Below are 183492 nucleotides of genomic sequence, written 5' to 3'. Positions count from 1 at the left end.
TGAAACGCGCCCCTCGCAGCCGTCAACGCCATGATTTATATGCGAAATATCACGATTACGACAGCGAAATCAGCGACTTACTTGGAGAATGTGGGATGAAATCGGGCAGGACAATATCCAGGGCGAAGGGCGCATTCCCTTCGACATCCATAATCCGGTCTTCGTGATCTCGGCGGCGGCGATCGTCGCCTTCACGCTGGGCACGGTGATCTTGCAATATCTGACCGCCGTTCCGCCCGTCGATGGCGTGGCCCAGCCCAGCGGCGTCGAGGTTTTCTTTACCGGCATGCGCGGCTGGCTGACCAGCCGGCTCGACTGGTTCTTCCTGACCGCCGGCAATATCTTTGTCGTTCTGTGCCTTGGACTGATCCTGTCGCCGCTTGGCCGGGTCCGGCTGGGCGGTCCCGATGCCAAGCCGGATTTTTCGCTGACCGGCTGGTTCGCGATGCTGTTTGCGGCCGGCATGGGCATCGGCTTGATGTTTTACGGCGTGGCCGAGCCGATGGGGCATTTTCAGGCCGCGTTGTCCGGCCCGACGCTTGAAAACGGCATCCGCACCGACTGGGCGCCGCTAAATGGCGCGCCGGGTGACGAGGCCGGCGCACGCAACCTTGCCATGGCGGCCACCATCTTTCACTGGGGCCTGCATCCTTGGGCGATCTATGCGGTGGTCGCGCTTGCGCTTGCGCTTTTCAGCTATAACAAGGGCCTGCCGCTGACCATGCGTTCGGTATTCTATCCGATCTTTGGCGAAGGCGTCTGGGGCTGGCCCGGCCATATCATCGACATTCTGGCGGTGTTCGCCACCATCTTCGGTCTGGCCACATCGCTTGGCTTTGGTGCCGAACAGGCGACGGCGGGCCTGCATTATCTGTTCGGGATCGGCGACGGTACGACCACCAAGATCGTGCTGATCCTTGCGATCACGGCGGTTGCCACCTTCAGCGTCGTCGCGGGTGTCGAAAAGGGCGTCAAGCTTTTGTCCGAGGCGAATATGATCCTGGCGGCGATCCTTTTGCTGTTCGTGATCCTTGCCGGTCCGACATGGGAGATCATCACCGGCTTTTTCGTCAATCTGGGTGCTTATGCGCGCGATCTGATCCCGCTCTCGAATCCCTTTGGCCGCACGGATGACAATTTCCGTCAGGGCTGGACGGCATTCTATTGGGCGTGGTGGATCAGCTGGTCGCCCTTTGTCGGCATGTTCATCGCCCGGGTGTCGCGGGGCCGCACGGTGCGCGAGTTTCTGACCGCCGTGCTGATCGTGCCCTCGCTGATCTCGGTCTTGTGGATGACGGCGCTGGGCGGCACCGCGATCAGCGAATATACCGCCGGCTTTGCCGGTGTCGCCGATGCCGCGCTTGAGCTGAAGCTGTTCGAGATGCTGGGCCAATTGCCCCTGCATCAGATCAGCAGCTTCATCGGCATCGTGCTGGTGATCGTGTTCTTTGTCACCTCGTCGGATTCCGGCTCGTTGGTGATCGACACCATCTCGGCCGGGGGCAAGGTGCATGCGCCGGTCCCGCAGCGCATCTTCTGGTGCGGGTTCGAGGGCATGGTGGCCATCGCGCTTTTGCTGGGGGGCGGGCTGACCGCGCTTCAGGCCATGGCGGTGTCGACCGGGCTGCCCTTTACCTTCGTGCTGCTGGGCGCGGTGGTGGCGATCATCCGCGGCCTGATGGATGAATGGCGCGAGGTGGTCGCGGCCTGAGCGCCGCAAGCTGTGACGCACAAGCGCCACAGGCCATGAAACCGGAACGGGCAGGGGATCCCCCGCCCGTTCCCCGCAAGCCCCTGTCAACTGCCCCGGTTCGGGGCACCTGTCCGCCGTCCTTGTCTTATGGCCGATCCGGTGTCAAAAAGTGTGACGACAGGCGCGGACGACCGGCTGCGCAAAGGACAAGCGACCCGAAAAGGATCCTGGCCGATGAGAGACGACCTGAACGCCAGTGAAAAGCGGCTGATCGCGGCGCTGGACCGCATCGACCGGTTTCTGGACCAGAGTGCCGGCGCGGGTCGCGGGCAGGGCGATGCCCCAGCGCTGGCCGCGCTTGAGGCCGAGTTGCGCGCGATGCGCGATGAAAACGCCCGTCTGTCGCAGGAAATGGTGCTGCTGCACGAACGCCAGAGCGCGGCGGCGACCCAATACGAGGCCCGGCTTGCCGCCGCCCAGGACCGCGTTCAGGCGCTGGGGCAAGAGACCGCGCAGCTGACCGCCGCCAACGAGGCGCTTGCCGCCGCCAACCGGGCGCTTTCCGGGGCCGCCGCGCCGTCCGGGGATGCCACGCGCGGCGCGCTTGAGGCCGAAATCGAATCGCTGCGCGCCAGCCGCGCCGCCGAGATCGCGCAGATGGGCGACATTATCGAGACCCTCGACCGGATGATCGGCACCCCCGATGTCGCGGTCGATGCCGCCCCGCCTGCCGCCCCGCCTGCCGTCGCACCGTCGCGCCGCGCGCCCGCGCGCGCCCCGGCCCCGGCGCGTGAACCAGAGGCCGCGGTCATGCTTGAAACGCCGCCGATGCCGCGCGAGATCGCGGGACAGGCGGCCGGCGGGCATGACGAAGACGAGGAAAGGGGCTGATAATGGCCGAGGTCGATTTCAGCATCGGGCACAAATCCTATACGCTGGCCTGTCAGGAGGGCGAGGAACGGTTGCTCAAACGTGCCGCCGCGCTTCTGGATACCGAGGCGCAGGCCATTCTGGGACAGGCCGGCCGGATGCCCGAGCCACGGCTTTTGCTGTTGGCGGGGCTGATGCTGGCGGACCGGACTTCGGCGCTTGAGGATCGGGCGGCTTCGGCCGAACGCGAGCTTGCGCGATTGAAATCCAATCCGCAGCGGGTCGAGGTGCCGGTGGTGCCCGACAGCCTGGCCGAGGCCATGGCCGAGCTTGCGGCGCGGGCCGAGGCGCTGGCGCAGAAGGCCGAGGATCAACAGGCCGGGTGATCGCCTGCGGCACGGTTCTTTGGATATTTGAGTGAAGAAGAAAGGGCGGACGGCGCGGGCGCGCCCCATCTCTGGGGGCGGTGCGGTCTTTTGGGTGCTCATGGCGGGCATGAGCCTTGTCGCGGGTGGGTTGGCCCTTTTCTGGTATATGTCGCCTTTGGCCTTCGGGTTTGCGGATTGGTCCGGGGATGATGGCTCGCGCTCCGTCCTGTCGCGGCTTTATCGCTGGTCGTGGTCCCCGGGGATCGCGCTGTTTCTGGGGGTACAGGGGCTGGCGCTGGCTCTCGCCGGTTCGGGCCGCAGGATGGCGGCCGGGACCGTCGCCGCGTTCGCCAATCTGGGCTTTGCGCTGTTGATCGGGGCGATCATGGGCATGGCTGGTTGATCGTGCGGGCGGGCGGGGCGAATTTTCCCGCCAGCGTTTCACCAACCCTTGCGCCTTGGCCCGCCATGGCTATAACCCCGGACGATTTATCTGCCGCCAGCCCGAGGGACGATCATGCCGAAAAGAACCGATATCAAATCCATCCTGATCATCGGCGCCGGTCCCATCGTCATCGGGCAGGCCTGCGAATTCGACTATTCCGGGGCACAGGCCTGCAAGGCGCTGCGCGAAGAGGGGTATCGGGTCATCCTTGTGAACTCGAACCCCGCCACGATCATGACCGACCCGGAAATGGCCGATGCCACCTATATCGAGCCGATCACCCCCGAAATCGTCGAAAAGATCATCGCCAAGGAACGGCCCGACGCGCTGTTGCCGACGATGGGCGGGCAGACCGGGCTGAACACCGCGCTGGCCCTGGCCGATATGGGGGTGCTGAACCGCTATGGGGTCGAGCTGATCGGCGCGCAGCGCGCCGCCATCGAAATGGCTGAGGATCGCAAGCTGTTCCGCGAGGCCATGGACCGGATCGGGTTGGAAAACCCACGAGCCACCATCGTTGCGGCGCCCAAGCATCCCAACGGCAAATACGATATCGCCGCGGGGCTGGCCATCGGCATCGAGGCGCTGGAGGATATCGGCCTGCCGGCGATCATCCGTCCGGCCTTCACGCTGGGCGGCACCGGGGGCGGCGTCGCCTATAATCGCGACGATTACGAGCGCATCCTGCGTTCGGGGCTTGAGGCATCGCCGGTGGCGCAGGTGCTGGTCGACGAGTCACTGCTGGGCTGGAAGGAATACGAGATGGAGGTGGTGCGCGACCGTGCCGACAATGCCATCATCGTCTGTTCCATCGAAAACGTCGATCCGATGGGGGTGCATACGGGCGATTCGATCACGGTCGCGCCGGCGCTGACCCTGACCGACCGTGAATATCAGCGCATGCGCAATGGCAGCATCGCGGTCCTGCGCGAGATCGGCGTCGAAACCGGCGGCTCGAACGTGCAATGGGCGATCAACCCGGCCGATGGCCGCATGGTGGTGATCGAGATGAACCCGCGCGTCAGCCGGTCCTCGGCGCTGGCATCCAAGGCCACGGGGTTCCCGATTGCCAAGATCGCCGCGAAACTGGCCGTGGGCTATACGCTGGACGAGCTGGACAACGACATCACCAAGGTTACGCCGGCGTCCTTCGAGCCCTCGATCGACTATGTCGTGACCAAGATCCCGCGCTTTGCCTTTGAAAAATTCCCGGGCAGCAAGCCCGAGCTGACCACCGCGATGAAATCGGTGGGCGAGGTCATGGCGATCGGCCGCACCTTCCACGAGTCGCTGCAAAAGGCGCTGACCTCGATGGAGAACGGGCTGACCGGCCTTGACGATATCGAGATCCCCGGCGCCCCCGACAAGGCCGCCATCGTCAAGGCGATCAGCGCCCAGACCCCCGACCGGCTGCGCCTGATCGCGCAAGCCATGCGCCACGGGCTGAGCAATGACGAGATCCAGCACGCCACCGCCTTTGATCCGTGGTTCCTGAACCGCCTGCGCGAGATCGTCGAGGCCGAGAATGCCGTGCGCGCGGGCGGCATCCCCGCCGATCTGGAGGGGCTGCGCAAGCTCAAGATGATGGGCTTTACGGATGCGCGTCTGGCACAGCTTGCCGGGCAATCGGAAACCGCCGTCCGTCAGGCCCGCCGCGCGCTGGACCTGCATCCGGTCTTCAAGCGCATCGACACCTGCGCCGCCGAGTTCGAGGCCCAGACCCCGTATATGTATTCGACCTATGAAGCCCCGGCGATGGGCGATGTCGAAAACGAGGCCCGGCCCAGCGACCGCAAGAAGGTGGTGATCCTGGGCGGCGGTCCGAACCGGATCGGGCAGGGGATCGAATTCGACTATTGCTGCTGTCATGCCTGTTTCGCGCTGACCAAGGCCGGCTACGAGACGATCATGATCAACTGCAACCCCGAGACGGTCAGCACCGATTACGACACCTCGGACCGGCTGTATTTCGAGCCGCTGACGCTGGAACATGTGCTGGAAATCCTGCGCATCGAACAGGAAAACGGCACGCTGCACGGCGTTATCGTGCAGTTCGGCGGTCAGACGCCGCTGAAACTGGCCAATGCGCTGGAACGCGAGGGCATTCCGATCCTGGGCACCACGCCCGACGCCATCGACCTTGCCGAGGATCGCGAGCGTTTCCAGAAGCTTTTGAACGACCTGAACCTCAAGCAGCCGATCAACGGCATCGCCCGTTCGGGCGAGGAAGCCATCGAGATCGCGACCCGCATCGGTTTCCCGCTGGTCATCCGTCCGTCCTATGTCCTTGGCGGCCGCGCCATGGAAATCGTGCGCGATATGGATCAGCTGAACCGCTATATCCGCGAGGCGGTGCAGGTTTCGGGCGACAGCCCGGTGCTTCTGGACAGCTATCTGTCGGGCGCGATCGAGGTTGATGTGGACGCGCTTTGCGACGGCAAGACCGTGCATGTCGCCGGCATCATGGAGCATATCGAAGAGGCCGGCGTCCATTCGGGCGACAGCGCCTGTTCGCTGCCGCCCCATACGCTGGACGCCGCGACCATCGCCGAGCTGAAACGCCAGACCGAGGCCATGGCCCGCGCGCTGAACGTGGTCGGGCTGATGAATGTGCAGTTCGCGCTGAAGGACGGTGCGATCTATGTGCTTGAGGTGAACCCGCGCGCATCCCGCACCGTGCCCTTTGTTGCCAAGGCCACCGACAGCGCCATCGCCAGCATCGCCGCGCGGCTGATGGCGGGCGAGCCGATGGCGAATTTCCCGGCCCGCGCCGCCTATCCCGCCGGCGCCGGTCCCGAAGATCCGCTGCCCTTTGCCGATCCGCTGACACTGGCCGATCCGCAAACGCCCTGGTTCTCGGTCAAAGAGGCGGTGATGCCCTTTGCCCGCTTCCCCGGCGTCGACACGCTGCTTGGGCCGGAAATGCGCTCGACCGGCGAGGTGATGGGCTGGGACCGCAACTTCCCGCGCGCCTTCCTCAAGGCGCAGCTTGGCGCGGGGGTGCATCTGCCGGCATCCGGGCTGGTCTTTGTTTCGGTGCGCGATGCCGACAAGACGGATGCCATGGCGCAGGCCGCGCGTGATCTGACCGCGATGGGCTTCACGCTGATCGCGACGCGTGGCACGGCCGAGTTCCTCAAGGCGGCAGGGGTCGCGACCGAAACCGTGAACAAGGTCTATGAGGGGCGCCCGAACGTCGTCGACCGCCTGAAAAACGCCGAAATCGTGATGGTGCTGAACACCACCGAAGGCGCGCAGGCCATCGCCGACAGCCGCGAGATCCGGGCCGTCGCGCTGAACGACAAGATCCCGTATTTCACCACCGCAGCGGGAAGCATCGCGGCGGTCGCGGCGATCAAGTCGCGGGGCGAGGGCGAGGTGATGGTCCGCTCGCTTCAGGCCTGAGGGGGCGGGCCGCCGACCGGGACATTCGCCGCGCCGCCGGGCCGAAGGATTTTCGGACCCGGCGCGCGCCACGCCGGATAGTGGCGGCGGAGGGCGGGTCCCGGCACGGTCTTGATGCGGTGTCGAAATACCGTTCCGGCATGTCGCAAGCCCGGCGGCAATGAGAATGGGCGCGGCCCGGTGGACCACGCCCAGTTGTCGCGGAATACGCAAATATCATGCGCCACTCGTAAATACCTTGCTGATCAAATCTCCTGCGACAATCCGATCTGGCTGCCCGACCGTGGAAACAGATTTAAACGCTTTGCGTGAAATGGATGTGAACGTCGGTCAATTCGTTGAAGACAGACGATAAATTCGGCGAATCGCCTGATTCGCATGGGCCTGTGCCGGGGGGATTTCCGCGCCGGGGATTGCCCCGCACGGCCCGCGCGGCTATCGCAGGGAAAAAGGGGCGATACAGATGAGCTTCAATACTTTCGGCCGGATCTTTACCTTTACCACCTGGGGCGAAAGCCATGGGCCGGCGCTGGGTGCCACCGTCGACGGCTGTCCGCCCGGGGTCGAGCTGGACGAAGCTTTCATTCAGCAATTTCTGGACCGCCGCCGCCCCGGCACCTCGAAATTCACCACCCAGCGGCAAGAGGCCGATCAGGTCCGCATCCTGTCGGGCGTGTTCGAGGGGCGCACCACCGGCACGCCCATTCAGCTGATGATCGAAAACACCGACCAGCGCAGCAAGGATTACGGCGAGATCGCGCAGGCCTTTCGCCCCGGCCATGCCGATATCGCCTATCATCTGAAATACGGCATCCGCGACTATCGCGGCGGCGGGCGTTCCAGCGCGCGCGAAACGGCGGCGCGGGTCGCGGCGGGGGGCGTGGCACAGGCGGTGCTGCGCGATCTGGTGCCGGATCTGAAAATCACCGGCTATATGGTGCAGATGGGCAGCCTGCATCTGGACCGCGCGCATTTCGATGCCGGCCAGATCGGGCAGAACCCGTTCTTTCTGCCCGATGCCGGCGCCGTTCCCGCATGGGAGGAATATCTGAACGCGGTGCGCAAGGATCAGAACAGCGTCGGCGCGGCGCTTGAGGTGCTGATCCAGGGCTGTCCGCCCGGCCTTGGCGCGCCGGTCTATGCCAAACTCGACACCGATCTGGCGGCCGCGATGATGTCGATCAACGCCGTCAAGGGCGTCGAGATCGGCGAGGGCATGGCCGCCGCCGCGCTCAGCGGCACCGCCAATGCCGATGAGATTCGCATGGGGCCCGACGGGCCGGAATTCCTGTCCAACCATGCCGGCGGGATTCTGGGCGGCATCTCGACCGGGCAGGACATCGTCGTGCGGTTTTCGGTCAAGCCGACCAGTTCGATCCTGACCCCGCGCCGCACCATCAACCAGAAGGGCGAGGAAATCGAGCTGATCACCAAGGGCCGCCACGACCCCTGCGTCGGCATCCGCGCCGTGCCCATCGGCGAGGCGATGGCGGCCTGTGTGATTCTGGATCACCTGATGATGGACCGCGCCCAGACCGGCGGTCTGCGCGGCCCGATCGGCTGATCAAGGCATTGATCCACAGGCAAATCCCGGCGCAAGGTGGATTGTCGCAGGGCTGTTACATTCCGTTCGCATAATCGTCGCATAGCCGTTCTAGAGAACGCGCAGGCCACAACGGCCAGATGGTTAATGTCAGGAGTGATCCTATGAAATCCGCGAAACTCACCGTGTCGGCGCTGGCCGTGATTGCGGCCTCGGCCACTGCGGCTGCGGCCCGCGACCAGATCCAGGTCTCGGGTTCGTCCACCGTGCTGCCCTATGCCACGATCGTCGCCGAAGCCTTTGGCGAGAATACCGATTTCCCGACCCCGGTGGTGGAATCGGGCGGTTCCTCGGCGGGGCTGAAGAAGTTCTGCGAGGGCGTGGGCGAGAACACGATCGACATCGCCAATGCCTCGCGCCCGATCAAGGACAGCGAGAAAGAGGCCTGCAAGGCCGCCGGCGTGACCGAGATCATGGAAGTCCGCATCGGCTATGACGGCATCGTCTTTGCCAGCGACATCAACGGCAACGATTTCGCCTTTACCGCCGCCGACTGGTTCAATGCGCTGGCCGCCGAGGTGGTCCAGGACGGCAAGATCGTCGCCAACCCCTATACCAAATGGTCCGAGATCCGCGCCGATCTGCCCGATCAGGAGATTCTGGCCTTCGTGCCCGGCACCAAGCACGGCACCCGCGAAGTGTTCGAGGAAAAGGTCATCGCCGCCGGCTGCGAGGAAACCGGCGCCGCCGAGGTCTTTACCGCCGAAAAGGGCGAAGATGACGGCGAAGCCGCCTGCATGTCCCTGCGCACCGATGGCAAATCGGTGGATATCGACGGCGACTATACCGAGACGCTGGCCCGCATCCAGTCGGCCCCGAACGGCATCGGCGTCTTTGGCCTGTCGTTCTACGAAAACAACACCGACAAGCTGAAGGTCGCGACCATCGGCGGCATCACCCCCTCGACCGAGACCATCGCAAAGGGCGAATACCCGGTGTCGCGTCCGCTGTTCTTCTACGTCAAGAAACAGCATATCGGCACCATTCCGGGCCTCAAGGAATATGTCGAATTCTTCGTCTCGGACGAGCTCGCTGGCCCCGAGGGCCCGCTGGCCGCCTATGGCCTGGTCTCGGATCCCGAGCTGGCCGCGACCCAGACGGCCGTGGCGGACGAAGCGACCATCGCACAGTGATCCGGCGGGCGCGGGGACAGACCCCGCGCCCATCCGGTTTTGATCGTATCCGAGGGTTCCGATGCCTGTTTCGTGGACAATCCTGATCGTCCTTGCCCTGTCGGGGTTGGGCTATCTTGCCACCCGGTCCCGCGCCGTCCGACTGGCGGGCGGCGACATCCGCAAGCTGCATTCCCGGCCCAGCTATTACGGCTGGAACGCCGCGCTGCTGATCGGGGTGCCGGCGCTTTTCGTGACCGCCATCTGGCGCTTTCTCTGGCCGGCGACCAGCCCGGCGCTGATTTCGGCGGTCGCGCTGATCCTTGCCGCCGCGGGGCTGGCCTTTGCGCTGACGCGCACGGCGCCGGATTTCCGCGCCCGCAATGCCGTCGAAACCACGGTCAAGGCGCTGTTGATGCTGTGTTCCAGCATCGCCATCCTGACCACCGCAGGGATCGTGCTGTCGATGCTCTTCGAGACCGGGCATTTCTTTCAGCAATATTCCTGGACCGAGTTCTTTTTCGGCACCACCTGGTCGCCGCGTTTCGGCGGTGGGTCCGATCTGGGTATCCTGCCGCTGCTCTGGGGCACGCTTTACATTTCGGTGATCGCGCTGGCCGTGTCGGTGCCGATCGGGCTGTTTGCCGCGATCTACATGTCGGAATACGCGTCGGGGCGGATGCGCAGCATCGCCAAGCCGATGATCGAGGTTCTGGCCGGCATCCCGACCATCGTCTATGGCCTTTTCGCGCTGATCACCGTGGGGCCGATGCTGCGCGACTGGTTCGCGCAGCCGCTGGGCCTGGGATCGTCGGGATCCTCGGTGATGACGGCGGGGCTGGTCATGGGGATCATGCTGATCCCGTTCGTCAGCTCGCTGTCCGATGACATCATCAATGCCGTGCCGCAATCCCTGCGCGACGGCGCGCTGGGGCTGGGTTCGACCCGGTCGGAAACCATCCGCAAGGTGGTGCTGCCCGCCGCGCTGCCCGGGATTGTCGGGGCCATCCTGCTGGCCGCGTCGCGCGCCATCGGCGAGACGATGATCGTGGTCATGGGCGCGGGCGCCGCCGCCCAGATGGGGCTGAACCCGTTCGAGGCGATGACCACCATCACCGTCAAGATCGTCAGCCAGCTGACCGGCGACACCGATTTCGCCGCGCCCGAAACGCTGGTCGCCTTTGCTCTGGGCCTGACGCTTTTCACCATCACCCTGGGGCTGAACATCGTCGCGCTTTATGTCGTGCGCAAATACCGGGAGCAGTACGAATGACCGACGCGACCCTGCCGGGGCCCGCCGTTCCGCCGGGCAAAAGCTCGCTTCTGACGCTGGATGCGCGCACCCGCAAACGCAACGCCGCCGAGGCCCGCTTCCGTGCCTATGGGCTGGGCGCCATCGCCATTGCGGTGGTCATGCTGTTGATCCTGCTTTTCACCATCGTGACCGGCGGCATCGGCGCTTTCCGCCAGACCTATCTGGAAATTCCCGTCACGCTCGACGCGGCCCAGCTGGACAAGAAGGGCAATCGCGACCCCGAGGATATCAAGAAGGTCCTGACCCTGACCTATGGCAAGCTGCTGGATCAGTCGCTGCAAGCGGTCATCGCGGAAAAGGGGATCGTGGTGGCCGATCTGTCCGGCAAGGACATCAAGGACCTGATCTCGAAAGAGGCGGCGGCGCAGTTGCGCGCCCGGGTGCTGGCCGATCCCGGCCTGATCGGTCAGACGGTTCCGGCGCGCGTTCTGGTGAATGGCCGGGTCGACGGCTATTACAAGGGCCGCGTCAGCATGGAAAGCGCGGCCCGCGACGCCAATACCTCGCCCCAGCAGTTGCAGCTGGCCGATGCGCTCAGGGCGCAGGGGATGCTGGACACGGTCTGGAACTGGTCGTTCCTGACCAGTCCCGATGCCTCCGACCAGCGCCCCGAGGCGGCCGGCGTCGGCATCGCCATTCTGGGTTCGCTCTACATGATGCTGGTGGTGCTGTTTCTGTCGGTGCCCATCGGTGTCGGCGCCAGCATCTATCTTGAGGAATTCGCCCCGAAAAACCGCTGGACCGACATTATCGAGGTGAACATCTCGAACCTTGCCGCGGTGCCGTCCATCGTCTTCGGCATCCTTGGCCTTGCGGCTTTCATCAATTTCGCGGGCCTGCCGCAATCGGCGCCCATCGTCGGCGGTCTGGTGCTGACGCTGATGACGCTGCCCACGATCATCATCGCCACCCGCGCGGCGCTCAAGGCGGTGCCGCCCAGCATTCGCGACGCGGCTTTGGGGGTGGGGGCATCGCGCATGCAGTCGGTGTTTCATCACGTCCTGCCGCTGGCCCTGCCCGGGATCCTGACCGGGACCATCATCGGGCTTGCCCAGGCTTTGGGTGAAACCGCGCCGCTTTTGCTGATCGGGATGGTGGCTTTTGTCAAAAACTTCCCTGCGGCGCCGCCCGAAGGGTTGTTCGATCCCGCCTCGGCCCTTCCGGTTCAGGTCTTTAACTGGACCCAGCGCGCCGACCCCGCCTTTATCGAACGTGCCTCGGGGGCGATCATCGTCCTGCTGGTATTCCTTTTGTGCATGAACCTTGTTGCCATCTTCCTGCGCCGCAAATTCGAGCGTCGGTGGTAAACAGGACACGGAGACACGATAATGAACGACATGAGCATTCTGGAGCGCAGCGTGGACCAGTCCGATATCAAGATCACCGCGCGGGACGTGCAGGTCCATTACGGCGACAAACACGCCATCAAGGATGTCAGCGTCGAGTTGCTGGACAAGACCGTGACCGCCTTTATCGGCCCCTCGGGCTGTGGCAAGTCGACATTTCTGCGCTGTCTGAACCGGATGAACGACACCATCGACATCTGTCGCGTGTCGGGCCGGATCGCGCTGGATGGCGAGGATATCTATGACAAGCGCGTCGATCCGGTGCAGCTGCGCGCCAAGGTCGGGATGGTGTTTCAAAAGCCGAATCCCTTTCCCAAGTCGATCTATGACAATGTGGCTTACGGGCCGCGCATCCACGGGCTGGCCCGAAACCGCGCCGAACTCGATGAGATCGTCGAGAAATCGCTGCGCGGGGCGGCGCTCTGGAACGAGGTCAAGGACCGTCTGGCCGATCCCGGCACCGGTCTTTCGGGCGGCCAGCAACAGCGCCTGTGCATCGCCCGCGCCGTCGCCACCCAGCCCGAGGTGCTGTTGATGGACGAACCTTGCAGCGCGCTCGACCCCATCGCCACCGGCCAGGTCGAGGAACTGATCGATCAGCTCCGGTCCGAATTCTCGGTCGTGATCGTGACCCATTCGATGCAGCAGGCCGCCCGCGTCAGCCAGAAAACCGCATTCTTTCACCTGGGCAATTTGGTCGAATATGACGATACGGATGAAATTTTCACCAATCCGCGCGATCCGCGGACGGAAAGCTATATCAGCGGCCGCATCGGCTAGGGCAAAGGGGACCGGATATGAACAGTGAACGCCACATCCTTTCGGCCTTTGACCGCGATCTGGAAACCGTGCAGGCCATGGTCGTCAAGATGGGCGGCATGGTCGAAAGTGCGATCAATGACGCGGCCAATGCGCTGGAAAACCGCGACGACGAGCTGGCCGAGGACGTGCGCCGCCGCGACAAGGCCATCGACGCGCTGGAATTGCAGATCAACGAGGAAGCCGCCCGGCTGATCGCGCTGCGCGCACCGCGCGCCACCGATCTGCGCATGGTGCTTTCGGTGATCAAGATCTCGGCCAGTCTGGAGCGCGTGGGCGATTACGCCAAGAACATCGCCAAGCGCAGCAATGTGCTGGGCGATCTGCCGGTGATCGAGGGCGCGGGCATGGCATTGCGGCGGATGTCGATGACCGTCGAGGGGATGATGAAGGACGCGCTGGACAGCTATATCCAGCGCGACGCCGCCCTGGCCGAGGATGTGCGCAAGCGCGATCTCGAGGTCGATCAGATGTATAACGCGCTGTTTCGCGAATTCCTGACCTATATGATGGAGGATCCGCGCAGCATCACCGCCTGCATGCATCTGCATTTCATCGCCAAGAATATCGAACGCATGGGCGATCACGCGACCGGCATCGCCGAACAGGTGATCTATCTGGCGACCGGCGACCTGCCCGAGGACACCCGTCCCAAGGGCGAAAGCGTGCCGCGCCTGAATACCGAAAGGGTCTGATCCATGGCGCAATCCCAACCCTGTGTTCTGGTTGTCGAGGATGAGGGCGCGCAGCGCGAGGTGTTGAAATACAACCTTGAGGCCGAGGGCTTCGAGGTCGTGCTGGCCGAAAATGGCGACGAGGCGATGCTGCTGGTCGCCGAGGAACAGCCCGATCTGATCGTGCTGGACTGGATGCTGCCCAATGTCAGCGGCATCGAGGTCTGTCGCCGGGTCAAGGCCGATCCCCAGACCCGCCAGATCCCGATCGTCATGCTGTCGGCCCGTTCCGAAGAGGTGGACCGGGTGCGCGGGCTGGAAACCGGGGCCGACGACTATGTCGTCAAACCCTATTCCGTGGTTGAGCTGATGGCGCGGCTGCGCACCCAGCTGCGCCGGACGCGGCCGGCGACCATGGGCGAAAGGCTCAGCTTTGCCGATATCATTCTGGATGCGGGCGAACATCGGGTGTTTCGCGCCGGTCAGCCGCTGCATCTGGGCCCGACCGAATTTCGCTTGCTGAGCACGCTGATGGAAAAGCCCGGCCGCGTCTGGACGCGCGAGCAATTGCTGGACCGGGTCTGGGGGCGCGACATCTATGTCGATACCCGCACCATCGACGTGCATGTCGGCCGGTTGCGCAAGGCGCTGATGGCCAATGGCGGCGACAATCCGGTGCGGACGGTGCGCGGCACGGGCTATTCGCTGGGCTGATCCCGGCCGGGGCGGAGGAATGCGAAAGCCGCGGGGGTGATCCCCGCGGCTTTCCCGTTTCCTGCGGCCGGTTTTCTTGGGGCCGGGCGCGGCATGGATCGTTCCATGAACCGGCCCGGCGGGGATCAGTTGCGTTGTGCCAGCAACTCGGTGATCCGGCGCACGGCGACGCGGCGGTTTTCACGTTCGGCGGCTTCGGTCGGGATCAGCAGGAACTGTTCGCCGTAACCCTGAACGACCATGTTTTCGGGCGGCACCTGGAAATATTCGGTCAGCGCCAGCGCGACCGATTCCGCGCGCCGGTCCGACAGCGCAAGGTTTGCCGCGTTTGAGCCGATGGCGTCGGTATAACCCTCGATCATGTAAATCTCGTCGGGGTTGCGCGCGATGCTGTCGCGGATGACCTTGCCCAGCGTCGCCAGTTGCTGCGCCTGATCGGGCGTGATCGCGGCCGAGCCGGTGTCAAAGGTGATCTCGGGCACGTTCACGGGGGCGACCAGCGCGCGCACCTCGGGGATGTCGCGGATCTGGCCCAGGCTGAAGCGGCGGTCGATCGCGGCCTCGCGGCGCAATGCCTCGCGCAGCGCGTCCTCGGACATCGGGCCGCGAATGCTGCGCACCGGCGGCGGCTTGGGCAGGTCGGCGATGCGGACGGGCTTTGCCTCGGTATCGTCGATCAGCTGGGTTTCGCTGCCATCGGCGCGGATCAGCGTGCGGCGCAGGATGTTCATATTGGCGTCGCGGATGGTGACGACGCGGCTGCCATCCTCGCGCAGCACCGTGCTGCGGGTCGAGCCGTCCTGAAAGGTCTCGGTCTGCACGTTCGAGCCGGGACGATACAGCAGCGCGTTTTCGTCCTTGATCACCTGCTGGCTGCCATCGGGCAGGGTGACGACCACGCGGTCGCCGGTGTTCAGCGCCACCTGACGGTCGTTGGAGAGCATCTTGCCGACGGCAAAGCCCGCCGCGCCCGCCAGCAACAGCTTGGCCAGATCGCGGCCGCTGTCATCGTCGTCTTTCTTGCGCGCTTCGGGTTCGGGCGCGGCCTGAAGACCCTGGGTGACGGCGGTCGCGAATTCCTGCGCCGAGCTGCGAGCATTGTCCTGGGTGATGGTCTGTTCGACCACCTCGCCCTTGCCTTCCTTGCCGGGTTCGGCCTGCAAGGCCGCGGCGGTCACGGGGGCGACCTCTTCGGCGGCGCGTTTTGCCACGGCATTCGGCTTGGCCTGGGCTTCGGGGGCGGGCATTTCGGCCGGCTCGGTCCCGGTTGCGGTCCCAGTTGCGGTTTCGGGGCTGGTTGCCGCTTTCGGGGCGTTCTTTTCCTCAAGCTGCTTGCGCAGGGCTTCGGTGTCGTCGTCCACGGCTTTCGCGGCCTTGTCCTTCGACTCCTTGTCCTTCGACTCCTTGGCCTCGTCCGCCTTGTCTTCGCCCGCTTTCTTGGCGGGCGCCGTCTCGGTCGTCATGGTCTCGGCCGGTTGCGCATCCACTTTCGGCGCGTCGGCGGGCTTTTCCGCCGGGGCCTTGGACGTCTGGGCTTCGGTTTGGGGTTGCTGCACCTTGTCCTTGGTACCGTCCTTGGCATCGGATGCCTTGGCTTCCAGCTTTTCGCGCAGGGCTTCGGTCGCGTCCTCATCGTTCGCGGTCTTGGCGTCTGCTTTGGCGGGCTTGGGGGCGGGCTGTTTCTTGGCCTCGTCCGCCATCTGCTCGGTCCGGGCGGCGGCCTCGGCGGCATCTTCGGGTTTGGCGGTGGGGGCGGCGGCATCGACCACGGGGGGCTTTGCCTGCGGCTCCTTGGCTTCAAGCGGCTCGGGGGTCGCTTCGGTTTCTTCGGGGGGCGCAGGTTCGGCAATCGGTTCCGCAGCGGCTTTTCCGGCGGCTTCCGGCGCGGCCTCGGCCGGGGGCGTGTCGGCGGCTTCGGCGGCAGGCTCGCTTGTCATCGCCGCGTCAGCCGCCGCTTCGGCGGGTGTTTCCTGCGGCTGTTCGGCGGCGGGTTCCGCGGCCTCTTGTTCCGGGGCTGCCTCTGCCTCGGGGGCGGCCGGTTCGGGGGCGGTTTCGGGGGCTGCGGCTTCGGCCGCCGGTTGTTCCGGCGCCTCTGCCTGGGGCAGAACCTGTTGCTCGGCCTGCGCCAGTGAAAGCTGCGGCGTCACGATGGCGAGCGAGGCCACAAGGGCGGTGGTGGTGCGATAGATGCGGCGCATGTCGGTCCTCTTTCCGATGGTCGCGTGATGCGGATCAACCGCTCATCGGGGGGGCGGTTCCCAAACATCGCCGTGACCGCCCTGTGATCGCGGGGGCCGGACGGGTGGTGCAATGCGTCGCAAATGGCGCGTTCAGTTGCCGGTTAGAACCAGCTTTCCCCCGGCCAGACGCTGGATCCGGCCGCTAAGCTCAAGCGTCAGGATCACCGGGGCCAGCGCCGCCGCCGGCAATCCCAGATCGCGGATCAGCAGGTTTTCCTCGGTCGGGCTGGGGCCAAGGCGCGACAGGATGCGCGCCTCAAGGTTGACCGGACCGCCCTGTACCGGGCGGGTGGCGATCTTGTGGCCCAGCTCGGCCAGCCGGCGTGCGACGGCGGCGGGTTGAAGCGCGCGCGCGATGCCCGCGCTGGCGCGCGCCGAGCTTGCCACGACGGCCGGCCGCGCGGCGGGGCTGGGCACAGGGGCGGGGCTGCGTTCGGCCGCGTCGATTTGCAATGCCGTCAGCACGTCTTCGGAATTGCGCACCAGCGCCGCGCCGTCACGGATCAGCAGATTGCAGCCTGCGGCCCGCGCATCCATCGGATGGCCGGGCACGGCCATCACCTCGCGCCCCTGATCCAGCGCGCAGCGCGCGGTGATCAGGCTGCCCGAACGCTGCGCGGCCTCGATCACCACCACGGCGCGCGACAGGCCGGAAATGATGCGGTTGCGGGCCGGGAAATGCCGGGCCACGGCTTCGGTTCCCGGGGGCTGTTCGCTGATCAGCAACCCGGTTTCACAGATGGATTCGGCCAAAGCGGCATTCTCGCTTGGATAGATCATGTCGATGCCGCCCGCCATGACCGCCACGGTGCCGGTGCTCAACGCGGCCTCATGCGCGATGGTGTCGATGCCGCGGGCCAGACCGGCGATGACGGCGGCCCCCGATTGGGCCAGCCCCAAAGCCATGCCGCGCGCCATCCGCAGACCCAGCGACGAGGCATTGCGCGCCCCGATCACCGCGACCGGAATCCGTTCCAGCACCGACAGATCGCCCCGCACCCACAGGACCGGCGGCGCCTCGGCGATTTCACGCAAGAGCGCGGGATAATCGGGATCGTCCCAGGTCAGCAGCCGGGCACCGGCGCGCCGGCCGGCCTCGATCTCGGCCTCGGCGATGCTGCGGGGGCAGGGGGCATAGCTGTCGAGCCCGGCGGCCCGCGCCATATCCGGCAGTGCCGCCAGCGCGGCATCGGGGCTGCCATGTTCCGCCAGCAGCCGGTGAAAGGTGGCAGGCCCCACCTTGCGCGAACGGATAAGGCGCAGCACCGCAAGACCGTCCCCTTTCATGGGGATTGGAGGGTGGTGGGGGTCGAAAGAAAGCGGTCTTGCCATCATGTCCGGTGCCTTTGCCTCATCCGCAGAGGAAACTTGGCACGGGAATGGTTAAAAATGCGTTAGCCCGGATCGGTGCGCGCAAGTTTATGTAAAATCTATGGATTTCAGGAACTGGATCCGCCGATGGTCAGCCCGCCGATTCGCAGGCTGGGCAGGCCGACACCCACCGGCACCCATTGCCCCTGTTTGCCGCAATTGCCGATTCCCGGATCCAGCGACAGATCGTTGCCGATGGCGCGGATCTGGCGCAGGGCGGTCGCGCCGTCGCCGATCAGCGTGGCGCCCCGGATCGGATCGCCAACCTCGCCATTCTTCACGCGGTAAGCCTCGGTGCAGGAAAAGACGAATTTGCCATTGGTGATGTCCACCTGACCGCCGCCGAAGCCGACGGCATAAATCCCGTCCTCGAGCCCCGACAGGATCGAGGCCGGATCCTCGGTCCCGGCCAGCATGAAGGTATTGGTCATGCGCGGCATCGGTGCATGGGCATAGCTTTGGCGCCGTCCGTTGCCGGTCGGTTCGACCCCCATCAACCGCGCATTCTGGCGGTCCTGCATATAGCCGACCAGCACGCCATCCTCGATCAGCACATTGCGGCCGGGGGGCGTGCCCTCATCGTCGACCGAGATCGAGCCGCGCCGGTCGGGAATGGTGCCGTCGTCGATCACCGTCACGCCCGGGGCCGCGACCCGCTGGCCCAGAAGGCCGGCAAAGGCGGAATGCCCCTTGCGGTTGAAATCCCCTTCGAGCCCGTGGCCCACCGCCTCATGCAGCAGGATGCCGGGCCAGCCGGGGCCAAGCACCACATCCATCACCCCCGCCGGTGCCGGCACCGAACGCAGATTGACCAGCGCGATGCGCAGCGCCTCGCGCACCAGCCCCTGCCAGTGTTCGGGCGTGACCAGCCCGTCCAGCGCGATGCGCCCGCCGCCACCGGCATTGCCCGATTCCCGGCGGCTGTTCGATTCCACGATGACCGAGACATTGATCCGCGCCATCGGCCGGATATCGGTCGAAAGCCCGCCTTCGGGGCGCAGGATGGCCACCTCTTGCACCGAGGTCGCGAGGCTGGCCGAGACCTGGACCACGCGCGGGTCCAGGTCGCGCGCGAAGGCGTCGATTTCACGCAAAAGCGCCACGCGCGCGGCAAAACTGACGCCCGCTGCCGGGTCTATGGCGGCGTAAAGCGGCGTGATCTCGCCCCGGGGCGGCAGCGCGAGCGTGCCGCCGCCATCGCCGACGGCCAGCCGCACGGTTTCGGCAGCCTTTTTCAGGGCGGATTCGCTGATATCGGTCGAATGGGCATAGCCGGTGACCTCGCCCCGCACGGCGCGCAGGCCGAAGCCCTGTTCGGCGTCATAGGTGGCATTGCGCAGCCGGCCGTCGTCAAAGACCAGCGCTTCGGACCGGGCGCGTTCCAGAAACAATTCGCCATCCTCGGCGCCATCCAGCGCCTTGCGCAGGACCGCTAGGGCGCGATCCTGATCCAGATGGGTCTCAAACGGGGAAAACGAAGCGTCGGTCATGCGGATCGGTCCTTGCGTGAGGGCCTCGGGTAAGGGAATTTTGGTCGAAAGTCGATAGCAATAGGCTTGCCGCAGCGGGTAAGATATGGTTGTGGTGCAACACCGATACCGGTTGCGGCATATCAGCGCGCCGACCGGTGGAATGTAGGCAACGGGATGGAATGATGGCAATTGCGACGATGCGCCGCGGTCTGGCGGCGGTGACGGGCCTGGGACTGGCGGGAATGGTGGCTGCTCCGGCATTCGCGCAGGACGTGCTGGGCGATCTGCCCGTGATCGGCAAGCCGGTGAACGGCGGCATGGGCTTTCAGCCCGCATCGAGCCCGCTGGCGCATGACCAGCAATGGCTGGATCACTTCGTGCTCTACATCATCACCGGCGTGACGATTTTCGTCTGTCTGCTGCTGCTGATCTGTATCGTCCGGTTCAATCGCCGCGCGAATCCCGTTCCCGCGCGCTTTACCCACAACACCCCGATCGAGGTGATCTGGACGCTGGTTCCGGTGCTGATCCTTGTGGCCATCGGCGCCTTTTCGCTGCCGATCCTGTTCCGCAGCCAGGAAATGCCCAACGACCCGGATCTGGTGGTCAAGGCCATCGGCCATCAGTGGTACTGGTCCTATGAATATCCCAATGACGGCATCGCCTTTGACGCGCTGATGCTGGAAAAGGACGCGCTGGCCGCGGCCGGTTATTCCGAGGACGAATATCTGCTGGCCGCCGACAATCCCGTCGTCGTTCCGGTCGGCAAGAAGGTTCTGGTCCAGGTGACCGCCACCGACGTGATCCACAGCTGGACCGTGCCCGCATTCGCCGTCAAACAGGACGCGGTGCCGGGCCGGATCGCGCAACTGTGGTTCTCGGTCGATCAGGAAGGCGTCTATTTCGGCCAGTGCTCGGAACTTTGCGGCATCAACCACGCCTATATGCCCATCGTCGTCAAAGCCGTCAGCCAGGAAAAATACGACGCATGGCTGGCTGGCGCGAAAGAGGAATTCGCGGCCGACGCCTCGGATTACCTGCCGGCGAAACCCGTCCAGCTGGCGCTGGCGGAATAAGGGCTGATCGTGGCCGATACCAACGCATATGAAGGGGCCGCCTCGGACAATGGTTTCGAGGCGGGCTTTGGCGACTATGTCGCGCTGTTGAAGCCGCGGGTGATGTCGCTTGTGGTGTTCACGGCCTTTGTCGGGCTGTGGATCGCGCCGGTGCCGATGAACCCGTTCGTCGCCTTTTGCTGCGTGCTGTTCATCGCGCTTGGCGGCGGCGCCTCGGGCGCGCTGAACATGTGGTATGATGCCGATATCGACGCGGTGATGAAGCGCACGGCGAACCGCCCGGTGCCTGCGGGCCGCATCCCCGCCGGTGAGGCGCTGGCCGTGGGCATCGCGCTTTCGGGCCTGTCGGTGATGATGCTGGGGCTGGCGGCGAATTGGTTCGCGGCGGGTTTCCTTGCCTTTACCATCTTCTTTTATGCGGTGATCTATACGGTCTGGCTGAAACGCCGGACGCCGCAGAACATCGTCATCGGCGGCGCGGCCGGTGCCTTTCCGCCGATGATCGGCTGGGCCTGCGCGACCGGGGGCATCAGCGTGGAATCGCTGCTGATGTTCGCGCTTATCTTCTTCTGGACACCGCCGCATTTCTGGGCGCTGGCGCTGTTCATGAAGGGTGACTACTCCAAGGCCGGCGTGCCGATGCTGACCGTGACGCATGGCCGCAAGGTCGCGCGCCGTCACATCTTTGCCTATACGCTGGTGCTTGCGCCCTTTGCGATCTGGCTGGGCTTCACCTCGGTCGGCGGGCCGCTTTATCTGGCGGTTTCGGTGGTGCTGAACCTGCTCTTCATCGCCGGTGGCTGGCGCATCCTGCACCGCAGCGAAGCCGAGGCCGAGGCCGATGGCTATCGGGTCGAAAAGCGCTATTTCCGGCTGTCGCTTTACTATACCTTCCTGCACTTCCTGGCGCTGCTGGTCCAGCACTGGGCGGGCCCGTGGATCGGGGGGTGGTGATGCTGCAAGTCGAACACGAATTGCACAAGCGCCGCCGCAGCCGCAATCTGGGCGTGCTTTTCGCGCTTTTGGCCTTTGTCGCGCTGGTCTTTGGGCTTTCGGTGGTCAAGATCACCCAAGGCGACATGATGCAGGGCTTTGACCACCGGCCGCGCGCCTCGATGCTGCCGCGCGACCCGGATGCGCCGGCGCGCAATCCCGCGCCCGTGGCCGCCCCCGGCACCCCCGGCGCGCAGGCCACGCAGGAGGGCGGGCAATGAATCCGCACAAATCCAATACCCGCATCCTGACCATGCTGGTTGGCGTGGTCGTGGTGATGGGGGCGCTGGCCTGGGCGGCGGTGCCCTTTTACAACTGGTTTTGCAAGGTCACGGGCTATGGCGGCACCACCAATGTGTCGCTGACCGCGTCCGATACCGTGCTGGACGAAATGGTGCGCGTGCGCTTTGACGCCAATGTCGATGACAATATGGGCTGGACCTTCCGCCCGATGCAGCGCGAGATGAAAATCCGCATCGGCGAGAACGCGATGGCCTTTTATGAGGCGATCAACACCACCGACAAGCCCATCACCGGCACCGCCAGCTATAACGTGGCGCCCGAAACTGCGGGCTATTTCTTCAACAAGATCGAGTGCTTCTGCTTTACCGAGCAGACCCTGCAACCGGGCGAGCGCGTCGAAATGCCGGTCAGCTTCTTTGTCGATCCCGAACTGGTCGACGATCGCGATGCCGGGCGTATCCGCGACATCACCCTGTCCTATACCTTTCACCTGACCGATCCGCCGGCCCCGCCCAAACAGGCGGTGCTGGATGCCGGGACGGTGCCGAGCGTAAACTGAATGAACAAGAACCAGCAACAGCCGGGAATGCAGCCATGGCCCATGTAAAGAACCACGACTATCAGATCCTGCCGCCATCCATCTGGCCTTTCCTGGGCGCGATTTCTGCCTTTGTGATGCTGACCGGTGCGGTGGCCTGGATGAAGGGCATCACCGTGCTCGGCGCCCCGGTCGAAGGCCCGTGGATGTTCCTGATCGGCTTTGTCGCGGTGCTTTACGTCATGTTCGGCTGGTGGGCCGATGTGATCGAAGAGGGCGAGGATGGCGAGCATACCCCGGTCGTGCGCATCGGGCTGCAATATGGCGTCATCCTGTTCATCATCTCCGAGGTGATGTTCTTCGTCGCCTGGTTCTGGGCCTTTATCAAGAACGCCATGTATCCGATGGGGCCGGACAGCCCGATCAAGGACGGCGTCTGGCCGCCGGAAGGCATCGTCACCTTCGACCCCTGGCACCTGCCGCTGATCAACACGCTGATCCTGCTGTTGTCGGGCGTCGCGGTGACCTGGGCGCACCATGCCTTTGTCCATGACGGCGACCGCAAGACCACCATTCGCGGGCTGGTCGTGGCGGTGATCCTGGGCCTGTGCTTTACCGCGCTTCAGGCTTATGAATACAGCCATGCCGCCTTTGGCCTGTCCGACACCGTCTATGCCGGCACCTTCTACATGGCGACCGGGTTCCACGGTGCCCATGTCATCATCGGCACGATCTTTCTGTTCATCTGTCTGATCCGCTTTTCGCGTGGCCAGATGACCCAGGAGCAGCATGTCGGCTTCGAGGCCGCCGCCTGGTACTGGCACTTCGTCGATGTGGTCTGGCTGTTCCTGTTCGTGGTCGTCTATATCTGGGGCCGCTGATCCCGGCCGACATTCGGACCGGCGCGGGGGCAGACGCCCCCGCGCCGTTTTTTTATGGAGAGGCCATGCGCCGATACCTGTTCCCGCTGATTATCGGCATTCTGGGCTGCGCCATCCTGATTTCGCTGGGCCTGTGGCAGCTGCGCAGGCTGGACTGGAAAGAGGACATGATCGCCCGCATCCAGTCCCGCATCGACAGCGCGCCCGTGGCTCTGCCGGCCGCCGTCGATCCGTCGATGAAATATGCGCCGGTCTATGTCGCGGGCCAGACCACGGGACAGGAAATCGACGTGCTTTCGGGCACGCGCGAGTCGGGCGGCGGCTATCAGGTGGTTTCGGGCTTTGTCACCGATGACGGCCGTCACATCCTTTTGGATCGCGGTTTCGTCGATCAGGATCACAAGCACGATCCGCGCCCGCCCGTGCGCCTTGAGGTGGCGGGAAACCTGCATTGGCCCGATGAAAAGGGCAGTGCCACCCCCGAGCCGAACCTTGATGCGAATATCTGGTTCGCCCGCGACGTGCCGGCGATGGCGGCCGCGCTGGGGACCGAGCCGGTGCTGGTCGTCGCCGCCGAAATCCGGGGCGACGCACAGGGGGTGGTGCCGATCCCCGTCGCCATCGAGGGCATTCCGAACAACCATCTCAGCTATGCGATGCAATGGTTCATGATCGCGGCGGTCTGGGCAGGGATGACAGTGGCGCTGATCTGGCGTATCAGGCAACGTCAATTCTAGGGGGACGCAATGCGTTACGTTTCGACCCGGGGGCGGGCTCCGGTCTTGGACTTCGAACAGGCGATGATGACCGGGCTTGCGCGCGACGGCGGCCTGTATCTGCCCGAAACGGTGCCGGTCTTTACCGCCGCCGAGATCGCGGCGCTGGACGGTCTCAGCTATGAAGAGGTCGCGCTGCGCGTCATCACCCCCTTTGTCGGCGACAGCTTCACCCAGGATGAGCTCAGGGGCGCGATCGCCCGCGCCTATGCCGGTTTCGATCATGTCGCGCGCGCGCCGATGATCCAGCTGGCGCCGGGCCATCATCTGCTTGAGCTGTTCCACGGCCCGACGCTGGCCTTCAAGGATTTCGCCATGCAGCTGATCGGTCAGCTGTTCCAGCTTGCGCTGGCGAAATCGGGCAAGCGGGTGACGATCCTTGGCGCGACCTCGGGCGATACCGGTTCCGCCGCCATCGAGGCGTTCCGGGGCCTGTCCAATGTCGATGTGTTCATCATGTATCCGCATGGCCGCGTCAGCGAGGTGCAGCGCCGCCAGATGACCACGCCCGCGGATGCCAATGTCCATGCGCTGGCGGTGGATGGCACCTTCGACGATTGTCAGGCGCGGCTGAAAGATCTGTTCAACGACCATGATTTCCGCGACGGGGTCGGGCTGGCCGGGGTCAATTCGATCAACTGGGCGCGGGTGCTGGCGCAGATCGTCTATTACTTCACCGCCGCCGTCAGCCTTGGCGCACCGGGGCGCGAGGTGGATTTCACCGTGCCGACCGGGAATTTCGGCGACGTCCTTGCCGGGTCCTTTGCCAAGGCGATGGGGCTTCCCATCGGCCGTCTGGTCGTGGCCACGAACCAGAACGACATCCTGTTCCGCGCCCTCGGCACCGGCGAATACCGGGTCGGCACGGTCGAACCCTCGATCAGCCCGTCCATGGATATTCAGGTCAGCTCGAATTTCGAACGCGCGCTGTGGCTGGCTTACGGCCGCGACGGCGCTGCGGTCAGCCAGCTGATGGACGAGCTGAAATCGGGTGGCTTCACCATCAGCCAGGGCGCGCTGGAACACCTGCGCGAGATTTACGTCGCCGGCCGCGCGTCAGAGGATGAGACATCGGCGATGATCGCCACCATCCGCGCCGAAACCGCAGAGGTGATCTGTCCCCATACCGCCGTGGCGATCAAGGTCGCGCGCGAACATCTGCGCGACGGCGTGCCGATGATCAGCCTTTCGACCGCGCATCCGGCCAAGTTTCCCGATGCGGTCGAGGCGGCCACCGGCATCCGGCCGCCGCTGCCGGCGCATATGGCCGGTCTTTTCGACCGCGATGAGCGTGTGACCCGTATTGAAAATGACGCCGATGCGATTAAATCGCTGATCCTTGAACGGAGAACAGTGTGAGCCAACCCCGCATCAGCACCCTGAGCAACGGCCTGCGTGTCGTCACCCGCGACATGCCCGGCCTGCATTCCGCAGCCATCGGCATCTGGGTGAATGCCGGCGGCCGCGACGAGCGCAGCGAACAGAACGGCATCGCCCATTTCCTTGAGCATATGGCCTTCAAGGGCACGCCGACGCGCAGCGCGCTGCAAATCGCCGAGGCGATCGAGAATGTCGGCGGCTATATCAACGCCTATACCTCGCGCGATGTGACAAGCTATTATGTCCGCGTGCTGGCGGGCGATGTCTCGATGGCGCTGGACGTGATTTCGGATATCGTGCTGAACCCGGTTTTCGACGCGCGCGAGATCGAGGTCGAGCGCGGCGTCATCTTGCAGGAAATCGGCCAGTCGCTGGACACGCCCGACGATGTGATCTTTGACTGGCTGCAAGAGGCGGCCTATCCCGACCAGCCCATCGGCCGCACCATCCTTGGCCCGGCCGAACGCGTCAGCCATTTCTCGCGCGAGGATCTGGCCGGGTTCACCGCCGAACATTACGGCCCCGAACGCATGATCGTGGCCGCCGCGGGCGCAGTCGATCACGACCGCATCCTGCGCCAGGTCGAGGCAAGCTTTGCCCATCTGGCCCCCCGCGCGGCGACCGCACGCGTGCCCGCCCGCTGGCAGGGTGCCGAAACGCGCCGGGTGAAAAAGCTGGAACAGGCGCATTTCGCGCTGGCCTTCGAGGGGCCGGGCTATCAGTCGCCGGAATTCTATGCCGCGCAGATCTGGACCTCGGCGCTGGGGGGCGGGATGTCCTCGCGCCTGTTCCAGCGCATCCGCGAGGAACGGGGCCTGTGCTATTCGATCTTCGCCCAATCCGGTTTCCATGAAGATACCGGCATGGTCACGATCTATGCCGGCACCTCGGGCGATCAGGTCGCCGATCTGGCCAACCTGACCGTGGACGAGATCAAGCGCGCCGCCGAGGACATGTCCGAGGCCGAGATCGCCCGCGCCCGCGCCCAGCTCAAGGCCGGGCTGCTGATGGGGCTGGAAAGCCCCACCGGCCAGGCCGAGCGCATGGCGCGGTCGCTGGCCATCTGGGGCCGCATCGCCGATCCGGCCGAGGTGGCCGAACGCATCGACGCGGTCAGCGTCGCCGATGTCCGCGCCCATGCCGAGGCGCTGATCGCGGCGGCCCGTCCGGCGCTGGCGCTGTATGGCCCGGTCAAGCTGGCGCCGACGCGGGCCCGGTTGGCCGAAAGGCTGGCTGCATGATGTTTGCGCGCCGCCGTTCGCCGCAACTGGAAACCGAACGGATGGTGCTGCGCCTGCCGGTTCAGGCCGATTTCGCGCCCTGGACCGCGCTGCGCGTGGAAAGCCGGGCCTTTCTGACGCCCTGGGAACCGGTCTGGGCGGCCGATCATCTGGCGCGCAAAAGCTTTACCAACCGCGTCTATTGGGCACAGCGCGCCAGCCGCAACGGCACCGCGCTGCCGCTGTTTCTGATCCGCCGCGACAGCACCTTTCTGGGCGCGATCACGCTGGACAATATCCGCCGCGGCCCGGCGCAATCGGCCACGATCGGCTATTGGATCGGCCAGCCCTTTGCCCGTCAGGGCTATATGCGCGAGGCCATCGGCGCGCTGGTCCACCACGCCTTTACCCAGCTGGATCTGAGCCGGATCGAGGCCGCCTGCCTGCCCGAAAACGCCGCCTCGCGCGGGGTTCTGGAGCGTGCCGGCTTCAAATATGAAGGCGTGGCGCAAAGCTATCTTCAGATCAACGGCCGCTGGCGCAACCATGTGCTTTATTCGAACCTGCGCCATGACCGGCGCGGCAAGACAGGCGCCGGAATTTAACGAAATTCCGCTTTCACCCTTGGGTTGAAATGGCATACTCGGCCTGCGGTGACGGATGCCGCGTATCGGCGGGAAGATGTCACCATGGGTCTTTATGAACTGATCTTCGGCGAAACGGCGCCATCGCTCGCGACCTTTCGCGCGACGCCGGGCAGCATCGAACATGGCGATGAGGGACAGGGGTTCATCTGCGATCTGGGCCAGTTTGCGGGACAGGGGGGCGGGCCTTGCCAGTTCACCACGCAGGGCGGTGGCGAAGGCGGCATCGGCCGGATCACCGCGATGCCCGTGACCGCCGCGACCTTGCAGCCCGATTATTACTTTCCCTATGTGACCGGCGGCTATGGCAGCGTGGCGGTACCGATGGGATCCCCGGCCGGCACCATCGTCGGCACCGGGGCGATGAACGGCTGCCGGCTTTTGGTGTCGCGCGACGATGCGAACCAGCTGCATTTCTATCACGACGCCAATGGTCAGCATCTGAACCTTGTGAATGGCGGCGTGCATGTGGCGATTCCGGTCACATTGCCCAACGGCCTGCCGGGCAGCGATCTGCAAAAGGTGCTCTGCGACATTCCCGAAAGTAAATATGCCAAGGGCAATCGCGGTTTCGACCTGTCGGTTCAGCGCACCCAATCCAGCGGCGCGCCGGTCATGTTTCAGCACCATCTGATCGCGATCCGCCGCTCCGATTGCTGGGAGGTGTATAATTTCGGCGTTCTGGTCAGCGGCCCCGGCACCGCGCCCGAGGGCTATCGCGACGGACCCGCGAAACTGGTCGCGCGCTTTCCCGAGGATGGCTAGGGCGGGGCATCAGGGCAGAGAGGCGAGGCGGATCGACGGGGTGGATCGACGGAGCGGATCGATGGGGCGGATCGACAGGGCGGATCGACAGGACGGATGGGCGAGGCTGCGGTTTTCAGCCCCGCGCGGATCGACTATGACGGGACTGCCCCTTAGCCCAGCCGCAGGTGACCGCCATGCTGAACCCCGCCGACGATGCGCTGGCCGCGCGCCTGCCCAAGGGGGTGCTGCGCCCGATCACGCCCGCCTATCTTGAGGAACCGCGCCGGCGTCTGACCGGACAGGCCGGGCTGGTTGCCGCCCCCCGCAATGTCGACGAGGTCGCGGCCATCGTCCGCGCCTGCGCCAAGGCGCGGGTGGGCATCGTGCCGCGCGGTGGCGGCACCGGGCTTGTCTGGGGCCAGATCCTGCCACAGGGGCCGGCGCCGCTGATCCTGTCGCTGGAACGGATGACCGCGCTGCGCGGCCTCTGGCCCGAGGAAAACGTTCTGATCGCCGAGGCGGGCATGACCCTGCAAGCGGTGCGTGACGCGGCCGATGCGGCGGGGCGGCTTTTCCCGCTATCGCTGGCCAGTCAGGGCACGGCGGCGATCGGGGGCTGTCTTTCGACCAATGCCGGCGGGGTTACCGCGCTGCGCTATGGCACCGCGCGGGCGCTCTGTCTGGGGATCGAGGCGGTGCTGCCCGACGGGCGCGTGGTCCATGACCTCAAGCGGCTCAGAAAGGACAATACCGGCTATGACCTGCGCGACCTGCTGATCGGGGCCGAGGGCACATTGGGCATCATCACCGCCGTCAGCCTGCGTCTGGTGGTGCCGCCGCCGAATATCGGCGTCGCCATGTTGCAAGTGCCCGGCCCCGAGGCGGCGCTGACGCTTTTGTCGCTGGCCGAGGGGCGCATGGCCGGCGGCGTCACCGCCTTCGAGCTGATCGCGGGGCAAAGCCTCGCCTTTCTGGCCGAGGTGCTTCCCGATATCCGCCAGCCACTGCCGGGCGCGCCGTGGTCGGTGCTGATCGAGGTCGGCCTGCCCGAGGGGCTGCCTGCTGCCGCGGCGCTTGAGGGGCTCTTGGGCGATGCGATGGAACGCGGGCTGGTTCTGGGCGGCGTGATCGCGCAATCGGGACAACAGGCCGCCGATTTCTGGCATTTGCGCGAACATATCCCCGAGGCGAACCGCTTGATTGGCGCCATTGCCAGCCATGATATCAGCCTGCCTTTGTCGGAAATCGCGGGCTTTATCCGCGATGCCGGCGCGGCGCTGGCGGCGCGTGGTGATATGCGGGTGAACTGTTTCGGGCATCTGGGCGACGGCAATCTGCATTACAACCTGTTCCCGGCCAGGGGGCGCGTGCGCGGCGATTACGACGCGCTGCGCGGGGATCTGTCCGATCTGATCCATGAGATGGTGGTGGCGCGCGGCGGCTCGTTCTCGGCCGAGCATGGTGTCGGCCGGCTCAAGACCGGAGAACTGGACCGCTGGGGCGATCCGGCGCGGTTGGCGGCGATGCGGGCGATCAAGACGGCGCTGGACCCGCTGGGGATCATGAATCCCGGGGCGGTGCTGTCTGCAACAGCGGGCCAAGCCGCGCCCGCAGATGGTCCAGATAGGAGCTGACGCGCGGCGGCACAAAGGGCTGGGGCAGATAGAGCGCCTGAATGTCCAGCATCGGCGCCGCGCAATCGGGCAAGAGCCGTTCCAGCCGGCCGGCGGCGACATCCTCGGCCACCACAAAGCTTGGCGTCAGCGCCAGCCCGTCGCCCGCCAGCACCAGCCGGCGCACGGCCTGCGCGCTGTTGACGGTGATCCGGCCGGGCAGGGCCACGCCCACGACCTTGCCCGCGACGACAAAGCTCGCCCGGTGCGGCATCGCGGCATTGCTGTCGCGGATGTTTTCATGCTGGCGCAGATCGTCGGGATGGGTCGGCCGGCCGCGCCGGGCCAGGTAATCCGGGCTGCCCACGACCCAGGTTTCGGTCATGCCGATCCGGCGCGCGATCAGGCTGGAATCGGCCAGCACGCCGATGCGCAGCGCCAGATCGAAACCCTCGCCCGCCAGATCGACATAGCGGTCGGTCAGGTGCAGGTCGATGCTCAGCGCCGGGTGATCGGCCAGGAAATCGCGCGTCAGCTCGGCTGCGAACATCTCGCCAAAGGTGACGGGCGCGGTCACCCGCAACCGGCCGGTCAGCGCGCCCTCTTCGGCGCGGGCCTCGGCATCCAGTTCCTCGACCGCCGACAGGACGCGCCGCGCCGCGCCCAGATAGCGCGTCCCCGCCGGGGTCAAGGACAGCGACCGCGTGGTGCGATTGAGCAGCGTCACCCCCTGCTGGGATTCCAGCGCGGCGACATATTTGCTGACCAGCTTGTTGGAAATGCCCAACCGCTGTCCGGCCCGCGTGAAGGACCCCGAATCCACCACCGCGACAAAGGCGCGCAGCCCGTCGATCCGATCCATCAATATCCCCGATATGGCGACAATATTTCCACGAATATGCAGATTATCGCGACAATAAAAAGGCCCTATCTGAGCGTCATCAAGACAATCACACCATCATCACCGGGATGACCGATATGAGCCTTTTGACCGCAACCCCGACCGATCCGGCGCGCAATGCCGATATCGCGGCCCTGATCCTGCGCCTGATTTCGGGTCTGTTTTTCCTGACCCACGGGCTGATCAAGCTGTTCGTTTTTACCCCCGCCGGTACTGCGGGCTATTTTCAGTCGCTGGGTCTGCCGGGGGTGCTGGGCTATCTGACCATGGCGCTGGAAATCGCGGGTGGCATCGCGCTGATCCTTGGGCTTTTCACGCGGCAGGTGTCCTTGCTTTTGGCGGCGACCTTGCTGGGGGCGGCGTGGTTCGGCCATGCCGGCAACGGCTTTACCTTCAGCAATCCGGGCGGCGGCTGGGAATATCCCGTCTATTGGGCGGCGGTCATGGTGGCGCTGTCGTTTCTGGGGGATGGCGGCTGGTCGCTGGCGCGGCGGCGCTAAGCGACCGCGCGCGGCCCCGGCGCTTGTTTCCGCTGCGGATGGGTCCGCGCAATGATCCTGCGCAAGCCGGCCCCCGGGCCGGCCTTTCCTTGCGCGCATGGCTGGCTTGATTTGTCCCGCCCGGCGAATGGGCCTATGCATCCGCAACCGCAATGCAAGGGGGCGCCGATGGCCGAGGAATTCCTGAACCGTATTCGTCACAAGGACTTGCGCGCGCGCGTCACCAGTGCCGACCGGGCCGCAGAGCTGATCCGCGACGGCATGGTGCTGGGGATGAGCGGCTTTACCCGTTCGGGCGAGGCTAAGGCGGTGCCGCTTGCGCTGGCGGCGCGGGGCCGGGCCGAGCCGCTGAAAGTCACGCTGATGACCGGGGCGTCGCTGGGCAACGATCTGGACAAGATCCTGGCCGAGGCCCATGTCACCGCCCGCCGCATCCCCTTCATGTCCGATCCCGGTCTGCGCCGGGCCATCAATGCCGGCGAGGTCATGTATATCGACCAGCATCTGAGCGAGACGGTCGAACAGCTGCGCACCTGTCAGCTGGCGCCGATCGATATCGCCATTGTCGAGGCCGTCGCCATCACCGAGACCGGCGGCATCGTGCCCACCACCTCGGTCGGGAATTCGGCGAGCTTTGCGCTTTTGGCCGAAAAGGTGATCGTCGAGATCAATACCAGCCAGTCCGAGGCGCTGGAGGGGCTGCACGACATCTATATCCCCAGCTATCGCCCGACCCGGATGCCGATCCCCATCGTGGCGCCCGACAGCCGGGTCGGCCTTCCGTTTATTCCGGTGCCGCCCGAACGGATCGCGGCCATCGTGTTTTCGTCGAAAAAGGACAGCTCCGCCGCCGTGGATCAGCCCGACGGGGACACCCGCGCCATTGCCGGCCATCTGATCGAGTTTCTGAAAAACGAGGTCGCGCATTCGCGCATGCCCCACCACCTGCATCCCTTGCAGGCCGGGATCGGCAGCATCGCCAATGCGGTGCTGCACGGGTTCATCGACAGCCCCTTTCACGATCTGACCATGTATAGCGAGGTCTTGCAGGATTCGACCTTCGACCTGATGGATGCGGGCAAGATGGTCTTTGCCTCGGGCTCGTCCGTCACCCTGTCCGAGGCGCGCGCGCGCGAGGTGATGGCGCGGTTCGAGAGCTACAAGGGTAAGCTGCTCTTGCGGCCGCAAGAGATCTCGAACCATCCCGAGGTGGTACGGCGGCTTGGCCTGATCTGTATCAATACGGCACTGGAATTCGACATCTATGGCAATGTGAATTCGACCCATGTCATGGGGACGCAGATGATGAACGGGATCGGCGGATCGGGCGATTTCGCGAGGAATGCGTTTCTTTCGGTCTTTGTCACCAAATCGACGGCCAAGGGCGGGCGGATTTCCTCGGTCGTGCCGATGGTCAGCCATGTCGATCATACCGAACATGACGTGGATATTCTGGTCACCGAGCACGGGCTGGCCGATCTGCGCGGGCTGGCGCCGCGCGAACGGGCGCGGGTCGTGATCGCCAATTGCGCGGGCCCGGACTGGCGCGATGCGTTGACGGATTATTACGAGCGGGCCGTCACGCGCGGCGGGCATACGCCGCATCTGCTGGAAGAGGCGCTGAGCTGGCATGACCGGTTGCGCCGCACGGGGACGATGGCGCCGCAATAGGGCCGGCATGTGGAAACGCCCCGCGCGAATGGCGGGGCGTTTCTGTGCGGCGCGGCCGCATGGATATTTATGTGAAGAAGAAAATCACCAGGCGGGGATGACGGCGCCCGTATATTTGTCCTGGATGTATTTCTTGACCTCGGGCGAGTGATAGGCCTCGATCAGCGTCTTGGTCCAGTCGGCGTTTTCGTCGCCTTTGCGGACCACGATCACGTTGGCATAGGGGCTTTCGGCATTCTCGATGGCGATGGCGTCCTTTTCCGGGTTCAAGCCGGCTTCGAGCGCGTAATTGGTGTTGATGATCGCCACATCCGCATCGGCCAGCGCGCGCGGCAGCTGGGCGGCGTCGAGTTCGAGGAATTCGACCTTTTTGGCGTTTTCGGTCACATCGAGCGGCGTCGGCGACAGGCCTACCCCATCGGCCAGCGCGATCACGCCCTTATCGGCCAGCAGCAGCAGCGCGCGGCCGCCATTGGTCGGGTCGTTCGGGATCGCGATCTTGGCGCCTTCGGGCAGCTCGTCGAGAGATTTCAGCTTGTCGGAATAGACGCCCATCGGCGTGGTGATGGTCTTGGCGACCGAGACCAGTTCAAAGCCGCGATCCTTGATCTGGTTGTCCAGATAGGGCTGGTGCTGGAAGCTGTTGGCATTCAGGTCGCCATCGTTCAGCGCCTGATTGGGCACGACGTAATCGGTGAATTCGATGATGTCGATGTTCAGGCCCTTGGTTTCGGCGACCTTGGCCACCTGTTCCATGATCTCGGCATGTTCGCCGACCGAGACGCCGACCTTGATATCCTCGGCCGAGGCCATGCCAGCGGCAAGCGCCAGCGATGAGACCAATGCGATAAGGCTGAGTTTGCGCATGTTTTGTCCTTTCATGCTTGCTTACCGGCCCCGGTTGCGGGGCGCGCGTTTGTCAAAGCGGGATGCGATCCATTCGCCGCAGCTCTGGACCGCCTGCACCAGCAGGATCAGGATCACCACCACGGCCAGCATCACCTCGGGCATGAAGCGTTGATAGCCGTAGCGGATGCCCAGATCGCCAAGGCCGCCGCCGCCGACCGCGCCGACCATGGCCGAATAGCCGATCAGGCTGACCACGGCGAGCGTCAGGCCAAGGATGATGCCGGGCATCGCCTCGGGGATCAGCACCTTGCGCACGATCTGAAAGGGGGCTGCACCCATGGCGCGGGCGGCCTCGATCAGGCCGGCATCGACCTCGCGGATGGCGGTCTCGATGAGGCGGGCAATAAAGGGGGCGCTGGCGATGGTCAGGGGCACGATGGCCGCCGTGGTGCCGATCGAGGTGCCGGCGATCAGCCGCGTCAGCGGGATGATCGCGACGACCAGAATGATGAAGGGGGTCGAGCGCGCGGCATTCACGATCAGGCCCAGCACCGTGTTCAGGATCGGCGCCGACAGCAATTCGCCCCGGCGCGATGTGGCCAGAAAGATGCCCAGCGGCGCGCCGATCAGCGTGCCGAGAACCGTGGCCATGGCCACCATATAGAGCGTTTGCAGGGTCGATTCCCACAGGATCGGGATCAGGTTAGCCGACATAGCCAAGCACCTCGGTCATCAGCCCATGGTATTCAAGAAAGCGGCGCGACTCGTCCAGCCGGCCGGCGGGCAGGCCGACGATCAGGCTGCCGAAAGGCTGGTCGCCGATTTCCTCGATCGCGCCGGCAAGGATATTGACGCTGACGCCGCGTTCGGCGGTCAGGCGCGCCAGCATCGGGTCGGTGGCGTGGCGGCCGGTGAAGGTGACCTGCACCACCGCCTCGGCCTTGATGCCTTGCGGGGTGTCGCCCAGCTGGCCGGCGATGAAATGCGGCACCGCGACCCCGGTGACGCCTTGCAGGAACGAGCGGGTGGTGGCGTGGGCAGGGCGTGAAAAGACGGTATAGGTTTCGCCCGCCTCGACGATGCGGCCGGCCTCGATCACCGCGACATGGCTGCAAATGTCGCGCACCACGCCCATTTCATGGGTGATCAGCAGGATGGTCAGGCCAAGATCGCGGTTGATGTCCTGTAAAAGCGCCAGCACCTGCCGGGTGGTGTCGGGGTCCAGCGCCGATGTCGCCTCGTCGGACAAAAGCACGCGCGGGCCGGTGGCCAGCGCCCGGGCGATGCCGACGCGCTGTTTCTGGCCGCCCGACAGTTCCGCCGGATAGCGGTTGGCCTGTGCGCCAAGGCCGACGCGCTCGATCAGCTCGGCCACGCGGGGCGCGATGCGGGCCGGGGCCTCGCCCGCGATTTCCAGCGGCAGGGCGATGTTTTCCGCGACCGTGCGCGAGGCGAGCAGGTTGAAATGCTGAAAGATCATGCCGACTTCGCGCCGGATCGCGCGCAGCTGGGCGTCGCTGGCCGCGCCGACATCGCGGTCATTGACGATGACCTTGCCGGCGCTTGGGCGTTCCAGCCCGTTGACCATGCGCAAAAGCGTCGATTTGCCGGCCCCCGAACGGCCGATGACCCCGGTCACCGCGCCCTGGGGCACATCCAGCCAGACATCCTGAAGGGCAAGGAAATCGCCGCCATCGCGTGTCGCGCCGTCCTTTTGCGGATAGCGGCGCGTCACGCCCTGAAATGAAATTGCCGGCTCTGCCATGGCCGTGTTCCGTGTCCCGTCCTGAATGTCAGGCGTGACCTATGCCCGCCAAGGGGGGCATTGCAAGGGGGGCGGGGGCCGCAGAGCGACAACGTCATTCCATGCGCCGGACCGGGAATGGAATGACGTTCTTTTTCGTCGTAATTATGCGGCGGAAAGCGCCGCGACGATGGGACCGAAATCGACGGCCTTGAGGCTGGCGCCGCCGACCAGCGCGCCGTTCACATGCGGGATGGCGAAAATTTCCGCCGCATTCCCGGGCTTGACCGAACCGCCATAGAGCAGCGCCATATCCGCGCCATCGGCGAAGCGGGCGGTCAACAGCGCGCGCATGCGGGCATGGACTTCGGCGATCTGGTCGTTGGTGGGGGTGCGGCCGGTGCCGATGGCCCAGACCGGTTCATAGGCGATCACGGTGTTGGCGGCACGCGCGCCATCGGGGACCGATCCGGCCAGCTGGGCCGCGATCACGTCCAGCGTCTGGCCGGCGTCGCGCTGGGCTTCGGTTTCGCCGACGCAGATGACGGCGATCAGGCCGGCCTCATGGGCGGCCTGCGATTTCGCCAGCACCTCGGCATCGGTTTCATGATGATCGGTGCGGCGTTCGGAATGGCCCAGGATCACATGGCTGGCGCCGGCATCTTTCAGTTCGGCGGCAGCGATGTCGCCGGTATGGGCGCCCGAAGCTTTCGCATGGCAATCCTGACCGCCGACGGCAAGCGCCGTGCCGGCGCGCGCGGCCATGGCATGGATCAGAGTGGCGGGCGGACAGATCAGCACGTCGCAGCCGGGGGTGGGATGATCCGCGATCAGCCGGTCGATTTCGGCCAGCGATGCCAGGGTTCCGTTCATCTTCCAATTGCCGGCGGCAAGTTTCTGCGGGGCCATCTCGTCCCTCCCATGGGTTTGGTCGGGGATGGATTATGCCGCAGGGCATGGGCGATCAAGGCCGCTGTCGCGGATTGGGCGAAAAACCAGCGAAAAAATCCGGGGGCGGGATCTTTCGGGGGCCGCTCAGGATTGCTGGGCGCGCGAGCCTTCGAGGGGGGCGAAGCTGACGGATTCGCCGCAGCCGCAGCTGTCGGTGACATTGGGGTTGCGAAACTTGAAGCCGGATTCCAGCAACCCGGTTTCATAGTCGATTTCGGTCCCGAACAGGAACATCTGCGCCGTGGGCGCGATCAGCACCCGGGCCGCGCCCTGTTCGACAACCTCGTCGCCGGGCTGGGCCGCATCGGTCAGCTCCATCGTGTATTCCATGCCGGCGCAGCCGCCCTTCTTAAGGCCGATGCGCAGCCCCTGGGCGGATTTCGCGGCCATCAGGGTCGCAATCTGGCGTTCGGCCGAGGGCGTGATGGTGACGGGGGATTTGCCGGGGATCGAAAACATCGCGGGTCTTTCCTGTTCGCTGATCAACACATAGGAACATGGCGCGCCATGCTCAAGCCCCGGTGGGGCAGAGGGGTGCTTGACTCTGGTCGCGGGGTGGCTATAAGCGCCGCTTCTGTTGGTGTTGGTGGCCCCCGCAAGGGGAATCCTGTCGGGCATTATGCCAAAGGACAACGCCCTTCGAGAACATAACATAAAGAAGGAGATCAGCGATGACCAAACGCACCGCTGCCAAGTACAAGATCGACCGCCGCATGGGCGAAAACATCTGGGGCCGCGCCAAGTCCCCGATCAACCGCCGCGAATATGGCCCCGGCCAGCACGGTCAGCGCCGCAAGGGCAAGCTGTCGGATTTCGGCACCCAGCTGCGCGCCAAGCAGAAGCTCAAGGGCTATTACGGCGATCTGACCGAGAAACAGTTCCGCCGCATCTATGCCGAGGCCGAGCGCGTCAAGGGCGATACCGGTGAGAACCTGGTCGGCCTGCTGGAGCGTCGTCTGGACGCGGTGATCTATCGCGCCAAATTCGTTCCGACCATCTTTGCCGCCCGCCAGTTCGTGAACCACGGCCATGTGACCGTGAACGGCAAGCGCGTGAACATCGCGTCCTATCGCGTCAAGGAAGGCGATGTGGTCGCCGTCCGTGACCGTTCCAAGCAGCTGGCCATCGTGCTGGAAGCCGTGGGTTCGGCCGAGCGCGACGTGCCCGACTATCTGGAAGTCGACCACAACAAGATGACCGCGACCTTCGTGCGTACCCCGGTTCTGGGCGATGTGCCCTATGCCGTGCAGATGGAACCGAACCTGGTCGTCGAATTCTACGCCAAGAACTGATCCTTTCGGGATCACGCGGATTTCAGGGCCGTCCCTTCGGGGGCGGCTTTTTCGCATGTGGCGCGGTCGGTTTGGATATTTGGATGAAGAAGAAAGCCCGGCCGTTCACATTCGGGAAATGCCGGGAGCGGTGGCTTGCATGGCGGTTGTGCTTGCGGGAATGATGCCGCCGGAAATGGTATGGAGACGATGATGCGGGCGTGGGCGGTGATTCTGGTCGGGGCCTTGGGGATGGCGGCGCCGGTTCTGGCCGAGGATGCGGCGGTGGTGCCGGATGTGGCATCAGATGCGGCGTCGGATGTGGTGGAAAGCCCGGTGGCGCAGGCGCCCGCGCCGGTTCCGGCCGAAGATGCGGCGGCGGCACCCGAGGTGGCGGATGCCCCTGTGGACGACGCGCCCGCGCCAGCCGCGCAGGTGGCCGAACCTGCCGCACCGCCGGCGGATGGCCCGCGTCGGGATGAACGGCTTTGGACCTGCGAGACGTCGCTTTCGGGCGAAAGGACCGAGGTCAACTATGTTCGTGACGATGAATTCCGCCAGAATGTCGGCCGGATCGAGAAGAATTTTTCCGGCTGGGGGCGGATCAGCTGTCCCGGCTATGTTACGTTGCGCGAGATCCTGCGCCGCAACCAGATGGCCGATGACGGCAGCTATTGCCTGCTGTGGGACAAGGCCAACGACACCTATATCGGTGCGCAGATCGGGCCGCGCAAAGGCAATGCCCTGTGTCGCAAGACCTTTTGCGAGCGGGTGAATGGCGCGCGGGCGGCCACGTTCCGCAATGCCAATGCGCTTGCCATCGCGGGCTATGACGCCGTGACCCAGCGGCCCGGCGCGACGATTCTGGCGGCGACCTCGGGTCAGATGGTCGGAACGCTTGAGGCGGCGGGGGCCGCCGCTGCGGGGATCGCCGCCTCGCCGGTGGCGGTGGGCTCGATGGTGATCGGGACCGCCGCGGTTGGCGGCAGCATGTGGTATTGCGCCGAGGAATAGGCGCGGCCATGCCCGTGCCGGGGCGCTAAAGCACCGGTCTGAAATGAAAAAACCCCGGCATTTGCCGGGGTTTTCTGTTTGTCGTGGCCTGTGGATCAGGCTTTGGCCAGATTGCGCAGCACGTAATGCAGCACGCCGCCGTTTTCGAGATATTCGATCTCGACCTCGGTATCGACGCGGGCTTTCAGCTTGATCTTCTTTTCCGAGCCGTCGGCATATTTGATCGTCGCATCGACCAGCGACAGCGGCTTGAAGTCGCCTTCGAGCCCGTCGATCGAAATCACCTCGGTGCCTTTCAGGCCCAGCGTCTTGCGGTTGTCGCCACCCGTGAATTCGAACGGGATGACGCCCATGCCGACCAGGTTCGAGCGGTGGATACGTTCGAACGATTCCGCGATGACCGCCTTGACGCCCAGCAGGTTCGTGCCCTTGGCCGCCCAGTCGCGCGACGAGCCGGCGCCGTATTCGATGCCGCCCACCACGATCAGCGGGATGCCGGCGGCCTGATAGGCCATGGCGGCGTCATAGATCGAGCTTTGCTTGCCGTCGGGGCCGGTTGTATAGCCGCCCTCTACGCCGTCCAGCATCTCGTTCTTGATGCGGATATTGGCGAAGGTGCCGCGCATCATCACTTCGTGGTTGCCCCGGCGCGAGCCGTAGCTGTTGAAGTCCTTGGGCGCGACCTGACGCTCGGTCAGATAGACCCCGGCGGGGGTCGTCGGCTTGAAGGAACCGGCCGGGCTGATGTGGTCGGTGGTGATCATGTCGCCCAGAAGCGCCAGCACGCGGGCGCCGTGGATATTGTGGATCGCGCCCTTGTCCTTGCCCATGCCCTGGAAATAGGGCGGGTTCTGGATATAGGTCGAGCTGGCCGGCCAGTCATAGGTTTCGCTGTCGGTCACCTCGACGCCCTGCCAGCGCTCGTCGCCCTTGAAGACATCGGCATATTTCGACTGGAACATCTCGCGGGTGACGATGGTGTCGACCAGATCGGCGACTTCTTTCGAGGTCGGCCAGATGTCTTTCAGGAACACGGGCTTGCCGTCTTTGCCGGTGCCGATCGGCTCGCTGGTCAGGTCGATATTCATGTCGCCGGCGATCGCATAGGCCACGACCAGCGGCGGGCTGGCCAGATAGTTGGCGCGCACGTCGGGCGAGATCCGGCCTTCAAAGTTGCGGTTGCCCGACAGGACCGAGACCGCGACCAGATCGTTTTCGTTGATCGATTTCGAGATTTCCGTCTGCAGGGGGCCGGAGTTGCCGATACAGGTGGTGCAGCCGAAACCGACCAGGTTGAAGCCGAGCGCGTCCAGATCCTCCTGAAGGTTGGCGGCTTTCAGATATTCCTCGACCACCTGCGATCCGGGCGCGAGCGAGGTTTTCACCCAGGGTTTGCGGGTCAGGCCAAGCGCGCGCGCCTTGCGGGCGACGAGGCCCGCGGCCATCAGCACATAGGGGTTCGAGGTGTTGGTGCAGCTGGTGATCGAGGCGATCACCACCGAGCCGTCATGCAGCTTGTAATCCTCGCCCTCGACGGCGCCGGATTTATAGCCTTCGTGATGGCCGGGCAGGTCGCCGGGGGCGGGGGCGCCGCCATCGGTGGCCCAGCTGCGGCCAATGCGCTCGGGCGTGGGCAGCTTGCGGGTGTCGCAGATGTATTTCCGGAACTCAAAGGCCGAGTCGGTCAGCGCGACGTGATCCTGCGGGCGTTTCGGGCCCGAGATGGCGGGGACGACGTCGCCCTGATCCAGTTCCAGCGTCGAGGAATAGACCGGCGCGTAATCGGCGCCGCGCCAGAAGCCGTTCTGTTTCGCATAAGCCTCGACCAGCGCGATGCGGTCCTCGTCGCGGCCGGTCTGACGCAGATAGCGCAGGGTTTCGTTGTCGATCGGGAAAAAGCCGCAGGTGGCGCCGTATTCGGGGGCCATGTTGGCGATGGTCGCACGGTCGGCCAGCGGCATGTGGTCAAGGCCTTCGCCATAGAATTCGACGAATTTGCCGACCACGCCATGCTTGCGCAGCATCTGCACGACCTTGAGCACCAGGTCGGTGGCGGTCACGCCCTCGCGCAGCGCGCCGGTGATCTTGAAGCCGACGACCTCGGGGATCAGCATCGAAATCGGCTGACCCAGCATCGCGGCCTCGGCCTCGATGCCGCCGACGCCCCAGCCCAGAACGGCAAGGCCGTTGACCATGGTGGTGTGGCTGTCGGTGCCGACCAGCGTGTCGGGATAGGCGATCTCGGTGCCGTTCTGGTCCTTGTCGGTCCAGACGGTCTGGGCCAGGTATTCAAGGTTCACCTGGTGACAGATGCCGGTGCCGGGCGGCACCACGCGGAAGTTGTTGAACGCGTTCTGACCCCATTTCAGAAAGGTGTAACGCTCCATGTTGCGCTCATATTCCAGCTCGACGTTCTTCTGGAAGGCGCGGGGGGTGCCGAATTCGTCGATCATGACCGAGTGGTCGATGACCAGATCGACGGGGTTCAGCGGGTTGATTTTCTGTGCGTCGCCACCCAGCGCCTTGATGCCGTCGCGCATCGCGGCCAGGTCCACCACGGCCGGAACGCCGGTGAAATCCTGCATCAGCACGCGAGCCGGGCGATAGGCGATCTCGCGCGGGTTCTGGCCGCCCTTTTGCGCCCATTCGGCAAAGGCCTTGATATCCTCGGTGCTGACGGTGCGGCCGCCATCCTCATAGCGCAGCAGGTTTTCCAGCACGACTTTCAGCGAGGCGGGCAGTTTCGAGAAATCGCCAAGACCGGCCTGGGTCGCGGCCTCGATCGAGTAATAGGCGTAATCCTTGGCGCCGACCTTCAGCTCGCGGCGGGTCTTGGCGGTATCGGTTCCGGTTTCGATGGGCATGCTCGGCTCCCTGGTCCCTTGTGAAGGTGGCTGAATGGCGTATCGCCCGGCCCATGTGCCCGTTTTCCGGTATCGGATCAAGGGCGGGCCGGTGTTGTATGCAATGGTATGCCGGAAAATTGCTGCGACTGCAAGATGTGGGTTTCGCGCCACGGTCGCAATCGGGGAACGCGTCGCTAACAAAGCCTTGATTTGTCGGGTTGGGCGTGCCGGTTTACCTGAGGGCTAGCGCGAAACACCGGGAATGGCAGAGATATGGCGGCAGCAGAGATCAATTTGAACCATGCGGTACGGATTCGCAGGGGCAAGGGATTTCTGCCGCTGGCCATGGCCGCGTGGCTGATCTTGATGGGCGCGGGCGGCGCGGCCTTGGCTCAGGACGGGATGGACGGGGGTATGGGCGATGCCGCCACGGATGGCGGTTATGGCGATGATGCCGATGGTGGCGCGGGCTATGGCGACAGCGCGGGTTACGGCACGGGCTACGGCGACGAGGCGTCGCCCGGCGATCCGGGGCCGGCGGATCCGGGCCTGCGCGATTCAGAAATTGCCGGAACGGATACGGGGGCCGGCGATGGCGCCGGGTCGTCGGACCCGTCGGCGACCGGGGGGCTGGTTACCGAGACGGTCGAGGATGACGGTATCGTCGGCCTGATCGAGGCGCCCGAGGACGGCTCTGGTCTTGACGGCGCGCTGATCGCGCCGGGCAGCTTTCCCGACAGCCCGTATCCCGATGCGGCGGGCGGCCCCGGCATGGCCTCTTTTGCCCAGGTACAGCCCCGCGCGCGCATGATCGGCCCCATCGGCCTGCCGCCGGTGGTGGTCGAGCTGTTCACATCGCAGGGCTGTTCGTCCTGTCCGCCCGCCGACGAGATGCTGGCCGATCTGGCCGATCGCGACGATGTTCTGGCGCTGTCATGGCATGTCGATTACTGGGACTATCTGGGCTGGAAGGATCAATTCGCCCAGCCCCAGTTCACCCGCCGCCAACAGGCCTATGCCCATGCCTGGGGCGAACGCGCGATCTATACCCCGCAGGTGATCGTGGGCGGGCGCGACACGCTGATCGCGCTGCGTCCGGCCGAATTGATGGCGCTGTTGCAGGCCCAGATGGCGCGCCCGGCCGAGGTGATGGTGTCCTCGCGCCAGCTTGAAGGGGGCTACCGGATCGAGCTGACGCCGCGCGCGCCGATCCCGGGCCGGGTCGCGATCATTCTGGTGCGTTATGCGCCCAGCCGCAGCGTCGCCATCAAGGCCGGCGAGAATCGCGGCGTGAAGGTCGAATACCGCAATATCGTGCTGGCGGCCGAGCGGATCGCCGAATGGGACGGCCGCGGGCCTCTGGGGATGACGGTGCGGCCCGGCGCGCGCGGCCTGGGCAATAATGGCGCCTTTCCCAACGATACCCGCCACGCCATTCTGGTCCAAGACATGGATGACCGCAGCAATGCCGCCAACGGCCCGGTTCTGGCGGCGATCCGGCTGGATTAATCCCCGCCAGACCCCCGCCAGACCCCCGCCAGCCCACCCGCGCGACCTCGCCGCTTGCCCTGATGGCCGGGCTGGGCGAAAAGAACAGGCGTTCAGGCGCATGCCGCCACCGAACAGATGCCGCACAGGAACCGACATTGCCGGAGACCCCGATGACCGAACCCCGCAAGATCAACCCCTGGCTCAGCGCCGGGCTGGAATTCGGGCCGCTGATCCTGTTTTTCGTCATTTTCCGGTGGTTCAAGGACCAGCAGGTGATGATCGCGGGGACGGAATATTCCGGCTTTATCGTCGCCACGCTGGCCTTTATCCCGGTGATCGTGATCTCGACCCTGTTGCTGTGGAAGCTGACGGGCAAGCTTGCGCCGATGCAGATCGTGACATTGGTGCTGGTCGTGGTCTTTGGCGGGCTGTCGGTCTGGTTGAACGATCCCGCCTTCTTCAAGATGAAGCCGACGATCATCTACCTGATTTTCGCGGCGCTTCTGGGTTTCGGCCTGATCCGGGACCGCAATTGGCTGGAACTGGTGATGGCCAAAAAGCTGCCCATGCAGCCCGAGGGCTGGCGCATTCTGACCATCCGCATGGTGCTTTTGTTTCTGGGCCTTGCCATCGCCAATGAAATCGTCTGGCGGATGATGTCGGAAACCGCATGGGTCAACTTCAAGACCTTCGGCCTGCCGGCGATCATGGTGGTGTTCTTTGTCGCCAATTCAAAGCTTTTTGAACGCTACGCCTCGCCGCGCGACGGCGAATGACGGCGTAAAGCTTGCCTCACGCCCCGGGGGAAGGTAACCGGACCATCTGACGCAAGGAGTCTGTCCATGTCCGAGAAAAGCCTGCATCCGCGCACCCGCGCCGTCCATCACGGCATCCGTCGCAGCCAGTATGGCGAGATGGCCGAGGCGCTGTTCATGACGCAGGGCTTTTCCTATGACAGCGCCGAACAGGCCGAGGCCCGCTTTATCCATTCCGGCCCCGACGAATTCATCTATGCGCGTTACGGCAACCCCACCTCGCGCATGTTCGAGGATCGCATCGCCGATCTGGAAGGGGCCGAGGACGCATTCGCCACCGCAAGCGGCATGGCGGCGGTGAATGGGGCGTTGATGTGTTTTCTGAAGCCCGGCGATCATATCGTTTCGGCAAAGGCGCTTTTCGGGTCCTGCCTTTACGTTCTGGACGTGCTGGTGCGTTTCGGGGTTCAGGTGTCTTACGTCGACGGCACCGATCTGGCGCAATGGCAGGCCGCGATCCGTCCCGACACCAAGGCCGTCTTCTTTGAGACCATGTCGAACCCGACGCTGGAAATCGTCGATATCGAGGCGGTCGCCAAGCTTGCCCATGCCGTCGGCGCGCTGGTCGTGGTCGACAATGTCTTTACCACCCCGGTCTATTCACGCGCCATCGAACAGGGCGCCGATGTCGTCGTCTATTCGGCGACCAAGCATATCGACGGCTCGGGCCGCTGTCTGGGGGGCGTCATCTGCGGCACGCGTCAGTTCGTGCGCGAGGTGGCCGAGCCCTATCTGAAACATACCGGCGGCGCGATCAGCCCCTTTAACGCGTGGATGATGCTGGGCGGGTTGAACACGTTGGATTTGCGTGTGCGCGCCCAGACCCAAGGCGCGCTGGAACTGGCCACCGCGCTCGAAGGCGATAACCGGCTGACCCGCGTCATCTATCCGGGCCTGCCCAGCCACCCGCAATATGATCTGGCCATGCGCCAGATGGGCGGCGCGGGCGGCACCATGGTCGCGGTCGATCTGGGCAGCAAGGATGCGGCCTTTGCCGCGATGAACCGCATGCGGATCTTTCAGATCTCGAACAATCTGGGCGATGCGAAATCGATCGTCACCCACCCGGCGACGACCACCCATCAGCGCCTGTCGGACGAGGTCCGCGCCGGGCTTGGCATCACGCCGGGCCTGTTGCGCCTGTCGGTGGGGATCGAGCATCCGGGCGATCTGATCGCCGATTTCCGGCAGGCCATGGCCTGATCGGGGCCTGATCGGGGCCTGATCCGGGGCGGCCCGGTTCCTGCCGGGCGCCCCTTTGCATTTGGCGCGCCAGTCCCCAGATATGGACCCCGACCTGTCAAGCCCGACCCGCCAAGGAGGACGCCCATGACCGAGTCCCGTCCCATCGACACCCAGCGCGCCTATCCGGCGCTGTCGCGCGAATATCCGGCCGATTTCCGTGTCGATGACGCCTATAAGGCCGGCCTGCCGGATCTTCAGAACGGCCCGGCCAGCCTGATCGTGGGCGCCCGCGCGCCGATCCAGCATGTCGGCATTTCGAATTTCCGGCTGCCGATCCGCTATCAGACCCGCGAAGGTGGCGAGACCGTGCTGGAAACCAGCGTGACCGGCACCGTCAGCCTTGAGGCCGACCGCAAGGGCATCAATATGAGCCGCATCATGCGCAGCTTTTATGCCCATGCCGAAAAGCGGTTCTCGATGGGGGTGCTTGAGGCGGCGCTGGACGATTACAAATCCGATCTGGACAGTCTGGACGCGCGCATCCAGATGCGGCTGTCCTATCCGATGCGGGTCGCGTCGCTGCGTTCGGGCCTTAGCGGCTGGCAATATTACGATATCGCGCTGGAACTGGTGGAACGCGCCGGACAGCGGTTGCGGATCATGCATGTCGATTATGTCTATAGCTCGACCTGTCCCTGTTCGCTGGAATTGTCCGAACATGCCCGCCAGATGCGCGGCCAGCTTGCGACGCCGCATTCACAGCGGTCCATCGCGCGGATTTCCATGGTAACCCAAGGCGATACGCTGTGGTTCGAAGACGCGATCGCGCTTTGCCGCCGCGCCGTTCCGACCGAAACCCAGGTCATGGTCAAGCGCGAGGACGAACAGGCCTTTGCCGAACTAAACGCCGCGAACCCGATCTTTGTCGAGGATGCCGTGCGTGCCTTTGCCGCCGAGCTGATGGCCGAGCCGCGCATCGGCGATTTCCGCGTCACCGCCAGCCATCAGGAATCACTGCATTCCCATGATGCGGTATCGGTGCTGACCGACGGCCCGACCTTTGCGCAGGCCAGCCTTGACCCGGCGATCTTTGCCGGGCTGCGGGCGTAATGTGAACAAGGCGTGAACATGGGCTTTCCCCAAGCTTCGGGACAGGCTATGTTCCCGGTATGAGCGATTTCGACGAATCCGACGCCTTTCAGGCCGCAGCGGCCCCCGTGCCGCTGTCGCAGCGCGCCATGGGGGCGCGGGCCGTGCCTTATCTGGACGGTCTGAACGCCGCGCAGCGCGAGGCGGTCGAGGTTCTGGACGGTCCCGTCCTGCTGCTGGCGGGGGCGGGCACCGGCAAGACGCGGGCGCTGACCACGCGCATCGCGCATCTGATCACGCTGGGCCGTGCGCGTCCGGGACAGATCCTGGCCGTGACCTTTACCAACAAGGCCGCGCGCGAGATGAAGGACCGCATCGGCCGGCTGATGGGCGAGGCGGTCGAGGGGATGCCGTGGCTGGGCACGTTCCATTCGATCAGCGTCAAGATCCTGCGCCGCCATGCCGAGCTGATCGGCGATGGCGAACTGCACCTGAAACCCAGCTTCACCATTCTGGACACCGACGACCAGATCCGGCTGATGAAACAGCTGATCCTGGCCGAGAATCTGGACGAAAAACGCTGGCCCGCGCGTCAGCTTGCGCATCTGATCGACGCCTGGAAGAACCGCTGCCTGACGCCCGCGCGCCTGCCCAAGGGCGAGGAGCGCGCCTTTGACGGCTGGGGCGGGCGGCTTTACGCGGCCTATCAGCGGCGGCTTCTGGAACTGAACGCCGTCGATTTCGGCGATCTGTTGATGCATTGCGTCACGCTGTTTCAGGCGCATCCCGATGTGCTGAAACAATGGCAGGACCGGTTCCGCTATATTCTGGTGGACGAGTATCAGGACACCAATACCGCCCAATATATGTGGCTGCGGCTTTTGGCGCAGGCGCATCGCAATATCTGCTGTGTGGGCGATGACGATCAGTCGATCTATGGCTGGCGCGGGGCCGAGGTCGGCAACATCCTGCGGTTCGAGACCGACTTTCCCGGCGCGCGGGTGATCCGGCTGGAACAGAATTACCGCTCGACCCCGCATATCCTTGCCGCGGCCTCGGGGCTGATCGCGTCGAACAAGGGGCGGCTGGGCAAGACCTTGTGGACCGAGGCCGAGGGCGGCGAGCAGCTGCGCCTGATCGGGCATTGGGACAGCGAGGCCGAGGCGCGCTGGATCGGCGAGGAAATCGAGGCGTTTCAGGGCGGTCACCGCCATGCCATCGGCCGCCGCAACCTCAACGACATTGCCATCCTCGTGCGCGCCAGCCACCAGATGCGCGCCTTTGAGGACCGTTTCCTGACCATCGGCCTGCCTTATCGGGTCATCGGCGGCCCGCGTTTCTATGAACGACAGGAAATCCGCGACGCCATGGCCTATTTCCGGCTGGCGGTCAGCCCGGCCGACGATCTGGCGTTCGAGCGGATCGTGAACACGCCCAAGCGGGGCCTTGGCGACAAGGCCGTGCAGACCATTCAGGCCGAGGCGCGGGGCCGGGGCCTGTCGCTTCTGGAAGGTGCGGCATCCGTCGTGGCCACGGGCGGGCTTGGCGGCAAGGCGGCCGGGGCGCTCAGGCAGTTCACCGAGGGCATGGGGCGCTGGCATGCCGATGCCATCGACCCGGCGGTGAACCATGTCGAACTGGCGGAACGGATCCTGGACGAATCCGGCTATACCGCCATGTGGCAGAACGACAAATCCCCCGATGCGCCGGGCCGGCTGGACAACTTGAAGGAGTTGATAAAGGCGCTGGAAGAATTTGATAACCTTCAGGGTTTTCTGGAACATGTCGCGCTGGTCATGGACACCGACAAGGCCGAGCAGACCGATCAGGTCAGTATCATGACGCTGCATGCCGCCAAGGGGCTGGAATATCCCATCGTCTTTCTGCCCGGCTGGGAGGACGGCCTGTTCCCCAGCCAGCGCAGCATGGACGAAACCGGCATGAAGGGCCTCGAGGAAGAGCGCCGCCTTGCCTATGTCGGCATCACCCGCGGCGAGGAGCTGGTGACGATCAGCTTTGCCGGCAACCGCCGCATGTATGGGCAATGGCAGTCGTCCTTGCCCTCGCGCTTTATCGACGAGCTGCCCGAGGAACATGTCGACGTGCTGACCCCGCCGGGCCTTTACGGCGGCGGCTATGGCGCGGCGGCGCAATCCTTTGCCCAGCAGCCCTTTGCGCAATCGGGCATGCATGACCGTGCCGCGCGGGCCGATGTCTATAATTCGCCCGGCTGGAAGCGGATGCAGGAGCGCGGCAATGCGCGCCCGCAGGTCAAGCCGCGCGTGCCGGTCACCATCGATGCCGAGCCGGCGGCCAGCTTTGCCGTGGGCGACCGGGTCTTTCACCAGAAATTCGGCAATGGCACGATCATGGGCATCGCCGAGGATACGCTGACCGTCGAATTTCCGACCGGCTTCAAGACGATCAAGGCGGGCTATGTGCAGCCCGCCTCGGAGGTTGGTGACAGTCTGGACGATGTGCCGTTCTGATCGGGCCGTTCTGATCGGGTCGCCCCGATCGGGCGTTCCGATTTACAGCGCGGCCCGGACCACATCCGCCAGCGGCGTGGTCGGACGCCCGATCAGCCGCGACAGCGCGCGGCCATCGTCAAACAGCGCCCCCTGTGCCGCATCCGCGTCCCAGCCGGCAATCGCCTCGGATAGGTCCTGCGGCAGTCCCGCCCCGACAAGTGCCGCCGCATAGTCCGCCACGGACAGGTTGCGATAGGGGATGTCGCGGCCCGTTTGCGCAGAGATTTCGGCGGCCAGATCGCCCAGCGTCCAGGCATCGTCCGCCGCCAGCTCATAGGTCCGGCCGGCGTGATCCGTCCCGGTCAGCACCCGGGCGGCGGCCTCGGCATAATCGGCGCGCGCGGCGCCCGAGATGCGGCCATTGCCCGCCGCCCCGATCAACGCGCCATGCTCCAGCGCCGAGGGGATCGCGCCGGTATAATTCTCGGCATACCAGCCATTGCGCAGGATGGTGTGGGGGATGCCGGACGCGGCCAGCATGGCCTCGGTCTCGACATGTTCGCCGGCCAGCGACAGGGGCGAACGGTCGGCATGCAAGAGGCTCGTATAGACGATTTCCCCGACGCCCGCCGCCTTGGCCGCCGCGATCACCGCGCGGTGCTGGGCGGTGCGGCTTCCGATCTCATTGCCCGAAATCAGCAAAAGCTTTTTGACCCCGGACAGCGCCGGAGCCAGCGTTTCGGGCTGCGCATAATCAAAGGCACGGACCGTCACGCCCAGATCGCCGGCCTTTTCCGGGCTGCGGGCCAGCGCGACGATCTGGTCGGCGATCTGGTTGGCGGGCAGGCGCGATTTCAGCGCGGCGATGGTCAGGCGGCCCAATTGGCCGGTGGCCCCGGTGATGGCGATGGTCATTGCTCTTTCCTTGTTCAATCACTCTTGTGACGCCGGAGATACAGGCTTAACTTACGAATAGTAAGTACTGACGGAAATGTAAGTATGGAAAAAACTTTCGGCGCCCCCGAAAAAGGCAATCTGCTGGCGGCGGCCTGTCCGTCGCGCGATGTGCTGCGGCGGCTGACGGGGCGCTGGGGCATGCTGGTGCTGCGGGTGCTCGCCCATGGCCCGCAACGGTTCAGCGGCCTGCGCAAGGCCATTGGCGGCGTCAGCGAACGCATGCTGGCCCAGACGCTGCAAGGGCTTGAGGCCGACGGCATGGTGCTGCGGCGCGACTTCCAGACCGTGCCGCCGCATGTCGAATATGAGTTGACCGCGATGGGGCAGGAGGCTGCGGCCCGCGTCGACGCGTTGCTGGACTGGATCGAGGATGCGCTGCCGCAGATCGCGCGCGGCTGGGCGCGGGATGCTTGACCCGCGCGGGGCGCGGCCTTATCAGCGCGCTTGCGCGGATGGCCGGATGACCGCGGCGAGCAATCGTCGAGGAAAGTCCGGACTCCATGAAGGCACGGTGCCGGGTAACGCCCGGCGGGGGCAACCCCAGGGAAAGCGCCACAGAGATGAGACCGCCCATGCAGGCCATGGGTAAGGGTGAAACGGTGGGGTAAGAGCCCACCGCGGGGCTGGTAACAGGCCCGGCAAGGCAAGCCCCACCGGGAGCAATGCCGAATAGGGACCTCGCGCCGCAAGGCAGGGCTGCTTTCGCCCCAGAAGGTCCGGGTTGGCAGCTAGATCCCGTCAGCAATGGCGGGGCCAGAGGAATGGTCATCGAAGGGGGCGACCCCGGAACAAAATCCGGCTTACAGGCCATCCGCGCGTTTCGTCATTCCAGAGCCGTCCCACCGGTCGCCTGCGTGCCGGCGGGCCGGGGCGTGCCGTAATCATGGCCGACATAGGCCAGCCGCAGCCGGTATGCGCCCAGGGTCCCGGCCTGCGCCCGTGCCGCGCGATGCCCCCAGAGATCGCGCCATTGCGCGACCGCATCCTCATCGGTGAAAAAGGACAGGGACAGGTATTTCCCCGGTGACGAAAGGCTTTCAAAGCGCTCGACCGAGATATGGCCGGGAATGCGCCGCAATTGGGCCTGCAAGGCCTCGGCCAGTTCGGGGTAATGATCCGGTCGGTCGGGCTGCAATTCAAAGATGACCGCGATCATGTCGCCGCCCCATGCGGGGCCGAGGCCAGTTTAAGAAAGGTGCGGTCCTCGCGCAGCAGGAATTTCTCGCGCTGCGCAAAGGCATAATTCTCGCGGCCCAGCGGATCATCGGCCAGCCGGGTGCGATAGGCCTCGTATTCGGCAAGGCCGGGGATGTGATAGATGCCATAGGCCAGCGTCGATGACCCCTCATGCGGGGCGAAATAGCCGATCAGATCGGCGCCGCAACGCGGGATCGCCTGTCCCCAGTTGCGGGTATATTGCTGAAACTGGGTCTTTTTCGTGGGGTCGATGTGATAGCGGATGATACAGGTCAGCGTGGGTTCCCTCATTCTTGCGACTTCATTCTAGGGAATTTGATCGCTCTATATGCTTCGACTAGGGTCGAAGCATGAAAGATGGCCCCGACATTGCCCGCGTCGCCGCGCTGATCGGCGATCCCGCCCGTGCCAATATGCTGACGGCGCTGATGGGCGGACGTGCGCTGACCGCATCCGAGCTTGTGCAAGAGGCGGGCGTCACCGCGCAAACCGCCAGCTCGCATCTGGCGCGGCTGGCCGAGGGCGGGTTGATCCGACAGCGCAAGCAGGGGTGCCACCGTTATCATCAGCTGGCCTCGGCCGAGGTCGCGGCGCTGCTTGAATCGCTGATGGGGCTTGCGGCGGGGGCGGGACATCTGCGCCGCCGTCCCGGGCCGCGTGACCCGGCGATGCGGCGCGCGCGGGTCTGTTACGACCATCTGGCCGGCGAAATGGGCACGACGATGTTCGAATCGATGCTGGCGCGGGGGTATCTGTGCCGCATGGACGATGCGATCACGCTGACCGATGCCGGCCGGGATTTCGCGCGCGGCTTTTTACAGGTCGAACCGGGCGGAAGGTCGCGCGCGCCCCTCTGCCGCGAATGCCTGGATTGGAGCGAGCGGCGATCCCATTTGGCCGGGCATCTGGGCCGGGCCATGTTGGCGCGGCTGACCGGCCTGGGCTGGGCCCGGCGCGACCCGGACAGCCGCGTCATCCGCTTTTCCCCCGAAGGGGAAAGGCAATTTCGCGCCATGTTTTCCGGTTGACACCGGGCGCCGGGTCGCTAAAAGGCGGGCTTCAAGAGTTTCCACGGTGGGCCGTCCGGTGCCGCCGAAGCAGGAGCAAGCAAGATGGCGAAGCCGACGACGATCAAGATCCGTCTGAACTCGACGGCCGGGACCGGGCATTTCTATGTCACCAAAAAGAATGCCCGCACGATGACCGAAAAGATGACGGTCAACAAGTATGACCCGGTTGTGCGCAAGCATGTCGAGTACAAGGAAGGCAAGATCAAGTAAGATCTGCCTGACCTGACCTAAACGAGAACCGCGCCTCGCAAAGGGCGCGGTTCTTGCGTTTCGGGTGGCGCATCTGGCACCCCGTGCCAAGGACGGGCATGCGGGGCCGCAAAACGCAACCCGCCCGCGCATGCGTGGCAAATGCGCGGGCGGGTGCGGGTTTGGGCGGTTCGGGCTTTGGCTCAGTCCAGCGAGACGTTCAGATCGTCCTTGGGCAGCGTGCTCATGAAGCGTTCGGCGATCTCGGTGATCACGATATTGGGCCGGATCCGTTCGATCAGATTCCAGTCCAGACCGGTCGACCAGATGAAATGCACATTGCGAAAGGTTTCCGACAGCATCGCCGTCAGCTGGTGCGGGCGGAACTCGCTGAAGGAATCGCCAAACAGCATCACCGTTTCGGGCCGCGCGTCGGGGCGGTCGTTCTGCATATGCATATAGCAGCCGACGAAACGCGGCTTGCCCTCGGCAAAGCCGGTTTCTTCGTTAAAGCGGATCTGGGCATTGACCGATACGCGGCGGGAATCGCGCATAAGCGGGGTGAAATGCGCCTCTTCCAGGACCTGGGGGGTGAATTTATTGCCCAGATCCATGACCATCGACCGGCTGCCGCTCTTGCGGTCGGAAAAGTCCTGGGGGGTGACGCCAAGCGCCTGACACAGCCGGTGATAGCCGGTCTGGCAGCCCTCGAACGTCCAGTGGGTGTCCGTGCGGCGATAGGTTGCCGCCTGCTTTGCCGTCTCAAGCATGGCGGCCTTGATATCGACATTCAGCCCGTCCCCCGGCAGGCGCGCCGCGACCAGCCCGGCCGGGTGGCGGTCGGCATGGGGCAGGGGCCGGCCGACCTGATCGGGATAAAGCGTCAGTTTGTCGGGCACGGTCATATGCCGGTAGCGCGCGCCAAGCGACGCCAGACGGTCGCGCCGCGAGGTCAGCAGATCGACCCAGCCCTGTGTGTCGGCATCGGTAAAGAAATCCGGCTCGGTATAATAGCGATGCACCTCGTTCGAGCCGTCCCACAGAAACAGCCAGCCATTCCTGCCGGACAGGGCGCCGTTCTCGATCAGGCCCAGCGGCGGCGGATTGGGCACGCCCGCCCGCGCCGCCTCGGCCCGCGACAGGGCCTCGGTGGGGGTGCTGCCCGCAATCAGGGTATCGGCATCCAGCCCCAGCCGTTCGTAAAGCGGACGCAGCACGGCCGGATCGGCAACGTAATCCTCATATTGCAGGACGAGACAGCGCTCGGGATGCGCGGCGGCATAGGTTTCGAACTGGTTCTTGGCGCGGGCCAACAGCGCGGGATCCGCTTCGGGCGATTTTGCCGCCCGGTTCGCGGCCTGCGCGGCGGTATTGTCGCGGGTCGCAAAGACCAGCAGCGCCTCGGGGAAGCGGCGGCGCAGGTAATTGCAATAGGCCACCAGCTGCGGATAGGGCATCAGGTGCTGCGTATCGGCAAAGCCCCAGATCCGCGCATCGGGATCGGGGCGCAGCAGATGGTCCCTGAACCCGCTGAACAGCTGATCGACATAGGCTTGAACCCGCATGTCCGACACGCCGTAAAAGGGCGCATGCGGCGGCTGGGGCTGTTGGTGCGCATGTTTGAGCGCCTCCAGATCGCTGGCGATCTGGACCAGCTTCACCATCGTGCCGGCATTTTCGCCCCGGATGCAGATGCCGGGCTCGGCATTCAGAACCGCCTGAAGAATGCTTGCGCCGGCATGGGGATAGCCGATGATGAATGCCTGCTGGAACTGCATGTCCTGTCCTTTATGCGCGTCCGGCCCGGTGACGGCCGGGGGCAGCTTTGGTGTCACTCGGTCAGCCCGCTTTTTTCAACCCGAACTGCACCCGCAATTCGTCCAGATAGTCGCTGGCGCGGCGCTGTTTCGCGCTGTCCAGCGGGACCAGACGGGCCGCCTTTTTTTGCATGGCGCCGATTTCATCCAGCTGTTGCTGGTTGAAGTTCGAGATGGTGACGCTGGATTGATGGCGGCGGTGATAGTTGCGCGACAGTGCCGAATAGGCGATGTCGCCCCGCGCCAGCAGGTTCAGATAGACCGCCCAGTCGCCGGCAAAGCGCAGGCCCTCGATCTCGGTGCGGTGGGTTTCAAAGACGTCGCGCAGCGCGTCCGCCCGCATCACCACCGCCGAGGCGTTCAGGATCGTGTTTTTCAGATAGAGCGCCTGCGCGATCTCGGCCTTGCCGGGATTGACATAGTTGGCGTCCCATTTCCCCGGCGCGACCGGGTCGGTGTAATAGCGGTAATCGGGGGCAAGCGGATTGTCGTCGCCGTCGATCTGGACGGATTCGCAATAGGACAGAACGACCCCTGGTGCCTCGAAGCCGCGCATGACGGTCGACAGGAAATCGGGCGCGGCCAGATCGTCGGCCTCGGCGATCCAGATATAGTCCCCGCGCGCCAGCCCAAGCCCCTTTTGCCATTGCCGGAAGACATTGCCGGAATTGGTCTCATTGGGGACAAAGCGGATCGGGGCGGGGCTGCTTGCGGTCAGTTCGGCGATGATCTCCGGGCTGCGATCGGTCGAGCAATCGTCCAGCACGATGATTTCCAGGATCGGCATGTCCTGCGCCGCCACGCTTTCGATGCGTTCGCGGATGTATTTTTCGTAATTATAGCTGGGCACGATGACCGAGATGCGCGGCACCGGCTTGCCCGCCAGCGTCAACAGGTCAAAGGCATAATCGGTAAAGCTGGTATTTTCCGCGATATGGCGGGCGGCCTTGGCCACCATCGCCGCGCGCCCCTCGGCATCGGCCAAAAGCGCGGCGGCGGCGCGGCCCATGGCGGCGGCATCCTCGGCCGGGACGGTCAGGGCCAGCCCCTGCCGGGCCAGATCCTCCGAGCCGGTCGCACCGGCGAACATCACCACCGGCAGTTCGGCCGCCATCGCCTCGAGCACGACCGAGGGATAGGGATCCTCGCGCGAGGTCAAAAGGAACATGTCGGCGGCGGCATAGAAACGCGCGGGATCGTCGCGCCGCCCCGGAAAGCGGACATGTTGGGCCACGCCCAGCTTTTCGGCCAAGGCCTGAACGCGGGGCATCTCGTCGCGATCGGCATGGCCGATCCAGATCGCCTCGGCCGGCAGGCCCGCCGCGCGCATTTCGGCAAGCGCGCGCAGGAAAAGATCGGCCCCCTTGCGACGGTCCACATAGCCCACGCCCAGAAGCAGGGGGGCATCCCCGGCAATGCCGAATTCGGCACGCAGCGCGGCGCGGTCGGCGGCGTCGCGCGGGGCGGGGTTCAGATACATCCCCTGCGGCCGGATCATCGACTGTCTCAGATTGCGCCCAAGGGCCTCTTCGAACTGGGTGTTGACGATGCTGGCGGGGAAAATCGTCGGGACGCCGGCATCGGCCAGATCGCGCATCTGCCGGCCCAGATCCATCTGCGCATAGACCGAGCGCATTTCATGGATCAGCGCGACCGGGCTATAGCCGGCCTCTTGCAACAGCGGCACCACGCTGCCCGAAACGGTGGTGTTGGCGATCGCCACCTCGGCATGTTCATTGCGCAGGCCGCGCAGCATGCGCAGGGCCTCGTCGCGTTGACGGATCGGGTCGGGCAACTGCACCAGCTGCGCGACCTTGGCGTAGTCCTCGATCAGGGGGCCGCCATCCAGCAGGACGATCTTGACCGTCAGCCCGGCCTGACGATAGGCGCGCGCAAGGTTCAAAAGCAGGAACTGCGCGCCATGCGGATGCGCGTCATGGCCGATCAGCGTGACATGTTTCGGGGTCGCGCGCGGGTCCAGCGCATTGCGCGTGGTTTCCAGCCATGCATAGCCGAAACGGGTGTCGGGTTCCAGATGCGCGCCCTCGGCCCATTCGTTCCAGGCGTTGCAGAAGATGATGCGTTCATCCAGCGTCGGCGCATCGGCCAGCGTCCGGGTGATCGCATTGCCCAGCCAGGTCGCATATTCCTCGGGGGTGTTGTTGAGGAATATCGCGCCGCCCTTCTTGCGCCGCGCGGTATTGTCCCAGGCCGGACAGACCGAGCGGATCAGCCGGTAATCGGGCTGCGGATAGTCGCGGCTGCGGTCGACATAGGAATTCCAGTCATAGACGATGCCGTTGAATTCCGGGTCCAGATCCTTGATCCGGTCGGTCAGCACCGTCGGCGAGGCATTGTTGGGCGGGAATTCGATGGCCGCGTCGAAATCATAGGTTTTGGGGTCGGCCAGTTCAAAGGACTGGGTATAGGCCAGATAGATCTCGCCGATGCCGTTCTTGCGGCACCAGTCGCGCCAGCGCCCGGCGGTGGCGGCCGGATCGGGCAACAGGCTGGGACGATAGACCAGCACAAGCGGCTTTCCGTCGATGCGGATATAGCGCGGATCGCGCAGATAGGGGGCCAGTTCGGCGATAAAGCCCAGATCGTCCTCGGGCGAATGGTTTTGGCCCATCAGCACCTCGGCATCCTTGCCATCCCAGCGCCGGGTCCAGTTTTCATTGGCCCAGCAGATGCAGAACGGGAAATCCAGTTCGGGATTGTTCAGCCAGTTCTCGACCGGTTTTTCCAACAGGCGCTGGCCGCCGAACCAATACCAATAGAAACAGAAACCGCCGACGCCATAAAGCTTGGCCAGCTCGATCTGGCGCTGTTGGGCGGCGATGTCGGTCAGGTCGTAATAGCCCAGGTCCAGGGGCTCATGCGGCTGATAATGGCCGGGGAACATGGGCTGGGCGGGGCGCACATTGGTCCATTCGGTAAAGCCCTTGCCCCACCAGGCGTCATTTTCGGGAATGGCGTGGAATTGCGGCAGATAGAACGCGATCAGCCGCGCCTTGGGATCGGTCAGATCGGTCTGCACGCGGCGCGGCACGAAATGATCGGCGGTGTCCACCGTCACCCAGTCGCCGCTCTGGCCCGCCGCGCCGGCATCGGTCGCGGCGGCGCCGAAACGGTCGGCCGATTGCCCCGGTCGGGCGTTTTTGGCCGGGGCCGGGGCGGGCTTTTCGAAGCGCGTCACCTGCAAGGCCTGCCATTGCTGGTAAAGCGCGGTCGACCCGAACAGCCGCCGCCCCATCGCCGATGCAAAGATACGGTTTTTCAACTGGATGCGTTTGCTGGCCGAAATCGGCAGCATGCGCCAGAGCGGCAGGGCGATCATCGCGGCGATGCGGCGCAGGATGCGCGCCACCTTGCGCACCGCGCGGCCGAAAAAGCGCAAGGGCCGCGTCACTCGCCAGGACCGGCTGGCATAGGTTTCGCGCAGCATGGTGGTCAGGTTTTCGATCTCGGCCAGACGGTCCTGAACGCCCTGGGCGTAATGGCCGGCCTCGATCCGCTTTTCCTCAAGCGCCTTGGTCAGGTTCTGGGAATTGCCCTCGCTCGTGGCAAGGCGCTGGGTCATCTGCTCAAGCTCGGCATGGTCGCGCTTGATCTCGGCCTCGGCCAGCCGCAGCAGGGATGCGGTCTTTTCCGCCTCGGCCCGCAGGCTGTCCATCCGCGATTGCAGGGCCTCGGCCCGGGTCTTTTCGCGCGCCCGCGCGGCCTCGCTGTCCAGAAGCGCCTGTTCCGAGGCGTTCAGCCGGCCGATGGCGCTGTCCGTCTGGCGCTTTTTTTCCTCAAGCTGCGAACGCAAGTCGCTGATATAGAGGTCGCTTTTCTTGTTCAGCTCGCCCACGACATTATGCAGGTCCCAGATCCCCTTGAGGTTATGGGCCAGCTCGGTGTTGCGGCGTTCGAGTTCGTCATTGTCGTATTGCTGTTTCTCGGCGCGGACGCTTATATCGGCCAGCGCGCGGCGGGTGTCGCGCAGCGCCGGCAGGGTCAGTTCGGTCAGCTCTTCGAACTGGGCGGCGATGGCGTCCATCCGGGCCATGGCGCCGGCATCCTGCGGATCGGCGTGAAACGCCTTGCAGGCGTCAAAGGCGCGCAGCGCAAGACCGTGGGTAAAGCTGGTTTCGCCCAGATCCTCATAGGTCCAGCGATTGTGGCGGGCGTCGCGCACGATGGCCTTGTCGATCTGCGGGGCCACATCGTCGATGGCATTGGGCCATGCGATGCCCAGATCGTCCGACAGATGCGCGAATGACTTGCGCCAGTCCTCGAACAGGTCGTCATAGGCGATAAAGCTGCGCTTGAAGCCGCGGCTGTCGCGTTCGGCGTCGATCAGGTGGCGCAGCCACAGCAGCACGCCTTCGCGCGGACTCATCTTGTCGCGTGCCTGCAACGAACCCGCGACCTCAAGCGGATTGCGATAGGGGATGACGATCAGAGGCTCGGTCTTTTCGGCGGCAAGCGCCTGCAAGACCAGCGGCAGGATGCGGCATATGCGCGGTTCCTTAAGCACCATCAGCGCCGCGTCGCCCCGTTCCCGGGCGACAAAATTGCCCAGATCGGCGACATAGGCCCGAACCACCTCGCGCGGGGCGGCGTCCAGATCGATGCGCGACCATTCATCCCAGGAATTGCCAAGATCCTGCAACAGCCTGTCGTCGCGTTCGATCATCCATTTCGGTTCGAAATGGCCGAATTCGTTCCCCGGATTGGCGCCCAGCAAATCGTCCGGCAGCTTTGCCCCGGCAATGCTGAGAAGCTGTGTCACCACGCTGGTCCCGGACCGGTGCATCCCCAGAACCAGAAGGCACTGACGCGTGGTTTTCACCTTTTTCGGGGTCTTGGGGCGTTTTGTGGACACTGTATTTCTCGCGGCTCGGGACGGGTTGGTGCTAATCTCTCTGTCCCTTTCGTGCAAGCCGCGATCACCGAGATCGGCGGGCATTGCCCGCAAAGCGTGTGCGGATCAGGCGCCGGGATCGCGATAATCGTGGATCCGCCCCCGCCAGTCTGCGATCCGCCAGTGGCCGGGGGCGATTTCCCGCGCCGCCTCGGATGTCAGCGGGACCTTGCCATGGCCCCCGGGCAGGTCCAGCACATAGGTCGGCAGGCAGGTGCCGGACATTCGTCCGCGCAGCGCCGCCATGATGGCGCGGCCCTCGGCGATGGTGGTGCGGAAATGGCCGGTGCCGCGCGCAAGGTCGCAATGATGCAGGTAATAGGGTTTGACCCGGTTGCGGATCAGCGCCCGAAAAAGATCGGCCAGCGTGTCGGGATCGGCGTTGACGCCGCGCAAAAGCACCGATTGCGACAAAAGCGGGATGCCGGCCCCCGCCAGCCGGGCCAGCGCGGCACAGGCGTCGGGCGTCAGCTCATTGGCGTGATTGCTGTGCAGCACGACCCAGACCGCCAGCCGCGCGGGCGCAAGCGCGGCGAGCATCGCGTCGTCGATGCGGCCCGGCGCGACCACGGGAATGCGGGTATGGATGCGCACCACGTCCAGATGCGGGATCGCCGCCAGCCGCGCCATCACCGAGGCGATGCGACGGGCCGACAGGACCAGCGGATCGCCCCCGGTCAGGATCACCTCGTGAATGGCGGGCGTCCGGGCAATGTAATCCAGCGCGGCGGCAAGGTCGCGCTCGGGCAGGGTACCTTCCTCGCCCACCACCTCGCGGCGGAAACAAAAGCGGCAATAGACCTCGCAGGTGCGGGTAATGTGCAGGATCACCCGGTCGGGATAGCGATGGGTCAGGCCCGGGGTCGGGCTGTGGGCATCGTCGCCGATGGGATCGGCCAGCTCTTCGGGGCGGGTGTCCAGCTCGCGCGCATCGGGGACGAATTGGGCGGCGATGGGGTCATGCGCGCCGGGGCCGGCGGCGGCCTGCATGGCGGGGGTGATGCGGATGCGAAATTCCGAGGCGACCTGTTCCAGCACAGCCGCATCCGCGTCGGGCACGAGGCCCGCCCGGGTCAGGGCGGAAACGCTGGTCAGGGGGCGTGTTGGCACGGCGGCCTCATGGGGATGCAAAGGCGGGCGTCTAGCGTGAAACCGCCCGCCTTTGCAAGTTCGCTTATGCGGGCTGGCCGGCCCGTTGCGCGGCCCGGCGGGCGACGCGGGCGCGGATCGCCTCGACATCGGTGATCGGGGTCGCGGCGAAAAGCTCACGCGTATAGGGGTGCTTCGGGTCGGCAAAAACCGCCTCTTGCGTGCCCTGTTCGACGGCCTCGCCCTTGTTCATCACCAGCACGTCATCGGCGATATAGCGCACCACCGACAGGTCATGACTGATGAAGACATAGGCCAGGTTGAACTCTTCCTGCAAATCCGCCAGCAGGTTCAGCACCTGCGCCTGCACCGACAGATCCAGCGCCGAAACCGGCTCGTCCAGAACCAGCAGCGTGGGTTTCAGCATCAATGCGCGCGCAATCGCGATACGCTGGCGCTGCCCGCCCGAAAACATGTGCGGATAGCGGTTGAAATGCTCGGCCGGCAGCCCGACCTTGATCAGCATTTCGCGCGCCCGGTCGCGACGTTCGGCGGCGGGCGTGTCGGTGTTCAGAAGCAGCGGCTCCATCAACACATCGCCGATCTTCTGGCGCGGGTTCAGCGAACCATAGGGGTTCTGGAACACCATCTGCACCTTGGAGCGCATTTCGCGCGTGAGCTTCTGCTTGGCGATATCGACGGGCTTGCCCTCGATCAGCAGCTCGCCCCCGGTTGCCGGATCGATCAACGCCACGATCCGCGCCAGCGTCGACTTGCCCGAACCGGACTCGCCCACGATGGCAAGGGTCTTGCCGCGTTCGACCGAGAAATTGATCCGCTGAACCGCGTGGATCGTTCTGGCCGGCCGCGTCAGCGAACCGGGCAGGCGATAGTCGCGGATCAGATTGCGGCCTTCGACAACCACGCTCATGCCTGCGCCCCCTGTTCCATGAAGCTGGCAACGGTGGGCAGCCGGTCGCCGGTGGCGTTTTCCGGCAAGGCCGACAGCAGCGCCCGCGTATAGGGGTTCTTGGGGTTCTCGAACAGGCTCAGCACATCGGCCTCTTCCATCTTCTTGCCCTTGTACTGGACCTGCACGCGGTCGGCGGTTTCGGCCACCACGCCCATGTCATGGGTAATCAGGATCAGCGCCATGCCGGTGTCCTCTTGCAACCGCATCAGCAGATCCAGGATCTGCTTCTGGATGGTCACGTCCAGCGCCGTCGTCGGCTCATCGGCGATGAGCAGGCGCGGATTGGTGGCGATCGCCATGGCGATCATCACCCGCTGCGACTGTCCGCCCGACATCTGGTGCGGATAGGATTTCAGCTTGCCCTCGGGATCGGGCAGGCCGACCTGCTGGAACAGTTCGATGGCGCGCGCCCGCGCCGCCTTGCGCGACAGTCCGGCATTGAAACGCAGCACCTCCTCGATCTGATACCCGGCCGTGAAGGACGGGTTCAGCGAGGCGATGGGTTCCTGAAAGATCATGGTGATCTCACGCCCGATGATCTGGCGCCGCTGGCGCGGCGTCATGTTCAGCAGGTCGCGGCCGTCAAAGGTCATCTCGTCGGCGGTGACGGTGGCGGTGTCGGGCAAAAGCCCCATCGCCGCCAGCATCGACACCGACTTGCCCGACCCGGATTCGCCCACCACGGCCAGAACCTCGCCGCGGTCGACATGCAGATCGATCCCGTCCACGGCGGTAAAGCCCCCGGTCGAGGTGGCAAAGCGCACGGTCAGGTTGCGAATGGTCAACAGTGACATGGCTCAGCTCCGCTTCAGTTTCGGATCGAGCGCGTCGCGCAGACCGTCGCCCATCAGGTTGATCGCCAGAACCGAGATCAGGATCGCCAGACCCGGGAAGGTCACGACCCACCAGGCGCGCAGGATGAATTCGCGCGCCTCGGCCAGCATCGTGCCCCATTCCGAGGCGGGGGGCTGTGCGCCCATGCCCAGAAAACCCAGTGCCGCGCTGTCCAGAACGGCGCTGGAAAAGGACAGCGTTGCCTGCACGATCAGCGGTGCAAGGCAATTGGGCAGGATGGTCTTGAACATCAGCCGCAGGTTGTTCGCGCCGGCCACGCGGGCGGCCGAGACATATTCGCGGGCCTTCTCGCTCATGACGGCGGCGCGGGTCAGGCGGGCGAAATGCGGTTGATAGACGATGGCGATGGCGATCATCGCATTCGTGAGGCCCGGCCCCAGAATGGCGACCAGCACCAGCGCCAGCAGCAGCGACGGGAATGCCAGCACGACATCCATGACGCGCATGATGACACTGTCCACCCAGCCGCCGTAAAAGCCCGCGACCAGGCCGATGACGACCCCGCCGATCAGCGCGATCGCCACGACGACGATGCCGATGAACAGCGAATATTGCGCGCCATAGATCAGCCGCGACAGCATGTCCCGGCCCACGGCATCGGTGCCCAGAAGGAACTCGGCACGCCCCCCCTCTTCCCAGAAGGGCGGCACCAGCAATGCGTCGCGGAATTGCTGGGTCGGGTCATGCGGCGCGATCATCGGTGCGAAGATCGCGGTCAGGACCAGCAGAAGAAAGACCACCAGCCCCGCGACCGCGCCCCGGTTCTGGCTGAAATAGAACCAGAACTCCTTGAGCATCTGGCGCCGGATGGCCGCATCCGAAATTTTGACGGTTGTATCGGTCATTTGTGGCGGATCCTCGGGTTGATGAGACCATAGGTCAGGTCCACGAGAAGGTTCACGATCATCACGATGCCGGCGATCAGCAAAAGCCCCGACTGCACCACCGGATAGTCGCGGCGCGAGATCGAATCGATCATCCATTTGCCGATGCCCGGCCATGAAAAGATCGTCTCGGTCAGGATGGCCCCGGCCAGAAGCACGCCGATCTGCAAGCCGATGGTGGTGATCACCGGGATCATGGCGTTCCTGAGCGCGTGAACGCCGATGACGCGGGTGGGGGAAAGGCCCTTGGCGCGGGCGGTGCGGACGTAGTCCTCGCCCATGACCTCAAGCATCGCCGAGCGGGTCTGGCGCGCGATGACGGCCAGCGGGATCGTTGCCAGCACGACGGCAGGCAGGATCAGGTGACTGATGGCGGAAAGAAATGCGCCCTTCTGTCCCGAAAGCAGGCTGTCGATCAGCATGAATCCGGTGACGGGCGGAAAGAAATACATCAGTGAAATGCGACCCGAAACCGGTGTCCATTGCAGGATGCCGGAAAACAGGATGATCAGCAGCAGACCCCACCAGAAGATCGGCATCGAAAACCCGACCAGCGCCCCGGTCATCGAAATCTGGTCGAACCAGGACCCGCGCTCGATCGCGGCGATGACGCCCACCGGCACGCCGATCAGCGTGGCGATGATGATGGCGACGAGACCCAACTCGACCGTCGCCGGAAAGAGCGTCAGGAATTCGGCCAGCACCGGCTTTTTGGTGACCAGCGAATTACCCAGATCTCCGTGGGCAAGCTGGTTCAGATAGCTGAGATATTGTTGCCAGATCGGCTTGTCATAGCCAAGCTGGGCTGTGATTTCGGCATAACGCTCGGGCGATACGCCGCGTTCGCCGGCCATCAACAGCACCGGATCGCCCGGCAACAGGCGGATGAAGCTGAAGGCGACCAATGTGATCCCGAATACGGTGGGGATCAGGTAAAGGAGTTTCGAGAGGATGAATCTAAGCATCGAGTCCTAACCTAAGGGCCGTGCAGGGGATGCCCCGCACGGCCGCAAGAGTTGCACTATGGTTTGGCCTTATTCGGTCAAATCAACGGATTCGAAGGTGTAATCACCCAGCGGAGACTGCACGAAACCTGTCACGTTCTTGGCCATCGGCACATATTGGGTCGAATGCGCAAGCGTGGCCCAGGGTGCCTCTTTCTTGAAGATGACCTGTGCCTCTTCGTAAAGCTTGACGCGCTCGTCGTGATCGGAGGTCGCCTTGGCTTTGGCGATGATATCCGAAAACTCCTTGTTGCACCAGAAGGAGCGGTTGGCGCCGCCCGGCTCGGCCGAGGCACAGCTCAGCAGCACTGACAGGAAGTTGTCCGGGTCGCCATTGTCGCCGGTCCAGCCCAGGATGACGGCGCCCTTGCGGCCCTCTTCCATGGATTTTTTCAGATATTCGCCCCATTCATAGCTGACGATCTCGACCTTGACGCCGACCTTGGCCAGATCGCTCTGCATCAGCTCGGCGGCGCGGCGGGCATTGGGCATGTAGGGACGCTGCACCGGCATCGCCCAGATTTCCATGCTCAGATCCTTGACGCCAGCATCCTCCAGCATCTTCTTGGCCGCTTCGGGATCGTATTTGTCGTCCTCGACGGCGTTGTTATAGGACCACATGGTCGGCGGGATCGGGTTCTTGGCGACCTCGGCATTGCCCTGATAGACGGCATCGATCAGCGCCTTCTTGTCCAGCGCCATGTTCAGCGCCTTGCGGACCTCGGGTTTGTCGAAGGGGGCGACGGTGGTGTTATAGGCCAGATAACCCACGTTCAGGCCGGGCTGCTCGTCCAGCTTCAGGTTCGGATCGGCCTTGATGTCGGCCAGATCGGCCGGCGCGGGATAGGGCATCAGGTGGCATTCGCCGGCCTTGAGCTTTTGCAGGCGCACCGCGGCGTCGGGGGTGATGGCGAACACCAGATCGTCGATCTTGGGCGCGGCGCCCCAGTAATCGGCGTTCTTCTGATACCGGATCACGGCGTCTTTCTGATAGGCGACGAACTTGAACGGGCCGGTGCCGATGGGGGCGTTGTTCAGGTCTTCCTTGGTGCCGGCTTTGTCCAGCGTGTCGGCATATTCCTTGGACAGGACCGACACGAAAGGCATGGCGAGGTTGGCGAGGAAGGGGGCTTCGGGGTTGTTCAGGGTGAACTTGACGGTGTTGTCGTCGATCTTTTCGATGGATTTGATCAGTTTGTCCATTTCCATGGACGAGTAATATTCATAGGTGATGCCGGGAATATACTGGTGCCAGGGATCGTCGGCATTGGCCTGACGCATGAAGGTGAAGATTACGTCATCGGCGTTGAAATCGCGCGAGGGGGTGAATTTGTCGTTCGAATGGAATTTGACGCCCGGACGCAGGTGGAAGGTGTATTCAAGGCCGTCTGCCGACACGTCCCAGGTTTCGGCGAGCGCCGGCTCGATCTCGGTGGTGCCGGGCTTGAACTGGACGAGGCGGTTATAGATCGCGTGGCCCGAGGCGTCGAAAGTCGTGCCCGAGGTATAGGGCGCCGGGTCAAAGCCTTCGGGCGACCCTTCCGAGCAATAGACGAATGTTTTTGCATGCAGCGGTGCTGCGGCCATCAGCGCCAGCGCCGAGGCGGCCAGAAACCGTTTTGAGAAGATCGACATATTACCTCCCATGTCTAGATTTATTCTCCGGGCAAAGATGCAAACGAATCTGCGCTAAAGGTCAAGTGTTCTGCCATTGCGATGGATAGATTTGCCGAAGCGACGCTACGAAATAACGTAATTTGGCCAATTTGTTTGCCGTATTGCCCGTTTCGGGAGAGCTTGCGCGACCCTGTCTGTCCTCTGGCGTGTCTGTTTTTCATGCCCGGCGCTGGACTCTGTAACGTGCTTGAGTGCAAGGAAGGGCGTCGTTTTCAGCACGTCGGAGTCCGCGTCTCATGCCCTTTACCATCGCCATCGACGGACCCGCCGCCTCGGGCAAGGGGACCATTGCGCGCGCGCTTGCGGCGCATTTCGGCTTTCATCATCTGGATACCGGGCTTTTGTACCGGGCCGTGGGCGCGCGCGGGGGCGATCCGGTGGCGGCGGCGCGCGGTCTGACGGCCGCGGATCTGGCGCGGGACGATCTGCGCTCGGCCGAGGCCGGACAGGCCGCCAGCCGTGTCGCCGCCATTGCCGAGGTGCGCGCCGAACTGATCGTCTTTCAGCGCCGCTTTGCCCGGCAGGAACCCGGCGCGGTGCTGGACGGGCGCGATATCGGCACCGTCATCTGTCCCGGGGCCGAGGTAAAGCTCTATGTCACCGCCTCGGATCGGGTGCGCGCGGCGCGGCGCGCACGGGAGCTGGGCGCGGATGCGGACGAGATGCTGGCGCAGTTGCGCGAACGCGATGCCCGCGACGCCGCGCGCGCCGTCGCGCCGATGCGGCCGGCGGCGGATGCGGTCCTGCTCGATACGTCGGATATGACGATCGAAGCGGCCTTTGCGGTGGCGCGCGATACCGTCGCCACCCGTCTGGGCCGGGGCTGAGCCCGGGCTTTGCCACCGCCGGGCGCCATGGCTGGGCGCCACCGCTGGGCCTTGCGCGATCCGTCCCGTTCGCTGTTCGCGGCCTTGCCATATCCCGATCTGGCCGCGCATCCCGGATGCATGGCGGTCGCGTCCCGGCAGGGGGATCCCGTGGCGATCCGCGCCCGGTCCGGCTTTTGCCGGGAAACCCCTGTGGCGATCCCCCGTGGCTTTCCCGCTGCGGGCTTGCCAATCGCGGGAAATCGCCATATAGGAACCACAGTCCTCAAGGCGGAATGCCATATAAAAGAGACGAGCGGGCAGGGTCGGGCGCAAGCGCGGCCCTTTGCTGTTTCGCAATCCGTTGCGGGGACCCTTTAACGAAAGACCGGCGGAGCCAACCGCCAGGCCGGAAAAACCAAGTAAAGGAAACTGGATATATATGTGCGCTAAAGCGACCATGGAGGAGTTCGAGGCCCTCCTGAACGAAAGCCTCAGCATCGACACCCCGGACGAAGGTTCGGTCGTCAAGGGCAAGGTCATCGCCATCGAGGCGGGCCAGGCCATCATCGACGTCGGCTACAAGATGGAAGGCCGCGTCGATCTGAAAGAATTCGCAAATCCCGGTGAAGCCCCCTCGATCGCCGTCGGCGATGAGGTCGAGGTTTATCTGGACCGCGTCGAAAATGCCCGGGGCGAGGCTTCGATCTCGCGCGAGAAGGCCCGCCGCGAAGAAGCCTGGGACCGTCTGGAAAAAGCCTATGCCGCCGAAGAGCGCGTCGAAGGCGCCATCTTTGGCCGCGTCAAAGGCGGCTTCACGGTCGATCTGGGCGGCGCTGTCGCGTTCCTGCCCGGCTCGCAGGTTGACGTCCGCCCGGTGCGCGACGCAGGCCCGCTGATGGGTCTGAAGCAGCCCTTCCAGATCCTGAAAATGGACCGTCGCCGTGGCAATATCGTTGTCTCGCGCCGCGCCATCCTGGAAGAAAGCCGTGCCGAACAGCGCGCCGAAGTCATCGCCAACCTGACCGAAGGTCAGACGGTCGAGGGCGTGGTCAAGAACATCACCGAATACGGTGCGTTCGTCGATCTGGGCGGTGTTGACGGTCTGCTGCACGTCACCGACATGGCCTGGCGCCGCGTCAACCACCCGTCCGAGATCCTGTCGATCGGCGAAACCGTCAAGGTTCAGGTCGTCAAGATCAACAAGGACACCCACCGCATCAGCCTGGGCATGAAACAGCTTCAGGCCGATCCGTGGGATACGGTCGCCAACAAGTTCCCGATCGGCTCGGTTCATTCCGGCCGCGTGACCAACATCACCGATTACGGCGCCTTTGTTGAGCTGGAAGCCGGTGTCGAGGGTCTGGTCCACGTTTCGGAAATGTCCTGGACGAAAAAGAACGTCCATCCCGGCAAGATCGTTTCGACCTCGCAGGAAGTCGACGTCATGGTGCTGGAAATCGACGAAGCCAAGCGCCGCGTGTCGCTGGGTCTCAAGCAGACCATGCGCAACCCGTGGGAAGTCTTTGCCGAAACCCACCCGGCCGGCACCGTCATCGAAGGCGAAGTCAAGAACATCACCGAATTCGGTCTGTTCGTCGGCCTCGAAGGCGATATCGACGGCATGGTTCACCTGTCGGACATCTCGTGGGATGCCCGCGGCGAAGACGCGATCCAGGATTTCCGCAAGGGCGATGTGGTGAAAGCCGTCGTTCAGGAAGTGGATGTCGACAAGGAACGCATCTCGCTGTCGATCAAGGCGCTGGAAAACGACCAGATGGCCGAGGCCGTCGAAGGCGTGAAGCGTGGTTCGGTCATCACCGTCACCGTGACGGCGATCGAGGATGGCGGCATCGAGGTCGAATACAACGGCATGAAATCCTTCATCCGTCGTTCGGACCTGGCCCGCGACCGTCAGGACCAGCGCCCCGAGCGCTTCCAGACCGGCGACCATGTTGACGTCCGCGTCACCAACATCGACACCAAGACCCGCCGTCTGGGCCTGTCGATCAAGGCCCGCGAGATCGCCGAAGAGAAAGAAGCGATCGATCAGTATGGCAGCTCGGATTCGGGCGCCTCGCTGGGCGACATCCTGGGCGCCGCGCTGAAAAGCAAGGGCTGATCCCGGACTAAGCGAATTTGCGCCCCCGGCATGTCCGGGGGTGCTTGATTCCCGGGCACTCGTCCCGGTTGAACCGCATGGTTTGGAAAAAAACCGGCAACCAATCCACTTAACCCGCGTTCTGTCATTGATCGTCCCGCGCCCGCATCTAAGATCGGTGCGGCGACAACCCATTGGAACCATATTCAGGAAGCGCAATGATAAGATCTGAATTGATCCAGAAAATCGCCGAGGAAAACCCCCACCTCTTCCAGCGCGATGTCGAGCGCATCGTGAACACGGTCTTTGAAGAGATCATCGACGCCATGTCGCGCGGCGACCGGGTCGAGCTTCGGGGCTTCGGGGCCTTTTCCGTCAAAAAGCGTGATGCCCGACAGGGGCGCAACCCGCGCACCGGCGAGTCGGTCAGCGTCGACGAAAAGCATGTCCCCTTCTTCAAGACCGGCAAGCTCTTGCGCGAAAGGTTGAACGGCGACGCCGAATAGGCCAGATTGGCGGCCGTGACTGCCATGAGGTGAAGAATGCGCGCGATCCGTCTTATCTTTTTCGTCGTTCTCGCGATCGTGCTGATTCTGGTGGCGACGGCGAACCGCGCCCCGATCACGGTCGGAATGATGCCGCAGGGCATCGCCGATTTCACCGGCCGCGACTGGACGCTGACCATGCCGGGCTTTCTTGCGCTATTTCTGGCCATGGTGTTCGGCGTCATGATCGGGCTGATCTGGGAATGGCTGCGCGAGGCGCATCTGCGCGCCGAATCGAAAGCCCGTGCCCAGGATCTGGCGCGGCTGCAACGCGAGGTCGGCGATCTGCGCCGCACCCATGCCGCCCCCAAGGATGAGGTTCTGGCGATCCTCGACGATGCGCCTGCGCGCGGCCCCCGCAATACGGCCCCGGCCGCGAACCTGCCTGCGCCGCGCTAGGCCATGACTGTCACGGTCAAGATCTGTGGCCTGACCGAGCCCGCGGGCCTTGCGGCGGCGGTGGCGGCGGGCGCGCGCTATGTGGGCTTTGTCTTTTTCGCGAAATCACCGCGCCATGTCTCGCCCGAACAGGCGGCAGATCTCGTGGCGCAGGTGCCGCTGGGCATCGCCAAGGTCGGGCTGTTCGTCGATCCCGACGATGCGCTGCTGCGCGCGGTGCTGGACAAGGTGCCGCTGGACATGATCCAGCTGCATGGCGCCGAAACCCCGGCCCGCGTGGCCGAGGTCAAGGCACTGACCGGCCTGCCGGTGATCAAGGCGGTCGGGCTGGCCGAACCCGCCGATCTGGATGCGCTTTGGGATTACGGTCTCGTCGCGGATATGCTGCTCATCGATGCCAAGCCGCCCAAGGGCGCGGCGCTGCCCGGCGGCAATGGCGTGGCCTTCGACTGGCGGCTGCTGGCCGGGCGTCAGATCCTCAAGCCCTGGTTGCTGGCCGGCGGCCTGACCCCCGACAATGTGGCCGAGGCGATCCGGCTGACCCGCGCGCCCGGCATCGACGTGTCCTCGGGCGTCGAAAGCGCGCCGGGGATCAAGGATCCCGACCGGATCCGGCGGCTGATCGCGCGCGCCACCGCGCCGATCCTGTGATGCCGGCCGGGACCGCCCCGGCCCGGGCGACGGCAATCCGAAAGGGCCGAAAGTGACCCCCGTCTTTCGCCATGCCGCCCGCACCGACATCCCCGCCGTCATCGCGCTTCTGGCGGACGACATGCTGGGCCGGGGCCGCGAGATCGCCGATCCCGCCCCTTATCTGGCCGCGTTCGACGCCATGCGGGCCGAGGGCGCGAACCACCTTGTCGTCGGCACCATCGGCACCGATATCGTCGCCTGCTATCAGATCACCTTTATTTCCGGCTTGTCGCTATCCGCCGCCCGCCGCGCCCAGATCGAAGGCGTGCGCGTCGCGGCCAGCCATCGTGGCCAGAATATCGGCACCGCGCTGATCCATGATGCCGAGGCCCGCGCCCGCGCCGCCGGCTGCACGCTTTTGCAGTTCACCACTAATCGCGCGCGCAGCGATGCGCATCGCTTCTACGACCGGCTCGGCTTTACCGCCTCGCATATCGGATATAAGAAATCCCTTTGACGGGCGTCTTTCATGCCCAAATATCCACGTCCTGACCGCGCCCGGAGAGAGCCATGGCCGAAGACCTCATCAACAGCTTCATGAACGGCCCGGACGAACAGGGCCGTTTCGGCATTTTCGGTGGCCGTTTCGTAAGCGAAACCCTGATGCCGCTGATCCTTGACCTTCAGGCCGAATATGAACGCGCCAAGACCGACCCGACCTTCTGGGCGGAAATGGACGACCTGTGGGAACATTATGTCGGTCGCCCCAGCCCGCTTTATTTCGCCCCCCGCCTGACCGAGGAATTGGGCGGCGCGAAAATCTATCTCAAGCGCGAAGAGCTGAACCATACCGGCAGCCACAAGATCAACAACGTGCTGGGTCAGATCCTTTTGGCGCGGCGCATGGGCAAGACCCGCATCATCGCCGAAACCGGCGCCGGCCAGCACGGCGTCGCCACCGCCACCGTCTGCGCGCGCTTCGGGCTGAAATGCGTGGTCTATATGGGCGCCCATGATGTCGAGCGTCAGGCCCCGAACGTCTTTCGCATGAAGCTTCTGGGCGCCGAGGTGGTGCCGGTGACCAGCGGTCGCGGCACGCTCAAGGATGCGATGAACGACGCCTTGCGCGATTGGGTGACCAATGTGCGCGACACCTTCTATTGCATCGGCACGGTCGCCGGCCCGCATCCCTATCCCGCGATGGTGCGCGACTTTCAGGCCATCATCGGCCGCGAGACCCGCGCCCAGCTTGCCGCGCAAGAGGGCGAGGGGCGGCTGCCCGACAGCGTCATCGCCGCGATCGGCGGCGGCTCGAACGCGATGGGCCTTTTTCACCCCTTCCTCGACGATCCTTCGGTGCGCATCATCGGCGTCGAGGCCGGCGGCAAGGGCGTCGATGCGCGCATGCAGCATTGCGCCAGCCTGACCGGCGGCCGCGCCGGCGTGCTGCATGGCAACCGCACCTATCTGCTGATGGACGACGAGGGTCAGATCCTTGAAGGCCATTCGATCAGCGCCGGTCTTGATTATCCCGGCATCGGCCCGGAACATGCCTGGCTCAAGGAACAGGGCCGCGCCGAATATGTCAGCGTGACCGATACCGAGGCGCTGGCCGCGTTCCAGACGCTGTGCCGGCTGGAAGGGATCATCCCGGCGCTGGAACCCAGCCATGCGCTGGCCCATGTCATCAAGATCGCGCCCGAGCTGCCGCGCGACCATATCATGGTGGTGAACCTGTCGGGGCGCGGCGACAAGGATATCTTTACCGTGGCCAAGCATCTGGGTCAGGACATTCAGGGCTGAACCGCCCGTGACCTCACGCGGAACGCAAACGGGGGCGGATCACCGCCCCCGTTTCCATTTCCGGCGCATCATTGCGCGATGCGGCGTTACTTTGCGCCGCGGGCCTCGGCCACCAGCCCGGCCAGATCTTTCTTGCTGAGATAGCCAAAGACCGCGCGGTTGCCGGCGATGAAGCTGGGTGTGCCGACCAGCCCGATATCATCGGCCAAAGCCAGCGAATCCTCGATCTGCGCGGTGATTTCGGGGCTTTGCATGTCGCGTTCCAGACGGGCGACATCCAACCCGGTTTCCCGCGCGACGCGCAGAACCGATGCCTTTTCGGCCTTGCCCTTCAACGACATCAGCGCCTGATGGAACTCGGGATATTTACCCTGGGCTTTCGCGGCCAGCGCGGCCTCGGCGGCATAGCGCGAGCCTTCGCCAAAGACCGGCAATTCGTGGACGACCAGTTTCAGATCGGGATCGGATTTCAGCAGGGCACTGACCTCGGGCATGGATTTGCGGCAAAAACCGCAATTGTAATCCGAAAACTCGACCAGCACGGTCTTGCCTTGCGGGTTGCCCATCACGGGCGCGCGCGGGTCGTTAAAGACGGAATTCTTGATCTGGGCGATCTCGGCCGCGCTGCGATCCTGTGCGGCGACGGGGGACGTGAATTGCAGACAGATCGCTGCGGTGACAAGGGCGGCAACAAGGCGGCGCATGACGGGGTTCCTTTCTGGCTTTCCCATCAAGAGCCCGACGGGGCCGCGACGGTCAAGCGAAAGGACATGACAATCCCGTGGGTTATGCGTGCGCGCCCGATCCGGGCGCGCGCCCCGATGCGCGGCTATTTCCAGATCGGCGCGTGCCGGTTCACGTCCTTATAGAGCAGATAGCGGAAATTTCCCGGCCCGCCCGCATAGCAGCATTGCGGACAAAAGGCGCGCAGCCACATGAAATCGCCGGGGCCGACCTCGACCCAGTCGCGGTTCAGACGATAGACCGCCTTGCCCTCGATCACGAAAAGCCCGTGTTCCATCACATGCGTTTCCGCGAACGGGATCGAGCCGCCGGGGGTAAAGGTCACGACCGTGATATGCATGTCGTGGCGCATGTCGGTGGGGTCCATGAATCGCGTCGTGGCCCAGCTGCCGCCGGTATCGGGCATGGGGATTGGGGCAATGTCGCGGTCGCTGGTGACGATGACATCGGGCTTTTCCAGACCCGGCACGGCCTGCCAGCGCTTGCGCCACCAGTGAAAGCGCGAGGTCTCGGCGCCATTCGCGACCGACCAGGCCATGCCCGCCGGGATATAGGCGAAACCGCCGGGCGCCAGCTCATGCGGCTTGCCATCGATGGTCAGGGTGATCGCGCCCTCGGTGACAAAGATCGCCGCCTGCACGCCGGCATCATCCTCGGGCCGGGCCGCGCCGCCGCCGGGGGCCAGCTCGACGATATACTGGCTGAAGGTTTCGGCGAAACCCGACAGGGGGCGCGCGATGATCCACATCCGCATCCCCGTCCAGCCTGGCAAATAGCTGGTGACGATGTCGCGCATCGTGCTGGCCGGGATTACCGCATAGGCATCGGTAAAGATGGCGGTGTCGGTCGAAAGATCCGTCTGCGGCGGCAGGCCGGCGACGGGGCCGGCATAGGTTTTGGTCATGATATGCCTTTCGTTCAGCTATCGCCCAGCAGCTGTTGCAGGCGCAATTCACCGATGCGGGCGACCTGGCGTTCGGCCTCGTGGCGTTCGGTGGCGGTGTCGTGGTCGATGCGGCGGCGCATGGCCGCCATGATGCCGGGCTTGTCGTGGTCGCGCACGGCGATGATGAAGGGAAAGCCGTGCCGGGCCACATAGGCGGTGTTCAGGCGGTCGAACTCGGCCCGCTCGGCGTCGGTCAGGCTGTCGAGGCCGGCGCTGGCCTGTTCGGCGGTGCTGTCGGCGGTCAGCCGTTTGGCGGCCGCAAGCTTGCCGGCAAGATCGGGGTGGGCCAAAAGCACGCCCAGCCGCTCGGCATCGCTGGCGCTGCGGAACACCTGCGCCATGCGCAGGGCAAGGCCCGCAGGCGTGTCGTGAATGGCGCCCATTTCGCCGTCCCAGACCCGCTCGGCGATCCAGGGCGAATGCTCATAGATGCTGCCGAATTTTTGCACGAAGGCGTCGCGATCCATCTGCGACGGGCGCTCGCGGGGCTGATAGGGATGGGTTTTCGCCCAGTGCCGCGCGATGTCCAGCCGGGTCGCGAACCAGACGCCGTCATGGGCGCGGGCATGTTCGATGAATTTCTGCACCGCGATGGCGCGGCCCGGACGCCCGGCCAGCCGGCAATGCAGGCCGATGGACATCATCTTGGGCGCGCCGGCCACGCCTTCGGCGTAAAGCACGTCAAAGCTGTCGCGCAGGTAATCGAAGAACTCGACCCCGGTGCCGAAACCCTGACCGCTGGAAAAACGCATGTCATTGGCATCCATCGTATAGGGCACCATCAGCTGGGGCCGGCCATTATGGACATGCCAATAGGGCAGGTCGTCGGCGATGGTGTCGGCAAGATATTCAAAGCCGCCTTCCTCGCATCCCAGCGCGACCGTGTTCATCGAGGTGCGCCCCTGGTAAAAGCCGCGCGGCCGTTCGCCGGTGACGGCGGCATGCAGCGCGACCGCGCGGGCGATATGCTCGGCCTCGGTCTCGCGCGGGATGTCGCGATAGTCGATCCATTTCAGGCCATGGGTGGCGATTTCCCAGCCGGCGGCCTGCATGGCGGCGACCTGTTCGGGCGCGCGCTCAAGCGCGGTCGCGATGCCATAGACGGTGATCGGGATATCCCTGAGCATCCGGTGCAGCCGCCAGAAGCCCGCGCGCGCGCCGTAATCATAGATGGATTCCATGTTCCAGTGCCGCTGTCCGGGCCATGGCTGGGCGCCGATGATTTCGGACAGGAACGCCTCGGAGGCGGCATCGCCATGTTCGATGCTGTTTTCGCCGCCTTCCTCGTAATTCATCACGATCTGCACCGCGATCCGGGCGTTGCCGGGCCATTCGGGATCGGGCGTGTGGCCCCCGTATCCGATCATGTCGCGGCTGTATCGCATCGCTTGCATCCTTTCGCGAATTCCGTTTCTTTTTGACAGACCATCTTGCCCGGGGGACAGGCAAGCGGCAAATTCAATAAACAGAACCCAGGTTTTGTTGAAAATCCCCCATTTTCAATGGCGCATTGAAACTCTGTCGCTGGCACCTGCATGGTTGTTGAAGATCCAAGGACCTAGTCTGGCCGCGGGGGCGGGGCTGCCGCCCGAGGGAGGAAAGATGCTGGAAAAGCAATTCGGGCTTGAGGCCCATCGCACCACCGTAAGGACCGAGGTGATCGCAGGGGTCACCACCTTCCTGACCATGGCCTATATCATTTTCGTGAACCCCGACATCCTGTCGACCACCGGCATGGATCGCAACGCGGTCTTTGTCGCGACCTGTCTGGCGGCGGCGCTGGGATCGGCGATCATGGGGCTTTGGGCGAACTGGCCCATCGGCATGGCGCCGGGGATGGGGCTGAACGCGTTCTTTGCCTTTACCGTCGTGGGGGCGCTGGGCTTTACCTGGCAACAAGCGCTGGGGGCGGTGTTCATCTCGGGGCTGGTGTTCCTGTTTCTGTCGGTGACCGGCATCCGGCGCTGGTTGATCGCGGGGATCCCGACCTCGATGCGCAGCGCCATCGCCGCCGGGATCGGCATGTTTCTGGGCCTGATCGCGCTGAAGAATGCGGGGATCGTCGTCGACAATCCGGCCACGCTGGTGGGCTTGGGCGATCTGACCCAGACCGGCGCGCTTTTGGCGGTGGCGGGGTTTTTCATCATCGCGGCGCTGGATGCGCTGAAGGTGCGGGGCGCGATCCTGATCGGCATCCTTGTGGTGACGGTGGTGTCGATCGCGATCGGGGCCAGCGCGTTTCAAGGCGTGGTGTCGATGCCGCCCGCGATCACGCCGACCTTCCTGCAGCTGGATATTGCCGGCGCGCTGACGGTGGGGATCTTTCACGTCATTCTGGTCATGGTGCTTGTCGAGGTGTTTGACGCCACCGGCACGCTGATCGGGGTGGCCAAGCGCGCGGGCCTGTTGATCGAGGGGCCGGCGCATCACAACAAGGGGCTGGGCCGGGCATTGATGGCGGATTCGACCGCGATCCTGGCCGGGTCGATGCTGGGGACCAGTTCGACCACCGCCTATGTCGAAAGCGCCTCGGGCGTGCAGGCCGGGGGGCGGACCGGATTGACGGCGCTGGTCGTGGCGGTGCTGTTTCTGATGGCGATGTTTCTGGCGCCGCTGGCGGCATCGGTTCCCGGCTATGCGACCGCGCCGGCGCTGCTTTATGTCGCCTGTCTGATGGTGCGTGAGTTCGAGGAGATTTCCTGGGGCGATGTGACCGAAAGCGCGCCGGCGGTGCTGACCGCGCTGATGATGCCGTTCACCTATTCCATCGCCAACGGCTTGGCCTTCGGCTTTGTCAGCTATGCGTTGATCAAGCTTTTGACCGGCCGCGCGCGCGAGGTTCACGCCGCGACTTGGGTGGTGGCGGCGCTGTTCGTCATCCGCTTTGCGTTCTTTGTCGAGTGAAAAGCCGGGGGGTCCTCGGACCCCCCGGACCCCCCGAGGATATTTGCGTGAAGAAGAAAGCGCTTGCCGGTTCCGGGGTGCCGCCGATCAGGCGGCTTTGCGGTTCCTGTCGAGCATGGGCTGGCCCGCGACATAGGTCTGGGCGATGGCGCGGTCGTCGCCGAGGATCTGAAGGATGAACAGTTCTTCGGCCAGGGTTTCGGCGCGGGCCATGCGCAGCGCCATGGCGGGCGTTGCGCGGCTGTCGAGGACCACCAGATCGGCCATCGTGCCGGGGGCGAGGGTGCCGATCTCATCCTCCAGGCCGAGCGCCCGTGCATTTCCGCGCGTGGCCCAGTGGAAGGCCGCGAAGGGGTGCAGTTTCTGGCCCCGCAATTGCAGGATCTTGTAACCTTCGTTCAGGGTTTGCAGCATCGAATAGCTGGTGCCGCCGCCGACATCGGTGGCGATGCCGGTGGGCACGCCCGCCGCGCGCAGCCCCGCCTCGTCAAAGAGGCCCGAGCCGAGAAACAGGTTCGAGGTCGGGCAGAAGATGGCCCGGCTGCGGGTTTCAGCCATGCGGGCGATTTCGCGCGGCTCGAGGTGGATGGAATGGCCCAGAAGCAGCCTTTCCCCCAGCAGGCCGTGGCTTTCATAGATGTCAAGATAATCGCGCGCCCCGGGATAGAGGCTGAGCGTATAGGCGATTTCGTCGCGGTTCTCGCTCAGATGCGTCTGGATGTGGCAATCGGGATATTCGCGCGCCAGCTGTCCCGTCATGGCCAGCTGTTCGGGGGTCGAGGTGATCGCAAAGCGCGGGGTGATCGCATAGCGCTGGCGGCCATGCCGGTGCCATTTCTCGATGAGCGCCTTGCTGTCGTCATAGCCTTGCTGCGGGGTGTCGAGGACCGCCGGCGGGGCGTTGCGGTCCATCATCACCTTGCCCGCGACCATGGCCATGTTGCGCGACCCCGCGGCCGCAAACAGCGCCTCGGCCGATTGCGGATGCACCGAGCAGAAGGCCGCGGCGGTGGTGGTGCCATGCGCCAGCAGCAGGTCGAGGAAATGTTCGGCCATGGCGGGCGCGTGGCCTTGCTGGCCGAAGCGGGATTCCTCGGGGAAGGTATAGGTGTTGAGCCAGTCGAGAAGCTGGGCGCCCCAGCTTGCGATGACCTGGACCTGCGGGAAATGGATATGGGTGTCGATGAAGCCCGGCAGGATCAGATGCGGGCGGTGGTTGATTTCCGTCAGATCGGGGTCGCGCAGGGCGGCATAGTCGCCGACGGCCTCGATCAGCCCGTCGCGGGTGATGATGGCGCCGTCCTCGTGAAAGGTGAAGGCGTTTTCCGTCTCTGCGGGGTCGGCGTGGAATGAGAGCGTGCGCCCCCGGATCAGCTGTCGCATGGATATTTTTTCATGGAGGATATGGGTCGGGTCAGCCGGGCGATCAGTTCGGCGGCGGTGAAGGCGGCGATGATTTCGGGGCGTTTGTCGCGCGAATGCCCGGCGCCGATCGGGCAGGTCAGGCGGTCGTAGGCGATGCCCTGTGTCCGGGCAAAGCGCTGGAATTGCGCGCGTTTCGTGGCGCTTCCGATCATGCCGATATAGGGGGCGTCGGGGCGGCGCAGGGCCTCGGCGGCCAGCAGGAAATCCAGCGCGTGATCATGGGTCAGGATGAGATATGAGGTGCCGCCGGGGGCGTCGCGGATCTCGGCCTCGGGCAGGGGGGTCAGGCGGGTTTCGCCGCAGGCCAGAGCGAGTTCCTCCGCGCGCTGATCGATCAGGATCGGGCGTAGCGGCAAAAGCCTCAGCGCCCGGGCAAGCGCGCGGCCGACATGGCCCGCACCGAAGATCAGCACCTGCGGATGATCGGGCGCGCGCGGCAGGGCCGTGATCCGGTCGAGCGACAGTTCCACCCGGCCGCCGCAGCATTGGCCGATTTCGGGGCCAAGCGGGACGTCCATGATCGCCGCATCCTCGCCCCGCGCCAGCATCTGCCGGGCGCGGTCGATGGCCATGTATTCCAGCTGTCCGCCGCCAATGGTGCCCTGCGTGGTTTCCGCCGCGACGATCATCGTGGCGCCGGCTTCGCGCGGGGTCGAGCCGCGCGCGCGGGTGACCCGGACGCGGATCATCGGAACCTCTCGACCGCCATCAGCACCCGTTCGGGCGTGGCGGGTGCGTCAAGACGCGGGTTTTCCCGGTAGCCATTGAAGCTGGCCACCGCCATGTTCAGCGCCTCGAAAACCGAGATGCCCAGCATGAAGGGTGGCTCGCCCACCGCCTTGGACCGCTTGATCGTGGTTTCGCGGTTCACCGACCAATCGGCCAGCGCCACGTTGAAAACCTTGGGCCGGTCCGAGGCCAGCGGGATCTTGTAGGTCGATGGGGCGTGGGTGCGCAGCCGCCCCTTGTCGTCCCACCAGAGTTCCTCGGAGGTCAGCCAGCCCGCGCCCTGGACAAAGGCGCCCTCGACCTGGCCCTTGTCCAGCGCCGGGTTCAGGCTGCGGCCGACATCGTGCAGCACATCGGCGCGCTCGATCACATATTCGCCGGTCAGGGTGTCGACCGCGACCTCGGCGCAGGCGGCGCCATAGGCGAAGTAGTAAAAGGGCCGGCCCTGTCCGGTATCGCGGTTCCAGTGGATTTTCGGGGTCTTGTAAAAGCCCGCCGCCGACAGCTGGACCCGGTCCAGATAGGCGGCGCGGATGAATTCGGCGAAAGGCAGCGCCGCATCGCCGATGCGGGTGGTTTCGCCGATGGCGATCTGATCGGCGGTCACGCCATGGCTGCGGGCGGCGAAATCGGTCAGCCGCGCCAGAAGTTGCTGGCAGGCATCGAGCGCCGCCATCCCGTTCAGATCGGTGCCGGAACTTGCGGCCGTGGCCGAGGTGTTGGGCACCTTTTCGGTGGTGGTTCTGGTGATGCGGATGCGGTCGATCGAGATCCCCAGCGCCTCGGCCACGACCTGCGCCACCTTGGTGTTCAGGCCCTGTCCCATTTCGGTGCCGCCATGGTTCAGATGGACCGAGCCGTCGGAATAGATGTGGATCAGGGCGCCGGCCTGATTGTACCAGGTCGCGGTGAAGCTGATGCCGAATTTCACCGGGGTCAGGGCGATGCCCTTGCGGATCACACCGCCACGTGCGTTGAAATCCAGCACCGCCTGACGGCGGGCGTGATAGTCGCTGCTGGCTTCGAGCTCGGCAAAGATGCGGGGCAGGATCTGGTCCTCGACCTCCTGATGATAGGGGGTGAGCTGGCCGTTTTCGTAAAGGTTCAGCTTGCGGATTTCCAAGGGGTCGCGGCCAAGCGCATAGGCGATCTCTTCGATCACGCGTTCGGCCATGATGACGCCCTGCGGGCCGCCAAAGCCGCGAAACGCGGTGTTCGAACAGGTGTTGGTCTTGACCGGGTGGCTGCGCAGTTCGACGGCCGGATAGTAATAGGCGTTGTCGGCGTGAAACAGCGCCCGGTCGGTCACCGGACCCGACAGATCGGCGGCATAGCCGCAGCGGGCATAGAAATCGCCGCCGACCGCGTGGATGCGGCCGCTGTCGTCAAAGCCCACCTGATAGTCGATGACGAAATCATGGCGCTTGCCGGTGATGCTCATGTCGTCGTCGCGGTCGGGGCGCAGCTTGACCGCGCGGCCCAGCCGCTTTGCGGCCAGCGCGGCGACACAGGCAAAGACGTTCATCTGCGATTCCTTGCCGCCGAAACCGCCGCCCATGCGCCGCACATTGACCACGACCGCGTTCGAAGGCACGTCGAGCACATGCGCGACCATATGCTGGACCTCGGACGGATGCTGGGTCGAGACATGGATCGCGATCTCGTCATCCTCGCCGGGGATGGCCATGGCGATCTGGCTTTCCAGATAAAAGTGTTCCTGTCCGCCGACGGTCAGCCGGCCGTCGATGCGGCGCGGCGCAGCCGCCAGGGCCGCCATGTCGCCGCGCGCAAGCTTTAGCGGCTTGGTGACATAGCCCATGCCGGCGTCGCGCGCCGCCAGCACATCGGTGGCATGGGGCAGTTCGGCATAGTCCACCTGGGCCAGCTGACAGGCGCGACGGGCCTGATCGCGCGTTTCGGCAATGACGGCAAAGATCGGCTGGCCGTGGAACTGAACCAGATCGCGGGCCAGCAGCGGTTCGTCATGCAGACCCGTGGCGCTGATGTCGTTTTCGCCCGGAACGTCATCCGCCGTCAGCACAAGATGCACACCGGTGGCCTTGCGCACCGCATCGAGATCGAGCGAGGTGATGCGCCCATGCGCGACCGTCGAAAGCCCCAGATAGGCATGCAGCGTGCCGGCGGGTTCATTCAGGTCATCGGTATATTCGGCGCGCCCGGTGACATGCTTGATCGCGGAATCGTGGATGATCGAGCTGTGGGCCGCGCCCTTGATGGTGACGTCCTGTTTCATTCGACCCTCCTCAGGCGGTGCTCGGCGCCGGATTGTTCCAGCCAGAAGCGACGAAAGAAATTCGCCGCCAGCTGCTGGCGATAGGCGGCGCTGGCGCGCCAGTCGCTGAGCGGCTGGAAATCCCCGGCCACGGCGCGGGCGGCGGCCTCGAAGGTTTCGGCGGCAAAGGGCCGCCCGCGCAGCGCGGCCTCGGCAAGGGTGGCGCGTTTGGGGGTCGCGGCCATGCCGCCAAAGGCCACGCGGGCATCCGTGATGGTGGCGCCGTCGGTTTCGACCCGGAATGCGGCGGCCGAGGCGGTGATGTCGGCGTGATGGCGCTTGCTGACCTTATAGGCGGCGATGCGCGCGGCACCTTTCAGCGGCACGGTGATCGACTCGACGAATTCGCCGGGGCGGCGATCCTGTTTGCCATAGGCGATGAAATAATCCTCGACCGGCAGGTCGCGCGTGCCCGCGACGCTGCGCAGCCGCATCGTGGCGCCAAGCGCGATCAGCAGGGGCGGGGTTTCCCCGATGGGCGAGCCATTGGCGATATTGCCACCGATGGTGCCGGCGTTTCTGACCTGCCAGCCGCCGATGCGCAGCCAGTAATCCAGCGCCTCGGGGAAATGCTGCACGATGAAGGGTTCGAATTCGGAATAGGTGACGCCCGCGCCGATGGTGATATGGCCGGGGATGATCCTGATTTCCTTGAGATCGGCCAGATGGCCGATGAACACCGCAGGCGAGATGTCGCGCAGGAATTTTGTCACCCACAGCCCCACATCGGTGGCGCCGGCGACAATGGTGGCATTAGGGTGCTCGGCCAGAACCTGCGCCAGATCGGCGGCATCGGCGGGCAGGATCGCGCGGTCATCCTTGCGCGCGATGTCGACCCGGCCGGTCGGGATCGCCTGCAAGGCGGCGGTCACGCGGTCGCGTTCAACAGTCAGCGCATCCATATGCTGGCCGCCCGCTTCGCTTGCGGCAAAGGCGGCCTTGACGATCGGCTCATAGCCCGTGCAGCGGCACAGATTGCCTTGCAGCGCGGTTTCGATCGCGCCCATGTCGGGGCGCGGGTTCTGCATCCACAGCCCGTAAAGCGCCATCACGAAACCGGGCGTGCAAAAGCCGCATTGACTGCCGTGATGTTCGACCATCGCCGCCTGAACCGGATGCAGCCCGCCCACGGGTCCGCGCAGATGCTCGACGGTGACGACATGACAGCCATGGCAGGATGCCAGAAACCGGATGCAGGCATTGATCGGTTCGTAATGCAGGCGGCCGTTATGGATGCGCCCGACCAGCACCGTGCAGGCGCCGCAATCGCCTTCGGCGCAGCCCTCCTTGGTGCCGGTCATGCGGCGGTTCAGGCGCAGGAAATCCAGCAGCGTGTCGCGGGCGCCCGCCTCGGTCAGGCGGATCTCGGTATCGTTCAGCAGAAAGCGCAATTCTTGGCCCATTCGCTCCTCGCACGGCATGGCTGGGTGGAAAAAGCCTAGTCGCGAAATTGGCTTTGCGAAATCACCGAATGAGCATAAGACTTTTTAGCTGTCGTTGAAAGAAGCCGGGTCTGTCCTTGCCATATCTTGAAAGTCTGAAGGTCTTTGTGCGCGTGGTCGAGCTGGGTTCGATCACCGCTGGCGGTCGCGATCTGCGCATGTCGCCGGCGGTCGCCTCGAACCGCATCAAGGAACTGGAATCGCGCTATGGGGTGCGGCTTTTGAACCGCACCACGCGCAAGCTGGTCCCGACCGAGGTGGGTCGCGCCTTTTATGAAAACGCCCGCCGCGTGATCGAGACCCTGGACGAGGCCGAGGCCGTCGTTTCAGGCTTTTCCGGCATGCCGCATGGCGCGCTGCGCATCACCGCGCCCCTGGGGCTGGGGCGGCGGCTGATCGCGCCGTTGGTGCCGAAATTCTGTGACGATTATCCGGGGGTCGAGCTGCGGCTGCGGCTGTCGGATCGCAATGTCGACATCATCGCCGATGGCATCGATCTGGCGTTTTTCCTGGGCGAGCCGCAGGATTCGGCGCTGAAATGGCGGCGCATCGCCGAATGCCGGCGGGTGCTGGTGGCGACCCGCGCCTATCTGGATCAGCACGGCACCCCCGAGACGCCCGAGGATCTGGCCGCGCATAACTGTCTGTTGCTGCGCTATCCGCGCAGCCCGGAATATTATTGGGTGCTGAAGACGCCGGATGGGCCGCAGAAGCTGTTGGTCAATGGTCGTTTCGACGCCGATGACGGCGATGTCCTGACCGATTGGGCGCTGGAGGGGCGCGGCATCGTCAACCGCCCCCGCTATGAGGTGGCCGAGGATCTGGCGCAGGGCCGGCTGGTCGAGGTTCTGCCCCGGACGCCGCCGATCCCGGCGCAATTCGGCGTTCTGACCCCGCATCGCCGCCTGCAGGACCCCAAGGTGCGGCTCTTTGCCGATTTCATCGCCCGCGAGACGCGCGGGGTTTTCGCCTGATGGGTTATGGCGCGGGCTTGGTCTTTAGCGCGCAGGCGCAGCCCATATAGAAGCTTTTTCCTTCGACCTTGATCGCCGGGCCGTTGATCCTGCCCAGATCTTCGATCCATGGCAGGGCGGCGGCCTTGGCGTGAATGGCGTCGATGTCATAGGCAGGGGCCAGTTCCGGCTCGACCTGACCGGTGAAATAGTCTGCCGGGCCGGGATAGACCACGTTCCGGGGGATGCGCTGTTTCGGCTCGGGTTGGAAGTTGCCCATGAATTCGTATTGGCCGCCCAGCCAGACGCCACGGTTTTCCGTGCAATCATAGTAAACGACGATGCTTTCGCCGCCGCAGCTGCCGGTCGAAATGAATTGCCGGACGATCCGGTCGCTCAGCCGTTCGGCGGCGCCCGAGCCGATCTGCTGTTCCGGCGCGTTATAGGTGACGCTGCATGCGTCGCCATGGGTGATTGTGGATTGCGTGCCCGAAACCGGCGTGCAGGCCAGCGCCGCACCTGTCGCGAGTGGTAAAAATCCCAAGGAGATAAAAATCAGCTTCATGTCGCGTCCTTGCACAGAATGCCTGGACGCTATCCGATGCGCCGGGCGGATCAAGGGGCGGGAGTGCTCACCCCGCGCGCATTTCCGAAGATGTGGCAATGGCGCGGCGATAGCGTGCGATCCGGTTCCGATATGCGGCGGATTACTTTGCCGGCCGCATCTTGCAGCCGCAGGACAGATCAAAGCTTTTCCCTTCGACCGTGACCGAGGGGGTGCTGATCCGGCCCTTTTGCGCGATCCATGGCAGGGTGTCGGCCTTGGCCGCGATGGCGTCGATATCGTAGCCGGGGGCGAAGGACGGCTCCAGATTATCGGCGAAATACGCGGCCGGTCCGGAGGACATGGCAAGGGGCGACTGGCCCTTGGCGGCTGTCTTTGCCGGATCGGGCGAGAACATGCCCATGGCGCTGTACTCGCCGCCCAACCAGACGCCCCGGCCCTGTGCGCAATCATAATAGAACACGATCTCTTCGCCGGTACAGACGCCTTTGGTGACGTATTGGCGCAGCACCTGCGGGGAGACCAGCTCGGCGGGGCCGGATGCGACCGAGAGGTTGGGCGCGCTATAGGCGACGGAACACGCCTCGCCACGGGTGGTGGTGGCGGTCTTGACCTCCATCACGCTACAGGCCAGCGCCGCCCCCGCGCCCAGAACCATCAGCGCCGAAATGCTCAGAACCAGTTTCATCGCTATCCCCATACACAAGATCGGGGCAACCTATCCGATGCGCCGGGCGGATCAAGGGGCGCGCTCGTCGCGCACCCATTCCATGACATGCAGCCACGGCGCGCGGCGATAGCGCGCGATGGTCTGGGGGTTGCCATCCGTTGGTGCGGGTTCGTCGAAATGCACCAGCCGCAGGCCATTCGACAGCAACGCCTGCATATACAGGTGAAACGGCCGGTGCCAGTTGCGGACCAGCATGCCGTTCCAGCTTTCCCATTCGGCGCGTTCGTCCAGATAATTGTCGATCAGAAAACCGCTTGCGGCCTTGCCCTCGGCGGTCCAGTCGCCCGCGGTGCTGAAGGAATTCAGGTTCGCGATCAACAGGCTGCCACCCGGGCGCAGCACCCGCGCCATTTCGGCGATGCCGCCGGCATAGTCCTCGATATCGATCAGCGTCAGATAGCTTATGACCAGATCGAAGCTTGCATCGTCAAAGGGCAGGGCCTCGGCGCGGCCCTGAAGGTAGCGGCCCTGCGGGTCGCGGGTACGGGCGGCGGCCAGGAGCCGCGCGGTCGGGTCGATGCCGATGGTGGCGATGCCCTCGGCGGCCAGCATCCGGCAAAAACGCCCCTCGCCGCAGCCGACATCGAGCGCGTTGCGAAAGTCGCGGCCACGGATGCGGGCCAGCATCGGGGCGTCAAGAACATGGCGGCGCGAGAAATCGCCCTCGGCGCCCATATCGGCGATCCAGGCCTCGGCGGAATCGTCCCAGCCGTTGTTTTCCATCTCGTGCCCCCCGCTTGTGTGGCCGTTGCTCTAGCCGATCGGGGGGAAGGGGGCAAATGCCTTAGCGCCGCGCCTCGGTGGCAAGGCGCAGGGCAAGCCCGGCCAGCACAGTGCCCATCAGCCAGCGTTGCAGCCTCAGCCATGCCGGACGCCGGCCAAGGAAACCCGCGACCGAGCCGGCGGTGATCGCGATCATGGCATTCACGCTGATGCTGATGGCGATCTGGGTCGTGCCCAGCACCAGAGATTGCGCCAGCACGCTGCCATGGGCCGGATCGATGAATTGCGGCAAAAGCGACAGATACATGACCGCGATCTTGGGGTTCAGCAGATTGGTCAGAAAACCCATGGCAAAAAGCCGGCGCGGGCTGTCCTTTGGCAGGTCGCGGACCTGAAAGGGCGAGCGGCCGCCGGGGCGCAGCGCCTGCCACGCCAGATAAAGCAGGTAAAGCGCGCCGGCCACGCGCAGCGTATCATAGGCATAGGGCACGGCCATGACGATGGCGGTGATGCCAAAGGCGGCGCAGAGCATGTAAAAGACAAACCCCAGCGCCACACCCCCAAGCGATATCAGCCCCGCCGCGCGCCCCTGACTGATCGAGCGCGAGATCAGATAGACCATGTTCGGCCCCGGCGTCAGCACCATCCCAAGGGCGATGGCCGCGAATGCGATCAGGTTGGCGGTCTCGGGCATCGGGTGCTTTCCGGGGCGGGGTGGCCGGGGTTTGGCGAGGGGGGAAAAGCGGCTGCGCGGGGTCAGTTCATGGCGACGGTGCGGGGCAGGCTGCGATACCAGTCGACGATGGCCTGCCGTTCCTGCGGCTCCATGAAGCTGACATTGGCGGGGGGCATGGCATTGGTCACGCCCGCCTGAATATAGATTTCGCGGGCGGCGCGGGTGATGTCGTCGGGGGTTTCCAGCAAGATCCCCTTGGGCGCGGTGTGAATGCCGTCATAGCCCGGCTCGCGGGCGTGGCACATGCTGCACCGGCCCATGACCGCGCCATAGGCCGCGTCCCAGCCGGGGGCGTCGACCATGGCCTGTTGGGTGGGGGTGAGGATCCGGGCCTCGGATTCCTCGACGGTTTCGCGCAGCATCGGCGCGGTCGAAATCCACATGGTGATGATGAACAGGATCACCGTCACCGCCCAGGTCCACCACGGCTTGCCCTTGCGCGCATGCATGGTGTTGAAAAAGTGCCGGATGGTCACGCCCATCAGAAAGATCAACCCGGCGATGACCCAGTTATATTCGCTGGCGAAGGCCAGCGGGTAATGGTTCGACAGCATCAGAAAGACGACCGGCAGGGTCAGATAGTTGTTATGGGTCGAGCGCAGTTTCGCGATCTTGCCGTATTTCGGATCGGCGGGGCGCCCGGCCTTGAGGTCGGCCACGACGATGCGCTGGTTCGGCATGATGACGAAAAACACGTTCGCGGTCATGATCGTGGCGGTAAACGCGCCCAGATGCAGCATGGTGGCGCGCCCGGTGAAGACCTGATTATAGGCCCAGCCCATGACCATCAGCAGCGCGAAGAGCAAGAGCATCAGGAGCGTCGGCGTTTCGCCCAGTTTCGATTTGCACAGGTTGGTATAGACCAGCCAGCCGATCGAGAGCGAGCCGGCCGAGATGGCGATCGCCTGCCAGGGCGCCAGCTCCATCTTGGTGGGGTCGATCAGAAAGAGTTCCGAGCCGGCCCAATAGGTGACCATCAGAAGCGCCGCCCCCGAGATCCAGGTCATGTAGCTTTCCCATTTGAACCAGATCAGGTGTTCGGGCATGCGTTCGGGCGCGACGAGATATTTCTGGATATGGTAGAAGCCGCCGCCATGGACCTGCCATTCCTCGCCATGGGCGCCCTTGGGCAGGCCGGGCGCCTTTTGCAGGCCAAGGTCCAGCGCGACGAAATAGAAGGATGAACCGATCCAGCAGATGGCGGTGACGACATGCGTCCAGCGGATGGCAAAGGCCAGCCAGTCCCAGATGACGGCGAAATCGGACATGCATAGTCTCCCCTGATCGTTCCGGGGCAGATTAGCCCGACGCGGCAGGGGCGACTATTCATGCATTCGCCCTTGTTGTCTTAAGCTTTCGTTGAAAATCTTTCTTTCGGCGGGGCGAAAATGGAAAGAGGGGGCGATGCCCCCTCGGTGGTTCCGGTTCAAGGGGGCGCTGCCCCCGGCCCGTGCCGGGCCTCCCCCGGGATATTTGGACATGAAAGAGGCGGATCAGCTGCCGCGATAGGTCGAATAGCCATAGGGCGAGATCAGCAGCGGGACATGGTAATGATCCTGTTCGGACATGCCGAAGCGCAGCGGCACCTGATCGAGAAAGCGCGGCTGGGCGGCCTTGTGGCCGATGGCGTCGAGCCAGGCGCCGACATGGAAGACCAGTTCGTATTCGCCGGTCTCGAAGCTGGTTTCGGGCAGGATCGGGCTGTCGGTGCGGCCGTCATGGTTGGTCGTGGTTTCGGCGATCAGGCGGCGGTTTCCGTCGAGGCGCCAAAGCTCGATGCGCATGCCCTGTGCCGGGCTGCCATTGGCGGTGTCGAGAACATGGGTGGTGAGATAGCCGGGCATGCGGGCGGTTCCTTTCGTGGTCAGTTCGCGAGGCGGGTGATGGCGGCGCGGGCCGCGTCATGCAGGCGTTTCGGGTCGGCGGTCAACAGGCGGTGGTCGTCGACCACGGCGCGGCCTTCGACATAGACGGCGCGGGGGCGGATCGGGGCGCAGAAGATCAGCGCCGCGACCGGATCCCATTGCCCGGCCGTCGGCAGTTCCGAGATGTCCCAAAGCACCAGATCGGCGCGTTTGCCCGGTTCCAGCGCGCCGATATCGCCGCGGCCAAGGACGCGGGCACCGCCGAGTGTCGCGATTTCCAGCGCCTCGCGCGCGCCCATGGCGGCGGCGCCGCCCTGGAGGCGGGCGACCAGCATGGCCTGGCGCGCCTCAAGCCCGAGATGGCTGCTGTCATTCGAGGCCGAGCCGTCGACGCCAAGCCCGACCGGCACGCCCGCATCGCGCATCCGGCGGACCGGCGCGATCCCCGAGGCGAGCCGCGCGTTCGAACAGGGGCAATGTGCGACCCCGGTGCCGGTACGGGCGAAGAGGTCGATTTCCTTGTCCGAGAGTTTCACGCAATGTGCGTGCCAGACATCGTCGCCGGTCCAGCCGAGGCTTTCGGCATAATCGCCCGGCAGCATGCCGAAATTTTCGAGCGAATAGGCGATATCCTCGTCGTTTTCGGCAAGATGGGTGTGCAGGCGCACGCCCTTGTCGCGGGCGAGGATGGCGGCGTCGCGCATGAGTTCGCGGCTGACCGAGAAGGGAGAACAGGGGGCCAGCGCCACCTGAACCATGGCGCCGGGATTCGGGTCGTGAAAGGCCGCGATCAGGCGCTCGCTGTCCCTGAGGATCGCGGATTCCGCCTCGACCAGCGCGTCGGGGGGCAGGCCGCCCTTGCTTTCGCCGATGGACATGGCGCCGCGCGTGGCGGTGAAGCGGATGCCGATTTCGGCGGCGGCCTGAATGCTGTCGTCAAGCCGCGCGCCGTTCGGAAAGAGATAGAGGTGGTCGGACGAACAGGTGCAGCCCGACAGAGCAAGCTCGGCCAGGCCGATCTGTGTGGACAGGCGGATGTCATCGGGCCCCATGCGCCCCCAGATCGGGTAAAGCGTCCTGAGCCAGCCGAAAAGGGCTGCGTCCTGCGCGGCGGGCACCGCGCGGGTCAAGGTCTGGAACAGGTGGTGATGGGTGTTCACGAGGCCGGGGGTGACGACGCAGCCCCGGGCGTCGACGATCTCGGCCCCTTCGGCGGCAAGGCCGGTTCCGACGGCGAGGATTTCCCCGCCGTCGATCAGCACCTCTCCGCCCGCGATTTCACGCCGGGCGGCGTCCATCGTCACCACCACCTCGGCGCCCCGGATCAGACGGCGCGTCATCAATGCGCCTCGGCGGCGTGGCCGGCATTGCGGATGTCTTCCTCGGTCGCGTTGGGGGCGCCGTTGAAGAACCAGTTCAGCAGCACGGCGGCGACAGCGGCCAGAAGGATGCCGGAATGGATCAGCGTATGCAGCGAATGCGGCAGCCACTGGTTGAAGTCGGGTGCGATCATGGGGATCATTCCAAGGCCAAGGGAAACGGCGACGATAAAGAGATTATGCTTGTTGCCCTTGAAGTCCACCGTCGAAAGAATGCGGATGCCGGTCGCGGCGACCATGCCGAACATCACAAGCCCCGCGCCGCCCAGAACCGTCGTGGGCAGGCTTTCGACCAGCGCCCCCATTTTCGGGATCAGGCCCAGCACGACCATGATCGCGCCGCCCGCCACGCAGACAAAGCGCGAGCGCACGCCGGTCACGCCGACCAGACCGACATTCTGGGAAAACGAGGTATAGGGAAAGGTGTTGAAAAGCCCGCCAATGGCCGTGCCGAGCCCGTCCACCCGCAATCCCGCGGTCAGCGCCCGGGGCGTGAGCTTGCGGCCGCACAGATCGCTGAGCGCAAGGAACATGCCCGTCGATTCGATCATGGTCACGAACATGACCAGCAGCATGGTCAGGATCATCACCGGGTCAAAGATCGGCGTGCCGAAATGCATCGGCTTGATCGGCGCGAACCACGCGGCCTTGGCGATGCCGTCGAAATGCATCATCCCCAGTGCCGCCGCCAACAGGCCGCCGATCACGATGCCCATCAGCACCGCGACATTGGCCAGAAACCCGCGCGCATAGCGCGAGATCAGAAGGATCGAGGCCAGCACCGCAAGCCCGATCACGATGCGCGGGACCGAGGCATATTCGGGGTTGGGCATGGTCGGCAGCAGCTTGACCCCCTCGGGGACGCCGCCGGCGGCGATGGCCTGTTGAAGCCAGGCCGCCTGTTCGGGATCGACCAGTTTCGGCGCCGTCGGACCGACCGGCAGGCCGAATAGCCAGTTGATCCCCACCGGCATCAGGCTGACCCCGATGACCAGAATGACCGTGCCGGTCACCACGCTGGGAAAGAACCGCAAGAGCCGCCCGACCAGCGGCGCGAAAAAGATCGAGATGAGGCCGGCGGCCATGATCGCGCCGAACATCATTCGCGCGCCGTCCTGTCCGGGGCTGGCCGAGGCGATCGCCACCATCGGGCCGACGGCGGCGAAGGTCACGCCCATCATCACCGGCAGCTTGATGCCGAACCATTGCGTGGCGCCAAAGGACTGGATGATGGTGACGATCCCGCAGACGAAAAGGTCGGCGGAAATCAGAAAGGCCACGTCTTGCGGCGAAAGCTGCAAGGCGCGGCCCACGATCAGCGGCACCGCAATGGCGCCGGCATACATGACCAGCACATGCTGAAGGCCAAGCGCCATCAGACGGGGGCCGGGAATGCGTTCCTCGACCGGGTCGAACCCGGTCCTGTCAATCGTCTCGTGCATGCGTCCTTATCCTCCCTGATCAGGACGGGGCGCGCGCGCGCGGGGTCAGATCTCGACCTCTTGCGCCACCCCTTTTGCTTTTGCCAGTTCGACCACGGCGGCGGCGACCGCGAGGTCCTGCAAACCGACGCCGGTGCCGTCGAAAATCGTGACCTCGGCGCCATTGCGGCCCGGATCCGCGCCCGCGACCACCGCGCCAAGTTCGCCGATCGCCTCCTCTGCGATCAGGCCCTGGGCGATGGCGTGCTGGTATTCGCCGATGCTGACCGATTGCGCGATCTCATCGGTGAAAAGGCGGGCGCGGGCGACCAGCGCCGGGTCGAGTTCCTGTTTGCCGCGCGTGTCGGTGCCCATGGCCGCGATATGGGTCGGGCCCTTGACATGCTCATCCAGAAGCAGCGGCCCAAAGGACGAGGTGATCGAGATGATGACATCCGCCTCGGCCCCCAGCGTCGGCAGATCGACGGCCTGAAACGGCAGGCCCAGTTCGGCGGCGGTATCGGCCAGCCGGCGCAGCATCTCGGGATGCGGGTTCCAGCCGATCACGCGTTCAAAGCTGTGGGCGCGGGCCGCCGCGCGCATCTGAAACGCCGATTGATGGCCCGCGCCGATCATGCCCAGCACCCTGGCCCCGGCGGGCGCCAGATATTTGATCGAGACGGCGCTGGCCGCTGCGGTGCGCAGCGCCGTCAAGAGGTTTCCCCCCACCGCTGCCGAAACGCGGCCGGTATCGGGATCGAACAGGAACACCGTGGATTGGTGATTGATCAGCCCGCGATCCTGATTGTGCGGCCAGTAGCCGCCGGCCTTCAGGCCAAGGGTCGGCGCATCGGCATCAAAGCCGCCCTTGAAGCCGTAAAGCGCGTCCTGATACCCCAGCGCCTCGCGGATCACCGGGAAATTGCGGGCCTTGCGCCGGGCCATGGCGGCAAAGACCGCCTCGATGGCGTCGAATGCCGCCTCGGGCGTCATCAGTCCGGCGATCTGGTTTTCGGCAACGACCAGCATCAATAGCCCTTTCCACGGGCGCTGACCGGCCAGACGGTTTCGACCTTGCCGCCCCGGACACCGACATACCAGTCATGGACATTGCAGGTCGGGTCGCAATGGCCGGGCACAAGGCGCAGCTTGTCATTGACCCTGAGCACGCCGGCCTTGTCCTCGATCACGCCATGCTCGTCGCTGCATTTGATATAGGTCACATCTTCGCGGCCATGGATGACGGGCAGGCCGCTATCGACCGATTGCGCCTTGAGGCCGGCGTCGCAGACCGCCAGATCGGGTTTCGCATGGCTCATCACGCTGGTCAGGATGAACAGCGCGTTTTCCCATTCGCCCCGATCGATGCGCTGGCCGTCCTTGTCCTTGATGCGGCCGTAATCGGCATCCATGAAGGCGTAGCTGCCGCATTGCAATTCGTTGTAAACTCCGGAATTGCTTTCGAAATAATAGCTGCCGGTGCCACCGCCGGAAACCAGCTCGGGTTCCAGCCCCAGCGCGGTCAGCGCATCCACCGCGTCCCTGACCTGGGCGATGGCGGCGTCAAGCTTCGCCTTGCGGTCGGCAAAGCTGTCCATGTGCTGCATCGCGCCCTGATAGGCCTGGATGCCGGTGAATTTCAGGCCCGGCGCGGCGTCGATGGCCTGCGCGATCTGAACCACGGCGGGGGTCGTCTTGACCCCGCAGCGCCCGGCGCCGCAGTCGATTTCGACGAAACATTCGAGCTGGGTGCCGTGCCGCATGGCCGCCGCCGACAGGTCGGCCACATTCGCCACGTCATCGACGCAGACGATGATGCGCGCCCCGGTTTTCGGCAGCCTGGCCAGCCGGTCGATCTTTTGGGGATCGCGGACCTGATTGCTGACCAGAATGTCCTTGATGCCGCCACGGGCGAAAACCTCGGCCTCGCTGACCTTCTGGCAACAGACGCCGACGGCGCCGCCAAGGCTTTCCTGCAATTTCTGCACATCGACGGATTTGTGCATCTTGCCATGGCTGCGGTGGCGCATGCCGTGGGCGCGGGCATAATCGCCCATCTTGCGGATATTGCGTTCCAGCGCGTCCAGATCGAGGATCAGACAGGGCGTCTGGATATCGGCCTCGTCCATGCCGGGCAGGGCGGGAATGTCATAGCCGACCTCGTAGCCGGAAAAATCGGGTGCGATTTTCTGTTGGGCGTTCATGGCGGTTCCTTACATCCAGGGCAGGCGGTCAAGATCGACATTGCCGCCGGTGATGATGACGCCGACGCGCTTGCCGGCAAAGGTTTCGGGGTGTTTCAGGATCGTGGCCAGCGGCACCGCGCTGGATGGCTCCATCACGATTTTCATGCGCTTCCAGATCAGTTTCATCGCCTCGACGATCTCGGTTTCCGAGGCGGTCAGGATATCGGCGACATGGCTTTTCACGAAATGCCAGGTCAGATCCTTCAAGGGCACTTTCAGCCCGTCGGCGACGGTTTCGGGCGCGTCATCGGCGATGATATGGCCGGCGCGAAAGCTGCGGGCGGCGTCGTCGGCCTGTTCCGGCTCGGCGGCATAGACGCGGATCCCCGGCGCAAGATTTGCAAGCGTCAGGCAGGTGCCCGAGATCATGCCGCCGCCGCCGATGGGCGCCACCACCGCGTCCAGCCCCTCGACCTGTTCGATCAGTTCCGCCGAACAGGTCGCCTGACCGGCGATCACGCGCCAGTCGTTATAGGGATGCACGAATTCGGCGCCGGTTTCGGCCACCACTTCGGCAAAGACCGCCTCGCGCGAGCTGGTCGAGGGTTCGCATTCCACGACCCGCCCGCCATAGCCGCGCACGGCGTCCTTTTTGGCCTGTGGCGCGGTGCGCGGCATGACCACGGTGCAGGGGATGCCGCGCCGGCCGGCGGCATAGGACAGGCAGGTGCCGTGATTGCCGCTGGAATGGGTGGCGACGCCGCGCGCCGCCTGTTCGTCCGAAAGCCCGAACACCGCATTCGACGCCCCGCGCGCCTTGAAGGCGCCCGCCTTTTGCAGGTTCTCGCATTTGAAGAACAGCTCGGCCCCGGTCAGCTCGTTCAGCATGCGCGAGGTCAAGACCGGCGTGCGGTGGATATGGGGCGTGATGCGCGCGCGCGCATCCAGCATGTCGTCGAGGGTGGGGATATACATGGCGTCCCTCATCTCAGGCGGCCTTTTGCAGCGCGGCGCCGGTCGAGCGGCGGTAATGCTCCTGCGCCGCCGCGACACCGCTGCCCAGCCGGATCGGCAGGCCCAGATCGGCCATCGCCATTTCCGCCGTGGCCAGCCCGGACAGCGCCATCGCGTCGGTCAGGCTGCCCAGATGGCCGATGCGGAACACCTTGCCGGCCAGCTGTCCCAGCCCGGTCCCGAAGGCCATGTCATAGGTTTCCAGCGCATGGGCGACAAAGCGGTTGGCGTCGAACCCCTCGGGCATGCGGATGGCGCTGACGCTGTCGGAATAAAGCGCGGGGCGCGCGGCGCAAAGCGTCAGCCCCCAGGCCTCGACCGCGGCGCGCACGCCGCCGGCGATGCGGGCGTGGCGGGCAAAGACATGTTCCAGCCCCTCGGCCAGCAGGCGTTCGCAGGCCAGGTTCAGCCCGTTGATCAGCCCGACCGGCGGCGTATAGGGATAGCCGTTCCGGGCATAGCCCGTGGCCATGTCGCGGATGTCGAAAAAGGTGCGGGGCAGGCGGGCGCTGTCCACGGCCTGCATGGCCTTGGGCGAAAAGGCGGTGATCGCCAGCCCCGGCGGCAGCATGAAGCCCTTTTGCGATCCGGTGACGGCGATATCGACGCCCCATTCGTCCATGCGGAAATCCATTGAGCCGATCGAGCTCACGCCATCGACGAACAACAGCGCCGGGTGCCCCGCCGCGTCCAGCGCCCGGCGCACGGCGGCAATGTCGGATTTCACGCCGGTCGCGGTCTCGTTATGGGTGGCCAGAACGACGCGGATCTCATGCCCCCTGTCGGCGGTCAGGATTTCCTCGAAACGGTCGGCGGGGATGCCTTCGCCCCAGGGCGTTTCGACAATGGTGACGTCCAGCGCGTGGCGTTCGCACATGTCGATCCAGCGCTGGCTGAACATGCCGTTGCGCGCGGCCAGCACCTTGTCGCCGGGCGACAGCGTGTTGGTGATCGCGGTTTCCCAGCCGCCGGTCCCGGTCGAGGGGAACAGAAAGACCTGCGCCTGCGTGCCCTTCAGCACCTGTTTCACGCCCTCGAGCGCGGGATGCAGCATGCGCCCGAACACCGGCGAACGGTGGTCGATGGTGGGCATGTCCACGGCCTTGCGCATCTCCTCGGGGATGTTGGTGGGGCCTGGGATAAAGATCGGATTCTGACTGGTCATGGTTTTCCTCCGCAGTTGTGGATCAGGCTATGGGGCGCGGTCCAGCGGTGCAATTTTTCTGAAAAATATTTCGCAATCGCGGAAAAATGGTGTATTTCCATTTCGGATCAATCCATTGTGCTTTTCCAAAGGCGATTTCTGTTTTTCAACGAAACCGATAATAAATCGAAAGGATTCATTGAATGTCGTCTGAACCGCGAAAAAGGGGCCGTCCGCGCGGCCGTAGCGGCGATGCCGGGGATAGCGGCGGCGTGCGCGCGCTGGACCGGGCGCTGGACATTCTGGACGTGATCGCGGCGGCCAGCGGCCTGACGCTCAGCGAGATCGCCCAGCGCCTGGGGCAGGCGCCTTCGACCGTGCATCGGGTGCTGGTCACGCTGGCCGCGCGCGGCGTGGTGGAAAGCGATGACGTGAACCAGACATGGCATGTCGGACCGACCGCCTTTCGCCATGGCACCGCCTTCATGCGCCGCTCGGGTCTGGTCGAGCGGGCGCGGCCGGTGCTGCGCCGGCTGATGGAGGCGACCGGGGAAACCGCCAATCTGGGCATTCTGAACGGCGATGCGGTGCTGTTTCTGAGCCAGGCCGAAACCCATGAAACCATCCGCGCCTTTTTCCCGCCGGGGACGCGATCGGCGCTGCATGCTTCGGGGATCGGCAAGGCGCTTTTGGCGCATATGCCCGCGCCCGAGCTGCGGCGCACCGTCGGGGCGATGGTGCTTGAGCGGTTCACCCCGATGACGCTGGCCGAGCCGCAGGCGCTTCTGGACGATCTGGCGCGGATCCGGGCGCGCGGCTATTCCCTGGATAACGAGGAACGGACGCTGGGCATGCGGTGCATCGCGGCGCCGATCTTTGATCTGGCGGGCGAGGCGGCGGCGGGGATCTCGGTCTCGGGGCCGGTGCTGCGCATGTCGGATGCGCGTCTTTCGGCGATCTGTGAATTCGTGATCGGCGCGGCGCGCGAATTGTCATTCGGCACCCCGCCGGCCGCCGCGCCCGGCGCAGGGGAATCAGGGCCGGTCTGAGGGCGCGGGAAATTTTATGATAATTTTCAGCATATTGATTTTCCACATCTTGCCGAAATCTACCCCCAAAATGTGATTCACATCCGTTTCACGCCCTCTCTTCTAAAGTGATCACGAACGGCCCAAAGGCGACCGAAAACGGTGCCGGGGCAATGATCGGGCAGGTCGGGAGAGCGGGTCATGGAAGATCTTGTCGGCAGTTTCGATGCGTTTACGGGAACCAGCCAGCGGCTGCTCTTTCGGGACGAGACGCTTGGCGATCCGGGCGCGCTGCCCGAATGCCCCGAAGGCGATGTGCCGCGCACACAGATTTACGGTGCATGCAGCATCGAATCCTATCGCGCCGCCGGCGCGCTGCATGCCGCGCATCGCGATGCGGGCGGATTTCTGGATCAGGTGGATTGCTATGTCATGCCGGATTTCTGGCGCCGTGACGGGGCGGTGAAATCCTGGATCTATGCCACCGATGCGCGCGAGGTTTCGTCGGGCCGCAATATGGATGCGGTGCGGGTCTTTTATCATGCCGGACATGGCCGCGTGGACGAAAACGGGGTCTTTCATCTGCCGATGGGCGCGCTGTGGTCGGGGGCGGATGCCTGTCTCAGTTCTGAGCAGATGACGCTCGGGCGGCAGAATCTGCGCTATCTGTTCTGGTCCACCAGTGAATCGCTGTGCCTGTCCGAGCGGATGGACCCGATGCATGTCTGGGCGCGGGCCAATGCCGGGCTGCGGATGATGTTCGGCTTTGGCTCGGTCTGCTGGGATTCGGGGAAATACGGCGCGAATTTCTGGCGGCACTGGCGCATGGGCAAAAGCCTGTCGCAATCCTGGCTGGATGGCGCATGGGATGTGGCACCCGATCAGATCCCGGTCGTCAGCGCCTGCGGCGCGAACCGTCATGAGGCGATCGACACGCTCTTTGGCGAGCGGCGTTTTTCCGAACAGCGCGCGCGCGGCGACTGGTGGGCATGGCGCTGGCATGCGCCGCTTGCCGCGCATCAGCGCGGCACCGCGCCCTTTGAGGCGCCGGCCGAATTGCAGGCCGCGCGGCTGGTGCCGGTGGCTGCGGATATGGATCTTGCCGAACGGGTGCTGGCGGCGCTGGATGTCGATCCGGCGCTCTGCCTGCGCGACGGCGAAGGCCGCATCGCGGTCAGGCTGGGCGATACCCGTTTCCTGCGCCGGGTCGACGGTCATATCCTGCTGGAATTGCAGGCGGGCGGGCCGGGGCGTGGCGGTCGTGCCAGCCTGCGTCTGCAACGCCGCTCGATCGTCAACCGGGCGCGCAATGCGCTGCGCCGCTTTGGCTTTGTGTCGCCGGGATCCGAGCTGATCTTTGACCGGATGACGCTGGCCATGTCGGCCAGTTCGAACCTTTACATGCTGGGCGAGCCCGCGCTGGAAACCGTGGATGAGATCATCGTCCAGTTCCGTCAGGCGATTGGCGGGGTGCCGGTGCTGACGTCGGGCGCGGGCACGCTCAAGGTCGTGCTTTGCCCGGACGGAGATCTGTTGCGCATCGAATCCACGCTGCGCCAGGTGGCCGAGCTGATGCCGGCGCGCGGTGATCGCAATGGCCATCCCGCCGATCCCTTGCCGCCCGCCGGCACCGAGCCGGTCGCCGCCGCCGCGACCGATGCCGATCAGATGCTGGCGCTGCATTCGGCACGGCTGATGCGGGATCTGGCGGCGCGGGGTGCGGCACCGCTGAACCTGCGCGTGCTGCCCGACACCTCCGAGATCGGATACGGGATTCGCAGCAACACCGCGCGGCTCGTTGCCCGCAAGGGCATAGAAATCGAATGCGTGAGGGGGTTTCGCAAGAGATACTGGATGCAGTCTGACCTGGGAGACTGATCCGGTTTGCTCCGGGAACGGAGGCAGCCGTTCCCGGAGCGCATTTCGACGGACGAAACCGTGTGGGGGACGTGATGAGGTTGAAATGACGGATGTCACCCGATCCGACTTGATCCGTATGATCGCCCAGACCGGGCGATTGCAGCTGATCGGCGCCGATCTTGCGGGGCTGGACATGTCCGGCCTGACGCTGGTCGGGGCGGATCTGTCCTATGCCAATCTGGCCGGGGCCGATCTGAGCGAGACCCAGCTTTCCGGCGCCAGCCTGTGGTCGGTCAAGGCGCCCGCCGCGCGGTTCCGGGGCGCGAACCTTTCGGGGGCAAGCCTCGGGCTGGCCGATCTGGCGGGCGCGGATCTGCGCGAGGCCTTGCTTGAGCGCGCCGATCTGACCGGGGCGCGGCTGGACGGCGCCGATCTGACCGATGCCAGGATGCGCGGCGCATGGCTGGATGCGATGCAGCGCGCGATGGCCATCGGCGCGCCGCCATTGCGCTATCCGGCGCGATCAAATCCCGGCCTTTATGTGATCGACGAGGATCATCTGGCCAATCCGGTGGCCTTGCGTTGTGGCGACCGGCTGGAACTGCATCTGCGCAATCCCGGGGATCCCGCCGCCCCGCGCCCCGCACCCTTGCGGATCGAGGGGGCGCAGATCCTGATCGTGCTCAAGCTCGACAATCCCGTTCGCGGCGGCATTCATGTGCTGGCCTTTGATGCGGTGGAACCGGGTCAGGCGCGGCTGGTGGTCGATCCCGGCGGCGGCCGCGATCCCATCGGCATTGACGTGCGGGTCACCCCATGACCCCGGCATCAAAGCCCGGATCTGGTCACCGCCAACAGCCCGGCATTGCGCAGGGTCAGCACCGGATAATTGGGCGACGCCATCAGTTCCAGCGAGAAATCCGGCTCGATCTTTCGCAGGTGATGCAGCGCATCGGCGGCGCCCGCCTCATCGCCGCGATGATAGCGCAGGGCCGCCAGAACCCGCAGCGAGGGCCGGCTGTCCGAGGCAAAGGCAAAGGCGGCGGCGGCCGAGTTTTCCGCATCGCCCAGCCGCCCCAGCCGGATCTGGATGACCGAGCGGCGCAAAAGCCAGCAGGCCGGGCCGATCTCGGCCAGCGCGCTGCGAAAGCCACGGGCATTGACCTCGAACGCCTCGGCGTCGCGGCCCGCATCCATCAGCGCCTGCGACAGCGCGTGATTGGCCATTTCATTATCGGGGTCGATGCGATGCGCGGCATGGGCCATTTCCAGCGCGCCGACCGGATCGCTGCGCCAGGATGCGCTCATCGAGGCGACGGCCAGAACGACGGGATTGCTGGGGGCCATCTGCCGGGCGCGGCTGACGAATTCATCGGCCTCGTCCGAGCATCGCTGCGGATCGTCGGTCAGACGTTCGAACAAAAGCGTGTTGCGCAGATAGGACCGCAGCGCCAGCGCGATGGCCGAATTGGGCTCGTCCGACATCGCGGCCAGAATCCGGTCCGCGGCCTGCAACCGGTCGGCGGAATAGCTGAAGACGTCCCACATCGGAAAGGCCGTCCAGTTCGGCGAAGCCGTGCGCCGCGCGCGATCCAGAAGCGCCACGGTGATCTGCGCTACCGCATGGCGCATGGTCGCGGTTTCTTCGTCGGTGCGGATGGTAAAGCGCCGCGTCCAGTCGCGCCGCTTGCTGGGCAGGTCGCGCATGACCGTCATCAGCGAACAGTCCGAACCGGTCGAATAGCAGATCCCGCCCATCTGCGTGCCGGTCACCGCGCTGATGTCATCGGCGCTGTCGGCCAGCCGCGCCGGGATCATCTCGCAGGCGCGGGCGGCGGCCTCGTTCATGATCATCTCGCCGATGACATGGGCGCGGGATTCATTGCTTTCGACCGCGCTCAGCGCGACGACATAATTGGCCTGGGGGCGGTGCAGTATCATCGGCGCGCCCATGGCGCCGGGCAGGGCGGCGCCATTGCGTTCGAAAACGGTCGGGCCGTCATCCTCGGGCGTCAGCCGCAGGCGCATGTCGCGCAGCCAGCTTTCGAATTCGGGATCGGGAATGTCGATATCGGCGGCGAATTCGATCGGCGCGCCGCCGGCATCATAGACCGGGGTCAGGTCGATCCGCGTCCGCTCGGGATTGAGCCCAACCCAGCCCACGCCGGTCAGCAGGATATCCTTGTGCGACCCCAGCGCATTGCGCAATTCGCGCAGCATCTGGCGCAGGCTGTCCGACCCCTGCTGCTTGCCGCGATCGCTCCACAAAAGATCCTGCAAGCGGACGCGGCTGAGCCGCAAATCCGGCGCGGTTCCCAAAAGAGCAAGCGCCCCGCGCGCCTTTTGGCTGCGTGGTGTCAGATCGTCCCCGGCGGCGCTGCGCAGCCTTACGGAACCCATCAGACTTAGCGTGGCAGACATCAAGACTCGCCTGAATCATTCGGATTTGCATGGATATTAATACTGATTAACACATTGCAAGGGCTGCAATCGAACAGGAGGCTATCAGAAGTGTCGCTGACAAACTCGCAAAATTCGCAGAACTCTCAGAATTCGCAAAACTCGCAAAACTCGCAGGCGGCCGCCCAGCAGGACATGCTGATCGCGCGGGCTGTGGACATCGCGCGCGAAGGCATCATCGACGCGCGGCCGCCGGCGCCCTATACCCCCGAACCCAAAGGCCTGCCCCCGGTCAAGAGATTGCGACGGATCGAGTTTGATTTCGCCCAGTCCATCCTGATGGCCGAGATGCTTGAGACGCTGACCGTCAAGCCCGAGCCGCACAAGAATCCCGCGACCGAAATGGAGGTTCTGGCCAGCACCGGAGGTATAGCCAACCCCAAGCCCAAGCCGATCTTCACGCTGAACCTGCCAACCGTGAAGGATTTCCAGACCGAGATCGATCTGCTCATGGGATATGCCACGCTGCGCGGCGAGCGGTTGCCGGAAATTTCGGTCCAGACGCAGGAACTGGTGGCGTTTTTCGCCTCGATCCTGCCGATTGCGCCGGCGCGGACGCGGATGGTGCAATATCTGCTGGCGCTGGGCCTCGATCTGGCGACGGTGGTGGTGCAGCGGCTCAAGATCGGCTTTGACGCGCCGCGCCCCAATACGCTGAGCCAGCAGGTTCAGCCCATGTTGCCGACGCCCCTGCATGCCAGCTATCCCAGCGGTCATGCGACCCAGGCCTTTACGCTGGCTGCGCTGCTGGAAATCCTGACGCGCGAGGATGAGGGCAGGCCCATCGCATTTTCGCCCCATAGCCAGCTTCTGGCGATGGCGGCGCGGATTGCGACCAACCGCACGGTGATGGGGGTGCATTTCCCGTCCGACAGTGCGGCGGGCGCGTTTCTGGGGATCACGCTGGCGCGCTGGATCGCGGTCAGGGCAGGGGTCGAGCATCAGGATTGCCCCAGCCTGAATTTCAATGCCAGGCTCTGGGGGAAAACCGCGCCGGGCGGCAGCCGGGACTTTTATCTGGCCCGTCTGTGCAAGGTTCTGGAGGGCGATCCCTGCCTGCACATCGGCGCGCCGGTCACAGGCCCCGTCTCGGGGCTGATGAAGGCCGTCTGGGACGAAGCCCGCGCGGAATGGAGCGAAAGATGGTCATGAAGACGACAAAACGCGCTTTGGACGACAGGCTCAGTCTCGTGCGGTCCAGCGATGAGGCGAATGCGCGGCTAGGCCCGGACAGTTCGGCGATCGTCGATTATCTGCTTTATCCGCCCGAGGGTTATCCGATCCCCGGTGCCGGGGCCGATTGGGGCGAGAAGTCGCGCGAAGAGGTCATGCAAGAGCGCAATCTGGCGATCCAGCGCCTGATAGATGCGGCCTTCCCGTCGGCTTCGTCGAACGGACAGGGCGCCGCGGAAACGGCGGCCGCGCCATGATTGTCCAACGCACCGTAGAAGCGTTCGGCGACGCGACATTCAAATTGGGCGAGTTCGCCCCGCCCGACGTGGCCAACCCGCTCGACCTTGGGCCGGGCGAGGGCATTTTGTCGCCCGAGGTGATCCCGGCCGATCCGGGGGCCTCATGCATCGTTGCCGTCATCGACCACGCCATTCCCTTTGCCCATCACCTGCTGACCCACGGCGCGGGACATTCGCGGGTCGCGGCGATCTGGATGATGGAGTCCCCCGTGGCGCATCCGCGCGCCGATATCCCCTTCGGTCAGGATCTGACCGGGGTCGAGATCGACTATCTGCGCGGTCTGGACGGTGGCCCGGTGCGGCGCGGCGACAAGGCGCTTTACCGCGAGCTGGGGCTGATCGACCCGTCCAAGCCCGGCGGGCGGCGCTTTCTGCGTCAGGACAGCCACGGTGCCGCCGTGGCCTGTTGCGCGGCCGGCTTTCTGCCGGATGACGACACTGGACTGGCGCATCCGCTGATCGGGGTCAGCCTGCCGGACTGGGCTCTGGCCAAGACGGCCGGGGCGCTGATGCCGATGCTGATCCAGCTTTCCGTCTGTTTCATCCTGGCGCGGGCACAGCGCGTTTCCGAACAGTTTTCGCGGGCTGCCGGGCGGCAGCTGACCTTGCCGGTGGTGATCAATATGTCGCTGGGCATTACCGCCGGGTCGCGCGACGGCTTTTCGCTGGTCGAGCGATTGCAGGATCTGGTCGCGGCCGAGCCGCCGCCGGGGCTGGGTCCGGTGCATTTCGTCCTGTCCAGCGGCAATTCGCGTCAGGACCGGGTGAATGCGGTGCTGCGCCGCAGGGATCGGATCGGCTGGCAGATCCTGCCCGACGACCACACCCCCAGCGAATTGCAGATCTGGAGCGCGCCGCTTGCCCTCCCGCAAAAGCCGATCAGACTGCGCCTGACGCTGCCCGATGGCCGCAGGGTCGTCACCGATTTTGCGCGCCCGCTTCCCGGATTCGCCGAATCCTTCTTTATCTATGACCCGCATGGCTATGAGCTGGCCCGTCTGACGCTGCAAGGTCATGAGCGGCCCTGTGACACCATGCGCCAACAGCTTTCGGTGATCGTGCCGCCGACGGTCGCGCCCATCTGGGATGTCGGCATCGCGCCGATCGGTCAATGGCAGGTACAGCTGATCGACGGGCCGGGCAGCGAATGCGATGCGGTGATCCAGCGCGACGACAGGCTTCCGGGATTTCCCCCGGGGGGGCGGCAAAGCTATTTCGTCGATCCCGGCTATCGGATCACGAGATCGAACGGGCAATGGCCCGACCATGATCCGGTGCCGCCGGACGCGATGGTGCGCCTTGACGGAACCTGCAACGCCTTTGCCTGGGGCGAGGCCCAGATCCGTTGTGGCGCCGCTCTGGGGCCGGAGAGGGAAAACCCCACCCGAAGCTCGCCCTATAGCTCGCTCTTGCGGAATGGCATGAACGGCGATCTGGTCTCGACCGGGGATCGGGGCGCGGCACTGCCCGGTATTCTGACCCCCGGCATGTATAATGGGGTGATGCAGGTGATGGGCGGCACCAGCGTCGCCACGCCGCAAGCGGTGCGCTGGATCGCGGCACGTCTGGCCTCGGGGGCGCGTCTCGAAACCCGGGACGAGGTGATCGCGGCGGCGCGTGCCGCGCGGCCGGGCTGGGCCGATCCGCCCCGGGTCGATCCCCCGCTGCCCTGGCAGATACGCCATTAACCCTTGCGGGGCGCTGCGGATCATTGCCTGTCCGCCGCGCCTGCGCTATCCGGTCGCCAAAGCAAAATCGGAGCCAGAAGATGACCGAGCGCAAAAGCGGCCTGTCCTATGCCGAGGCCGGAGTGGATATCGATGCCGGCAATGCGCTGGTCGAACGCATCAAGCCCGCAGCCGCCGCGACCCGCCGCCCCGGCGTGATGGAGGGGCTGGGCGGCTTTGGCGCGCTGTTCGACCCGCGCGCCGCCGGCTATCAGGACCCGGTGCTGGTCGCCGCAACCGATGGCGTCGGCACCAAGCTGCGCATCGGCATCGATACCGGCGAACTGGACGGGCTGGGGATCGATCTGGTGGCCATGTGCGTGAACGATCTGGTCTGTCAGGGCGCGGAACCGCTGTTCTTCCTGGATTACTTCGCCACCGGGAAACTCTCGGTCGATGAGGCCACGCGCGTCATCAACGGCATTGCCGAGGGCTGCCGCCGGTCCGGCTGTGCGCTGATCGGCGGCGAGACGGCGGAAATGCCCGGCATGTATGCCCGGGGCGATTTCGACCTTGCCGGCTTTGCGGTGGGCGCGATGGAACGCGGCGCGGCGCTGCCGGCGGGCGTCGCCGATGGCGATGTGCTTCTGGGCCTCGCCTCGGACGGCGTGCATTCGAACGGATTTTCGCTGGTGCGCAAGGTCGCCGAACATGCCGGGCTGGACTGGATGTCGCCTGCGCCCTTTGGTACCGGCACGCTGGGCCAGGCGCTTCTGGTGCCGACCCGGCTTTACGTCAAGCCGGTCCTGGCCGCGATCCGCGCCGGGGGCGTGCATGCGGCGGCCCATATCACCGGCGGCGGCATCACCGAAAACCTGCCGCGCGTCCTGCCCAAAGGGCTGGGCGCACAGATCGATCTGGACAGCTATACATTGCCGGCGGTCTTCGACTGGCTGGCCGAGGCCGGCGATATCGCCGAGGCCGAGATGCTCAAGACCTTCAATTCCGGCATCGGCATGATTCTTGCCGTCGCCGCCGACCGGGCGGAATCCCTTGCGGCATTGCTGGAGGCCGAGGGCGAAACCGTCATCCGCCTTGGCCATGTCACCCCGGGCGAAGGCGTGCGCTACAGCGGCCGCCTGCGTTGAAACGTGTCGCGCTGCTGATCTCGGGCGGCGGCTCGAATATGGTGAAACTGGTCGCCTCGATGACGGGCGACCATCCGGGCCGCGCGGTCATCGTCGGCTCAAACGATCCGCAGGCTGCGGGCCTTGCCAAAGCCCGCGACATGGGCGTTCCGACCTTCGCCATCGATCACCGCGCCTATAGGGGCGACCGCCCCGCCTTCGAGGCGGCCCTTCTCGAACCGTTGCTGGCGGCCCGGCCCGATATTCTGTGCCTTGCCGGCTTCATGCGCATCCTGACCCCCGGCTTCGTCGAACGGTTTCAGGACCGGATGCTGAACATCCACCCCTCGCTCTTGCCGAAATATCCCGGCCTGCACACGCATCAGCGCGCGCTGGACGCGGGCGACAGCGTGGCCGGCGCGACCGTCCATCTGGTCACCCCCGAACTCGATGCCGGCCCGATCCTTGGCCAGGCCCGCGTTCCGGTCCTGCCCGGCGACACGGCGGAAAGCCTTGCCGCCCGCGTCCTTGCCCAGGAACACCGCCTCTATCCGGCGGTCCTGCGCCGCTTCGCCGCCGGCGACAGAGATCCGGTCATCCTGAACGACGCATGAAAAAGGGGCCAGCCGGCCCCTTTCTTCTTCACAGAAATATCCCGGGGTGTGGGGCAGAGCCCCACGACGACCCCCACGACGACCCCACGGATACCGCCTATTTCTCGGGCACCAGCCCGCGCGGCGCAAAGCGCAAAACCAACAGCAACACCGCCCCAAGCGCGATGAAACGCATATGCGGCGCCCCGGCCAGAAGATCGTCGCGTATCGTGCCCTCGGGCAGCGGCGCGGTGATCAGACGCATCAGCTCGGGGCCCCAGACCTCGGCCTTGATCCACAGAAACCAGATCAGGATCGCGCCCAGAACCGAACCCCAGTTATTGCCCGACCCGCCCACGATCACCATCACCCAGATCAGGAAGGTATAGCGCAGCGGGTTGAAGCTGTTGGGGGACAAGAGCCCGTCCAGCGTCACCATCATCGCCCCGGCCAGACCGATCACGGCGCTGCCGATGACAAAGATCTGCAAATGCCGGCGGGTGACGTTCTTGCCCATGGCCTCGGCGGCGGTCTCGTTGTCGCGGATGGCGCGCATCATCCGGCCCCAGGGCGATTTCAGCGCCAGCTCGGCCATCAGGATCAGCAAAAGCAGCACGGCCGTGAACAGCCCCGCATAAAGCAGCTTGACCCAGATCCCCGAAGCCGTCGCCGGATCCATTCCCCAGCTCGCGGCGCGGGCGACGAAATCGGCATTGCTTTGCAGGTCCAGCTCATAGGGCACCGGGCGGGGGATCCCCGAGACGTTCTTGACCCCGCGCGCCAGCCATTCCTCGTTGCGCATGACGGCGACGATGATCTCGCCAATGCCCAGCGTGGCAATGGCCAGATAGTCCGAGCGCAGCCCCAGCGCGACCTTGCCCACACCCCATGCGGCGGCGGCGGCAAACAGCGCCCCCACCGGCCAGGACAAAAGGATCGGCCAGCCCAGCCCGCCGATATTGCCGGCCGCGGCCGAATTATTGGCCTCGATCGCGATGACGGCGGGATCGAAGAGATAGCGGTAAAGCACAAAGCCCGCGACCAGCACGGCGATCAGCGCCGGCAGACGCAGCGCCCCGCCAAGCCGCCGCCAGACCTGCGCGGCCAGCACCAGCGTGCCCAGACCGACCAGCAAGGCCACGATCACCCGCAGCCCGCCCGCGGCCCATGCCCCCTCGACCGGCGCGGTCGAGACCAGCACCGGCGCCAGCCCCCCCAGCGCCAGAAAGCCCACGACGCCGGCATTGAAAAGGCCCGCATAGCCCCATTGCATGTTCACACCCAGCGCCATGACGGCCGAAATCAGCCCCATGTTCAGGATGGCCAGCGCCGTGTTCCAGCTGCCCGAGAACAGCGCGTTGCGGAACGTGCCCTCGGCAAAGAACAGCGCCGCAAGGATCAGGAACAGGATCGGCGCGCGCCAGGGGCTCGTGCCATCGGCTTGACGAGTATTCGACATCGGACCCCCCTCAGACGGATTTGCCGCGGAACAGGCCTGTCGGCCGGAACAGCAGGACAACGATCAGGATCACGAAACTGACCGCGAATTTATATTCGGTGGAAAGCAATTGCAGCAGCCCCTCGGGCTGAAAGCCCAGATAGTTGGCAACCTTTTTCCACGGATAGGTCACCGCCACCTCGGAAAAGGCGACGATAAAGCCGCCCGCGACCGCGCCCAGCGGATTGCCCAGCCCGCCCACGATGGCGGCGGCAAAGATCGGCAGAAGGATCTGGAAATAGTTGAACGCCTTGAAGCTCTTATCCAGACCGTAGAGCGTGCCCGCCGTCACCGCCAGCGCGGTGGCGATGATCCAGGTCAGCCGCACCACCTGTTCGGGATTGATGCCCGACAGCAGCGCCAGATCCTCGTTGTCGGAATAGGCGCGCATGGCCTTGCCCGACCGCGTGCGGTTCAGAAACCGAAACAGCGCCCAGCAGCACAGCGCCGTCACGATCAGCGTCAGCGCCTGACTGACGCGCAGCGACAGCCCCTCGTTCAGCCCGGTCCAGGCCTTGAAATCCTGAACCGAGATCAGAAAGCGCGCGCCGTCGTCGAAGCGGATTTCGCGCACGCCGATGTTGGGGATGATCCGGGTCAGACCGTTCATGATGAACATGACCCCCACCGAGGCCATGACCAGAATGATCGGCGCCGAGCGTTTCTTGCGATAAAAGCGATAGACCACGCGATCCGTGCCCAGCACGAACAGCGCCGTCAGCGCGATGCCGATGGGCAGCGCCAGCAGCGCGGTCGGCAGCGGCGTCAGGCTGATGCCCACGGCCTGCAAGGCCCAGGTCACCAGAATGACCAGCGCCGTGCCAAAGGCCATGGTATCGCCATGGGCAAAGTTCGAAAACCGCAGGATGCCATAGATCAGCGTCACCCCCAGCGCGCCAAGCGCCAGCTGCGCGCCATAGGCTGCGGCGGGGATCACGACGAAATTCAGCAAAGTGACAATGGCGTTCAGAATATCCATCTCAGCCCCCCAGGAAGGTGCGGCGGACCTCGGGATCGGCAAGCAGCGCCGGGCCGGTGTCGGTGTAAGCATTCGCGCCCTGCACGAGCACATAGCCGATATCGGCGATCTCAAGCGCCTGACGCGCGTTCTGTTCGACCATCAGGATCGAGATCCCGGTGCGCGCGACCTCGATGATGCGGTCGAACAGCTCGTCCATGACGATGGGGCTGACGCCGGCGGTCGGTTCGTCCAGCATCAACAGGCTGGGCTGGGTCATCAGCGCGCGCCCGACCGCGACCTGCTGGCGCTGGCCACCCGACAATTCGCCCGCGTTCTGGCGGCGCTTGTCGGCGACGGCGGGGAACAGGTGATAGACCTGTTCCATCGTCGCGCGATAGTCGTCGTTGCGGATAAAGGCGCCCATTTCAAGATTTTCCTCGACCGTCATGGTCGGAAAGATGTTGTGGGTCTGGGGGACAAAGCCCATGCCCTTGTGGACGCGTTCCTGGGGTGTCAGGGCGGTGATATCCTGACCGTTGAGCAGCACCGCGCCCTCGCGCAGGTTCAGCATGCCGAAAACGGCTTTCATCGCGGTGGATTTGCCGGCGCCATTGGGGCCGACGATCACCGCGATCTGACCCTTTTCCACGGTCAGCGTACAGCCGTTCAGGATGTCGGCCTTGCCATAGCCGCCGCGCATGTCGGTCGCGGAAAGATAGGGTTGGGCCATCAAAGATCCCCCGCCGGTTTGCCGTCGCCGCCATGGCCGGCCTCGGCCCCAAGGCCGGGCTGGGCGCCATGGCTTTCGTGAAATTCGGTTTCCTCGGCGATCTCGGCCGCGACCTTGTTTTTCAGGCCGGTGCCCAGATAGGCCTCGATCACGGCCTCGTTTTTCATGATGCTGTCGGCCGAACCCTGCGCGAGCACATTGCCCGCCGCCATGACGATGACCGGGTCGCACAGGCGGCCGATGAAATCCATGTCATGTTCGATGACGCAAAAGGTATAGCCGCGTTCCTTGTTGAGCCGGGTGATGGCATCGCCGATCGTACCCAGAAGCGTGCGGTTCACGCCCGCGCCAACCTCGTCCAGAAACACGATCCGGGCATCGACCATCATCGTGCGGCCCAGTTCCAGAAGCTTTTTCTGGCCGCCGGAAAGATTGCCGGCCTTTTCGTCGGCGACATGGGAAATGGTCAGAAACTCAAGCACTTCGTCGGCTTTCTTGCGAAGCGCGCGTTCCTCGTTGCGGATCTGGCCGCGGCGCAGCCAGGTGTTGATCAGCGTCTCGCCGGTCTGGGCGCCGGGCACCATCATCAGGTTCTCGCGCACCGTCATCGACGAAAATTCATGCGCAAGCTGAAAGGTGCGCAAGAGTCCCTTGTGAAACAACTCATGCGGCGGCAGGCCGGTGATATCCTCGCCCGCCATGGTGACGCGGCCCGAGGTTGGTTTCAAAACCCCGGCGATGACGTTGAAAAGTGTCGATTTTCCGGCCCCGTTCGGACCGATGAGGCCGGTGATCGAGCCCTTTTCGATGGTCAAGCTGGCGCCGTCGACGGCGCGAAAGCCTCCGAAATGACGGTGCAGGTCATGGACCTGGATCATGGTGCCTCCCAAACTTCATGCGCTGCACGAAGATTGCCGATTATCCGGCTGTTTTTGTTCAAGAAAGGGCCCGCAGATGCGGACCCTTTCCCGGTTGTCGCCTGCTTAGCGGAAGCCGACCACGTTCAGCTTGCCGCCCTTGAAATCCACCTCGCGATAGACGCCCGAGCTTTCGCCCGGCTCGATCAGTTCGACCGAGGTCGCGCCGACATAGTCGATATCGGTGCCGGCCGCCAGCAGTTCGAGGCCCTTGGCCAGCTCGCCGGGCAGGATCTTTTCGCCCGGAGCGTTGGCGATTTCCATCACCTTGTCCTTATAGACCTTGGGGTCGCTGGACTTGGCGGCCTGCATGGCCAGCAGCATCAGCGCGGCGGCGTCATAAGCCTCGCCCGAGAATGCCGAGGTGCCGTCAAAGCCTGCGGTCTTGGCCAGTTCGGCGAACTTGTCATGGCCGTCGCCCTCGGCCGAGGGGTTTTGACCGAACGAGGTTTCAAGCTGGGCGCCGAACTTGTCGACCAGCGCCTGGTTCACCATGCCGTCGGGCAGGATGAAGGTTTCGAAGGCGCCCGAATCCAGCGCGCCCTGAATGATGCCGGCGCCGCCCTGATCGGCATAGCCCACCACGGCCAGCGCATCGCCCCCGGCGGCGGCCAGCGCCGCGACCTCGGCCGAATAATCGCCCTTGCCGTCGTCATGGGCCGAAACCACGGTGACATTGCCGCCCTTGGCCTTGAAGGCATTGGCAAAGCTGTCGGCCAGGCCCTTGCCGTAATCGTTGTTGGTATAGGTCACGGCGACGTTCTTGATGCCGCGTTCCAGCACGATATCGGCCATGACTTCGCCCTGACGCGCGTCCGAGGGCGAGGTGCGGAAGAAAAAGCCCTTGTCATCGATCGTCGACAGCGCCGGCGAGGTTGCCGAGGGCGAGATCATGACGATGCCGTTCGGAACGCCGACCTTTTCCAGCGAGGCGATGGTTTCACCCGAGCACATGCCGCCCATGATGCCCTTGACGCCCTCGCTGACAATGCGTTCGACGGCCGCGACCGAGGCGGCGGCATCGACGCAGGTATTGTCGGCGACGACCGGAGCGATGGTCGAGCCATCCAGCAGCTTGCCGCTGTCCGAGACCTCTTTCATCGCCAGTTCGGCACCTTTCTGGATCGGCGGCGCGATGGATTCCAGCGGGCCGGTCAGGCCCAGCGAGATGCCCATCTTGATTTCCTCGGCACCTGCGGCGCCGGCGATCAGCGCACCTGCGGCGGTGGCCAGAAGAAGTTTTTTCATAAAGTTTCTCCCTGTGTGGAACGATGTCCTGCCCAGCAGGCTATAAGCCTGCGTTCAAAAAGAAAAGTGTGTTGGCGTCTGGCAATGCCGCCGAAACGGGCATGTTTGCGTCGGGTAAATCGGCCTTGACCGGGCCGCGCCCGTGGCCGCGACGGGCGTGCGCCGCGACTCGCGCGGGGGTGGCTCAGCTGCCCGGCTGCGCCTCGGTCTCGCGCTGGCGATAGGGGGTGCTGCCATAGGTGCCGCGATAGCATTTCGAGAAATGCGCGGCACTTGCAAATCCGCAGGCCAGCGCGATTTCCATCACGCTCATTTCGGTCTGCAACAACAGGTTGCGGGCGCGTTCCAGCCGGATTTCCATGTAATAGCGCTTGGGCGAGCGGCCCAGATAGCGCGCGAACAGCCGTTCCAGCTGGCGCGGGGACATCCCCGCCTCGGAGGCAAGGCGCGCCGGGCTGACGGGTTCCTCGATATTGGCCTCCATCCGCGCCACGACCTGCGCCAGGCGCGGGTGGCGGGCACCGATCCGGGTCGGGATCGACAGGCGCTGGTGATCATCTTCCGAACGAATCGAGGTGTGGATCATCTGATCGGCGATGCGATTGGCCAGATCGGGGCCGTGATCGCGGGCGATCTGACGCAGCACCATGTCGATGGCGGCGGTGCCCCCGGCGGCGGTCAGGCGGTTGCCGTCCTCGACGAATACCGTGCGGATCAGGGTCACATCGGGGAATTTCTCGGCGAATCCGTCCTGATTTTCCCAATGGATCGTGGCGCGGCGGGCATCGAGCAACCCGGCCTCGGCCAGAACCCAGGTGCCGGTGCAGAGCGCGCCGATGCGCCCGCCGCGCCGCGCCTCGCGCCGCAGCCAGGCCAGCAAGGGCCGCGTGGTGGCGCGCGTCACGTCGATGCCGCCACAGATCAGGATGGTGTCATCGCGCTGGGTGTCGGAAAGCGGGCCGTCCAGCATCACCCGCGACCCGTTCGAGCAGGTGGCGTATTCCCCCTGTTCGCCCAGCATCCGCCATTCGTAAAGCCGCCGCCCCGCCAGCCGGTTGGCCAGCCGCAGCGGCTCCATCGCCGCGGCAAAGGACAGCATCGTGAAACGGTCCAGCAAGACAAAGACATAGCGGCGCGGCCGGTCGGAATGACCTGACGGCTGGGTGGGCTGCAAGATGGGCTGCGGCGGGGTCGCGGCGGTAAGCTGGTCTGGCATGTCTGTTATGCGCGTTCTGGCCTGTGCAGATCAGCAGGCTATAGCAGCGCGCGCAAGGCTTTTCCTTCGCTCGCCGACGCCTTATATGGCGGGAACGGTTAACATGAAGGATAGGATCATGGCACAGACGAAACCCAGTTCCGCGACCCCGGCACAGGCATGGGAAAAGCGTGGCTGGCGCGCCTATCCGCGCGTCCAGATGCCAGACTATCCCGACGCGGCGGCGCTGAACGCGGTCGAGGCCCAGCTGAACCGCTTTCCGCCGCTGGTCTTTGCCGGCGAGGCGCGCCGTCTCAAGGCGACGCTGGGCGATGTCGCGGCCGGCCGCGCCTTCCTGCTGCAAGGTGGGGATTGTGCCGAAAGCTTTTCGGAATTCTCGGCCGACAATATCCGCGACACCTTCAAGGTGATGTTGCAGATGGCGGTGGTTCTGACCTGGGGCGCGCAGCTTCCGGTGGTCAAGGTCGGCCGCATGGCGGGCCAGTTCGCCAAGCCGCGCTCGGCCCCGACCGAGGTCGTCGGCGGCACCGAATTGCCCAGCTATCGCGGCGATATCATCAACGGTTTTGACTTCACGCCCGAGGCGCGCATCCCGGATCCGCAGAGGATGCTGTCGGCCTATACCCAGGCTGCGGCCTCGCTGAACCTGCTGCGCGCCTTCTCGACCGGCGGTTACGCCGATATTCACCGGGTGCAAAGCTGGATCAGCGATTTCACCGGCGGGGCCGAGGCCGCGCGCTATCGCGACATCGCCGACCGGATCAGCGATGCGATGGCCTTCATGGCGGCGGCCGGCGTCACCGCCGAGACCGCGCATGATCTGGGTCAGGTGGATTTCTACACCAGCCACGAAGCCCTGCTTCTGGAATACGAAGAGGCGCTGGCGCGGATCGACAGCACCACCGGCCTGCCGGTCGCGGGTTCGGGCCACATGATCTGGATCGGGGACCGCACCCGTCAGGTCGACGGCGCGCATGTCGAATTCGCGCGCGGTGTGCAGAACCCGATCGGGCTGAAATGCGGCCCCTCGATCAGCGACAGCGATCTCAAGACGCTGATCGCCAGGCTGAACCCGGAAAACGAGCCGGGGCGCCTGACCCTGATCGCGCGCTTTGGCGCGGGGTCGGTGGGCGATCACCTGCCGCGTCTGATCAAGGCGGTGCAGGAAGAGGGCGCGAATGTCGTCTGGTCCTGCGACCCGATGCACGGCAACACCATCAAATCGGCCTCGGGCTACAAGACCCGGCCGTTCGATTCGGTGCTGCGCGAGGTGCGCGAGTTCTTTGCCGTCCACCGCGCCGAGGGCACCATCCCAGGCGGCGTGCATTTCGAGATGACCGGCCAGGACGTGACCGAATGCACCGGCGGCGTGCGCGCGGTCACCGATGAGGACCTGTCGGATCGCTATCATACCGCCTGCGACCCGCGCCTGAACGCGAGCCAGTCGCTGGAACTGGCCTTCCTCGTGGCCGAGGAACTGCGCAATCGCCGCGTGAATGGCGGCGTGGCGGCCAAGGCAAGCTGACGGGATCGGCACGAACGAAAACGGGGGGCGGCGGGCATTGGCCTTGCCGCCCCTTTTTCTTGCGCGGCGCCTTTGTGTGGGGGGCTGCGGAAAGTGGGGGCGGGCCGAAATGAAAAGCGCGCGGGACCGGTCTGGTCTTGCGCGCGCTGGGGCGTCGGGCCGGTCGGTGCGGCCGATCTTGGGTCCGGGTCTACATGCGAGACAGCGGCGGGACGGGATCGTCGCGTTGGCTCACGATGCGAAACCGGGCGCGGCGATCCTCGGGGGTGGTGTCGCGGGCGGCTTCGGGGCCGGTTTCGGCGGCGGAGGTTTCGTCGCGGTTTTGCGGATTGCGCGGTTTCCAGGGGGCGGGGGTTTCCGCGAAACCGACCGCCGAGGGGCTGGGTTCCAGCAGCTTGGCGCCCGGAATGACCGGGAAATGCAGATCCTCCATCAGGTCGAAGCGCCGCGGCCCCTGACCGATCTCGCCCTCGGCGATCAGACAGCCAAGCGCGCGCGTCACATCGCCCAGATCCGAGCGCAGCGGCAGCAACAGCATCCGCCCGTCAAGTCCCGGACGCCCATAAGAGGCAAGCGATTCCAGACGGATCTCGGCGATCTGCGGGCCGCGAAACACGCATTCCAGCACATCCGACAACCGGCCACGGGAACTGGTATTCATGAAGGAACAGAAGGGCATACCGCGCACCTCCATCCCCATCAGGTCGATGAGATGGCGCCCGGCCAGACGAAAACGCGCGGCCCCCGGCGCGATCCGTTCCAGAACAAAGGAATAATCCAGCGCCCGGCGAATGCCGCGCGGTTCGACATCGGCGCGGGCGGGAATGGCGCGGCCCTGCCGCAGGCTTTCCCAATAGCCGCGCAGCTCCGCAATGATCCGCGCAGGCTGCACCGAGCCGTAATCGGCAAGATGCAACAGCTGCGCAGTCCCGTTCAGGCCCCTTGCGGGCGGGATCGCCGTATCGCCCTGATTCTTGTTTTGGTCGTCGGTCATCAAACCCTGGCCCTGAACTTTAAACATAATACTCTCTACACGATTGCAATCTAAACCGATTATTCATCCATGCCGAGCTATTTCTTACCCGATGGTTAAGGATCTGTCCTTTTCGGCAGGCCTTGACCCGGCCGGCCCGCAGGGTCATTCAGACCCCACCACGCCGGCACTGGGGAATTTGATGCAGAACGAACGCAGCGGACTTCTGGTGATCCTCTCTTCGCCCTCGGGTGCGGGCAAGTCGACGCTGGCGCGGCGGCTGATGGAATGGGATCCGAGCCTGCGTTTTTCGGTCTCGGCCACCACCCGCAAGCCGCGCCCCGGCGAGGTCGAGGGCGAACATTACTATTTCCGCGATGCCGGCCAGTTCCGCGACATGGTCGCCGAGGGCGAGATGCTGGAACATGCCGAGGTGTTCGGCAATTTCTATGGTACCCCGCGCGCCCCCGTCGAAGAGGCGATGCGGGCCGGGCGCGACACGCTTTTCGATGTGGACTGGCAGGGCGGCCAGCAGATCCGGGCCTCGGGGCTGGGGGGGCATGTGGTCTCGATCTTCGTCCTGCCGCCCAGCCTGGCCGAGCTTGAGCGCCGCCTGATCGCCCGCCAGCAGGACACGCCCGAGGTCATCGCCGGGCGGATGGAAAAAAGCCGCGCCGAAATAAGCCATTGGGCGGAATATGATTATGTCATCGTCAATGAGGATATTGACCGTAGCACCCAGGCGCTGATCACCATCCTGACGGCCGAGCGGCTGCGCCGCGAACGTCAGCTTGGTCTTGGCCCCTTTGTGCGCGGCCTGATGCAGGAGGAAAGCCGATGATCTGGGAACTTGACGGAATCGCACCGCATATCGCGCCCGATGCCTGGGTGGCGCCGGATGCGCGGCTGATGGGAAAGATCGTGCTCGAGGCCGGGGCCAGCGTCTGGTTCGGGGCCGTCCTGCGCGGCGATAACGAGGAAATCCGCCTTGGCCGTGGCTCGAACATTCAGGATCTCTGTGTCTGTCATACCGATCCGGGCTATCCGCTGAGCATCGGGGAAAATTGCACCATCGGTCACCGCGCCATCCTGCATGGCTGCACCATCGGGGATGGGGCGTTGATCGGGATGGGCGCGATCATCCTCAACGGGGCGCGGATCGGGGCGGGTGCGCTGATCGGGGCCGGCGCGCTGATTGCCGAAGGCAAGGAAATCCCGCCCGGCGCCCTGGTCATGGGCGCGCCCGGCAAGATTATCCGCGAACTGGATGACGCGGCCCGCGCCGGCCTGATCGAATCGGCGCGCGGCTATCAAAAGAATGCCGCCCGCTATCGCCGGGGGCTGGTTCCGGCCCCGGGCCGCGAATGATCGTGCAGGATATGCCGGCGCTTTTGCGCGCGGTGCCGGTGGCGATGCTGGTCGTCGACCATCAGTCGCGCATTCAGGGCGCGAATGAGCCGGCCGAGGCGCTGTTGGGGCCGGTGCCCGGTGGCCGCCCCTTCGTGACCGTGCTGCGCCACCCCGAGGTGAACGCCGCGCTGGACGCGGTTCTGGCCGGACAGGACCGGGCGCGGCTGGATGTGACGCTGAATACCGGTGACCGGCGGGTATCGTGTCAGGTGATGGTGACGCGGCTCGACTCGCCGCGGCTGAACGGCGCCGCCGTCAGCATCGAGGACCGTTCCCGCGACGAGGAAACCGAACAGATGCGGCGCGATTTCGTCGCCAATGTCAGCCATGAGCTGCGCACGCCGCTGACCGCGCTGATGGGGTTCATCGAAACCCTGCGCGGCCCGGCCCGCAATGACCCCGATGCGCGGGCGCGGTTTCTGGACATCATGGAACGCGAATGCCGGCGCATGAACCGGCTGGTCGCCGATCTGCTGTCGCTGAGCCGGGTCGAACAGGACGAACGCCGCCGCCCGGTCCAGACCATCGACCTTGCCGGGCTTTTGCGCAGCGAGGTGGCGACCCTGACCCCGGCGGCACAGGCCTCGGGGGTGCGGCTGGAACTGTCCGTCACCGAAGATCGGCTGATGGTGCCGGGCGATGCCGATCAGCTGGTTCAGGTGTTTCGCAACCTGATCGAGAACGGGGTGAAATATGGCGGCAGCGGCGGCGTGGTCACGGTGTCCTTGCAGCATATGACCCATGAGCCGGTGCTGCGCGGCCCCGCCTGGGCGGTCACCGTCGCCGACCGGGGCGAGGGGATCGAATCCCAGCATCTGCCGCGCCTGACCGAACGGTTCTATCGCGTGGACACGCACCGGTCGCGCGAAAAGGGCGGCACCGGTCTGGGGCTGGCGATCGTCAAGCATATCATCAGCCGCCATCGCGGCCGGCTGCGCATCGAAAGCGAGATCGGGCAGGGCAGCCGGTTCACGGTGATTTTGCCGGAAACGGTGGGGCGGGTGTGAGGGGGCATTGAGAGCTTAGCTGGCGTTAGGTATCCCAATCCTTCGGTCGATGCTGAGCTGAAGTATCGAACACAAGTCGACCATAAAAGACTTTACCTGCAAACCGATTCGGGGAATTGTATGTGGATGTAGCGGCTTTTCTAGTCGCTTCTACATTTCTTCATATTTTTTTGGGGGTGGGGTCATGCGTTGGATACGTCTTTCCGTCTACTCTCTAGGGTTCCTCATTCTGATCCTTATCTTACTTGCTGCTGCAGTTATATCTGGTCTGATCCCAGTTCGTGTTAGTGTCGATCTTCTTGAACAAAAGGTTTGCCGAGTCGTGTTCTTAAGCGATTGCAAGTATAGTGCGCCATTGATTGATGCAAAAATCCGAACATTATTGATAGGGATTTCTCAGCTACGAATTGCAATAGATGGAAAATTCGATAGCATCGGAGTTGGTGACAACTACAAAAAACTGATAGCACCACACGCTACGATCAGCGAAGGAAAAATCCTTTGGAGTAGTTATAGAGTCTGGCTTACCGGAAAATATCCGCCAAAGGTTTCGGGAGATGGAAAAAACGGAACGGTTGAAGTTCACCTCGATAGTTCGGGTGCTGGCCGACCTGCAGAATGGGCGACGCTCAACTACAGCATCGTTGAACGAAAGGTAGCTATCACAACCACCTACCGAGATTTACAACCACCTCCGCCGAACTACTGCCCTGCCGGTGCAAGCCCGACCATCTCGCCGCCCCAAAAAGAGGTGATTACACCCGCTCTCTGGTCGACGGTTGACGTCGGCAACCTGCCATCCGATCTCTGGAGGAAGAATTTCAACAAGAGAGAAAGGGAAATCAACAATAATATTCAATATACTATCGGAAAGCTCCTGATAATTGGATTGCAAGATCCAACGCTTCGCTTAGGTGGTGATGGCGGACCTGACCCTTGGTTCGAATTGTCGATTACCCTTCCCTTCAAGGCGGCGCCGATCCTTGCGGATCAGATCTATCCGGCGAAGCGGTCAGATGAGATGCGTGGTGTACTAGAATTGGCTTGGCTATTGATAACCGCAGATCCTGATGCTCGGCATGCTCTAGCCGTATTTTTGGAAAATTTTCCGCGTCACAGTTTCCTTGCTATTCATACAGGTGACAGCAGTTTCGGTTGCAGATGGAATGATCACAATAGAGCAGGAACACCGCAACCAATCTAACAAAAAATACTTTAATACTACTCAAGAAGCATGCCACTCGAGAAAATTTACTATGGGTATTGGTTGGCGTTCAGACCTGAGGTAAGTCGGCCTGCTTTTACGCCGAATGAGCGAGCACTCTGTCCCGCAGAACGGTCACGTCATCAATACAGTAGGGGCATCTAAGAATAGTGAGCGAAACACTCCCTATTCCAACCAGTTCATATTCATTGCAATCAGCCGCCCGGTCACTCGGCCGCGTGGCCGGTCACCGGCGCGGGTTCGATATCCGATTTCATGCGGAAGCCGCGCTCAAGCTGGTCGAAGGGCGCGACCGGATATTCGCCCGAGAAACAGGCGTCGCAATATTGCGGGCAGGATTTGTTGCGGCCCTTGGCCTCTCCCACGGCGCGGTAAAGCCCGTCCAGCGACACGAAGGCCAAGCTGTCGACGCCGATCCATTCGCGCATCTCTTCCTCGGACATCTGCGCGGCCAGAAGCTTGTCGCGGTCGGGCGTGTCGACGCCGTAAAAGCACGGCCAAGCGGTCGGCGGCGAGGCGATGCGGAAATGCACCTCGGCCGCGCCCGCGTCCAGGATCATGTCCTTGATCTTGCGCGAGGTGGTGCCGCGCACCACCGAATCGTCGACCAGCACCACCCGCTTGCCGGCGACCAGCGCGCGGTTCACGTTCAGCTTCAACCGGACGCCCATATTGCGGATCTGTTCGGTCGGCTCGATGAAGGTGCGGCCCATATACTGGTTGCGGATGATACCCATGCCAAAGGGGATGCCGCTTTCATGGGCGTAACCGATGGCGGCGGGGGTGCCGCTGTCGGGAACCGGACAGACCAGATCGGCCTCGACCGGGGCCTCGCGGGCCAGCTCGACCCCGATCTGGCGGCGGGTCTCATAGACCGAGCGGCCGCCGATGATCGAATCGGGGCGCGAGAAATAGACATGCTCAAAGATGCAGAATCGTCCGATCGAGGGACCGAAGGGGCGCGAGCTTTCGACCTGCCCCTTGGAGATGACGACCATTTCGCCCGGCTCGATCTCGCGCAGGAACTCGGCGCCGATGATGTCCAGCGCACAGGTTTCCGAGGCAAGGACAAAGCCGTCATCGCCGATGCGGCCCAGAACCAGCGGCCGCACGCCCAAGGGGTCGCGCACGCCGATCAGCTTGGTGCGGGTCATGGCGATGACCGAAAATGCGCCCTCGACGCGGCGCAGCGCGTCCTTCATCCGCTCGGGGATATTGCGCTGAATCGAGCGCGCCATCAGGTGGATGATACATTCGCTGTCGGACGAGGACTGAAAGATCGAGCCGCGCTCGATCAGCTCGCGGCGCAGCGCCATGGCATTGGTGATATTGCCGTTATGGGCCACCGCACAGCCACCCATGGCGAATTCGCCGAAAAAGGGCTGTACGTCGCGGATCGCGGTCGCGGCCTTGGTCCCGGCGGTGGAATAGCGCACATGACCGATGGCCAGCGATCCGGGCAGGGTTTCCATCACCCCCTGCTTGGTGAAATTGTCGCGCACATAGCCAAAGCGATGGGCGCTGTTGAACCCCTGTTCGGCGTCATGGGCGATGATGCCGCCGGCCTCTTGCCCGCGATGTTGCAGGGCGTGCAGCCCGAGGGCGACGAAATTGGCGGCATCCGCGACTCCGATCACGCCAAAAACGCCGCATTCTTCATGCAGGCGGTCGGAATCGAAGGGATGGGCAAGGAATGGCTGCATCATCACCGGCTCTTGGGGCTGCTGGACATTGGGGTCGGGCTTGGCGTCAATTTAGGGTGTCGGGCCCATGAAGTCACGCCCCACCGGGAGGATGGGGCGCATTTTCTGTCAAGAAAGCGACATCTGCCTTAATTCGCAGGGGTTTGGGTGCTGGCATCGACCGGGGCGCCGGTCGCCACGCAGCTGCGCACCAGCTGTTCATAGCGGTTGACGATCCAGCCGGGCGCGTCCTGCGGGATCTGCTGGTCCATCTGGCCGCGCATCCGTTCGAAAACCTGCGCCGAACGGGAATTGTCGACCATCTCGACCGGCTGGGTGGCCATCACGCGGTCATAGACGATGAAGGCCACCGCCACCAGAAGGATGCCGCGCGCGACGCCAAAGAGGAAACCCATGCCCTGATCCACGCCCCCCAGCGCCGAGCGCTGCACGACCGAGGAAAACAGCGGCGTCAGGATCGAGAACAGCACCAGTGCCAGCGCGAAGACGGCGGCAAAGCCGGCGATGATCGACAATTCGCAGCTGTCGGCCAGGAATTTGTTCAGTCCGGGGATCTGGGCCACCATGGGCCGGACCGTCGGCGCAAAGATGAAGGCCAGGATCGCCGCGCCGATCCAGCCCAGGATCGCCAGCGATTCGCGCACGAAGCCGCGCGCATAGGCCAGGATCGCCGAGAGGATGATCACGGCGGCAACGATGCCGTCGATGATGGTGAAACCGTCCATTTTCACGCCCTTTCGCGGGTTTGTCCGCGTCTTATGACCAGATCATCCGGCACCGAATGTCTCGCCCACAAAACCTGTCAGGTCTGAGATGCGGTCGATCCGCATCCCGGCAACGCCCTCGACCTTGGTGGCCGCGGGCAGGATGGCCCGTGAAAAACCAAGTTTCTGCGCCTCTTTCAACCTGTTTTCGGCCTGAGAGACCGGTCGAAGCGCCCCGGAAAGGCTGATTTCGCCGAAAAGGACAGTATCGGCAGGCAGCGCACTATCTTCGCGTGCGCTGAGCAGGGCGGCGGCAATCGCCAGATCCGCCGCCGGCTCGTTGACCCGCATCCCCCCGGCAACATTGAGAAAAACGTCGAGCCCGGCAAAGGGAATCGCGCAGCGCGCCTCGAGCACGGCGAGGATGGTCGAGATGCGGCCCGAATCGAGTCCGACCACCGTTCGGCGGGGACTCGCCAATGTCGAGGGCGCGACCAGCGCCTGGACCTCGGTCAGGACGGGGCGCGTGCCCTCGATGCCGGCAAAGACCGTCGAGCCGGGCGAGGGTTCGCCCCGTTCGGACAAAAACAGCGCCGAGGGGTTCGCGACCTCGGACAGGCCGCCGCCGGTCATCTCGAAGACGCCGATCTCGTCGGCCGGGCCAAAGCGGTTCTTGTGGGCGCGCAGGATACGGAACTGATGGCCGCGCTCACCCTCGAAATAAAGCACGGTGTCGACCATGTGTTCGACCACGCGGGGGCCCGCGATCTGTCCCTCTTTGGTGACATGGCCGACCAGAATCACGGCGGTGCCGCGGCGCTTGGCAAAGGTCACCAGCTCATGCGCGGTGGTGCGGACCTGGCTGACCGAGCCGGGCGCGGCCTCGATCTGATCGGACCAGAGCGTCTGGATCGAATCGATGATGGCGACATCCGGGCGTTCGGCATCGAGCGTGGTCAGGATGTCGCGCAGCGCGGTTTCGGCGCCCAGCCGCACCGGCGCATCGCCGAGGCCAAGGCGCTGTGCGCGCATGCGGACCTGGGCGCTGGCTTCCTCGCCCGAGATATAGATCGCCTGCTGGCCGGTGCGGGCAAAGGCGGCGGCGGCCTGCAAGAGCAGCGTGGATTTGCCGATGCCCGGATCGCCGCCGACCAGAATGGCCGAGCCGGGCACCAGGCCGCCGCCCAGGACGCGGTCGAGTTCGGCGATGCCCGATTGCACCCGTGGCGGCGGCGCCTCTTGCGTGGCGAGACCCGAAAGCGGGACCGGCTTTCCCTTGAGCGTGCCGAGGCCGCGACCCGGACCCTGTGACAGGGGTGCTTCCTCGATGATGGTGTTCCACGCGCCGCAGGCTTCGCAGCGGCCGGCCCATTTGCGATGGCTGGCGCCGCAGGCGGTGCAGGTGAAGGCGGTGATCGGTTTGGCCATGCGCCGTTATGTGGCAGATTGCGCGGCCGGATGCCATGGGGTGCCATGCGGCCGGGTGGCGCGGCCGCATGGATATTTATGTGAAGAAGAAAGTCTCAGCTGACGCCAAGGCCTGCGCGCATCATCACCCGGCGCAGGGGCGCGATGGCGTAAAGCCCGCCCAGCGTGGCCGCGCGCAGGTCGCGCAAGGGCCGCGACGAGATCATGCTGGCGCGGTTGAGCGCGTCGATGCCCATGAGCCGGGCCAGCGCCTCGGGGCGGCGGCGGCGGTCGTAGGCGTCGAGCGATGTCGGGCTGCCCGGATCGCCGGCGGAAAGCGCGATCAGCGCGCCGAGATCGGCCAGGCTCATGTTCAGGCCCTGTGCGCCGATGGGCGGGACGACATGGGCCGCCTCGGCGATCAGGGCGGTGCGCGGGCCGGTGAAGCGGTCGGCGATCTGGCTGATGATCGGCCATTCGGTCAGCTGGGTGGCCTGGGTCAGGTGGCCCAGCACGCCGGCCGAGCGGATATTCAGTTCGGTGCCGAAGTCCTCGCGGCTGAGGGCGCGCAGGCGGGCGGTCTCGGGGCCGCGCTCCATCCAGACCACTGCCGATGAGGGGCGGCCGTCGCGATCAGGCAGCGGCACCAGCGTGAAAGGCCCGCCCGAGCGGTGGATCTCGGTCGAGACATTGTCATGGGGGCGTTCATGGGTGACGGCGAAGGCCAGAGCTTTTTGGCCGTAGCGCAGCGTGCGGGTGCCGATTCCCAGCGCATCGCGGACGACCGAGTTGCGGCCATCGGCGCCGATCACCAGGCGCGCGCGGATATGGCGGCTATCGGTCAGGGTCACCAGCGCCTGGCTGTCGCGGGCCAGGAGCGTCGCCGTGCCGGTGCCGGGCAGGAACTGCACGTTTTGCAACTGCGCCAGTCGCGCCGGGATTTCGCGTTTCAGAAGCCAGTTGGGCAGGTTCCAGCCAAAGGGCTGATCCGAGATTTCGGCGGCGTCGAAATCGCGTGTGAGGCGGGCCTGCGAAAGCTTGCCGCCGGCATCGATGATGCGCATCACCTGCAAGGCCGTGGCATGGGGCGCGAGCCTGTCCCAAAGCCCGGCCGCCGACAGCACCGCGATCGAGGGATGCAGAAAGGCCGTGCTGCGCAGGTCGGCGCCCCGGGCATCCTCGGCCGTGACGGGGGGGGCGGGATCGACGCAGATCACCGAATAGCCGGCGCTGCCAAAGGCCGCCGCCGCGATCAGGCCGGCAATGCCGCCGCCCGAGATGAAAACATCGCAATCCCGGATCTGCATCGGTGTTCTTACCAGCCGGCGGCGTAGGCGATCAGCATGAAAAACACCGCGACCGTGGCGGCAAGCCCGACCATGGCGATGGCCGGCAGGCCCCAGAGCGCCAGCGCGATCAGGCTGAGCACGACGAGCATCGCGGCAAAGAGGAAAAGCAGATTGGCAAAGCGGTTGTCGCTTTGCAATTGGGCTTGGTCGGTGTGGTCCATGGCGTTCTCACGGGGGGCTGGGCGCGCGATGCCGCGCGGGCTACAGGGGGCGGGCGAATTTTAGCCGGGTTTCAGGTTTCGGCAAGATTGCGCAGAAAGGCCGTCAGGTCGCGGGTGCGGTTCTGGACATGCGCGCCATGGTCGTGATCGGGGGCAAGCGCGTCGGGGCCGTCGCGGCCATCGCCGACCAGAATCGTGCGCATGCCCAGCCGGTGCGGGATTTCCAGATTGCGGGGATCGTCCTCGAACATGGCGGCGCGGGCGGGGTCGAAACCGTCGGCGTCCCGGACTGCGGCATAAGCGCGCGGGTCGGGTTTGGGGTGAAAGCCGGTTTCCTCGACGCCATAGACCGCGTCGAAAACCGCCAGCCCGCGATGGGCCAGAACCTGGGCGGCATAGGCGGCATCGGCATTGGTGTGGACGATCTTGCGGCCGGGCAGGGCCGCGATCAGCGCGGCCAGTTCCGGGTCGGGGCTCAGCACCGAAAAGTCGATGTCATGCACATCGCGCAGATAGGGCAGCGGGTCGATGCCATGTTCGGCCATCAGCCCGGCCAGCGTCGTGCCGTGCGCGCGCCAGTACTGGCTGCGCAGGCGGTTGGCCTCGGGTTCGGACAGGCCGAGTTCGCGCATCACATAGGCGGTCATGCGCTTTTCGATCTGTGAAAACAGGCTCGCCTCGGGCGGATAGAGCGTGTTGTCGAGATCGAAGATCCAGGTGGTGATGTGTCGAAAATCCATGACCCCTGCCTAAACCCGAGGCATCGCGCTTGCAATCGGGTGCGCGCTCGCGGATCGTGCGGGCATGAAAGACGCCTATTCCCTGATCCTTTCCGCCATCGACAACGGCACCTATCGTCCCGGTGACCGGCTGGTGGAATCCGAGCTGGCCGAACGGTTCGGCGTCTCGCGCACCCCGGTCCGCGAGGCGCTTCAGCGGCTGGAAACGCAATCCATGCTCAAGCGTGACGGGCGCAGCCTGATCGTGGCCACGCTGGACCACAACCAGCTGGCCGAGCTTTATACCGTCAGGACCGAGCTTGAGGCGCTGGCCGCGCGTCTGGCCGCCCGCCACGCCACACCCGAGGAAATCCGCGTCCTGATCGGCATGGTCGAAGAGGATCGCACCAATCTGGGCGATCCGCAGACACTCGCCCGGGCCAACCGGCGATTCCATCACCAGATTCATCTGGCCTCGCATAACCGGTTTCTGGTCCAGCAGCTCAATCTGGTGCATCGCTCGATGGCCTTGATGGCGGGGACGACGCTTTCGGCCAAGGGCCGCGACTGGGTGACGCTGGACGAGCATCAGGCGATTGTCGATGCGATTTCCCAGCGCGACGAGGCGGGGGCCGAACAGGCGCTGCGGCGCCATATCTCGATGGCCTATGAGACCCGCCTGAAAGAGGAAGCGCGGCTGAATTCCGAGGTGGATGAGTGACCGCACGCATCCGCGACGCCGCCGATCTTGAGGCGGGGGCCGCGCATCTGATGCAGGTCTGTCCGGTCTGGGCGCGGGAATTGCCGGCGCTGATGCCCTTGCCGCTGCGGCTGCGGGCGGATGGTTTCGCGGCGATCTGCGATGCGGTGGTGTCGCAACAGATTTCCACCCATGCGGCGGCGGCGATCGCGGCGCGCATGGCGGCGGCCGGGCTGAGTGGCGAGGCGGCGATTGCGGGCGCGGGTGACGATGCCCTGCGCGCGGCGGGGCTGTCGCGCCCCAAGATCCGCTATCTGCGCGGCATCGCAGAGGCGGGAATCGATTGGGACGCGCTGCGCGATCTGCCCGATGACGAGGTGATCGCGCGGCTGACCGCGCTGCCGGGGATCGGGCGCTGGACGGCCGATATCTATCTGAAATTCGCGCTGGGGCGGGCCGATGCCTTTGCCGCGGGCGATCTTGCGCTGGCCGAGGCGGCGCGGCTGCTTTACGGCCTGAACGAGCGTCCCGGCCCCTCGGCCCTGACGGCATTGGCCGCGCCGTGGCGGCCATGGCGCGCGGTTGCGGCGCGCGCGCTCTGGGCCTATTACCGCAAGGCCAAGGGCCGAGAGGGGATAAGATGACACGCGATTTGAAATCCGCACGCAGAGGGCCGGAAAAGGCCGATTCCGTGGTGATCTTTCTGCACGGCTATGGCGCCGACGGGGCCGATCTTTTGGGGCTGGCCGATCCGATGTCGCGGCATCTGCCCGGCACCGCATTCTATGCCCCCGACGCGCCCGAACGCTGTGTCAACAATCCCATAGGATATCAGTGGTTTCCGATCCCCTGGATGGACGGCTCGTCCGAGGAGCAGGCGCGGGCCTCGGCGGCGCAGTCCTTTGACGATATCAACGCCTTCATCGATCAGGTGCTGGCCGCCGAGGAGTTGCCGGCGGAGCGTCTGGCGCTGGTCGGGTTTTCGCAGGGCACGATGATGGCCCTGGCCGTCGCGCCGCAGCGCAGCCCCGAAATCGCCGGCGTCGTGGGCTTTTCGGGCCGCCTGATCGAACCCGATGCCGAGATCGGTGCCAAGACCCGGCCGCCGGTCCTGTTGATCCATGGCGATCAGGACCCGGTCGTGCCCTTTGACAGCATGGCCATCGCCGGCGAGGCGCTGCAAAAGGCCGGTTTCACCGTCTATGGCCATGTCATGAAGGGGACCGGCCACGGCATTTCCCCCGACGGGCTGTCCGTGGCGCTGGGTTTCCTGAAAGAGCGGCTTTCCGCAAAACCCTGAGACGATTGCGTTTCAGGGCTTGCAGCCGCGAAAACAGGGCTTACGTTAAGTCGGACGTGCTGAGGAGACACCGAATGGACCTGATCTGGACGACTGCCATCGCCCTGATACCGGCCAGCCTGCTGGTTCTGCGCCTGATGATGCCGCAACCGCAACGGGTTGCCGTTCGCGCCCACGCCCGCCGCTGATCAGCGCCAGATCGCGGGATCCGCGATCTCGATGGAATTGCCGGCCGGGTCGCGGAAATAGATCGACCGGCCGCCTTGGGGCCAGATGAAATCGGCCTCGATCGCGATTCCTTTTGCCTCAAGATGAATGCGCCATGCGTCCATCGTCTCGGGCGCCGCACTCAGGCAGAAATGCCCGGGTCCGGTTGCGCCATGGGGCGGCACCGGCAGGTTTGCATCGGGGGCGGGCGGAATGCGCGTGGCCTTGGCGCAAAAGACCAATAGCACCTGTTCCCCACAGCGAAAAAAGACATGCCGCCCGGGCCTGCGGGCGATTTCGGTCAGGCCGATCACGCCGGTCCAGAACCGGGCCGCCGCCTCAAGATCCTCGGCGTAAAGCGCCGATTCCAGCGTGCCGGACAAGGGGGGTGGTTGCCGCATGGCAACCATTCTGCCAGCAAGTGCGCGGTGGCGCCAGCCTTGCTTGACCCGCCGCGCCGGGGGGATCAACCTGCCTTGGTCTTGTTCAGGAGCGTGCGAAAATGGCGTGGATCTATCTGGGTATTGCCGGCATCCTTGAGGTGGTCTGGGCCTATTACATGAAGCTGTCCGAGGGCTTTACCCGCCCGGTGCCGACGATCATCACCATCATCGGGTCGCTGGCCAGTTTCTGGTTTCTGTCGCTGTCGATGAAGGTGCTGCCGCTGGGCACGGCCTATGTCATCTGGACCGGCATCGGCGCGGTCGGGGCCTTTGTGCTGGGCATCACGGTGCTGGGCGAATCCGCCGATACGATGCGGATGGTCGCGGCGGTGCTGATCGTTGCGGGGCTGTTGCTGATGAAGCTTGGCTCATCGCATTAGGCGGCCCCAAAACGGCCCTTGTCACACCCCTGTCATGGCTGACGGATATTTCATCCACAGGCATACATTCGGGGACTTGCCAGCCGTCAGCCGCGATATATAGTCGGCCCTACGGATTAGGACGAGTTCCGGGCAAGGCAGAGTGAGGGCCGATGCTGGACGATCACGGCGATTTCCGAACCCATTTCGTGCGTGAGCCGGCCGGCCTGCGTCACCATCCGGCATTGGTGCTGAACGCCGATTTCCGTCCGCTCAGCTATTACCCGCTGTCGCTCTGGCCCTGGCAAGAGGCGGTCAAGGCGGTGTTTCTGGACCGGGTCCAGATCATCGCCGAATATGACGAGGTGGTGCGAAGCCAGAGGCATTCGATACGCATCCCCTCGGTGGTGGTGCTGAAAGATTTCGTCAAACCCCAGAAGCGCGTGGCATTCACGCGCTTCAATCTTTTTCTGCGGGACGAATTCTGCTGTCAGTATTGTGGCGCGCGGGGCGATCTGACTTTTGATCACGTCGTGCCCCGGTCGCGTGGCGGCGTCACCAGCTGGGAAAACGTCGTCGCGGCCTGTTCGCCCTGCAACCTGAAAAAGGCCAACAAGTCGCTGAAAAATTCGGGCATGAGCCTGCGCCGGCCGGCGCGTCGGCCCACGCCCGATGAAATGCACGCGGCCGGCCGGCGCTTTCCCTCGAACCACCTGCATGAAAGCTGGATGGACTTTCTCTACTGGGATACCGAGCTGGAAAGCTGAGGCGCTAAGGGCCGATTCCGGCCGCGCGATCAGTGGCGGTGGTCGTCGCGCATGCCCAGATGCGCGACCGCCGCAGCCAGAAGCGCCAGAAGTCCCAGCACGAAGAGCGGAATCCCCACGGCGCTGGCGACCCAGATGGTCAGGCCCGCGGCCAGAATCACCGCCAGGATCAGCAACAGGAAATGCGGCAAGGGCATATCATCCTCCGTTGTCCTAATATGGCGTGTGCAGGGCCTGACGAAAAGCCCCAAGCGCGGATTTTGCCGGGCAGGATGCTGCAAGCTTTCTGAAAATATTTCTGGGTGCCGGTGCGGGTGACGGGCATGACAGATGTTCGCATAATGTTCTATAATTCAGTTATGACCCGACTGCCCCGCAATCCCGATGAAATCCTGCGCGCGCGTGGCGCCGATGCGCGGCCGGCCGCCCGGTTCGAACCCTATTGCGCCGAGCGCGAGCATGACGGCTGGGACATCCCGACCGAGCAAAGCCTGTTGCGGACCGAGGTGGCCGAGGAACGCGCCCGTTCGATCATCACGCGCAACCGTTCGCCCGACGTGCCCTTTGACCGCTCGGTCAACCCCTATCGCGGTTGCGAACATGGCTGCATCTATTGCTTTGCCCGGCCCAGCCACGCCTATCTGGGCCTGTCGCCGGGGTTGGATTTCGAAACCCGCATCACCGCCAAGCCCAATGCCCCCGATCTGCTGGCGGCCGAGATCGGGCGCCGGGGCTATGCGGTCGCGCCCATCGCCTTTGGCACCAATACCGATCCCTATCAGCCGGTCGAGGCGCGGCTGGGCATCATGCGCGCCTGTCTTCGGGTGCTGCATGACTGGAACCATCCGGTGGCGCTGGTCACGCGCGGGGCCACGGTTCTGCGCGATCTGGACCTGCTCGGAGCGATGGCCGCGCGGGGGCAGGTGGCGGTCGGGGTTTCGATCACCACGCTGGACGCGGATCTGGCCCGGCAGATGGAGCCGCGCGCGCCCACCCCCGCGACCCGGCTGCGCATGATCGCGGGACTGGCCGGGGCGGGGGTGCCGGTGCGGGTCATGGTCGCGCCGGTGATCCCGGTGCTGACCGAGCCGGAACTGGAACGCATCATGCAGGCCGCGCGCGATGCGGGTGCGACGGCCGCCAGCATGATCCCCCTGCGCCTGCCGCTTGAGGTGGCGCCCCTGTTCCGCGACTGGCTGGATCGCCACCATCCCGGCAAGGCCACCCATGTCATGGCGCGGGTTCAGGCCATGCGCGGCGGGCGCGACAACGATCCGCGCTTTGGCAACCGCATGCGCGGCGAAGGCCCCGAGGCCGATCTGCTGCATCAGCGTTTCCGCCTTGCACGCAAACGGCTGGGGCTGGAACGGGTGCTCGCGCCACTGGATTGCAGCCGCTTTGCCCGGCCACCGCAAGCGGGCGATCAGCTGTCGCTGTTCTGAGGGGGCGGCGGGCGGCGGCTGGCGGCCGGTCTAGTCGCCGGTCTCGGCCGCAAGCCGCATGGCCGCGCCGATCCGGGCCGAGATCGTCTCGGTATTGGGGCGCGGCCCGGGCGGTGTCTCGATCAGCGCGGCGTGCATGGCGGCCAGATGCGCGGGCGTGGTCCCGCAACAGCCGCCGATGATCCGCACCCCCAGATCGCGGGCCAGAACCGCGAATTCGGCCATGACGGCGGGCGTCGCGTCATAGATCAGCCCGCCATCCTGATAGCGCGGCACGCCGGCATTGGGCTTGGCGATCAGCGGCAGCTCGTTGCCAGAGGCGGCAAATCCCGACAGCACCATCAAAAGCTCGGCCGGGCCGGTGCCGCAATTCGCGCCGTAAGCGACGGGGGGATGGGGCAGCCGGTCGATCAATGCGGCAAGCTGCGGCGGTGTGACGCCCATCATGCTGCGCCCGCCCGGCTCAAAGCTCATGGTGCCGCACCATGGCAGGCCGACGCTTTGCGCGGCCCGGGCGGCGGCGCGCATTTCCTCAAGCGCGCTGATGGTTTCCACCCAAAGCAGCTCGGCGCCACCCTCTTTCAGGGCCTCGGCCTGCTGGGTAAAGATCGCGGTCGCCTCGGCCTCGGTCAGCCGGCCGATCGGGGCCATGATCTCGCCGGTCGGTCCCATCGAGCCGGCGATGGTCACCGGCCTTTTGGCATCCTGCGCGGCATCCCGCGCCAGCCCCGCGGCGGCATGGTTCAGGGCGGCGACGCGTCCCTCGGCCCCCGAAACCCGCAGCCGCGTCGCATTGGCGCCAAAGCTGTTGGTCAGGATCAGATCGGCCCCGGCCGCAATCATCTGCCGGTGCAGATCGGCCACCTTGTCGGGCTGGCTGTCATTCCACAGATCCGGCGCCTGACCGGGGGCCAGACCCATATTGTAAAGATTGGTCCCCATCGCCCCGTCGGCCAGCAGCCAGGGCCGTTCGCCGAGCATCCGGGTCAGTTGGTCGCTCATCCTGTTTTCCCCATCCGGGACGTTCAGGGGCGCGCGCGTGATTGGACCGCGCCCCATCGAAACCGCGCGCGGGACTAGCCCGCGCGGATCATGCCCATGATGTCCTTGGTGCGTTCGACGATGGGCTGGGCGATGGCCCGCGCCTGATCCGCGCCGCGCCCAAGGATGCGGTCGATCTCGGCCGGGTCGGCCATGAAACGGCTCATCCGCTCGGTGATCGGGGCCAGCACCTCGACGGCGACCTCGGCCAGCGCCGGCTTGAAGGCGCCAAAGCCCTGACCCTCGAAACGGGCCAGAACCTGATCGCCGGTCTCGCCCGAAAGGGCTGCGTAGATATTGACCAGATTGCGGGCCTCGGGGCGGTCCTTCAGCCCGTCCATCGTGGCGGGCAGGGGATCGGCATCGGTGCGGGCCTTGCGGATTTTCTGGGCGATGGTGTCGGCATCGTCGGTCAGATTGATCCGCGTCGCGTCCGAGGGGTCGGATTTCGACATCTTCTTGCTGCCGTCGCGCAAAGACATGACGCGGGTCGCGGTGCCCTCGATCAGCGGTTCGGTCATCGGAAAGAAATCGACGCCGTAATCGTGGTTGAACTTGGCGGCGATGTCGCGGGTCAGTTCCAGATGCTGTTTCTGATCGTCGCCCACCGGCACGGCGGTGGCGTGATAGGCCAGGATGTCGGCGGCCATCAGCGACGGATAGGCCAGAAGGCCCAGCGAAGAATTTTCGCTGTTCTTGCCGGCCTTGTCCTTGAACTGGGTCATCCGGTACATCCAGCCGACGCGCGCGACCGTGTTGAACAGCCATGCAAGTTCGGCATGCTGGGCGACCTGGCTTTGGTTGAACAGCACCGATACGGCCGGATCCACGCCCGAGGCCATGAAGGCCGCCGCCACCTCGCGGGTGTTGTGGCGCAGTTTTCCGGGATCCTGCCAGACGGTGATCGCATGCAGGTCGACGACGCAATAGATCGTCTCGGGGCCCGAGCCCTGATATTCGGCAAAGCGTTTCAGCGCGCCCAGATAATTGCCCAGCGTCAGCCCGCCCGAGGGCTGGATGCCGGAGAAAATGCGCGGCGCAAAGCTCGTGGTCATGGCACTACCTGCTTGGAAATTTCCACCCGCTGCCTTACCCCTTGGCCCGTCCGGGCGCAACCGCCCAGCCAGCAAAGGAAGAAAGATGCGCCCCGGTTATGACGAATCGCCCCTGAACCCGCTGCCGCCCGTGATCTGGGCGCTGGTTCTGCCGATCATCGCGCTTGAGATCTATTTCGGGCTTGGCCAGCTGGGCTTTGTGGGCGGCGGCCAGCCCGGTGCGGGCATGGCCCTGCGCCAGCTCGCGGCCGAGCGCACGGCCTATGTGCCCGAATTCGTGCTGCGGCTGTGGGAGCTGCGCATGTTCGATCTGGGGCAGGGCTGGCGCATCCTGACCTATTCCTTTGTGCATCTGTCGTTGACGCATGCGGTTTTCGTGGTGGTCTTTGCGCTGGCGCTGGGGAACCTGATCGCCAGCCAGTTCCGGCCCTGGGCGGTGGTGGTGCTGTTTTTCGGCTCGGCCATCGGGGGGGCGCTGATCTATACGCTGTTTGCGGGGCTTTTGCCGCAATGGCGGTTCCAGCCGCTGATCGGCGGCTATCCGGCGGTCTACGGCTTTGTCGGTGCCTTTACCTTTCTGCTCTGGACCCGGCTGGGACAGCAGAATGCCAACCGCATGCGCGCCTTTACGCTGATCGGGATGCTGATGGCGTTCCAGCTTGTATTCGGCATCCTGTTTCAGGATGGCAGCATGACCTGGATCGCCGAGGTGGCGGGCTTTTGCTGTGGCTTCCTTCTGTCCTTCGTGCTTGTGCCGGGCGGGATCGGGCGCGTGATGCGCCAGATCCGTCAGCGCTGACGCCGGAACCCGGTGCGCAGATCCGAGGGCCGGATCGCCCCCAGAAGGATCGCGGCAAGCCCGTAACTGCCCATGCCGCCAAAGACCAGCGCCGCGAGCGCCAGATAGCGCTGGCCCGGGGTTTCCAGCATTTGCGCAAGGCCCAGCTTCATCGCCCAGATCACCGCGCCCATGACCAGCGAGGCGAAGACGATGCGGGGCAGGCGATGTTTCAGCCGCGCGTCCAGCGCCGCCGCCTCGCCAAAGGCGCGGGTGCCGAGCCATAGCTGCGCGGCCATGGTCCATCCGGCGATGGTGGTCCCAAGGGCCGCCGCCGAAAAGCCGATGAACGGCGCCAGCCCAAGCGCCATGACCGCGTTGACCACCATCGACCAGATCGCGAAACGGAACGGCGTGCGCGTGTCCTCGCGCGCGAAATACAGCGGTTGCAGCACCTTTTGCAGCACGAATGCCGGCAATCCGACGCCATAGATCGCCAGCGCCAGCGCGGTCGGGCCGACATCGGCATCCAGAAAGGCGCCGCGTTTGAACAGCACCGAAATCAGCGGATAGCTTGCCACCACCAGCGCCACGGCGGCCGGCACGGTCAGAAACAGCGCAAATTCCGTGGCGCGGTTATAGGCATGGCGGCCGCCCTCGGTATCCTCGGCTTTCAGACGGCGCGAGATGTCGGGCAACAGCACGATGCCGATGGCGATGCCGACGACGCCCAAAGGCAGCTGATAAAGCCGGTCGGCATTGGTCAGCCACGCAATGGCGCCGTCAAAGAAGGACCCGACCTGACGCCCGACCAGCAGGTTGATCTGGACGACGCCCCCGGCCATCACCGCAGGCGCCGCCACCGCCAGCAGGCGGCGCATCTCGGGCGACAGGCGCGGCCGGCGCAGGCGCAGGGGAAAGCCCATGCGCTTTGCGGCCCACCAGACACAGAAAAGCTGCGCGATCCCGGAAATGGGCGTCGACCATGCCATGGCCATCCCCATGTCCCAGCCAAAGCGATCCGCCATCAGCATCGCCGCGATCAGGATGAAGTTCATCAGAACCGGCGCCGCCGCCGCCGCGATAAAGCGCCCGCCCGCATTGAGCAGCCCCGACAAAAGCGCCGTCAACGAGATGAACAGGATATAGGGAAAGCAGATCCGGCCATAAAGCACCGCCAGATCAAAGCGCTCGTCCCCCTTGAACCCCGCAGCCATGGCCAGCACCAGCCACGGCATGGCGAAATGCGCGATGAGCGAAAACACCAATACCACGCTGAACAGCCCGGAAAACGCCTGTTCGGCAAAGCCGCGCGGATCGTCGCCGGCCTCAAGCCGCTTGGCGAACATGGGCACGAAGGCGGTGTTGAAGGCGCCCTCGGCGAAAAAGCGGCGGAACATATTGGGCAGGGTGAAGGCCACGATATAGGCTTGGGCCACCGGGCCGGTGCCCAGATAGGCCGCAATCATCACGTCGCGGATGAACCCCACGAGCCGGCTGGCCAAGGTCCATGCCCCCACCGAGAGAAAGCCCCGGATTAATCTGATCGGTTGCATTGCTTGCCTTCCGTGACTTTCAGAACGTGCCGCCCGCCGGGCGATCGGCCTTTTCGGCACGTTCCGCGCCGTCCTTGATCGCCTGACGCAGCTTCTTGTCCAGCGCCTCGCGGCGGTGGGCCTGATGCAGCTTCAGCCCGAACATGTCCTTGACATAAAAGGTATCGACCACCTGCGCGCCATAGGTCGCGATCACCGCGCTGGCGATCTGGATGTGATTTTCGGCAAGCGTCCGGGTCAGATCGTAAAGCAGGCCCGGGCGGTCGCGGGTGTCGACCTCGATCACGGTATAGACGTCGCTGCCTTCGTTATCGAAGGTGATATGGGTCGGAAAGCGAAAGGCGCTGTCGCGCTTTCTGGGCTTGTCGCGGCCGGCCAGCGCCTCGCGCGCAAGGATCTCGCCGCCAAGCGTGCGCTCGATCATCTTGCGCAGGCGGGGCAGGCGGTCGGCGGCATAGGGATGGCCGTCGCCATCCTGCAACCAGAAGACGGCGGTCGCGAACCCGTCCTTGGTCGTATAGGTGCGCGCATCGACGATATTGGCCCCGACCAGCGCAAGGGCCCCCGCCATGCGCGAAAAGATCCCGGGATGGTCGGCCAGCACAAAGGCCGCCCGCGTCGCATCGCGGTCGGTATCGGGATGCAGGTCGATGCGGATCTCATCGTCGCCGATCCCGTCCAGCATCCGCGAAAAGACGCCCTGCGTGTCGGTGGGCAGGCCCGACCAATAGCTGTCGTAATGCCGCCCCAGTTCGGTCTTGATGGCCTTGGGTTCCCAGCCCCGCGCGATCAGCAGGTGGCGCAGCGAACGCTTGGCCTCGCCCGTGCGCTTGTCGCGGTTCAGCTCTTCGAGCCCGTTTTCCAGCGCCTCGGTGGTTTCCTTGTGCAACCGGCGCAGCAGCATGGCTTTCCAGTTGTTCCAGGTGCCGGGGCCGACGCCGCGAATGTCGCAAACCGTCAGGATCAGCAAAAGATCCAGCCGCTTGGTGGTCTTGACCGCCTTGGCAAAGTCGCGCAGCACGCGCGGATCGGCAATGTCGCGTTTCTGCGCCACATCCGACATCAAGAGGTGGTTGCGGATCAGCCATTCGATGGTCTCGATCTCATCGGCGGGCAGGCCAAAGCGGGTGCAGATCCGCCGCGCCAGCCGCGCGCCCAGGATCGAGTGATCCTCGGTCCGGCCCTTGCCGATATCGTGCAAAAGCACCGCCAGATAGATGACGCGGCGGTTGATCCGGCCCTTCATCAATCCGGTGACGACGGGCAGATCCTCGATTTCCTCGCCCCGTTCGATCGAGGCCAGCGCGGCGACGCATTGGATCAGATGCTCGTCCACGGTGTAGTGGTGATAGACGTTGAACTGCATCATCGCCACGACCGGGGCGAATTCCGGGATAAAGGCCCCCAGAACGCCCAGCTCGTTCATCCGCCGCAGCGCGCGTTCGGGATTGCCGTGCTTCAACAGCAGGTCAAGAAAGATGCGCACCGCCTCGGGGTCGGAGCGCATGTGATCGTCGATCAGGTCCAGATGCGCGGTCACCAGTCGCATGGCGTCGGAATGGATCAGGATGCCGGTGCGCAGCGCCTCTTCGAACAGGCGCAGGATGTTCAGCGGGTCCGACAGGAACGCGGCCTCGTCGGCATAGGTCAGGCGGCCCCGATCCACGCGAAAGCCCGCGCGGACGCGGCGGCGGCGTTGGAACAGGATGTTCATGATCGGCGCCTTGTAGAGGTGCCGGGCCTCAAGCGCCACCAGAAAGACGCGGGTCAGTTCGCCGACCTTGGTCGCGTGCAGGAAATAGTCCTGCATGAAGATTTCGACCGCCCGCCGCCCGCCAAGATCGCGATAGCCCATGCGCGTGGCGACCTCGACCTGCATGTCGAAGGTCAGCTGATCGGTCGGGCGGCCGGCGATCAGATGCAGGTGACAGCGCACCGCCCAAAGGAAATCCTCGGCCTGCCAGAAGGTCAGATGTTCCTCGCGGGTGAAGAACCCCAGATCGACCAGCTCGACCGCGCGGTCGACGCGGTGGATGTATTTCGCGATCCAGTACAGGGTTTGCAGGTCGCGCAACCCGCCCTTGCCCTCTTTCACGTTGGGTTCAAGAACATAGCGCTGACCGCCCTGACGGCGGTGGCGCTCGGCGCGTTCGGCCAGCTTGGCCTGAATGAATTCGGGGACCGATTTGTCGAACAGCTCGGACCAGAGCCGGTCGCGCAGAATTTCGGCGGTATGGGCGTGACCGCAGACCAGCCGATGTTCCAGAAGGCTGGTGCGGATGGTGATGTCACCCGCCCCCAGCCGCAGGCTGTCATCGACCGAGCGGGTGGCCTGACCGACCTTCAGCTTGAGGTCCCACAGCATGTAAAGCATCGATTCGATGACGCTTTCGGCCCAGCCGCTGACCTTCCACGGGGTCAGGAACAACAGATCGACATCCGATTGCGGCGCCATTTCGGCGCGCCCATAGCCGCCGATGGCCAGCACCGCCAGCCGTTCGGCATCGGTGGGATTGGGCAGCGGATGCAGGATCGTGGTCGCGACATGGTGGATCGCGATCACCGTGGCGTCGGTCAGGCTGGCGATGGCGCGCACGGTTTCGCGGGCGGCGCGGGGATGGGACATGAAGCCCGCGGCGATATCGGCCTTGGCGTCGCTGCGCGCCTGGCTCAGGATTTCGACGGTCCGGGCGCGGATGTCGCGCGGTTCGGACAGATCGGCCAGCGCCTCGGTCAGCCGGGGCAGGAATGTCTCGGGGGTGAACAAAGAATGCGCCCCGGGCAAGGCCGGGGCGCTTTGAGGCAGTGGATCGGTATTGCCGATGCTCAAGATCAGAACCCGAAACCGCCGAAGCCGCGCGGCGCCGGATCCAGCACCAGCAATTGATTGTTGCGGATCGTGGCCACGGCCAGCGCGCGTTCGTTGGTGCCGTCGCGGCGCAGGCGGAACGCGCCCGAGACGCCGGCAAAGCCTGAATTCTGGGTCAGGCCGGCGGTGGTCAGCGCATTGCGTTTGCCGGCGCGGACAAGGGCCGCGATGGCGGCAACGCCGTCATAGCCCAGCGAGCCAAGGTCATGCGGCGCCTCGCCATAAAGCGAGCGATAGCGCTGATCGAACTGCGCGCGCAGCGTGGTGTCGGGAATGGCAAACCAGCCGCCCTGTGTCCCGCGCAGCTGCAACCGTGCCGAGGGCTGGTCCCAGCGCGTCAGCCCCATCATCTGGACCGAGGCCGAGGTGACGCCCGCATCGGCCAGCTTGTCGGTCAGATAGGGCAGCACCGCGCCCTGGTTCGCGGTCAGAAACACCGCGTCGACATTCCCGGACAGCGCCGCCTGCGAGATATTGGGGATGACCGCGTCGATGCCTTGCTTCGACAGCTGGTGAACGGCGGTGCCGGCCAGAGAGGCGCCGTTTTTCTGGATCGCGCGCTCGATGGCACGGGCGCCGACCTGACCGGCCGCGTCATCCTCGGCCACCATCATGATGCGGCGCTTGCCGTTTCTGACGCCATAGCGCACCAGCCGGTCGGCGACATTGTCGAAGGTATTACCCAGCACGAAGACATTGCCGCCGGCGATGTCGGTATTGTTGGAAAACGAAAGTACGTTCACGCCCTTGGGGGCCATGGCATTGCCGACCGCATTGGCGCTGTCGGCGAAAAGCGGGCCAAGGATGATCTTGGCGCCGTCCGCGACGGCCTGATTGGCCTTGGCCACGGCCTCGCCCGGGTCCGAGCCGGCCGAATAGACGCGCAGGTCGATGGTGGCGCCCTGGGCGTCGGTGGCGGCCATCTTGGCGGAATTGGTCAGCGACCGGGCCAGCCAGTCAAGATCGGCATTGCCAGAGCCCGCCGGCACCAGCAGCGCCACCTGTACCGGTTGCGACGGGTCGATCAGCTGGCCTGTCTGCGGTCCGGTCGCGGTGCCCGCCCCCGGTTCGCAGGCGGCAAGCGTCAATACCGCAAGGGCGGCGCCGATGCGCGCCAGCGGCCGGCGCAGATCGAAGGCGCCGCGGATCGTTGTAAGGACGGTCATGGCGTGATTCCCTGTGGTCTGGGTGCTGGGGGTTTGTCGGGGGCAGGTTATTGGCATATTCCCGACATGGCAACTTGCCGGCGCGGATCGTTGGCCATGATCAAGGAGACCCCATGGAGGACAGCGGCAACACGACCGGGATGTCGGCGCGGCCCGTTCCGCTGACGGTCGCGGCAACCCCGCCCGAGCCGGGTCTGCACCTGATTGCGACCCCGATCGGGGCCGCCCGGGATATCACCCTGCGGGCGCTGGATGTGCTGAATGCGGCCGATGTTCTGGCAGCCGAGGACACGCGCAATCTGCGCCATCTGATGGATATTCACGGTCTGCATCTGCGCGGTCGGCGGATCATCGCCTATCATGATCACAATGCGGACCGGCAGCGTCCGGCGATTCTTGCGGCGCTGGCCGAGGGGAAGTCGGTGGCCTATGCCTCGGATGCGGGCACGCCGCTGGTCGCGGATCCGGGATATCGGCTGGCGCGCGACGCAGCCGAGGCGGGGTTTGTCGTGCGGGCATTGCCCGGCCCCTCGGCCGCGCTGACCGCCCTTTCGGTCTCGGGTCTGCCCAGCGACAGGTTTCTCTTTGTCGGGTTTCCGCCGTCATCCGGCGCGGCGCGACGGAAATGGATCGAAAGCTGGCGCGGGGTCGAGGCGACGGTGATCGTTTTCGAAAGTCCCAGGCGCGTTAAACAACTGTTGGAGAATATCTGCGAAACTGAGGCGAATCGGGCTACGGTGATCTGCCGTGAACTGACCAAGAAATTCGAAGAGGTGTTGCGCGGAACGGCTGGCGAACTGATGCAATCCATCCCGGATGAGGGGTTGCGGGGGGAAATCGTGGTTCTGTTCGGGCATCCCGAACCTGTGGTCGCGGATGATGACGTGTTGCGCGCGGCCTTGGGGGAATTGCTGGGTCGCATCCCGGTCAAGGAGGCCGCCGCCGAGGTGGCCGGACGTTACGGCCTGTCGCGGCGCGATGTTTATGCGCTGGCGCTGGACATGAAGAGGGAAGCCGAATGAGGCATGAAAGATCTTTCGACGGAATGCCCGTGCAGCCCGCGGCAGATAGATCCCTGCGCGGTCGGGTGGCCTATTCCGCCGGTTGCATGGCCGAGGAATCTGTTGCACGCACCTATATTCAACAAGGTCATGAGTTGATCGCGGAACGCTGGCGCGGTCGCAGCGGTGAAATCGACCTTATCCTGCGCCGGGGTGAGGAATATATCTTTGTCGAGGTCAAGAAATCCTCGAGCCACAGCCGTGCCGCGGAACGGATCGGTGGTCGGCAGATCGCGCGGATCTGCCGCGCCGCGCTGGAATTTTGCGGGCGGTTGCCCACGGGCATGATGACCGCGATGCGCTTTGATGCCGCGCTGGTCGATCAGTTCGGGCGTGTCGATATCGTTGAAAACGCATTCGGGATGAATTGACGCCCGATCTTGCAAACCCGGGGCTGTCGGGTCAGAAACCTGTCTGAAACAGACCGGGATTGGGATCATGAGCCTTTACGTCGCCTTTCAGATGGACCCGATCGAGCATGTTTCGATCAATGGGGACAGCACGTTCCGCCTGGGCCTTGAAGCCGAGGCGCGCGGACATCGCCTGTTTCAATATACGGCCGACAAGCTGAGCTATGTCGAAGGGCGCGTCGTCGCGCGCGGCCGTCCCGTCACCCTGCGCCGCGAGGCGGGCAATCATGTGACATTCGGCGATTGGGCCGATGTCGATCTGTCCGAATTCGACGTGGTCTGGCTGCGGCAGGATCCGCCCTTTGACATGGGCTATATCACCAATACCCATCTGCTGGACCGCGTGCATCCCGGGACCTTTGTCGTCAACGATCCGTTCTGGGTGCGCAACAGCCCGGAAAAGCTGCTGGTGCTGGATTTTCCCGATCTGACACCGCCGACATTGATCACCCGCGAGCTGTCGCTGATCCGCGCGTTCCGCGAGCGTCATGGCGATATCATCGTCAAGCCGCTTTACGGCAATGGTGGCGCCGGGATCTTCCATCTGCGGCCGAACGATCCGAACCTGTCTTCGTTGATCGAAACCTTCTCTGCGGGCAGCCGCGAGCCGGTGATCGCCCAGAAATACCTGCCTGCGGTGGTCAAGGGCGATAAACGCATCATTCTGGTCGATGGCGAGCCGGTCGGTGCCATCAACCGCGTTCCCGCCGAAGGCGAGGCGCGGTCCAACATGCATGTCGGCGGCCGCCCCGAAAAGATCGGCCTGACCGCGCGCGAGCACGAGATCTGTGCCGTGATCGGTCCGGTTCTGCGTGAAAAGGGGCTGCTCTTCACGGGAATCGACGTGATCGATGGTTGGCTGACGGAAATCAACGTGACCTCGCCCACCGGGATTCAGGAGCTTGAGCGGTTCGATGGCATCAATGCCGCCGCACTGATCTGGGACGCCATCGAGCGCAAGCTGGCCGCACGGGGCTAAGGTCTCGCGGGTCGCCGGGCCGTTCGGGTGGCCGGCTCGCACCAGCGGCGGGTCCTGCGGCCTGCTAGTCGGGGCGCCCGAAAGGCAGGCGATAGGTCAGCGCCTCGGCCAGATGCGGTTGCCGGATATGTTCCGATGCATCCAGATCGGCAATGGTGCGCGATGCGCGCAGGATGCGATGATAGCCGCGCGGGGTCAGCCCCAGACGTTCCGCCGCCAGCGCCAGCAATGCCCGGGATTCGCTGTCGAGCGGGGCGATTTCTTCCAATAGGCGCCCGGCGGCATCGGCATTGACCCGCACATTCGGATGCGCCGCAAAGCGTTTGCTCTGCACGGCCCGGGCCGCCGCCACCCGTTCGGCCACCATGGCCGAGCTTTCGCCCGAAGGTGGCAGGGCGAGCTCCTCGTAACTTACCTGTGGCATGTCGATGCGCAGGTCGAAACGATCCATCATCGGTCCGGAAATGCGTCCCAGATAGTCCGACTGGCATCGCGGTGCGCGCGGGCAGGGCGCGCCATCCGCCGATTCCCCGCAGCGACAGGGATTGGCGGCGGCCACCAACAGGAATCGCGCCGGATAGCGGATATGGGCATTGGCGCGCGAAACATGGATTTCCCCCGTCTCGATGGGCTCGCGCAGCGCATCGATCACGCGGCGTTCGAATTCAGGCAGTTCATCAAGAAACAGGACGCCATTATGCGCCAGGCTGGCCTGTCCGGGACGCGCATTGCGCCCGCCCCCCACCATCGCCGCCATCGAGGCGGTGTGATGGGGCTGACAGAATGGCGCGGTCCGGGAAATCCCGCCATTGGCCAGCATGCCCGCAACCGATTGAATGACCGATGTTTCCAGCGCCTCGGCGGGACTCAGTGGCGGCAAGAGGCCGGGCAGGCGGGTGGCCAGCATGGATTTGCTGGCGCCGGGCGCGCCGATCATCAGCAAATGATGGCGACCGGCGGCGGCGATCTCGATCACGCGGCGGGCGCGTTCCTGTCCCCGGACCTCGGAGAGGTCGCTGCTGCGGTTTTCCGGCGCAAGTTCGCCGGGTTCGGCACGGCGCAGCGGCGCGCGGTCGGTCAGGTGGTCGACGGCCTCGCGCAGGTGGCGGGGGGCAAAGACCGGCACCGTCCCGACCCATGCCGCCTCGGGGCCGCAGGCCTTGGGCACAAGCAACGACCGGCCATCCTCGGATGCGGCCATGGCGGCGGGCAGGGCGCCCGCGACCGGCGACAGCCGCCCGTCCAAAGCCAGCTCGCCCAGTGACACGACCTGCGACAGCGCCTCGGCCGGAACGACCTCAAGCGCGGCCAGCACGGCCAATGCGATGGGAAGATCGAAATGCGACCCCTCTTTGGGCAGGTCGGCGGGCGACAGGTTCACCGTCACCCGGCGCGAGGGCATGGCGATGGAGAGCGCGCCGAAGGCCGCCTTGACCCGTTCGCGCGCCTCGCTGACCGATTTGTCGGGGAGGCCCACGATGGCAAAGCCCGGCAACCCGGGCGAGACCGAGCATTGCACCTCGACCAGCCGCGCCTCGACCCCGTCGAAAGCCACTGTATAGGCGATTGCCACCATGCCTGTCCCCGATCCCGTTTTCGGAACTGGTTAACCGGCGCGGCCTTAAGAAATGGTTAACGGGCGCCGGGCGCGCCGCTTGCTTGTTCCGGGCGGCGCTTCGGCCTATGTCCTGTGGCAGGACCATGGAATGGGGAAGCGTCATGCAGGGCAGCCGGATATTGCTGATCGTCGGCGGGGGCATTGCCGCCTTCAAGATACCCGAACTGATCCGCATGATCCGGCGCGAAGGGGCGTCGGTCGTGCCGGTTCTGACCCATGCGGGGGCGGAATTCGTGACGCCGCTGACGCTGTCGGCGCTGGCGGAATCGCCCTGTCATACCGAGCTTTTCGACCTGACCCGCGAATCCGAGATGGGCCATATCCAGCTGTCGCGGGCTGCCGATCTGGTTGTGGTGGCGCCGGCGACCGCGAATCTGATGGCGCGGATGGCGTCGGGGATGGCCGACGATCTGGCCTCAACCCTGCTTTTGGCGACCGACAAGCCGGTGCTGATCGCGCCGGCGATGAATGTGCGCATGTGGCAGCATGCCGCGACCCGGCGCAATCGCGCGCAACTGGAGGCCGACGGCATCCGCATGATCGGCCCGGACGAGGGGGACATGGCCTGCGGCGAATACGGCCCCGGCCGCATGGCCGAGCCCGAACAGATCCTCGCCGCGATCCGCAACGCGCTTGGCCGCGAGAAACCCCTGCGCCTGCCGCCCGAGGCGGTGGTTTCGCTGCCGTCGCGCCGGCTGATGGGGCGCCATGTCATCGTGACTTCGGGGCCGACGCATGAGCCGATCGATCCGGTGCGCTATATCGCCAACCGCTCGAGCGGGGCGCAGGGCGCGGCCATCGCGGCGGCGCTGCGCGATCTGGGCGCGCGCGTCAGCTTTATCACCGGCCCGGCCGAGGTGCCCGCTCCCGAAGGCGTCGATGTGATCGCCGTCGAGACCGCGCGCGAAATGCGCGATGCGGTCGAACGCGCGCTGCCCGCCGATGCCGCCGTGATGGCGGCGGCGGTGGCCGACTGGCATGTCGCCAATGCGCGTGCGGGCAAGATCAAGAAGGATGGATCGGGCCAGATGCCCGGCCTGCAATTCGCTGAGAATCCCGACATTCTGGCATGGATCAGCCAGTTGCATCAGGGGCGTCCGCCGCTGGTCGTGGGCTTTGCGGCCGAAACCGACAATGTGCTGGAAAACGCCGCCGCCAAGCGTCTGCGCAAGGGCTGTGACTGGATCGTTGCCAATGACGTGTCGCCCGCGACCGGAATCATGGGCGGCCATGAGAATGCGGTGACGCTGATTTCCGATGCGGGCGCGGAAAGCTGGCCGCGCCTTTCGAAGCCCGAGGTGGCGCGGCGTCTGGCCGACCGCATTGCCGATGAACTGGCGGGGGCGCGGGAATGATGCGGACCTATCTGGACTGGAACGCCACCGCGCCCCTGCGCCCCGAGGCGCGCGCAGCGATGATCGAGGCGACCGGGATCACCGGCAACCCCTCATCCGTGCATGCCGAGGGGCGGGCGGCGAAATCCGCGCTGGAGCGCGCCCGCGAAGAGATCGCCACCGCGCTTGGGGCCGAGGGGGCGGATGTGATCTTTACCTCGGGGGCGACGGAATCGGCGGCGCTGATCCTGGGGGGGCGCGATCTGGCCTGCGCGGCGGTCGAACATGCCGCCGTGACGGCGTGGTGCCGGGATGATCTGGCGGTCGATGCGGCCGGTCGGGTCAGCGTCCCCGAACCGGGCCGCGCCACGCTGCAACTGGCCAATGCGGAAACCGGCGTCTTGCAGGATCTGCCGCAGGGATTGGCGGCCAGCGACCTGACGCAGGCATTCGGCAAGGTGCCTTTCGCCTTCAACTGGCTGGGGATCCAGGCCGGTTTCGTCAGCGCCCATAAGCTGGGCGGCCCGCGCGGTATCGGCGCCCTGATCGTGCGTCGCGGCACCGAGATCGAGGCCCGGATCAAGGGCGGCGGACAGGAACAGGGCCGCCGCGCCGGGACCGAAAACCTGATCGGCATTCTGGGTTTTGCCGCCGCCGCAACGGCCGCCCAGAATGATCTGGATCAAGGAATCGCAGAAAAAATGTCGGAAATCCGTGATTCCCTTATGCTCAGACTGGAATCCGGGGCAGGAATGGTTACATTCCCGGGGCGCGAATCCCGCCGCTTGCCCAATACATTGTCGATCCTGACGCCGGGTTGGCGCGGAGAGACACAGGTGATGCAGATGGATCTTGCCGGTTTCGCCGTTTCGGCGGGGTCGGCCTGTTCCTCGGGCAAGGTTCGCCCCAGTTCCGTCCTGACGGCCATGGGGATCGCGCCGGAACAGGCGGGCGATGCGATCCGCGTCTCGATCGGTCCGACAACGGATCACCGGGACGTGGCGCGTTTTGCGGATGCGTGGCTGGCGGCCCATGACCGCTGGCGGCAAAGGAATGACACGCGGGCGACCGCAGGAAAGGTTTGAGATGGCTGTTGAAACCGGCGAAGCAATCGAAGTCCGCGAGGGCGTAGACCGCGAGACCGTCGAGACCGTCCAGAATATGGGGTCCTATAAATACGGCTGGGACACCGAGATCGAGATGGAATACGCCCCCAAAGGCGTGAACGAGGATATCGTCCGGCTCATCTCGAAAAAGAACGACGAACCGGAATGGATGACCGAATGGCGTCTTCAGGCATTCCGCCGCTGGCAGACCATGACGGAACCGAAATGGGCGATGCTCAACTATCCTGAAATCGACTATCAGGATCAGTATTACTATGCCCGTCCGAAAAGCATGACGGAAAAGCCGAAATCGCTGGACGAGGTCGACCCCAAGCTGTTGGCGACCTATGAGAAACTTGGCATACCGCTTAAGGAACAGATGATCCTTGCGGGCGTCGAGGGGGCCGGCGACACCCCGGCCGAGGGGCGTCGCGTGGCCGTGGATGCGGTGTTCGACAGCGTCAGCGTCGGCACCACCTTCAAGGATGAGCTGGCGAAAGCCGGCGTCATCTTCTGTTCGATCAGCGAGGCGATCCGCGAACATCCCGAACTGGTCAAGAAATATCTCGGCAGCGTCGTGCCGCAATCCGACAATTACTTTGCCACGCTGAACAGCGCGGTGTTTTCCGACGGCTCTTTCGTCTATATCCCGCCGAACACCCGCTGCCCGATGGAGCTGTCGACCTATTTCCGCATCAATGCCGAAAACACCGGCCAGTTCGAGCGCACGCTGATCATCGCCGACAAGGGCTCTTACGTCAGCTATCTTGAAGGCTGCACCGCGCCCAAGCGCGACGTGGCCCAGCTGCATGCCGCCGTGGTGGAAATCGTCATTCTGGAAGATGCCGAGGTGAAATACTCGACCGTTCAGAACTGGTTCCCCGGCGACGAAGAGGGCAAGGGCGGTATCTACAACTTTGTCACCAAGCGCGCCGATTGCCGCGAGGCCCGCGCCAAGGTGATGTGGACGCAGGTGGAAACCGGATCGGCGATCACCTGGAAATACCCGTCCTGCATCCTGCGCGGCGACGAGGCGCAGGGCGAGTTCTATTCCATCGCCATCGCCAACAACATGCAGCAGGCCGACACCGGGACCAAGATGATCCATCTTGGCAAGAACACCCGCTCGCGCATTGTTTCAAAAGGGATTTCTGCCGGCAAGGCACAGAACACCTATCGCGGTCTGGTCAGCATGCACCCGCGCGCGACGAACAGCCGCAACTATACGCAATGCGACAGCCTGCTGATCGGCGACAAATGCGGCGCCCATACCGTGCCCTATATCGAGGTCAAGAACAGCTCGTCGCGGGTCGAGCATGAGGCCACGACCAGCAAGGTCGATGACGATCAGCTGTTCTATTGCCGCCAGCGTGGCATGGACGAGGAACAGGCCGTGGCGGTGATCGTCAACGGTTTCGTGCGCGACGTCCTTCAGGCGCTGCCGATGGAATTCGCCATGGAGGCGCAATCGCTGGTGGCGATCAGTCTTGAGGGGAGCGTGGGATAATTATGATCGACCGGAATGCGCCGAAAGCTGAAAAGTTTGTTGTTGTCGCAGAGCGGACGGGTTCGTCGGATGCAGAAACGGTCACCTTCGTCTTTGATCCTACGACAACCTTGCAAGAGGTCTTTGCGAAGCTTTTTGCCGCATCGGAATTGAGTTGGAGGCGTTCTTTCCGTCGCATTGCGATATATCCTGATGAAAATACCGTGCCGGAAGATGAGATACTCTCATCGATCCGCAATCGTCGAGCAAGTAGCGAAGATCCTTTCGGATTTGACGAAGCTTCTGACGGTCAAGACAAAGGAAAGAACTGAATATGCTGAATATCAATAACCTGCACGTCAAGCTTGAGGAAGAGGACAAACAGATCCTCAAAGGCGTCACGCTTGAAGTTCCGGCCGGTGAGGTCCATGCGATCATGGGGCCGAATGGTTCGGGCAAGTCGACGCTGTCCTATGTGCTGTCGGGCCGCGACGGCTATGAGGTGACCGAGGGCACGGCGACGCTGGACGGCGCCGATCTTTTGGCGATGGAGCCCGAGGAGCGCGCCGCCGCCGGCCTGTTTCTGGCGTTCCAGTACCCGGTCGAAATTCCCGGTGTCGGCAACCTGACATTCCTGCGCACCGCGCTGAACGCACAGCGCAAGAGCCGGGGCGAAGAGGAACTTTCCGCCGCCGATTTCCTGAAACTGGTGCGCGAAAAGGCCAAGACGCTCAAGATCGATGCCGAGATGCTCAAGCGTCCGGTCAATGTCGGTTTCTCGGGTGGCGAGAAAAAGCGCAACGAAATCCTGCAAATGGCCATGCTCGAGCCGCGCATGTGCATTCTGGACGAGACCGATTCCGGTCTTGATGTGGATGCGATGCGGCTGGTCGCGGATGGCGTGAACGCGCTGCGTTCGCCCGAGCGCAGCTTTCTGGTCATCACCCATTATCAGCGCCTTTTGGACCATATCCGCCCCGATGTCGTCCACATCATGTCCAATGGCCGCATCATCAAGACCGGCGGCCCGGAACTGGCGCTTGAGGTCGAACAGAACGGCTATGCCGATCTTTTGGCGGAGGTCGGTTGATGGCCGATACCGCTGTCCAGACCCGCACCGGCGCGGCGCCGGGCACGGCCGGCCTGCCGGACGTTCTTGCCGCCCGGCTTCAGGCGATCTCGCTGCCCAAGGGCGGCTTCAGCGCCGCGGCCCGTGCTGACGCGCTGGCGCGTCTGACCCGGATGGGCTTGCCGGGGCCGCGCGACGAATACTGGCGCTATACCGATCCGCGCGATTTCAACGCCCCGGTTCCGGCCCCGATCGCCATCGAACAGAACCCGCCGGTCTCGCCGCTCTTTGGCGATATCGACCGGCTGCGTCTGGTCTTTGTCGATGGGGTCTTTGACGCGGCCGCCTCGGACGATCCGGTGCTGGAGGGGGCCGAAATCTCGATCCTGGCCCAGGTCGATCAGGGCGGCGATCATTGGGCCGCCGGTCTTTACGGCCGGCTTGAGGCGGCGGGCCAGATGCCCGTGCCGCGCCCCTTCGCCACGCTGAACACGCTGGCGGCGCGCGACGGCGTGCTGATCCGCGTGACCGGAAAGCCGGCGAAGCCGATCCACATCATTCACCGCCGCGCCTCGGACAGCGCCGATGTCATCTGGCACCATGTCATCCGCATGGAGCCGGGCAGCGAGCTGACGCTTTTGGAAACCGGCATGACCGGCGCCCGCAGCAATGGCGTGATCGAGGCCGAGGTCGCCCGTGGCGCCCGCCTGCACCATATCAGCGCCAAGCGCGCGGGCCATCAGAAGCTGGGCATCAGCCATATCTTTGCCCGCGTCGAAACCGAGGCGCTGTTCAAGTCCTTCACGCTGTCGGTCAATGGCACGCTGATGCGCCATGAGGGTGTGATCGACATCGTCGGCGACGATGCGGTGGCCCATATTGCCGGCGCGGTGCTGGGCGACGGTCATGTCGGCGCGTTCCACCATGACGACACGGTGTTCGTCACCCATGCGGGTGAGCGCTGCGAAAGCCGGCAGGTCTTCAAGAAAGTGCTCAAGAACGGCGCATTGGGCGTGTTCCAGGGCAAGATTCTGGTGAAACCCGGCGCGCAAAAGACCGACGGTTATCAGATCAGCCAGGCCCTGCTTCTGGATGAGAACAGCCAGTTTCTGGCCAAGCCCGAGCTGGAAATCTATGCCGATGACGTGAAGTGCAGCCATGGCTCGACCACCGGCGCGCTGGATGAGAACGCGATGTTCTACCTGCGCAGCCGTGGCGTGCCGCGCGCGCAGGCGACGGTGCTGCTGGTCCTGTCGTTCCTGGCCGATGCGCTGGACGAGATCGAGGATGATGTCCTGCGCGGCCAGATTGTCGACCGGCTTGAAAACTGGCTGACCCGTCGCGCGTCGATGTGATGTCGTCGCAGATGCGAAATGCCGGCATCCTGCCCCGCGTCCTGCAAAGCTGGTGGGCGCCGGGCAGGGTGGTGCGATCCCTGCGCGATCTGCCCGACCGGGCGCTGATCGTGATCCTTATGGCGGCGATGCTGATTTTTCTGATCGCGCAGATGCCGGGCCATTCGCGGGCGGCCTATCTGGACCCTTCGGTGCCGCTTCAGGCGCGGCTGGGGGGCGCGCTTTTGGCGGTCATGTTCATGATGCCGCTTTTGGCCTATGCGGTGGCGGCGCTGGTGGCGGCGCTTTCGCGGCTGACGCCCCGGGCGATCGGCGCGCGGGATTCGCGGCTTGCGCTGTTCTGGGCCTTGCTGGCGGTTGCGCCGGCCATGCTGTTGGCCGGGCTGGTCGAGGGGTTCGTCGGACCGGGTGCGGCATTATCGCTGGTGCGGGCGGTGGCGGGCCTTGGCTTTCTCGTGATATGGGGCGCGGGATTGCGCGCATTGGCGGGGAACGGATGAGACTGGGTGAGCTTGGCGATCTTATGGTGCTGACGCTTCGGGATTCCGATGCGGCGATGCGGGCGTTGCGGGGGCTGGATCTGCCCATGTCCGCGCGCTGGATGGCGCTGTTGCTGGCGGTGGTTCTGTCGCGTTTTCTGGGCGTGCTGGTGACGGTGATGTTCCCGACCACGCTGGAAGGGCCGCTGATCACCCTGTTGACGAATCCCGTGATCATGACGGTGATCGAACTGGCGGCGACGGTGCTGACCGCCTTTCTGGTGGTGCAGATCGGGCGCGCCTTTGGCGGCACCGGGAATTTTGCCGATGCGATTCTGGTCATCGCCTGGATCCAGCTGATCCTTGTGGGGGTGCAGGCCGGGCAGCTGCTGCTGATGGCGGTTCTGCCGACCAGCGCGGCGCTGCTGGGGCTGATCGCCGGTATTCTGTCGATCTATCTGACCGTGACCCTGACCCGCGCGCTGCACGGGTTTCGCAGCGCGTTTCTGGTCGCGCTGGCTTATTTCGGGGTCAGCATCCTTGTGGGCGCGGTGCTGTTGCAGCTTGCGCCCGGCATGTTCATCCTGCCCGAGGTCCCGCAATGAGCTTTGATGTCGCCAAGGTCCGCGCCGATTTCCCGATCCTGTCGCGACAGGTCAATGGCAAGCCGCTGGTCTATCTGGACAATGGTGCCAGCGCGCAAAAGCCCCGGCAGGTGATTGAGGCGATCACCCGCGCCTATGAGGGCGAATATGCCAATGTGCATCGGGGCCTGCATTTTCTGTCCAATCTGGCGACCGACAATTACGAACGCGTGCGCGCCATCATCGCCCGCTTTCTGAAGGCGCCGCATGAGGATGAGGTGATCTTTACCTCGGGTTCGACCGAGGCGATCAATCTGGTCTCATACGCCTGGGCCGCGCCGCGCCTTCAGCCGGGCGATGAAATCGTGCTCTCGGTGATGGAACATCACGCCAATATCGTGCCCTGGCATTTCCTGCGCGAGCGTCAGGGGGTGGTGCTGAAATGGGTCGAGCCCGAAGCCGATGGCAGTCTGCCGCCCGAAAAGGTGCTGGCCGCGGTCGGGCCGCGCACGAAGCTGATCGCCGTCACCCATATGTCCAATGTCACCGGCACCGTGGTCGATGTGGGCGCCATCGCGCGCGGCACCGATGTGCCGGTGCTGGTCGATGGCAGCCAGGCTTCGGTGCATATGCCGGTGGATGTGGGCGCGCTTGGCGTGGATTTCTATTGCATCACCGGGCACAAGCTTTACGGACCCTCGGGCTCGGGGGCGATCTGGATCAGCCGCGCGCGGCAGGCCGAGATGCGGCCCTTTATGGGCGGCGGCGACATGATCCGAACGGTGACGCGCGAGACGGTCGAATATGCCGAACCGCCCCTGAAATTCGAGGCGGGCACCCCCGGCATCGTCAACCAGATCGGGCTGGGCGCCGCGCTGGACTATCTGATGGATCTGGGGATGGAGAACATCGCCGCCCATGAGCGCCGGTTGCGTGACCATGCCCGCGACCGGCTGCGCAGTCTGAACTGGTTGCAGGTGCAAGGCGATGCCCCGGATAAGGGCGCGATCTTTTCCATGACCATGGATGGCGCCCATGCTCATGATATTTCGACGATTCTGGACAAGCGCGGCATCGCTGTGCGCGCCGGGACGCATTGCGCCATGCCCTTGATGGATTTCTTTGGCATCACCGCCTCGGCCCGGGCCAGCTTTGCGATGTACAACACCCTGGACGAGGTCGACGCGCTGATCGACGGGCTTTCTTTCTGCCGCGAACTTTTCGCGTGAAACAGCCATTGCGGGGCGCGGCGATTGCCGCTATCTAGTCCCGCGCGGCACCCGTAGCTCAGCTGGATAGAGCGCTGCCCTCCGAAGGCAGAGGTCAAGTCTGGCAATGTGAACGAGTGAGTAAAAAAGTAGAAGTAAAACAGTAACTTGCGGGCTTCGATTTTAGGGGTTAACACTCGCTCGAAAACCGCGTAAGCACTGCGTAAGCAGTAGGCACCCATAGCTCAGCTGGATAGAGCGCCACCCTCCGAAGGTGGAGGCCTCAGGTTCGAATCCTGATGGGTGCGCCATTTCAGAACAGAACTATGAACGCCGAACGCCGCCGTTTCTACGCTTGAAGCGGCGACCAGCGTTCGCAGCAGTTCCGACTTCGATCCCATGATGCGAACCTCGTCGTCGGCAACCTCGACACGCTGCGCCAGCGCGCGTAGATGGTCGCGGCGGTAGCCGCCATCGTTGAGCCTGATCCGTTCACGGGCTTTGCGGGCAAACCCCTTGAGCATATCGGGGGTGACGCCCTGATTGCCTGAACTATCGAGCGCGAGCTGCGTGCGCTCCGCGTCGGCGGCGGCTTGATCCCGCAATGCCTTGAGGCTCACCATGCGTTCCTTTGCCATGGCGTCGTCCTTGTCCACCATGCCGGCTTCGATGGCGTCAAAGAGACGGCCGAGCCGCTGGTCGGCTTCCGTGATTCGCCTTTGAAGCTCGGCAAGATGCTCGCGGCGGCGCTCGGTGCGTTCCTGTCGGCGGTCGATGACGCTGGCAAGGACGGTTTCCAACCGCTTGGGCAGGAGCAGGCGGTCCCCGATATAATCGGCGACCGTATGGTCCAGCTTGTCCATGGGGATCGTGCGACCCTTGCAGCCGGTCTTGCCCTGCCGGGCCTTGGTCGAGCAGGTATAGTAGCGGTATGTCGCGCCCGTGCTGCCTTGGCCGGTGCGAAGCGTCATCGCTCCCCCGCACTTGGCGCAGAAGCAAATGCCGGTCAGGAGCGTCGGGCCGCTGGAGACACGTGCAGGCGTCACCATGGGATTGCGGGACTTGAGGCGGGCTTGCACCGCGTCGAACGTCTCGCGCTCGATTAGGGGCGGCACCGCCATGATGGCGACCTCGCTCTCCGGCTTCTTCTCCCGATCCTTGTGCGAGCGGGTGTTGAACCTGTGCTCGCCGATATAGGTGGTGCGGGTCAGGATGGCGTGGATTTGCGCCAATCCCCAACGCCCTCCGTCGCGGGTGAAGAAGCGGCGCTCGTTGAGATAGGTGGCGATGGCCTTGACGCCCATCGCGCCGGACGTGCCGTCTCCTTCGAGGAACAGGCGATAGATCAGCCGCACGGTGTCGGCGTGCAGCGGGTCGATCTCCAGCTTCTTCTTGATCTTCGATCCGCGCTGCTCGGCCGCGACGATGCGATAGCCGATGGGCGGCCGTGCGCCGTTCCAGAAACCCTGCCGGGCATTCTCGTTCATGGCGCGCAGGACGTGCTTGGCGTTCTCCTTGGACTGGTATTCGTCGAACAGCGCCATGATCTGCCGCATCATCTGGTGCATGGGATCGTCGCCCATTTCCTGCGTGATCGACACCAGCTTGACGCCGTTCTTCGCCAGCTTGCGAACGTAGAACTCCATCTCGAAGTGATCGCGAAAGAAACGCGAGAAGCTATGCACCACGACAATATCGAAGGGGGCGGGCTTGGACGTGCCCGCCTCGATCATGCGCTGGAACTCGGGGCGCTTGTCGTTGGTGGCGGTTGCGCCCGGTTCAACATACGTCTCAACAAGCTGATAGCCGCGCTGCTCGCAATAGGCTTCGCCCTGCCGCTTCTGGTCGGGAATGGAAATGTCATGCTCGGCCTGCCGGGCAGTCGAGACGCGCAGGTAAAGCGCGGCGCGGGCGGTAACGGTTGGGCTGTGCATGTTCATGGCCGATCTCCTATAGCCTTCCTCGGCTTGGCGCGGTCTATCAGGGGCAACGCCAGTTCCACGCGGTCATGCACCACCTTGGGCGCGAGCTTGCGGCCGTGGCCCGGCTCAAACCGCACAAGGCCATAGCTCTCCATGGTTTTCAGGGTGCGTGAGAGATTGGAGCCGGCCCGGCCGGTAATTTCCGCCAGTTCCTCCAGCGATGCCGGGGCTTTATCGGCGATGATGCGCAGCAGTTCGCGGTTGCCGGCCGACAGAACCTTGGCGAAGGATTCGGTCGAGGTGAACCACACCTTCGGATCGCCGGGCGTGGGCTTTTCCTCGCCGCGCGCGATCCGCATGGTGCGGGCCTTCATTTCTTCATAGTCGGCAATCCCGACTTTCAATGTGGTCATAGGGCACCTCGCTCCTTCAACACCGCGTCCACCGCCTGCCAGAAGTCGGCCAGCAGCGTGGCCGCGTCCTCGTAGGCGTAGGGCTTCACGGTCTGGAGGCGATGCCGATGGTCCAGCGGCTCGCCGCGCTTGCCTCGACCGACCGGATGGGCGTTATCGAAGCCGACCAGCCGTTCGCCCGAAGGCCCGTGAAGCGTGAGCGAATAATCGAGGCCATGCGGCTTTTCCGGCGATGCCGGAACGCGGGTGACGACGAACTTCACCCAATGGACGCCCTCGGGATCGACAAAGAGCATCTGTCCGTCGAGGTCCAGAAGCGTGTCGAGGCTCGGATCACGATCCACGCTCACATCTTTTTCCTATCAGTTTGTGATAGGGATTGCAAACTGTCATTCGGCTTTCTCGGGTTCAAGAGTTCGTCGAACACATCGCCGAACCAACGCTCGAACACGTCAATCTCGGCTTCGGTGACGGGAATGTCTTCGGGCCAGTCGTCGGTGACACGCATCCTCTGGCCGTTCGAGCCGAGAAGTGGCGTGTCGCTGGCTCGCGTTCGGCCGTCCGGCGTGGGATCGTCGGCGTAATCGAAAAGATCGTCGGGAAGTGTCTCGGGGACCGGCTGTCGCGGTCGTCCTTTGCGGACGCGGCGGCGCTCTGCGCACATGGAATCCTCCTAGGTCTGGTGGATTCCGGGGCGCTCAAAGCCCCGGAATTAAGCGAACCATGGAGGGCAGTCGGCGGCCTGTAGCGTGCCGCATTTGAGGTGGTGCGCTGGCGGCACCCTGCGGATCGGGCCTATGGTGAGTTGTGGGGTGGAAAGGCGACTGGCTGCTACTGAGGCTAGACAGCAGATTTTAGTCGCAGTCTGGCATCGAGGTCATGGAAAAGCTGGCTGAGTCGAGTCGTACCCCGAGGCTGTGGGGGAAAATGCTTCAAAAGGATGCCAACTTCTTCCGGCATGGTGTCGGCGGCAGCCAGCAACACCCTTTCTGCAACGCCTGCCGGGCTTTCGGAGGCAAGTTCGCAAGCTAACGCTGCATAGACAGCCGCTCCCAATAGGTGCCTAGCTTGATTAACGCCCTGGCGGCCGAGATTCAGGTCTGTGTGAGTATAGGCCACCGCTGCTGCTAACATCGCTGATCGCGCCGCAAACTTTGCGGATGGCTGTTCACTCTCGTTAGCTGCGGTATGGGCTGCCCACGCCAGTGTACGCAGCGCTTTATTTCGTGGGCCACCATGTCCAAATTCACGGGCACCAGCGATGGCTTCCCGCAGGCGATAGTCTGTGCGCTCCTCGTCCCCAAATACAGTGAGCGCGCTGTCTGCGCAGTCGGCCGCCCATAGAGCGGCTGGGCGGAGAAGCGGTTCAGCTTTAGCCGAATTGCCCAAGGCAGAAGTCTGGTCCATGTGCGAATGCCTCGCGGTTAATGCGTTCTTGACCAGAGTATTCGATGGTATTGAAATGTCTTCTTAAGAGCATCCGCTTCTAGCAATCAACGACCGTAAGGGGGTCGTAAGCAGTCAGACCTCAGTAGTGCGTAGGCCCCGCCGCGCCTTGGCGAACCCGCGATCCGTGGCGATGAACCGCTCCAGCATCGGCACGATGAGCCTGACGGGATCGGCGGCGGGCTGGCCGGTCTCGTGGGCCAGCACCTCGGCATAGGCGACCAGATCGCGGTGAAGCGGCGCGGGCAGCTCCACCGTCACCTTGACGGGCTTGTCGTCGGGCAGCGGGCCGAGTTTCAGCCGGGTCATTGTCAACCTCCTGTCGGTTCGAACACAAGGTCGCGGGTGACGATGATCCTGACCGGGAAGCCGGGCCGGATGGTGAGCGTCGGCGCGACCTGCAACTGGCGCTGCACGATCTGCTGGCCCGCCTGATTGACGGTATCCTGCGCCCCGTCGCGGATAGCTCGAACAAGCCGGTCCTCGTCGCTGGTCGCCAGCTCCGTGCCCATGCCAAGCAGCGTGGATAGCCCTGCGCCCTTCATCAGATCCCACCAATGATAATCGACGCCATCCTCAAGGCCGGCATAGCCGCTGGCATCCGCGCCCGGCAGGCGCTCCAGAACTATCGAACGGCCGCCCGGCAGGATCAGGCGATTCCACACCAGCAACACGCGGCGCTGGCCGAAGGTCACGCCATCATCGTATTGACCGATGATGCGCGTGCCCTGCGGGATCAGGAGCAGCGAGCCGGTTGGGCTGTCATAGACGTTCTCCGTCACCTGCGCCGTGATCTGGCCGGGCAAGTCGGAACGGATGCCGGTGATGAGCGCGGCCGGGATCACGGCCCCGGCCTGAAGGATAAAGGGCGATGCCGGCGGCGCGACGCGATCCGGCGCGACGGTCTGCCGGTCCACGGGTCCATTGAGGAAAGCCGCGTGCCGGTCCGGCGTCGCGGGCTGTCCGCCGAGGCCAAGAGCGGCAAGGCCGGGCATGGCCGTCCCTGCCGGCGCTGCCGTGCGCGGGCCGGACTGGAAGAACACATTGCTCAACCGCGCGGCTTCTTCCTCGGCGCGGCGGCGTTCTTCCTCTGGATCGACGGCGGGCGTCGCCATGACGGGCGGCGCGACTGGTTGTCCCCGGTTCTGCGCGTCGAGAATGGGGCGGCCCAAATCTCCGGGCAGCGCCGGGCCGAGCACCGGCCCGGTATAATCGCGCGGCAGGCCCGCCAGCCCATCGGCAGTTTGCCGGTTGTTGGTCGAATAGAGTTCTTCGCCGCCCGGTCCTGCATCGCGGGTCTGGAGCGCATAGATCAGCGCGCCGCCTATGCCGAGAAGCGCAACCGCGCCGACGCCTGCCAGCATCTTGCGCGACAGGCGGGTGACGCGCGGCGGTTCGGCGCGCAGCCGCATGGGCGCGGCGGTGTCGGTAATGGTGTTTTCTGTCATGACGGCGAACCTCCGGTCGCGCTGGCGGGCTGCGCGGCGGCCGCCTGCGTTGGGTTGGTGCGGACGATCCTGACAACCTGCTGGCGGTTGCCGCTACCAAGGCGCAGCTCGGCCGCGCCGAACAGGCGGTCCACGATCAGGACGTTTTGGTGGACCCGGCTGTTGACGATCTGCGGCTCGCCGTCCGATCCGAGCACGAAAATCGGCGGCATCTCGCCCTGCACGATCCCGGCCGGGAAAACAACATAGACGCGGCGTCCATCGTCGAACACGGAAACCGGCCGCCACGGCGGGCTGTCGCCCTGCACCTGCAAGCCATAGCGATAGTTCCGCGCAGCCTCAGCCGGGATGATCGGCGCGGCCGGAACGGTCTGGCGCTGGCCTGCAGGCGGCGCGGGATAGGCCCATGCCACGGCGGGCATGTAGAGCGCTTCCCGCGCGTGCAGCTCGATCATGTAGGTGCGCCGGTCGGTGGTGACGACAAGGTTGGTGGAAATGTCCGGCCGCGTCGGCTTAACGAGGATATGGACACGGCGGTTTGCACCGCTGCCGCTCTCGGTGTCGCCGATAATCCACCTCGTCGTATCGCCCGCCGCGATCGGCCCCACGCCGGTCAGGCTTTCGCCCGGCTCCAGCGCAATGGTGGTGATCTGCCCGACTGCGGCATAGACCTGATAGAGCGCGCCTTCCGACCACGGATAAATCTGGATGGCGTTGTAGTAGCCTTCGCGGCGCGGCGCGGCTCGACGCGGGCGGCGGCATTGGCGTTCTCGACGCGGCCGGTCGGCGTGCCTGCTGCGGTGCCGCCGCGCGCCACTGTCCATGCGGGGGGCACATGCAGCGGCCGGGGCGTGTTGTCGGTTGCCGCCGCCTGCACGGTCGGCAGCGGCGGCACGCTGGCGTCGTAGCTGAATTGCGGCGTCCGGTTGGTGGCGCAGCCTGCCAAAGTAATTGCAAACGCCGTCGCAAAAATCGCATAGGTTAGCGACTTCAGGATCAGTAAGGAGGAACCAACGTGGATTCGTTGCGCCTGACGGCCATGACCGTCAGGCATTTCCACCCCAAACGTCAGCCAAATCTAACCCACTGTGCGGGATGCCGAGCGGCTGCTATGCGGACCTTTCTGCCGTTCGCTGCATTTGCGCAATACTGCAAACCTATACGGCGCGCGCCGTTCACAATCAGAGAGGATTGAAGCCCCTGAATTCGGAATACCCGGTCGCCGCACTGGCGACCGTGGCTTGGGCCAGAGAGCCGCTGTCTTGTGCCACTGACGGCGTTCAACGAGGGGTCTTGGCTAGAGCCGGTTGATCCAGGAGTGGTGATGTTCTTCGCCGGCATCGAGGTCCGCGGCTGGCGATCGGTGAGGCGGGTGAGGGATGGCGAGACCGAAGATGATCTGTTCGCGTTCTTGACCACGACGCCATCGGCCGAGGTTGCCGCAATCCATGAGAAAGCAATGCCGGTCGTGCTAACGACCCAGGAAGAATGGCAAGCGTGGCTGACGCTTCCGTGGCCGCAGGCAGGTGCGTTGCAGAGGCCGCTGCCGGATGGAACCCTTCGGGTGGCAGAATAAAAGAGGCCGCCCCGAGGGGCGGCCTAGTGTTCCTTCGTCGCAAGAAGGAAAGGGAATGGCGGCAATCTTACTGGCCGGGCTTCTGCATGGTCAACATGACGGTGTTGATGCGAACCCCGACCTCGGCAAAGCTCTCTGGCGGCAGATCGACCCACTGGCCGCGCCAGCCGGGCCGGAAGCTCGCCGCCCATGTGCGAAACTTGATATGCGCCGGCGTTTCGTTGACCTCGGCCGAGGCGGGCAGGATCGCGCGCAGCGTGCCCCCCGGTTTTGTAGATTGCCACGTTATTCCTCCTCAGCAGACAAGGCGGATCAAAGGGTTATTGTTGCGATCACACACTGAACCTTCCCCTTTTGCCACTGAAGCCTTCCTCTGTAGATGTCAGCTCCGTCAGCACAGTAGCGACAGCCCGCGTTGTGCAACAGCGCTCCGGCCGAGACATCGTTGGCGTTGATCCTGCCATGGCCATCCAAACAAGGGCGACTCCGGCGAGCCGGAGTCGCCCTTACCGATTATTATGGCAGCTTTACGATCTCTGCTCCGATGCGGGCGATCTGACCGTTGCGCTCCTCGATCGACGCTTTCGTCTCGGTCATGTAGATCGCAACAATCTGATCTGGTTTTCCATCCGGACCGAACGCAGCGACAATCGCCCTGGAACCGCGTTCTCCAGCGCCTGTCTTATCGGCGATGTACCAGCCCTCAGGCAGGACTGAGCGGATCAAGGCGTCGGCCACCCGGTCGTTTTCCATCCAGGTGAGCAGTTGTTGACGCGACGTCGCTGTCAGGACGTCTTGGAAAAGCACACGGCGCAGAGTCTCGACCATCGCTCGGGGTGTCGTAGTATCTCTCGGGTCGTCCGGAATGGCGCTGTTAAGATCGGTTTCCCACCTATCAAGCCGGCTGGTTTCGTCGCCGGACGCCCGCAGGAACGCTGTAAGTCCTTCGGGTCCTCCCACGGCGTTGAGGAGGAGGTTGCCAGCAGTATTGTCGCTCATCGTGATTGCTGCCTCGCAAAGCTCGGACAGTGTCATGCCCTGAGCCACGTGCTTTTCGGTGACAGGAGAGTAGGTGACCAGATCGGACTGCGCATAATGCACACGCCGGTCCAGCCGTTCTTTGCGTGCATCCACGCGTGCAAGGATCGCGCCGCAAACTAGAACCTTGAACGTGCTCAGCATGGGAAAGCGTTCGTCGCCACGGTAGCCTTGGACCTGTCCGGTCCCGAGATCGACTGCAGCATAGCCTACGCGCGCGTCGAGCTTGGTTTCGGCTTGGCGCACGGCGGCAAGGACCGGATCATCTGCCGCTGCGAGCGGACCGGCCAGCATGGCCGACAGTCCCACGATGGCAAGCAACATTTTTCTCATGGCAAGGATCTCCAAGAAGTTGTTATAGCCTGCATTCCCCAAGTGGCGTGTCGTTTGAGGTGAAGATCGCCTGTATCCGAGCGCTAGACAAGGATTTTCTGCCGCAAGCGGCACCTGCGGTCGCGCAGACTGCTGGATCTGGACGGATCAGACCGCGAAGCCGCTGTTTCCTTGCCCAGGGGCGGCGTTTTTCAGCGCAGCGGACAGATCTGTCCAGCCGCTTTCGTTCAGTTTGAGCGTGGATCGCGATCATGCGCATAGCGGTGGCGCTCGCAATCGGCGGATAGCGGCGAGGATGGCGCGTACCATCGTGCCGGTGACAGCGACCTCGGCCAGCTGGAAGGTGATGGTGCGGGCGTGACGGACCACACGTGCCCCGATCTTGATCAGCTTCAGTTGCAGGCTGGTCAACGACCAGTCGGCCATGGCCTCGGGCAGCTCGATGCAGTGCAAGAAGGTGGCCAGGTTGTACGCCAGGGCGTGCAGTTGCAGCCGCACCTCATTGTCGCGGAACTTCCGGCACGACAGCCGCGTCCAGCGAAAGGCGTATTTGCCCTCTTTGATGTGCTGCTCGGCGGTGCCGCGCTGGTTGTAGAACCGCACCACCCAGTCCGGCTCCATCGGCAGGTTGGTGACGATGAAGCCGACACGCGGGAACAGTTCGCCCGGATGCCATTCGATCTTGGCGATCACCCGGCGTTCCTTGTCCCAGGACGCCGCCTGATACTCGAATTCCTCGAAGAACCGCTTGACCTTGGTCAGTGACGGCCGCCCGACAGGGCGCGTTAGCCGATGCGCGATCTTGTCCTTGAGGACCGCGTTTGCGGGCAGCCGGATGGCGTAGAAGAACCGCGCTTCTTCCAATCGCTCATAGATCGCCGGGATCGCGTAGGCAGCATCGGCCCGGAAGAACCTGCCACCAAGGTCGCGCTCCGCGTAGCGCGCAATGACGGGGTCGAGAACATCACGCCAGCCATCGGCGCTGTGGACGTTGCCATGGCGCAGGGCGCAGCGTTCCAGCATCCCGAACTGGTTGAACAGAAAGTTGGGGTGATAGCAGCTACAGTCGAAATGGCCATTCCAGGCGGACCCTTCCTGGTCGCCATGGGTCGGGCTGACCGAGCTGTCCATGTCCAGAACGATGTACTTCAGCCCGTTACGGTCATGGAACCGGTCGATCCATTGCCCGTTCAGGTCGGCCAGCGCGGCACGGTTCCCGGCCAGAGCCAGCGTCTCGGTCTCGAACCGTCCCATCTGCGATGCCGAGGCCGCTTGTGCATCGACCGCTCTGCCGCCGACAACTTGGCGCATGACCGGATCGCAGGCGAGACGGTTGGCGTCGTTGACATCCTCGTATCCGGCCAGCCGCCCAAAGACTGATTGCCGGAACAGGCCGTCGAGCCGATGGACCGTGTTCTTGCCAGAGCGAGTATCGCGCAGCGCCGCTGACGCCAAATCGGACAACCCGAGCGCGTCATCAAGCTCGCGCATCACCAGAAGGCCGCCGTCGGAACTGAGCTGCGTGCCGCGAAATTCCAGCCGCACGCGAGGGTCGAAATCCACCCGATCTGCCCGTTGCAAGCCCGCACCCTCTGGGTGATCCATGAAACGCGCCCCTCGCAGCCTTCAACACCATGTTTTATATAGGAAATATAATGGTCAGGACAGCGAAATCAGCGCCTTACTTGGGAAATGTGGGACCAACAGAATGGATTCTGTGCCGACGATTGTTGCCCGGTATATCGACGCCTACAACGGGATGAATGTTCAGGCGATGCTCGACTGCCTGTCGGGCGACGTTCGGTTTATCAACAGATCGAACGGAGAGACGACGAACGAAACGCACGGGATCGAGGCATTTCGCGCGCTGGCGGAACAGGGCGTCCAGTTGTTTGCTGAAAGAGAACAGACGATCCTCGACTGTATCGCGATAGACGACCGTGCAGCCATGCGCATCGGCTATCGCGCCAAGGTCAAAACCGACCTGCCCAATGGCTGGAAGGCTGGGCAGGAGGTCGAGATGACGGGCACCTCGTTCTTCATGATCTCCGAGGGAAAGATCAGCGAGGTGATTGATGCAAGCTGAGGTTTTCATTGGCTCATCTCCCGCGACCACGAAATTGCATTGACGTAGATGCCGAGCGGATTGGCGCGCAGTCGCTCGGGATCGCGCGGGGTCTGGATCACAATGGTCAGGATGGCGGTCCATCGTTCCGTAGTGGAGAGCTGGCCGTTCTCGTAGTGCCGCTCCACCCACGAAACGCGGAAGGAATCCGGCGATGCCCGGATGACCGATGACACTTCGATGGCGACCTGTTGGCGGCCAACCTTGGTGAAGGGGTCATTGGCGCGGGCATAATCGTTCAGCGCCGCCGCGCCCCTGTCGGTGGTCCACTCATAGGCCCGAAGCCAGTTCTGGCGGACAATGATCGCGTCGGCCGGGATCGCGCGCACCTGCTCGATGAAGCGGCCAAGATGGAAAGCAATCTGCGGATCGGTCGGGCGATAGTCGGCATTGGCGGGCGCGACGGTTTGCGCCTGACCGAGATTGTCCACCTGAACAACCCAAGGCACCACGGTGCCGCGCGCCGATTGCCAGACCAATGCCGAAGCGAAGCCGACAGACAGGATCAGGGAACCGAAAGCCATGAGCCGCCAGTTGCGCGCCTGCACGCGGGCCGAGCCGATACGCTCGTCCCAGACTTGCGCGGCGCGCTGATAGGGTGTCTCGGGTTCCGGCGTCTTGCCGTAATGGGGTGCTGGTCGTTTGAAGATGCTCATGAGCGGTCACTTTCGGAAAGGTTGACGGAGGAACCGGAACCGTGGCTGTCGCCAGACCGCACCGCATGGGCGGCCATGGTGGTGCCGTGGTTCATTGCCTGCGAGCGGCGCATCTGCTGCGCCCATGCGGGCGGGCTGCCGGCCGGGCCGGATGCTGCGGCGGCGGGATCGGCGCTCGCGCCGCCGACCGTGCCCATGGTCGAGCTGCCGCCCGACGCGCCGAAACCGGCTTTCGTACCAGCAGAGAAGCTGGATTTGACGGATTCGCTGGCACGCGCGGCGGCGCGTTTGAGGGGCGAGATGGCCGCCGATCCTGCGGCTCGCGCGACGCCGCCGAGGCCGGAGGCGACGCCGGCCGCACCGGATTGGCCAAGCGAGCTAACGCTATAGGCGGCGGTCGCCGCGCCCGCGGTGGCGGCACCTCCGCGGACGGCCGAGGCCCCACCGGACAGGGCGGCAGCACTACCCTTGGCCGCAAGCATAGCCCCGCCGCCAGCGGCGACGCCTGCACCTGCGACCGCAAGCCCGGTTCCCACGGCTGCGCCCGCGCCAAGCTGCGGGCCGCCAGAGACGATGCCGTTGGCGATGCCGGGGCCGAAGATGCCGAGGCCGAGCAGCGACAGAGCGGCGAGCACAATCGCCATGGCGTCGTCGATGGTCGGCGTCGCCCCGCCGAAACCGGCCGTGAATTGCGAAAACAAGGTGCTGCCGATGCCGATGATGACGGCGAGGACCAAGACCTTGATGCCGGACGACACCACATTGCCCAAGACCTTCTCGGCCATGAAGGCGGTCTTGCCGAACAGGCCGAAGGGGATCAGCACGAAACCGGCAAGCGTGGTCAGCTTGAACTCGATCAGCGTCACGAAAAGCTGGATGGCGAGGATGAAGAAGGCCAGCACCACCAGCGCCCATGCGAACAGCAGGCACGCGATCTGGATGAAGTTCTCGAAGAAACTGATCCAGCCCATCAGGTCGGAAATGGAATCGAGAAGCGGACGGCTGGCGTCGAGGCCGGTCTGCGCCACGCGGCCCGGCCGCATCAGATCGGTGACGGAAAAGCCGGTGCCCGATGCCATGAGGCCGAGGCCGGCGAAGCTCTCGAAGACGATACGTGCGAGGTTGTTCCAGTTGGAAATGATGTAGGCGAACACCCCAACGAACATGGTCTTCTTCACCAGCCGGGCGATGATGTCGTCATCCGCGCCCCATGCCCAAAAGAGTGCGGCGAGCGTCACGTCGATGACGATCAGCGTCGTGGCGATGAAGGCGACCTCGCCGCCGAGCAGGCCGAAACCGCTGTCGATGTAGCTGGTGAAGACCCCTAGAAACGAATCGATGACGCCGGTGTTTCCCATGGTCAGCGCCCTTCGCTGGTCTGCGGCGCGGCGGGTGCTGACGGGCGGCCGAGGAAGCGGTCGCGGGATTCTGCCCATGCGGCGAGGCAGTCGGTGTCACTCGCCGCCGCCTCGCCGAGCTGCTGGCAACGGCGCAGGGTTTCCCGCAGGGGATCGGCCGGGGGCTGGAAGACCGACGCCGGGGGCGGCGCGGAAGGCTCGTCCTTCCGCGCCATGTCGATTGCGGTCGCCGTGACGGCGATGGCGACGAACACCACGGCCCCGAGCCGGGCCAGCATCTTGCCGTCCATGGCGAGCCTCCCGGTCAGTTGTTGCCGTTGTTGAACATCTGCGCGTTGCCGGGCTGGTATCCGCTGCCCGGCGATGTTGCCGACGACGCCAGCCTGCACGCGCATGGCGTCCTGCAAACCGCCAACCGTATTTTCCCAACGGCCGCGCGCGTCGGCGACAAGCTGGGCGTCGGTCGCGGACAGCGAGACATTGCCGTATTGGCTCTGGAACGCTTGGTCGATCTGGCTGACCTCGAATGCGAGATTTTGGGCCTGCCCGAGAAGCTGCTGCGTGCGCTGGACGTTCTGCTGGAGCTGCTGGAGCGAGCTATGCGGCAGGCTCGCAAGGTTGCGGGCCTGATTGATGAGCATCTGCGCCTCGTTCTGGAGGCTGGTGATCTGGTTATTGATCTGTTCGAGCGTGCGCGCTGCCGTGAGGACGTTCTGCGCGTAGTTCGACGGGTCATAGACGATGCGGCCGAAGCCGAATTGCGCATGGGCCGGGCTTGCCAGCATGGGCGAAAGCGCGACGGGCACGGCGAGCGCCAGCGCGAGGGCCGAGGCCCCGACGATCTTGGGATAGGTCATGGAAGAATCTCCTGTGTGGGGTGGGTATCGAGCCGGGCCGGCGCGGCGGATTCCGGCCGGTCGGCAAGATTGGTGAGGTTCGGGATCAGCTCGGCCGCCCACTCGACGCCGCGATGGCGTAGCCAGCCGGCGAGGAAACCGGCGCGGCCGTGCTCGGCATGGATGCGCGCGATTTCGGTCTGGTCGGATTTGGAGGATGCGGCGCAGAGCGCGAGGCCGACTTCGGACAGGCCAAGCTCGAACAGGCGATTGCCCCTGCGGCTTTGGCAGTAATAATCCCGCTTGGGGGTGGCCCTTGCGAGGATTTCAATCTGCCGGTCATTGAGGCCGAAGCGGCGATAGATGGCCGTGATCTGCGGTTCTATGGCCCGCTCGTTCGGTAGCAGGAGCCGCGTCGGACAGCTCTCGATGATCGCGGGCGCGATGTTGCTTCCGTCGATGTCGCTGAGGCTTTGCGTGGCGAAGATCACCGACGCATTTTTCTTGCGCAGGGTTTTGAGCCATTCGCGGAGCTGGCCGGCGAAACCTTCATAGTCGAGCGCAAGCCAACCCTCGTCGATGATGAGCAGCGTCGGCCGCCCGTCGAGCCGGTCGCCGATACGATGGAACAGATAGGACAGCACGGCGGGGGCCGCGCCGGTCCCGACAAGGCCCTCGAGCTCGAACGCCTGCACGTCCGCCGAGCCGAGATGTTCGGCTTCGGCGTCGAGCAGCCGACCATAGGCTCCGCCGACGCAGAACGGACGGAGCGCCTGTTTCAGATCGTTGGATTGCAGCAGCACCGCAAGGCCGGTGATCGTGCGCTCATCGACCGGCGCGGACGCCAGCGAAGTCAGCGCCGTCCAAAGATACTCTTTGATCTCGGGCGTGATGGCGATGCCTTCGCGCATGAGGATGGCGGCGATCCAGTCCGCCGCCCATGCGCGTTCATAGGTGTCGTGGATGCGGGCAAGTGGCTGGAGCGAAACGGACGCCTCGTCCCCTTCCGTGAGGCCACCGCCCAAATCGTGCCAATCTCCGCCCATGGCGAGCGCGGCGGCGCGGATGCTTCCGCCGAAGTCGAAGGCGAAAACCTGCGATCCCGCATAGCGCCGGAACTGCAAGGCCATGAGGGCGAGCAACACGCTCTTACCCGCCCCCGTGGGGCCGACGACAAGGGTGTGGCCTACGTCGCCGACATGGAGACTTAGCCGGAACGGGGTTGAGCCTTCGGTCTTTCCAAAGAGCAAAGGGGGTGCACCGAAATGCTCGTCCCGTTCCGGCCCCGCCCACACCGCCGAAAGCGGGATCATGTGGGCGAGATTCAAGGTGCTGATAGGCGGCTGGCGGACATTCGCGTAGGCGTGTCCGGGCAGGCTGCCGAGCCATGCGTCAACCGCGTTGACGCTCTCGGGCATGGCGGTGAAGTCGCGGCCCTGAACGATCTTCTCGACCAGGCGCAGCTTCTCTTGCGCCACGCGCGGGTCGGCATCCCAAACGGTGACGGTCGCCGTGACGTAGGCCATGCCCGCCACGTCCGCCCCAAGCTCCTGCAACGCCATGTCGGCGTCGAGCGCCTTGTTGGCGGCGTCGGTGTCCACCAGAGCGGACGCCTCGTTCGTCATGACCTCTTTCAAGATCGCGGCGACGCTCTTGCGCTTGGCGAACCATTGGCGACGGATGCGGGTCAGCAGCCGGGTCGCATCGGTCTTGTCGAGCAGGATCGCGCGCGTGCTCCACCTGTAGGGGAACGGCAGGCGGTTCATTTCGTCGAGCAGGCCCGGCGTCGTCGCGGTCGGGAATCCCACGATGGTCAGCACGCGCAGATGCGCGTCGCCAAGGCGCGGCTCCAGCCCGCCAGTCAACGGCTGGTCGGCGAGCAGCGCGTCGAGGTGCATCGGCACCTCGGGCACGAGCACGCGATGCCGGTTGGTCGAGATGGTGGAATGGAGATAGGTCAACGTCGCGCCGTCATCCATCCAACGACACTCGGGCATGAAGCCGTCGAGCAGCGCGAGCACGCGGTCGGTGCGGTCGATGAAGCCGCGCAGGAGCTCCCACGGGTCCACGCCGGCTTTCTCCCGGCCCTCATAGAGCCATGTTTCGGCGCGGGCGGCTCCCTCGGCCGGGGGCAGCCAGAGGAAGGTCAGGAAGTAGCCGGACACGAAATGCGCGTCCGCTTCCTCAAAACCGGCTTTCCGCTCCGCATCGACCAGCGCCGACGCGGGATCGGGAAAGGTGCTGTCGGGATAGATCGCCGCCTCGCTGCGCTGCGCCTCGACGAAGATGCTCCAGCCGGAGCCGAGGCGACGGACGGCATTGTTAATGCGGCCGGCGACGGCGACCAGCTCGGCCGCAACGGCGGAATCCAGATCGGGACCGCGAAACTTCGCAGTGCGCTGGAATGAGCCGTCTTTGTTCAAGACGACGCCCTGACCGACCAGCGCCGCCCATGGCAGATAGTCGGCGAGCCGGGTGGCGGTGCGGCGGTATTCTGCAAGGTTCATCATGGCCGCGCCCTCACACCGCAAGAAAAGCCGGGATGCGGACATGCCGCCGTCCGACCTCGACAAAGAGAGGGTCGCGCTTCGCCGCCCATACGGCCGCGAAATGGCCTATGGCCCATAGGGCGAGGCCTACCAGCCAGAGGCGCAGGCCGAGGCCCACGGCCCCGGCCAGCGTCCCGTTCATGATGGCGATGGAGCGCGGTGCGCCGCCGAGCAGGATATGTTCGGTCAGCGCCCGGTGGACCGGGACGGTGAAGCCCGGCACCGCGCCGAGCTGTTCGAGGCCGCCCGCCATCAAACGAGCGCCCCGCCGCCGAAGCTAAAGAAGCTGAGGAAGAACGAGCTGGCCGCAAAGGCGATGGACAGGCCGAACACGATCTGGATCAGGCGACGGAAGCCCCCTGACGTATCGCCGAACGCGAGCGTTAGGCCGGTCACGATAATGATGATGACGGCAATGATTTTCGCTACCGGCCCTTCGATGGACTGGAGGATTTGCTGGAGCGGCTGTTCCCACGGCATCGACGAACCGGACGCATGGGCGGCCGGGGCGAGCAGGAAACTAATGGTAAGGGCGGATGCGGCGGTCGCCATGCGGCGATAGCCGCGCGTGAGCGTGCGGTTCATGAAGGTTCTCCTGTGCTGTTGGGGATTGCCAAAGGGATGGGATGCGTGATGCGATAGTCGCCGTCCGGCCCCAGCCCCTCAACGCAGGCAAGCTCGGCAAGCCGGCGCGCGGAGCCGCGCCCGGAAAGGACGGCAACAAGGTCGATGGTCTCGGCGATCAGGGCGCGCGGGACGGTGACGACAGCCTCTTGAATGAGCTGTTCAAGGCGGCGCAGCGCACCGATGCCGGTGCCGGCGTGGATGGTGCCGATCCCGCCGGGGTGTCCCGTGCCCCATGCTTTCAGAAGGTCGAGGGCTTCCGATCCGCGCACCTCGCCGATGGGGATGCGATCCGGGCGCAGGCGCAGCGAGGACCGCACCAGATCGGAAAGCGCCGCCACGCCGTCTTTCGTCCGCATGGCGACAAGGTTGGGTGCCGCGCATTGCAGCTCGCGCGTGTCCTCGATGATGACGACGCGATCCTGCGTTTTCGCCACCTCGGCGAGCAGCGCGTTCGTCAGCGTGGTCTTGCCGGTGCTGGTGCCGCCCGCCACGAGGATGTTGGCGCGGGAAGAAACGGCCGCACGTAGCGTCGCAGCCTGATCGGCGGACATAATGCCCGCCGCCACATAGTCGTCGAGGCTGAACACGGCGACGGCGGGCTTGCGGATTGCAAAGGTCGGGGCGGCGACCACGGGCGGCAGCAGGCCCTCGAACCGCTCCCCGCTATCCGGCAGCTCGGCCGAAACGCGGGGGCTGCGGGCATGAACCTCCGCGCCGACATGATGCGCGACCAGCCGTACGATGCGTTCGCCATCGTCGGCGGACAGGCGTTCGCCCGTGTCGGAAAGCCCTTCCGACAGACGGTCCACCCAAAGGCGGCCGTCCGGGTTTAGCATCACCTCGACCACGGCCGGGTCTTCGAGCAGCCGGGCAATGGCTGGGCCGAGCGCGGTGCGCAACATGCGCGCGCCGCGCGCAATGGCTTCCGGCTTTTGGTGATTGGTGGTCATGTCGGCCCCGTTTCTTCATGGGGCGCGACAGGCGATCCCCGGATCGGGGTCGATTAAGAGAGGCCGAAATCCGGCCGGTTCAACAAGTATCTAGCTGCGTGCGGTGATCGGCGGCGAACGGCGGTAAATAGGATGGGTAGCATCTAAGATGGGGTGGAGAATGGAATGGCAGCTTCCGGGCCGACAGAGGGTGAAGCGGTCGTTCAGTGTCGCAAAAATCTGTCGCGCAAGTTAGATTTTCATGCCTGATTGTCGCGACAGCTTTTTCCCTACAAAATCAGCGCCGGCGATTTTGTCGCAAAACTTAGGATTTCTGCGACACTAGCCCCAAGTCAGCGGGTCAAGGCGCAGATAGAAAGCAAGGCGTTCGCGATCTGGCGCGTTGATCCCCAGTATGTCGAGCAGGATGGCGAAAGCGCGCTCCGCTTCATGCGGCGCTGCCCAACTCTCCCCGGCGTTGGCGACCATAAGCGCCAGATCGGCGTAGCGGTCTGCCGTTCCGAGCCGACCCAAGTCGATCACTCCCGAACATCGCAGGCTTTGAGGGTCCACTATGAAATTGGGCATACAGGGGTCGCCATGACAGACGACCATATCGGCGCTCTCTTGGTCGAGCCGAACCGTCAACTCTTGTTCTACACGCGCCAAGAGTTCCTGCTGTGGTTTGGTTTTGTCCTCATCGGGCAGGAAGTCGGGATTGACGGCGTTCCGGGATACCACATCCACGGCGCACGCGAACATTCGCGACAAACTGCGTTCGAATGGACATTGAGCGACCGGCAGGTTGTGCATGATGCCAAGCTGCTGCGCCATTGAAGGCCACGCTTTGAGCAGGTCGACTCCCGATAGATCGGCCGCCGGCACTCCGGGAATTGCCGTCATCGTCAAACAAGCCCCTTCCTCCGTCTCTCGCCAGGCGATTATTTCGGGGCAGGCCACGCCTCTGCCGTGCAGCCAAGCGAGGCGGTCGCGCTCGCCCGCAAGGTCTGCAATCCGCACGCGCGAGGCTATCTTTGCGTAGGCCAGATCATCGTGACGGCGATAGAGGAAATCACCGGATTCCCCGCTCCTGATGGAAACCCATGCACGAGAATCTTCAAGCAATCCGTATTCCAAATTCAAATACACACCTTCGTCGCGAAAATCCCAAAATCTGCGGCACATTTTTTCTGCCATTCTATACTCGGTTTGGGGCGCTGCGATCAAGCCAATGAACGACAGCAGTAGGGTCGAAACCCAACACTAATCCCTGTCGGTTTCATCAAAGTCGGTTGGGATCTGATCGGGAACGATATCGCGCGACAGCTCCTTGAGGAACCTGTCCCCCGTCGCCAGACGCCGGCCGAGGTTCTGCATGAAGCCCTCGAACCGTTCCGCGCCTTTCGCGCGAGCAGCGGATTGTGCAGCTCCCGTTAGTGGTGGAGTGATGGTCATCCAGAAAAGGATGAACTGCGCGACCGTCTCGCCAAGCACGGCGAGATCCAGGTCGAGGGTGTCGATCTGGCGGCCGAGCTTGTCCAGGCGACGCGACATGGCGGCTTCAAGCTGGTCGTCAGCATCGCCGGACAGGTAGGACATGACCGCCGCCTCCACGATTGCGGATTTCGAGACATTGCGGCGCAGCGCCACCGAGCGGCGCAACGCTATCGCCTCGATCTGCGGAATGAGCGCGGGGTCGAAATAGAGATTCAGGCGGGTTCTGGTTGCCATGGTCGTGTCCTCAAAGGTCGATTCCGTCATCGGGGTTCAATGCGACCTGCCGCGCGACCATCCTCATACGTTGGCGCATGGCGCGGGCCTTGGCCGCGTCAACGTCCGGCTCGTCGTCCAGCAACTCGAACTCTTGCTCGGGCGATGACGGCGGGGCGACGATTTCCTCTTGGCTTGGCAATTCCGGCTCGCGGCGGATGCCGGCATTGGCCGGATCGCCTTCGGCCCCATCTGCGGCGCTCGTCGCGGAACCGCTTTCCGCCGCGACCACGCGGCCGGACCAATCATCGGCGGATGGGCTGGGCGCCGGCGGAGCGGCGACCAGATCGGGCGGGGTCAGGATGCGTTCCTGAAACCGCGCATCCTCGAAATAGCGGGCCTTGGTCGCGCGGATTGGCGGCGTGCCCGCAACCATGACAATTTCCTCGGTAGGCGGAAGCTGCATGATTTCGCCCGGCGTGAGCAGTGGCCGGGCCGTCTCCTGCCGGGAAACCATCAAATGCCCGAGCCATGGAGCCAGTCTGTGCCCGGCATAGTTGGTGGAATCGCGCAGCTCGGTTGCGGTGCCGAGCGCATCGCTCACCCGCTTGGCGGTGCGCTCGTCGTTGGTGGCGAAGCTGACGCGCACATGGCAGTTGTCGAGGATCGCGTTGTTTGGCCCATAGGCACGCTCGATCTGGTTGAGGCTCTGCGCGATCAAAAAGCTCTTGAGGCCGTAGCCCGCCATGAAGGCCAAGGCGGACTCGAAAAAATCCAACCTGCCCAATGCCGGAAACTCGTCGAGCATCAACAGCAAGCGATGGCGCTTGCCGGAGTTGGTCAAGTCCTCGGTCAACCGCCTGCCGATCTGGTTGAGGATCAGGCGGATGAGCGGTTTCGTCCGGTTTATGTCGGAAGGCGGGACGACAAGGTAGAGCGTGACGGGCTGGCGGCTGCCGACCAGATCGGCAATGCGCCAATCGCAGCGTGCCGTCACCCGCGCCACCACGGGATCGCGGTAGAGGCCGAGAAACGACATGGCGGTGGAGAGCACGCCCGACCGTTCGTTCTCGGACTTGTTCAACAGCTCGCGGGCCGACGACGCGATGACGGGATGAACGCCCGTCTCGCCGAGGTGCGGCGTGTCCATCATCGCGCGCAAGGTCGCCTCGACCGGGCGGCGCGGATCGGACAGGAAGTTGGCGACGCCGGCCAGCGTCTTGTCCTTCTCGGCATAAAGGACATGCAGGATCGCTCCGACAAGCAGGCTGTGGCTCGTCTTCTCCCAATGATTTCTTTTATCGAGACTGCCTTCGGGATCGACCAGAATATCCGCGATGTTCTGCACGTCGCGGACTTCCCATTCTCCTTGCCGCACCTCCAACAGCGGGTTGTAGGCCGAGGATTTCGCGTTGGTCGGATCGAACAGCAGCACGCGGCCATGCTTCGCGCGGAAGCCCGCTGTCAGCGTCCAGTTCTCGCCTTTTATGTCGTGAACGATGGCGGATGCCGGCCATGTCAGCAGCGTCGGCACCACCAGCCCGACGCCTTTGCCGCTACGCGTCGGGGCAAAGCATAGGACATGCTCGGGACCGTCATGGCGCAGATAGTCCCGGTCGTATCGGCCGAGCAAGACGCCATCGGGGCCGAGCAATCCGGCCGCACGGATTTCCCGGTCCTCAGCCCATCGCGCCGATCCGTAGGTGGCGACGTTGCGCGCCTCCCGCGCCCGGATGATCGACATGAAGATGGCGGCGGCGATGGCGAGGAAGCCGCCCGATACCGCGATGATGCCGCCCTCGACGAAGATCGCGGGCGCGTAGGCGTCGAACGAAAACCACCACCAGAAGAAGGCGGGCGGATAATAGACCGGCAGGCCCGCCAGCTCGAACCATGGTGCTCCAAGCTGCGGCTGGAAGCCGAGGCGGAACGCCGTCCATTGCGTCGCTGCCCACACCATCACCAGAACGATGGTGAAGACGGCACCAATCTGCCCCCAAAGGATTCGGCCTCCGCGCATACAGGCTCCAGTCGGCAAAAAAAGACGGAGCCGATCAGAGAGTAGGCAAAATCGGGACGGGCAACAGGAAAGAGGATGCCGGAGGGCTGCCGGATACTATCGGCGGCAAATAGGACGGGTCGCCTTTGCCGTTATCGTGCCGGTCGAGTGCCATCGAGGAAACGATTGGGCGAATCGCCGTCACGCTTCATTTTGCCTGCGAGGTTGAGTAGATTTTTCAGTGCGGAGCTGCGATTGAACGGCGACCAGACGGCTGTAAAGGCAACCGGCTCCGGTTCATCGAGGAAGGGCAGGAAGACGATGCCGGTCGTCGGCAATAATGACGTGGCCTCGCCGACGATAGTGATGCCGAAGCCTTGTCCGACCATAGATAGCAGCGTGCCGCGCCCCACATCAAAGCGCAGGATCGACGGTGCGGGCCAACGCCCGGCAAGGCGCAGCACGATATGGTCATGGACCTGCGGGCCGGTGCCACCATAGCGAACAATGAAAGTCTCGCCGACCAGATCGGACCAAGTGATTGCGGACTGCCCGGCGAGGCGATGCCCATCCGATAGCACCACCACCAGCGGTTCGGTCCAGATCGGTCGGGTATGGCAGTCGGGCATCTCGGGCTTGCCCGCGACGAACGCCACGTCGAGCTGGTCAGCACGAAGCTGCATCACCGCATCGCGGGCCGTGCCTTCGGTTATCTCGACCTCAATGCCGGTATGGGCTTCCCGATAATGACGGATCAGCTCCGTGAGAAAGCTGCGTGGGATCAAGGCATGGATGCCGATGCGAAGCCGGCCACATTCTCCTTGAGCTGTCATGCCGGCGGTCTTCACCGCGTGATCGAGTTGATCGACACCCGCCGTGACACGCTCCATGAAGTGCCTGCCTGCGTCTGTTAGCCGAACGCCCCGCGCATGGCGCTCAAACAGCAGGATACCAAGGTTATCCTCCAGCGCTTTCACACGCGCGCTGACGCTCGACTGGCTGACGCCGAGTGCCTTGGCCGCATGCCGAAAATTCAGATGCTCGGCGACGGCGATGAACTGAACAAGGGAAATGAGCGGTATCCTGCCAGACAGGATACCGCCATTCACGAGGTTTCGATGGTTAGTGCGCCGCATCGGAGCGGGCCTGCCACCAGTCGTCGGTTAGACGACTGGCGACTTCTCGGTGGCAGTCCCACGGAGCCGAAGGAGCGCCAGCCCCAACGACACCAGCACTGCCATCGCCGTGGCGTAACAGATCACCGGCCACGCTGTGTCACCGTTTAACAGCGTCACCGCCAATGTCCCGACAATGCTGACTATCAGGCTTTGAACGCAGAAGTAGAACGCGACCGCTGATCCTGCGATGTCGTCGAACTCTGCCAAAGCGCCGTTCGCGGTAACGGACACAGTGAAGACAATGGCGACCGCCATGACCCACATCGGCACGATGAAGGTGAGGAATGACGGCGAACCGAAGAGTTCGCCGATCCCCAACAGGACCGCCCCGAAAACGAGCAACGCCATTCCACGCGCTACGCATCCCGCGATGCCCCATCTGGTGACAAAGGACTTCGCGAAACGAGTTGTCACGATCATTACAAGCGCGACAGTGGCGAAGGCAAAGCTGAATCCGATCTCGGAATATTCCGCTTGGCCTATGAGCACACGGGGAGCCGTCGAGAAGAAGACGAAGAAGGTGCCCATACCGGCGCTAAAGCCGATGGTGTAAACCCAAAAAGCCGGACTCGCGAAGATCGGCAAAACAGATCGGCGCGTCTTCGCTTGATCCAGAGGGCGGGTTTCGTGCCACCTGAAACCCGCATTTAGGAGTGCGAGCATCGCCAGTATAGCCAAAGCAATGAATATCGCCTGCCATCCCAAGAACTCGCCGATCAACGCTCCGGCGATAGGGCCGAGCGCAGGTACGAACGCCAGCATCGAACTGAAAAGGCCGTAGATGACGACACCCTCAGGACGACTGGCATAAACGTCGCGAACCGTCGCGAACGTCGCCACCAGCATGGCCGACGCGCCGACTGCTTGAAGCAGACGGAAAGCGACAAAGGCTGGTGCAGTTGAAGACCAAGCTGCTCCCAGAGACGCAATGACGAAAGCCGTTGCGCCCGCAAGTAGAATTGGCCGTCGCCCGATGCGGTCTGAGAGCGGACCAAAAATCACCTGGCCCACACCGAGCATCACAATATAGAGGCTCAACGTGAGTTGGATCATGGCGGGCGTCGTGTTCAGGATGCCGGGCATCGCTGGAACGACGGGGAGATAAATATCCATCGCCAGTGAAGCGAGGATGTCGAAGGGAGCCATCAGCAGTAGGGCTGCCGGCAGCGTATAGGCCCATGCAGGGCGTGTGATGGTCATGATAAGTCAACCGCTCGATTAAGAAATCTCGGGCGGCGTCTGCACATCAGCAATCACATGGGATTGGTCTCACAGAGCGCCGCAACAACAATTTTGCTGTTGCGGCTTACTTGTCTGCTGACTTTGGATTTCCCATGCTGACCACTCCACGATCACAAATTTGACTAGCTATCACTTATACGATCAGCTGTTGCCTCGCAATGCCGTATCGCTGGCTCGTAGCCACCCAATCCCCCGCTGTTGACGTTCCCGTCATTCTTGGCCGTATGAAACCCCTATGCCTTGCTTTGGCGGTTGGCTGGAACGGGCAGAGGTTCAGTCGACGCGGATCAGCCGACCCATTTCTTTTGCGAGAGAGAGCAGATCACGGAGCGCGGCGCTTCGATTGAACGGCGACCAGACGGCGGTAAAGGCAACCGGCTCTGGCTCATCGGCGAAAGGCAGGAAGGTGATGCCGGCAGTCGGCAGCAGTGCCGTCGCTGCCCCGACGATGGTAATGCCGAATCCCTGTCCGACCATGGATAGTAGCGTGCCACGTCCTACGTCGAAGCGCAGTATCGAAGGCGCGGGCCAGCGCCCGGCAAGGCGCAGCACGATATGGTCATGAACCTGCGGGCCAGTGCCACCATAGCGGACAAGGAAGGTTTCGCCGACCAGATCGGCCCAAGTGATTGCCGGCTGCCCGGCAAGACGATGCCTATCCGGTAGCACCGCTACCAGCGATTCAGTCCAGACCGGCCGTGTATGGCAGTCGGGCAGCTCTGGTGTGCCAGCGACGAACGCCACGTCCAGCCGGTCGGCACGAAGCTGCATGACCGCATCGCGGGCCGTGCCTTCGGTGATTTCGACCTCGATGCCGGGATGGTTTTCCCGATACTGCCCGATCAGATCGGCGAGGAAGCTGCGCGGAATCAAGGCATGGACGCCGATGCGCAGGCGGCCCCATTCCCCCGTCGCCGCCATGCCTGCGGTCTTCACCGCATGGTCGAGTTGATCGACGCCGGCTGCGATCCGCTCGACGAAGTGGCGTCCGGCTTCGGTCAACCGAACGCCACGCGCACGACGCTCGAACAGGAGGATGCCAAGGTCTTCTTCCAGCGCCTTCACGCGGGCGCTGACGCTGGATTGTGCAACCCCGAGTGCGTTCGCTGCGTGGCGGAAGTTGAGATATTCAGCGACCGCAAGCGTCTGGATCAGCGACAAGAGAGGTATGCGCGACCCGAGCAGCGTTTCACTTGATCGGAAGGCATCGTTCGCATGTCTTTTCGAACGCCGCATCCTAAGCTCCCGCTAGGCGGCCTTTTTTGTGGCTCCGCGTTTTTCGACCGGGATTCCGCGCAGATCGCGCAACCAGAGCTGACCGCATGCCGCCGAAATATCCCGCCCCTGTGTATCCCGCACCACGACCGGCACACCGGCGCGATCCAGCACTTCACGGAAAAGTCCGAGGCTGCGGTCGCCGGTTCGATCAAGCGCGATGCCATCGACAGGATTCCAGCGCATAAGGTTCACACGCGCCCTTCGCTTGTTCATGAGACCGGCAAGCCGTTTCGCATCAGCAAGCGTGTCGTTGATGCCGGGGAGGACCAGATAGACAAAGGTGACGATCCGGTTGTGCCGTTCCGCCCATGACGAAGCGCGCGCGATGACTTCCTTGATGTCGTGCTTACGCGATCCGGGGATGAGACGGTCGCGAACTTCCTGCGTCGTCGCATGCAGCGATATAGTCAGATTGATCGCCAGATGCTCTTCTCGCAATTGCGCTAGAGCCTTCGGTATGCCGATGGTCGAAAGCGTGATTCCCGTGGTGGGAAAATTCATCCCTCGCCGGTCGCGCAGGATACGAATCGCCTTCATCACCTGCTCGTAGTTGTTCAAAGGCTCGCCGATGCCCATGAACACGATCCGGTTGACCTTCGGCCCGAGTTGAACGACCTGTTCGACAATCTCGCCCGCCGAAAGGTTGCGCTTGAGGCCGGCTTGGCCGGAAGCGCAGAACTGGCAGGCGAAGGCACATCCAACCTGTGACGAAATACAGGCGGTGTGTCCGTCGTGACGACGGATCAGAACGCTTTCAACGGCATAACCGTCATGAAGGCCGAAAAGCACCTTCTGCGACCGACCGCCGCGCTCATGCGTGATTTTGCGAAGGCTCCGCAACTGGACGCCCCGAGCCTCTGACCAGTTCCGCAAGGCGCGCGGCAGGTCCATGTGTGGGCAGAACAGGTCGCGATAAGCGATTTGCGGCCCGCTGCTCGCGTTCAACGCATCGAACTCGTCGGCCATGAGGTTCAGCGCCAAGGTTGGCGCAGGCAGTGCTTTTTGTCGTTCGCCCCCCAACGGGCTGGGTTCTTGTATAGGCATGATAGTCGTTCCGGGTTTCCGTGCCCGGCGATACCGTGGCGCACGCCTTATAAATAACCGACACGACTGTTATAAACAACCCTCCAGATGGTGTTACCCGAACACATGGTCGGGATAGAGGACGGACAGAAGCATGTGGGTGCGCTTGGTCATGAAAGCCGCTAGCTCGCCTTCCGGCTCAACGAGCCATTGCATGCAAGACCCCTGAATGACCGTCTGAATCAAGCCGGCGGTATGCTCGGGTGGGCGCGGCCCGGCGGGCAGTCGTGCCTCGATAGCTTTCAGGACCAGTCTGTTCCGCTCCGCCGCAAGGGCGCGAAGCGACGGCTCCTGAACGTCTCCCCACAATAGAAGAAGGTAGCCTTCCGTTCCGGCACCGTCACCCATACCGGCGATGAGGTCCTTGAGCATCGCCCACAGCGGATCGAGGCCCTTTTCGGGACTCGCACCCGCGAAATAGTCGCGCACCTCCTGCGTGTTGCGCTCCATGACCTTTAGATGCAGCGTCGCCTTGTCTTTGAACCGCTGGATCAGTGCAGCCCGCGAGATGCCGACCGCTTCCGCAACATCGGAGAGGGTGAAGGCCGATGGACCTTTCTGAAGAAGGATGCCTAGCGCGGTATCTAGAATGAACTCATCGCTATGAAGTTTCGGTCTCGGCATATCTTCTTTTCTACTGCTCGCTTGAATGATGGCCCCTACAATAGCCGGCATCCAGCGTGAGATACACGGGGCATGATAGATACCGGATGAAACACGCGTATGTGCTAAAGGCCAAGGTCATGCCTTCGCCCCAACTGCCACGACACCGATCCGCCCTGCACGACGCCAGTGATCTCGCGGCCGAGCTGGCGGTCGATCACCGGCCGCCACGGGACAAGCGTGAACTCATGGCTCTTTTCCACCACGGCGAACTTGCCGCTCGATAGCTGAACGGTCCCGGTGAACTTGCCGCTGACGTTCTCGCCGTCCGTGGCGGCACGGAACGGCAACCCCTTGCCCTCGGCCATCTCCGCGCCAATGCGGGCAACCTCCCGCTCGCGCAAGGTGGCGAGAAGGCTGCGCCGGTAGAAGATGCGGCCGTTCCGTGCTCGGGTGGCATCGCCCTGTTCGATGTGATGCTCGCGCCGCTGGTCCATCGCCTCACGCACCTGCTGGCCGAAGCCGGCCGGCGCAAGGTCGGCCGTTTCGCCATGGACCAATCGCCGGTCCAGCCATGTCGTGCCGTCCGATCCGATCTGCTTGCCTAGATCGACCGGGGAAAGGATGCGAACGCTGGCCTGCCGGTCACGGCCGGCGTCATAGGCGGCGGCGCGGCTGACCAGATCATCGGGGATGCGCCATTGGTCGGCGTCGATCCTCTCGACGATCCCGGCGCGGCGCAATGCCTCCAGTCGCCGGACATGGGCATCGACATAGCCCTCATAATCGCCGCCCGGAACGCGGCCCTCGAACTTCGCCTGCTCCAGATGGCGGCTCGGACGATAGATGCCGTCCTCGGTGATGGCGGCAATGGCGCGTTCGGACGGTCGGGCGGTCGCCTCGGCCGGGCCGATCTGGACGACGCTGCAAACGCGGGCGTCCTCCAGCCGCTCGGGCGCGATGCCTGCGATGTGGTGCGTCCTGCCGTCGATCCCGTCCACCACAATGGTCAGGTTCTCGCCCAGCTCGTCCGACAGGTGCTTGTCCACGACGCGGCCGACGATGGGTGTCTCTGGCGCTCCGTCATGGATTTGAAAGCTCATGGGATCGCGTTCGCCTCGGGAACGGGAAGATTGGCCCCTCCAATCGCATCGACACGAACTCGCCAGCGTTCTCGCTGGAGTCTTTCCATCCGGGGCCGGCGTCCGGGCCGGCCTCGCTATCGAGGCGCACGCGATAGTCGGGCGCGTTCTTTGCGTCGCTCGGCTTGGCCGGGACGATGAACAGCTTTTCGTGGAGGCCGAACGAATGAAGCTCTCCCGCATAGCCGGTTTCGGTGCGGGTGAAGGTGCCTATCTCTGCCATGGAAATCTCCTGTGGTTGATTTTCGGGGGGTGGTTCAGTGGGTCGGCGCGCGCCACTCGTAGCGGCCGACGCCTTCCTCATCGGTCCAAAGCGGGACCGCTCGGCCGATGACGGAAGCTGCGGGGATGGGTCCGAAATACCGACCGTCGAGGCTGTCGCGGACTTCCCAATTCATGAGGAAAAGCTGGTCGTCGCCGATGACGCGGCAGCCCTGCCAGACGGGCAGATCGCGGCCGAGGCTGTCGCGCTCCAGCGCCTCGCCCATCTCGATCCCGTCAACCGTGATCGTGCGGCCGGCGCGGCAAACCCGCTGTCCGGGCAGGCCCAAGACGCGCTTCAAGAGCGGGACGCCGCGCGCGATATAGCCGCGCTCGGCCATGAAGGCGGCGAGCGGTTCGGGCGGCATGACGGCGACCAGCTCGGGCACGCCGAGCGCGTCGGCCGGCTCGACGGTGTAGAAGCCGATGGGTGCGCTGGCCGTCGCGTTCCAGATGAGTTTCGTCGGCGTCTGGACCGCGCTTGCAGCGGCGATGCCGATGACGGCGAGCGCCGTCACCGTGAGCGTGCGGCGGCGCGTCATGGGTCGATCCTTCGGCGATGAAGCCAAGCGGCATGTCGCTCGGGGGTGTAGGCGTGCGGCTCCAGATTGGCGGTCAAACGGTTATGGACGTGCCGCCAATGCTCCGGCGAGGCGTCGGCCGGATCGAGGCCGAGCGCATCCACGGCGTCGATAGCGAAAAGCGCACGCTGCACCTTCGGCCAGCCGTCGAGGCGCAACAGGATTTCGCCGCCGGGGCGCACGAACGGCAATGTCTGGAACGGTTCGTCCCGACCGATGGCGCGCACAATGTCGATGCGCGAAACGACAGTGCCGTGCTCGCCTTTCGCCCATCGCACGAAGGCAAAGACGCTGCCCGGCGCGAAGCCGACGACGCTGCGGCGGCGGTCGATGATCTGCTCGTAGCTCTTGCGGCCGAAGCGTATCCAGTGCTCGACCTTGCGTTTCTCGAAGGTCAACTCGACCAATGTTGTGAAGGGCGCAGGCCCGTCCGGCAGCGGACGGCCGTGCGCGCTGCGATGGGCGCGAGGGGTCATTGTTCGTCTCCGGTGATGTGCTGGGGGCTGCGCGGGCGCAGCGCGTCGAGCGCGGCCGTCATGGCTCGCCCCTTCGGGCAGAACCGGCACCACGCTTCGCCTGCGCGCGCGTCAAGGAAAAAGAGTTAGCTGGGGTAACTGTTTCTGTTCTCGTCGCGTGTGAGGAAAGCGCCTCTTGCCATACCGTGAACGGTGATCTGACCGGCTTTTGCCGGTCCACCACCAACCGGAATGGAGAGAACAGATGGACGACTTCGCAGGACTGGATGTTTCCCTTGAGATGACGAGCATCTGCATCGTGGATGCTGATGGCGCTGTGCTGAAGGAGGCGAAGGTTGCTACCGAACCGGACGACCTCGTCGCCTTCTTCGCGCAATGCGGCATGGCGATGAAGCGAATCGGCCTGGAGGCCGGCGCGCCGTCGCAATGGCTCTACGGCGGCATGGCCGAAGCCGGTCTGCCGGTCGTGTGCATCGAGACGCGGCATGTCAAGGCGGCGCTGTCGGCCATGCCGAACAAGACCGACCGCAACGACGCGCGCGGGATCGCCAACATCATGCGCACCGGCTGGTTCTGCGCCGTGCATGTGAAGACGCAGACCGCGCAGGAACTGCGCTTCCTGCTGGTGGCCAGGCAGACGCTGGTTCGCAAGCTGATGGATATCGAGCTGGCGATCAGAGGCATGCTGCGCAGCTTCGGCCTGAAGATGGGCGTGGTATCCAAGCGCAACTTCGAGGCGCGCGTTCTGGAACTCGCCGGCGACCGTGCGATGCTGATGCGGGCGCTCAACCCCATGCTGACCGCGAGGCGCGCTCTGGCTGTCGAATATACCAACCTGCAAAAGGTGGCGATGGACTTCGCCCGTGACGATGACGTGTGCCGCCGGCTGATGACCGTTCCCGGTGTCGGCCCCATCGTGGCGCTGACCTATCGTGCGACCATCGACGTGCCGTCGCGATTCCGACGCTCCAAATCCGTGGGAGCGCATCTGGGACTGACGCCGCGCGCCTACCAGTCCGGCGAGGTTGACTGGAACGGTCGCGTGTCCAAGAGCGGCGATGCAATGGCGCGGGCGGCGCTCTACGAGGCCGCGCACATCCTGCTCATCCGTGTGAAGCGCTGGTCGTCGCTCAAGGCGTGGGGCATGCGGCTGGTGAAGAACCGGGGGCATAAACGGGCCGTCACCGCGCTCGCGCGCCGAATGGCGGTGTTGATGCACCGCATCTGGGTCGAGGGAACCACCTTCCTCTGGAAGACGGGTGACGGTCAGGCAATCGCGCCGAAGCCCGTTCCCGCTGTTTAAGGCCGTCTGCCTGTCATCCGCATGGATGCCGGCTGACGTAGGCTGAGAGTTCCGCTGCGGCGGAGAGATGTCCCCCGAGGGGACGAGGGTTCGGGTGAGCACGTTCAGAATCTTGTCCGCATCGCATTCTGCGACAGCGAAGACGCGAGTTAGCTTGGCCGCCCGACCTTCCGATCCCTGCTTGTGGCGATCCTGATATCGACCACGGAAAGAAGCGTGAGCCGCTCGGGGTGATGTCGATGATCCGCTCATCGCGTGTCCTCCGGCTTGACGGCTGGGATCCACGGAAGACGGACAGATCGGGATGGCTCATACGCAGCTTGTTGCGAACGCGCACGATCATTGGCAAGATGATCGCGGGTGGCACTGGGCGCGTGCTTCACACCCACAGAAACAGTTAAAGAAGATTCTCTGTTAGATAAGTTAGCGGTCGGATTCCGCTTTTCAGGCCAAAGCGTTAGCTGCGGTTCGTGCGCCTGATCTGCCGATAGTGTTGCGCCTGATGTGCCGATACCCCGTGCGCCTGATCTGCCGATGGCATTAACAGGGTTATCAACAGTGCCTGTTGACGAATTTTCGGGGCGGATGCGCAGCAGCTCGCGGCCGTCTTCCCGCTCGATCTGGAGCCGGTAGCCGGGGAGCTGCTGGCGGGCCGCGATCCGGCGCAAATCGAGCGCGAAGTCGGACGGCCGCGCGAGGCTGCCGGATTTCTGGTGAAGGTGCGCGACCTCGAAAATCCAGCCGTGGCGCTGGTGCCCGGCGTGCTTTCTGGCGACGCGGTAAAGCCATCGCTCGATGCCGCCAGTCAGCCGGAAATAGGCCGGGTCGATGGTCAGGACCAGCGAACGGTCGATGACGCTGTTGTAGAACCATTCGGGCAGGACGAACTCCATGCCCTCGACGCGGCCGACGCGCGTCGTCATTTCCTCCCATTCGTTGATCCAAGAAAACTGGCGGCGACGCCAATGCGGGCCGTTGCGGATGGTGGTGGCGATGACGGTCGATTGCAGCCGCGCCAGCGCGGCTTTCAGGAGCCGGTATTGGTGATTGCCGGTCGGCCGTCCGATGGCGCGCAACAGATGGTAAGGCGTAAACCGGACAAAGCGCGACGTGGTGAGGCCGTTGTTCTCGGCCGCGACGATCTGCGAGGCCGCCCATATCAGCACATCGGCGTCCCAGATGGTCGCCATGCCGTGCTCGGGCATCCCGAACACCTGCACCTCTATGTCGGCGGCCTTGTAGAGAATCGGCTTGGTGCGCGGGGTCTTCGCCAGCGAGAAAAACGGCCGTTCCATCAAGTCGCGCTGGTCGCGCGGCGGCGCGTCGCCGGTTGCGACCACGAAGGGGTCTAGGCGGCTGCGCTCGCTGTCCTCGGTCGGCTGCGCGGGGGCATGATCGTCCTCGCGCAGCATCTAGCAGTCGCCCCGTTCTTCGGGCGTGAGCGGACGCGCGGGAAAGACGGTGCCGGCGGTCTTGTCGCGGGTGGATTTGCGCTCACCCGCCGCGCTCCAGTCTTCCAGATCGCGGACGGTGTAGAGGACGCGCCCGCCGACCTTGCGATAGGTCGGGCCGGTGCCGTAGGTGCGATGCTTCTCAAGGGTTCTGATGGATATGCCGAGGAAGCGGGCGGCTTCCTTGGTGCGCAGCAGGCGCGGCGGCAGGCCCGCAAGCGGGTTGGCCATGGATCACCTCCAGTCGGGATTGGGCTGCCGGGGACGCAGCGGACTGTGGCGAACCATGGCGAGGGATCGGCGGCGCGTAGCGTGCCGCATTTGCGCCTATGCGCTGACGGCACCCCCCTGCGGGGCAGCGCGGCTAATAGTTGAGGGATTTCAGCGGCTCATCGCCTGCGGCACTGAATAGGCGAAGACATTTGCACGCAGTTCGGCTAAGAATGTGGTTGGAGCAGACGCGCTGCTCTGGGGCGTCGAAACCCCTCACGAATGGCTGGTGCTGGCCAGAACGGCACCAACTCCTTGACCTATGGTCGGGGAGCCTGTGGCGTATACAACAGGCTTTCCGAGCTAAAGGCCATGGGGCCGTTTCGTGACGGTTTCGAACTCCCCGATCACCAAGAGTCAGAGAGAATCGTTTGCGGGGGCGCACCGCAGACAAAACTCTCTCGGATACGGGGAATGACTATGCGGGTTCCCGTCGAACTCGATCCCGATGTGGACGACATCGCGCCGACAGGCGACAGCATAACGGTCTATGACGAACGGCATTTCGTGACGTATCTGCGCCTTCTCGATGCGAAGGCCGAAGATGCGGACTGGAAGGAGGTCGCGCGGATCGTGCTGCACCGCGATCCGGTCGCCGAGGAACTTCGGTCGCGCCGATGCTGGCAAAGTCATCTGGAGCGCGCGCAATGGCTGTCGCGTGAAGGCTATCGGAAGATTCTGGAGCAGGCGGTAGCCAACAAGGTATGAAGATCGGAGACAATTTCAGCTTGTTTCTTGTCGCAGATTTCGGGGTTGTTGCGACAACTACCCGCAAGTAGATTTACGCAAGCTATGGATGAATATAGGCAAGCTATGGATGAATATAGGGAAGTAAACTGCGCGGCGATGCCAGTGCCGGCGGGTTTATCGGAAGAGGTGAAGGGGTATTCGTGGGCGCGGAATAATGTCGGTGAGTCCGGGGGAGTGGTATATCGGCTCTACGGCAAGGCAGGTGCACCCGATCTCTTCCTGAAGCATGGTCGCGATACCGTTGCCAATGATCTCGTGGATGAGATGGTTAGACTGCGTTGGATGGCCAACCACATCGCGGTTCCCACCGTCACGCATTTCGTCAGCACTACCGACGAAGCCTGGCTCCTTATGACGGCCTTGGCAGGTGAAACCGCATATCAGGCTCTGGAAGCGCGTCCAGAGGAGAGAACGACCATTGTTGATGCGCTGGCGGACTTCCTTCGGACGCTACATGCAATTCCGATCAGCGAATGTCCATTTACCAGCGATCATAGCTATCGACTCCGACTGGCGCGCAAACGGATCGACGCCGGCTTGGTCGAAGAAGACGATTTCGATGAGGAACGCGAAGGCTGGACAGCAGAACAGGTTTGGCAGGAAATGCATCGACACCTGCCTTTCATGGCCGATCAGGTTGTCACACATGGGGACTTCTCGCTCGATAACCTTCTTATGGTGGATGGTGTGGTAATCGGCTGTATCGACGCAGGCCGTGTCGGTATTGCCGACCGCTACCAAGATTTGGCGATACTCTGGAACTGTCTCGGAGAGTTCGATGAGGCGTTACAGGACAGGTTTTTCGCCCGGTACGGCGTTCCTAAGCCAGATCCAAGCAAGCTGCTATTCCACCTGATGTTGGACGAGCTTTTTTGATATTAGACGACAGCTACCACGGCAAATGAAACACAGGCTGGCAGTGGCAGAACCACCAAACTCCGTCATTCTCGAAATTGCATCCCTTGCGAGATAGGGGGCGAGAAGCGTAAGTGCTATTTTTAACGGCCCCTATCGACCCACATTCTCCAAGTAAGTCGCTGATTTCGCTGTCGTAATCGTGATATTTCGCATATAAATCATGGCGTTGACGGCTGCGAGGGGCGCGTTTCAT

At 64.5% G+C, this 183492-nt stretch carries 174 protein-coding genes, 1 tRNA gene, 1 other RNA gene and 3 pseudogenes; 84 read left to right on the top strand and 95 right to left on the bottom strand.

Annotation, left to right across the window (positions count from 1 at the left end):
• Positions 1 to 88 precede the first annotated feature (88 nt).
• The 12 genes from ACFOMH_RS12475 (at position 89) to phoB (ending at position 14364) form a co-directional block, all read left to right on the top strand.
• Positions 89 to 1711 carry a BCCT family transporter gene (locus ACFOMH_RS12475; protein WP_377744821.1) on the top strand — a complete coding sequence of 541 codons (1623 nt, stop codon included), beginning with the start codon at positions 89 to 91 and terminating at the stop codon, positions 1709 to 1711.
• A gap of 216 nt (positions 1712 to 1927) precedes the next feature.
• The gene (locus tag ACFOMH_RS12470; protein ID WP_377744820.1) at positions 1928 to 2584 is read left to right on the top strand and encodes a hypothetical protein; all 657 of its coding nucleotides are present in this window, start codon (positions 1928 to 1930) and stop codon (positions 2582 to 2584) included.
• A 2-nt stretch (positions 2585 to 2586) separates the two neighbouring features.
• Complete coding sequence (locus ACFOMH_RS12465) at positions 2587 to 2949, top strand: cell division protein ZapA (protein WP_374424421.1); 363 nt, start codon at positions 2587 to 2589, stop codon at positions 2947 to 2949.
• A 31-nt stretch (positions 2950 to 2980) separates the two neighbouring features.
• Complete coding sequence (locus ACFOMH_RS12460; RefSeq protein ID WP_377744818.1) at positions 2981 to 3334, top strand: hypothetical protein; 354 nt, start codon at positions 2981 to 2983, stop codon at positions 3332 to 3334.
• Between the two features lie 114 nt (positions 3335 to 3448).
• Complete coding sequence (gene carB, locus ACFOMH_RS12455) at positions 3449 to 6781, top strand: carbamoyl-phosphate synthase large subunit (protein ID WP_377744816.1); 3333 nt, start codon at positions 3449 to 3451, stop codon at positions 6779 to 6781.
• Between the two features lie 463 nt (positions 6782 to 7244).
• On the top strand, positions 7245 to 8345 hold the full coding sequence (gene aroC / locus ACFOMH_RS12450; RefSeq protein ID WP_377744815.1) for a chorismate synthase: 1101 nt from the start codon (positions 7245 to 7247) through the stop codon (positions 8343 to 8345).
• Between the two features lie 143 nt (positions 8346 to 8488).
• Complete coding sequence (locus tag ACFOMH_RS12445; protein ID WP_377744813.1) at positions 8489 to 9517, top strand: substrate-binding domain-containing protein; 1029 nt, start codon at positions 8489 to 8491, stop codon at positions 9515 to 9517.
• A 61-nt stretch (positions 9518 to 9578) separates the two neighbouring features.
• Entirely contained in the window at positions 9579 to 10769 is a 1191-nt protein-coding gene (gene pstC / locus ACFOMH_RS12440) for a phosphate ABC transporter permease subunit PstC (protein WP_377744811.1), read from the top strand.
• Complete coding sequence (pstA, locus tag ACFOMH_RS12435) at positions 10766 to 12118, top strand: phosphate ABC transporter permease PstA (RefSeq protein WP_377744810.1); 1353 nt, start codon at positions 10766 to 10768, stop codon at positions 12116 to 12118. Before pstC ends, pstA begins: the two co-directional genes overlap by 4 nt.
• A 21-nt stretch (positions 12119 to 12139) precedes the next feature.
• A complete protein-coding gene (gene pstB, locus ACFOMH_RS12430; RefSeq protein WP_374424411.1) occupies positions 12140 to 12937 on the top strand; it encodes a phosphate ABC transporter ATP-binding protein PstB in 798 nt (265 codons plus the stop codon).
• A gap of 17 nt (positions 12938 to 12954) precedes the next feature.
• Positions 12955 to 13671 (top strand): phosphate signaling complex protein PhoU, encoded by a 717-nt coding sequence (gene phoU / locus ACFOMH_RS12425; protein ID WP_374424410.1) that lies wholly within the window; start codon positions 12955 to 12957, stop codon positions 13669 to 13671.
• A gap of 3 nt (positions 13672 to 13674) precedes the next feature.
• Positions 13675 to 14364, top strand: a complete 690-nt coding sequence (phoB, locus tag ACFOMH_RS12420; RefSeq protein ID WP_374424408.1) for a phosphate regulon transcriptional regulator PhoB — start codon at positions 13675 to 13677, stop codon at positions 14362 to 14364.
• 125 nt (positions 14365 to 14489) lie between these two features.
• Here the strand turns inward: phoB and ACFOMH_RS12415 are convergent, their stop codons facing one another.
• From ACFOMH_RS12415 to tldD, 3 genes are all read right to left on the bottom strand, one after another.
• Positions 14490 to 16562, bottom strand: a complete 2073-nt coding sequence (locus ACFOMH_RS12415) for an OmpA family protein (RefSeq protein WP_377744808.1) — start codon at positions 16560 to 16562, stop codon at positions 14490 to 14492.
• Positions 16563 to 16694: 132 nt separating this feature from the next.
• Positions 16695 to 17891, bottom strand: coding sequence for a DNA-processing protein DprA (gene dprA / locus ACFOMH_RS12410; protein WP_377744806.1), 1197 nt, complete (start codon positions 17889 to 17891; stop codon positions 16695 to 16697).
• A 152-nt stretch (positions 17892 to 18043) separates the two neighbouring features.
• A complete protein-coding gene (gene tldD / locus ACFOMH_RS12405) occupies positions 18044 to 19465 on the bottom strand; it encodes a metalloprotease TldD (RefSeq protein ID WP_377744804.1) in 1422 nt (473 codons plus the stop codon).
• Between the two features lie 161 nt (positions 19466 to 19626).
• Between tldD and coxB the strand changes: the two genes are divergently transcribed.
• The 11 genes from coxB to ACFOMH_RS12350 all read left to right on the top strand — a co-directional run bounded on the left by coxB (position 19627) and on the right by ACFOMH_RS12350 (position 29579).
• A complete protein-coding gene (gene coxB / locus ACFOMH_RS12400) occupies positions 19627 to 20523 on the top strand; it encodes a cytochrome c oxidase subunit II (RefSeq protein ID WP_374424400.1) in 897 nt (298 codons plus the stop codon).
• A gap of 9 nt (positions 20524 to 20532) precedes the next feature.
• Complete coding sequence (gene cyoE / locus ACFOMH_RS12395; RefSeq protein WP_374424398.1) at positions 20533 to 21477, top strand: heme o synthase; 945 nt, start codon at positions 20533 to 20535, stop codon at positions 21475 to 21477.
• Complete coding sequence (locus tag ACFOMH_RS12390) at positions 21477 to 21737, top strand: hypothetical protein (protein ID WP_374424396.1); 261 nt, start codon at positions 21477 to 21479, stop codon at positions 21735 to 21737. Before cyoE ends, ACFOMH_RS12390 begins: the two co-directional genes overlap by 1 nt.
• On the top strand, positions 21734 to 22318 hold the full coding sequence (locus ACFOMH_RS12385) for a cytochrome c oxidase assembly protein (protein WP_377744802.1): 585 nt from the start codon (positions 21734 to 21736) through the stop codon (positions 22316 to 22318). The genes ACFOMH_RS12390 and ACFOMH_RS12385 overlap by 4 nt, the downstream gene beginning before the upstream one ends.
• Positions 22319 to 22353: 35 nt before the next feature.
• Complete coding sequence (locus tag ACFOMH_RS12380; protein ID WP_377744800.1) at positions 22354 to 23178, top strand: cytochrome c oxidase subunit 3; 825 nt, start codon at positions 22354 to 22356, stop codon at positions 23176 to 23178.
• Between the two features lie 65 nt (positions 23179 to 23243).
• On the top strand, positions 23244 to 23915 hold the full coding sequence (locus tag ACFOMH_RS12375) for an SURF1 family protein (protein WP_374424390.1): 672 nt from the start codon (positions 23244 to 23246) through the stop codon (positions 23913 to 23915).
• Between the two features lie 9 nt (positions 23916 to 23924).
• The gene (gene thrC, locus ACFOMH_RS12370) at positions 23925 to 25313 is read left to right on the top strand and encodes a threonine synthase (RefSeq protein ID WP_377744798.1); all 1389 of its coding nucleotides are present in this window, start codon (positions 23925 to 23927) and stop codon (positions 25311 to 25313) included.
• Positions 25310 to 26575 (top strand): M16 family metallopeptidase, encoded by a 1266-nt coding sequence (locus ACFOMH_RS12365; protein WP_377744797.1) that lies wholly within the window; start codon positions 25310 to 25312, stop codon positions 26573 to 26575. Before thrC ends, ACFOMH_RS12365 begins: the two co-directional genes overlap by 4 nt.
• A complete protein-coding gene (locus tag ACFOMH_RS12360) occupies positions 26575 to 27159 on the top strand; it encodes a GNAT family N-acetyltransferase (RefSeq protein ID WP_374424507.1) in 585 nt (194 codons plus the stop codon). Before ACFOMH_RS12365 ends, ACFOMH_RS12360 begins: the two co-directional genes overlap by 1 nt.
• An 84-nt stretch (positions 27160 to 27243) precedes the next feature.
• Positions 27244 to 27963: a hypothetical protein gene (locus tag ACFOMH_RS12355; RefSeq protein WP_377744795.1), complete on the top strand. Its 720-nt coding sequence runs from the start codon at positions 27244 to 27246 to the stop codon at positions 27961 to 27963.
• 176 nt (positions 27964 to 28139) lie between these two features.
• Positions 28140 to 29579 (top strand): FAD-binding oxidoreductase, encoded by a 1440-nt coding sequence (locus tag ACFOMH_RS12350; protein WP_377744793.1) that lies wholly within the window; start codon positions 28140 to 28142, stop codon positions 29577 to 29579.
• Here ACFOMH_RS12350 and ACFOMH_RS12345 read toward each other — a convergent pair.
• Positions 29506 to 30420, bottom strand: a complete 915-nt coding sequence (locus ACFOMH_RS12345; RefSeq protein WP_377744791.1) for a LysR family transcriptional regulator — start codon at positions 30418 to 30420, stop codon at positions 29506 to 29508. The two genes, ACFOMH_RS12350 and ACFOMH_RS12345, sit on opposite strands and share 74 nt — an antisense overlap.
• A 107-nt stretch (positions 30421 to 30527) precedes the next feature.
• On the opposite strand from ACFOMH_RS12345, the gene ACFOMH_RS12340 reads away from it, so the two are divergent.
• Both ACFOMH_RS12340 and ACFOMH_RS12335 read left to right on the top strand, forming a co-directional pair.
• Positions 30528 to 30959, top strand: coding sequence for a DoxX family protein (locus tag ACFOMH_RS12340; protein ID WP_374424378.1), 432 nt, complete (start codon positions 30528 to 30530; stop codon positions 30957 to 30959).
• Between the two features lie 168 nt (positions 30960 to 31127).
• Positions 31128 to 32630, top strand: a complete 1503-nt coding sequence (locus ACFOMH_RS12335; protein ID WP_377744790.1) for an acetyl-CoA hydrolase/transferase family protein — start codon at positions 31128 to 31130, stop codon at positions 32628 to 32630.
• 84 nt (positions 32631 to 32714) lie between these two features.
• On the opposite strand, the gene ACFOMH_RS12330 is transcribed toward ACFOMH_RS12335, so the two are convergent.
• The 5 genes from ACFOMH_RS12330 to ACFOMH_RS12310 all read right to left on the bottom strand — a co-directional run bounded on the left by ACFOMH_RS12330 (position 32715) and on the right by ACFOMH_RS12310 (position 36633).
• Entirely contained in the window at positions 32715 to 33497 is a 783-nt protein-coding gene (locus tag ACFOMH_RS12330; protein WP_377744788.1) for a MetQ/NlpA family ABC transporter substrate-binding protein, read from the bottom strand.
• Between the two features lie 21 nt (positions 33498 to 33518).
• Entirely contained in the window at positions 33519 to 34193 is a 675-nt protein-coding gene (locus tag ACFOMH_RS12325) for a methionine ABC transporter permease (protein WP_374424372.1), read from the bottom strand.
• The gene (locus ACFOMH_RS12320) at positions 34183 to 35244 is read right to left on the bottom strand and encodes a methionine ABC transporter ATP-binding protein (RefSeq protein WP_377744786.1); all 1062 of its coding nucleotides are present in this window, start codon (positions 35242 to 35244) and stop codon (positions 34183 to 34185) included. Before ACFOMH_RS12320 ends, ACFOMH_RS12325 begins: the two co-directional genes overlap by 11 nt.
• Positions 35245 to 35388: 144 nt before the next feature.
• On the bottom strand, positions 35389 to 36132 hold the full coding sequence (gene tpiA / locus ACFOMH_RS12315) for a triose-phosphate isomerase (RefSeq protein ID WP_377744784.1): 744 nt from the start codon (positions 36130 to 36132) through the stop codon (positions 35389 to 35391).
• A 126-nt stretch (positions 36133 to 36258) separates the two neighbouring features.
• Complete coding sequence (locus tag ACFOMH_RS12310) at positions 36259 to 36633, bottom strand: HesB/IscA family protein (RefSeq protein WP_374424367.1); 375 nt, start codon at positions 36631 to 36633, stop codon at positions 36259 to 36261.
• A 212-nt stretch (positions 36634 to 36845) separates the two neighbouring features.
• Here ACFOMH_RS12310 and rpsD point away from each other — a divergent pair, with 212 nt between their 5' ends.
• A complete protein-coding gene (gene rpsD, locus ACFOMH_RS12305; RefSeq protein WP_374424366.1) occupies positions 36846 to 37466 on the top strand; it encodes a 30S ribosomal protein S4 in 621 nt (206 codons plus the stop codon).
• Between the two features lie 189 nt (positions 37467 to 37655).
• The gene (locus ACFOMH_RS12300) at positions 37656 to 38459 is read left to right on the top strand and encodes a hypothetical protein (RefSeq protein WP_377744781.1); all 804 of its coding nucleotides are present in this window, start codon (positions 37656 to 37658) and stop codon (positions 38457 to 38459) included.
• A gap of 95 nt (positions 38460 to 38554) precedes the next feature.
• Here ACFOMH_RS12300 and acnA read toward each other — a convergent pair whose 3' ends face one another.
• Positions 38555 to 41323, bottom strand: a complete 2769-nt coding sequence (acnA, locus tag ACFOMH_RS12295) for an aconitate hydratase AcnA (protein WP_377744780.1) — start codon at positions 41321 to 41323, stop codon at positions 38555 to 38557.
• Positions 41324 to 41599: 276 nt separating this feature from the next.
• Here acnA and ACFOMH_RS12290 point away from each other — a divergent pair, with 276 nt between their 5' ends.
• From ACFOMH_RS12290 to ACFOMH_RS12270, 5 genes are all read left to right on the top strand, one after another.
• Positions 41600 to 42814 (top strand): DUF1223 domain-containing protein, encoded by a 1215-nt coding sequence (locus ACFOMH_RS12290; RefSeq protein WP_377744779.1) that lies wholly within the window; start codon positions 41600 to 41602, stop codon positions 42812 to 42814.
• A gap of 152 nt (positions 42815 to 42966) precedes the next feature.
• Entirely contained in the window at positions 42967 to 43572 is a 606-nt protein-coding gene (locus tag ACFOMH_RS12285) for an inner membrane-spanning protein YciB (RefSeq protein ID WP_377744778.1), read from the top strand.
• Positions 43573 to 43638: 66 nt separating this feature from the next.
• Complete coding sequence (gene metZ / locus ACFOMH_RS12280; protein ID WP_377744776.1) at positions 43639 to 44814, top strand: O-succinylhomoserine sulfhydrylase; 1176 nt, start codon at positions 43639 to 43641, stop codon at positions 44812 to 44814.
• A 126-nt stretch (positions 44815 to 44940) separates the two neighbouring features.
• Positions 44941 to 45906 (top strand): GTP cyclohydrolase FolE2, encoded by a 966-nt coding sequence (folE2, locus tag ACFOMH_RS12275; protein WP_377744773.1) that lies wholly within the window; start codon positions 44941 to 44943, stop codon positions 45904 to 45906.
• A 59-nt stretch (positions 45907 to 45965) separates the two neighbouring features.
• Positions 45966 to 48374 (top strand): ATP-dependent helicase, encoded by a 2409-nt coding sequence (locus ACFOMH_RS12270; RefSeq protein WP_377744771.1) that lies wholly within the window; start codon positions 45966 to 45968, stop codon positions 48372 to 48374.
• 42 nt (positions 48375 to 48416) lie between these two features.
• Here the strand turns inward: ACFOMH_RS12270 and ACFOMH_RS12265 are convergent, their stop codons facing one another.
• A complete protein-coding gene (locus ACFOMH_RS12265; protein WP_377744769.1) occupies positions 48417 to 49271 on the bottom strand; it encodes an SDR family oxidoreductase in 855 nt (284 codons plus the stop codon).
• Between the two features lie 84 nt (positions 49272 to 49355).
• On the opposite strand from ACFOMH_RS12265, the gene ACFOMH_RS12260 reads away from it, so the two are divergent.
• Both ACFOMH_RS12260 and rnpB read left to right on the top strand, forming a co-directional pair.
• Entirely contained in the window at positions 49356 to 49727 is a 372-nt protein-coding gene (locus ACFOMH_RS12260; RefSeq protein ID WP_377744768.1) for a winged helix-turn-helix transcriptional regulator, read from the top strand.
• Positions 49728 to 49761: 34 nt separating this feature from the next.
• Positions 49762 to 50132: RNase P RNA component class A (rnpB, locus tag ACFOMH_RS12255), an RNA gene on the top strand.
• A 4-nt stretch (positions 50133 to 50136) separates the two neighbouring features.
• Here rnpB and ACFOMH_RS12250 read toward each other — a convergent pair.
• Positions 50137 to 50469: an antibiotic biosynthesis monooxygenase family protein gene (locus ACFOMH_RS12250; protein ID WP_374424348.1), complete on the bottom strand. Its 333-nt coding sequence runs from the start codon at positions 50467 to 50469 to the stop codon at positions 50137 to 50139.
• Positions 50466 to 50801 (bottom strand): NIPSNAP family protein, encoded by a 336-nt coding sequence (locus ACFOMH_RS12245; protein ID WP_377744766.1) that lies wholly within the window; start codon positions 50799 to 50801, stop codon positions 50466 to 50468. Before ACFOMH_RS12245 ends, ACFOMH_RS12250 begins: the two co-directional genes overlap by 4 nt.
• A 59-nt stretch (positions 50802 to 50860) precedes the next feature.
• Here ACFOMH_RS12245 and ACFOMH_RS12240 point away from each other — a divergent pair, with 59 nt between their 5' ends.
• Both ACFOMH_RS12240 and rpmG read left to right on the top strand, forming a co-directional pair.
• A complete protein-coding gene (locus ACFOMH_RS12240; RefSeq protein ID WP_377744765.1) occupies positions 50861 to 51538 on the top strand; it encodes an ArsR/SmtB family transcription factor in 678 nt (225 codons plus the stop codon).
• 84 nt (positions 51539 to 51622) lie between these two features.
• Entirely contained in the window at positions 51623 to 51790 is a 168-nt protein-coding gene (gene rpmG / locus ACFOMH_RS12235; protein ID WP_011750518.1) for a 50S ribosomal protein L33, read from the top strand.
• Positions 51791 to 51972: 182 nt separating this feature from the next.
• Here rpmG and ACFOMH_RS12230 read toward each other — a convergent pair whose 3' ends face one another.
• The 8 genes from ACFOMH_RS12230 to ACFOMH_RS12195 all read right to left on the bottom strand — a co-directional run bounded on the left by ACFOMH_RS12230 (position 51973) and on the right by ACFOMH_RS12195 (position 64938).
• On the bottom strand, positions 51973 to 53547 hold the full coding sequence (locus ACFOMH_RS12230; protein ID WP_377744763.1) for an alginate O-acetyltransferase AlgX-related protein: 1575 nt from the start codon (positions 53545 to 53547) through the stop codon (positions 51973 to 51975).
• Between the two features lie 61 nt (positions 53548 to 53608).
• Complete coding sequence (locus ACFOMH_RS12225) at positions 53609 to 58459, bottom strand: glycoside hydrolase family 99-like domain-containing protein (RefSeq protein WP_377744762.1); 4851 nt, start codon at positions 58457 to 58459, stop codon at positions 53609 to 53611.
• A gap of 105 nt (positions 58460 to 58564) precedes the next feature.
• Positions 58565 to 59608 carry a lysine-2,3-aminomutase-like protein gene (locus tag ACFOMH_RS12220; protein ID WP_377744761.1) on the bottom strand — a complete coding sequence of 348 codons (1044 nt, stop codon included), beginning with the start codon at positions 59606 to 59608 and terminating at the stop codon, positions 58565 to 58567.
• Positions 59609 to 59672: 64 nt separating this feature from the next.
• Positions 59673 to 60518: an ATP-binding cassette domain-containing protein gene (locus ACFOMH_RS12215; RefSeq protein WP_377744759.1), complete on the bottom strand. Its 846-nt coding sequence runs from the start codon at positions 60516 to 60518 to the stop codon at positions 59673 to 59675.
• Positions 60515 to 61354, bottom strand: a complete 840-nt coding sequence (locus ACFOMH_RS12210) for an ABC transporter ATP-binding protein (protein ID WP_377744757.1) — start codon at positions 61352 to 61354, stop codon at positions 60515 to 60517. The genes ACFOMH_RS12215 and ACFOMH_RS12210 overlap by 4 nt, the downstream gene beginning before the upstream one ends.
• Before the next feature lie 3 nt (positions 61355 to 61357).
• The gene (locus tag ACFOMH_RS12205; RefSeq protein WP_374424331.1) at positions 61358 to 62260 is read right to left on the bottom strand and encodes an ABC transporter permease subunit; all 903 of its coding nucleotides are present in this window, start codon (positions 62258 to 62260) and stop codon (positions 61358 to 61360) included.
• Positions 62257 to 63264 carry an ABC transporter permease subunit gene (locus ACFOMH_RS12200; RefSeq protein WP_377744756.1) on the bottom strand — a complete coding sequence of 336 codons (1008 nt, stop codon included), beginning with the start codon at positions 63262 to 63264 and terminating at the stop codon, positions 62257 to 62259. Before ACFOMH_RS12200 ends, ACFOMH_RS12205 begins: the two co-directional genes overlap by 4 nt.
• 69 nt (positions 63265 to 63333) lie before the next feature.
• Positions 63334 to 64938: an ABC transporter substrate-binding protein gene (locus tag ACFOMH_RS12195; RefSeq protein WP_374424327.1), complete on the bottom strand. Its 1605-nt coding sequence runs from the start codon at positions 64936 to 64938 to the stop codon at positions 63334 to 63336.
• Positions 64939 to 65216: 278 nt separating this feature from the next.
• On the opposite strand from ACFOMH_RS12195, the gene ACFOMH_RS12190 reads away from it, so the two are divergent.
• The 7 genes from ACFOMH_RS12190 to trpB all read left to right on the top strand — a co-directional run bounded on the left by ACFOMH_RS12190 (position 65217) and on the right by trpB (position 71267).
• Positions 65217 to 65807: a (d)CMP kinase gene (locus ACFOMH_RS12190; protein WP_377744754.1), complete on the top strand. Its 591-nt coding sequence runs from the start codon at positions 65217 to 65219 to the stop codon at positions 65805 to 65807.
• A gap of 421 nt (positions 65808 to 66228) precedes the next feature.
• Complete coding sequence (gene rpsA / locus ACFOMH_RS12185) at positions 66229 to 67908, top strand: 30S ribosomal protein S1 (RefSeq protein ID WP_374424324.1); 1680 nt, start codon at positions 66229 to 66231, stop codon at positions 67906 to 67908.
• Positions 67909 to 68105: 197 nt separating this feature from the next.
• Positions 68106 to 68393, top strand: a complete 288-nt coding sequence (gene ihfB / locus ACFOMH_RS12180; RefSeq protein ID WP_374424322.1) for an integration host factor subunit beta — start codon at positions 68106 to 68108, stop codon at positions 68391 to 68393.
• Positions 68394 to 68429: 36 nt separating this feature from the next.
• Positions 68430 to 68831: a LapA family protein gene (locus ACFOMH_RS12175; protein ID WP_374424320.1), complete on the top strand. Its 402-nt coding sequence runs from the start codon at positions 68430 to 68432 to the stop codon at positions 68829 to 68831.
• 3 nt (positions 68832 to 68834) lie between these two features.
• The gene (locus ACFOMH_RS12170) at positions 68835 to 69482 is read left to right on the top strand and encodes a phosphoribosylanthranilate isomerase (protein WP_377744752.1); all 648 of its coding nucleotides are present in this window, start codon (positions 68835 to 68837) and stop codon (positions 69480 to 69482) included.
• 52 nt (positions 69483 to 69534) lie between these two features.
• A complete protein-coding gene (locus tag ACFOMH_RS12165; protein ID WP_377744751.1) occupies positions 69535 to 69981 on the top strand; it encodes a GNAT family N-acetyltransferase in 447 nt (148 codons plus the stop codon).
• 53 nt (positions 69982 to 70034) lie between these two features.
• Complete coding sequence (gene trpB / locus ACFOMH_RS12160) at positions 70035 to 71267, top strand: tryptophan synthase subunit beta (RefSeq protein WP_374424316.1); 1233 nt, start codon at positions 70035 to 70037, stop codon at positions 71265 to 71267.
• Between the two features lie 86 nt (positions 71268 to 71353).
• On the opposite strand, the gene ACFOMH_RS12155 is transcribed toward trpB, so the two are convergent.
• The 3 genes from ACFOMH_RS12155 to puuE form a co-directional block, all read right to left on the bottom strand.
• On the bottom strand, positions 71354 to 71971 hold the full coding sequence (locus ACFOMH_RS12155; protein ID WP_377744749.1) for a DsbA family protein: 618 nt from the start codon (positions 71969 to 71971) through the stop codon (positions 71354 to 71356).
• 125 nt (positions 71972 to 72096) lie between these two features.
• Positions 72097 to 72915, bottom strand: coding sequence for a bifunctional allantoicase/(S)-ureidoglycine aminohydrolase (locus ACFOMH_RS12150; protein WP_377744748.1), 819 nt, complete (start codon positions 72913 to 72915; stop codon positions 72097 to 72099).
• A 14-nt stretch (positions 72916 to 72929) separates the two neighbouring features.
• Positions 72930 to 74342: an allantoinase PuuE gene (puuE, locus tag ACFOMH_RS12145; RefSeq protein WP_377744747.1), complete on the bottom strand. Its 1413-nt coding sequence runs from the start codon at positions 74340 to 74342 to the stop codon at positions 72930 to 72932.
• 217 nt (positions 74343 to 74559) lie between these two features.
• Between puuE and ACFOMH_RS12140 the strand changes: the two genes are divergently transcribed.
• Positions 74560 to 75861, top strand: a complete 1302-nt coding sequence (locus tag ACFOMH_RS12140) for an NCS2 family permease (RefSeq protein ID WP_377744745.1) — start codon at positions 74560 to 74562, stop codon at positions 75859 to 75861.
• An 87-nt stretch (positions 75862 to 75948) separates the two neighbouring features.
• Here the strand turns inward: ACFOMH_RS12140 and guaD are convergent, their stop codons facing one another.
• From guaD to xdhA, 4 genes are read right to left on the bottom strand one after another with little or no spacing between them, the layout of a single operon-like run.
• Complete coding sequence (gene guaD, locus ACFOMH_RS12135) at positions 75949 to 77244, bottom strand: guanine deaminase (RefSeq protein ID WP_377744744.1); 1296 nt, start codon at positions 77242 to 77244, stop codon at positions 75949 to 75951.
• Entirely contained in the window at positions 77232 to 77975 is a 744-nt protein-coding gene (xdhC, locus tag ACFOMH_RS12130; protein WP_377744743.1) for a xanthine dehydrogenase accessory protein XdhC, read from the bottom strand. Before xdhC ends, guaD begins: the two co-directional genes overlap by 13 nt.
• Positions 77972 to 80269, bottom strand: coding sequence for a xanthine dehydrogenase molybdopterin binding subunit (gene xdhB, locus ACFOMH_RS12125; protein WP_377744741.1), 2298 nt, complete (start codon positions 80267 to 80269; stop codon positions 77972 to 77974). Before xdhB ends, xdhC begins: the two co-directional genes overlap by 4 nt.
• Positions 80266 to 81711 (bottom strand): xanthine dehydrogenase small subunit, encoded by a 1446-nt coding sequence (xdhA, locus tag ACFOMH_RS12120; protein ID WP_377744740.1) that lies wholly within the window; start codon positions 81709 to 81711, stop codon positions 80266 to 80268. Before xdhA ends, xdhB begins: the two co-directional genes overlap by 4 nt.
• A 116-nt stretch (positions 81712 to 81827) precedes the next feature.
• Between xdhA and ACFOMH_RS12115 the strand changes: the two genes are divergently transcribed.
• The gene (locus ACFOMH_RS12115; protein WP_377744739.1) at positions 81828 to 82724 is read left to right on the top strand and encodes a LysR family transcriptional regulator; all 897 of its coding nucleotides are present in this window, start codon (positions 81828 to 81830) and stop codon (positions 82722 to 82724) included.
• A gap of 4 nt (positions 82725 to 82728) precedes the next feature.
• Here the strand turns inward: ACFOMH_RS12115 and ACFOMH_RS12110 are convergent, their stop codons facing one another.
• The 12 genes from ACFOMH_RS12110 to bhcA form a co-directional block, all read right to left on the bottom strand.
• On the bottom strand, positions 82729 to 83268 hold the full coding sequence (locus tag ACFOMH_RS12110; RefSeq protein WP_377744737.1) for a hypothetical protein: 540 nt from the start codon (positions 83266 to 83268) through the stop codon (positions 82729 to 82731).
• A 142-nt stretch (positions 83269 to 83410) separates the two neighbouring features.
• Positions 83411 to 83956: a hypothetical protein gene (locus ACFOMH_RS12105; protein ID WP_377744735.1), complete on the bottom strand. Its 546-nt coding sequence runs from the start codon at positions 83954 to 83956 to the stop codon at positions 83411 to 83413.
• A gap of 51 nt (positions 83957 to 84007) precedes the next feature.
• Positions 84008 to 84721: a class I SAM-dependent methyltransferase gene (locus tag ACFOMH_RS12100; protein WP_377744734.1), complete on the bottom strand. Its 714-nt coding sequence runs from the start codon at positions 84719 to 84721 to the stop codon at positions 84008 to 84010.
• Positions 84722 to 84782: 61 nt separating this feature from the next.
• On the bottom strand, positions 84783 to 85415 hold the full coding sequence (locus ACFOMH_RS12095) for a LysE family translocator (protein WP_377744733.1): 633 nt from the start codon (positions 85413 to 85415) through the stop codon (positions 84783 to 84785).
• Between the two features lie 62 nt (positions 85416 to 85477).
• Positions 85478 to 86725, bottom strand: a complete 1248-nt coding sequence (locus tag ACFOMH_RS12090) for a urate hydroxylase PuuD (protein WP_377744731.1) — start codon at positions 86723 to 86725, stop codon at positions 85478 to 85480.
• A gap of 225 nt (positions 86726 to 86950) precedes the next feature.
• Complete coding sequence (uraH, locus tag ACFOMH_RS12085; protein WP_377744730.1) at positions 86951 to 87301, bottom strand: hydroxyisourate hydrolase; 351 nt, start codon at positions 87299 to 87301, stop codon at positions 86951 to 86953.
• A 20-nt stretch (positions 87302 to 87321) separates the two neighbouring features.
• Entirely contained in the window at positions 87322 to 88662 is a 1341-nt protein-coding gene (locus tag ACFOMH_RS12080) for an 8-oxoguanine deaminase (RefSeq protein WP_377744728.1), read from the bottom strand.
• Positions 88662 to 90143: a nucleobase:cation symporter-2 family protein gene (locus tag ACFOMH_RS12075; protein ID WP_377744726.1), complete on the bottom strand. Its 1482-nt coding sequence runs from the start codon at positions 90141 to 90143 to the stop codon at positions 88662 to 88664. Before ACFOMH_RS12075 ends, ACFOMH_RS12080 begins: the two co-directional genes overlap by 1 nt.
• A 45-nt stretch (positions 90144 to 90188) precedes the next feature.
• A complete protein-coding gene (gene bhcD / locus ACFOMH_RS12070; protein WP_377744725.1) occupies positions 90189 to 91151 on the bottom strand; it encodes an iminosuccinate reductase BhcD in 963 nt (320 codons plus the stop codon).
• On the bottom strand, positions 91151 to 92326 hold the full coding sequence (gene bhcC, locus ACFOMH_RS12065) for a 3-hydroxy-D-aspartate aldolase BhcC (RefSeq protein WP_377744723.1): 1176 nt from the start codon (positions 92324 to 92326) through the stop codon (positions 91151 to 91153). The genes bhcD and bhcC overlap by 1 nt, the downstream gene beginning before the upstream one ends.
• 9 nt (positions 92327 to 92335) lie before the next feature.
• Positions 92336 to 93295 carry a beta-hydroxyaspartate dehydratase BhcB gene (gene bhcB / locus ACFOMH_RS12060; RefSeq protein ID WP_374424277.1) on the bottom strand — a complete coding sequence of 320 codons (960 nt, stop codon included), beginning with the start codon at positions 93293 to 93295 and terminating at the stop codon, positions 92336 to 92338.
• A gap of 1 nt (position 93296) precedes the next feature.
• Positions 93297 to 94487: an L-aspartate--glyoxylate aminotransferase BhcA gene (gene bhcA, locus ACFOMH_RS12055; protein ID WP_377744722.1), complete on the bottom strand. Its 1191-nt coding sequence runs from the start codon at positions 94485 to 94487 to the stop codon at positions 93297 to 93299.
• Between the two features lie 182 nt (positions 94488 to 94669).
• On the opposite strand from bhcA, the gene bhcR reads away from it, so the two are divergent.
• The 3 genes from bhcR to ACFOMH_RS12040 all read left to right on the top strand — a co-directional run bounded on the left by bhcR (position 94670) and on the right by ACFOMH_RS12040 (position 98174).
• Positions 94670 to 95515, top strand: coding sequence for an HTH-type transcriptional regulator BhcR (gene bhcR, locus ACFOMH_RS12050; protein WP_377744720.1), 846 nt, complete (start codon positions 94670 to 94672; stop codon positions 95513 to 95515).
• A gap of 180 nt (positions 95516 to 95695) precedes the next feature.
• On the top strand, positions 95696 to 97372 hold the full coding sequence (locus tag ACFOMH_RS12045) for a DUF6345 domain-containing protein (protein ID WP_377744719.1): 1677 nt from the start codon (positions 95696 to 95698) through the stop codon (positions 97370 to 97372).
• Between the two features lie 118 nt (positions 97373 to 97490).
• Positions 97491 to 98174: a pentapeptide repeat-containing protein gene (locus ACFOMH_RS12040; RefSeq protein WP_377744838.1), complete on the top strand. Its 684-nt coding sequence runs from the start codon at positions 97491 to 97493 to the stop codon at positions 98172 to 98174.
• A gap of 8 nt (positions 98175 to 98182) precedes the next feature.
• On the opposite strand, the gene ACFOMH_RS12035 is transcribed toward ACFOMH_RS12040, so the two are convergent.
• Positions 98183 to 99775 (bottom strand): SARP family transcriptional regulator, encoded by a 1593-nt coding sequence (locus tag ACFOMH_RS12035; protein ID WP_377744717.1) that lies wholly within the window; start codon positions 99773 to 99775, stop codon positions 98183 to 98185.
• Between the two features lie 90 nt (positions 99776 to 99865).
• On the opposite strand from ACFOMH_RS12035, the gene ACFOMH_RS12030 reads away from it, so the two are divergent.
• From ACFOMH_RS12030 to purN, 5 genes are all read left to right on the top strand, one after another.
• Entirely contained in the window at positions 99866 to 100966 is a 1101-nt protein-coding gene (locus ACFOMH_RS12030) for a phosphatase PAP2 family protein (protein WP_377744716.1), read from the top strand.
• On the top strand, positions 100963 to 101244 hold the full coding sequence (locus ACFOMH_RS12025) for a hypothetical protein (protein ID WP_377744715.1): 282 nt from the start codon (positions 100963 to 100965) through the stop codon (positions 101242 to 101244). Before ACFOMH_RS12030 ends, ACFOMH_RS12025 begins: the two co-directional genes overlap by 4 nt.
• Positions 101241 to 102974: a hypothetical protein gene (locus tag ACFOMH_RS12020; protein ID WP_377744712.1), complete on the top strand. Its 1734-nt coding sequence runs from the start codon at positions 101241 to 101243 to the stop codon at positions 102972 to 102974. The genes ACFOMH_RS12025 and ACFOMH_RS12020 overlap by 4 nt, the downstream gene beginning before the upstream one ends.
• 80 nt (positions 102975 to 103054) lie before the next feature.
• A complete protein-coding gene (gene purM / locus ACFOMH_RS12015; RefSeq protein WP_374424261.1) occupies positions 103055 to 104101 on the top strand; it encodes a phosphoribosylformylglycinamidine cyclo-ligase in 1047 nt (348 codons plus the stop codon).
• Entirely contained in the window at positions 104098 to 104694 is a 597-nt protein-coding gene (purN, locus tag ACFOMH_RS12010) for a phosphoribosylglycinamide formyltransferase (RefSeq protein WP_377744710.1), read from the top strand. The genes purM and purN overlap by 4 nt, the downstream gene beginning before the upstream one ends.
• Before the next feature lie 97 nt (positions 104695 to 104791).
• On the opposite strand, the gene ACFOMH_RS12005 is transcribed toward purN, so the two are convergent.
• The 6 genes from ACFOMH_RS12005 to ACFOMH_RS11980 all read right to left on the bottom strand — a co-directional run bounded on the left by ACFOMH_RS12005 (position 104792) and on the right by ACFOMH_RS11980 (position 111243).
• Positions 104792 to 106132 carry a branched-chain amino acid ABC transporter permease gene (locus tag ACFOMH_RS12005; RefSeq protein ID WP_377744708.1) on the bottom strand — a complete coding sequence of 447 codons (1341 nt, stop codon included), beginning with the start codon at positions 106130 to 106132 and terminating at the stop codon, positions 104792 to 104794.
• Between the two features lie 10 nt (positions 106133 to 106142).
• Positions 106143 to 107150, bottom strand: a complete 1008-nt coding sequence (locus ACFOMH_RS12000) for a branched-chain amino acid ABC transporter permease (protein ID WP_374424256.1) — start codon at positions 107148 to 107150, stop codon at positions 106143 to 106145.
• A gap of 1 nt (position 107151) precedes the next feature.
• Positions 107152 to 107862, bottom strand: a complete 711-nt coding sequence (locus tag ACFOMH_RS11995) for an ABC transporter ATP-binding protein (protein WP_374424254.1) — start codon at positions 107860 to 107862, stop codon at positions 107152 to 107154.
• Complete coding sequence (locus ACFOMH_RS11990) at positions 107862 to 108740, bottom strand: ABC transporter ATP-binding protein (RefSeq protein ID WP_374424252.1); 879 nt, start codon at positions 108738 to 108740, stop codon at positions 107862 to 107864. The genes ACFOMH_RS11995 and ACFOMH_RS11990 overlap by 1 nt, the downstream gene beginning before the upstream one ends.
• Before the next feature lie 105 nt (positions 108741 to 108845).
• The gene (locus tag ACFOMH_RS11985; RefSeq protein ID WP_374424250.1) at positions 108846 to 110027 is read right to left on the bottom strand and encodes an ABC transporter substrate-binding protein; all 1182 of its coding nucleotides are present in this window, start codon (positions 110025 to 110027) and stop codon (positions 108846 to 108848) included.
• 184 nt (positions 110028 to 110211) lie between these two features.
• On the bottom strand, positions 110212 to 111243 hold the full coding sequence (locus tag ACFOMH_RS11980) for a GlxA family transcriptional regulator (protein ID WP_377744705.1): 1032 nt from the start codon (positions 111241 to 111243) through the stop codon (positions 110212 to 110214).
• A 118-nt stretch (positions 111244 to 111361) separates the two neighbouring features.
• Between ACFOMH_RS11980 and ACFOMH_RS11975 the strand changes: the two genes are divergently transcribed.
• Positions 111362 to 112768, top strand: a complete 1407-nt coding sequence (locus ACFOMH_RS11975; protein ID WP_377744703.1) for a class II 3-deoxy-7-phosphoheptulonate synthase — start codon at positions 111362 to 111364, stop codon at positions 112766 to 112768.
• 190 nt (positions 112769 to 112958) lie between these two features.
• Here the strand turns inward: ACFOMH_RS11975 and ACFOMH_RS11970 are convergent, their stop codons facing one another.
• On the bottom strand, positions 112959 to 113762 hold the full coding sequence (locus ACFOMH_RS11970; protein WP_377744701.1) for a PAS domain-containing protein: 804 nt from the start codon (positions 113760 to 113762) through the stop codon (positions 112959 to 112961).
• Between the two features lie 181 nt (positions 113763 to 113943).
• On the opposite strand from ACFOMH_RS11970, the gene gmk reads away from it, so the two are divergent.
• The 4 genes from gmk (at position 113944) to ACFOMH_RS11950 (ending at position 117362) form a co-directional block, all read left to right on the top strand.
• Positions 113944 to 114582, top strand: coding sequence for a guanylate kinase (gene gmk, locus ACFOMH_RS11965; protein WP_374424243.1), 639 nt, complete (start codon positions 113944 to 113946; stop codon positions 114580 to 114582).
• Positions 114579 to 115109, top strand: coding sequence for a gamma carbonic anhydrase family protein (locus tag ACFOMH_RS11960; protein ID WP_377744700.1), 531 nt, complete (start codon positions 114579 to 114581; stop codon positions 115107 to 115109). Before gmk ends, ACFOMH_RS11960 begins: the two co-directional genes overlap by 4 nt.
• Positions 115106 to 116158, top strand: coding sequence for an ATP-binding protein (locus ACFOMH_RS11955; RefSeq protein WP_377744699.1), 1053 nt, complete (start codon positions 115106 to 115108; stop codon positions 116156 to 116158). The genes ACFOMH_RS11960 and ACFOMH_RS11955 overlap by 4 nt, the downstream gene beginning before the upstream one ends.
• Positions 116159 to 116342: 184 nt before the next feature.
• Complete coding sequence (locus ACFOMH_RS11950; protein ID WP_377744698.1) at positions 116343 to 117362, top strand: hypothetical protein; 1020 nt, start codon at positions 116343 to 116345, stop codon at positions 117360 to 117362.
• Between the two features lie 227 nt (positions 117363 to 117589).
• Here the strand turns inward: ACFOMH_RS11950 and purF are convergent, their stop codons facing one another.
• The 6 genes from purF to ACFOMH_RS11920 all read right to left on the bottom strand — a co-directional run bounded on the left by purF (position 117590) and on the right by ACFOMH_RS11920 (position 123447).
• Positions 117590 to 119086 (bottom strand): amidophosphoribosyltransferase, encoded by a 1497-nt coding sequence (gene purF, locus ACFOMH_RS11945; protein ID WP_377744837.1) that lies wholly within the window; start codon positions 119084 to 119086, stop codon positions 117590 to 117592.
• Positions 119087 to 119214: 128 nt separating this feature from the next.
• Entirely contained in the window at positions 119215 to 119811 is a 597-nt protein-coding gene (locus ACFOMH_RS11940; protein WP_374424237.1) for a CvpA family protein, read from the bottom strand.
• Positions 119812 to 119853: 42 nt separating this feature from the next.
• The gene (radA, locus tag ACFOMH_RS11935; RefSeq protein ID WP_377744696.1) at positions 119854 to 121218 is read right to left on the bottom strand and encodes a DNA repair protein RadA; all 1365 of its coding nucleotides are present in this window, start codon (positions 121216 to 121218) and stop codon (positions 119854 to 119856) included.
• 95 nt (positions 121219 to 121313) lie between these two features.
• A complete protein-coding gene (locus ACFOMH_RS11930; protein WP_377744695.1) occupies positions 121314 to 122504 on the bottom strand; it encodes a UbiH/UbiF family hydroxylase in 1191 nt (396 codons plus the stop codon).
• Between the two features lie 8 nt (positions 122505 to 122512).
• Complete coding sequence (locus ACFOMH_RS11925; RefSeq protein WP_374424232.1) at positions 122513 to 122707, bottom strand: hypothetical protein; 195 nt, start codon at positions 122705 to 122707, stop codon at positions 122513 to 122515.
• A 71-nt stretch (positions 122708 to 122778) separates the two neighbouring features.
• Positions 122779 to 123447, bottom strand: a complete 669-nt coding sequence (locus tag ACFOMH_RS11920) for a pyrimidine 5'-nucleotidase (protein WP_374424231.1) — start codon at positions 123445 to 123447, stop codon at positions 122779 to 122781.
• 64 nt (positions 123448 to 123511) lie between these two features.
• On the opposite strand from ACFOMH_RS11920, the gene ACFOMH_RS11915 reads away from it, so the two are divergent.
• Genes ACFOMH_RS11915 through ACFOMH_RS11905 form a run of 3 tightly spaced genes read left to right on the top strand, consistent with a single transcriptional unit; the run spans position 123512 to position 125426 of the window.
• A complete protein-coding gene (locus ACFOMH_RS11915) occupies positions 123512 to 124147 on the top strand; it encodes a GntR family transcriptional regulator (protein WP_374424229.1) in 636 nt (211 codons plus the stop codon).
• Between the two features lie 50 nt (positions 124148 to 124197).
• A complete protein-coding gene (locus ACFOMH_RS11910) occupies positions 124198 to 124770 on the top strand; it encodes a DNA-3-methyladenine glycosylase family protein (RefSeq protein WP_377744835.1) in 573 nt (190 codons plus the stop codon).
• Positions 124767 to 125426, top strand: a complete 660-nt coding sequence (locus tag ACFOMH_RS11905) for an alpha/beta hydrolase (protein ID WP_377744692.1) — start codon at positions 124767 to 124769, stop codon at positions 125424 to 125426. Before ACFOMH_RS11910 ends, ACFOMH_RS11905 begins: the two co-directional genes overlap by 4 nt.
• A 188-nt stretch (positions 125427 to 125614) precedes the next feature.
• On the opposite strand, the gene ACFOMH_RS11900 is transcribed toward ACFOMH_RS11905, so the two are convergent.
• Positions 125615 to 126034 carry a VOC family protein gene (locus tag ACFOMH_RS11900; protein ID WP_377744690.1) on the bottom strand — a complete coding sequence of 140 codons (420 nt, stop codon included), beginning with the start codon at positions 126032 to 126034 and terminating at the stop codon, positions 125615 to 125617.
• 101 nt (positions 126035 to 126135) lie between these two features.
• Here ACFOMH_RS11900 and ACFOMH_RS11895 point away from each other — a divergent pair, with 101 nt between their 5' ends.
• Entirely contained in the window at positions 126136 to 126456 is a 321-nt protein-coding gene (locus ACFOMH_RS11895) for a DMT family transporter (RefSeq protein ID WP_377744689.1), read from the top strand.
• Positions 126457 to 126608: 152 nt separating this feature from the next.
• Positions 126609 to 127202 carry an HNH endonuclease gene (locus ACFOMH_RS11890; RefSeq protein WP_377744687.1) on the top strand — a complete coding sequence of 198 codons (594 nt, stop codon included), beginning with the start codon at positions 126609 to 126611 and terminating at the stop codon, positions 127200 to 127202.
• 29 nt (positions 127203 to 127231) lie between these two features.
• Here ACFOMH_RS11890 and ACFOMH_RS11885 read toward each other — a convergent pair whose 3' ends face one another.
• The gene (locus ACFOMH_RS11885) at positions 127232 to 127399 is read right to left on the bottom strand and encodes a hypothetical protein (protein WP_374424220.1); all 168 of its coding nucleotides are present in this window, start codon (positions 127397 to 127399) and stop codon (positions 127232 to 127234) included.
• A gap of 162 nt (positions 127400 to 127561) precedes the next feature.
• Between ACFOMH_RS11885 and ACFOMH_RS11880 the strand changes: the two genes are divergently transcribed.
• Positions 127562 to 128644, top strand: coding sequence for a PA0069 family radical SAM protein (locus ACFOMH_RS11880; protein WP_377744686.1), 1083 nt, complete (start codon positions 127562 to 127564; stop codon positions 128642 to 128644).
• 30 nt (positions 128645 to 128674) lie between these two features.
• Here the strand turns inward: ACFOMH_RS11880 and bmt are convergent, their stop codons facing one another.
• Positions 128675 to 129646, bottom strand: a complete 972-nt coding sequence (bmt, locus tag ACFOMH_RS11875; protein WP_374424216.1) for a betaine--homocysteine S-methyltransferase — start codon at positions 129644 to 129646, stop codon at positions 128675 to 128677.
• A 74-nt stretch (positions 129647 to 129720) separates the two neighbouring features.
• On the bottom strand, positions 129721 to 130740 hold the full coding sequence (gene trpS, locus ACFOMH_RS11870; RefSeq protein WP_374424214.1) for a tryptophan--tRNA ligase: 1020 nt from the start codon (positions 130738 to 130740) through the stop codon (positions 129721 to 129723).
• An 85-nt stretch (positions 130741 to 130825) separates the two neighbouring features.
• Here trpS and ACFOMH_RS11865 point away from each other — a divergent pair, with 85 nt between their 5' ends.
• Positions 130826 to 131539 (top strand): rhomboid family intramembrane serine protease, encoded by a 714-nt coding sequence (locus tag ACFOMH_RS11865; RefSeq protein ID WP_374424213.1) that lies wholly within the window; start codon positions 130826 to 130828, stop codon positions 131537 to 131539.
• Here ACFOMH_RS11865 and murJ read toward each other — a convergent pair.
• From murJ to ACFOMH_RS11850, 3 genes are read right to left on the bottom strand one after another with little or no spacing between them, the layout of a single operon-like run.
• Positions 131530 to 133074 (bottom strand): murein biosynthesis integral membrane protein MurJ, encoded by a 1545-nt coding sequence (gene murJ / locus ACFOMH_RS11860; RefSeq protein WP_377744684.1) that lies wholly within the window; start codon positions 133072 to 133074, stop codon positions 131530 to 131532. The two genes, ACFOMH_RS11865 and murJ, sit on opposite strands and share 10 nt — an antisense overlap.
• Positions 133075 to 133093: 19 nt before the next feature.
• Positions 133094 to 135904, bottom strand: coding sequence for a [protein-PII] uridylyltransferase (locus ACFOMH_RS11855; RefSeq protein WP_374424210.1), 2811 nt, complete (start codon positions 135902 to 135904; stop codon positions 133094 to 133096).
• A 2-nt stretch (positions 135905 to 135906) separates the two neighbouring features.
• A complete protein-coding gene (locus ACFOMH_RS11850) occupies positions 135907 to 137109 on the bottom strand; it encodes a penicillin-binding protein activator (RefSeq protein ID WP_374424208.1) in 1203 nt (400 codons plus the stop codon).
• A gap of 113 nt (positions 137110 to 137222) precedes the next feature.
• Between ACFOMH_RS11850 and rsmI the strand changes: the two genes are divergently transcribed.
• From rsmI to gshB, 3 genes are all read left to right on the top strand, one after another.
• Positions 137223 to 138131, top strand: a complete 909-nt coding sequence (rsmI, locus tag ACFOMH_RS11845) for a 16S rRNA (cytidine(1402)-2'-O)-methyltransferase (protein WP_374424207.1) — start codon at positions 137223 to 137225, stop codon at positions 138129 to 138131.
• 53 nt (positions 138132 to 138184) lie between these two features.
• Positions 138185 to 138541, top strand: coding sequence for a YraN family protein (locus tag ACFOMH_RS11840; protein ID WP_377744833.1), 357 nt, complete (start codon positions 138185 to 138187; stop codon positions 138539 to 138541).
• Between the two features lie 67 nt (positions 138542 to 138608).
• On the top strand, positions 138609 to 139559 hold the full coding sequence (gshB, locus tag ACFOMH_RS11835; protein WP_377744683.1) for a glutathione synthase: 951 nt from the start codon (positions 138609 to 138611) through the stop codon (positions 139557 to 139559).
• A 64-nt stretch (positions 139560 to 139623) separates the two neighbouring features.
• Here the strand turns inward: gshB and ACFOMH_RS11830 are convergent, their stop codons facing one another.
• On the bottom strand, positions 139624 to 141135 hold the full coding sequence (locus tag ACFOMH_RS11830; RefSeq protein WP_377744682.1) for a YifB family Mg chelatase-like AAA ATPase: 1512 nt from the start codon (positions 141133 to 141135) through the stop codon (positions 139624 to 139626).
• Positions 141136 to 141278: 143 nt separating this feature from the next.
• On the opposite strand from ACFOMH_RS11830, the gene coaBC reads away from it, so the two are divergent.
• From coaBC to ACFOMH_RS11780, 10 genes are all read left to right on the top strand, one after another.
• A complete protein-coding gene (gene coaBC, locus ACFOMH_RS11825; protein WP_377744832.1) occupies positions 141279 to 142532 on the top strand; it encodes a bifunctional phosphopantothenoylcysteine decarboxylase/phosphopantothenate--cysteine ligase CoaBC in 1254 nt (417 codons plus the stop codon).
• Positions 142529 to 143596 (top strand): cysteine desulfurase family protein, encoded by a 1068-nt coding sequence (locus ACFOMH_RS11820; RefSeq protein ID WP_377744681.1) that lies wholly within the window; start codon positions 142529 to 142531, stop codon positions 143594 to 143596. The genes coaBC and ACFOMH_RS11820 overlap by 4 nt, the downstream gene beginning before the upstream one ends.
• A 1-nt stretch (position 143597) precedes the next feature.
• Entirely contained in the window at positions 143598 to 145124 is a 1527-nt protein-coding gene (gene sufB, locus ACFOMH_RS11815; protein ID WP_377744679.1) for a Fe-S cluster assembly protein SufB, read from the top strand.
• A 2-nt stretch (positions 145125 to 145126) separates the two neighbouring features.
• The gene (locus ACFOMH_RS11810; protein WP_377744677.1) at positions 145127 to 145435 is read left to right on the top strand and encodes a hypothetical protein; all 309 of its coding nucleotides are present in this window, start codon (positions 145127 to 145129) and stop codon (positions 145433 to 145435) included.
• A 2-nt stretch (positions 145436 to 145437) separates the two neighbouring features.
• Complete coding sequence (gene sufC, locus ACFOMH_RS11805) at positions 145438 to 146193, top strand: Fe-S cluster assembly ATPase SufC (RefSeq protein WP_377744675.1); 756 nt, start codon at positions 145438 to 145440, stop codon at positions 146191 to 146193.
• Entirely contained in the window at positions 146193 to 147527 is a 1335-nt protein-coding gene (locus ACFOMH_RS11800) for a SufB/SufD family protein (protein WP_377744673.1), read from the top strand. Before sufC ends, ACFOMH_RS11800 begins: the two co-directional genes overlap by 1 nt.
• Positions 147527 to 148027 (top strand): hypothetical protein, encoded by a 501-nt coding sequence (locus ACFOMH_RS11795; protein ID WP_377744672.1) that lies wholly within the window; start codon positions 147527 to 147529, stop codon positions 148025 to 148027. Before ACFOMH_RS11800 ends, ACFOMH_RS11795 begins: the two co-directional genes overlap by 1 nt.
• On the top strand, positions 148024 to 148611 hold the full coding sequence (locus ACFOMH_RS11790) for a Yip1 family protein (protein WP_374424191.1): 588 nt from the start codon (positions 148024 to 148026) through the stop codon (positions 148609 to 148611). The genes ACFOMH_RS11795 and ACFOMH_RS11790 overlap by 4 nt, the downstream gene beginning before the upstream one ends.
• Complete coding sequence (locus ACFOMH_RS11785) at positions 148608 to 149819, top strand: cysteine desulfurase (RefSeq protein ID WP_377744671.1); 1212 nt, start codon at positions 148608 to 148610, stop codon at positions 149817 to 149819. Before ACFOMH_RS11790 ends, ACFOMH_RS11785 begins: the two co-directional genes overlap by 4 nt.
• A gap of 213 nt (positions 149820 to 150032) precedes the next feature.
• A tRNA-Arg gene (locus ACFOMH_RS11780) sits at positions 150033 to 150109 on the top strand.
• A 576-nt stretch (positions 150110 to 150685) separates the two neighbouring features.
• Here ACFOMH_RS11780 and ACFOMH_RS11775 read toward each other — a convergent pair.
• The 8 genes and pseudogenes from ACFOMH_RS11775 to trbG all read right to left on the bottom strand — a co-directional run.
• A pseudogene (locus ACFOMH_RS11775) lies at positions 150686 to 151732 on the bottom strand (recombinase family protein); the annotation flags it as partial.
• A gap of 2 nt (positions 151733 to 151734) precedes the next feature.
• Positions 151735 to 152079 (bottom strand): HVO_A0114 family putative DNA-binding protein, encoded by a 345-nt coding sequence (locus ACFOMH_RS20580; RefSeq protein WP_449301454.1) that lies wholly within the window; start codon positions 152077 to 152079, stop codon positions 151735 to 151737.
• A 50-nt stretch (positions 152080 to 152129) separates the two neighbouring features.
• Positions 152130 to 152483 (bottom strand): toxin-antitoxin system TumE family protein, encoded by a 354-nt coding sequence (locus tag ACFOMH_RS11760; RefSeq protein ID WP_377744670.1) that lies wholly within the window; start codon positions 152481 to 152483, stop codon positions 152130 to 152132.
• Positions 152480 to 152797: a hypothetical protein gene (locus ACFOMH_RS11755; RefSeq protein ID WP_377744668.1), complete on the bottom strand. Its 318-nt coding sequence runs from the start codon at positions 152795 to 152797 to the stop codon at positions 152480 to 152482. The genes ACFOMH_RS11760 and ACFOMH_RS11755 overlap by 4 nt, the downstream gene beginning before the upstream one ends.
• A 176-nt stretch (positions 152798 to 152973) precedes the next feature.
• On the bottom strand, positions 152974 to 153540 hold the full coding sequence (locus tag ACFOMH_RS11750; RefSeq protein ID WP_377744666.1) for a putative immunity protein: 567 nt from the start codon (positions 153538 to 153540) through the stop codon (positions 152974 to 152976).
• Between the two features lie 114 nt (positions 153541 to 153654).
• Entirely contained in the window at positions 153655 to 153888 is a 234-nt protein-coding gene (locus ACFOMH_RS11745; RefSeq protein WP_287900894.1) for a DUF2274 domain-containing protein, read from the bottom strand.
• Positions 153889 to 153890: 2 nt separating this feature from the next.
• Positions 153891 to 155027: a TrbI/VirB10 family protein gene (locus tag ACFOMH_RS11740; RefSeq protein WP_377744664.1), complete on the bottom strand. Its 1137-nt coding sequence runs from the start codon at positions 155025 to 155027 to the stop codon at positions 153891 to 153893.
• Positions 155024 to 156027, bottom strand: a pseudogene (gene trbG, locus ACFOMH_RS11735) (P-type conjugative transfer protein TrbG). Before trbG ends, ACFOMH_RS11740 begins: the two are co-directional and overlap by 4 nt.
• A gap of 204 nt (positions 156028 to 156231) precedes the next feature.
• Here trbG and ACFOMH_RS11730 point away from each other — a divergent pair.
• Both ACFOMH_RS11730 and ACFOMH_RS11725 read left to right on the top strand, forming a co-directional pair.
• On the top strand, positions 156232 to 156603 hold the full coding sequence (locus tag ACFOMH_RS11730) for an SOS response-associated peptidase family protein (protein ID WP_377744829.1): 372 nt from the start codon (positions 156232 to 156234) through the stop codon (positions 156601 to 156603).
• A 55-nt stretch (positions 156604 to 156658) separates the two neighbouring features.
• Positions 156659 to 156946 carry a hypothetical protein gene (locus tag ACFOMH_RS11725; RefSeq protein ID WP_377744663.1) on the top strand — a complete coding sequence of 96 codons (288 nt, stop codon included), beginning with the start codon at positions 156659 to 156661 and terminating at the stop codon, positions 156944 to 156946.
• Positions 156947 to 157119: 173 nt separating this feature from the next.
• Here ACFOMH_RS11725 and bla read toward each other — a convergent pair whose 3' ends face one another.
• A complete protein-coding gene (gene bla / locus ACFOMH_RS11720) occupies positions 157120 to 157974 on the bottom strand; it encodes a class A beta-lactamase (RefSeq protein WP_377744827.1) in 855 nt (284 codons plus the stop codon).
• 249 nt (positions 157975 to 158223) lie between these two features.
• Complete coding sequence (locus ACFOMH_RS11715; RefSeq protein WP_078527637.1) at positions 158224 to 159579, bottom strand: IS1380-like element IS1247 family transposase; 1356 nt, start codon at positions 159577 to 159579, stop codon at positions 158224 to 158226.
• Positions 159580 to 159682: 103 nt separating this feature from the next.
• On the opposite strand from ACFOMH_RS11715, the gene ACFOMH_RS11710 reads away from it, so the two are divergent.
• Positions 159683 to 160060: a nuclear transport factor 2 family protein gene (locus tag ACFOMH_RS11710; RefSeq protein WP_377744661.1), complete on the top strand. Its 378-nt coding sequence runs from the start codon at positions 159683 to 159685 to the stop codon at positions 160058 to 160060.
• A gap of 5 nt (positions 160061 to 160065) precedes the next feature.
• Here ACFOMH_RS11710 and trbF read toward each other — a convergent pair whose 3' ends face one another.
• From trbF to ACFOMH_RS11605, 20 genes and pseudogenes are all read right to left on the bottom strand, one after another.
• Positions 160066 to 160755 (bottom strand): conjugal transfer protein TrbF, encoded by a 690-nt coding sequence (trbF, locus tag ACFOMH_RS11705; protein ID WP_377744659.1) that lies wholly within the window; start codon positions 160753 to 160755, stop codon positions 160066 to 160068.
• Positions 160752 to 162113: a P-type conjugative transfer protein TrbL gene (trbL, locus tag ACFOMH_RS11700; RefSeq protein WP_377744657.1), complete on the bottom strand. Its 1362-nt coding sequence runs from the start codon at positions 162111 to 162113 to the stop codon at positions 160752 to 160754. The genes trbF and trbL overlap by 4 nt, the downstream gene beginning before the upstream one ends.
• A 2-nt stretch (positions 162114 to 162115) precedes the next feature.
• Positions 162116 to 162403, bottom strand: coding sequence for a putative entry exclusion protein TrbK-alt (gene trbK-alt, locus ACFOMH_RS11695; protein ID WP_377744825.1), 288 nt, complete (start codon positions 162401 to 162403; stop codon positions 162116 to 162118).
• 15 nt (positions 162404 to 162418) lie between these two features.
• Positions 162419 to 162970 (bottom strand): annotated as a pseudogene (gene trbJ, locus ACFOMH_RS11690) (P-type conjugative transfer protein TrbJ); the annotation flags it as partial.
• Positions 162967 to 165459 carry a conjugal transfer protein TrbE gene (gene trbE / locus ACFOMH_RS11685; RefSeq protein ID WP_377744655.1) on the bottom strand — a complete coding sequence of 831 codons (2493 nt, stop codon included), beginning with the start codon at positions 165457 to 165459 and terminating at the stop codon, positions 162967 to 162969. The pseudogene trbJ and the gene trbE, both read right to left, overlap by 4 nt.
• A 10-nt stretch (positions 165460 to 165469) precedes the next feature.
• A complete protein-coding gene (locus ACFOMH_RS11680; RefSeq protein ID WP_377744654.1) occupies positions 165470 to 165751 on the bottom strand; it encodes a VirB3 family type IV secretion system protein in 282 nt (93 codons plus the stop codon).
• Complete coding sequence (locus ACFOMH_RS11675; RefSeq protein WP_377744652.1) at positions 165751 to 166083, bottom strand: TrbC/VirB2 family protein; 333 nt, start codon at positions 166081 to 166083, stop codon at positions 165751 to 165753. The genes ACFOMH_RS11680 and ACFOMH_RS11675 overlap by 1 nt, the downstream gene beginning before the upstream one ends.
• Positions 166080 to 167027 carry a P-type conjugative transfer ATPase TrbB gene (gene trbB / locus ACFOMH_RS11670; protein ID WP_449301453.1) on the bottom strand — a complete coding sequence of 316 codons (948 nt, stop codon included), beginning with the start codon at positions 167025 to 167027 and terminating at the stop codon, positions 166080 to 166082. Before trbB ends, ACFOMH_RS11675 begins: the two co-directional genes overlap by 4 nt.
• Positions 167028 to 167396: 369 nt before the next feature.
• On the bottom strand, positions 167397 to 168251 hold the full coding sequence (locus ACFOMH_RS11665) for an APH(3'') family aminoglycoside O-phosphotransferase (protein ID WP_377744650.1): 855 nt from the start codon (positions 168249 to 168251) through the stop codon (positions 167397 to 167399).
• A gap of 66 nt (positions 168252 to 168317) precedes the next feature.
• Complete coding sequence (locus ACFOMH_RS11660; protein ID WP_449301451.1) at positions 168318 to 168815, bottom strand: CopG family transcriptional regulator; 498 nt, start codon at positions 168813 to 168815, stop codon at positions 168318 to 168320.
• On the bottom strand, positions 168796 to 170784 hold the full coding sequence (locus ACFOMH_RS11655; protein ID WP_377744648.1) for a conjugal transfer protein TraG: 1989 nt from the start codon (positions 170782 to 170784) through the stop codon (positions 168796 to 168798). Before ACFOMH_RS11655 ends, ACFOMH_RS11660 begins: the two co-directional genes overlap by 20 nt.
• 131 nt (positions 170785 to 170915) lie before the next feature.
• Positions 170916 to 171899, bottom strand: a complete 984-nt coding sequence (locus tag ACFOMH_RS11650; protein ID WP_051231116.1) for a LysR family transcriptional regulator — start codon at positions 171897 to 171899, stop codon at positions 170916 to 170918.
• 27 nt (positions 171900 to 171926) lie between these two features.
• Positions 171927 to 173141 carry a chloramphenicol/florfenicol efflux MFS transporter FloR gene (gene floR / locus ACFOMH_RS11640; protein ID WP_029074208.1) on the bottom strand — a complete coding sequence of 405 codons (1215 nt, stop codon included), beginning with the start codon at positions 173139 to 173141 and terminating at the stop codon, positions 171927 to 171929.
• Positions 173142 to 173456: 315 nt separating this feature from the next.
• Positions 173457 to 174344, bottom strand: coding sequence for a LysR family transcriptional regulator (locus tag ACFOMH_RS11635; protein WP_241896654.1), 888 nt, complete (start codon positions 174342 to 174344; stop codon positions 173457 to 173459).
• An 87-nt stretch (positions 174345 to 174431) separates the two neighbouring features.
• Positions 174432 to 175427: a 23S rRNA (adenine(2503)-C(2))-methyltransferase RlmN gene (gene rlmN, locus ACFOMH_RS11630; protein ID WP_207896397.1), complete on the bottom strand. Its 996-nt coding sequence runs from the start codon at positions 175425 to 175427 to the stop codon at positions 174432 to 174434.
• A gap of 171 nt (positions 175428 to 175598) precedes the next feature.
• Positions 175599 to 176219, bottom strand: coding sequence for a TetR/AcrR family transcriptional regulator (locus ACFOMH_RS11625; protein ID WP_210162791.1), 621 nt, complete (start codon positions 176217 to 176219; stop codon positions 175599 to 175601).
• Positions 176220 to 176272: 53 nt separating this feature from the next.
• The gene (locus tag ACFOMH_RS11620) at positions 176273 to 177250 is read right to left on the bottom strand and encodes a DUF3363 domain-containing protein (RefSeq protein WP_377744645.1); all 978 of its coding nucleotides are present in this window, start codon (positions 177248 to 177250) and stop codon (positions 176273 to 176275) included.
• Entirely contained in the window at positions 177231 to 177512 is a 282-nt protein-coding gene (locus ACFOMH_RS11615) for a DUF736 domain-containing protein (RefSeq protein WP_377744643.1), read from the bottom strand. Before ACFOMH_RS11615 ends, ACFOMH_RS11620 begins: the two co-directional genes overlap by 20 nt.
• 34 nt (positions 177513 to 177546) lie before the next feature.
• Entirely contained in the window at positions 177547 to 178092 is a 546-nt protein-coding gene (locus ACFOMH_RS11610) for a S26 family signal peptidase (RefSeq protein WP_377744641.1), read from the bottom strand.
• A complete protein-coding gene (locus ACFOMH_RS11605; RefSeq protein ID WP_377744639.1) occupies positions 178089 to 178607 on the bottom strand; it encodes a DUF2840 domain-containing protein in 519 nt (172 codons plus the stop codon). The genes ACFOMH_RS11610 and ACFOMH_RS11605 overlap by 4 nt, the downstream gene beginning before the upstream one ends.
• Positions 178608 to 178851: 244 nt before the next feature.
• Here ACFOMH_RS11605 and ACFOMH_RS11600 point away from each other — a divergent pair, with 244 nt between their 5' ends.
• On the top strand, positions 178852 to 179910 hold the full coding sequence (locus ACFOMH_RS11600) for an IS110 family transposase (RefSeq protein WP_377744638.1): 1059 nt from the start codon (positions 178852 to 178854) through the stop codon (positions 179908 to 179910).
• A gap of 248 nt (positions 179911 to 180158) precedes the next feature.
• Here ACFOMH_RS11600 and ACFOMH_RS11595 read toward each other — a convergent pair whose 3' ends face one another.
• Both ACFOMH_RS11595 and ACFOMH_RS11590 read right to left on the bottom strand, forming a co-directional pair.
• Positions 180159 to 181322, bottom strand: coding sequence for a replication initiator protein A (locus tag ACFOMH_RS11595; protein ID WP_377744636.1), 1164 nt, complete (start codon positions 181320 to 181322; stop codon positions 180159 to 180161).
• Positions 181323 to 181592 (bottom strand): helix-turn-helix transcriptional regulator, encoded by a 270-nt coding sequence (locus tag ACFOMH_RS11590; RefSeq protein WP_058161507.1) that lies wholly within the window; start codon positions 181590 to 181592, stop codon positions 181323 to 181325.
• Positions 181593 to 182051: 459 nt separating this feature from the next.
• Here ACFOMH_RS11590 and ACFOMH_RS11585 point away from each other — a divergent pair, with 459 nt between their 5' ends.
• The gene (locus ACFOMH_RS11585) at positions 182052 to 182339 is read left to right on the top strand and encodes a DNA -binding domain-containing protein (RefSeq protein WP_029074272.1); all 288 of its coding nucleotides are present in this window, start codon (positions 182052 to 182054) and stop codon (positions 182337 to 182339) included.
• 105 nt (positions 182340 to 182444) lie between these two features.
• Positions 182445 to 183257, top strand: a complete 813-nt coding sequence (locus ACFOMH_RS11580; RefSeq protein ID WP_216562158.1) for an aminoglycoside O-phosphotransferase APH(3')-I(H957) — start codon at positions 182445 to 182447, stop codon at positions 183255 to 183257.
• Positions 183258 to 183270: 13 nt separating this feature from the next.
• Here ACFOMH_RS11580 and ACFOMH_RS11575 read toward each other — a convergent pair.
• Positions 183271 to 183492: hypothetical protein (locus ACFOMH_RS11575; RefSeq protein ID WP_377744634.1), on the bottom strand; the 222-nt coding region annotated here is incomplete at its 5' end.

Origin of the sequence: Paracoccus mangrovi (assembly GCF_042648425.1) — a bacterium.
GTDB lineage: Bacteria > Pseudomonadota > Alphaproteobacteria > Rhodobacterales > Rhodobacteraceae > Paracoccus > Paracoccus mangrovi.
Note: the sequence above shows the minus strand (reverse complement) of the source record. Positions and strands in the feature narration are given on the sequence as shown.

What these genes read in the sequence shown, in the direction of transcription:
- ACFOMH_RS11795 (WP_377744672.1), top strand. Translation starts at nt 147,527, where the DNA reads ATGTCGTCGCAGATGCGAAATGCCGGCATCCTGCCCCGCGTCCTGCAA.
- ACFOMH_RS11710 (WP_377744661.1), top strand. Translation starts at nt 159,683, where the DNA reads ATGGATTCTGTGCCGACGATTGTTGCCCGGTATATCGACGCCTACAAC.
- ACFOMH_RS12170 (WP_377744752.1), top strand. Translation starts at nt 68,835, where the DNA reads ATGACTGTCACGGTCAAGATCTGTGGCCTGACCGAGCCCGCGGGCCTT.
- ACFOMH_RS12200 (WP_377744756.1), bottom strand. Translation starts at nt 63,264, where the DNA reads ATGCTTAGATTCATCCTCTCGAAACTCCTTTACCTGATCCCCACCGTA.
- ACFOMH_RS12270 (WP_377744771.1), top strand. Translation starts at nt 45,966, where the DNA reads ATGAGCGATTTCGACGAATCCGACGCCTTTCAGGCCGCAGCGGCCCCC.
- gmk (WP_374424243.1), top strand. Translation starts at nt 113,944, where the DNA reads ATGCAGAACGAACGCAGCGGACTTCTGGTGATCCTCTCTTCGCCCTCG.
- floR (WP_029074208.1), bottom strand. Translation starts at nt 173,141, where the DNA reads ATGACCATCACACGCCCTGCATGGGCCTATACGCTGCCGGCAGCCCTA.
- ACFOMH_RS11750 (WP_377744666.1), bottom strand. Translation starts at nt 153,540, where the DNA reads ATGGACCAGACTTCTGCCTTGGGCAATTCGGCTAAAGCTGAACCGCTT.
- trbK-alt (WP_377744825.1), bottom strand. Translation starts at nt 162,403, where the DNA reads ATGGACGGCAAGATGCTGGCCCGGCTCGGGGCCGTGGTGTTCGTCGCC.
- acnA (WP_377744780.1), bottom strand. Translation starts at nt 41,323, where the DNA reads ATGCCCATCGAAACCGGAACCGATACCGCCAAGACCCGCCGCGAGCTG.
- gshB (WP_377744683.1), top strand. Translation starts at nt 138,609, where the DNA reads ATGAGCCTTTACGTCGCCTTTCAGATGGACCCGATCGAGCATGTTTCG.
- ACFOMH_RS11655 (WP_377744648.1), bottom strand. Translation starts at nt 170,784, where the DNA reads ATGCGCGGAGGCCGAATCCTTTGGGGGCAGATTGGTGCCGTCTTCACC.
- ACFOMH_RS12415 (WP_377744808.1), bottom strand. Translation starts at nt 16,562, where the DNA reads ATGCGCCGCATCTATCGCACCACCACCGCCCTTGTGGCCTCGCTCGCC.
- ACFOMH_RS12155 (WP_377744749.1), bottom strand. Translation starts at nt 71,971, where the DNA reads ATGCGCCGCCTTGTTGCCGCCCTTGTCACCGCAGCGATCTGTCTGCAA.
- ACFOMH_RS12310 (WP_374424367.1), bottom strand. Translation starts at nt 36,633, where the DNA reads ATGTTTTCGATCCCCGGCAAATCCCCCGTCACCATCACGCCCTCGGCC.
- ACFOMH_RS20580 (WP_449301454.1), bottom strand. Translation starts at nt 152,079, where the DNA reads ATGCGGATCGCGCGCGGCGAGGAAAAGCCCACGCCCGGCGATCCGAAG.
- ACFOMH_RS11905 (WP_377744692.1), top strand. Translation starts at nt 124,767, where the DNA reads ATGACACGCGATTTGAAATCCGCACGCAGAGGGCCGGAAAAGGCCGAT.
- ACFOMH_RS12300 (WP_377744781.1), top strand. Translation starts at nt 37,656, where the DNA reads ATGATGCGGGCGTGGGCGGTGATTCTGGTCGGGGCCTTGGGGATGGCG.
- bhcR (WP_377744720.1), top strand. Translation starts at nt 94,670, where the DNA reads ATGTCGTCTGAACCGCGAAAAAGGGGCCGTCCGCGCGGCCGTAGCGGC.
- ACFOMH_RS12340 (WP_374424378.1), top strand. Translation starts at nt 30,528, where the DNA reads ATGACCGATATGAGCCTTTTGACCGCAACCCCGACCGATCCGGCGCGC.
- ACFOMH_RS11790 (WP_374424191.1), top strand. Translation starts at nt 148,024, where the DNA reads ATGAGACTGGGTGAGCTTGGCGATCTTATGGTGCTGACGCTTCGGGAT.
- ACFOMH_RS12475 (WP_377744821.1), top strand. Translation starts at nt 89, where the DNA reads ATGTGGGATGAAATCGGGCAGGACAATATCCAGGGCGAAGGGCGCATT.
- ACFOMH_RS12035 (WP_377744717.1), bottom strand. Translation starts at nt 99,775, where the DNA reads ATGTCTGCCACGCTAAGTCTGATGGGTTCCGTAAGGCTGCGCAGCGCC.
- rpsD (WP_374424366.1), top strand. Translation starts at nt 36,846, where the DNA reads ATGACCAAACGCACCGCTGCCAAGTACAAGATCGACCGCCGCATGGGC.
- ACFOMH_RS11865 (WP_374424213.1), top strand. Translation starts at nt 130,826, where the DNA reads ATGCGCCCCGGTTATGACGAATCGCCCCTGAACCCGCTGCCGCCCGTG.
- bhcA (WP_377744722.1), bottom strand. Translation starts at nt 94,487, where the DNA reads ATGACCAGTCAGAATCCGATCTTTATCCCAGGCCCCACCAACATCCCC.
- ACFOMH_RS11595 (WP_377744636.1), bottom strand. Translation starts at nt 181,322, where the DNA reads ATGCTGCGCGAGGACGATCATGCCCCCGCGCAGCCGACCGAGGACAGC.
- ACFOMH_RS11660 (WP_449301451.1), bottom strand. Translation starts at nt 168,815, where the DNA reads ATGACGGAATCGACCTTTGAGGACACGACCATGGCAACCAGAACCCGC.
- ACFOMH_RS12140 (WP_377744745.1), top strand. Translation starts at nt 74,560, where the DNA reads ATGCTGGAAAAGCAATTCGGGCTTGAGGCCCATCGCACCACCGTAAGG.
- ACFOMH_RS12075 (WP_377744726.1), bottom strand. Translation starts at nt 90,143, where the DNA reads ATGCACGAGACGATTGACAGGACCGGGTTCGACCCGGTCGAGGAACGC.
- ACFOMH_RS12040 (WP_377744838.1), top strand. Translation starts at nt 97,491, where the DNA reads ATGATCGCCCAGACCGGGCGATTGCAGCTGATCGGCGCCGATCTTGCG.
- coaBC (WP_377744832.1), top strand. Translation starts at nt 141,279, where the DNA reads ATGCAGGGCAGCCGGATATTGCTGATCGTCGGCGGGGGCATTGCCGCC.
- ACFOMH_RS12175 (WP_374424320.1), top strand. Translation starts at nt 68,430, where the DNA reads ATGCGCGCGATCCGTCTTATCTTTTTCGTCGTTCTCGCGATCGTGCTG.
- ACFOMH_RS12150 (WP_377744748.1), bottom strand. Translation starts at nt 72,915, where the DNA reads ATGACCAAAACCTATGCCGGCCCCGTCGCCGGCCTGCCGCCGCAGACG.
- ACFOMH_RS11585 (WP_029074272.1), top strand. Translation starts at nt 182,052, where the DNA reads ATGCGGGTTCCCGTCGAACTCGATCCCGATGTGGACGACATCGCGCCG.
- xdhB (WP_377744741.1), bottom strand. Translation starts at nt 80,269, where the DNA reads ATGAAACAGGACGTCACCATCAAGGGCGCGGCCCACAGCTCGATCATC.
- tldD (WP_377744804.1), bottom strand. Translation starts at nt 19,465, where the DNA reads ATGACCGACGCTTCGTTTTCCCCGTTTGAGACCCATCTGGATCAGGAT.
- ACFOMH_RS11665 (WP_377744650.1), bottom strand. Translation starts at nt 168,251, where the DNA reads ATGGCAGAAAAAATGTGCCGCAGATTTTGGGATTTTCGCGACGAAGGT.
- ACFOMH_RS12385 (WP_377744802.1), top strand. Translation starts at nt 21,734, where the DNA reads ATGAATCCGCACAAATCCAATACCCGCATCCTGACCATGCTGGTTGGC.
- ACFOMH_RS11900 (WP_377744690.1), bottom strand. Translation starts at nt 126,034, where the DNA reads ATGCGGCAACCACCCCCCTTGTCCGGCACGCTGGAATCGGCGCTTTAC.
- carB (WP_377744816.1), top strand. Translation starts at nt 3,449, where the DNA reads ATGCCGAAAAGAACCGATATCAAATCCATCCTGATCATCGGCGCCGGT.
- ACFOMH_RS12230 (WP_377744763.1), bottom strand. Translation starts at nt 53,547, where the DNA reads ATGCAGTTCCAGCAGGCATTCATCATCGGCTATCCCCATGCCGGCGCA.
- ACFOMH_RS12210 (WP_377744757.1), bottom strand. Translation starts at nt 61,354, where the DNA reads ATGTCACTGTTGACCATTCGCAACCTGACCGTGCGCTTTGCCACCTCG.
- ACFOMH_RS12260 (WP_377744768.1), top strand. Translation starts at nt 49,356, where the DNA reads ATGGAAAAAACTTTCGGCGCCCCCGAAAAAGGCAATCTGCTGGCGGCG.
- ACFOMH_RS12355 (WP_377744795.1), top strand. Translation starts at nt 27,244, where the DNA reads ATGGGTCTTTATGAACTGATCTTCGGCGAAACGGCGCCATCGCTCGCG.
- pstA (WP_377744810.1), top strand. Translation starts at nt 10,766, where the DNA reads ATGACCGACGCGACCCTGCCGGGGCCCGCCGTTCCGCCGGGCAAAAGC.
- rpmG (WP_011750518.1), top strand. Translation starts at nt 51,623, where the DNA reads ATGGCGAAGCCGACGACGATCAAGATCCGTCTGAACTCGACGGCCGGG.
- ACFOMH_RS12005 (WP_377744708.1), bottom strand. Translation starts at nt 106,132, where the DNA reads ATGTCGAATACTCGTCAAGCCGATGGCACGAGCCCCTGGCGCGCGCCG.
- ACFOMH_RS12390 (WP_374424396.1), top strand. Translation starts at nt 21,477, where the DNA reads ATGCTGCAAGTCGAACACGAATTGCACAAGCGCCGCCGCAGCCGCAAT.
- ACFOMH_RS11990 (WP_374424252.1), bottom strand. Translation starts at nt 108,740, where the DNA reads ATGATCCAGGTCCATGACCTGCACCGTCATTTCGGAGGCTTTCGCGCC.
- trbE (WP_377744655.1), bottom strand. Translation starts at nt 165,459, where the DNA reads ATGATGAACCTTGCAGAATACCGCCGCACCGCCACCCGGCTCGCCGAC.
- aroC (WP_377744815.1), top strand. Translation starts at nt 7,245, where the DNA reads ATGAGCTTCAATACTTTCGGCCGGATCTTTACCTTTACCACCTGGGGC.
- purM (WP_374424261.1), top strand. Translation starts at nt 103,055, where the DNA reads ATGACCGAGCGCAAAAGCGGCCTGTCCTATGCCGAGGCCGGAGTGGAT.
- ACFOMH_RS12100 (WP_377744734.1), bottom strand. Translation starts at nt 84,721, where the DNA reads ATGGAAAACAACGGCTGGGACGATTCCGCCGAGGCCTGGATCGCCGAT.
- xdhA (WP_377744740.1), bottom strand. Translation starts at nt 81,711, where the DNA reads ATGGGCCAAGAATTGCGCTTTCTGCTGAACGATACCGAGATCCGCCTG.
- ACFOMH_RS12110 (WP_377744737.1), bottom strand. Translation starts at nt 83,268, where the DNA reads ATGAAGCTGATTTTTATCTCCTTGGGATTTTTACCACTCGCGACAGGT.
- ACFOMH_RS12250 (WP_374424348.1), bottom strand. Translation starts at nt 50,469, where the DNA reads ATGATCGCGGTCATCTTTGAATTGCAGCCCGACCGACCGGATCATTAC.
- ACFOMH_RS11745 (WP_287900894.1), bottom strand. Translation starts at nt 153,888, where the DNA reads ATGACCCGGCTGAAACTCGGCCCGCTGCCCGACGACAAGCCCGTCAAG.
- ACFOMH_RS11820 (WP_377744681.1), top strand. Translation starts at nt 142,529, where the DNA reads ATGATGCGGACCTATCTGGACTGGAACGCCACCGCGCCCCTGCGCCCC.
- ACFOMH_RS11830 (WP_377744682.1), bottom strand. Translation starts at nt 141,135, where the DNA reads ATGGTGGCAATCGCCTATACAGTGGCTTTCGACGGGGTCGAGGCGCGG.
- ACFOMH_RS11580 (WP_216562158.1), top strand. Translation starts at nt 182,445, where the DNA reads ATGGATGAATATAGGGAAGTAAACTGCGCGGCGATGCCAGTGCCGGCG.
- ACFOMH_RS12000 (WP_374424256.1), bottom strand. Translation starts at nt 107,150, where the DNA reads ATGGATATTCTGAACGCCATTGTCACTTTGCTGAATTTCGTCGTGATC.
- ACFOMH_RS11615 (WP_377744643.1), bottom strand. Translation starts at nt 177,512, where the DNA reads ATGGCAGAGATAGGCACCTTCACCCGCACCGAAACCGGCTATGCGGGA.
- ACFOMH_RS12095 (WP_377744733.1), bottom strand. Translation starts at nt 85,415, where the DNA reads ATGCCCGAGACCGCCAACCTGATCGCATTCGCGGCCATCGCCCTTGGG.
- ACFOMH_RS12345 (WP_377744791.1), bottom strand. Translation starts at nt 30,420, where the DNA reads ATGGATCGGATCGACGGGCTGCGCGCCTTTGTCGCGGTGGTGGATTCG.
- pstC (WP_377744811.1), top strand. Translation starts at nt 9,579, where the DNA reads ATGCCTGTTTCGTGGACAATCCTGATCGTCCTTGCCCTGTCGGGGTTG.
- ACFOMH_RS12025 (WP_377744715.1), top strand. Translation starts at nt 100,963, where the DNA reads ATGAAGACGACAAAACGCGCTTTGGACGACAGGCTCAGTCTCGTGCGG.
- ACFOMH_RS11930 (WP_377744695.1), bottom strand. Translation starts at nt 122,504, where the DNA reads ATGCAGATCCGGGATTGCGATGTTTTCATCTCGGGCGGCGGCATTGCC.
- trbL (WP_377744657.1), bottom strand. Translation starts at nt 162,113, where the DNA reads ATGGGAAACACCGGCGTCATCGATTCGTTTCTAGGGGTCTTCACCAGC.
- ACFOMH_RS11885 (WP_374424220.1), bottom strand. Translation starts at nt 127,399, where the DNA reads ATGCCCTTGCCGCATTTCCTGTTGCTGATCCTGGCGGTGATTCTGGCC.
- rsmI (WP_374424207.1), top strand. Translation starts at nt 137,223, where the DNA reads ATGGAGGACAGCGGCAACACGACCGGGATGTCGGCGCGGCCCGTTCCG.
- ACFOMH_RS12105 (WP_377744735.1), bottom strand. Translation starts at nt 83,956, where the DNA reads ATGAAACTGGTTCTGAGCATTTCGGCGCTGATGGTTCTGGGCGCGGGG.
- ACFOMH_RS11785 (WP_377744671.1), top strand. Translation starts at nt 148,608, where the DNA reads ATGAGCTTTGATGTCGCCAAGGTCCGCGCCGATTTCCCGATCCTGTCG.
- ACFOMH_RS12350 (WP_377744793.1), top strand. Translation starts at nt 28,140, where the DNA reads ATGCTGAACCCCGCCGACGATGCGCTGGCCGCGCGCCTGCCCAAGGGG.
- ACFOMH_RS11725 (WP_377744663.1), top strand. Translation starts at nt 156,659, where the DNA reads ATGGCGGCAATCTTACTGGCCGGGCTTCTGCATGGTCAACATGACGGT.
- sufB (WP_377744679.1), top strand. Translation starts at nt 143,598, where the DNA reads ATGGCTGTTGAAACCGGCGAAGCAATCGAAGTCCGCGAGGGCGTAGAC.
- ACFOMH_RS11610 (WP_377744641.1), bottom strand. Translation starts at nt 178,092, where the DNA reads ATGACGCGCCGCCGCACGCTCACGGTGACGGCGCTCGCCGTCATCGGC.
- ACFOMH_RS12335 (WP_377744790.1), top strand. Translation starts at nt 31,128, where the DNA reads ATGGCCGAGGAATTCCTGAACCGTATTCGTCACAAGGACTTGCGCGCG.
- ACFOMH_RS11915 (WP_374424229.1), top strand. Translation starts at nt 123,512, where the DNA reads ATGAAAGACGCCTATTCCCTGATCCTTTCCGCCATCGACAACGGCACC.
- dprA (WP_377744806.1), bottom strand. Translation starts at nt 17,891, where the DNA reads ATGAAAGGGGACGGTCTTGCGGTGCTGCGCCTTATCCGTTCGCGCAAG.
- ACFOMH_RS11970 (WP_377744701.1), bottom strand. Translation starts at nt 113,762, where the DNA reads ATGACCGACGACCAAAACAAGAATCAGGGCGATACGGCGATCCCGCCC.
- ACFOMH_RS11895 (WP_377744689.1), top strand. Translation starts at nt 126,136, where the DNA reads ATGGCGTGGATCTATCTGGGTATTGCCGGCATCCTTGAGGTGGTCTGG.
- ACFOMH_RS11715 (WP_078527637.1), bottom strand. Translation starts at nt 159,579, where the DNA reads ATGGATCACCCAGAGGGTGCGGGCTTGCAACGGGCAGATCGGGTGGAT.
- ACFOMH_RS12265 (WP_377744769.1), bottom strand. Translation starts at nt 49,271, where the DNA reads ATGACCATCGCCATCACCGGGGCCACCGGCCAATTGGGCCGCCTGACC.
- ACFOMH_RS11995 (WP_374424254.1), bottom strand. Translation starts at nt 107,862, where the DNA reads ATGGCCCAACCCTATCTTTCCGCGACCGACATGCGCGGCGGCTATGGC.
- ACFOMH_RS12360 (WP_374424507.1), top strand. Translation starts at nt 26,575, where the DNA reads ATGTTTGCGCGCCGCCGTTCGCCGCAACTGGAAACCGAACGGATGGTG.
- bmt (WP_374424216.1), bottom strand. Translation starts at nt 129,646, where the DNA reads ATGAGCGACCAACTGACCCGGATGCTCGGCGAACGGCCCTGGCTGCTG.
- ACFOMH_RS12205 (WP_374424331.1), bottom strand. Translation starts at nt 62,260, where the DNA reads ATGACCGATACAACCGTCAAAATTTCGGATGCGGCCATCCGGCGCCAG.
- ACFOMH_RS11680 (WP_377744654.1), bottom strand. Translation starts at nt 165,751, where the DNA reads ATGGCGGGCGGCCTCGAACAGCTCGGCGCGGTGCCGGGCTTCACCGTC.
- ACFOMH_RS12325 (WP_374424372.1), bottom strand. Translation starts at nt 34,193, where the DNA reads ATGTCGGCTAACCTGATCCCGATCCTGTGGGAATCGACCCTGCAAACG.
- ACFOMH_RS11800 (WP_377744673.1), top strand. Translation starts at nt 146,193, where the DNA reads ATGGCCGATACCGCTGTCCAGACCCGCACCGGCGCGGCGCCGGGCACG.
- ACFOMH_RS12215 (WP_377744759.1), bottom strand. Translation starts at nt 60,518, where the DNA reads ATGAGCGTGGTTGTCGAAGGCCGCAATCTGATCCGCGACTATCGCCTG.
- ACFOMH_RS11925 (WP_374424232.1), bottom strand. Translation starts at nt 122,707, where the DNA reads ATGGACCACACCGACCAAGCCCAATTGCAAAGCGACAACCGCTTTGCC.
- ACFOMH_RS11960 (WP_377744700.1), top strand. Translation starts at nt 114,579, where the DNA reads ATGATCTGGGAACTTGACGGAATCGCACCGCATATCGCGCCCGATGCC.
- ACFOMH_RS12020 (WP_377744712.1), top strand. Translation starts at nt 101,241, where the DNA reads ATGATTGTCCAACGCACCGTAGAAGCGTTCGGCGACGCGACATTCAAA.
- ACFOMH_RS11880 (WP_377744686.1), top strand. Translation starts at nt 127,562, where the DNA reads ATGACCCGACTGCCCCGCAATCCCGATGAAATCCTGCGCGCGCGTGGC.
- ACFOMH_RS12090 (WP_377744731.1), bottom strand. Translation starts at nt 86,725, where the DNA reads ATGTCCGATTTCGCCGTCATCTGGGACTGGCTGGCCTTTGCCATCCGC.
- purF (WP_377744837.1), bottom strand. Translation starts at nt 119,086, where the DNA reads ATGCAGCCATTCCTTGCCCATCCCTTCGATTCCGACCGCCTGCATGAA.
- ACFOMH_RS12375 (WP_374424390.1), top strand. Translation starts at nt 23,244, where the DNA reads ATGCGCCGATACCTGTTCCCGCTGATTATCGGCATTCTGGGCTGCGCC.
- ihfB (WP_374424322.1), top strand. Translation starts at nt 68,106, where the DNA reads ATGATAAGATCTGAATTGATCCAGAAAATCGCCGAGGAAAACCCCCAC.
- ACFOMH_RS12330 (WP_377744788.1), bottom strand. Translation starts at nt 33,497, where the DNA reads ATGCGCAAACTCAGCCTTATCGCATTGGTCTCATCGCTGGCGCTTGCC.
- metZ (WP_377744776.1), top strand. Translation starts at nt 43,639, where the DNA reads ATGTCCGAGAAAAGCCTGCATCCGCGCACCCGCGCCGTCCATCACGGC.
- ACFOMH_RS11980 (WP_377744705.1), bottom strand. Translation starts at nt 111,243, where the DNA reads ATGCCAGACCAGCTTACCGCCGCGACCCCGCCGCAGCCCATCTTGCAG.
- ACFOMH_RS12380 (WP_377744800.1), top strand. Translation starts at nt 22,354, where the DNA reads ATGGCCCATGTAAAGAACCACGACTATCAGATCCTGCCGCCATCCATC.
- ACFOMH_RS12465 (WP_374424421.1), top strand. Translation starts at nt 2,587, where the DNA reads ATGGCCGAGGTCGATTTCAGCATCGGGCACAAATCCTATACGCTGGCC.
- bhcC (WP_377744723.1), bottom strand. Translation starts at nt 92,326, where the DNA reads ATGAACGCCCAACAGAAAATCGCACCCGATTTTTCCGGCTACGAGGTC.
- ACFOMH_RS11650 (WP_051231116.1), bottom strand. Translation starts at nt 171,899, where the DNA reads ATGCGGCGCACTAACCATCGAAACCTCGTGAATGGCGGTATCCTGTCT.
- ACFOMH_RS12045 (WP_377744719.1), top strand. Translation starts at nt 95,696, where the DNA reads ATGGAAGATCTTGTCGGCAGTTTCGATGCGTTTACGGGAACCAGCCAG.
- murJ (WP_377744684.1), bottom strand. Translation starts at nt 133,074, where the DNA reads ATGCAACCGATCAGATTAATCCGGGGCTTTCTCTCGGTGGGGGCATGG.
- ACFOMH_RS12245 (WP_377744766.1), bottom strand. Translation starts at nt 50,801, where the DNA reads ATGAGGGAACCCACGCTGACCTGTATCATCCGCTATCACATCGACCCC.
- trbF (WP_377744659.1), bottom strand. Translation starts at nt 160,755, where the DNA reads ATGAGCATCTTCAAACGACCAGCACCCCATTACGGCAAGACGCCGGAA.
- bhcD (WP_377744725.1), bottom strand. Translation starts at nt 91,151, where the DNA reads ATGCTGGTCGTTGCCGAAAACCAGATCGCCGGACTGATGACGCCCGAG.
- trpB (WP_374424316.1), top strand. Translation starts at nt 70,035, where the DNA reads ATGGCCGAAGACCTCATCAACAGCTTCATGAACGGCCCGGACGAACAG.
- ACFOMH_RS12190 (WP_377744754.1), top strand. Translation starts at nt 65,217, where the DNA reads ATGCCCTTTACCATCGCCATCGACGGACCCGCCGCCTCGGGCAAGGGG.
- ACFOMH_RS11950 (WP_377744698.1), top strand. Translation starts at nt 116,343, where the DNA reads ATGCGTTGGATACGTCTTTCCGTCTACTCTCTAGGGTTCCTCATTCTG.
- ACFOMH_RS11890 (WP_377744687.1), top strand. Translation starts at nt 126,609, where the DNA reads ATGCTGGACGATCACGGCGATTTCCGAACCCATTTCGTGCGTGAGCCG.
- thrC (WP_377744798.1), top strand. Translation starts at nt 23,925, where the DNA reads ATGCGTTACGTTTCGACCCGGGGGCGGGCTCCGGTCTTGGACTTCGAA.
- trpS (WP_374424214.1), bottom strand. Translation starts at nt 130,740, where the DNA reads ATGACCACGAGCTTTGCGCCGCGCATTTTCTCCGGCATCCAGCCCTCG.
- phoB (WP_374424408.1), top strand. Translation starts at nt 13,675, where the DNA reads ATGGCGCAATCCCAACCCTGTGTTCTGGTTGTCGAGGATGAGGGCGCG.
- ACFOMH_RS12195 (WP_374424327.1), bottom strand. Translation starts at nt 64,938, where the DNA reads ATGTCGATCTTCTCAAAACGGTTTCTGGCCGCCTCGGCGCTGGCGCTG.
- bla (WP_377744827.1), bottom strand. Translation starts at nt 157,974, where the DNA reads ATGAGAAAAATGTTGCTTGCCATCGTGGGACTGTCGGCCATGCTGGCC.
- radA (WP_377744696.1), bottom strand. Translation starts at nt 121,218, where the DNA reads ATGGCCAAACCGATCACCGCCTTCACCTGCACCGCCTGCGGCGCCAGC.
- ACFOMH_RS11810 (WP_377744677.1), top strand. Translation starts at nt 145,127, where the DNA reads ATGATCGACCGGAATGCGCCGAAAGCTGAAAAGTTTGTTGTTGTCGCA.
- guaD (WP_377744744.1), bottom strand. Translation starts at nt 77,244, where the DNA reads ATGCGACAGCTGATCCGGGGGCGCACGCTCTCATTCCACGCCGACCCC.
- ACFOMH_RS11600 (WP_377744638.1), top strand. Translation starts at nt 178,852, where the DNA reads ATGGACGACTTCGCAGGACTGGATGTTTCCCTTGAGATGACGAGCATC.
- bhcB (WP_374424277.1), bottom strand. Translation starts at nt 93,295, where the DNA reads ATGAGGGACGCCATGTATATCCCCACCCTCGACGACATGCTGGATGCG.
- ACFOMH_RS11910 (WP_377744835.1), top strand. Translation starts at nt 124,198, where the DNA reads ATGCAGGTCTGTCCGGTCTGGGCGCGGGAATTGCCGGCGCTGATGCCC.
- tpiA (WP_377744784.1), bottom strand. Translation starts at nt 36,132, where the DNA reads ATGGCCCCGCAGAAACTTGCCGCCGGCAATTGGAAGATGAACGGAACC.
- ACFOMH_RS12445 (WP_377744813.1), top strand. Translation starts at nt 8,489, where the DNA reads ATGAAATCCGCGAAACTCACCGTGTCGGCGCTGGCCGTGATTGCGGCC.
- folE2 (WP_377744773.1), top strand. Translation starts at nt 44,941, where the DNA reads ATGACCGAGTCCCGTCCCATCGACACCCAGCGCGCCTATCCGGCGCTG.
- rpsA (WP_374424324.1), top strand. Translation starts at nt 66,229, where the DNA reads ATGTGCGCTAAAGCGACCATGGAGGAGTTCGAGGCCCTCCTGAACGAA.
- xdhC (WP_377744743.1), bottom strand. Translation starts at nt 77,975, where the DNA reads ATGATCCGCGTCCGGGTCACCCGCGCGCGCGGCTCGACCCCGCGCGAA.
- coxB (WP_374424400.1), top strand. Translation starts at nt 19,627, where the DNA reads ATGATGGCAATTGCGACGATGCGCCGCGGTCTGGCGGCGGTGACGGGC.
- trbB (WP_449301453.1), bottom strand. Translation starts at nt 167,027, where the DNA reads ATGTTGCGCACCGCGCTCGGCCCAGCCATTGCCCGGCTGCTCGAAGAC.
- rlmN (WP_207896397.1), bottom strand. Translation starts at nt 175,427, where the DNA reads ATGGCCGACGAGTTCGATGCGTTGAACGCGAGCAGCGGGCCGCAAATC.
- ACFOMH_RS11620 (WP_377744645.1), bottom strand. Translation starts at nt 177,250, where the DNA reads ATGAGCTTTCAAATCCATGACGGAGCGCCAGAGACACCCATCGTCGGC.
- ACFOMH_RS12470 (WP_377744820.1), top strand. Translation starts at nt 1,928, where the DNA reads ATGAGAGACGACCTGAACGCCAGTGAAAAGCGGCTGATCGCGGCGCTG.
- ACFOMH_RS11755 (WP_377744668.1), bottom strand. Translation starts at nt 152,797, where the DNA reads ATGTGCGCAGAGCGCCGCCGCGTCCGCAAAGGACGACCGCGACAGCCG.
- ACFOMH_RS11985 (WP_374424250.1), bottom strand. Translation starts at nt 110,027, where the DNA reads ATGAAAAAACTTCTTCTGGCCACCGCCGCAGGTGCGCTGATCGCCGGC.
- ACFOMH_RS11940 (WP_374424237.1), bottom strand. Translation starts at nt 119,811, where the DNA reads ATGGACGGTTTCACCATCATCGACGGCATCGTTGCCGCCGTGATCATC.
- ACFOMH_RS11625 (WP_210162791.1), bottom strand. Translation starts at nt 176,219, where the DNA reads ATGCCGGCTATTGTAGGGGCCATCATTCAAGCGAGCAGTAGAAAAGAA.
- ACFOMH_RS11605 (WP_377744639.1), bottom strand. Translation starts at nt 178,607, where the DNA reads ATGACCCCTCGCGCCCATCGCAGCGCGCACGGCCGTCCGCTGCCGGAC.
- ACFOMH_RS11955 (WP_377744699.1), top strand. Translation starts at nt 115,106, where the DNA reads ATGATCGTGCAGGATATGCCGGCGCTTTTGCGCGCGGTGCCGGTGGCG.
- sufC (WP_377744675.1), top strand. Translation starts at nt 145,438, where the DNA reads ATGCTGAATATCAATAACCTGCACGTCAAGCTTGAGGAAGAGGACAAA.
- ACFOMH_RS11975 (WP_377744703.1), top strand. Translation starts at nt 111,362, where the DNA reads ATGGCACAGACGAAACCCAGTTCCGCGACCCCGGCACAGGCATGGGAA.
- pstB (WP_374424411.1), top strand. Translation starts at nt 12,140, where the DNA reads ATGAACGACATGAGCATTCTGGAGCGCAGCGTGGACCAGTCCGATATC.
- uraH (WP_377744730.1), bottom strand. Translation starts at nt 87,301, where the DNA reads ATGCCCGGCTATCTCACCACCCATGTTCTCGACACCGCCAATGGCAGC.
- ACFOMH_RS11920 (WP_374424231.1), bottom strand. Translation starts at nt 123,447, where the DNA reads ATGGATTTTCGACACATCACCACCTGGATCTTCGATCTCGACAACACG.
- ACFOMH_RS12080 (WP_377744728.1), bottom strand. Translation starts at nt 88,662, where the DNA reads ATGACGCGCCGTCTGATCCGGGGCGCCGAGGTGGTGGTGACGATGGAC.
- ACFOMH_RS12320 (WP_377744786.1), bottom strand. Translation starts at nt 35,244, where the DNA reads ATGGCAGAGCCGGCAATTTCATTTCAGGGCGTGACGCGCCGCTATCCG.
- puuE (WP_377744747.1), bottom strand. Translation starts at nt 74,342, where the DNA reads ATGCGATACAGCCGCGACATGATCGGATACGGGGGCCACACGCCCGAT.
- ACFOMH_RS12240 (WP_377744765.1), top strand. Translation starts at nt 50,861, where the DNA reads ATGAAAGATGGCCCCGACATTGCCCGCGTCGCCGCGCTGATCGGCGAT.
- ACFOMH_RS12285 (WP_377744778.1), top strand. Translation starts at nt 42,967, where the DNA reads ATGACCGAACCCCGCAAGATCAACCCCTGGCTCAGCGCCGGGCTGGAA.
- ACFOMH_RS11675 (WP_377744652.1), bottom strand. Translation starts at nt 166,083, where the DNA reads ATGAACCGCACGCTCACGCGCGGCTATCGCCGCATGGCGACCGCCGCA.
- phoU (WP_374424410.1), top strand. Translation starts at nt 12,955, where the DNA reads ATGAACAGTGAACGCCACATCCTTTCGGCCTTTGACCGCGATCTGGAA.
- ACFOMH_RS11590 (WP_058161507.1), bottom strand. Translation starts at nt 181,592, where the DNA reads ATGGCCAACCCGCTTGCGGGCCTGCCGCCGCGCCTGCTGCGCACCAAG.
- ACFOMH_RS11740 (WP_377744664.1), bottom strand. Translation starts at nt 155,027, where the DNA reads ATGACAGAAAACACCATTACCGACACCGCCGCGCCCATGCGGCTGCGC.
- ACFOMH_RS11850 (WP_374424208.1), bottom strand. Translation starts at nt 137,109, where the DNA reads ATGACCGTCCTTACAACGATCCGCGGCGCCTTCGATCTGCGCCGGCCG.